The organism is Liquorilactobacillus sucicola DSM 21376 = JCM 15457, assembly GCF_000612445.1.
Classification (GTDB): domain Bacteria; phylum Bacillota; class Bacilli; order Lactobacillales; family Lactobacillaceae; genus Liquorilactobacillus; species Liquorilactobacillus sucicola.
Genome location: NZ_BALC01000003.1, coordinates 230,686 through 402,418, shown reverse-complemented (window position 1 = coordinate 402,418; position 171,733 = coordinate 230,686). Strand labels below are relative to the sequence as shown.

The window sequence follows — 171,733 nt, the reverse complement described above, 5'->3', positions numbered from 1 at the left end:
GAAGACCCTACACATTTGATTCGTCGAAACTTTGTTCAGTTTTCAAAGATCTACTTTTGTTTTCATGCTAACTAAATTCAAGTTAGCTTTTTAAGTTTACCATACATTCAAAACACTGTCAATGTTTTTTTGCATCGCCAACTCAATCAACAACATTTATTACTATACGCTCATCACTCATAAACGTCAAGCTCAAATTTAAATTATATTTTTTCGCTGCGCCACTTCAATATGTATATAAAAGCAAGCAATAACGTTGTTAACCAACTCTCCCCTTATATCTAATCATATAAGATATAAAGGAAGAGCTGGTTTAGTATATTTAAATAAGAAAATCAGCAAGCCGTTTATTTCGAACTTGCTGATTTCCTTATTTAAACATAGATTTTGTTTTCAAAACACTCTTACTTATTTAACGACTTTCGCTAAGAAATAACGTTTTTTGCCCCTGCGTGCAATTACGAACTTTCCATCAAAAGATTTCGTTGGATCGATTTCAAATTTTAAGTCGCGTATACGCTCTCCGTTAATGTAAATAGCGCCATTCGTCACGTCCTCTCTTGCTTGACGCTTTGATTTTTCAATTTGCGTATTTACTAACCATTCAATGATATTCTCAGATTTTGCTTCGATATCAACCGTTGGCATATTTTTAAAGCCTTGTTCGATTTCAGCAGCAGTAAGGTCCTTAACTTCGCCAGAGAAAAGTGCCTTTGAAATATGCTCTGCCTGTTCTACCGCTTCTTTTCCATGAACGAAAGAAGTTACTTCTTCCGCTAAACGCCGTTGTGCTTCTCTTTTTTCTGGTTCGCTCTTTAACTTCTCTGCTAGATTTTCAATTTCATTAAAATCCAAGAACGTGAAAAACTTCAGGTACTTCACAACATCCCTATCATCTTGATTCAACCAAAATTGGTAAAATTCATAAGGAGTCGTCTTTTCAGGATCAAGCCAAACTGCTCCACCTTCAGTTTTACCAAATTTTGTTCCATCAGCCTTAAGCATCAATGGAATCGTTAGCGCAAAAACCTTAGCATCAGCGCCCTCAATTTTGTGAATCATATCAATTCCTGCTGTGATATTGCCCCATTGATCACCACCACCGATTTGAAGTTGAATATCATTATGCTTGTAAAGATGATGAAAATCTATTGACTGCAGTATTTGATACGTAAATTCAGTAAAAGAGATTCCGACTTCTAGACGGCTAGCAACGACTTCTTTATTAAGCATTGTATTAACATTGAAAAGTTTACCATAATTTCTTAAAAATCCTAACAAGTCTATTTGTGACAACCAATCATGATTGTTCACAATCGTGATATTATCTGCTCCAAACAGACTCTTCATCTGTTTTGTAAGACTTTGTTCATTATGATGCACACGCTCCATTGATTGCAAGACCCTTTCCGCTTTTTTCCCAGATGGATCTCCGATTGAGCCAGTTCCACCGCCAATTAAAATATGGGCACGGTGTCCTGCCATCTGAAATCTTTTAAGCATTATAAAAGGAATCAAGTGTCCAATATGCAAACTATCACCTGTTGGATCAACCCCACAATAAACTCCAATTGAATTTTCTTCTGTTAACTTCTTTAGGCCCTCCTCATCAGAGGTCTGGTTGATTGCACCCCGCCATTTCAATTCGTCAATAATATTCATAAAAATACCTCCTAGTTTATTTACTAATAAAAAAGTCCCTAATACTTAAAAAGTATTAGGGACGAATAATCATTTCCGCGTTACCACCCAGATTGCCACAAAAGGCCAGCTCAAGTCATCGATATTGAGATGAACCATCTCAGCTCCACAGTGTAATTCGTTCATTAGCATACCTTGATTTCCAGCACCATCAAGTTTCTTAAGTAGCGGCTAAATCCCTACTGTTTGCTTCATCGCTGTCGTTGGTAGAAGTCTACCTTATTGATGTTTGAAAGTCAATAGCATTATTAATTATGCTTCTTCACTTAATTTCTTCTGACATTCTGGGCATAGCCCGTAAACCTCATACTGACTGTTAAAGACCTGAAAACCAGTTTCAAGTCGTGCATGCTCTTCATTCTTTTTATACTTGTCATCAAAAACGTCTACAATTTTATTGCAGTTCACACAAATCACATGATAGTGTGGAACCTCAAAGTAATCATAACGCATATGTCCACCGCTGTCCGCCGCAATTTCAATAATCAAGTTGTTGTCAATCAACAGCTGCAACGTATTATATACAGTTGCTAGGCTAACACTGAAACCGTTACCCCTTACATAGTTAAAAATCATCTCAATTGATGGATGATCATGCGATGTCATCAGATAAGACAATATTACTTGTCTCTGAGGTGTGTTTTTTATCTTATATTCTTTTAATTTATCAGCAGCAGCCAATAGTGTTTTCTGCTCTTGTACCATTACTTACAATCCTCCCATACATTTCACACCGCAATTGATAATCATTCTCGAATAGTATTATACTCTAAAAAATTCAAAGTTGTCCATAATAAAAACGCTTTTTCATTCAAATGTAATAAAATCAAAAAAATATCATATAGTAATTTTTAAAATTCATGTTGATAAGCAACGGTACTATGCCCATTGTTAGATAGAACCTGCATCTGATCAGGTATCTTATCACGTAATGCGCCAACATGACTAATAATGCCGAATAGTCTATTAGTTCCTTCAATTGTTTGTAAGGCTTCTAATGCCGTTTCTAAAGCATCTTCGTCTAAAGAACCAAATCCTTCATCAATAAAGAGTGCTTCAATACTTGAACCTCCATTTATACTTTGCAACACCTCACCTAAAGCCAAGGACAATGCTAACGCTGCTATAAAGCTTTCCCCACCTGATAAAGTGTGAACACTCCTTACTTTACCAGTATTGTCATCAAAAACATTGATTTCAAGACCTGTGTCCGTCGCATGCGTTCCATTATTTTTATCTAACTTAAACGCATATCTCCCTTGAGATAGCCTTGTTAAATGATCGTTTGCGATCAATAATACCTTAGTCAAGTAACTTCTCAAAACATAACGCTCAAGACTTAACTTCAGATTTCCCTTTCCGTTCATAACTTCCGCTAATTGATTCCAAGAGGCTAACTCTTCTAATTTTTTTTGCTGATCGCTCCACAAGGAAGCTACCTGCTCACAAATTTTTTCGTCACTTTGATAAATCTGCTTGTATCTAGCAACTTCATCAGCTACTTCTTCCCGTTTACTTCTTGCAACTGTTAACTCTTTTCTTATTTCTTCAAGCTGAGGTTCTTCTGCATTTTTTGTGTGCTCTGCCAACTGATCAATCTTTGTTTTTATAGTCAGTAATTTTTCTTCGTGCTTCTTTATTTCAGTTTGATACTCTGCTGTTTTAGGCAATTCTTTTAACTGCTCTTGTATGAAAAGTTCATTAACTTCAAAATTACAATTTTTCGCCGCTAGCTGTACTTTGGCAACTAATTGATATTTGTTTTTTTCCTCGTCTATAAGCTGTTCCTGACAGTTTTTTATTTCTATTTTGCATGCTGTTATTGCCAACACAGTTTGTTCAACTTCCTTTTGAAGCTTATCCACTTTGGCATCATAGACTGTTATTCTTTTTTGCTGTTTCTTCAAAAGTCCTTGCAGTTCTTCCAATGTGTCAAAGCCTATTGGTAATTGTTCGTTCAGTCGTTTTACTGTAGTTTCAGCCTGAGCAAGCTCAATTGCAACCTTTCGAATATTGTTTTCTTTAGCTTCTATCTTTTTTTGAAGCTGCTTTCTTTCATTCTGCAAAAGCCTTATTTTTTTTGCTGCTTCAGCCGCTTCAAACTCTTTGGCTTCAAGGTCCTTCTTTTTTTGCAGCAGCTCCTTCGCCTGCTGGTCAAGTTTAAGCTTCAAAGAAGTAAGATCATTGGTTACAATTGTGCCCATTATCCTTTCTGCAAATTTTTTATACTGTTCTTGGTAGCTACTTTTTTCTGTGTCATATTGGTCTTTCTTAGCTTGATACTCACCCTTATATGAGTGATAGACACTGGCAGTATTTTTCGAGTTGACCTCTGCTTCTTTTACTTTCTCTTCTGTAACTTCCCTAACTTTCTCAATCTTTACAGGTGCAGGGTGAGTACGTGAACCGCACACAGGGCAAGGTGTTCCAGACTTCAAGTGCTGACTCGTTGAATCTGTGTTAAAGCAAAATCATTATCCAATTGAATATAGAGCTCCTGTGCATGCTGCTTGCTTGCACAGGCCTTATTTAAGGCTTTTTCAAGTTTGTGGAGTTCGATCTGTTTATGTTTTAATTCTGCATCCATCTTCACTAAGTTTTCTAACTGATTTTGTCTTTCAGTAAGCTTCGATGCTTTTTTCTGAACTATCATTGCTTCTATATTTATAGCATCTTTTTTTTCAATTTTTGTTTCCTGTTTTGCAATAGTTTCTTCTATAGAAAGATATTTATTTCGTGAGTTTTTCAATTCGGCTTGTGCCATGTTCAATTTAACTGCCAGGTCCGACCATTTTGTGTGCCATAATGCTGCTCGTTTGAAAAGTTCAACTTGCTCTTTTCCTTTCATTAATGATACGCGCAACTTATTTATCGTTTCAGATTGTTCCTGCAATTCTAATTGCTCTTGTTTTTTTCCTACATTTTGCGTTCTATTCCGTTGTAGTTCTGCTTTTTTACTATCAATTATTTTGGCTAGCTTTTCGCTCTTATTTCTTGCGTCTTCCAAATTAAAAAATAATTCCTTGTTTCTTGCTACCCATTCTAATTTCAGTAATTCTTCTCTTAAAATACTGATATGTTTCTCTTGCCCTTCCAAAAAAGAATACTGTTTTTTTAATTCCTTCATTTTGATCAGATCATCGTGCAATTGACACTTTTCACGATAATCCGCAGCTATTTTTTCAATAATCGCGTCTTGCTTGCTTAGTTTTCTGTTGCCCTCTTGAACTTTTAGTTTCTCCGTAGTCAATTGATTCTCAAGCTCTTTAAGCCATTGGGCTATGTCACCGTTACTTTCAATTCCCTGAATTTGAGATTGCAGCACCTTAATAGTTTGACTCTGTTGCTCATTTGCCTGAATAACTAGCTTCGCACGTTTTCGAATATCTTCCGACCATTGATAATAGAAGATGGTCCCAAACAACTCGCGCAGCAAACTCTCTTTGTCGTTACTATTTGCCATGAGAAAACGCCTGAACTTTCCCTGAGGCAACAAAATGATTTGTGTAAACTGTTCCGCTGTTAAATGCAGCAAGTCCCTTAAATAGTTGTTGACAACTGGTACTTTAGTCAACACTTTTTCTTTTTTCTTATCATCTTCAAAAGTGAGTTCGACTTTAGCATTATTCTCACGCATACCTTTTCCACGTTTTTTTAGCCAAAAGCTGCTTAGGCTGCCGCATAATACGGTACACTTTCCCATGATGCTCAAAAGCAAAATTAACACTTGTTACTTCTGTTGCTTTAGCAAAGTCCGAGCGCATTTGTTCTGGCTGTCTCTCCATTCCTGAGGTTTTACCAAACAATGCGAAACACATTGCATCAAAGAGTGTCGTTTTCCCACTCCCAGTCTTTCCACTTATCAAAAATAGAGGTGTTTCTTCAAATGAGGTAAAATCAATTATCTGCGATTCATATGGTCCAAAGTTTTGCATCTCTAGTGTTAAGGGCTTCATAAACCTCTCTCCTTTTCAAGTTTGCTCAAACTCTCCGCGGCCCACTTCTTTTGTTCAGCAGAAAGTTCTTCATCGGTGATTTCATGAAAGAAGTTTGCTAACAGCTGCATTGGGTCCAAATCTAAATTGACATTCTCCCTATCGATTTCATTCTTCTCTCTACCATATGCACGTTCTAGGCTAATGATTCGCGGATAATAATTGCGTAAGTTGTTCATAACATCTGGAATAATCGCTTTGTCCGTCAATTTGACTGCAACATATGACTCGGGCGAAATCTGATTGAACATCTCTGGTGAAATAAGCTCTTGATATGATTTAGTCAAAACAATAAGATCATGCAGTGGAATCACTGGTACAAAAATACATTTAAAAGGATCGGTATCAACTATCCAGACCCCCTTTTGCAGATCGGCCTCCGAAGTAGAGAATTTAAGCAGTGACCCGCTATATTTTATTCGTTCTTGCCTTAAAGCATCTTTGTTATGCAAATGTCCTAACGCAACATAATCAAAATCTTGCAATAACTTGTCAGGAACAGCATTCAATCCACCTACTTCTATTTTAGTTTCAGAATCAGTTTTAGAGCTGCCGGCAACGAAGAAATGCGCTACTAAAACATGCTTTTTCTTTGGATCAAATTTAGTTTCCATTTCTTCAACAATTCGTTTCAAAGCAGTTTCAATGTCATTCAAACTGGCATCTTCAAATAAATTACGGGCTTGATAAGGTTGAAAATATGGCAGCAGAAAAAACTGTGTGTCTTCAAATTCGACTGGTTGAATAGCTTCAGCCAAATTTGTTGTCAAAAAATACTGTGTTGCTTTAAACCATTCATGTCCTGTATCCAGCCTTGCAGCTGAATCATGGTTCCCACTAATTGCTAAAATAGGTTTCCCTAATTTTAGGTTCAATTCAATAATCATTTGATTCAATTGTTCGACTGCAGCTTCACTCGGCAGTGCGCGATCATAAAGATCGCCAGCAATTACAACCGCATCAACTTTTTGTTCCAAAGCAATTTTTTTCACTTGCTCAAAAGCAGCATTCTGTTCTTCAACCAGATCAAAACCATGTAGTTTTTTCCCAATATGCCAGTCCGCCGTATGTAAAAATCTCATTTTCTACCCCCCACGTCTAATCAACAGTTCATTTGCACCTGATTATACCATGTCAATTTTACCTCCATAAAAAAGTAAGTACCAGTCTTGATGATTCACACTGATACTTACTTTTTTGAAATTCTAATCTTACTTAGTCCAGAATTTCTTTAATCTGTCTAACCATTGATAATTCTTCATTGGTTGGGACAAGCATTATTTTTGTTTTCGAGGCTGAACTTGAAATAACTCCTTCTTTGCCAGCTGTATTCAACTGCGGATCAATTTCCATGCCAAGTGCAGCTAGTTTAGCGATTACTTGGCTGCGCAACTTAACATTATTTTCCCCAATACCGCCAGCAAAGACTAACACGTCTATTCCCCCTAGTTCAGCGAAGTAACTGCCAACATACTTAACTATTCTATTAATAAATATATCAACAGTCAGTTGAACACGCGGATCGTCCTTTTGTTTAGCATAATCTCGCATGTCAGGTGAGATTCCAGAAACCCCAAGAAGTCCTGATTTGGTATTCAACATTTCAAGTGTTTCTTCAACCGTCAAATCAAGTTTCTTCATCAAGTAGGGGATAACGGACGGATCGACATCCCCAGCTCTAGTGCCCATTGTCAATCCTGTTAGGGGTGTGAAGCCCATTGATGTGTCAAATGCTTTTCCGTCTTTTTCAGCTGCTACTGAAGCTCCACTCCCCAGATGTAATGTAACCATCTTAAGTGAAGATAATGGTTTCTTCAACAATTTCGCAGCACGCTTGGAAATATAATCATGGCTTATCCCATGTTCACCATATCTTCTAATTCCAAACTTTTGTGTATATTCATAGGGAATACTGTAGATAGCATTCATTTCGGGAAGATCCGTAAAAAACTGACTATCAAAAACCGCATACTGCGGTATCATAGGTAGTGCTTTTTGCATAATTTCAATGTATTCGATCTCAGTTGGGTTATGCAGCGGCGCAAAATCGCTCAGTTTTTTTAATTGCTGCAACTTGTCCTCAGTTATCTTAACAGCATGCCTGAATAGCTGACCTCCTGCAACCACTCTATGTCCGATCCCATCTATCTCCGTTAATTGTGCAATAATTTTGAGATCCTTGAGTTTTTCAAAGATCATTGAAGCTGCACGTTCATAGGAAAGATTATCCACATTTTCAGCATATTTCTTTGCCCCATATGCAACTTCAAAGATCGAGCCCGGCATATTGATTCGTTCAACAAGACCTTTTGCAACAACCTCTTCAGTAGTAGATTCGAATAGTTTCCACTTTACAGAAGAACTTCCTGCATTCACCAACAGTATTCTACCCAATTGACGCACCTCCACTTTCTTTCATCTTAAATTATATAATATTTCATTCACTCTTTCAGCTGTCACTCGCAAAAACATCTATTCTATTTTTGGAAATATCATCAAACAGTAATTTCGATTGTTGGGGCTTTGGCTAAATACTTCAAAATTACTAGTTCTTTCTATATTGGAGATATTTTTATTCTTGTTTTTGTTAGAAATTATATTTGAGACGTCACTTTTTAACAATTTACGGTATTAATTATTTCAAAACGTCCTTTTTTTGTCACAATTCTCCAAATTTAACGTTAAAAACATACTGTCAAACATTTTTCTGAACTTTTTTTCTTTTTTTTCAAAAAAAAAGGATCTTTTTTAGTACTGAAAACACACTTTTTGTCACATTTAGTTTTTAAATGCAAAATTTGCTTTATGACTATTAAATCAAGGATTATCTTTGTTTACTTTTAAAAAAGCTCTGTAAAAATATTACGAAATATTACAAATATGAAAAAATATTACGAAAAACACGTAAATAGTAATTTGACTGCTACTTTGTTGTTATATTCACCAGTTATACTAATCACTGTTGAATCGATCAAGGGTGATCGAAGGAAAGCGTGGTTAATACCACATAGGCAAAAATCACAGGAGTGAATATATAAATATGGATATTAAGAAAATTTTATTGTCAGCTGCAACTATAACAGGAATTTTAACAGCTGGCACCATCGCTGCAAATGCTGATACTGTTACCGTCAAAGCTGGGGATACAGTTTCTCATATCGCATCAGCAAATAACACAACGGTTTCTGCAATTGAAAAAGCAAACAGCTTGTCAAACGTTAACTTGATTTTCGTTGGTCAACAACTTGAAGTTGGCGGAGATGCAAACAATGCAGCATCTACTCAACAAGCTACTACTGAAACACCACAAGCACCTGCTGCTAACGCACAGCCTGCTCAACAACAACAACCAAAAGCTCAAGCACCTGTTGCTAGCGCTCAACCTGCTCAACAACAGGCAAAAGCTCAGGCACCTGCTGCTAGTGCTCAACCTGCTCAACAGCAAACTCAAAACTCGACACCTGCTGCTAACACACAGCCTGCTCAGCAACAAGTTTCAACGTCATCTGCGTCTACATCAAATTCTTCTTCCTCAGAAGAGTCTGCTAAGGCTTGGATCGCTAACCGTGAGTCAGGTGGTAGCTATTCAGCAACAAATGGTCAATACTATGGTAAATACCAGTTATCAAAATCTTACCTGAACGGTGACTACTCAGCAGCTAACCAAGAACGTGTTGCTGAACAGTACGTTCAACAACGTTATGGCTCATGGGCAAATGCTCAAAAGCATTCACAAGAAACTGGTTGGTACTAAGATAAAAATTAATTTTAAACTTTAAAAAAGCTTCAAGTCGGATGAATATCTGACTTGGAGCTTTTTTGTTGTGTATTACTCTTTCTTGGTATCAATGTAAACAGCTTGTTTCCCCATCTGGTTATAGGCTTCTTCAAAGTCATTCCAATTAACAGCTTGATTTTTTTGTCCATACGGATTATTGATATAAACTAAATTGCTTTTTCTATCAAAACCTGTGATGACCACACTGTGCTCGGAAAAAGTTATTTTCATCTTCCCCTGAGGCGTGTCCCAATCTTGAAAATCATCGACCGGTGCAAATGTTGCTGTCGTTATTGTCCAAACCGGATGACCTTCCTCTAATTTTTCGATAACCTTATCAAATTTTTGTCCACTTAAATCTTTAGCATTATCAGTATATTTTTCCGCCAGATCCATAATTGGACCATGATAAACTCCTAAGCCTGGTTCCGCTCCAGTTACATCCCCTACAAACCCAACATGTGGATTACCATGCTGTCCATTTTCATAATTCATTGGAACCGTCTTTATCTTGTCGCCTAACTCATTCTTAGTAACATTTATATCGTAATAGTTCAGTAGCATAGCCAAAGAAGTAACTTCACATCCATTGTAGAGTGTCGGATCGTCTAATTGATTAAGTAACGGAACATTCATTTTAACATGATTAACTTTCTTTTCTTTTTGATCTTCGTTTGACAAACTTTCATTCATGATATGATCAACATCACTTACAAATGGAAGTTTCTGCAGATTGCCCGTAAGTGCTAATCCGCCAAGATATGTTCCTGCACCCAATAACACAATAATCACCAGTACAGGTCCAAGCATCCCTTTCTGGTGTCTTTTCAATTTCTGTCCCCTCCATTCACAATAGTATAACCATTTCCAGTGATAATAATTTTCAATGGTAACAAGTAACATATTAGCACAAAAAATGAGTTTAGCCACATTCTATAGTTAAAAATTTCTTCGATCAACGACTGTTGCTTTCTTCAATGAATGGATTCCTTAAAAAAGGAACTGTGTCAAAAAGTTTTGACACAGTCCCTCTTTTATTCCGTATAAACGTGTTCCATAAGTCACACTCTCTCGAAACTAACTGATAGTTTTTATATATTTTAATTCACTCACGACTAAGTGTTTTACAATTATTTTGATGCACGAATAGACGCTAAATATTTTTGACTTTTTTCTTCATCAAATTCCTTTTCTGATTTTCCAATGATAACAGCTGCTAAAGAATTCCCTGCAACATTGACAACTGTTCGGCCCATATCCACTAAACGATCAATACCAGCAATAAACGTTAACCCCTGCATCGGAACACCTATTGAAGATACAGTTGCCAAGAGAACAACGAACGAAGCCCCTGGGACTCCAGCCATTCCCTTTGAAGTGATCATCAAAACGACTGCTAAGGTCACTTGCTGACCAATTGACAAATGAATGCCATAAGCTTGTGCCAAAAAAAGTGCTGCTAATGATTGGTAAATGGCAGAACCGTCAAGATTAAAAGTATAACCTGTCGGAACAACAAATGAAACTATCCCTTGGTTAACACCAAATTTATCCATTTTATCAATAATCTTAGGTAAAACTGCCTCAGAACTTGCCGTTGAGAAAGCCAAAACCATTTCATCTTTAATAACATGCAATAAATGCCATATATTCAGCTTGAACATTTTGGCAACCAAACCCATGACAACTATTATGAAAATGGCCATAGTCATATATGCAAGCAAAATAAAATAACTTAATGGAGCTAATGCATTGATTCCCATTTGTGCGACTGTCGCGCCAATCAGTGCACAAACACCTATTGGTGCTGCTTTCATAACCCAGTTGGTTACCTTAAACATTACCTCTGAGACGGCACGAAAGAAATCTAGAATAATTATTCCCTTTTTCCCAAGCGCAGCTGTTCCCAAGCCAAAGAAAACAGAGAAAAAAATAATTGGAAGCATATCGCCCGCACTCAGCGATTTGAAAATGTTTGTTGGTATTATTCCCATAAAGATTGACCAAAGGCCACTATGTTTGGCAGATTTAGCTGTTTCAACATACTGACTGATATTCTGTCCATGCAGCTGATGAACGTTTATGTAATCGCCAGGATGAAATATATTCCCAACAATCAATCCTAATATGATTGCAACAGTTGTCATAACTTCGAAGTAAATTAGAGTTTTACCGCCAACACGACCTAACTTGCCAATATCCCCCATATTTGCTATTCCCACTATCAAACAAGAAACAACAATCGGAAGAACAATCATTTGAATCAGACTGATAAACATAGTTCCAATATTTTGCATGGCCATGGTTGCCGTTTGATTGCCATAAAAAATGACCCCTAGTATGATACCCAAAACTAAGCCGATCAAAATCTGCCAGCCAAGATTTATTCGCCAAATTCTATAATGCTTCATTCCTTTTCTCCCTCATCATAATCTAATTTAGATAACAAATATTAAAATTCATCATCTTTTGAAGCTGTAATAATTAAAATCTCCACATTAAAGATAATCTTAGCAAAAAAAAGGTATTTATAAAACACAAAAAATGATATTTATTTTTTTTATAAAATTTCATTTTTGTGAATACCAGTCTTCAAACCCAAAATAACAGCTTTATTCATTCAAAAAAAGCAGAATAGTTTGACTATCATTGTAAGACAAATTCGATAATACAGGATAAAAAAACAATAAGGCTGGGCTCATTTCTACTGTCCCCTGTTACCATTTAAAATAGGGTATTTACTCAAATACCATTTGATTCGTATAAAGTTCATAGTAGAAGCCCTTTTCCTTCAACAATTGTTGATGGCTTCCCTCTTCTATGATATTGCCATCCTTAAGCACAATAATATCATTTGCCTTAATAATTGTTTTTAAACGGTGTGCGATAACAAAACTCGTTCTCCCAGCAATAACATTATCCATTGCCTTTTGAATTTTTTCTTCAGTTACCATATCTACATTCGAGGTTGCCTCATCTAAAATCAAAAACGGCGGATTAGTCAATATTGTTCTTGCAATACTAATCAGTTGTTTTTGACCCGTTGAAAACAAAGCATCAGCATCGCTTATCTTAGTTGCGTAACCCGCAGGAAGTGATTTGATAAAATCATGAATATGAGCTTGTTTAGCAGCAGATATCATCTCAACGTCAGTTGCATGCGGCTTACCAAATTTGATATTTTCAGCTATGGTCCCAGTAAACAAAACAGAATCTTGCAACACTATTCCTACATTTTTACGCAATTCTTTGAGCTTTATCTTATTTATATCAGTTCCATCAAATAAAATCTGACCATCATTCACATCATAGAAACGATTCAATAGATTCATGACCGTGGTTTTCCCTGAGCCGGTTGGCCCAACCAATGCAATCATTTTTCCCTTTTCAACGTGAATATTTAATCCATGCAAAATTTCTTTGTCCTTATCATATCCAAAACGAATATCCCTCAACTCTACGCCCTGCTTGATTCCATCTAACTCTTTTCCGTTAATATTCACCTGTTCCTCTGCTTGCAAGTGCACATCTGCAAGTCTTTTGGCGCCTGTTAATGCTAGTTGCAACATTGAAAACATTGATGTTATTTGGGTGATGGGTTGAAAATATTGTTGTGAATACTGGACAAACATAACGATCAGCCCAAGACCAACAGCCTTCTCCATGTTATCATTCACTACCATCCACGACCCAAAGGCAATGACAATCGCAAGATTCAATAACGACAGACCTTGCATGAGCGGAAAAAGCAGTCCCGAATAGAGTTGTCCCTTAAAAGTAGCCCGTCGTACTCGCTCATTCTTTTCTTTAAATCCCGCTAACGATTGCTTTTGCAACCCATTAGTTATGATTATTTTTTCCCCATTGATCTGCTCGTTAATATAACCATTCAGCCTGCCAATTTCTTCTTGTTGCAAATCAATATTGTAACGGGCCTTTCTGACAATAAACAGAGCTACTATAATGACTAGTGGTGTTGAGGCAACAGTTGCTAAGGCCATTTTCACATTCAAAGAGAACATAATCCAAACCGTTCCGATGTAAAGCGCTGTTTGTGATATCAATTCAAAAATAGCTTGATTCATTGCATTGAAAATGTTATCCAAATCGGAAGTAAATAACGATAGAATTTTTCCATCTTGATGTCGATCGAAATAACGAATCGTCATCCTTTGTAATTTACCGAATAAGCCGATTCGCATCCGATTAGTAGACATAGCATTGATACGCGATGTCCACAAACTTGAAATCAGCATCGTTGCTACATTCATCCCATAAAAAAGCAGCAAAGCCCACAGCGCGTTGTAAAAGTACTGCAAAGAGGCCTGTCCACGGGTAGCTGGATTCGCATACTTAGCTAAGTATTTGCTTAAATCAGTAATTGCATTTCCCATATAAGTTGGTGCTTTCACCTGAAACCACGTTGAGATAACTGTTAGTACAACAACAAACAGCAGCCCTTTCCAATATTTTTTTAAGTTTACTGCAAAATAATTTAAAGCTCTTTTAGTATCTTTCATCATCTGTTCACCTCGCTTATTTTTTTGAAACCTGCGCAGCATATATCTCTCTATAGATTGGCGAGGTTTGCAACAATTCCTTATGGCTGCCAGCTGCTGCAAGTTTTCCTTTGTCCAAGACCAATATTTTATCTGCTTGAATGACAGAAGCAATCTTTTCAGCAATTATAAAGACCGTTGTCTTTTTCAAGTCTCTTTCCAAAGCTTCTTGCACCTTCTTCTCGGACTTAGCATCCAGCGCAGAAGTCGAATCATCTAATATTAAAATTTGCGGTTTCCCAATAAGACCACGTGCTATAGACAAGCGCTGCTTCTGCCCCCCGGACAGATTTGCAGATCTTTCTTCAATTCTATGTTCGAACCCATCATCGTAGCGCTCAACAAATTCCAGTGACTGAGAAACTTCCGCTGACCAGCGTAATTCTGCGTCCGTTGCATCTTGCTTTCCCTGCCGCAGATTCTCAGCAATAGTTCCTGAAAAAAGTACCGCACGTTGTAAAACATAACTAACTGTCTTGCGCAATGAAGGTTCGCTGACTTCTTTCAGATCCTTCCCCCTACATAAACAGTACCTTCAGTGGGATCATACAAGCGCGGAATTAATTGTGCCATCGTTGTTTTTCCGGAACCGGTTGCTCCAACTATTCCAACAGTTTGACCAGGTTTCACGTTAAAACTGATGTTACTTAAAGACGGCTCCGCGGAATTTGGATAGCTGAATGAAACATTTTCAAATTCAACGCTGCCGTTTAAATTCTCTTGTGCAGCATCTTTTTTATAAACAACATCGGAGTCAGTTTTTAATACTTCCTTAATTCTCCTCAGAGATATCAGTCCACGTGAAGACATCATCATCGTCATTGCACCAATAATAATGGCAAACATCAACTGCATTAAATACGAGATAAAAGAAGCAATTGCTGCTAGATCATCTGGATGATCTGCTATCCCCACTCCAACAAAGTAGATAGCCAGCAGTATCATCAAATTCGAAATAAGTGTAAAGGCTGGGATCATCAACGAAAAAAGATAACCAATACTAAGATGCAAGCCCTGAATTTGATCAGAAGAAGCAGTGAATTTCTTGATCTCATTTTCTTCTTGATTAAAGGATTTCACAACCCTAATGCCTTGCATTGATTCTTGTGCAATTGTATTCAACTTATCCATCCATTTTTGAAACTTAGCAAAGAAACGACCCATTTTTGAAAAAACAAGTCCGGAAAGGCCGAAAACACAAACCACCATTAAGATCTCGATCCACCAAAGCCGTGGAATCGTCAAAACACCGAGCACAAAAGCTCCTACGAATAAAATTGGAATGCGAAAAAGCTGCATAAAAGCAGTCATTATCAGATTCAGAACTTGATTCATGTCGTTAATCAATCTAACAACCAAACTTCCAGATGAAAACTTTTCAATATTTCCAAATGAAAAAGTTTGAATTTTTTTGTAAACTTCAGCGCGTAAATCAGTCGTTACGGATTGTGCTATTTTCGCAGAAAAATACGTACTGGCAATTCCCGCCATGATACCTACTAGTGCCAATCCAATCAGCTGAATCCCATAATTTCTAACTGCCATAGAATCATCCGAAATTATAGCCTTCATAATATTTTGCAATAATCTTGCTGCCATAACGAGCTCATTGCAAGTATGATGACAGCCAAAACAGCCCCAATTATAGAACTATAATTATTTTTTAGATACGGTTTTAATATTTCCATAGTTATGCTGCTTTCTAAAACGCTCTACCTGTGTGTAGTAATCAGATTTACACACGCGTTTTTGTTTTCCTATACCTAACCTTCGTCCTACTGCTAGTCATTTTTTAGCATAAAATAGTGTTGCAGAGCATAAATAACATAATAAAACAGCCATTGTCTTTTAGACAATCAGCTGCCTGTTTCATTGACACTATATTTAATACAACACTTGGTTCAAGAAGTGGAACAAACATTCGGTATACACCCTATCTTATAGAAATTGCTCTGTTTATTCAATTAATTTGCCACATTTATTTGTTTAACTCTCAAGTCAAAGTTTTAGTGCATCCGGATTGCAGTTTATGGGTAATTTAGATTACTATTTTTATGTGAATTAACCTAAAAATTAAAAAGTTAATTAGTTTACTTTATATAAATGACCCCCTCTTTAATATTTATGACAAGAAAACATTGTAATTTGAAATGCAATCCTCTAGAATGATATCCATGTGCTTTATAACTTTTTCACAATTAAAAAGGAGGAACATTTTCAATGGATTCATCTTTGGTTATTTCGTGGTGGGCAGCTTTAGCTGGTTTAGCAATTGCTATTATACTAATACTTAGAAGGCTTAATCCAGTCTATTCTCTTATCTTAGGAGCGATTATTGGTTCTTTGCTTGGAGGGGCAAATCTTGTTCAAACATTGGACATTTTGATAAAAGGCTCGCAAAGTGTGATGGGAACTGTTCTACGTGTCTTAGCAGCAGGTATGCTAGCAGGAGTTATGATGGAATCAGGTGCAGCTGACACACTGGCTAGAGCGATTGTTACTAAACTAGGTGATCGTTTTGCCATCTTATCACTAGCTCTCGCGACAATGGTGATTACCGCCGTCGGTGTTTTTATTCCCGTTGCAGTTCTAATTGTTGCTCCAATTGCTCTTGAAGTTGGAAAGAAAATGCACCTTTCAAAACTAGCTTTACTGGTCGCTCTATCTGGTGGTGGAAAAGCAGGGAACATTATTTCACCCAATCCCAACACAATTGCAGCTGCTAAAGGTTTCAATCTAGAGTTGAGCCAAGTTATGATTGCAGATTTTATTCCCGCGCTATTTGCTTTGCTTGCGACTGTTATTATTGCTAGTCTGCTCAAAAACAAGGGAACTGCTATACTTGACGCAGATTTAGAAAATTTGACTTCCGATCCGAAGACAAAAACATTTCCTTCTTTAAAATCTTCGTTGGTAACACCGGTGCTCGCAATCGTGTTACTTCTTTTGAATCCGATTGGTTCTATCTTTCATATTTCTTTTTTAACTAAATTGAATCTCGATGCGCTGTATGTCTTGCCTATTGCTGCTATTGCTGGTGCTTTAGCAATGAAGCAGGGAAATAAAATCAAAGATTTCGCTAAATCTGGAATTGACCGTATGACTGACGTTGTTTTAATTTTGATTGGTGCAGGCACAATTGGTGCCACAATCACGACTTCTGACCTGCCCGCTAAAATTATTTTGCTTATCAATATGGGGCATATTCCTGGTGTTCTACTAGCTCCTATCTCCGGTGTTTTAATGGCAGCTGCTTCCGCCTCAACTTCGACTGGGGTAATTCTCGCGACAGGCTCCTTCTCCAAGGCGATCCTTGGATTTGGTGTAACTCCTTTAGCAGCAGCGACCATGATTCACACTGGTGGAATAGTTATTGATCAACTACCCCATGGAAATTATTTTCATGTTACCGCAAATGCGATGCACATGAACATCAAAGAGCGTTCGCGCGCTATACTATATGAAGCATTGGTTGGTGCCACAGCTATGATTGCTGCAACTATTATGTATGGCTTTTTACATCTGTAATCAAAAAATAGGAGGTTGGATCATGAAATTCGTAATTGCACCTGATTCATTTAAAGGCAGTATGACTGCCAAAGAAGTTGCTGAAGCGATTGCTGAAGGTATCAGTAAAGTCTTTCCAGCTGCTGAATATGAACTAATCCCAATGGCTGACGGAGGTGAAGGAACTGTCCAGTCTTTGGTGGATGCAACAGCAGGGAAGTTGCTGACCAAGGAAGTCACCGGTCCGCTTGCAAAGAAAGTTACAGCGACATATGGTCTTCTAGGTAATGGGAAAACTGCTGTCATTGAGATGGCTGAAGCTAGTGGGATCGGTTATGTTGATGAACAAACTAAAGATCCTTTAAAAACAACCACTTACGGTACTGGGGAGCTTATCATTGATGCTTTAAATCATGGAGTATCTAGTATTATACTAGGCATTGGAGGAAGTGCTACTAACGATGGAGGCGCTGGAATGGCGCAGGCTATCGGAGTCAGTTTGCTGGATGCAGCTAATCACGAACTGAGTTTAGGCGGTGGCGAACTCAACAAACTGCACCATATTGATACCACACAGATCGACAAACGATTAGCTAACACAGAGATCTTAATCGCTTCTGATGTCGTTAATCCTTTGGTGGGGCCTAATGGCGCTTCAGCGGTTTTTGGTCCGCAAAAAGGAGCAACTCCTGAAATGGTCAAGACTTTAGACTCCAACTTAAAACATTATGCTTCCATAATTGAACAAGAACTTGGAAAGAGCCTCGCTGAGTTTCCAGGCGCTGGTGCAGCAGGAGGACTTGGTGCAGGTCTTTTAGCCTTTACACAGTCAAAAATGGCCAAGGGAATCGATATTGTTGTGGAGTACAGTCATTTGAAAGAAAGAGCGAAAGATGCTGACTTTGTTTTTACTGGCGAAGGTGGAATTGATTTTCAAACTAAATTTGGAAAAACACCTTACGGAGTTGCACTTGCAACTAAGAAAACTGCTCCAAATGCTCCCGTAATAGCGTTAGCTGGCAATGTTGGCAAGAAAATCGCTGATCTCTATCAAAAAGATGCGATTGATGCGATTTTTGCGACCGTTTCTGGTGCTAAGTCCCTAAAACAGGCTTTTGAAGATGGCAGCAAAGACATTGCACAAACAGCAGAAAATATTGCACGTTTAATTGCAGTAATACCTAAGCACTAACCATATGATTTTTCCGTAAAATTATCTAAACTAAAGGTTATTCTTAAAAAATGGATTCATCAATAACTAAGATTCTAATGAACATTGAACTATGGGTAATTGCCGGTCAAATTTAAAGACTGGGTTATTAAAATGCGTTACAATGACACAGAACTAGATAAACATAGAGAAAATCGTGCCATAAATCGGCAACTTTTTAGCAACAATTTCAAATTATAAGCATCGAAAATCCTTTACGTTTAGTAATTCAAAGCTAACAGAGAGGGTGCTAGACCGAAAATAAATTTTGGTCTAGCACCCTCTCTGTTTTTAAAATCAACGTGTTTCAATAGTCGGTGTTTTCCATTTAACCACACAATTACTCATAGTAAAAATCAGATTTTCCAACTACTCACAGTACACTTTTCTCAGCAACACATCAATAGTAGTCATTATTTCTGAACAATTACAGACCTCAATCATTATTTCGATACTTCTGTAATTTCTCATCAGTTGTCAGTAAATGCTTTTCAGGCGCATAACTGAGTTTAATATAGTTACTGAGCATCTCTGCGCCAGCGGCGACACAAGCTTGCTGAATAGCCGGTATCAGGGCCACCAACTCATCCAGATTTCCTTCAATCGTTGTTTCAAACGAGCCAACTTCATAATTTAACCCGCTTGCTTTAATCTCAGCAATCGCTGCATCAACAATTTTTATTAATTTTTCAGTGTCTGTTTCTTGTGGCAAAACCTGAATTGCCATTGCTGCATTATTCAAGTGTTATTCCTCCCTATAGTCCAATAAAGATTTGACCAGCTTGTTTTCAGCCGCTGCCTGTGCTTCATCATTTTGCACAGAATCAAATTACCTCTATTATACATCTATATGCCTGAAGGAACATTCAGCACTTCTTAGTGTTCACGTTTAACAATTTAAATTTGTTCCAACGCTTGTTTTAAATCCGCAATCAAATCATCAACATTTTCAATACCAACAGATATTCTAATCAAATCAGGTGTAATTCCAGTTTCCTTGAGCTCTTCTTCATTCAATTGTGCATGTGTCGTTGATGCAGGGTGAATGATTAATGATTTTGCATCGCCCACATTAGCAAGTAGTGAGAATAACTTTAAATGTTCAATCAAACTCTTACCGGCTGCTTCTCCCCCGACCAATCCTAAAGTAAAAATTGATCCAACTCCATTTGGAAAATCACGCTTAGCTAATTCATGATAAGGGTTATCCTCCAATTCTGGATATTTAACCCAAGCTACCTTCGGATGATCCTTTAAAAATGCAATAATTTTTCTTGCATTAGAAACATGACGTTCTACTCGCAGTGAGAGGCTCTCAAGCCCTTGGAGCAGTAAGAAAGAATTGAAGGGGCTGATTGTTGCGCCCGTGTCGCGAAGACTCTCAGCACGGACTTTAGTCGTGAAAGCTCCACCTTCAAGCTCGGCAAATACTAACCCACTGTATTGATCATTAGGTGTCGTAAACCCTGGATATCGACCACTTTTCTTATAATCAAATTTTCCATTTTCAACAATCACACCACCCATGGTCGTCCCGTGTCCCCCAATAAACTTAGTTGCAGATTCAATGACAACGTCTGCACCATGTTCCAGAGGGCGATAGAGGTACGGCGATGCAAATGTATTATCGACTAGCACTAGCAGGCCATTATCGTGCGCGATTTTTGAAATTGCCTCTACATCTACCAAGTTAATATCAGGATTACCAATCGTTTCCAAATAGATTGCCTTAGTATGTTCATTTATTGCTGCCTCAAAATTAGCTGGATCGTCAGGATGAACAAAGTGAGTTTTTATACCTAGTTTGGGTAAAGTAACATTGAACAGATTGAAGGTACCACCGTACAGAGTGCTGGCAGCTACTATCTCGTCTCCTTGTCCAGCTATGTTAGTAATAGCTGCAGTAACCGCTGCTGCACCTGTTGCAAGCGTTACACCACTTGTCCCATGTTCCAAGGCAGCAACACGTTCATCAACAACAGCCGTTGTCGGATTAGTCAAGCGATTGTAAATATTGCCAGGCTCTTTGAGTCCAAAACGATCCGCTGCCTGTTTGGCGTCCTTAAAAACATAAGATGTTGTTTGATAAATGGGTACGGCTCTGGCACCCGTTTCATCAACTTTTTGTCCCGCATGTACCTGTAATGTTTCAAAGTTTAGTTCTGTTTTACCCATTTTAAACTCCTCCTTGTTTAACCAATGATTTTAATAGCAACAATAAGATAAATGTCAATAAAAAAAGTCCCTGCAATATTTACTATTGCAGGGACGTCATAGACGCGGTACCACCCAACTTCACCAAGTCATCGCTGACTCAGACTCATCGGCACAAATAATGCCTAGGACTGTATCGTGCCCTAACGAACCATTGGCTTGCACCGCTGATTATGACTCCGAGTTCATCTTCAACTAATTCTATCCGCTCATTTTCACCCACCTGAGCTCTCTTCAAGGAAAGAAGTTCATCTACTCTTCTCATCAACATCTAATTTATTATTTATCACATTCTAACACTGACTTTTTGAGGTGTCAATCTATTTTATCCTTTTATTTTTTTAAAACTAAACCTCAAACAACTTATCTCCGGGCACAGAACATAGTGCTATTCATTGCTTTTGGATAACTAACTGTACATTACAAAAACGTTTTGACCTTGCCTGTAAAAAAATGGCAGGTATAGAAAACGTACTTACATTACATAGTATAAGGTTAAAAAAGTGGATATTCGTAACTTGCAGTTACTGCCCAAAGTCCAACAGCTTTCGGAGTACACACTCGAACCAGCCAAGTCTTAAATCGTTTATTTCTAGAATAAAGGGCTAACCTTTGCTAGAATAAGTATATACCAATTAAGCAACATAAGGAGCTGCTGATGAAAAAGAAATTAATTCATAAAACATATATTCGCACTATAATCCTCATTATCGCTTTAGAAATAATTGTCATTTCTGTTAACTTTTTTTATGCACCAATCAATATTGCTGCAGGTGGAGCTACAGGAATCGCTATCCTACTTGACGCAGCATTCGGGGTGAACCGTGCCTTATCTGTTCTGATTATTAACATCGTCATGATTATTTTTGCAGCACTTTTTCTTGATAAACAGATCGTTCGCAACATTACCCTTGGCAGTTTTTTATTGCCTATCTTGATGTACATTACACCAAGTTTCAAAATCGTATCTGATCCCTTGTTGGCAGTCATTCTTGGTGGGGCAACTTTTGCAGTTGGTATTGCAACACTGTACCGCATTGGCGCTTCAAGCGGAGGCACAACTGTTCCACCAATGATTTTAAAAAAGCATTTTCATATTAATGCACCCTTGTCGCTACTAGCTATCGATCTCCTCGTAACATTCTTTAATGTTTTTGTAGCTGGCCTCAATGCCTTTTTCCTCGCTGCATTTTCTTTAGTCATCACTTCACTTGTCATGCGTTATATTGAAGCTGGTCTTGATCACAAATATCAGCTTCACATCATGAGCCAGACAAAGCTAGCTGAAATTCAGGAAATGATCTTAAAAGAAGATCATAGCTTAACAATTTTTGATGTCCATGGCGGTTACAGTGCCAACGAAAAAGAAATCTTAATGGTAGTTGTTGATAATCAAAGTTATGGTCCGCTTGTTAGGAGAATTCATATTATTGATCCAGATGCCTTCATCATAACTTCAAATGTCGTCAATGTTCACGGCGGTCGCTTTGGAATTTGATAATCTAGTTAACCTTTCAGAACATACTTTATCAATGCTTTGGCTGCCCCATCATCATCGTTACCAGTCGTCACAAAGTTTGCAGCCTTCTTCACTTTTTCGGGAGCGTTACCCATTGCTACACCAATTCCTGCTGCCTGCAGCATAGGAACGTCATTAAACTGATCGCCTATGGTTAAAATTTCTCTAGGTTTCAGCTGATAATATTCTGCTAGTTCCCTGACAGCACTTTCCTTTGATACCGTTGCTGCAACTACCTCTAAGTAGTTCTCCTTTGACAAATAAAATGTTATTCCTTCAAGATTTATTTCTTTTAAATAATTGAATAATTTCTGAATTTCTCCTTTTTCACCAATCAGCAGAAGTTTGTGTATTTCTGCTGTTTTGTTCTCGTTCAACTTTTTAAAACTGGTCTTTTCTGGTACAAACTTAGTAATGCGACTTTCTTCGCGAATCCACTTGTCTTCTTTTTCTACAAACCACTTATCTCTTGCGTAAACACTTAAAGAAAAATCTGGCGAAACTGCCTTGACCGCTTCCAACACGCTGCAAACTGCTTCATATGCCATGGGATGGCTCTTTATTTGCCGTATTGGAACAGAAGGACTGCCTATTCTAAAAATAAAAGCTCCATTGTAACTAACTAAAGGATCATCGTGTATGCCCAACAACTCAGCAATTGGCACAATTCCTTGCGGTGCACGTGCAGAGGCTAGAACTAACGGTATATTTCTTGCACACATATTTTTTACTGTATCCCTCAATTTTGCGGTAACCCTGTGTTTGGTGGTTAGAATAGTTCCGTCAATGTCGCTGACTACCAGTTTTACTCTGTAAGTCATCAATGCTTCCCCCTGTCTAATAATCTAAAATAAAAAAACTGATAGTAATTTTTAGTTATTCCTAATTACTATCAGCTTCTAATAATTGATTCTAGTTTAACCTAAAAATCCAAGCCATTTCCCTAAAATACCTAATCCGAAAATTGCAAAGATTATCAGTAGTGGGTTAACACCTTTTTTCAGTAACCATGAAACGAAAAGTGTCAATATCAGTGCAAGCATTCCAGGCATAACTGAATCTAAAATATCTTGAACTGTTTGTGTTTTGCCATTAATCTTTGTTGCAACAATTGGAATATTGATCGTTGTCCATTTTGAAACTAATGCACCCATAACGAACAGCCCAACAATGGATGCCCCCTCCGTTAATTTCTTAATGCGGCCACCGGCCATATCTTGGATGATTTCGCTTCCCTTAGTATAGCCATAGCGTAGAAAGTACCATTTACACGTCAGACGGATCACATTAATCAATACAAAGAACAGCAGCGGTCCAATAATACTGCCTGTCATCGCGATTCCTGCACCCAATGCTGCTAGTACTGGACGAGATGTTCCCCAGAAGAGTGGATCGCCGACGCCCGCCAAGGGACCCATTAAACCAATCTTCATAGCCGCAATCGCTGTTTCATCCACTTTACCAGTGTTGGCCTTTTCTTCTTCCATTGCAGCAGTTACACCAAAAATAGGTGCTGTCAGCCATGGATGTGTGTTAAACCACTCCATATGTCGTGAAAGAGCCTCATTACGTTCTTTACCCGGTTTATACAATCTTTTGATTGCCGGAATCATAACAAAACAGAAACCCATGTTTTGCGCACGTTCAAAGTTAAAAGAACCTAGCAAAAACATTGAACGGAAAAACATACTGTTAAGATCTTTATTAGTCAACGCAACTTTATTTTGTCCAGTTTGTGTTGTTTGCATTTTAAAATCCCCCTAATCATCCAAATCATCATCTAGATCATCGTCAGCTGCACTGCTACTGTTTCCTTGCTGAGCTGAACCAGCACTAGCGGTGGCAGTCTGCGCACGATTATTTTTTCCACTGTATTCAAGTTGAAGATATAACAATGCGAGAATCAATCCTAAACCACCAAAACCTACTAAGTTAAATTTAGTGAATGCTGCAAACAAGAAACCAAGATAGAAAAATGGCTTCAATTCAGGAACATCCATCATATTGATAACCATTGCATACCCTACAACAACGATGATTCCACCACCAATTTGTAATCCTCCAGTAATGACTGTTGGAATCGATTTAAGCACACCTTCTACTGCAGAGGTGCTAAGTGCTAGGACAATCCCCGTTGGTATCATGACACGTAAAGCCTGCAAGCCAAGCGCAATAACGTGCATCCATTCAATTGCCCGATACCTGCCCTTTTGTGCAAAATCGTCACCCTTATGAACGAAGAAAACAACAATTGTTCTTACAAATATAGTCAAAGCTTGACCAGCAGCGGCCAACGGAACGGCGATCGCAATCCCTTCACCAATACTTGTGTGCGTATTGATTACTAACAATGTCGAAATAACGGAAGCTAATGCCGTGTCAGGTGCCATTGCTAACCCAACATTCATCCAGCCAAGAGCCATCATTTCAAGTGTCCCGCCTAAAATAATACCTGTTTTTACATCTCCTAAAATAAGACCAATTAACGTACAAGCAACTAAGGGACGATGAGTTTGCGCCTCATCAAGAACGGATCCCATACCTGCAATCCCCGCAACAAGCAATACTAAAATAATCTGTATGATATTCACAGTAACTCCTCCTTTAACGAGTTAGATTTTTTGTTTTAAAATCTTGATAAAATCTTGACTGGAATCCCCTGGAAGCTGACGTAATTCCAATTTAACTCCCATCTCATTTAATTTCTCAAATGCCTTTACATCTTCTGGAGCAACACTAACTGCTTCCGTGACCTGCTTCTTTCTAGGATCGAATCTCATTCCACCAACATTAACAGTTGTAATATCAACTCCGCTTTCAATCGCTTCAACTATTTCCGCTGGATTACCGAAAAGAAGCATTGCAGTTGTATCTGCATATTTGGGATTTTTGAAAACCCGCCCCATTTTTTCAGGTGTGACTGCATTTGCCTTCACATTCGATGGAGCAACTGACAAAACCAATGTTTTACGCATCGGATCTTCCGCAACTTCATCGCTGACCACAATAATTCTTTCAGCTGGGAGCAATTTAATCCATTTAGTTAAAACTTGTCCATGAATGTATCTATCGTCAATTCGAGCTACTGTAATTTTCATAATAAATCATCCTCCTCATTGTCTGCCTGATCTGCTAACTTCTTTGTCTGATCGGAAAAAACTTTAAAACTTTCAGTATTTGTTTCCTTCAGGTGCTGAACGATTTTCCTTAGAGAACTTGTTTGCGCCATTCCCAATGCTTCAAGGACCATTGGCAGGTTTACACCCGTAACAATGTCGATGCTCTCATTTCCAAAAGCCAATTGAATTGCAGCATTATAGGGACTTCCGCCGAAAAGATCTACTAAGAAAAGAAACTCATTTTCTGTGGGATAGTTCTTTAGTGTACTTTCGTAATGCTTTTTTATATCCTCCAATCCCTCCCCTTTTTTGAAGGGAACTGCAACTACATCATCATTTTCGCCAAAGATCATCCTCACTGCACTTAAGATCCCTGTTGAGATTTCTCCATGCCCTGAAATAATAAGTTTTACCATAATCAATCCTCCTTTAAACTTACTTACACTTTTTATATAGCAAGAAGCATGCCAACATTTAAGCTTCTTGCAGAAAAGCTGATTTAATAATGTTTATATTTAAAGAGCCATAACCTGTTCTAAAAAAAGTAGAAACAGGTTATGGCTCTTTTGATACAACTATTTGTTTTTTGATACAGGTTATTATTAATTTAAAACAGTTTCTGTAATAAAATACAATTCGTCCTCTGACACCTTGATTTTTAATGAACCAATACTTGTATGGAGAGTTTCCTCCACTAACGGCAATGTCTCCTTAACTTCCGGGCTAGGTTCTTCCGTATATTTCACCTCATTTTTCCTTAAAACACGTTCAAGAGCAAACGCAGTATGCACAATGCATTTTATTTGACGACTGTTGGAAAAATCTTTTTGCAGTTTGTTTTGCAATTTATTAATCCAATTGACTAACATCTGACAAACTAAAAATGGATTGAGATAAACTAGATGTGTTCGTAAAACATCCTCGCACATATTTGATACGACAATATTTTTATCAATTACAGCTTCTGGAAGTTTTATATTTGAGTCTAATAGTGCAATCAGCCTTTGTTCGCCGTTTCCAGCAATCAAGTCTTCCAACGAGATGTAAGGAATCGCTATGCTTGGCTGCTTCGTTCCAACAGCTGCAATTATTTCATAATCATTAGCGATTTGAGGGATTTCAACAGCCATCTTGAGCGCTGAGATAGTAAAAATCTTGATCTCTTCCTGTGTTGTTTTGGATACGATTTCATTAATTATCTGCTCTAATTTTTTAGCAGTGCCACTTCCTGTCATACAGATCGAAACAATTGCCTTCTTTTGTCCAGTGGTGTCTGCTGCCATGCGGCCTACCATTTGAGCAATGTCTCTTTTAAGAGACACATAGATCGTCCCTAGATCCATATCTAGATAATTTACCTTGCGGACAGCATCCAGTACAAGTGATGTTGTGACATTAGGAACTGTCCTCAACTGCACACCTGTTATCTTCTCTAGTTTGTGACTAAACATCGCTAACGAGCCCATGTCGACCAGCAACAAAACACCTTTACCTTGATCAAGTTTTTTAGTTAGCTTTGCAAGGCTGTCCAGTATCTCAGAAGGTGAAACTGTTAGCGGCATATCTAATGCTGCCACATTAGCATCGCCTAAAAGATCAGTGGCGACTTTTACCATTGATGAAGCAGTTGCATTCCCATGTGCTGCTACTAAAATACCAACTTTTTTGCCTTCAGACATTGATTTGATCGAGGTCAAGAGCATTGTGAGATACAAAACTTCCATATCAGGCATCATGATATCAAATGTTTCGCCGATTTTCTTTTGAAAAATCTGTGCTACATGATACTCCTGTTCATGTGTATTCTTAATTTTCTTGACTTCATTTTTCATGAGAAGATCTGTTTTATTACCACGCTTGAAAAAGGCATCGATATGCATACTGAGATAATAAACAAAACGCCGGTCAAACTGGCAGTGCAACTGTTCTTCTGCAATTTCTTTCAAGTGTTCAACAAATTGCGGAATTCGGCTATCCACAAATTTAGCTAAGTTGTCATCACTGACATTTTGCTTAAAAAAATTCTTAATGTGCAGATGCATATCAACCATAATATACTGTTGAATATCACTTTCTGGAACACCTTCTGCAGCTAGTGCTTTTACCTTATTCTCAATCAATTCATAAATGTTATCCTTCTCGTCCGCCTGCAGTGTCTTATCCACATAGAAAATCGTATTGGTATCTAAATACTCAGATATATCAGTCCTTCTGCGTTCGCTGGCTGAATTTGAAAGCCAGACCTGCCGCAAGCCTTCTGGAAGATCGCGTAATTGAACACTGACCTCGTCTTGAGAATTTATATTATTAAGAAAAGCCTGTGCACAAGTCAGCTGCACTTGCGATTTTAATTGACCGACATTTCCATAGTTGACCTCCGTCAATAAAGCTATAAAGACATCGATTTTGACATTTAAATTCTTTTTAATCCGTTCAGCTTCCCTTTGAAAAAGGAATTTAGCAAGCTCGACCCTCTCGCTCAGTGGTCTTTCTTCTAAGGCCGGAATTGAAATAGTCATCGGAATTCTTCGTAAAAAAGTTTTCAGCATTGAAGAATTAGGGTCCTCTGTCGTCGCACAAATTATTAGAACATTTGCCTTACGTCGTTTCTGATTCTCGCCTAACCTATTAAAAGTTCCATTATCGATGAAATAAAATAGCATTTCTTGGCCTTCTGGTGGAAGGCGATGAACTTCATCAAGCAGTAAGACACCATTATCAGCTTGTTCAACCAGACCTTCTTCATCTTCAGCTGCCCCAGTGTATGCTCCCTTCGCATGGCCAAACAGTGTTGACAGTAATAGTTGCGGATTGTTGTAGTAATCTGCACAATTGAAAGAAATAAGGGGCGCATCCTTCTTCAGAATTTTTTTGTATCTAGCATACTCATATATCTTATTTGCAAAATAAGTTTTCCCTGTTCCTGTTTGGCCCAACAGCATCATGTGCAAGCCATGAGGCGGATACATAATAGCTGCCTCCGCTTGTGAGGTCGCTTTGCGCAAGCTCCCCTTGTAGCCTATCATTTGCAGCAACGGATTTTTTTGCTGTTTTTCTTGAAACTGTGGACTACTTGCAGATTTATCGCTCTTTGAATCATCCGTACTCGTTGCCTTCTTATCCTGACTTCGAACTAACTGACTCAAATTTGGAGTTTCAAAATAGGCAAACTTTTGAATAGCCAGCCTTTCCTGTACGATTTCAACAGGGATATAATGTACCGGGAAAGTTTTGACCTTTAAAACTTTCCCCGCCCTTACCAATCGGTTCAATTCAAGAGAAACATTGGAACGAGTCAATCCTAAACCCTTTGCAAGTTCCGTCGCTGAGCTCCCCTGCTGTTCCAATATCTCTTTCTCGTCCGAATGCCGCCAAACATCAAAAAGATGATTGTATACTTTCTCAATCCTTTTCAATTTTTACACCTCTTTTTCACTTAACCATCTCCAATTTGTTTCGAATTCGTTTTAGATTTTCAATATGCCATGGGGTTCGATTTAATTTTGGCAGGTTCATTTTTAAAACTATTTTATTTCCGTCCTTCATTTTCTCATTTGTTTCGATGATCAACTGGGTTGACATCAATTTATCCTTTAAATACATTCGTTGAATTTGCTGTTTAGTTAGGAAAAAATCCTTAGAAAAAGTATCGAAACTACTCTGGTATTGCGCTGCAAAAAAGAAAGCGGAGCTCACATAGATACAATTCATCTTCGGCGCTGATTTGACGGTGTTTATTGAAAGCAAAACTTTTCTTTCATCATATGGAGCTCCTGGCACCTTACTTAACATATATTTTTTGAACTTATCTCTATCAATAAAAAGCGACATACGTACTCCCCCTCTAAAACTTTTTATCAGTTTAAGCTTCGGATTTTTTAAACTGATACGAATAAGAACTATAACTAATATGTACTTTATCACAATTAACCGCTTTATTAAAAAACCGGTTCATTTTTTTCACAGATACAGCAAAAAAGCAGACCAACTTGCCTTGTATCTTGAAATCAGTTAAACCCGATTTCAAAGACTCAGCAATAGTGTCTGCATCTCCAAAATAACTATATTTTAATTTGAACAACTTTTCATTCAGCAATTCATTTTTTGCTTTTCTTAGAGTCCTTAATAACCTTCAATGCAGTTTTACGCGTTTTGATGTTAGGGCTCTTCAAATAACGGTAGGCACTGCTGAGGTCCATTTCCTTGGCCATTTATGTTTTCCTCCATTACCAGCTGGCTTTACGTACACCAGGTATTTGACCCTTATGTGCTAATTCACGAAATCTTAAACGCGACATCCCAAATTTGCGCATATATGCATGCGGACGCCCATCAAACTTATCGCGATTATGCAACCGAGTCGGTGAAGCGTTTCGCGGTAGTAGCTCAAGGCCTGGTAGTCATGTGCCTTTTTCAAAGCCAATCTTTTCTCTTCATACTTCCTAACCGTTAGTTCTATTTTCTTTGCTTTTTCAATTTTTGATTTTTTTGCCATTATTTTACCTCTGTAAACCAAATTTTCTTCTTCAACTTAGGAGAATATTTAAGCAACTTTAATCTTTCTGGTGTATTACGTGTATTTTTAGATGTCAGATATAATCGTTCTCTTGTCTGTGCATTACCTAGCACAATGTTCTTACGCATAACTTTCTCTCCCTTAGTTTACTTTCTTACCTTTATAAAAACCTTTAGCTGAAACACGATGTCCTACAACATACTCGCCTAATTCTGGATTCCAATAAACAGCGGGTCCTTTTATTTTATGTTGGGCACGTCGTTTGTTTTTGCGGCTTTTAGATGTTTTTCTTGCTGGAACTGCCACAATATCCCCTCCTAAAAAGTAATGGTTACTATTTGTATAATAAAGCTTTTCAGCCTAAATGTAAAGAGTAATTATAACCATTTTCCAAAAAATGTGTTAATAGCCTTCTAGCACTTAGCTTGGCCAAGAGGTTTGACTGTTGAACCATCTTGATTCACACAATCCAAAAAGGAAGCTGGGTTAAAATTTAACTTTTAACCCAGCTTCTCTATTTATTCCATATGCACGTGTTTCATAAGTCAAAATTCTTCGTCTACCTCGAATTGCTCATAACAAAACATTCGTTATGTGCGTAATTTCGTGCTAGCACTCAAATTTACCGACTTTGTGCTGCTTTCGCAGTGCACCTTTAGCAAAAAATAATTTTCAAAACTTTCTGCTAGATACTATTCAATTAGTTAAAAATTGCTTTGGAAATTGCAGCAGCAACAATTGCTCCTAAAATTGGAGCAACAATTGGGACCCAGCTGTAACTAAACTGCGAACTTCCCTTGTGTTCAAATGGCAGAACTGCATGCAGCAGTCTCGGACCAATATCACGTGCTGGATTTAGTGCAGGTCCTGTTGGCCCACCGAAAGAAATAACCAGACACATTACTAAAAAACCTAAACCTATAAAATCTGCTCGTGCATCAACTTTATCTGCAGTTATGCTCAATGCTCCGAACACCAGAAGAAAAGTTCCGATAAATTCATTTACAAAACCATTAAACTTGCTGTTAACAGCATCAATTGTCGCAAATGTTCCTAAAATAGCTTCTGGGTTTGTCGTTTTTGCATAATATGGCTTATATGCAATAACAATCATCAATTGACCAAAAATAGCTCCTAAAAGTTGTGCAACAAGATATGGCACTACTTCGCTCCACGGGAAACTCCCCGTAACGGCTAGGGCAACTGTAAAGGCAGGATTTATCTGTGCTCCTGAAACCGTTGCGAACATTAAAGCTGGAATCATGACTCCTATTCCATAACCAAAACCAATTAGGACCCAGCCACCATGGAATCCTTTTGTTCCCTTTAATTCAACGTTTGCAACAGATCCATTACCAAGAGCAACCATAATCGCTGTACCAAAAAATTCTGCCAAACACCGCGTTAACAATGAATAATCCATTTGCCTTTATCCCACCAACACTTTCTTCTTAGTATTTTCAGAAAGTACTTCATTCATTCTTCCACTTTCGAAGCCGCTGAGATCGAGTGTTACAAATTCATAACCCAATTTCAACAGTTTATTATTAATTTTTTCTCTTAATGACATAAATCCAGCAAATGAATCTGTTGGTACTTCCACACGTGCAACAGTCCCATGAACTCTAACACGTACCGTTGAAAAACCTAAACCTCGCAAATACGCCTCAGCATCCATGACTCTAGCAATTTTTTTGCTATCCAATTTTGTATAATATGGGAAGCGCGAGGAAACTGAACAAGAGGCAACCTTATTCCAATTATTTAAGCCTAATTTTTTGGCAATTTTACGCACATCTGTTTTATAAATATCCGCTTTTTGCAAAACCGATACCGCTTTAGCTTCATCCCTAGCTCTTAATCCAGGACGAAAATCAGTATTATCGTCCATAATCATCCCATCTAAAACTGCATCTGCATTAAAATCAGCTGCAACTTTATTAAGTGCGCTATAAAACATTTTTTTCATATAGTACCAAGATTGAGGTGTGTTGTTGCTGATGTTCTCATCAGCTAAATAGTCTAGTTCAATCCCATTAACTTGAACGTCCAATTCTTGTGCCAAAGCAATAGCCTTGTTATATTCCTCGTCAGTAAAAAGTTCTGAATTTGCAACAATCGCCAATACATTTTTCTTACCTAAAATATCAGCTGCTTCTTTCAACACAAGGGTAGAGTCAATTCCACCAGAAAAACCCACAACCACTTTGTTATAACCAGCTAAAATATTTTGTAATTTATCTTCTTTTTCCATGAAAGTTTCCATCGTACTATTCCCCTTTATTTTCAATTTCCTGCAAGGCAGCTAACCTTATCTTCTCAGGCTCTTCTGCAGTCTTCTGTGAACATTTCATTAGATCATCATATTCTACAGAAAATTTTTTTACCCCATGATAAGTTAATTCTTTTACTCCTACTTCTCCATATGGCGTTTTGACCTTTTTCAACTTTCTTTCCATAATTTCACGCTGTAATGGATGTACCCGCAACCCAATCGCTGAGGTGTGTTGGAACAAAAAACTAGCGAACAATTCTTGCTGCGTAGTCGCTGTCAATAAACATAATTTATAGCTGGCCTGCCTTTTTTCATTATGATTGGCTCCGCCCAAGCATCTTTTGCCCCCAACTCAAGTGCACCCTTGATCGCTGCTGCCAGTTGTTGCCCAGTAGCGTCGTCTAAATTTGTTTCCAAACACAGTACATGGTCATCTGTCTTCGCTATTTCCTGCTGACTCAACTTTGAATTATACAAACTAGCCCTCAAAGCATTCAGGCTGCCCGTATCACGCTTTCCAAAACCATACCCAGTATTTTCAAGGACACCTGTTGCAGTAGAACTATTGAATTCATTCCCCAAGCACTTCACAAGTGCCATTCCTGTCGGTGTTATTAATTCGGTATGAACATCAAAACGCTTCTGAATAGGAATTGCTGTGTTTAATTGCATTTGTAATACGGCAGGCACAGGAACCGGGACGATTCCATGTGCGATTTTGATTGTTCCAACTCCATCAGCTAAATTGTTGATAACGCATCTGTCGATATGCAGCATTTCAACAGCAATAGCAGCCCCGACGATATCAACTATCGAGTCTAAAGCTCCCACCTCATGAAAGTGAATATCCGCCAATTCTTTGCCATGTACTTTAGCTTCTGCCCGTGCGATCTGCTCAAACATATCAATAGATCTTTTTTTGATAGTTTCTTTCAAATCACTCTTTGATATCAAATGTCTGATCATCATGAAGTTGCGTCCATGGTGATGGTGTTCATGCTCAGAGAAGCCTTGATCTTTAGGTGCATTCCCTTCTAAAACAACATCAAAATCAGTTCCCGTGATACTTGAACGTGCTGTTCTTTGAACTGTTATTCGATATCCCGCAACTTTCAATTTGCTCAACTGTTTTTCAAATTCATCTCGCTCTAGACCTAGGTCGAACATTGCACCTAAGAACATGTCGCCGCTGATCCCAGAAAAAGCATCTAAAACTAAAGTTTTCATATGTGCCCCTTATCTATCAGCCGATTGATCATACTTGCATTGTAGGCAGCCCCAAAGCCATTATCTATATTGACGACACTAATACCTGCAGCACAGCTATTCAACATCGTAAGCAGTGGTGTCATTCCACCAAGATTACTGCCATAACCAACGCTCGTTGGTACTGCTATTACTGGATGATCAACCAATCCGCCAACTACACTAGGTAGTGCGCCTTCCATTCCGGCTATCACAATTACCACATTAGCCTGTCTGATAACATCAATCTTGGCGAACAAGCGGTGTATTCCTGCAACGCCAACATCATATATTCGTGTAACATGATTTCCAAAAATTTCGGCAGTGACAGCTGCTTCTTCGGCTATTCTTATATCAGATGTTCCAGCAGTAACAATCGCAATATTTCCAACACTCGCTGTCTTCTCATCAACAGTCGTCAATGTCTGTGATACAGCATCATACTTTAAAGAGGGCAACTCCTGTAAAACTGCTGTTGCCTTGTCTTGCTCCACTCGCGTTGCTAGGATCGCCTTTTGGTGACCTTTCATAACTTTGATAATGCCACTAATTTGTTCTGCCGTTTTGCCTGCACCGTAGATAACTTCTGGATACCCCGTCCTTCGAACTCGCGCAGTATCGATTTTGGCATAATTCAACTCTTCAAAATTATCCTTACTCAAACTTTCAATTGCTGCTTCCGGAGTTAAAGTCTGCTGTGCAACATTCTGCAGGAGCTTCAATAATTGTTGTTGTTCCATTTTACTTGTCCATCACAACAACACCAAGTCCATCAGGAATCACTGTTACTTTAGCATCGCTGCCTTCACGCTCGAAAGCCATTTCCATAGCCTGATCAATCGTGGTTGCTAACTTCATATGCATATTCGTTACAAGCTTAGGATCAACCAGGTCAGAAACCATAATGACATAATGGTTTGTCAAAATTCTTGCAAGTATTTGCGAGGTCCATTGATCCGGAACTGTTTCAAGTCGCGGTGTATTTACTGCCGCATCTAAGAATTCTTTAGGATCCTTGACATCTGCCAGATTATGATAGAACCCTTCACCACCATGACCATCGCGACAGCCAGCAACCATGACGATCGTCCCATTCGGTTTATTTGTCGCCTCTGCAGCAGTCATTCCCTTGACCGCTTGATAAATATTTTGGTCAAGTGGGAACCCACCATTAGTTGAGATTGCGATATCACTCTTAATTGCCTTTACACCAGCGAGTTCCCCCACAAAATCGGTTCCTTTTTTGTGCGCTTTTTCTAAATCACCTGCAAAAGAACCAATAATGTGCTTATCTTCATCTAAAACAACATTCAAAATAAACTTTAATCCAGCTGTCTTAGCAGCATACACCATGTCTTCATGTATCAAGTTATGGTGTAGGTTTCCAGTTCTAGAATGCACATCATTAATGAATTCACCTGAATGATTTGCCATAATTGTCTTGTATGAAGAAATACCGGGTAAAACTGATTTGCGTCCACCAGAGAAACCTGCGAAGAAATGTGATTCGATAAAACCTTCTGAAATAAGCAGATCAGCTTCTTCAGCAACTTTATTGATTATCAGATCCCCCCTGACGGAAGTTTGCCAATTTTTACCATATCCTCATCTTTTTGAGACATATGCATTACAATCTCTTCATTTGCAACAATTTCTTCTCCATACTTATTCACTAACTCTTCATGTGTTGATGGACGATGAAACCCTGTCGCTACCAAAATACGGATTCGCGCTGTTGGAGCTGCGGCACGCAAGCGGCGCAGCAAAATTGGTGTTATGATATGCGAAGGTACGGGCCGTGTGTGGTCCGAACTGATAATCACAATGTTCTTTTTACCCTGCGCTAAGCTTTCAAGTGTGGGACTGCCAATTGGAGCATCTAATGACTTTTCAACCAATTCTTTTTCTGAAAAGTCAGCCTTATAGGTTGCTGCTTTTGATACAAGAGAGCCAGCAAAATTTTTGTCTTTAATTTTAGCTGTAACATACCCTCGATCATATGGAAGATTAATCTCTACCACAAGTATTCATCCTCTTTCATTTGATTTTGCTAACAGCAAGTATCATAAGCCTTCATTTTTGAACTTTCGTTGACAATCATTCCTATTAAAGTTCATAATCAATAACATGTATCGAAGGCCATTGACATTTGTTAATGCAAAAAGATGTTAAGAGAGGAATATATAACTAAGAAAAACGTATAACTATTTTGAAAAGTGAGAAAAGAGGTTATTTTTTGCCAAACAAAGATATAAATTACCTAGTAAATTTTCTGAAAAGCAAACAAATTTCAACGATCACTAAGGGCTATCATACCTATCTGACTTTTCATGGTCTGAAAGCCGCCAGTGTTTTCATTTTAAAAGAAGGTATCATCAAGACTTCGGTTATCCTGCAGGATGGTCGCGAGTTCAACATCTCTTACATTAATCAGCCGGATGTGATCTCACTACTACATGATGAATCTCTCCAATATGATGAACAGCCCTTCAATGTGAGAATCGAATCTGATGAAGCGACATTTTATCAAATAAATCGGGTCAAGTTTTGGCAATATGTTAATTCAAATCTGCGTTTGCAAAACTATGTCAAACAATACTATCGTCATCGTCTTTCTGAAAATTCATCACGTTTGCAGCGCTTGACAATGAATGGCAAGCTTGGAGCTTTAGCCAGTTTCCTGCGTGATATGGCTTTTAAGTTTGGAAAGCCTCTGGCGAACAGCTCAAAAATCATAATTGATTTCAATGTTACCAACGAAGATATTGCAGGTTTTTGCGGTATCGCTAATCATACAAGTGTTAGCCGAATGATGCGCAAGTTAAAAGATGAAGAAGTTATCGAATTTGGCAGCGGCCCAGCAAATAACCGTCGCATTATTATTAGCAATGTTCAGAAATTAGATGATTATATTGCGTACTAAAAAACTTAGGGTTTCAACTGACCAGCTGCAGCTGGAGTTGAAACCCTAAGCTTTTTTTCTTGTAAACTAAATTTTAATTAATACAGAAATTATTTTAACTTAGCAATCGTTTCTTTCAACAGTACGGCCTGATATTCGGCTGCAAATTTTTGACCCAATTCACCTTGCCGCTTTTTATCGGTCATCAAACTTGGATCTTTCATGATTGCTTCTTTCATTTTGCTTCCAACATAGGCTGTTGCTTGTTTTTTTGCTTGTGCTTGGAAGCTTTGACTAGACATCTGCTTTCTTAATTCCTTAGCTTGGGTTGTGGATAAAACAAACCATTCGTTTGGAATATAGAAATGATTCGTACTTTTTACCAGTTTGTTATTATTGTCCGCGATACCAAACCAAAATTTGTACGCATCGGACTTATATTGCCAACGAACCTCTGTTTTTCTTACATATGCTTTGTTGCTTTTTATGCGTGAAAGCTTGTTATTGGTGTATTCATTTGCTTTCGTGTGGCTCACTTTTTTTGCATTTGCCTTCTTAGTATAAATATAAACATTTTCTTTTCCAGCCGTTCCAATCGGCTGAAAGAGGATCATTTTCATCTTTCCAGTCGTATCTGCTGAATAAATCTGTTTTGAACTAGTTGTCGTAACTTTATGCATCCCAAAGTGCTCGTAGTAGTTGCCGACGATTCCAGCGATCGAGCCCAATAAGATAGCACCTGCAACAACCGTGCAAATTAATCTAGGAAGTAATCTTTCGATATAGATGAAACTTGCAAAAATAGCAATTGCACCGATAACCAATGTAACAACGACCATTAAGCTTTCCCCCCTTCATCATCCTCTAAACTTTTATTAATCATTTTGCTTTTATCACTCAAAAAGAATGCCAATCCGAAACCAACTACACTAAAACCGACTGCGATCCAAAAAGCTGCATGATAACCTGTCATTGTTGCTTGAATCGCCTTAAGTTTGTATTCTAACGGTTCTGAATGTAGTAAATGTTTGCCAGGCATCTGCCTTTAGTTGTGTTTGATAAAACTGAAACCAAAATCGCCGTTCCAATCGAACTAGCAACTTGCCGGACCGTATTATTAACGGCTGTCCCATGTGATATCAGTTGAAGTGGTAAAGCATTCATCCCAGCCGTTGTTGCCGGCATCATGACCATCGAAATACCAAACATCCTAAGTGCGTACAGTAAGACAATGTACAATACCGGTGTCTGCTTCGTGATCATAACAAAAGGTATCGTTCCGACAGTTAGAAGAAAGAGTCCTAAGATAGCCAATCTGCGCGCACCGATACGATCAAAAGTTTTTCCAGTTATTGGACTCATAACGGCCATCATAAGTGCCCCTGGCAGTAATAGTAAACCTGAATGAAAGGCACTCATGCCATGGATCATTTGCAGATACATTGGAATTATCATCTCAACCCCAACCATGGCAACCATTACTACTGAACTTAGAATCGTTGCGATGGTGAACTCTGCCGATGAAAAAACACGAAGTTCAAGAAATGGTTTGTCTATCTTTAATTGTCGCCAACCAAAGATCACAATAACAATCGCGCCCAATGCAAGAGTTGATAATACTATCGTCGAGGTCCAACCATTGTCCCCGACAGATGAAAAACCATACAGAAGAGACCCAAACCCAACTGTCGAAAGCGTCAATGAGACCCAGTCGAGTTTTGACTTAGTCGTTTTCAACACTGGTTTCATAAAGAAAAATGATAATACGATCACAATTGCAACAATCGGAACAATCATTCCGAACAAATCCCGCCAATGCCATGTATCAATCACAAAACCTGACAAGGTCGGTCCGATTGCAGGTGCAACTCCAATAACAACCCCTGCCATTCCCATTGCGACACCACGCTTGTTTGCAGGAAAGACAGAGAGCATAATATTTTGCAAAAGCGGCATCGAAATACCAACACCCACTGCTTGGATCAAGCGTCCTGCAAGTAGAAACGAAAAAGTCGGGGCTGTCCACGCAATTATTGTTCCAACTTCAAAGATACTCATGGCCACAATGTACAGCCATTTAGTATTAAAACGTGTTGACAACCAAGCTGAGACAGGGATCATTACCCCATTGACCATTAAAAAGCCAGTGGTCAGCCACTGGACAGTAGACGTTGAAACATCGAACGCCTTCATTAAAGTTGGTAAGGCTGTCGCCAGAATCGTTTGGTTCAAAACGGTACAAAAAGTTCCTATCAATAATATGGCTACTAACAAAAAAAGATTATAGCCCTTATTTTTGTTGTCATTTGCTTCAGACATTTTATTCCTTCTTTCACTACTGTATTCAATTATCAAAAGTGCACTTTGCATTATAACTTTTTATAACACTTATGTAAAGTAGGTTTACAATATTATTGTTTTTATTTATAATAGTCTTAAACATCTACCATAGGGAGGTTATTATGGATAAACCAACCAAGCCTACAGAGGTTATCGATTTTTATGACTTCGTACGAAAAATATTAGAAGACAGTAAACTTAATTTAGGTTTTTCTGAATTAGCATCTATTACTGAAGTTCCGCAAAACAAACTGCGTTACTGGAGTCAGAAGGGATATATCCAGCCGTGTTCTGCTGAGAAAAAAAATCAATTTAAATTTGATATAGTTTTCCAAATATATGCTATTAAATTTTTCCAAAATAAGGGTTTTACCCTAGCAGTTGCTGCAAAAAAAGCATCTTATTACTCCCAAACTTTCAAGGATATCAAAAAAGCCACACATGCACGCTTGCAAGAGATAAAGAAAACACCTGAGTATACACTCATTGATTTAGGGCTCTTCGATCCTGAGCCCAGCAAGAATCTTTGCCTTCGTATTGAAGGCAGCCAATCTCGTTTTGAGCTGAACTAAACAAGCATTGCGACAAGACCTTCGAATTCGCTATAAACATGTACTTTCCTAAATATAATCTTCAAGCCATTCTTCGAAGTAAAATCGGTGTTGAAAATACAGTAATATTTGTATTGCAAAACATTGCTAGAGATCTGCAGCAAAATTATCTGTTGTAGATCTCTAGCAATGTTTTGCAATTAATATATTTTGATTCGCCAAACCTATCTAAAAAATCAAATGCTATAAGAAAACTGTTCACTACCGCAACTTTTTTTCTGACCATAATGCGATTGGTGAACAAAACAGTACAAAAGCCGCTGCAAAAATATAAGTTTTGCTGAATGCTTCCGTTATTTTAGTGTTCTTTGTATGCTCAATATGACGCAGTGTTTCTTTTAATTCTTCAGTTTGAGCAACAAGTGCAATAGCCTGTGTTATTTTGGCTTGTCCAGCAGATATTTCGGATACCGCACTCGTTATATGGTGTTGCGCATTCACCATTGAACTTGTAGTTTTTACATCATTTGTCTGCCTTATTCTACTCAATTCATTTATTCTTTCGGCAACTTGTTCCGAAGACTGGCTAAGCTTATGACTACCATCATACATTTTTTTCAAGTATTCATTTTCTACCGGTCGCGGAAGCCGCTCAGTTTTCGTTGCCGCCTCCTTAACATTTCTTCTCAACTCTTGCATCTGTTTCTTGCCCGACTTACTGTTTGTCTGCTCTTTTTGTCGAAAAACTCTTCTAACTTGATTACTTGCAGTACGTTTGACATCTGGTGAAAGTGTCTTTCGACTTATAGTCTGAAGCGCATCTGTTTTTACATTTTGTTTAGCATTATCTAAATGCACATTCAGGATGGTTACAAGAATAGCTATTCCTAAACACATTCCTAACTGTCTGCCAGTATTAACTATTCCCGATCCTAAACCGCTCTTACTTTTAGGGAGTGTTTGATAGCCGATACTATCGACTGATTTGCAAAACCAAATCCCAAACCATGAACTATCAAAAAGATAATCATTATAATTTTCGGTGTGTTGGTTTTAATCAGTGCTAATAATAGCAAACTCAGGCCGACTATCAACATTCCACTGAAATTTACTGCTGCTGCACCGACTTTTGCCGCTAATTTAGTTCCTAACGGCATAGCAACTGCAACTGTCAACGAGACCGGTGCGATAACTAATGCAGCGCTTAAGGCAGAATAATTCAAGACATTTTGCAAAAAATAATTCATTATCAGAGACGGACAGATAAGGGCTATCGCAATTATAAAATAAACTAAACATGAAGCCGTGAACGGAAAAATTTTGAATAATTTTAAATCAATCATTGGAGTTGAAATTCTTTTTTCAATTAATATAAAAACAATGATCATGATTGCCCCACATAACAAGCTCCCGCTAATAACCAGCGAGCTCCAACCATAATCTCGCCCTTTCAATAGCCCAAATGTAATACCAAATAAAGCAAGGGATAAACTCAGAATTCCCAACCAATCGATCTTTTTACTGCTAGTTTCATCGCGCGTTTCTTTTACCAGCACTGAAATCAATAAAAAAGAACTTAGTGCCAAAGGAACATTGAGTCCGAAAATCCAATGCCAACTAAAATAGCGCAAGATAACTCCCCCCAATGGCGGACCACTAGCAGCCGCCAAAGCACTAATTGCCCCAACTGCACTGGTAATTAGTGGAAGTTTTTCTTTACCAAAAATTTCAATTCCCATCGGCAAAACCACAGGTGTAATAATCGCTCCTCCCACTCCTTGCACAAATCGGAAGACACTCAACCAGAATAATGATGGTGCAAACATACATGCTGCGGAAAAACCGCCAAATAAAGTCAATCCCAAAAGCATTAATTTCTTTCTGCCATACTGATCTGCCAGCTTTGCACTCGTAACTGTAAAAATCGCCAATGCTAACACATACGTCGTCACGATCCAACTTGTATCTGTTAAATTTGCACTAAAGTGGTTCATGATACTAGGTAGAGCAATGTTTACAATCGTGCTGTCCAGAATCCCCATAAACATTGCAATTGATAATCCAATAAAACTAATTTTTCTAATTATTTTCTCCATTTTCCCCCTCTTTCTTGTCACACATGTTGCTTTAGGTTACAATTGTGACATCTAAGACTAAGTATAATAAGGAGACAAAAAATATCAATAGTTTTAAGCAATGTGCTACAAAGCTACATGTTTTGTGACAGACAAGGGGGATTACAAAATGAACGGAAAACAAAAAATAGCAGAACAATCGCGCACCTGGTTATGGGAAGGATTTGTACGTTTATTACACCAGCAGAGCTACCAAGACATCACGATTTCGGCGATTGCTGCTGAGGCGCAGCTATCAAGACGAACCTTTTACCGCTCCTTTAAGTGCAAAAGTGATTTAGTCGACTATTACTGCCATGACGCAATCGACCGCTATCTTCGAAGATTAAAGGCTATCGAAATGTCAACATCTTCTTTTGAAAATGTATTAAGAGTTTTTTTTCGATTTTTGGTGGTCAGAAAAAAACACATTGCACTTATTGATTGAAAATGGCTTATTCAGCCGCTTATTGTTCGTTTGGACTCCTGAGTCCTCAAAAATTTACGATATGTTTCAAGTCCCTTGGCATGTTCAAGGGTCACCTTCTGAGATTAATTACATTATGAGCTTTTCAACTGGCGGTTTCTGGAACGTATTGCAGCATTGGCTGACAAAAAAAACACCTGAACCACCTGAAGAGGTCACACAAACTTTATTAAAAGCTTTGAAAAAGATTACCCAAGTCTAATTGCTGAAGCACATTAGTTTATATAAAAAAGGGCTGGATCAAAATAAGGGGTTCTGAGCTAGCCCCCTATGATCTAGTCCCTTGCTGTTTCGTCTAAAAGCATTACATAAATAATTTTTTAGCCATAAATTACGCATGGTCACTGTATCCGCTTCAATATCGTTCATCTGTCACTGCAAAATATCTGTTTTGCGCAGCATTTTAAACTTGTGTTTTTGCTCAAACAATTGCCCTACCTGCAACAGGGTACTTTCATCACCTTTTCGTCCAATAAACTGAATTCCCAGTGGCAATCCTTTTTTAGATATAAACGTCGGTAAACTGATTGCGGGTTGTCCAGTCATATTCGCCTGCTGTGTAAAGGGCGTCAATTTTAAGCTGGCATCGAAAAATTCATAAATCAGATCTAGCCGCTCTTCTTTTCCGAGTTCCGTTACATGACGCATTTTGTCAATACTTTCATCCGTAATTAGTTTCGCATCGATTTTAGGTGCTGTATACGCTGTAGTTGGCGTTAAGTATAAATCATAACTGTCATATAATTGGTCCATTACCGCACTAGCCTCATCCCAAAGGCTCAGTGTTTGACTGTAATCTTTTGCACTCAATAATAGTCCTGCCTGATAAATGACCCAGGTAGTCAGTTCCATGTCATCTACAGTTACCTGCCGACCTAATTGTTTTTCAATTTTTTCAAACATGCTGGCAGTTTCCCCAGAATTAACAATATAGTAACTTCTCATTAGTTCTGGACCATTTAATGGGTTCGTAACCTTCTCTGTTTGAATACCTTGAGCATTCAAAAAATCAACTGCTTCAGAAACAGCCAACTTAGCCTCTTCACTTACCTCTGAGCCGACAGGGGACTCGGTACTATAAGCAACTTTTAAGTTTTTCTTTAAAGGCTGTTCCAAGCGTGCCATAAAACCAGGCTTGATTATTGGCGTTTGAAAGGGTGCCGCCGGCTGGAGAACCTGCAAAGTATCCAATAGAGTAGCTGTATCTCGAATTGACTTAGTTAAACCAAAATTAATGGATGCCCCTTGCCAGCCACGCCAAGAGCCCGGTCCAACAGGAACACGCCCTCTCGTTGCTTTAGGCCAATCAAGCCTGCAAAAGAGGCAGGTATCCTGATAGAACCACCACCGTCATTTCCAGCCGCAAGAGGAACGATTCCGGCAGCAGCTGCACTTGCTGAGCCGCCTGATGAACCACCAGGTGAATATTGAAGATTCCATGGATTGCGTGCTGGCCCATATAAAACTGGGTCAGTAATATTTTTGAATCCGAACTCTGGAATATTGGTTTGACCTATAATGATGAATCCTGCCTGTTCAAGCCGCCTAACAAAATTATCAGTTGTCGCAGCATAATTATTCTGTAGCAGACGTGCCCCATTAGTATCTCGTTCTCCTGCAAGACTTTGTCCCAACCCCTTCAACAGCAAGGGAATACCTGCAAAAGGCTGCCCCTTATCAACAAACTGAGCAGCTTCTTGCAGTGCCCGTTTATCCCTTCGATAAATCACCGCATTCAACTTACAGTTTAGCTTATCTATCTTCTGATAGCTTTGCTTAACAAGTTTTACCCGGTCTAATTTTCCACTACGGATCGCTTCAGACATACCCACTGCATCTAATTCCATAATTATCAGTCCTTTCGCTCTGTTTGAAAGCGTTTGTTTGACAGCTGCTTTGATTTTAATCTTAGTTCATCACATTAAGCAAGGCTAGAGAAGCATCTTGTATAATGCTCTTGTCGAAAAAATCATTGTATCGCATTGCTAATCATAAAAAAGCCGCAAAACATTAGAGTCTTGCGGCGTGTACATTTCCTATTCCTTAAGTAAATTATTTATCTCGATTTTAGTATTTATTATTCCAAACAATACATAGCCAATGACTTGAGAGACAGCTTGACCAGCTATCAAGTAAAGATAAGTTATCCAGAATGGTACCTGCGAAATGTAGGCTAGCTCCAGTGCAACGAAGATCATTCCTAAAGATACGCAAAGCCCCACGACTAACGCACGTATATTAATGTTCTTTATTTTTTTATTGATCAAAATAGCCAGGGCCAATCCGAGACCAGTTACTCCCCAGCCAACCACAACATCTATCAAGCCAAGGGGGCTAAATAAGAGGTTAGCGATTGTTACTCCCAAGACCATGCCCCAGAAGTATTTTTTATCATATGCTATTAATTGATAAAGCGCCGTTGCAACTCTGACCTGAATAACGCCAAAAGAAAAACTGGCAAAAAGCATTGTTAGTAGGACATAAACTGCAGCCAATACAGCATTTATTGTTATTAATTTAATATTTTTCATATTTTAACCCTCATTTTGTATCCATTACTTATCCCAATCAGGTTCTTTCTCATATCTGATTGGATCTTTTAAACCATTATCTCTAAAAGCCTTGATTCTATCACGACAGGTTCCACATTTGCCGCACGCATACTTGCGGCCCTCATAACATGAACGTGTCAGTTCAAAAGGAACACCCAGTTTACGTCCAAGACGTACAACACCAGCTTTATTAAGCTCTATCAAAGGAGCGATCAATGTTACCTTACCTGCTGTTCCTGCAGCAACAGCTGCATTCATCGATTGGTAGAAACCAGGCGAACAATCAGGGTATACATCTCCTGCGGCATCATCCTTGTGCGCACCATAAGCCACCTCATCCAGTTGAATGCTGTATGCAAGTGCTGCTGCTTGCGAGAGCATTAATCCATTTCGGAAGGGAACATATGTGTCAACAATGCCCGTGCCCTTTTCTTGTATAATTTCAGCATAGCTTTTTTCTTCGATATCGCCATTTCCCTTAAGCAATGTCGAATTCGAGCCTGTAAATATCTTACGATCGATTGCAGCTTCCACCAACTTGACATCAAAGAAATGTGCCACTTGCCGTGCATTAACAATCTCTAAATCATGTTTTTGACCATACGTAAATGCTAAAGCGCAAACTTGCTCAGCACCATACTTTCTAACAGCAAGTGCTAAGCAGGTGGCTGAGTCCATTCCACCCGAAAGTAAAACTACTTGTCCCATATATCTATTCCCCCTTAGCGGATCGCACGTCCATAACTAGGTACGTTGCTTAGAAACTGAAGTTTTCTTTGAAAAGCCAAGTTACGTAATTCTTCAGTTTCAAAAGCAGGGTTAACCCTGTTTACAAAAGGATAGATCGAAATACCGCCGCGCGGTGTAAATAAGCCCAAGACTTCAATGTACTTGGGGTTCATCAATTTATATAAATCATCAAGGATAATGTTCATGCAGTCTTCGTGAAAATCACCATGATTTCTAAAACTGAAAAGATATAGTTTAAGGCTCTTGCTCTCAACCATTTTTTCGGTTGGAATGTATGAAATAAAGACATTAGCCAAGTCTGGCTGCCCTGTTTTTGGACATAAACTTGTAAATTCATAGCCGTCAAAAGTTACTAAATAGTCATTTTGAGGATGTTTGTTGATAAATGTTTCGAGGACTGACGGATCGTAGTCATTAGGATATTGTGTCTTATTGCAACCTAGTTCTGTTACGCCCGCAAGTTCATTTGGGGTTCGTGAATGATGTGTGTGTGCCATTTACAATTCTCCTTTTGTTTTTTTGTGGAGGTTTTTAAGGATATACCATACTCCATCTGATTGAGTAAACTCAACTTTACCAATAGTACACTAAAATACGTAATTTTGAAAACTAATTTTTCAATCAAAAAAGAAACTGCCGCGAGATAACTATCCCATTACAGTTTCTTCAATGTATCTGCCCATAATTTTACCAAGAATAGTGTGCCAACATAATGTTCGGTGATCTTGAAGTATCTAAGTTTGAATTTTCTCTAAAAAGATGCTCTCCCATCAGTGATTTATACTTGAACAGAAAAGCCGTCTTTTACATAGCTATTCTCTTATTAGAACTCTACTATTTTTTGTAAACCTGGGATTCAAGTGACTTCGAACGAACAAAATACTTTCTGAGCTCTTCAATTAAAACTAGTGGCACGGGGATAATTACCAAGAAAAGCCATTCTAGTGGTCCAATCGCCGTTGTATTAAACAATCCTTGTAAAATTGGAACATACATCAGCAATATTAATAAAATAATCTCCACTACAATTCCACGAATAACATGCCGGTTACTGAGTAAACCGATTGTTAAAACCGAAGTCTCCTTTGTTCGGCAGTTAATGGCAGCAGCTATTTGACAAAATACGATCGCTGCTAGTGTCATCGTTGTTGCTTGGACATAAACATTTCCATCCTCTGCCAGATTCATAAATGAATAACCGTGCACATAATTTACAAATAAATAAGCAAACGTTGAGATGAGTGCTGCACCTGCACCATACCAGGCAAAAGCCTTCCACAGGAGAGAGCGTTCGAGCAAGTGACTTTCTTGTGATCGTGGCGGTTGCTTCATCACACCAGGTTCACTTTTTTCAGCACCCAGCCCCAATGCCGGCAACATATCGGTTCCCAAATCAACGGTCAAAATCTGCATAACAGTCAATGGTAGTGGGATTAATCCGCGTGAGAAAAGAAACAAAACAGAAGGAATAGCTTCTGGAACATTCGAGTTTAGAATATACAACAAAAACTTTTGAATATTACTATAAACTGTCCGGCCTTCTTCAACAGCTGCAACGATTGAGGCAAAGTTATCATCTGTCAATATCATATCGGCTGCATCCTTTGCAACATCCGTCCCTGTAACCCCCATTGCTATGCCAATATCAGCTTGTTTCAATGCTGGCGCATCGTTCACTCCATCACCTGTTGAGGCAACAATTTCCCCATTAGCTTGACATGCCTTAACTATGCGATATTTATGTTCTGGTGCAACACGTGCAAAAATAACCTCTTGTTTGACCGCTGTACACAGTTCTTTGTCATTCATCTTTTCTAGTTCTGCACCTGTTATCACCTGTACGTTATTGCCAACCATTCCAATTTTAAGAGCCACACTTTTAGCAGTAAGTGCACTATCACCAGTTACCATAATGACTCGAATCTGTGCATCATGACATTCCTTTATTGCCGCGTAGATTTCTGGGCGCGGCGGATCTGCCATCACTGTCAGCCCGACAAACACTAAATCATCTTCAATAGTTTCTTGTTTATCTAATATATTGGATGGCTCCTCTAATTCATGAAATGCGAGGGCGAGGGAACGAAGCCCCATCGTTGCATAGTGTTTATTCGCTGCTTCAATTTTTTGGCGATCCTCAGCAGTGAGAGGGCGTACCTTCCCTTTAACCATAATTTGACTTGAACATTTGATAACACTGCTCAAAGCTCCCTTCACATAAGCAACTTTTCTTCCGTTGACTGTGTGAATAGTCGTCATTAACTTTCGATTTGAATCAAAGGGGAATTCTTTTAGCCGTGGCTGTTCTTGGGCAAGTTGCTCAATTTCAATTCCTGCTTTTTCAGCAACTATAGTATGAGCTGCCTCTGTTGGTGTACCGATAACTTTTGCTTTTTTGTCAGCCGTTTCTTCTATCTTCGAATCATTGTTCAGTGCCGCAATAACCAATAACTGTTTCAAGTCTGGGTACTTTTCAATGTCAATTCTCTGCTGATTTTTTTGAATCTGCCCATTGTTACTGTAACCTTCACCCGTAACTTCAAATTTATCGTCCAAAAGCCATATATGGTTGATCGTCATTTGGTTCTGTGTTAAAGTTCCAGTTTTATCTGATGCAATCACACTTGTCTCACCTAGAGTCTCAACACTGCTCAATTCTTTAACAAGTGCATGCTTTTTTGACATTCGCTGTACCCCTTGTGCCAATGATAGTGTAACTGTTGGCAGCAATCCTTCTGGGATAAAAGCAACAATCATTCCTAGTGCAAAAATAAATGACTTAGACCAAGGGTAATGAACAAAAAAGACTGCTGCGAAAAAAAAGATTACACCGATGACAATTGCAATCACTGATATTTGCTTAGTCAGGCGGTTCAACTCCAATTGCAAGGGCGATTTTGACTTCCGTTGTTTCTGCGTCAAGTTAGTTATCTTTCCGAACTCAGTATCCATCCCTGTATGAAAAGCTATTACCTTAGCGGTCCCTCTGGCAACTGTTGTCCCAGCATAAATAATATTATTTTGTCCGAATTTTCCCTCCGTTTTCAGATATTTCTCATCCTTATTTACTGTTTCTGATTCTCCCGTTAAGGCTGATTCATCTATCTCAAGCGCTTCAGCCGTTAAAATTCTTGCATCCGCCGGAATGCTGTTGCCTGCTTGAATAAGAAAGACATCCCCAGGGACCAAGTTTTTTGCATCAATCTGCTTATTGTTGCCATTTCTGATCACAATCGTATAAGTCGGCAGCATTTTTTTCAAAGAACTAGTCGCTTTTTGGGCAGCATATTCTTGCCAAAAACTAAAAACACCATTAATAATATTTACCAACCAAATAGCGACACCTAGTTCCGGCATCCCCGCAAAAAGAGCAATTGCTCCGCTGATCCACAACAAGAGTGCCATTAGACTAACAAAATTCTTCATAAAAGCTTGTAACTGTGACTGCTTTTTCGCCTGCTGAATATCATTAGCTCCAAATTCGTTCAACCGCTGCTTTGCTTCAGCTTCAGCTAATCCTTGTACAGAAGATTTCAGCAGTTCAAATAATTTTTTCTCACTGCTGGAAGCAATAACACCTGTCTCTGCTTTTTTTTGAATCATTCCATCATCACTCCCGCCTATCTAATGAAAACACTATCTTCACCGCCATAATACTCTTTTTGTTCCTATTCTTCTATTTTTTTAGTGTTTATATCAATAATATTTGCATCCAATTGAGCACATTTGTATTTTGAGCTGCCTTCTACTTTACACGAGTCGTCTTGCTATATGTGGTCAGGTTCTTTCGTCTTAAAACAAATCACTCAAATTCTGACTGCTATTATCCCTTTTAGATAATCAAAAGAGTATAAGTTTAAAAAAAATAAACATCTTTTGTTACACTTAGTTTAGGTAGATAGACAATCTGTCCTGAATTTTATCAGAACTAGAGAACCCTATCCAAAACAAACGAAGGAAGTGACAAGATGACACATAATGACCGAAAAAAAACCACCGACTTAAAAAATGGCCTCAGCTCTGCTGAGGTTGCTAGTAGCCGCGAACAATGTGGCAATAATATTCTGCAAGAAGCAAAAAGGGAAAGTATCTGGAAAAAAATCTTCATTCAGTTGACCGAAATAACTTCACTTATCTTGTTATTCGCAGTATTTTTATCAGCCTACATGGCTCTTTCATTTGATGGTGGCTGGACAAAGCCCATCGTCATTGGATCAATTGTAGTCCTAAATGTGATGATTGGTTTGTACCAAGAGCACAGCGCTGAAAAATCATTGGCGGCCCTCAGGGACCTAAGCGAACCTACCGCTCAGGTCATCCGTGATGGCACTAGCCAAAGAATAGCCATCTCAGATGTCGTTGTAGGAGATGTTGTTACGTTAAACGCTGGTGACCAAGTTCCAGCAGATGGTGCATTAAAGCAAGTAAAGGGGTTAACGATTGATGAAGCCATACTGACGGGTGAAAGCGAGCCGGTCGAAAAGACGACTAAAACTCCAGAAACTGCTCCCGTTTCTATTGGCGACCAAGTAGACAAAGCTTTTTCAGGAACATTAGTTACCCAAGGCTCTGGAATAATGATCGTTTCTGCAATTGGCATGAAGACTGAAATTGGAAAAATTGCTGATCTACTCAACACAACTAAAAAACATAAAACAGCTTTGCAGCAACGGCTCTCACGACTTTCGCTTATTATGACATTTATCGCGATTGCCAGTGGTGTTTTAATTTTCTTTCTCAGTACATTGCATGACTTAGGCAGCCCAATAGACAACCTAATGATCGGCGTTTCTTTAGCTGTTGCTGCCGTTCCAGAAACTCTGCCTGTCATTGTTACAATCAGTCTCTCAGTCGGTGTACAGAAGATGGCACAGCGCAATGCCATTATCCGGCGTTTAAATTCAGTTGAAACAATTGGTAGCGTTGACATAATAGCATCTGATAAAACTGGAACACTAACTCAAAATGAAATGGCAATCACTCGTTTATGGTCATTTTCCAACGAGAAACCCGAAAATATAGAAAGTGGGCAAGCGCTCAGCGATTCAGCAGTAGAATTAATGCGACTTTTTGCACTTGATACAAATGCTATCATCAATGGAAAGCATGCTGAAGGTGACGCGACAGAGCTTGCTATCATCCGCCTACTGCAACAGCATCAGCTTTCGCGCGCACACTTTGAAAAAGACGCCCCACGAATTAACGAACGTCCCTTTTCTTCAGAGAAAAAAACAATGGCTACCTTTCACAAACTCAATAATGGTCACTTTCTTTTGATCGTAAAGGGCGCTTTAGACAAACTTCCCATTAACCTTTCCAAAGCCGACAATAAAAAACTCAGCAGAATTCATGATGAATTTGCAAATGATGCGCTCCGCGTCTTAGGAGTCGCATATCGTGAATTTGATGATCAGCCTCAGGAACCACTCGAATCACTGGAAGTGGAACTGACCTTTGCTGGAATTATCGGGCTAATAGATCCGCCGCGCCCTGAGGCTAAAAAAGCTGTTACCCAAGCCAAAGAAGCTGGGATCAAAACAATTATGATTACTGGTGACCATAAAGTAACTGCGCGGGCAATTGCTTCTCAAATCGGTATTTATCAAGACGGAGACCTAGCTGTAAGCGGATCGGACCTTTCAAAATGGAATGATCAGATGCTCGCTGAGCGTATAGACAAAGCTAGTGTTTTTGCGCGAGTTTCACCTGAAGACAAAATCAGAATCGTCAAGGCTTGGCAACAAAAAGGCAAGGTAGTTGCAATGACTGGTGATGGTGTCAATGATGCTCCTGCGCTTAAAGCTGCTGATGTCGGTATAGCGATGGGTGTTACTGGGACTGAAGTTGCGAAAGGCGCTTCGGACTTAATTTTGACTGATGATAATTTTGCAACAATAATTGAAGCAGTTTCTTCTGGCCGTACGATCTACCAAAATGTTTTAAAAGCCATCGAATTTTTAGTCAGCGTCAATTTTGCACAGATATTTTTAATGGTTGGCAGCGTTCTGTTTGGTTGGGGTGTACCACTAATTGCTGAACAATTACTGTTAATAAATGTCTTAGCTGACGGAATTCCAGGGTTTTATCTCTCACGAGAGCCGGGAGAAAAGCGTGCCATGCAGCAACCTCCTATTCCAAGTGATCAGAGTATCTTCAGTAATGGTGTCGGAATGCGTATGTTCACCCGCTCAGCTATCTATACTGTTTTGACCTTGACTATCTATGCTTTGGGACGTTTTCTCTTAACCGATAACAATTCTCCCGTTGGAGCAACAATGCTGTTTTTAACCTTAGCTTTGGGATCCATGATTGATATTTACCCAATCAAAGTACGTGGTCCACTAACATGGTCTTCAATTAGATCAAACTCGACTTTGAACATCGCCTTGCTTGTTGCGGCATGCATTATCCTTGCAGTGGCTTTAATTCCACCACTGCAAAGTTCGTTTGGTTTAGTAAAATTAACTGGCCTTCAATGGGTCATTAGTCTCTTAGCAATGTTTATTCCCACTATTTTGCTAGAAATCAACAAAAAAATTCACCTTAGACTAAGCAAATAATTTCTTAATAATATGCTTGGTTTTAATTTTATATTTCATTGTAAAAGATAAAAGATGGTGTACACCATAAGTTGATAAAATTTGAGTACTAACACGCAAGTATGCACCCAGCGAGTACTTTGCTACAGGTAATCCAAGATAGAAAGAAAATTTTGACTTATGGGATACAGTTATACAGAATAAACAAGGGAGCTAGGTTAAATTTTAACTTTTGACCCAGACTCCTTATTTTTGTGTGTGAGTGTATTACATAAATCTCTTCGTCTAACGCTCACAGTCAAATCTAAAATATCTTATCTTAGTACATCTGCCCATTTTTCATAGTCTTTTTTAAAGTAGCTGTCTTTTGCATATACTATGTAAAGATCATGTGCTGTCTGTCCATTATCTCTCATCGGTAATTCAACCAGTTGTCTCTGTTGTAACTGCTTTTCTACAAGTGAGCGATACAAGAAACTAACTCCAACCCCTTCTAACAGCAACTGCCTAATCAAAAGCGGTTCAGAAATAACAATCATATGTTCAAAATCAGCTAAACTAACATTTTCTGCCCGCGCAAGGCTAGCCAAAATTTCCCGTGAGCCAGATCCCCTCTCTCTAACAAGCAATGGTGTCTTGACCAAGTCGCTCCACGTTAAAGATTTGAACTGTGCTAAGGGATGGTCTGGTGCAGCGACAGCTACAAAGGGCTCAGAACTAATTATTTTATATCCAAATTTGTTTTTATTAAAATTCCCTTCAACCAATGCAAATTGACTTTCTCCGTTTCTGACTTTGGCCAGTGCTTGCTCCGTATTCCCAACATGACAGCTTATTTTTCTGAATGCTTTCTGTGCCGCAACTTCTTTTATTAATTTAGGTGCCAAAAAAACACTTAGCGAACGAGTTGTACTAAAATTAATTTCTTGAAATTTATCCGGTGTCTGAATTCGTTCAAGAACTTGCTTTGCTTGCACACTAGTTCTCTGCAAAAAATCGGCTAATTCTTCCCCTGCCTGCGTAATTTTTAAGTTTGGTCGATGATAGTGAACGAGCTTTAAGTCGAGTTTTTCTTCCAAACGTTGGATCTGCTGCGTTACGGCAGGTTGCGAAATATACAATTGCTCAGCAGTTTTAGTATAGGACAATGTCTGCGTCAAAACTAAAAAAGTCAAATATAATTGATCTAACAAAATAAGTCTCCTTTATTCATAACATAAGCTTATAGAATAATAATAAACCATTATTTCTACTTATTCAAAAAATCAGCTATACTCTAATTATTACTTTAAGGAGGCAATATTTTGTCAATTATTCGCGAACTAAAGAAAACTGCATTCTGGATTTCATTTTTCATAACTTTTATCTGTGCCGTTATCGGTTCATTCTTAGCCCAACTGCCTTATCTTTCGCTTGTGGGTGCCTTGGTATTATCTATGCTACTAGGAATTGCCTTGCAGCTTCAGCCGACTTTAATAAAAAAAGCCAATATTGAATCAGGTTTCATCTCAAATAAATTCTTACGTTTAGGTATTATTCTCCTGGGTTTCAAATTAAATCTAGTCCAACTAGCCCACGCAGGCATTAAATCAATTTTGCTTGCGGTCTGCATAGTAACGGGAATGATTCTCTTAACTTACTGGTTGTCTCGCAAAATGGGAGTTGAACGAGAACTGGCTATTTTAACAGCGACTGGTTCAGGTATATGCGGTGCGGCAGCAGTCATGGGAGTTTCACCTCAGATCAAGGTCGCTAAAAATCAGGAAAAACAACAGCGTGAAAATGAAGTACTGGCTGTTGCAACAGTAGCAATACTTGGAACTATTTTTACACTGATTGAAATCGGCTTAAAACCGCTGCTCCACATGACACCAACCCAATTTGGAGTCTTCACTGGTGGATCTTTGCATGAAATAGCTCATGCTGTGGCGGCCGGCAGTTCTGCTGGGCCTGTTGGATTAGACGAAGCTATTATCACTAAACTATCTCGTGTTTTATTATTGGCTCCTGCTGCTTTGTTGATTGGAATCTGGTATCAAAGAACCTCCCCGCAGCAGGCTAACGGTACAGTCAAAGCTAAATTGCCTATTCCTTGGTTTATGGCAGGGTTTATTCTCACCAGTATGATAGGATCGTTCTTCCCTATTTCTAGTGGCGTCTTAGATTTATTAGTTAAATTAGCTTATATCGTTTTAGGTATGGCAATGGCTGCTTTAGGTATGAATGTTAACTTCGACACCATTATTCATCGCGGTCGAAAAGCGTTTAGTGCGGCATTTATCTGTTCTTGTATTTTGATGATTGCAGTGTTGGCTGCCAGTAAATTGTTCTTTTAGAATTACATAAGATGTTTGTCTTGTCTCATAATGCATGTTATCAATAATTTAAAAACGATGAATTAAAGTGCCTCCAATTGTTAGTTTTATCCGTCTAACAATTAGGAGGCACTTCAAATTTATAATATTTTGGCAAAACATTTAGCAAATTTCCGCTAATACCAGCATTTGTTAAAAACAATGCTACTTGCATCTTCTGTTTCAAGCAACATCCTTTTACAATGTAATCGTGTTCAGATAGAATTAATATTGTACAGAAAGGGACGTGAAACCAGTGAAAAAAATCATTAACGAACCACAACATGTTGTTTCAGAAATGGTAGATGGATTAGTTAGGTCGTACCCACAATATCTTGAAAAAATACCTGACACAGAGGCTATGGTTAGAAGCGACAAGGATTCTATGACGGGAAAAGTGGGAATCGTAAGTGGCGGTGGCAGCGGTCATGAACCTTCACATGCCGGTTTCGTGGGAAAAGGAATGCTGAGTGCCGCAGTTGCTGGGCAGGTTTTTACATCCCCAACACCAGATCAAATATATGCGGCCATTAAGGCAGCCGATCATGGGAAAGGTGTGTTCCTCGTTATTAAAAATTATTCTGGTGATGTCATGAACTTTGATATGGCTAAGGACTTGGCAGAACTAGATGATATCAAAGTCAAATCGATTATCGTTGATGATGATATTGCAGTCGAAAACAGTCTTTATACACAGGGACGACGCGGCGTTGCTGGCACTGTTTTAATGCACAAGCTTGTCGGTGCAGCAGCCGACCAAGGTGCAACCTTAGAAGAAATTGAGCAATTAGCTCAGAGTGCACTCGCCAATATCAAAACCATCGCAGTTGCGCTTTCAGCCGCTACTGTTCCTGAAGTTGGCAAGCCGGGATTTACATTGGCAGATGATGAAATTGAATATGGGGTCGGTATTCATAGTGAACCCGGCTATCGGCGCGAAAAAATCAAGACTTCAAAGAAATTAGTCACAGAATTGCTAGAAAAAATTGAAAAAAACCAGCCATTGAAATCAGATCATCAATATGCCGTATTAGTCAATGGGATGGGTGCTACCCCGCTGATGGAGCAATATATCTTCAGTCACGACCTATTAGATCAACTTGAGGACAGACAAATTAAACCTGTCTTTATGAAAGTCGGTAATTACATGACATCAATAGAAATGGCTGGAGTTTCATTAACGATTTTTGATCTCGTAGATAACAAATGGTTAGAATATCTCAATTATCCTGTTGAGACAATTGCGTGGTAAGGAGGAAATACACATGTTAACAGCCGAAAATACTAAAAAATGGATGGATAGCTTTTACCGCAAAATCGAAGAAAACAAAGACTACCTTAGTGAACTGGATACTCCTATTGGTGACGGAGATCATGGTAATAATATGATGCGTGGTATGGATGGTGTTAAAAATAGTCTGGCACAACTGCAAGATCCTGATTTAAAAACCGTATTAAAAGCAATAGCAATGGGTCTGATTAGTAAGGTTGGCGGTGCTTCTGGACCTCTATATGGGACAGCCTTCTTGGAAATGGCTAAAAAGTGCTCTGAAACACAAAAAGTCAATGAATTACTTAGCGTGGCACTGGCTGGTATTAAAAAACGCGGTGGTGCTACTGAGGGAGATAAGACTATGGTTGATGTCTGGTCACCCGTTGCACAAAGCAATGCGATAACTCCTAAGATAATTGATGATGCCATCGCTTCTACTAAAGATATGCAAGCACGCAAAGGTCGTGCCTCCTATTTAGGTGAACGTTCAATTGGTCACTTGGATCCTGGAGCTGTTTCAAGTGGCTACTTATTCACCGCTTTGCTGGAAACGGAGGGAACTCTATGAAAAAAGTAGGAATCATTCTTGTGTCCCATGTACCAGAGATAGCGAATGGAATCCCCAAACTACTGGTACAAGTAGCACCGGATGTCTCTCTCTCCAGTGCTGGCGGAACAGATGATAATGACATTGGCACCAGCATGGAAAAAATTTTATCCGCCATTGAAAAGAATGAAGCGGAGGAAGTGCTTGCATTCTATGATATCGGTAGTTCCAAGATGAACCTTGAACTTGCAATCGAAATGACAGATAAGCAGGTCCATCTGTACGACACAGCCTTCATAGAAGGCGCTTATACAGCTGCTACACTTATTCAAGCTGGTGTCCCTCTTGATGAGATCGAGAAACAGCTCGCACCGCTTAAAATAAAATAAATGCGCCAACTTCTATTGTACTAGAGTTAATTTATGAACTGTGCTATATGCTGCCGTCCAAGTTTTAATTCTTGCAATCAAGCATAAACGGAATCAAGTCGAAGCATTGACTTGATTCTGTTTTTTTATAATTTTAATTTTCTACTTCGATGTGTCGTAGTTATTCTTTAAACTCTACTAACAGATTTTTTAACTTTCAAGAAACCAAGTTTATTTTCAAATAACAACCGTAAATAGTATTATAATAAACAAAGGATTATCTAATTTAAAACAACGGAGGACATATGACTTTTTTCGGAATAAATTATATCGAAAATCAGCTTCAGCTGAATGATTTTATAAAGTATATTGTGACATTCATCTTACTACTAGTTTTGCTCATTGTTAGTACGCTGTATTGGCGGCACAGAATTCAAATAAAATATCGCGACTTAAGTATCATTGTCTTGCTACTGCTCCTATTCATGCTGGGGTTGCAATACTCAGACTATGTTCAAAGCGAAAGCCGCCATTCGCAATCTTCTCAAATGGTAGCCTTTATTGAAAATGTTGCTGCTGACAGGCACCTTAACTCTACTGATGTCCTGGTAAATTCAACCCAGTTAACAGACGGTGTAATAGTTAGAATCAAAAAAAACTATTATCGTGTTAATTTGAGTATGGATCAATCAAATTATACTTTGACTAGGACGCATCTTATGGACAAAAAAATATCAATTGAAGACAATTAGGAGGAAAAATGGAATTATATAGCCCGATAATCATTAAATTTGCTCTAGGTATATTATGCCTAGTCCTTCAAATCAACCTTCTTGGAAAGGGAAACCTTGCCCCTATCACCGCCATGGATCAGGTGCAAAATTACGTACTTGGTGGCATCATTGGTGGCGTCATATATAATAATGACATTACTATTTTACAATTCATTATGGTTCTTTTAATCTGGACACTGCTTGTCTTGAGTGTCAAATTTTTCAAAGAACACAACCGTTATGTGAAAAATATCATTGATGGCAAGCCTCGCGTCTTGATAAAGAATGGACAAGTTGATGTTAACGAATGTTTGAAAAGAGGGGTCTCTGCAAGTGAATTGATGTTCCGCCTGCGGGCACACGGAATCTATGAGGTAAGCAAGGTAAAAAGCGGGCTTCTTGAACAAAATGGTCAACTTGTGGTCATTGAATATGGAGATGAAAATATCCGCTACCCAATTATAGTAGATGGTCAGCCTAATATTGATGTCCTCGAACTAATTAATAAAGATGTTGAATGGCTAAACGCAGAAGTTAAAAAAAGAGGGTTCGAAGATATCAATGATGTTTATTTAGGTGAATATCTGGCTAGTCGTTTGCGGCTGACGCCTTACAAAAAGAATTAATGTTCTTTTCCTACAGTGATTTTACCCAGTTATTAAAAAGCTGTTGACTATATGTGGTCCATGTATTTATTATTTTGTTATCATGACTGGCATAGTAATTTGCCGGTTTTTTTATTTTTTTCCCCTTATTCACGTCTCGCTTATATTCCTCATCCAGTGTCTTGGTTTCATATTCGGGATGACCGGTCACAAAAGTAAATTTTTGATCCTTTGTTTCTATGATTACTGGCCCCACATCAGGCGAATCGGCAATCACATCAAAAGCTCCCCCACTTAAATCTTCAACATTATTCGTTGAATATCTTGAAAAAGGCATGCACATATTATCATCTAATCCTCGTAATAATTCATGCTTTTCTGACTGAATATTTAACTTATAAATACCGAATACTTTTTCTGTGCAAATTCTCTTAGGCACCCTAGCGATACAGTACATTCCCGCTTGTGCAGCCCAGCAGAGCAACAAAGACTTTTTACAGTGATTCTTAGACCACTCGATTATCTGACAAAATTCATCCCAATAATCAACATCGTTAAAGGGGATATGTTCAACAGGTGCGCCGGTAATGAGCAAACCGTCATACTGATTCCCTTTGATCTCTTCAAAACTGCGATAGCGCTCTTTAACCTCTTTCGGTTGGATAGATTTAAAATGATGCGTTCCCGGATAACAATATGTTTTTTCGAGAATTTCATTGTTATTCTTAAAAACGTAGTTCAACTGTTTTTCCGTCTCCAATTTATTTGGCATCAAGTTCAAGATCAACAATGATTTTTTTTCATTTTGTCTTTTCATCCTCAAAGCCCCCAATTAAAAATATAATTTATAATAAAAAAATCCCCCTGCACCAAACCGGCACAGAAGGGACGAATAAAATTCGTGTTACCACCCAAAATTTAAATTGCTCCACATAAGCAATAACTCTCCAGCACTCCCACCTACAGCAGAAAATGCCTAGCACTTTATCGGGCACAACCGGCCAACAAGCACCCAGCAGCACCAGTTGCAGCTCAGAGATCATCTTCAGCCAACTTTCGTGATCTGCCCTCTCACTATCGACAGTCGCTCTAACCCTACTTGTCGGCATACTCTTCTCTTCGACGCAAAAATATCTTTGTTAAGATAATATGACAATTCAGTTAAAAGGTCAATGTTTTTTTACTATGATGTTTCACTAATTAATTCAATCTCCTTCTAGAAATAGTATTATTTAACGTTCGAGATTCTATATTTTTCAAAGTGGGTAGTTGATTTAACTAGTTATCATCCACTTGTACATCCTTGCAGCAACTTTTGCTTAATAATTCGCTTACGATTAAATTTAAATTAGTAAAATTAAAAATCGATGTTGACACAATGTGCATTTTTTTGCTATATTGTCACTGTTAAATAGATACCAATGAGATGAGTACTTGGCAGTGCATCTTAAAAGAGAATCGGTGATTGCTGAAAATCCGGTGATAAAATGCCTTGGAAGATGGTCTCAAAGTAATTGATCATGTGAGCAATCTAAAGGTAAGCTTGATCCGGAAATGCCCGTTATAGCTATTACAGCATTTATTTAGAAATAAGATAAGTGCATTCACGCGTGAGTGGTACAGCGATTATTCGTCTCACGACACAAGTAAAACAACTTGAGTCGTGAGCTTTTTTTATACTAATTATTCTAGAAGTAGTGGGGTGAAGCTATATTTAACTAATATTTTTTGTAATAGGCTAGGAACTGACATATAAAAATTAAGGTGGTTTAACTATGAAGAAAACAAGGATTACCATTATCACAGCAATTATTGTACTCATCTTAGTCGTGATCGGCTTTTTCTCGTTTGGACGTAAATCAGCATCAACAAACGAATCAAAACAGACCATTAGGTTAGGAAGTTCTCCAGGTCCATACAGTGAATTATTCATAAAAGGCATCAAGCCCATTTTGGAAAAAGAAGGCTACAAAGTTACTAACAAATCGTTTAATAACTTATTAAATGCAGATATTGCACTGAGTGATGATCAGATTGATCTCAATGTTGATCAGCATACTGCCTATTTAAAAAACTTCAACAAAGAAAAAAATGCTGGTTTAGCTTCTATAACAAAGATACCGACAGTTCCAACTGGGCTCTATCCTGCCAATAAAAAAGTGCTGCGGGATGTAAGTTCTGGTGATAAGGTTGCCATCCCTAATGATCCTGCCAATACCGCGCGTGCTTACAATCTTTTGGTTAAAGCCGGGTGGATTACATTAAAGGACGGAACTGATCCGATTACTGCAACTAATAAAGATATTGCTTCAAATAAATATGACCTGCATATTACCGAGCTGGATTCTTCTACTATTCCACGTTCAATCAAAAATTTTGATTATGTTATCCTTCCCGGTTCAGTTGCCTATAGTGCCAAAATTTCAACACGTAAAATATTGTTGCCAGAAACAGTTCGCTCAGAATATCAGCTCGTTGCTGCAACTAACAAGAAAAATGTTAACAAAAAATGGGCAGTTGCCGTCAAAAAGGCATATCATTCAAAAGAATTCAAAAAATACCTCGAAGATCACAATAAAGACAATTATTGGGTAACAGCAAAATCTAAATAAGGCTCTCTCATGAAAAGAGAGTGTACCAACAGTCGTTAGGCTTGGAGCATTAATTGTGGTTGAGCAAAAAAGACTGATTATCGAAATACATTAATTCGGATATTAACTAAAAAAACAGATGGGGCAAGGTCAAAAATAACTTTTGATCCTGCCCCTTTTCCTTATAAAAATATTTCATTAGTCAAAATTACAACTTGTGAAGCCTTCTTCTTATTTCAAATCTTGCATTGTATGAATTAATTTTCCTGAGACAGCTCTTCACGTTGCAATGGCATTGACATACAGCGTGGGCCCCCGCGGCCACGCGACAATTCACTTGAAGGCATCTCGTGAACCTTTATGCCATGTTGTCGCAGCAGCTCATTAGACACATAATTGCGATCATACGTTACAACCTCCCCTGGAGCAATCGTCAGAGTATTGCTGCCATCATTCCATTGTTCACGTGGTGCTGCCACCGCATCCCCATTCCCAGTATATATAAGATCAATCTCGCTCAAACCCAAGACGTCTTTGAGCACTTCTTGCAAATCTGTGTATTTTCTATACTTTATACCTTTCGTCGATGAACGCAAAGTCCAAATATCCATTTTTCGGTACTCCCGCATAATATCTGGGTAAACTGTGAACTGATCATAGTTCACCATCGTAAAAACTGTATCTAAATGCATCATTGCATGACTCTTTGGAATTTTGAGTGCAATGATCGTATCATATCCAGATTTATTTTTAAACAAGACATCTGCCAAAGCCTCGATCGCTTCAACAGACGTTCTTTGCGAGATGCCGACTGCTAGTACGTGATTATTCAAAACCAATATATCTCCGCCTTCAAGCTGTGTCTTATCATCTCTTCTATGCCAATATGGAATAGCATGTTCGGAAAAAAGCGGATGTTTTGCCAAAATGTACTCAAGGAAAATTGTTTCTCGCTTCCGCACCTTGAAAGTCATGTTACTGACACTTGCCCCCTGCCCGATAACAGAAGCCAAGTCACGTGTAAAATACAAATTAGGCATAGGAGCCATTACAAATGGATCGGTATCAATTTCCGGAAATCCACGTAAATTTTTTAGCTTGCCGCCAACCTCTTCTTTGCGTAGCCCTGTCATAAGTTTTTCAACCAAATCATTTGGTCTTAGATTGCTGAAATACTCTTTTAAAAATATCGCCGTCGTTCCATCGGTGAACCCAGAATTTGTAATCATTTGTGATATAAAGTTGCTTTTAACGTTCCGGTTCTTAAGCACTTCTGTTATCAGATTGTCTAAGTATAAAACTTTCGTTCCATTTTGCCGCAATATCTCTGCAAATCTATCGTGTTCTTTCTGAGCTTCTGATAAGTATGGTATATCATCAAAAAGCAAATCATGCATTGTTGCAGGCGTAATGTTTTCAATTTCCTTGCCAGGACGTTTTAACAAAACCGCCCTTAACTTGCCGATTTCAGATTTTATTTTGATTTGGAAGCCCATCTCTATTAATTCCTTTCTCTTAGTTAAGCTAAATACTACTTAAATTCAATCCCGTCTTTTCATCGAAAAAATAAATATCTTGGGAATGAACATGTATCTGCAAACTCCGCGGGCTCTTTTCATCATTGATCTTTTTAGCTGTTTCCACTACAATGTTCGTTCCATCATCCATCTTTAAGTAAACCAATGTGTGTGATCCCATGTACTCTGACAAGTTTTTCCTCGCAGTGAAGACAAAATCTTTTTCATGTTTTACAGTTTCTTCAACCTGATTAGTAAAAGTAACCTGAGCAACTTTCTCAGGGCGGAACCCAAGAACCACTTTACGAGAACTAGTCGGCAAAAGCTCAGGCGCTATTATCCCCTTAAGATCAAACTTTGTCTTGCCAACAGAAAAATCTCCCTTTGGATTCAGCGTACCATGAAGAATATTCATACTTGGAGACCCAATAAAACGTGCAACAAAAAGGTTATGTGGCTGATCATAGAGCTGATCAGGACTGCCGTATTGCTGAACAATTCCATCTCGCATCAGTAAGATCTTATCAGACATTGCCATCGCTTCAGCTTGATCATGAGTAACATAAATAGTGACTGTCCCTAACTGACGATGCATTTCAATAATATCTTGCCGCGTAGAAACCCTTAATTTTGCATCTAAATTTGAAAGTGGTTCATCCATTAAAAAGATTTTAGGATCTCGGACCATCGCTCGCCCCAAAGCCACCCGCTGTCTTTGACCGCCTGAAAGTTGGGCTGGTTTACGCTTTAGAAACTCAGATAGTCCCAGTTTTGCTGCTGCTTTTTTGACTTTATTGTCTATTTCTTCTTTGGAAAATTTGCTCAGTTTTAAGTTGAATGCCATGTTATTATAAACCGTCATGTGTGGATATAGTGCATAATCTTGAAAAACCATTGCGATTCGCCTTTTTTGCGGCGGAATAGTATCGAACCTTTCTCCATCAATTAGAATCTTACCTCGTGTTATTTTCTCCAGACCAGCAAAGCACCGCAACAGAGTCGACTTACCACATCCCGATGGTCCAATAATTGAGACAAACTCTTTATCATTGATTTCAAGATTAACATCTTTTAATGTATCTTCATCTGCATTTTCATACCGCTTAAATAGATGTTCTATCTGCACTTTGCTCATTAGTACGGCCCCCTTGTGTGTATTCTTTGATTTTGCCTACCTCATGTTTCATAATAACACTATAAGATTATGATAAGAATTATAACGAATCGTTGACTTTATTAGCAAGCAAGAAGAATGAGGGGGGCGGTAGAATGACTTTCATGCGTCGCAAACTCAGTACGCTTTTCTTTGTATTGATAATACCAATATTTTTCATAGCAGGATGCAGCTCCAACTCACAACAAAGCAATAGTAATAAGATCAAGCTCAATTTTTTTAACCAGAAGCCAGAAATAAGCAGTCAATATCAAAAGTTAGCAAAAATGTATACTAAAGAGCATCCCAATGTCTCTATTCAGATAACAACTTCTGGTCAGGGTGGTGGTGCTGCCGCACTTCAAGCAAAGTTTGCTTCTGGTGAAGCACCGGATATCATCATGCTTGGCGGATTACCTGAGATCGATCGTTATAAAGACCATTTAGTTAGCTTACAGGGATTGCCGGCTACTAAGACTATTCTACCGAGTTTGCGTAGCGGTGGGATATCGGAGAAACGGCTTGTTGGCCTTCCTGTTGACTTAGAGGCTTATGGCTGGTCTTACAATAAAGCTGTTTTCGCTAAAGCAGGTGTTAATGCTGCTGCAATCCACAACTATGCCGATTTTGTACGTGCAGTCAAAAAGATAGATGCGCAAAAAGACAAGTTAGGTTTAAGCGGGGTATTCGGATTTAACGGAGCTGATACTAATTCTATCGCTTCGGTTTCAGCTCAATTCACCTCACAAGCGTATGATAATGACCAAGTCAAGGCTTTTAAGAGTACAGAATTTCCCTGGAAATATGGAACTCAAATGCATGCTTATTACACTTTGATAAGAAATTATAGTGTCCAACCTATCTTGTCAGTCAAATATGATCCTTCTGTTCAAGATCTTTTCTACAACGGAAAAGTTGCAATGATTCCACAAGGAAACTGGATTGTCCCAACACTTGACGGGATCGAAAAGGGATTTGTTCAAAAGAATCTGGGAATGTTACCATTCTTTACCAAAAATGATGGGTCTGATCGTCTACTCACCGGATCCTCGTGGTACTTAGGTGTCACTAATGACCATCCTAAGCGTGAAAAAGCAGCAAAAGATTTCGTAAATTGGATGTTTACCTCAAGAGATGCCGAAAATGTCATTATCAATGAGATGCGTTTCGTGCCCGCCACCAAGAATTTTGATGTTACGCGTTTGCCTGATGACCTATCAAAAGATATTTACCGTATCGGCTCTGCAAAAAACGCACGTGCTCCTATTCACAAACAGTATCCTAACGGCTTTTCGACGCAGGTTCTTGGCCCATATATTCAGCGTTATTTTGTCTACGACATCACTTGGAAACAATTAGAGAAGGTCGTAACGACTAAGTACCGTCAGTTGCGCGAGATTCAGAGTGGGGAGTGAAAGATATGCTTATAAAAAAACACCAGTACTGGGCGTTCGTATTACCTGCCTTGCTTTTTATTATTCTGATTATTGCTCTACCGTTTTTAATTGGTATTTATTATTCATTCACTGATTCAAATGGGCTGCGGGCCTCATTTATCGGCTTCAAAAACTATCAAATTCTTTTTCGGGATACGATTTTTCTGCAAAGTTTATGGTTGACCGTCAAATTCTCAGTCGTTTCTGTTCTTCTAATAAATCTAATCGGCTTGGCTTTTGCTTGATTGTTACGAGTTCAGATAATCGTTTTAATAAAGCTTTGCGAACTATTTTCTTCATGCCTAATTTGATTGGAGGTATCTTGCTTGGATTCATCTGGCAATTTATCTTCACTTCTGCCTTTAAAGCAATTGGCAGCGGCTTACATCTAAGCTTTTTCAATGGCTGGCTCAGTGATCCACGCACTGGTTTCTGGGGGATCGTCATTTTATTTGTTTGGCAAATGAGCGGCTATATCATGTTGATTTATGTTTCATTTTTAAATTCAATCCCGCAAAACACAATTCAAGCGGCTCGTCTTGATGGTGCCAATCGCAGGCAGATCCTCTTCTTTATCAAGTTACCTCAACTTGCTCCAGCGTTTACAATCAGCTTATTTTTAACTTTAGCAAATTCATTCAAACTCTATGAACAGAACTTGGCCTTAACTAATGGAGGGCCTTATCGTTCAACCGAAATGATTTCTATGTATATTTATAACACTGCCTTTGTTAATTTTCAGCAGGGGTATGCACAGGCTGCAGGAATTATTCTCTTCTTCTGCGTTACTCTAGTATCATTTCTGCAACTAGCACTTTCCAGACGGGGGGAGAACTAATATGCCGAAAAAAAGAAGCTTGAAGTATTTGAGTATAGCTATTTTCAGTGTCATTGGATTGTTTTGGGTGTACCCCTTTGCGATCGTACTGATCAACTCGATGAAAGGAAAACGAGGGGTATTCCAAAACCCGCTCTGGTTCACGAAAGACTTCTCTTTAGCTAATTTTAAGACTGCTTTTCAAGCCTTGGATTTTGCTCACAGCTTTCTTAATTCATTATTAATTACAATAGGCAGTGTTGGTTTGATCACTGTCGTTTCAGCTGCTGCCGCGTATGCTATTTCGCGAGTAAAAGGTCCTTTTAGTTCTATCATTTATTATGTTTGTGCGGGTACAATGCTGATTCCTTTCCAATCAATCATGATCCCCTTACTCTCAATTTTTGGAAAAGTCGATTTTTTAAATAGAACCAGTTTAATCATTATGAATACTGGCTTATCAGTCAGTCTATCTATCATTCTTTACTATGGTGCTTTTCAAGGTGTCCCCAAAAGTTTGGATGAGGCGGCAGCCTTGGATGGAGCTTATCCCTTAAAAACCTTTATCCACGTTATTTTTCCAGCTGTAAGTCCGATGACCGGTACCGTTATTATCTTAAATTCAATGAAAATATGGAATGATTACCTATTGCCCTCACTTGTCGTTAATAAAGATGGTATGTACACTATTCCACTCAAAATGTATTCTTTCTTCGGTGAAACCAATAGTGAATGGCAGCTCGCACTAGCTGGATTAGTTTTATCCATGATACCGATTATCGCCCTTTTCTTGCTCCTGCAAAAACAAGTTATGACAAGTGTTACTGAAGGTGCTATTAAGTAGCCTTGGTTAATGCTATATAATACTGCTATACTAGCGAGTCATCGAATACATCTATTCATAGGAGGAAATGACAATTTTAACTGTAGGTAAGCCTTGGAAAATAATTCTCAACTTTGGATGGCCGATTTTGTTGAGCGGTTTATTGCAGCAACTGTATAATTTTTCTGACATCATGATCGTTGGTCAGTTGATGGGGAAGAATGCGGTAGCTGCTATTGGAAGCACAACAAGTTTAGTCGGTTTTATCATTGGATTTGCACAAGGAACAACCGCGGGTATGGGACTTCTGGTAGCCAATTCTTTTGGTTCGCAGAATCCACAACAAGTCAGTCGACGCTTTGGAGTCAGCGCTATTTTAGCACTGCTCATAGCCTTTATTCTGATGATTTCCGGTATCATATTAGCGGATGATATTTTAAAATTATTGGGAACCCCGTCACTTATTCTTGTCCAGGCTCAAACATATATAAGCATTATCTTCGCCGGAATTCCGATCTCAATGACTTTCAATTTTTTATCTAATATGCTACGTTCAATCGGCAATAGTCGTACACCATTAATTTTCCTTGGAATCTCTAGCATCGCTAATATCCTATTCAATTTTGTCTTCATTTTAGTTTTTCATTGGGGCATTGCCGGCTCTGCGCTTGCAACTGTCTGTGCCCAGTTTATTTCGGCAATTCTTTGTATTTACCATATTTATCGTCACGTACCATTGCTTTATTGGCACAAACCGCAGCATCTAGCTTTTAAAGAGATCAAGATCCAGCTGGCTTCTGGAATACCGATGGGGTTGCAATTTTCCATCATTGCAATTGGTGCAATTCTGGTCCAACGCTCCCTAAACCAGCTTGGTACAGAGGCTATTGCAGCTTTTTCGGTTGCCTCAAAGATAGATCAGTTGTCAATGCTTCCAATGTCAGCTTTGGGTACTGCTTTAGGTACTTACGTTGCTCAAAATGCTGGTGGTCAAAAATATCAGCGTGTTTTACTAGGCATCAAACAAACATTTATTGTATCTGTGATGACAAGTATTATTATCACATTGCTTATCCTCTTGAGCAGCAGCCAACTGACCTATCTATTTATTTCAAATCCTGGAAAAGAACTTTTAAACTTGACGCAAACTTACTTTGCGCTTGTAACACCTTGGTATGTTCTGCTCTCCGGCCTATTTATCTTGCGTTTTACATTACAAGGATTGAATTACAATTTACTTCCGATGATTGCAGGCCTAATTGAACTACTAATGCGCGCTCTTGCAGCAATCATCTTAGTCAGTATCTGGGGATATGTCGGCATCTGCCTTTCGGCTCCATTGGCTTGGCTCGGGGGCATTCTGACATTAGCCTATCGCTTTTGGAGAGCAATTCGACAAGTTAGAAAAATGTCTCAACTCCAACAAAGAGGCGCGCAAATGCCCGACTAAACGAATGATTGTCAAAACTACAGTAAGCTTAAACATAAAAATTAAATTTTAACTTAGCTCCCTTTTTATTTTGTACAAATGTGTTCTAGATCGCACTTAATTTAATACACTTATATAGCATTAATAGAGGACTGGAGCAAGATTTAACCTTTCTGTGGCACTCCAAAATGAAGTACCCCATAATAATTAGATTTTTGTCTAACTACTATAGGGTACTTCGTTTTGATCCAGTGTTTATATTTTAAGTTCTATGCTATATGAATCAACTGTATTCAACAGTTAGCTTTTTTCTGTTTAAGCATGTGTTATCCCTGTTCACTGGCCATTGATTTTCTGAAATATTAAATATCAATATCGCAAGCACTATTTTTTTACATAGTTTATTTATTTTTTTGCAAATTCGAGTGTCTAATCCCATAAACAAAATAAATAATAATACCGGCTAGTATCCAAATAGAAACCCAGATTTTAGTTAAGGATGGCAGCATCCAAATGAAATAGATACTGCAACTGCCAGCTAAGATCGGCAAAAACGGATAAAAAGGCATTTTGAAGCCATTATTATGAATGTCCTTCCGCCTCCTCAATGGAATTACACCGAATGAAATAAAAGCAAAGGCTAACAGCGTTCCCGCATTGATCAATGCTGCCAATTCTGTCAAGGGTACAAAACCAGCGAAGGCAGCTTGGACAATGGTTGCGAGAACCACAGCTCTCATTGGTACCTTGTTTTTCTTGCTAACCTTGCCAAAATTGCCTGGCAACAGCCCATCTCGACCCAAAGCATATACAAGCCGTGATCCTCCAAAAAACATCGTTAACATCGCCGTAAAAATCCCTATCAGTGCTCCAATAGTAATTAACTTGTTCCAACTTGAAAGATTTATAACTTTCAATGCATATGCTGCAGGATCATCTACATTCAAATCCTTATAGTTCACTATTCCCGTTAAGACAAGCGTAAATGAGACATATAAAACAACTGCAATGACGACCGTCCCTAAGACACCGCGTACAACATTTTTATGTGGATCAACTGTCTCTGCCGAATTCGCTGCTAACGCATCAAAACCTATAAATGCAAAAAAGACGGTCGCCGCTGCCGTTGAAATCCCGCCTAAACCAAAGGGGCCCCATGAAATTGCTCAGGATAAAAAGGTGTATAATTTGTTGATTTAATGTAAAAAAGACCAACAATAATAAATAACACTATAATCGAAACCTTAACAACTACCGCGATGTTTTCAACTTTTTTAGAAAGCATCGTTCCCTGACCTATTATGAAGGCCACCAGCAAAACAATCAGAACAGCTGTCAAATTGACAACTCCATGTTCGAGAGGCCCTGTCTGCAAAAACTTAGGCAGTTCAAATCCAATTGCTGCCAAAATATTATTATTAAAATACGCTGCAAATCCGGTTGCTTCGGCAGAAACTGCTAAAAAATATTCCAGAATAAGCGCCCAGCCTAAGATCCAGCCTATGATCTCACCGTAGACAACTGAACCGAATGAATAGGCTGAACCTGCAACAGGCATTGCTGAGGAAAATTCAGCATATGCCATTCCAACCAGTCCTGAAACTAAAGCTGCAAGCAAAAAGGAAATTGCCACTGCTGGCCCGGCGTGCTGTGCTGCCTCATGCCCAGGGAGAATAAAGATCCCTGTTCCAATTACAGCACCAATTCCTAAAGCAATCAGGTCCTTGGTATGCAAGGTTCTCATCAACCTTGCATCTGCCTTAAGAAACGTGTCAATAGACTCTTTTTTGAAAATATCCCTTTTCAAAAAATCCCTCCAATATAAAATTATGCTTGGTTTGTTTTTAACCGAAAAAGGGAAAGGGAGTGTACATAAATCGGTAAAATTTGAGTACTACACGAAACCACTTACATAGCGCCGTACTTTAGCTATGAGTAGTTCGCAATAGACGGATAATTTTGACTTAAGGAACCCTTTTGTACAAAATAAATAGAGGAGCTAGGTTAAAATTTAACTTTTGACCCAGCTCCAACATTAAAATACACTGCTAAGTTTATCAGTTTATTTGAATGCTAGATTCATGTTCTTCGATTAAAAATAAACCCGCACTCGAATAAGTGTAACAAAATCATTTTTTTAATCAAGTTTTTTTGAATTCAAACAAAGCAGTCTAAATCTATTTAATTATTTTTTTATTCTCTAAATTCGCCTTCAATAATATCATCGTCATCATCCCGATGATTGGTATCACCCTTTTCGGGCATCACAACAGCTGCAATGATATATACTAAAAGGCCCAAAAAAACATTTCCTGGAAAAACGATCAGCAATGCTCCGACAATTCTCGTCCATGACTTGTCCCATCCAAAATATTCAGCCACTCCTCCAAAAACACCTGCAAAGACCTTATCATCAGATTTAGTTAATTTCTTTTTCATAGTCCAATCAATCCTTTCTATTTAACTTCATTATCGCCGTCAATCGTTGATAATTTTAAAATATCAGTCGTTTTGTTATTCCATGTCAGATCACTTTCTGAACTGCGCTCAAACAGTCTATTGTTCCCATCTGATGTTGTTAAGCGGTAACCGCCTACTTGAGAATTTTCGACACTATTATCACCGTCACTATTGCTGACGCTGTAAGAACCGCGCACCTTAACTTGCTTGGCTGTAAAATCACCATCTTGCATTTCAAGTCGGCCACCATTTAAAGTCGTCTCTGTATAACTAACATCCCCGTCTTGGTTCCGTGCTTCAACTTGTTTGAGCTCCCCATTTTTCATTACTAGGTCACCATCATTTTGTGAAATCGTTCCTGAGCCTAGATGTACTTCATTGAAAGCCACATCGCCGTCAGCCACATCTATTCTTGCCTTAGCAACAGTTGCCTGCGTAAAAGCGATATCTCCGTCACTGCTGGAAAGTTTTAGACTATTTATTTTTTGATCATCCACTTTCACATCTCCCCCTCCAGATTTTGCATCCAGCTCATTCAAGGAAGTGTTTTGTGGAACACTGATAACTATTCTTCCTACGTCATCACTATCGTCATTATAGCTGAAACCAAGATGGAATTCATTAAATCCACTCTCAGCTTGCTTCACGATCAGCTTTTCCTTTTCTACCTTTACGCTCGGCTTATTATTTGACCTGCCGACATATTCCACCGCATACTTGTTCCCCTGCACAATTTCAATATCAGCTTCAGTTGTCCTAACATCAATTTTGGTAAACCTACCAATTTTAGTATACTTCTTACTAACTGTAGTAGCATATTGTTCGACTTTTGGTTTCCAATTATCGAAGCTAACTTCTTTTGACCCATGCATGATCTTCCCTAAGACAAGCAAAAGAAGTCCAATTATCAGAATGAACCAACCCAGCTTAAATGTTCTTTTCATTACTATTCAGACCTCCCTTTGACGTCGCTTAGAAAATCTGCGATACAGATAGCGCGCAAAATTTGCAACAATCTGCATGATTACGCTGCAAAGCCAATATAGCAGTGGAACAGCAACTAACAGGACTCCCAAGGCTGTGAGACCACATCCAAGATAGAACATTCCTACAGTCCAATGTGTGAACAGCAATAAGGCACCAGTGTAGAGACACATTGCCATAACCACGATCAATGTTGCTAAACCAGCAACTGCAACAATGGCAGCAGTTAAGATTGCAACCATGATTAATAACAGGAGAACTCCACCAATTCCAAGCGTCATTGGTGCAGAAATGATCGCTAAAATTATTATCCAGATCATTTTTGAATTAGATCGCGGAGAAGTTTTTTTATTCTTTTGTCGGTTGTCTTCATCAACTTTGATCGAGTGATCTGCTAAAATTTTACGGCTTAATTGTCTAGCAGTTCCTAGTTTGCGCTCGATATCTTCTTTTGTCTGCAAACCAGCATCCTCTATATATTCACTATAAAAATTTATTGCGTCATCTTTTTCTTCAGATGTCAACGGGCTCAAATAGTGTTCGAGCTCGCTAAGATAACCGTGACTGGCTTTCATTGTCCATCCCCCTTTGACGATACTAAAAATACTTTATCCAGACTTTGTTTGTAGTTGGTCCACATTTCCAGCACACGTTTGAGATGCTGTTGCCCCTCGACCGTGATTTTGTAGTAGCGCCTATTTCTCCCCTGATACGCCTGATCGTATGTTGTTAGATATCCATTGCTTCTTAGCCTTCGTAAAACGGGATACATTGTTGACTCCGAAATACTAATTGCCTTCTGCATATCCTGCGTCAAAGCATAACCATAATAATCTTTTTTGTTTAACAAAGCTAAGACCAACCCGTCAAGCAGATCTGCTGTCACCTGAATTTTCATCGTATCCCTCCCATAAGACATTTTTATTCTCTATCACATTTATTATCAACAATATTATATGCTATATAGTATTATATTTGAGTTAAAAAGGCAAGTATTGTTTTACTGTTTGTTTACCTAAATTAATTATCTTGCAAAAGTATCTATGGCTTTTTTGCCCCCAATAAATTAATCGAATAAGCTCTTTCTGATTGGCTTGTGAATTCCAAGAATCACTCAGCTCCGTACCATTGATCTTTGTTAACTTTTGATAGGTAAAACGAACACTTACCAGAACATTACAAGGTTGCTTTATCCTCGCTCTCCTTTAATAGCGCATCTCTTAGTCATTCGCTTGATTTCTTCCAGTCTATCTTCAGTCAATTTAATACGGTTCAAAATAAACACTTATAACATAAAAAAATAGGAACTGTGCCAAAAGTTAAATTTTGGCACAGTTCCTATTTTTATTCCGTATAAACGTGTTCCATAAGTCAAATTCTATCTGTATTCGCAATCCATTTAACATCAAAATCCATCAACTACTGCCACATTCACTTATTTATAACTTGAATACATGCAATAACGTATTTCATTTTTTGTCATTAACACTCAGAGTTTTTAAACTCATCGCCTTTTTTAGAATTGAAAAAGGCTACGCTGATTTCACTTACACATCATAAAAACAATATACCCGCGTCTTCGAATAAAACCTTACTTAAGCGACATTCACTTAGAAAAAATGGTGTATAAGCCTGCGAAACGACTTATTAAAAATAGTTTTTTCCATAATTTCCTTGCGAAATGTGACACATTCAATAAGAGTACCCAAAGAAATAGAAATCAACACCATCAAAACTACTAGATATATTACCTGTTCGACTGAAATCAACATTGGTAGCCTCCCTGTTTTAAATCATCTCCTCTTTTAAGGTACACCTAACTTTTTTGTTTTGCAAATCTAAATACGCATTTTTTTAATATTTTTACTTACTTTACCTATACTGCACGCCAAAAAACACATTTTTATTTAAAAATTTTCGACAGCTTCAATAGTGTAGTTAGCACTGCCACTTAACAATTTAGATACTGGGCAACGTTTCTCAGCCAATTTAACAAATCTTTCTGCAGTCTCTAAATCAACACTTGGGATATGGACACGTGCTTTAACTAGAAACTCCAGCCCTGTCGTTTTTTTTACCATCGTGACCTTCACCCGAACCTCGGAAGTATGTCTTAAACCACGTTCACGTTCTATTGCCTGAATCGTCGCATTCATACAAGTACTAAGAGAAAGCCCCAGTAACTGCTCCGGATTTGTCCCGGGCGCTTTGCTACGCGGATTACTGATCTTGAGCTTTAAAGCATTTTCGACATAGGTATAGCCGTTAAGTCCATCTTTGTTTACTGCTTCAGTTTCATATAACATACCTTCTTCTGCCATAACTGCACCTCTTCCTTTGTTTGTAAAGCAACTTCACTTATAATCTTACTTTAGCTAAAAAAATCTAAGAGGTCAAAAATTTCAGCTTGTACAAAATATAATTACGGAGATAATCATCTGCGTTTAACATATACATTTACGCTTGTAGCCTCTGTACTAGACTTCTTTTAATTCAAAACTAACCATGCTAGAATTAGACTTGAAAGGTGGAGTGTTAAGTGGAAGAAAAAATATTTACCCTATTGAACGAACAAATCAACAAAGAGTTTCAATCGGCCTATATTTATTTGGATTTTTATAACTTCTTTGAAGAAAAGTCTTTAGACGGTTTTTCAAAATGGTATAAAGATCAGGCAAATGAAGAAATGGGCCATGCCTGGAGGTTCATTAATTATCTGCATGACAAAGACCAGCAAATTAATTTGGCTCCTATCGAACATAATTCTCAAAAGTACAGCTCTGTCAAAGAAATTCTTGAAAAAGGTCTGAAGCATGAGCAGTACATCAGCGACTGTATTCGTACTATCTATGCTCAAGCAAATGATGTTAAAGATTTTGAAACAATGAATTTCTTAAATTATTTTCTTTCTGAGCAAATTGAAGAAGAAGTTAACGCACGAAACTTGATTGCCAAGTATAACTTTGTTGGAGAAAGCGGTGTTTTAGGCATGAACGGGCTTCTTCAAACCAGTACAGATCATGAAGGCTAGCCTCTAACTAACAGCTGCAACATTCATGTCGCAAAAAGAACCAGAGCAGAATTTACTTTTGGGGACATATGAAGTGCCTCACAATCCTTAGACTCCTTGTCTAACTATTATGAAGCACTTCAACATACCTCATCTGCTCCGGTTCTTTTGTTTTAGTTTTGCATTATTCGTGTCACTGTATTCCAATTTTTCTGTTTGAAAGTAGTTTGTGCATAGTCACTCATTGACTATGTTTGTATTCACACTTAGACTTTTTTTGGTTCAAGTCTTCTTTGGAAAAAGCCCAAAACCAAGTCCGAAATGATTGCCATCATTGCAGTCGGTAGTGCCCCTGCAAGAATGATCGCACCGCCATTGGTTGCATTGGTACCACGGACAATAATGTCACCTAACCCACCTGCACCGACAAAGGCGCCTATCGCAGTAATTCCAATAGCAACAACCAATGCATTTCTGATACCTGCCATAATAACCGACATCGCCAAGGGAAGCTCTACCATGTAAAGAATTTGAAAACTGGTCATTCCCATACCCTTGCCAGAATCGAGAATCGTTTTATCTACACTAGCCATTCCAGTATATGTGTTTTTTATAATTGGTAAAAGAGAATACAAAAAGACCGTGAAAATAACTGTGTTAACTCCTAAACCCAGCCCTAGCATAACAATAGACAACATTGCAAGGGAGGGCACTGTTTGTATAACATTAGCAACACTAATAACAAACGCACTTAACTGCCGCTTACGAGCAATTATAATTCCAATCGGTATCCCAATGATCGCTGCCAGTAAAACACCATAAATCGATATCAGAAAGTGCCGTACAAACTGGCTCAAAACATATGACCCATTATTAACCAAGTAGTACCAAAACTGCTCCCAGGTATTTAAATTAGCCATTTCCTTCACTCCCCCCTAAAATACTGATGCTTAGCTAAAAATTGTTGTGCAACAACTGATGGCTCTAAGAGATCATTGTCGACCTTATAGTTTAATGACTGCATCGTCTCCAAATTTATCTTTCCATCTAAGCGATGCAAAACAGAGGCCAGTTTGGGGTACTTTTTCAATAAACTATCATTAACTACCAGTGAGCAATCATACGGGGGAAAGAAACGTTTATCGTCTTTTAGTATTTTCAAATTATAACTTTTGATGCGCCCATCTGTCGAATATCCGAGCACTGCCTGCATTTTGCCTGCCTCAACCGCGTCATACACTAATCCAATCTGCATTGGATAGACTCTTTTAAAATCAAAGGCATACTCGCGCGCAAAATCTTTATATCCATCACCGGGACGATTCATCCAAGACGTGTCAACACCGGCATTCATATTTGAAGCGTACTTGCCTAAATCTGATATTGTATTGATATTATACTTTTCAGCTGTTTTCTGTGTCACCATAAAAGCATAAGTATCTGCGAACCCATAGGATGGAAACCAAGTCTGATCATACCTTTTCTTAAATTCCCTTTTGACAAGCTGCGTAGCTTTTTGCGGATCTTTGGTCACTGGTAACTGTAAGGTACCTGTTATATCAGTCCCTGTGTAGCGAGTTGCCGAAATATCTGCATCACCGCGAATCATTGCCTGGTGGGCAACTGTGGTGGATCCAAGATTGCTGACCAAAGCTGTTTTATACCCTAATTCATGATTGATTAACTCTGCAACAATATTAGCCATAATCTGCGACTCAGTCGAACTTTGCGATGCAATGCGAATTGCATCTTCTCCCGAACCGCTGACTCCAGGAAACGAACAGCCTGTCAGAAGAAGTAAAGTACCGCTAAAAAGCAACACTAGTTCTAGAAAAATTTTTTTAGTTATTTTAAGCATACTCCGCCCTCCTACGATCGTTGACTAACAGGAGTCAGCCATTTTTCTAGTTTACCCAGTAAGTAGTCGGCAAGAAGCGCTAAAATCGTAACCGGCACTGTGCCCCCAATAATCAAATCAGGCTGAAATAAGTTTAAGCCATTGAATATTAAGTCTCCGAGGCCCCCTGCACCAATATATGAAGCTAAAGTCGCCCAAGCAATAACATAGACAGCCGATAATCTGATTCCAGCCATGATAACTGGTATTGCCATTGGAATTTCCACTTTTAAAATAGACTGGAACGCGGTCATCCCCATGCCCTTAGCACTATCCTTCAGAATAGGATCAACATCTTCCATCCCAATATAAGTATTTCTCAATATAGGCAAGAGCGAGTAAATAAATAAAGCAACAATCGCAGGTATTTTACCGATTCCAAATATTGGAATCATAAGCGCTAGGAGCGCTAATGATGGCACTGTTTGCAACATACTTGCAATCCCTATTATGATTTTAGCTGTTTTAGCAAACCGCGTTAGCAGTATTCCCAACGGAACTGCGACAATGATTCCTAGTGCAAGGGCCAGTCCAGAAATATAGAGCTGCTCCCACGTCTTAGTTATCAGTTCCCCGCCATGCTGGTTCAAAAAGTCGAACATAGTCTACACCTCCCTAGCATTTGAGGCAGCACCTGAACGACTCGTGTTTTCATTTTTTTCTGAACCAGACTCTCCTCCATCATCAGAATCGCCCCAAATCGTGTCATAAACCATATCAACAATTGCCGCACGTGTCACGATTCCACGTAACTTGCCATTTTTATCCACAACCGGTACATACTTCAAACCGCGTTTTAGAATACGATCGACCGTATCTCTTAATAAGGTATCATCAACAACATAGAAAATTTTGGTGTTCAAAATGTCAGAAACGCTTGTCGCATGCCGATAACTAGTATTCAAAGTTTCAATGTCAATATACCCCTTCAAATAGTCATCATCATCGGTCACCAAAAGTGTATCCACTCTACGTTGCCTCATTAACCGCACCGCTTCACTTAAAGAACGTCCAGGCGTAATGGAGACTGGATTTTTGAGCATGATCTGACTAACCGTTGTTACATCTGCACGTGCTTGCATGAGCCGATCTTCACCAATCAGATCCTCCACAAAATCATTTGCTGGATGTTGCAATATTTCACTAGGTGATGCATTCTGAATTATGTGTCCGGAATCCATAACAACTATCTGTGTTGCTAACTTAAGTGCCTCGTCCATATCATGTGTAACAAAAACAACCGTTTTCCCTAATTTTTCTTGTAAATGCTTAACAAGTTCTTGCAGGCTTTCACGCGTAATTGGGTCAAGCGCTCCAAATGGCTCATCCATCAAAATTAAATCCTGATCAGCAGCCAAAGCCCGAATAACCCCTACACGTTGCTGCTGTCCACCAGATAGCTCAGAAGGATAGCGATCCAAGAAATCTTCAGGCAATTCGACCAGTTTAATCAGTTCCTTAGCTTTCTTCCGTCTCTTCTCCTCTGGCCATTTTAGTAATTTGGGGACTAACGTAATATTTTCATAAATAGTCATATGAGGCATGAGCCCAATATTCTGAATAACATACCCAATTCGACGCCTTAGCTTTACAGCATCAGTCTTATGTATGTCCTCTCCGTTATACAATATTGTTCCACCACTAGGTTCAAGCATTCGGTTAATCATACGCATTGCAGTCGTTTTCCCTGACCCCGACCTGCCGATGAAGCACACAAAATCGCCTTTGTTGATAGTTAAATTTATGTGTTCCACCGCAATATTGCCGCCACGATAAACCTTTTTAACATCCTTAAAAACTACGATCGGATTTTCTTTTGGCATACGGAACCTCCATAAGCAAGTATTTAGTACCTCGATTTTATTCTAACATATTAAGCTAAACAGCGTATTTGTTAAGCTTTTACGCTATTTTTTTACTAGCTGTATATGGCATAAGCATTAGTCTTGGAAGATCAAGCGTTTAGTGTACTGTTTTCTAATTTTGAATGACATTAATTCGTATACAGCAAAGTGCAGAGTATAATCTTTAATCTACTATTGTTTGAACAAGTATTTCCTTCTGACTTTTACTACATTGTTTTTACCCAAGCCAGATCTCATCAAAATAAAAAACGACCTACCCCAAACGGGATAGGTCGCAGTGATAGCTTGCACTAATAAAACCATCAAGTATCTTTTAGCCATGGTGAAAGCTAACCATTTATATGATGACTCATAGCGCAGACTCATAATAAGGCTTTTACTTTACGTTTACGCTTTGATTCTAACAGACTGGCTCATGTTGCTATTTTTAATTTCAATCAGCAGGAGATACTGTTTGTTTTTTTTACACTCGTTTAGCCACGGGATCAGTCTTGGAGAGGCTCGGTAGTATCCGGCCCATCAATTTGGAGACATGATTTTCTTGGTCCCTCAAGTCATGCCGCAATGTTTCAGTCTCTCCCTAGCCAACCGATAAGCCGCATGTTCTTCACAATCTCCCCCTTGGAAAGAGAGCGATAGACAAAGGGATTTGACTTATAGGACACGTTTATCCGAAACAATAGCAAAAGCTGGGTTAAAATGAAGAATATCTCAAAAGTTAAGTTTTGACCCAGCTCCAAACTATTCCATTAGAATAATCCTAGAATGCTCCGCCACCGGATCCGCCGCCAAAACCGCCAGATGATCCACCACTAAAGCCACCAGAGTCTCCGCTTGCTGAAGTTGAATTACTTGTGATAGCGCTCGTAAAACTGTTGTTAAATGCTGTTTCAAAGTTGCCGGTCCCTAAAATAAAGATCGGATAATAACTGCCAAAATTCGTTTCTAATTCTGCAGTGGAAAAATTAGTCTGCAACTCTTTGATAACTTTTTTTGCCAGACCAAATGCTACAGCATATGGTAATATCTGTTCCCACAAGATAAGGTCGCCCACCTTTTTCATATCAAAACGGCCAACATCTTGCAGCATTTTCTTAAAACATAACAGTCGATATAGTAGTTGCCATCCAGACTTAGAATACTTAGGCCTTTTTTTGCGATAAAAATGGCAAACTACAATATTTACTATCAGCGCCAGCAAAAGTAGCCAGAATACCCAAGTATTCCAGAAAACAACCATTGTCACTACTAGCAAAGAGCTGCTGCCGAGTGTTGACCACAAAGCTATTGTTCGTAGCTTGGCATTGACTGCATCGTGATATCCAGATTTTCGTGCCTGTTTAAAGACCCTTTTCCGCCATTCGGAAAAAGAATTTTGCAGTTTTGTGCTGTTTCTCTGCCTTTTGCCGAATTTATTCAGCTGTTTGAGCGAAAACTTACTTCCATCACCGACCTCGTTGAACAAGACTTTCAATAATTTATTTTCTTTCAGTAGATTCTCTTCAAGAAGTACTACCTCATAATCATCTTTCTTAGTTCCTGTTTTCTTAATCGCTATTTTTTTAGCAGCCGCAAGTTCCAGCAGGTATGCACTAAATGTCTTCGAATTAGGCTGGTCATCCTCAATGATTGCCTGAGTAACTTCCGCCGAATACTCGGGGATTTCATACGAATGAACCACAGGTGGGAGCGGTTTTTGCGGATTGCCTGGATTACGCCAGCGCCACAGCCACCAGCCACCAACGCTCAACAAGCTCAGACCCAGCAGCAAATATTTTATAATAGTACTCCGACGTTCGCTGCGCTTACGTTTCTCATTAGCTTGGCGAGCCAATTCCGCTTCCTGCCGCTGCACGTTTTTCTTAATACTTTTATTGACCCTATTAGGATTATCAGGTGTGACATTGTTTGGGAACAATAGGTGACTCTCAACAAATTGATTTTCAGGGTTTTCATCCAACTTAATCAAAACCTGCCCTGCCGTTCTTTTGACAGTCGTTTGTCCATCTAATTTTCCATGTGTCCATCCCTGCAGCTCTTTAATATTCTTTTGCGGTAACTGAATTTTGATTAACACGTTTTTCAGTGGAACATCCCATTTTTCCCCAATTATTTTCCAATTCAATTCAGCCGTATCCTTATAATTAGTTACAACACCATGTAACAAGTAGTGATACGTAAAGGTTGCAGTTTCATCAGAAATAGCATGGAAAAGCTTAATCTTTAAATTGTCTTCAGTCTGTTCCAATGTATATGTATTATTATCTCCAGTACTTGACTGATTCATGTTTATCGTTGTTCCGTTCTGCACTGCAGAAACATTGATGTTTGAAACACCCTTGATTCCGCGAAGATCTTGATTGTAATAAACACCATGAAAATCGCCATCAAAATCATAAGTAATCTTTTGTGTTAGTTCAGCATCTCCATTTTTTAAAACATTGACATCCACGTGATACTGCGTAATTTCATAAGTATCATCGGCTTGTGCCGGCGTAATAAAAAATAATAAAAAACCACACAGTGCCATAAGAAAAGATAATACGCAAGCCTTGTTCTTCATCTCTTATCCTCCACCATAATTTTTCATGCCACCAGAAATCACAGTGCCATGGTCTTAATATCTATTCTTAATGTACCATAAGTCCACAGCATTAACTAATAGACTTCATTATAAGAGTTACTTTGTTACAACGATTCTAGACAATTTTTTGTGCAAAACAAAGAGACTAGGTTAAAATGAAAAATACCCAAAAGGTAATTTTTAACCTAGTTCCTCTGTTTATTCCTATAATCGTTTTATAAGTCAAAATTCTCCGTCTACTTCGAATTACTCGCTACGTTTATAATTTCGCGTCAACACTCAAAGCTTACCAACTCTGTACTGCTTGTTGTAAGCCTTTTATTATGCACATCACCATATTCACTAATTAGTTTATTGTGTAGCCTAAACAGTAGCAGTTCTATATATAGTGAATTACTAACCCACTTAACTTTAAATTTCCCTTTAAGAGGACAGTCGGTCCATCTTCAGCGCTAGGTCTGCCCTTTTCTTCAATCCCAGCTAAAAACGAATTCACCCGATCTTCTATTCTCCATTCTCTTGGAACATAAAATTCCACACCACTAAAGGAAGCAGTAATGTTAATTTCCGCGTTGTCTTCTTTAATTATTGTATTGTCAAAATAGACTTTCATGCCAGCAGCATATACATCAATATCTGCTCTTTTAAAATTCTGTGCTTGAACATATTGAATACTTGAGTTCATACTACCACTCAACTGGGTATAAGAATCGTCGTTTATTGTCGCTTCCTCAGTTTTGTCGGTTGCACGTCTGTGTCTATATCTATCAATTCTCCAACCCGTCCCAGCGTGAAAAAGCAGTGACAACCCGACACTTACTAAAAAAGCTGATCCTAATATCGTCCATGGAACTAAATGCTTAATACCCAACGGTTCCGCATAGACCATACATAAAAATGCAACTGAAAAAATCATCCCCGTTATGGTTTTATGAACTAAACTTTGAATAAAAGCTGCAATTAAAAACAGTGTTATAATAATGCTCCAAAAACTAATTCGTGCACTGACCCACCCCATTTGACTGGCGACCAGCAAGACTGCACTCAGTAGAAAAAAGATGCCCCAAAACCATCTTTGTTTTTTCATACATTTTTCCCCTTTTCTTCCATTCGTTTTCTTAACTCCCTGTAATACTTTCTAGAAACATAAATTTGTTTGTAAGAATTTTGGAATTGAATAAGTCTGTTAGACACGGAATGAGTCAATGAAAAAATTCTGTTTACATTTAAAATCGCTGATTTTGAAACTCTTATGAAATCAGAAGGAAGCATATCTTCTAATTCATACAAACGATATTTGACTACATAAACATCGTCCGTAGTATGTGCATGAACTTGGCGCCCATTTGTTTCAAAGAAGAGAATATCGCCAACATTTATGCGGTATTCCGTTCTCCCTTTATAGAATAAAAGAGAGCATGTTTCATTTTTAGCACGCAGCATTCGACTTAACTGTACTATTTCTTCAGAACGCTTTGGAGCACGGATTACAACTTCTGTTTCTTCCAAACTATCATCAATATCAATCGTTATCTTCATAGCCAATCCCTTTCACACTCTCAGTAGAACACATTTTGAATGCTGGGTAAATAAATTAAGTGCAAGTGGTATATCCTGTTGCGTAAGTGGCACAACTTGAATCCTTGTTAAAAAAAGGTACCTTTTAAGCAGCGTCTTTTTCTTTTAACTTTCCCTTAATAATATTCTTTCGCCAATGCAGACAAAGGCCGCACGCCATCCCAGCTGCGGTGGGAAGAATCCAGCCAAAACCCTGTCCTGAGAACGGTATGTACTGGTGGTAACCCTCCAAAACAACACTAAACAAATTCCTTATCAACAGAGGTGCAGCATTTATACCATCCAAAACTGCAGCGGTACCTGTAAAAAGCAGGGTTGAGCGGTAAACAAGGGTATCAAGTTTGAAAAAAGCACTAAGCAATGAGAGCAAAATAAGTGCCATCGCTAAAGGATAGAGAAACATAAGTAACGGTGTAGCCCACGCTATTATTTGCGTTAATCCCATATTAGAAGTACAAAATGATGCTGCTGTCGTAAGGATAAGAAAAAAATTATAACTTATTTTTGGAAAAATACTGTGCATATCTTGTGCAAAGGAAGTTACCAATCCCAGCGCGGTCGTAAAGACAGCCAACGTTCCCATTACTCCTAAAAAAGCAGTCCCGAAAGAACCTAAGTAGTGCTGTGTGATTTGTCCTAAAGCAATTCCACCATTCGCTGAAATTTTAAATTGGCCTAAACTTGCTGTCCCTAACATGATCAACCCGATATAAATTATTGCCTCAACCCCCATTGCAAGCGTTCCTGCTTTTATCAAAGAACCTGCAATCTGTTTTGGATGAGTAATTTTCAAAAAACTAAGTGCTTTTATAATTGTTATTCCAAAAGCAAGCGTTGCTAAAGCGTCCATCGTGTTATAACCTTCCAGAAAGCCATTAGCAAAGGCCGAAGTTTGATAGACCGTAGCGACATCCTGATGTAAATTTCCCATAGGTTTACTTAGCCCGATGAGGAAAATAGTGAATAGCAATACTAAAAATAGTGGATTGAGCCACTTTCCAATATAACGAGTAAGATGTATTTCATTTTGTGCAAAAAGATATACAAGTATGAAGAAAATTGCAGAGAAAAGCAGTAAACCAATTGTTTGATATTTCGCTGGCAAAACACTCGCAAATGACAGTTGAAAAGCAGTCGAAGCTGTCCGTGGAGTTGCAAACAGCGGTCCTAAAGATAAATGCGTCACTATCAGGAAAAAGGCTCCAAATTTTTTACCGGCTGGGGCACTGAAATCGTACAAACCGTGACTCTTGGACACGCCTAATGCTATCAGCGCAATCAATGGTATTAATGTTCCTGTTACCAAAAATCCTAAAGAAGCGGGAATCCACTTGCCTCCTGCTAGTTGACCTAGATGGACAGGAAAAATCAGATTGCCCGCTCCAAACAGCATTCCAAATATTAACGATGCTATTAAAATAGTCCCTCTAAAATTCAACTTGTTTTCTTTCATAGTAAAAATCTCCCTCTCGTAATTAAAAGTTTTACAGTTATTTTAAGTCTTAAAATTTATTTTTTATCATCTTCCCCTGTTATTGTGGCAACAAAAAAACGCCCTCGAAATAATTTCAAGGAGCTCTTAACGCGGTACCACCTTTATTACCAGGTTACATCTCTAAAATAGACTGTAAAACCTGATCTCTCATGCGCGGCTCTTAGACTTCAAAGAGCGATGCATTGGCACTTTAATGGGTGCGCACATCGGCAACTAAAGCTTTTGCTTTTCGTTACCGCTACTCAAAGACTACAAACAGCACTCAACTAGATATTCTTTCACCTTTATGAATATTCTCTATACAAGCCGACGATACTGTTCCTTCTTCTCAACGTATCTTACTCGATTATTAAGTTAAAACTTATTATTCTGTAAAACGCATCAAAAGTCAAGTGATATTTTTACAAAAACGGGCGTGTAATATTCGTCAAATTCTGTGCTCGCACAGTAAGAAGCTGGGCACTGAAATATATTAATTCGCATACTGTAAACTTACAACAAGAAATTGGGAAATAATGTAACCTTCGTACCCATTTTACTCAAAAATCAAAAATACTAGCCAGCTTATTTTTTTTAAAAATGTGTTTCACTCGGCTTTTCCTTTTAAATCAAGAATCTCAATCTGTGTATTCACGTTAAGTTCTGGATAGTCTCCTTTTTCGACATATAATGTCCCCGGTAACTCGGCCACAGTTGTTCCGGTAAAACTAATCGCGATATGTCCCAAGTTTGTGAGATTATTTTGGACTTCATTGCCAACTGCGGTGATCTTATATTTTTTCCCATCTATTGCCAAGAGCATTCCTGTAGTGATATTCTCGTCGACTCTATTCACATCAATAATGTAGCATGAAGAACGCAATGCATCCGGGGCCTCATTTCCAAATAAGATTAACATCTGGATATCTCTAAATCCTTTTGCTTCACTGCCGACTTCATTTACCTTTGTTTTGTACACAATCTTTTCACTTGTTTTCATTCTCCTCATCTCCATCTAAAACTACTATTTACCTGCATAAAGTCCAAAACTAGCAAGCCATGCAACAAAAACACGCGGAACACCATTCAAAAATCTTGAATACAGGACTGACGGAACACCAACCTCAACTGTTTTCGATTCGGCTTCCTCTAAACCAAGACCTACGGGAATAAAATCACAGGCATTCTGTGTGTTGATAGCGAACAAAGCCGGTAATGCAAATTGCGGAGCAATATTACCCTTCCCTATTTCAACTCCGATTAGCGTTCCAATAACTTGACCGATTACTGCGCCAGGCCCTAATAACGGTGACAAAAATGGCAACGAACATATGAACCCCATAATCATCAATCCCCAAACATTACCCGCTAATGGTGTCATTAACTTCGCAAATATTTTTCCGATTCCAGACCCTTGTATAATACCGATCAATAGTGCCACAAAAGCCATAAATGGGATAATTGTATTAATTACCGTTTGGACTGAATCTTTAGCCGCTTGATTAAAAGTGGCAACGACTTTGCCGGCTCCAATGCCGATCTTAGCGATAAATCCTTTGTGTTCCATCTGTTGTGTAATCGTCTTTTGACTATCATATTTAGACTCGGAACTTGCAGTTTCCGTATCTGTTTCCGTTTCATGCACAGCGCCTTGCTCATCAGTTGCAAGTTTGATCTGGTTAAGACCAACATTAGAGACATAAAGCTCAGGCGTAATAAATTTTGCCAATGGACCACTTTTTCCTGTTGGTAGAACATTGACTGTGAGGATTCCCTTTTTAGGATAGATTCCACAACGTAAAGTTCCACCACAATCAATAACCGCCAGCGCTATTTCATCATCTGGAATAGATGTTTTAAAACCATCAATAGCTTCCATACCGGTCAAATCAGCTATTTTATCCACAATATTTGGCTTATTACCACCTGTCACATAAATAAATTTATGCTTTTGTTTTGTCGGAGTAATGATCAGTGGTCCACCCCAACCGCCTGTACCGCGCTCTATTTTTATGCTTTTCCATGCCATAGTTGCTTCCCCCTTAGTCTTTTTCAATTATTTGGATAGGTTGACTTCCTTGGAGAGTTTAACACCGCTTGTCCGACAAACATATGCAGTAGTATAATCCGTGACCCAGCCCCCGATAAAATTCATAATCAACCCGACGAGCAAATACCGGATCGCCAAGTCCATACTATTCAAACCAAGTTTTTGAACTCCTTGGGCAATCCCTAACCAGATAAATAGTTCGCCGGGATTTATATGTGGAAACACACCATTACTAGTATGATTAAATTGAGCCAACGCTGCGTAGTAACTCGGTTTATAAAACTCTGGCATAAAACGTCCTAATGTAAAAGACATTGGATTTCCTAACATGAAAGCTGCTAGAAAAGGTAGTAGCATATACCGCGTAAAAACATTCTTTGAAGAAGATTTGGCCAGTTTTTCCATTCTTTCTTCTCCCAAAAAAGCAATTATAGTGTTCATCAAAACGAGGAGCAGCAGCACCACTGGCACGATTGAAGACATCCAACCGATAAAAGTTTTGGCACCCGTTTGGAACAAGCCCATAAACCCCGAGGCAAAATCAGTAATATATTTCATCTTTTGTCACTCCTTCTATTTTTCTCGAATGAAATTTCGTTTGACAAATCTTGCAATTTGCATACTTTGTATCTTAATCTTCTCCAAAATTGGCATCGAGAAGATGTTGACACTGGTGTCAAGGTCTTCTGTCGTAAGTTTTCCAGTTTTAAAATTAATATAATTTCGATAAGCATTTAAAATACATTGCTGTGTCAGCTTATCAAAACTACTTATAATTTGATGATTAGCTGCTACCTCGACTACATTCATATTCTGAAGTTTTTTTAATTGCTTGAACTTAGCAAAGACCGTAACCCCTTTCATTATTCGGGCTTCTTTTATGCTTCCTTCTTTGTCAATGGCCATCAAGATCAAGCTTCCAGAACGTATTCTTTTAGGATTCTTTCCAATCAAAACCTTCCCCTTTTTTCTTAAATCACCAAAATTCACTGAAAAGTTTTTAATCTGCAGAAACCCCAAAAATCCCTGGAGCAAAAATGCCATTACCAGAAAAAAGCCTATCCAAAACATAATTGACATTTAGATCCCCTCCGTTATCTGTGTTAATGCCCGCTGCTGGTCATAATCTAAAATATTATTATAAATATTTCGATTATTAGCCACTGCAAAAACCAGATCGTAAACTTGGGTTAAAACCTTGTTTAGCTGATGATTAAGTTTTTGCGGTATTCCAATAAGAAATACAATTCTAACTTTTCTATCTTGATATTTAACATCTGTATCAAAAACACCAATGTTTAATAATATGCGCTCATTGTCGGAGTTATCCACAACATGCGGGATTGCGATTCCATTTTCAAAAACATTAGATCCTTGTCGTTCTCTTTTTTCCCAAGACTTAAGGAAATCTGCACTTAAGCTTCCACTTTTAATCTTGGCTTGAATCACTTTTTTTTGTTGCTCGCAAGTAACCATCTTTACTATCCATTTTTTTATACGTGAATTCGCACTGTTTATTCACAATAGCTTTTTCGATAAATGAAACCTGCAGTTTATTTCTCAATTCGTTGGCTCTGAAGGCTGCACTAATTCTGACAACAGGAGTTGCTTGATCATGATACTTGATTGGCTTGTCTGAAAAAATAAGCAGATAGTGTGTATTCTGTTTGTTCAACTGCTCCGTATTCTTAAAAAAAGTTACTGCTATTTCATCTTCAAAAATATCCTGCAAGCGATGTCGAATAAAGCGAATGACACTTTCGCCAATTTGCCCAACAATCGCAACCTCTAATATCTGCGAAGGGCCAGACTTATTTTCTTCCAACTCCATTTCAAAGTAGATAGCTAAATAACTAATTTCAACTCTATCAATACTTACGTTAAAGTGCCTCTCCAGTACACGAACCGTCAGCAACGCTAAATCATTCGCTAGTGGGTATTGCTCTACAAGATTATCTGGCAGAATCGTTGGCACTTTAAAATGAAAAAGAGATCTATTTATTAAAAAAAGAAAATGATATTTTATCTGTTCATAGATATGCTTAAAATCAAGTGCTGCATCAAAAGTACTGCTTTCTTCTACAAGTTCAAAGATGTGATAGTTTTGTGCTAGCTGCTTTTCGACCCGCTCCTTAGAAAGAAGATTGTTTGCTTTAAAGGTTAACGGTGCTAAAAGGTAATCGCATTCAAACCTTGTTAATTTCGTGCCAATTATCAGCTCAAAAGTGCTGCTTAAAGCACTTATTGCCTTGCCATCGCGCCACAACCTCTGAAAAAAAGGGATTTTGTGTTTTATTCTATATCCGGCTTGAATTGCCAAGTAAAGAGATGTAATCTTTTTTTCAAATTGCAACTGTATCTGTGTCTCAATATGAAATTCTTTATACAGTGTTTTCAAGTTTGTGCGTCTTTCAATATTTGCTAACAATTGTGTCGGATAATAATCATAAACAAAGTTTTCAATGAGAAGTGGTACTCTATACTCTTCGGAAACTTTTAACTTTATTCCGTTGCTGGTCATTGAAAATATTTCTGCTTGATATTCACGCAACTTATTCCGTAAATCCTTAATATCTCTATTCAAAGTTGTCCGGCTAACCATCAATGCTTCAGCTAAATCATCAAGTGTAATATACTCATCTGCCTGCATCAGACGATCGATAATATACGCGTATCTCTTATTAGCGTCGTTGAAATCTAAATTTCTTTTTAACTGTCCCGTTTGCACTTTAGCCAATTGTTGATAGTCGTTGACCTGGATGTAATACCTTTGTCTTTTCTTATGGATCTGTGCAATCCCATTCAAATCATCATTCAGTTCCTGAATGTACTTCATCATAGTTCTTCTTGATACGTGCTCATTTGCAACCAGCTCATCAATCGTTATTGAATCGTTAACAATAAAGTACCTTAATAATCTAAATCCCTGACTATCCAATTGCACCATTCCTTTTACCCTCTTGATTTGCCTCCCGCTACGTTTGTTGTAACTCCAGTGATGTAACTTGCGCGTTCAGATAAGAAATAACTTACAAGGTCTGCGACTTCATATAGATGTCCGCTTCTACCCAACGGTGTCGTTGTCGTACTCTTATACCCCGCCCTGATGTCTTCCACCGTTTTATGTCGTGAATAAGCTAAAGCCTCTTCATAAACTCGAGTTCTCAACCCAGTTGCTTCCATGATTCCCGGAGCTACACCCACTACACGTATATTGTATTCACCAAGTTCTTTTGCCCATGAACGTGTCAGCGCATTTATTGCCCCTTTAGTTCCTGCATATATACTTTGCCCTTGCGAACCCTCTAAACCGGCTTCTGAAGACATGTTTACGATAACCCCGCTTTTTTGTTTAGCCATATACCGCCCGACAAATTGCGACATGAGATAAACGCTCTTTACGTTCACGGCGAACATTTTTTCAAAATCACCTTCACTTAATTCATAATTTCCCCCTGTTTTTTTCAGATCAACAAGAAGGCGCGGAAGATTGATACCTGCATTATTGACTAAACCATCTATTCGTTCAAATTTTTCAATTGTTTTTTCAACAACTTCTTTAACATCTACCTTCGAAGTCACATCAGTTTTTTTAAATATCAACTTAGGATTTTCGTAGTTCCCCGCCTTTAAATCTGCATTAACAACGTTTGCACCGTGCCCTATCAATTCTCTAACGATCGCATCTCCAATACCAGATGATCCACCTGTAACAATAATCACCTTATCAGCTAATTTTAACCAGTCTTCTGCCATATTCAATCACTCCTGACTTAATTTTTCTTACACTCAAAGCATAATGTAATCGCTTACTATTGTTAATATCATAAAATTCGTCATGCCTTGCAATTTGGTTTACTAATAAGACAATCTCTATATTAACTTTAGAAATTAGTTAAGTTAGCTAAGTTGTCAGAAATGCTTAAATCCGCGAATATTAACTGATTTTAATAAGTATCAGCTAAAAAGTAAAAACTTTCTGTTGCTTTTTATTTTAAAATAGCTATACTGTAATTATTCGTTAAAAAAGCTGTTATGCAGCTAAAAAATAGAGGGGGGTTAGATGATCATGCCGTACTTACATAATTTTGTATTTTCTTGTTTAACAGCCATAATTATTAGCCAAGTCATTATTAGCACGCGCGATGTGTCATCTAATGTCTCGGCTTTTTAACAAACCAGAAATTAGACCCATCGCGCGGAAGAAATTCTTGAGGCGGTGGGTCGTCAAAATAGTATTGTATAACACCCACCTGCATGAATCTGCACGGTGGGTCTTTTTTTCGATTTCATAAAAGGTCGTATGCCCTTGAGGAGGAATTTTTGTGAATTGGAAAAAAGTTTTATCTACGTCAGTTGTTTTTACAGCCTGCGGTTTAGCTCTTGGTGCCTGTGGTTCTAAGAAAACTAGTCAGGCCGCAACTAACCAAACACTACGCTGGTCAGAACCTTCAGAACTGCAAACGTTGGATGTTTCCAAAGTTGTCGATACTGTAAGTTCAGACATGATAGCTAATAGTACTGAAGGTCTGTATCGACTTGGAAAAGACAGCAAAGTCGAACCTGGTCTAGCCACCAAAACTCAAGTATCGGATAATGGCCTAAAATATACTTTTGACCTGCGAAAAAACAGTAAATGGTCAAATGGCGATCCCGTAACTGCAGCTGACTTTGTCTATTCTTGGCGCAGAACTGTCGCTCCTAAAACAGCTTCTGAGTATGCATATATCTTCGAAGGAATTAAAAATGCTGCTGATGTTACAGCTGGGAAAAAGCCTGTATCTGCATTAGGTGTGAAGGCTGTCGGTAAATACAAATTAGTCGTTGCTTTGGATAAAGAACTGCCATACTTCAAGCTTTTAATGGGCTTTACTCCATTCTTCCCGCAAAATCAAAAAGCTGTCGAAAAATTTGGCTCAAAATATGGTACCTCAGCTAAATATATGGTTTATAACGGTCCGTATAAAATGACTGAGTGGACTGGTTCTAACTTAAAATGGAAGTTAGTTAAGAACAAGAATTACTGGGATAAGAAAAACGTTAATTTAGCTGATATTTCTTTCCAAGTTGCTAAGAGTCCGACTACTTCATATAATCTCTATCAAGATGACAAACTGGACGAAACATATCTGAATGCTGAACAAGCCAAGCAGCTAAGTAATAATAAGGAATTTGTTTCATTAAAACAATCGCGTTCAAACTACTTAGAGTTCAATCAAACGAAGAAAGAATTCCAAAACAAAAAAATTCGTGAAGCGATCTCTTACGCCATTGATCGGCAGCAACTTGTCAACAAAGTCTTAGGAAACGGATCTCTCGTATCTAAAAGCGTAGTTTCAAAGGGACTGTCCAGCCACAAAGGTCAAGACTTTACTGCAGCTGCCGCAACAACAACTGGAGCCAATTATAATAAAGCAAAAGCACAAAAGTTATGGAAGGAAGGCTTAGAAGAACTAGGTGTCAAAAAGTTGAGTTTCTCACTCTTGGGCGATGATGACGATGCTAATAAAGACGTTGCCACTTACCTTCAAAGTCAATTAGAAACAAATTTGCCTGGTGCCGATGTTTCAGTTCTGAATCTTCCTAAAAAAACAAGAATCACTCGTTCAACCGATGGACAATTTGATGTAGTTGTTTCAGGTTGGGGCGCAGATTTTTCAGATCCAATCAGCTTCTTGGATTTATTTACTAAGAACAATCCTTACAATAACGGTAAATGGGAAAATCCAGAATACGACAAGTTACTCACAGCTTCTAAAACAACTGATGTCAACAAGTCAGATAAGCGCTGGAATGACTTAGTTACAGCATCAAAGCTATTGAACAAGGAACAAGGCGTGGCCCCACTTTATCAATTAGCACAAGCACAGATGTTAAAAAGCAAAGTTAAAGGTGTGATTTATAATACTGCTGGTGTAGCATTTAATTTTAAAGAAGCTTACATCGAAAAATAGAATGCGTACATTTATTTGGTAAGTACAGTCAACTTCTAAAATAGATTAACGCAAAAAAGAGAGTGTGCCATAAGTCGGGAAATTTGAGTAATAACTCGAAATTATGAACATAGCGAGTACTTTGCTATGAGTAATTCGAAGTTAGACGGAGAATTTTGACTTATGGAACACGTTCATACGGAATAAAATAGGAGCTGTGCCAAAATTCAACTTTTGGCACAGCTCCTTTTTATTTTAATCTTTATATCTCAACAAACAAAATAGTCAGCTTTTTTCTTATAACCACAAACCAATATAGACAAAGCCACCCTACAGTCATAACCTATCGGCTATTACGTTAACCTTAGAACTGATCGATCAACAATTGCCGGATTTCCTCAAGGTGTGGTTGTCTTGGATTAGCCGGTGTACACTGATCGTTGTAAATCAAATCAACTAGCTTATCAAGTGCACTGTCAAATTGCTGTTTAGTTACACCATTAGCCGACAATGTTGGTACGACTTCAACTGCCTTCATCAAAGTGGCAATCTTATCGCACAAAGCCTCGACTAATTCTGCATCGTTATTCCCTGACAAGCCTAAGTAGCGCGCAATATCAGCGTAATCCTTTTGTGCTCGGTAGACTTCATAGCGAGGGAATGGAGTGCGCTTTACTTTACCTGCAACACCATTAAAACGAATCACATGCTGCATTGCGATGGAAATAACCAAACCATGTGGCAATCCAAACTCTCCACCAGTTTTATGAGCAATTGAGTGATTAATTCCCAAGAATGCATTAGCAAAAGACATTCCGCCTAAAGTTGCAGCATAATGCATATTTTCACGTGCTGTTTCCCCAGCTAAATCTGGATGTTTAGGATCAAACTTATATGAATTTTCCAAATTTTCAAAAACCAGTTTGATTGCCTGTAAAGACCAAGGACGTGTGAAGTCAGACGCCATAACAGAAACATAAGATTCCAAAGCATGTGACAAAGTATCCAAACCAGACAAAGCTACCGTTCTTTTCGGAACCGTCATGACAAACTCAGGATCAACGATTGCTACCTGTGGTGTCAACTCGTAATCTGTCAGTGGGTATTTAACATGTGTCTTATCATCTGTAATAACTGCATACGGTGTTACTTCTGAACCAGTACCTGACGTAGTTGGAATTGCCACTAATTTTGTGTGTCTCTGATGATGGAACTTAACAATTCTCTTACGAATATCAATGAATTTTTGCTGCAAACGTGTGAATAGTTCGCTTACTGCCTCATAGCTGTCCAAGAACCCAGGTTCTTGATCAAGCGAATACTCATAGATAAAACGTGCAATCTTAGAAGCGTCTAAAGCAGACCCACCACCAATTGCTATAACTGTGTCTGGTTGGAAGTCGCGCATTTGTTTTGCAATTTCAATTGTCTGTCCCAATGTTGGATCAGGGCGAACAGTTCCATATATTGAAGTTTTAACTTCATTGTCGCGAACTTCAAGCTGCTCATAAACCTTATCAACAAATCCAAACTTAACCATTCCTGGATCAGCAACAACAAATGCTCGTGTAATGTTTTCAATATCTTGCAAATAAGAAATTGCATTCTTCTCATAATAGATATTTTCTGGCAAACGAACCCATTGTGGGCGATTACGACGTTTAGCTACTGTTTTAACATTCAAGAGATCTTTAGTTGATAAGTTATGTGACAATGAATTCTTCCCCCATGATCCTGTACCTAAAGTCAAACTTGCGCGCAATGCATCAGTGTAAATATCTCCGATTCCACCAACAGCATCAGGCTGATTAACCAAAATTCGTGCAGCTTTGGTCTTATCCCCGAATTCTGTTAGGAAAGGATCTGATTGCGAGCCGATTTGAATGGCAGCATTGTGACCAGCCCCTTGGTAGTCCAACAGATCCGCAACAATCTTGATCCCATCTTCACGATTCTTTGCCTTATAAACTGACAGCAACGGTGATAGTTTTTCGGAAGAAAGCTTTTCGCCAATATTCTTAGGGTCAAGTTCGAATAACATTACATCTTTATCCTCGGGTAGTTTAACTCCTGCTTGCGCAGCAATCCATCTAGCCGGTCTACCAGCAACTGGGCCATTAACCCCATGTCTGTCATTAAACACATAATCTGCTATTTTTTGATAATCTTTTTTAGGAACAACATACGCACCCTTTTCTTCCATCTTGGCTAACCATTGATCATATACTGGAGCCTCAACCACAACAGAGTTTTCAGTTGCACAAATCATCCCGTTGTCAAAACGTTTAGACAGAAGCAAATCCTCAACTGCACGATCAACATGTGCAGTATGGTCAACAAAGACTGCCCCATTACCAGCACCAACACCCATTGATGGATTACCTGACTTCAAAGCTGCATTGACCATTCCAGGACCACCAGTTGCCAAAATAGAAGCAATTTTAGGGTTTTGGATCAATGCCGTTGTATTATAAAGTGACGGTTTTTCAACCCATTGAATAATATCCTTTGGTGCGCCTGCTGCAACTGCAGCATCATACAGGATTTTAGCAGCATGAACTGAACATTTTTGTGCTTGCGGGTGAAACGCGAAAACAATTGCATTACGTGTTTTTAATGCTAGCAAAGATTTGAACATTGCTGTCGAGGTCGGATTAGTTGTCGGAACTATCCCGGCTAAAACTCCAAGTGGAGCGGCAATTTGTACTTCACCAGCAACTTTATCTTCATGAATCACACCAACTGTTTTATCATTCTTAATAGTGTTAAAAACATTTTCAGTTGCAAAACGATTCTTGGTATCCTTATCTTCAACAACTCCACGACCCGTTTCCTCGACCGCTTCATGTGCAAGTGTCAAAGCCGCCTCAGATCCTGCTAATGCGGCAGCAGCAACGATTTTATCAACTTGCTCCTGTGTAAATGTAGCATACGACTTTTCAGCTTTTAAGGCTTTGTTGACCAGACCATCCGTGTACTTTCGAGCCTCATTCATCAGAGCCTCTTTTTCCTCAGCGGATAATACCTTTTTTGCTTTTGGTTTCATTACTTTTACCATTTAATAATCCCCTCCTACACCTTATTAACTACAAATCATTTCAAGCAATTCACTATTGTGAACAACTTCACTTATTATATTAAAGCTTTTTGATAGCGATTTCAACTGTTTTGATTAATTTTTTCAAAATACTTTTTTAATTTTTATTCTACCTGTCACGGACATAATGCTCTGCAATAACCGCCCACATTTAAACTTCCGTTTTACTCATATCTTATCAGCATTTACTGTGTATGTGCTCAACCGATCAGCTACAGGATAGAAATGTGGTTTCTCCCAGCGAAGCATCTTTTTCGTCAATTTCAAGGTAGTGATCCCAAGCCGATTATACGGTTCGAAGTAATAGGTTAGCGATTCTAAACAAGCTGCTGCACGATATACAGAATAATTACGCTGATAGGCTTTACTTTTAGGAACACTTACACTATTAAGCAAATGCCAGGTACTGACAATTGCATTAGTTTCATCTTGCGGAGTATCAGTTCTTTCCTTATAGTATGCCGCTCTGATAAAGCGAGCACTAGGGGTGTAGGAACTTGATGGAACCTTTTTGCCTGCAAAATGGCCGGTACTAACTTTCGTCGTTCCAAGTGGAGAATATTGTTCTGAGAATTCTGACTTGAAATCCAAATAAGCCTCTAATCGTTCAAGCTGCTTTTTAAAATCAAAAACATTTGTTGCTACTCCCACTGGATTTTCTTCTAGTTTCAACGGTTGCTCGGTAGGCTCTAGCAGTATAGTTCGTCCTGTTGGGTCCATCGCAGCATAGTGCAGCTCTGGATCTCCATATGACTTTACTGCATTTTTGCCGCTCATCAGTTGAATCTCGGCAAGATGTCCTTCTATATCCGCAATAGATTTAAAACACCCCAATAGATACAATGGTAATTCAAACGGAGCTAACGAAGTCTTGGTGTTTGTTGGATTAACAATTAATTTGCTACCATTCTTGAAAGTTAATTTTTGAATACTGAGCCCATACTCATTAACACCGTCCAAAACATCAATTTGACTGCTGTTGTCATGGCCAACACCAATCATTGCATATTGACTAGTATGTTTTTTATTGTCGAAGGCAGAATGCCATTTATAATTGCGCGGAATAAATAACAGGCTGCTCTGTAGTTGTGACCAGTCCATTGTGCGCGCAAATACGTGAGTGCCATTAGAAGCGGTCTGAGAAATACTGGTACACATAGCAAAATCTCCTTTATATTTGCTGAAACATATAGCTTTTTACTCATCATAATTGAAAACGAGCAAAATTACTTCTCAATTGCACTATTTTTTCATAGCCTTCAGCTAATATAAAAAAATGCAAATCCTTTCGTAATGTGTTTAAATTAAATATAATATTAGGGTTAACTTAACGATTATTCAGACAGATACTATTATGGAAGAGAGTACGATATTATGATCACACTTGGACTAACCACATGGAGCGAACACCACGCATTGATCAATAATCAGGACAGACCTGTTAGATTAGATGAATATGCAGCTCATTTTCCAACTGTTGAACTTGATACTTTTTTCTATGGTATTCCACAATTAACGACCATTCAAAAATGGCAGCAGCAGGTCCCATCCGCTTTTCAATTCATTGTTAAGTCCAATCGAGCATTAACTGGTCATCCAGGTGAACAGCTGGATACAACACAGCTGAGAGAAAAGTTTCAGCAATTTTCAATAGCGGTTAAGCCATTGGTTGCAACAAAGCAGCTAAAAACAATCCTTTGCCAGTTTCCGCCCTTTTTTAACGCAACTCAAAAAAATGTCAATTATTTAAAATACTTTCGTGCACAGCTTTCTACTTTGCCATTGACCCTAGAATTTCGCAACAAAAGCTGGTACTCTCCCCAAGTGGTCGATTCATTAATTGCCTTTTGCCGTCAAGAACATTTTACACTTGCAGCAATTGATGAACCATCACAAACAGTGGCCTCTGTGCCTTTCTATCCGGTTGTGACTACACCTGAACTACTTTTATTGCGGCTTCATGGCCGCAATCAGCAAGGATGGCTCAACAGCGACAAAGACTGGCGTAAAAAACGTACTCTTTACAATTACAACACTGAGGAGTTAACTTTTTTTAAACAAAAAATCGAAGACTTGCAAAAAAGCGTTAAAGAAGTTTGCGTCATTTTTAATAATAATTCTGGTGGCGATGCCGCACCAAATGCATTGGAACTCAAAAAATTACTTGGTATTAATTTCAAAGGGCTCGGACCATTACCACCTGAACAGCTAGATTTGTTTTAGAGCCGCGCAATCTTTTGTAATAAAAGCTCACTAACTATACTCACCCTAAAAGTGTGGGTGTGTAACGATCGCTAAATTTTGAATATTACACAGGCGTAATAAAGCGGAGCTAAGCCAAAAAATGCCGCCAGAGTTAAAGTTTTCACTTTAGCTTTGGCGGCATTCCTTATTCTAACCTAGCTCCTCTATTTATTCGGGATAAACGTGTTCCATAAGTCAAAATTCTCCGTCTAATTTGAATAGCCCATAGTAAACCACTTACCATGCTCGCAATTTCGCGTTAGTACTCAAATTTACCTAATTATGTCGCACTCCCTGACCTAAACGGCTACTCTACAACTAGTAGCAGCCTTCATGTCATTCAATAAATTTTCAATCAATATTCAGTTAATTGCGTTTCTTTTTACAAAGATCTCATACTTTCTTTCACTTGCAGATTACTAAGATTCACTATTCTTTTTTAACTCTTCCTTCTCAAAATACTGTTGAAGACGCCTTAATTCACTGACCTGAGATTCGATTGACCCTAACATCTCAGTCTGAATCTTTTGAATTTGTAACAGATTAGGCTGATCTTGCTGAATCATATGATCGATTTTAGAGTGCAACACTCGAATCTCCTCTTCAGATTTTAAGTTTACATGATAATCGTTCCGCGACTCTAAGCGGTCATACTCTGACGAACGATTCTGACTCATCATTATCAGCGGAGCCTGAATCGCAGCTACCATGCTTAAAAAAAGGTTCAACAAAATAAAAGGATACGGATCAAAGTTGAACCCTAGCCAATGAAAAGTATTGATTAGAATCCAAAAGAACATTACTGCAATAAAAGAAATAATAAATGGCCAGCTACCCCCGAAGTGCGCAACAGCATCCGCAATTCTTTGACCAAATGTCAGTGAGTCTTCCAACTGCTCACGAACATCCACCATTTGATAAGCATCTTTCTCCATTACTCGTGTGAGTTTACGGTTAAGCTTATTATTTTGGCGATAGTCCTTTGCAATCATCTGATCCATTTTCAACAGCCGATAATGAACCAGATGCCCACTACAAATAAAGTCCTCATTTGTCGCCTTAGGAAAGTCCCGACGAATCAACGCCTTCAAAGGACCATCCAAGTCTCCTAAGAATACACCATCTACCAGATCATATTGTTTATGGTCTGCTACACAATTAAATGTACGATCAAATTTTTTCTTCATTAGAGATATAAGCACCTCGTTTGAATACTAAACTTCCCGTGCAATCAGTGTCCAATGGGCAGATGGGCTAAATGTCCATCTGTGCCTGACTAGACGCGGGACCATCATCACCGGCTGAAGAAGATATATGATTATCAGACATAGAACCCACCACCTTTCTTAGAGCGCCAAAAAGTTCCACTACATCCGCACTATATACTCTTAAAATTACAATGTCAATTATAGTAATTCGAAAAAGTGCTTTCATAGCTTTTGAATTAAACTAACTTTATTCTATCAAACATTTCTCTCCATTCAAAAGAGTAACAGGCTATAAAATTGTTAATAATAAGATCATATCTTATACTGAAAGTAGTTAGTTGGCCGTACGTAATAGAAGAATCGAGGAGGTTACTATGAAAAACAAGCTAGGATTCTGGGCTAAGTTATCTTTATTGATCACAATACTTCAATTTACTTTCGTTTTTTTGGAAAAACTGCATCATTATCATAAAAGACGTCTCTCAAAGAAGAATAGTTGACATTATCCCTGCAGTAACTGGTAAACTGGTTTTTCGCACCACTATTTTCTAACGTTAAACGAGCCAATACAAAGTCGGTAAGATTTTAATACTAACGCGAAATTAATAGCGAGTACTTTACTATAAATTAGTTCGAGTTAGATGGAGAATTTTAACTTTTGTAACACGTTTATATGGAATAAATAGAGGGCCTGGGTCAAATTTAACTTTTGACCCAGGCCCTCATTTTGTATATTAAAATATATTTTCACATTAATCTTTATTCAACACTAACCACGAGATTTAAGATCAGTAAGTGCCTGGTTTCCTCTTTTTTTCGACTTTTTTACTCAGTGTCATCTTATCGTTGTAGCCCCATACCCAAGTTAAGACAAAGGACACTATTAAAGCAACCGCACTTGAAAGAAGAAAAGCATAAAAGCTATTCAGATCCGCAGGATTTTTCGCATTGAAAAATGATGAAAAGCCAATCAACGACCCTGTAAAACCGAACATTGAGCCATGCATCAACCCCGTTACAAACCCTCCTGCTGCTGATCCAATCAAACCTGAAATAAAGACTTTCTTATATCGCAAATTGACACCATAAATTGCCGGCTCTGTAACACCACAAAACGCTGAGATTGCTGCAGCTATTCCAAGTTCTTTTATATTAGTTTTCTTTGATTTAATTGCTACTGCTAAAACAGCCGCTCCCTGAGAGACCATCGTTACAGATATAATTGCGTTCAAAGCACTTTCACCACTACCAGCAATTTGTTGTGCAACCAATGGAACAACACCCCAGTGTAGACCGAAAATAACAAGCACTTGATAAAAACCACCGATAATCAAACCGCCTGTCCAGCCAGAAACATGAACGAGCCAATTAATAAAATCAGCGATTCCGTTTGCTGCTCCTTGAATAATTGGCCCTGTGATTACTAATGTAATCGCAGAAACAATCAACACGGTAATCAATGGATTAAAAATCATCTGTAAGTAACTTGGAAGATGATCCTTGAGCCATGTTCCTAGTTTCTTAGCCATCCAAGCTGCCAAAATCATTGGAAAAATCGAATAAGTATAATTTAAAAATTGAAATTGAAAGCCACCAATTTCAAACATTTGCTTGAACGATTGGCCCCAAGTTACGATTTGAGGATAAGCTAACACGCCACCAATAGTTGCGGCAACAATTGGATCACTGCCTAAACGTTTGGCTGCAGCAAACCCTACTAGAATAGGTAAAAAGTAAAATGCTGAATCAGCCATCGCACTCACCGTCAGATAAACCGTACTTTTGGCGTTCAGTAGAGAACCTAGTTGCGGCAAGGTCAATAGTGCCAAAATTCCTTTAATAATACCAGAAGCAGCAATAACGCCAATCACTGGGCTCATCGCTCCAGTGATAAAACCAATAAGATTGCCGAAAGCACGGCTGAGAGGGTTTCTTCCATCATCTTCTGGAGGTGTCTGACTAGCAGCATCAAGATTATCCCCTAATTGCTTCATTACTGCGTCATAAACTTGCGTAACTTCATTACCGATAACAACTTGATACTGCCCTCCAGCATGCATTACATCAATTACTCCATCAGTTTCCTTTAAATTATCGTCATTAGCGATCTTTTCATCTTTAAGTGTAAATCGCAAACGTGTAATACAATGAATCAGACTATTAACATTCTCCTTACCACCAACATTAGCTACAATAGTAGTTGCCAGTTCGTCGAAATCTTTCTTCTTTGAGCGCTTTTTATTCTGCTTTGCATATGCAGTTGCAACCGTTGCCCCAGCCTGAGCCTGGCCTTCCACAAGATCCAATCCTTCTAATTTTTCTTTGGAATTGGTAACAACTACCATAACCGTTTTGGCTAAACCTTTGTCTGCTACGGTCTTCAGGTCCATTGTTGCTAAAGAATCTCCACTTTTTATCTTCTGACCGCTTTTCACAGACATGGTGAATCCTCTACCATTTAGACCGACTGTATCTATTCCCATGTGTACAAGAACTTCTAAGCCAGCAGCAGTGGTAATGCCAACTGCATGTTTAGTATCGGCTACCATTGAAATTGTTCCGCTGACAGGCGAAACGATTTTACCATTATCCGGTTCTAATCCGAAGCCCTCACCCATTGTACCTTCAGAAAAAACCGGATCGGATGTTTTATTAAGTGCCAACACTTTACCATCAGCCGGTGCCACAAGTTGCATTTTTTTACTTTGAGCCATCTGCTTTTCCTCCCCCTTTATTAACCGCTTTCTCAGCATCTACAAAAATCATACAACTTGTATAGTCAAGATGTCAACAATTTGAGAGAAAGCGTTTAACACTCTTTATTTAAAAAACAAATAATTACTTATATTGTTATCTTGCTTGTCTATACAAAATGTGATTAAATAAAAATTGTTAAAACTTAGAAAAGCGAGCTGACAGACTTTATGTCCATAGATAAGCGAAAAAATATTAAGAGTAAACAGGACAATATTGCACAAGATATTGCCCTCAAAATACAGCATGAACTGTACCAACCAGGAAACTTTCTACCAAGTGAATATCAGCTATGTGATCTTTATGGGAGTTCACGCGAAACGGTCCGTAAAGCGTTAAAACAGCTGACAGAGTTGGGCTTAATCCAGAAAATACGGGGCAAGGGGTCACTTGTATTAGACATTCAACGTTTCTCATTTCCAATTTCTGGCATCACAAGTTTCCAAGAACTAAATAAAACACTAAACATGAATGCTACAACTGATGTCTTGCGAAAAAAAAGAGATGTAATTCCCTCTGATCTTGCTAAGGGCCATGTAGATAGTGACCGAACTGCACTGCATATTGAGAGGCTGCGTAAGATAGAGAATCTGCCAGTTGTACTGGATGAAGATTATCTATTGGATCCTCCAATTGCCGAGGTTCCAGATGAGGCTGCCGCTGGCTCACTTTATGCATATTTCGAAAATGACCTGGGACTAAAGATCTCCTATGCAACAAAGGAGATCACTGTTGAACCTGTCTCCAAGCGTATTGCTTCTCTACTAGCCTTGGGGGACAGTAATTTAGCAGTAGTTGTCCGTAGTATGACCTATCTAGCTGATACGATGCCCTTTCAGCTGACCGCATCATATCACAGACCTGATCGTTTTAAGTTCGTCGATTTCGCCCGCCGCAGAAAAATATCATTTAAATAAATTTTTTTATATAGTGGTACAAATCGAGTTTCCAAGCTGAGAAAAGAAAATTTTGAGTATTGTTATGAATCTATAACTTAAATTAGAGGAGGCGGTCTTATGCCAAACTTAGGCAATAAAGTTATTTATCAAATCTATCCCAAATCATTCTATGATAGCAATAATGATGGTATAGGTGATCTACGCGGCATAATCGAAAAAATTGATTACATTTCAAAATTAAATGTTGATATGATCTGGTTTAATCCCTTTTTTGTGTCACCGCAAAATGACAACGGTTATGATATTGCCGATTATTATAATATTGATCCTAAATTTGGAACAATGTCCGATTTTGAAGAGTTGGTTGCTGCTTTAAAAAAAATAAACGTTGGTGTAATGCTTGATATGGTTCTCAATCACTGTTCTACTGAACATCAATGGTTTCAAAAAGCATTGGCAGGGGATAAAAAATATCAAAAATACTTTTATCTACGCCCAGCTAAAAAGAATGGTGCGCTGCCAACTAATTGGCAATCTAAATTCGGTGGTTCCGCCTGGGAAAAATTCGGAGAAACTGATCTTTACTACCTTCATCTGTACGACAAATCACAAGCTGATCTTGATTGGCATAACCCCAATGTTCGCAAAGAGGCAGCCGCTATCGTTAACTTTTGGCGTAGTAAAGGTGTCCAAGGCTTCCGCTTTGATGTAATCAATGTCACGGGAAAAAGTGAACAATTGATTGATTCTACTGATCCAATTCAAGAAAAGTCTCTCTATACTGACACTCCAGTCGTTCATAAATATTTAAAAGAACTCAATCATTCCAGTTTTGGGAAAGATCCTGAGGCAATCACCGTTGGAGAAATGTCTTCAACCAGCATCAAGAACTGCATCGAGTATTCTAACCCTGAGGAAAATGAATTATCCATGGTTTTCACCTTCCATCACCTTAAAGTTGATTATGACAATGGTCAAAAATGGTCCAAAGTACCCTTTGATTTCAAAAAACTGAAACAACTTTTCTTTGAGTGGCAGACCCAGATGGACCGTGGTGGCGGCTGGAACGCACTATTTTGGAACAACCACGATCAACCATGGGCACTCAATCGTTTTGGCGACCCTATACATTACCGCGTAAAATCTGCTGAGCTTCTGGCAACCGTGATTCACTTAATGCGTGGTACCCCTTACATCTATATGGGGGAAGAAATAGGAATGGTGAATCCTAAGTACCACTCAATTGACGATTATGTCGACGTTGAAAGTTTGAACGCCTACCATGAACTCTTGGCAAAAGGACACGATAGTGAAACAGCCTTGAACTTGATCAAAGCTAAATCACGTGATAATTCTCGAGTGCCAATGCATTGGAATAGTAGTTCTAATGCTGGCTTTTCACAACACAGACCGTGGTTGCGTCCTACGGGCCAAGATACGATTAATGTTGATGCTGAACTGGATCATGGTGAGATATTCAATTATTATCAAAAATTGATCCAGCTACGCAGAAATGAGAAATTAATTTCCATTGGTCATTTTAGAAGCTTATTGGAAGATGATTCTCAAGTACTTGCATATGAACGCTACCTTCATGAAAATAAACAGGACCAGCAAATGATCGTTTTAAATAATTTCTACGGTAATTCAACAAATATCGTCTTGCCAAAACGATTCCAGCACAAAAATGTAACAACATTACTTTCAAACTACAACATAATAATTACACGCCTCAGTGAAAGAATAACTCTGCGCCCATATGAAGCATTGGTTTTGAAGTTTTAATCATGCAAAATACTCACTTTTGATCTCTCCTCAATATGTAATTAAATTAAATAAAAACTGGGACTTTTCGGCTTTTTGCCGGTCAGTCCCAGTTTTTATTTTTTTCAGGCTTTATAGCTGTTATAAATTTTTCAAGCAATCTGCGCATACATTTTCAATCATTTTACTGTTCCATAATATTTTTCACAAATAAAAACATGCTTTTACTTGTTCTGGGGAAGTATTTTTTTATGCAAAAAGATTCTCTGAGCATTGAATTCCATTATGAAAATAGCCAACACTATCAACAAACCACCAATTATAAGATTACTTTCAAGCTTATCAAAGCCTAAGATCACAGAAAAAATACTTCCAAATAAAGATTCAGTCATCAAAATTAGCCCAGCTGAAGTTGAGTCAGTAAATTTCTGCCCAACAACTTGCAATGTTTGTGCTCCAAAAGACGCAAAAACACCTAGAATCAGCACTGGTGGTATTGCCGCGTTCCAATTTATTGTCGCATAATGCGATTGTTCAAAAAACAAAGACCACACCAGACTAGCCACTGCTTGAACACTTCCCAACATGAATGAAACAATAAACGGATCAGAATTGGCAACCGCATTACTGAAATGCACGATTTGCCAAGCAAAAAAGAATGCACTCGCTAAAGTCAAAGAATCTCCGAGTTCAAGGCTGAAGCCATTATTCACAACATTAGTTAAAAAAACAGTCCCTAAAAAACAAATAGCGATGGAAAAATAACTTTTGAGCAACGGTTTTCTTTTGTAAAATATCCACACGATAAAGGGAATCATTACAACATAGGTTGCCGTAAGAAAAGCACTATTACTGGGAGTTGTATATCTTAAACCAGTTGTCTGCAACTGATAGCCAGCAAAGTTGATCACACCAGCAATAGTTCCTACCTTAAGATCCGTTCGCGTCATCTTATTGATTTTTTTATGGAAGAAAAGGTATATTAGCATTGCAAAAATAAAACCTCTGATCGCATTTATCATCCCGGCTGGCATGCCACTTCTAATTGCTTGCTTGATAAAGATGTAACTTGCTCCCCAAATCATAGCCGTAAGCAAAAGTACAACATTTGCCTGCCACTTTTGTAATTTCATTCCAACACTCCTCGATTGTTTGATTCAAAGCTATTATGCCAGTTTATACTTAAACATATATGCAGTCAACACAGTTTAAAATGCTTAATTATTTATTTTTCAGTCAAGTACAGATGTTTCAAAATGACACAGTTTCAAGGCAAAAAAGCGTGTACCATAAAACGATAAAGTCTAAGTATTAACTTTAAATTACGCCCTTGGCAAGCCCTTTGGCATAAATAACTTAAAACATATGATTTTGAATTAGAACCACGTTTATCCAGCATAAAAAAAGAAGGATGAATCAAAAATTTTCTTTTGATCCAGCCTCTTCCTTTTTAAAACTTGTGTTATACAATTAGCGTGTTTCACGTTGCACTTTGCAGTTATACTCCATAAGAAATGTTATCTTGTTGCATTCACTATCATTATCAGCGTTCCTTTAAGCTATCGATTGCAGTTAAAACTACCATCGTCGATTGATAGTAATTGGCAGTATCCAGTTTTTGCATAAAAATAAATTTCTCTTGCTGCACTAGCTTGTAATAACTTGGATTGCGCAAAGATGCAAACAATAATGGGGCGGCAAAACTTGCAGATTGATAATCATTTAATTTTTGACCATCAAGTCTATAGCCACCTGTGATATACTTTTCTGTCATAAAAAAGTTCAGCATTTTATTCAATACTCGCTGGCTAATACTATCTTTGCTTTGTGCTAAATTATATGGAACACGACAAGCATTATAGTAATAGTAACCATCATATCTAGACGCAACATCCTTCGGACCAGCTGGGAGTACTTTTGTTCCCTCGATCCATGCAAAATCAGGCACTAGCCCAGTTTTATGCTGGGTGCTAAGATTTTGCAGTTTTTGCAGCATTGAGTCTTTTAGCAACAACCATGTTTCGTTTTGGGTGAAGTGATAAAACTCATCGAACTGTGCCGGTAAAACATCTGAAGTACGCAACAAATTACTGTACTCAGAGCTATTTGTTGCCCAATTTCCAACTGTCAAGCTCTTTGTTTTACTGTTGTAACTATACTTCAACAAATCATTCAATATCATTCTGGCTTGCCTATTATACCTTATTGCTTGTTGGGGCCATTTTTTCCCCGCTTCAATTAATGCATATGCAATGTACAGATCTCCGTCGGTTGCATTATTTTTGTATTTTTTTATTGTTCCCTGCTTTGAAATCGTCTGTTTCCACGACATTAATTCAGTTCCTGTATCTCTATTTTTAAGATAGTAATTGTACAGTTTATCAAAATCCTTTTGGGATGCATATCCTTGTTTAGCCGCCTTGACTGTCAATAAGAGTCCATAGCCCTGCCCTTCAGATAGGACAGTTGCTTTTTGAGCACTTTTTTGCGTTCGAATATAGGCTGCATTTTTGTCTGAAACAAAAAATGCAGTGCGCCACTGCTGATAGAGATTTTTTTCGACATTTTCTGTTTCATTGAGACGCACAAAGATCAAGACACTGATAAAGATTAGCAACAGAAAACTGAATGAAATATAATTTAAAATATTTTTTTTCACATTACTTCCTCTCAGTCATTAAATCGTTTTGTTTTTACCCAAACGTTGCCATCGCGGCGCAGGATCCTATCCATCATTACTGAACAGACAGCAGAAATCGAAACAACGATGAAAAGCTGCGAGTAGGTAAAGTATGACGCTAACCCTAGCCAGATCTGTTCCGAAGTTGCTTGGCCAAACTGCGTGACTAAAGCCATGCTGATTTGAAGCAGGTACAAAAGAATCATCAATGCCCAATTGAAGAACAAGATCTGCGCGATATAAATGTTGCTTGCTGAAAACATAAAAGGCAACTGCAAGTTAGGAACGAACAGTCCTAATGCTAAAACTATGACGTTCGAAAAGAAAATAATATCCGATAAAATAATCGCACAATTAAACCACAAAAATGTAGAGACATAATAAAAGGTCTCGAACTTCACCCTCCAATTGCTTCTATCAAAAAGATGCTTAAAATTAGCGATAACAACCTCATAGTTTCCCTTGGCCCATCTTTTGCGCTGCATATAATATGCTTTCAAATTTTCAGGTTCCTGCTGAAACGCCTCGGAATTGTACGCTAGAGCAATTAATTTCCCACTCTGCATTATTTTGAAAGAAATATCTGTATCTTCAGTTAATGCTCCGTTGCGCCATCCTCCAATGCTTTTTACAAACTCAGCGTTAATTATAAAATTGGTTCCTGGTATTCTTCCAATCTTAAACAAATGCCACAAACCTATGTGCTGAATCCGCTGAGTAACAACTATTTCCTGGTTGATACAGCGTGTCAAAAAGTTTTGCGTTGCATTGCGCGTTTTATTTCTTCCAAAAGCAGCGACGTGACGCTCAGGATCCTTTAAGGCTTCCGCGACTAAAAAATAAAGTGCATTTTTTTCTGGCATCGCATCAGCATCATAGACACCAATATATTGGCCATGCGCCATTTTTAAGGCATCATTCAAAACGCCGGCTTTGCCTCCTGAGCCCGTTCGTTTAATTATTTTAATGTTTCGCTTTTGATACTCAGGCAACTGCTTAATATACTTCATTACCCTATAAGTACCGTCACTGCAGTTATCTGCAAACAACAGCAACTCAACTCTTGCTTGTGGATAATTCATATCTAAGATAGCTTTAACAGTTTGTGCTATTACAACTTCCTCATTATGTGCCGGTACAACAACTGTAATTAAAGGATAATACGGCAGTGGTTTTACAACTGACTTAGCACGGCTGTTCTTTAACCAAAAATGGGTAGCTCCCGTCAAAATAATCAAAGACATTGCTAAAGAAAACCAAATCGAAATCAAAGTTACAATCATCAAAATTTGACTAATCATCTTTTTCTACCGCCTTAAAGTTTTTGTTTATTCTGTGATAAATAACCAAATGTAAGATAAAGAAACCTACCGTGCAGAAAGCGAAAAATGCACTGATAATCAATGCTAATACAAAGAAAACATCTGTTAAACTCACTTTAGCCACCTCGTTTCTACTGGTACTCAACGACAATTCTTGTCTCCAACTGTCGCTTCAAGTTATTAGTCAAATCCCTAAATGTGCCGAATTCATTCACATTCTTATGATTGATAGCTTGGTATGCGTATTTATATTGCAAATCATGCTTTATTCCTTGATCCTGATACTTTATTTCAGATAATTTTTCTTTTACTCGACGATCAACACTTTTTTTCAATTCATTTTCAAGTTTAGAAGAAAAAATCAAGAAGTTACCTGAATCTATATAACAGATCACTTCGTCAGGCAACCGCTGAATTTTTAAAATGTCAGCTATTTCCTTTAAGACCCGCTTGTACTCAGTATAGTTTTGTTGACGATATTGATTGCTATGTGCCCAATTTATACAAGTTGCTGCTACCGTAAGCTCTTTACTGTCCATATTTTTAATGAATGAGACATAGCGTTCGTAAAAACGCGCAGCATTCTCTTTGTTTTTTAGTTTAGTAACAGAATTAACGTGATTAGTATAGCTAATAATATTACTTTTATTTGAAAGAGCAGATTCTCTCACACCGCCCAAACTTTTGATAAGCGCACCTAGTCCACTAAAAAGAGGCAACGTAAAAATCAAAATACCTCTTTCAAAATGAGGCAAATAAACTATTCCTGCCATCATAGTAAATGTTCCAGCCATCACCACCAAAATAACAAACCATGTCAGCAATACATCTGACAGTACAAAAGCACTTATAAGCCCCAGAAGACTCAAGATCGAAACGGCCCAAAATACGTCAGCAAACATTTCTTGGGTCAAATATAACAATAAAATCAACATAACAGCCAGTAATACTACCGCATATTCATACTTAAAAAAGTTAAATAACTTACGCATTTCAATCTCCCTATGGTTGACCTGTTAAAACAAGACATTTTTATAGATTCTATATTGTTCTATTTTAATTGTAAACAGATTTGCCTAAAGAATATTATTTTAATCAAAAAATACATAAGTTTTTAAAAAAATATCTCTTTTGTCACCTAGGTTGGGGGTAGTTTAAAAGATACCAAGGTAAAAAAGTGCTGAATCAAAAGTTAAAGTTTTTCGATTATTGCTTGTTGTAGCAAATTAATAAAATCCGCTTGCTGGTTTATCAATTCCTTATCTTCATAATTGCTCAACGTGTATGCTATAGATGCTAAAGCCAGTTCTGCATACATTTTTGCTAAAAATTCCCTTGAAAATCTTTTGTTGATCGGATGACTTGTAAAATAAGCAAAGGATTCTCGAAAAAGTATCTTTCTGAAATTGCTCTCTAGGCTACTGTCAGTCCCAGTAACTCTCAAAATAGTAGATAAATTTTTATTTTGTAAAGCCATCCCCTGTGTGATACCACTGATTACTTCGAAAGTATTATGTTCATCTACTGATTTGAATCGTTCGTGGATCTCCTTTTGAAATTCGTTGGAATATTCTTGAATAATGGTATCTACCAAAGCGTACTTATCAACATAATGATCATAAAAAGTCGATTTGCTTATTAATGCTTTTTCACAAATTTCTTTTATCGTTATTCTTGAAAGCTCTTTTTCAGAGAGTATGTTGATAAATGTCATTTCTATCAACCTTTTAGTTTTTATTTTTCTTTTATCCAATACCATACCAATCACCTTACCTTCATTTGTAGGATATCACACTAATTTAAAATAATGGTTTGATATCCTATAATTTGGCAGAAGCTGTTTATTGTTTCTTCCTAAAATTTCATAGATACTAAATTTACAGAAATTAAAGGGAGGTATGTCAAAATGTTCAAACAATATGTTCAAAATGAACAATTTAATTTACAGATAAATCGCTTTATAAATGATGAATTTGAGGATAACCCCATCGTACAGCAAGATTTAAAAAAAATTATCCCACAATTGAAAGATACTGAATCATGGTATACAGCCTGGCTCCAAAAAGCACAGGAACGGGAACGTGCTGAACACTGGTCAATTGCTTCAGCCTATTATCAGGCAGCAGAATTTTATTTAAATTCAGACGATCCAAGAGATCAATTTGTGTATGACAAATACCGTGAAAATTTTTATAAAGGATACGATGATTTCAAATATGAATCATATAAGGTTCCATATGAAAACAGTTATCTGCCTGTAGTCAAGTTGGTGACTCCCGGAGCAACAAGAAGCCTCTTATACTTTGCTGGTTTCGATTCATATATGGAAGAAATGGTCAAAATGGCACATTTTATGAAGGGCCTCAATTACAATATCTATATTTTCGACGGACCTGGTCAAGGAACGGCACTTAAAAACGGTATAAAACTCACTCACAGTTGGGAAAAACCAATCAGTGCTATTCTAGATTATTTTGACATCAAACGTGCAAGTGCAATTGGAATGTCACTTGGTGGATATTTAGTCATGCGTGCAGCTGCGTTCGAAAAACGTCTGGATAAAGTCGTTGCTTTTGATATTTTCTACAGTTTCATGGATGGCTTGCGTGTCCGCTTGCCTTATGACAAAATGACCAAAATCGAGCAGTTGCTGGATACGGAACAAGAAGAAGTTATCAACGCTCAGTTTGCTGCAATGATGAATCAAAATCTTGATCTAAACTGGAAAATTAACAAAGGTTTGGAAAATACAGGAACTAAAACACCTTATGCGTTACTTAAAGAGTTTCAAAAGTATAATATGGGACCAATTCTTCCATTAATCAATCAAGATGTATTACTACTTGCGGGAGAAAATGATCAGTATGTGCCAAGCAGCCGTCTTCCAGAAATTGCCAATGGCCTAGTTAATGCTAGCTCGGTCAGATCAGTGATGTTTGATAAAGCTTCTGGTGGAGATCAGCATTGCCAGGCTGGCAGGCGTGAACTCGGTTTTGCTGAAATCAAAAAATTTCTGCAGTAGTTTGGCACTAGAGCCACATATAAAAATGAATTGCGTTCGATAAATAAAAAAACATCATTGCCAATGATGTCTATTGAATCAACCTACAATAAATCTAGCTTCTGGAGATCGATTCACATGACTGGTAATGATGTTTTTTTAGTTTCATTTATACTTGTTTTCCAAGCTTATCACTCTTGTAATCGGTTCATTCATCACATATTGTTATATATTAAGGCTTCTGCTTGATCAAAGAGTTGCTCTGGATCACTTTCATTCATAATTTTCCTTAAGCGCGTCCTCGTTTTTTCTTTAGGCCAAGCTCTAGCATTCTCCTGTTCACTTAGCTCACTAGAGTATGCTCCGTAAACCCCTAAGCCTTCTTCTTCAGTAACTTTAAATATCTTTTTTAACTCTTGTGGATGATCCTTATCCCCCCATAAAGCAAGAAAACCAGTTGCTTCTCTAAAATCCCACGCTGTTGCCCCAGTTTTTACTTCATTAAGTTTGCCACCGATAGCTCGAAGTTCAATTCCCATTGTAAAATCATATTTCAGCATATTTTCAATTTCATTTATTATTGTGCCAGTAAAGTTTTTAACTAATACATTTTTAACAAAAACTGGTTGTTGTCCCGTATGCGGTTCATGCGGTGCTTTTACCAGCTCCGCATATTTCATAGTAGACTGTTGTTGATCTTCTATATGGCCTAACATTAACATTTTTTTAAAGGACGCGGTCATTTTCGCACCTTCAGGTCCTGCCCAAACATTCGTAGCATCTACTACAAAATCACTATTTTTATCCGCTGTTATCATAAGCAAACTAGTTAGCCATCTAGAAGATGCGTTTGTATACTTCTGCCACTCTAGAACAAAGCTGCTTAGGTCTGTTACTGAATATTTAATTTTTTGGACCGTAACGGACGTACCGCCTTCTCCATTCGGTGCCGCCAGTCGATCCGCCTTAAAGAGGAACTCTGTCACAACTCCTACCTGTGAACTGCCCCCTCGAATAGCCCAAAACAGATTTGGCTTGTGCTTGTCATCAATCCAGTGGCACTCACCATTTGAAGTTACTAATTCGGCTCCAATTACATGGTCTATTGTAAGTCCTGTTTCTCTAACCAACAGTCCAATGCCTCCTGCAGTTGCTAGTCCACCGACTCCAGTGTCTCCAAAATCGCCACTGGAAATAACCATCTGATACTTATCTAACGCTTTTGCAACGTCTCCCCAGACGGCCCCAGCTTGTATTCTAACTAGCCTTTTCTCTTTATCAACTATAGTTATTTTGTTCATCCGAGAAACATCTAAAACTACTCCCCCATTATTGACAGATGCAGTGGTAATACCATGGCCTCCACTACGCACAGAAAAGGGGATTTGACTGCCGCGTACTTTGCGCGCCTCCGCAACAAATCTGATAGTTTCTGCTACCTGTGCTTTTGTTTCTGCCATAATTACCAAAGCAGGAGTACCGATCCGAAAGTAATTAGCTCGCACCGTGTCATACCCAGAATCATCTGGTGCAACTGCCACCTTTTTTAAGGTTGTAGGTAAGGCTGGCCACTGACGTTCATTTGACCCTTTTTTCATAAAAAGCCCCTTTCTAAGCTGCATTTTCTGAATCTATCAATAATGAATCTGCATCGTGTACGCAACATCGCGCTACATGTACACTTTCTGTATTCATATAAGACAAACCTACTGCATTTTCAAGCACATTGGCACTCCAATCGAACACAAATGATCCGTTTAGCCAGAATAATTAACTTTGAACCTACACTTGTCCTGCTATCCTCAACTTATCAACGTTAGTTTTCATAGCTGTATCAAATAGCAGACGTAATTTTTGATGTTTTGGCAGCCTTTTCATATAATTAAGTACTCAATAGTTTAACATCTGCTTTTCCTCTTGGATATCCGGCTGAAACTTTATTTTTCAACAATTAAGAAAAGAGGTTTTATTATGAACCCGATACTAGTTATTTTGCAACGACAATACAGTACGATTCAAACGGAATTAACCCGTTACCGCAACAACCCCTATGATCCAGAACGTGTTCATGATCTGCGTGTTTCAATTCGAACACTCCGTGGATTATTTAAATTTTTAAAACGTGCCCTGTCACCGACCTCTTTTGCTACTATCGATGGCTTTCTCAGCCAAGCAGCAAAAATTTTCAGTTCTTTGCGTGATATTGATGTTTTGATTATAAAATCAAGTGAATTTGCGTATGCACACCCGCAAGAAAGTAACAATTATCGCCAACTTTTTCATGACTTACATGTCGAACGTGCCCAAAAAATGCGCAGCAGTATAACAAAAACGACAATTAAAAAATTAACAGATTATCTTACACGGGTTAAAAAACAACTAGATGTCCTCAACTTTAATAAAGACATTGATTGGTCAATCTATATTTCAGATGAGCTAAAACGGAGAAAAAACAAATTATTCAAACTTTATACCGATTTAGACTTCCAAGACTATTCGCGTGTTCACCAAATTCGCAAAAAAGCTAAAACCTTGCGCTATGCAGCAGACTACTTTGCAGAAGTTACTTCTAAAAATACTCAAAAGATTCATAAAAAAGCCAAACAAATCCAAAAAAAATGTGGCATAATCACCGATGCGCATGTTAATTATGAGTTACTGCAATATCTTGCAACTCAGACTAAGAGTAACGATGTTAAAAAAATACTATTGCGAATAGCTCAAACACAGCACGATATTTTTGCCTCAACAAAAAAAGATGTATAACAAAAAAGGTGCCTTACAAAACTTAAACATGCAAAACAAGTTTTGTAAGGTACCTTAACGTCCTTGTGCTAAGGCTCTCTAAAAATTAGTTATTTTGCAATACTGGTCGAAGTATTGCAAAAATCAAGGCTACTGCAAGAAAAGCTTTATACCGCGCTAACTTTTTTTCTTCTCGTTGCCACAAGAAACATTAGGTAAGCAAACAATGAAAAACAACTAAATAACAGGAATGGAAGTTTGGGATCTAATTGGTATATCCAAGAACCAACTAATGGTGAAACAATTCCTGCGATTCCTTGAATCATTGCAACAGTTCCAGCAACTGCTCCTTGCTGATTTTCAGAGACGGCTAATGAGCAACCAGCCGACAAAGAACTCATTCCCAAGCCTGCTCCTGCCCCAATTAAAATATAACTGACAAAAATTAAATAATACCAGCTATTTATAGTTGCTAGCAGCATTCCGCCGATTATTAGTGGAATACCAACGATCATCATTTTCTTAGCCGTCCACTGTAATACTTTCATTTGCAACACTTGCACTGCCATCAATGCAATTCCTAAAACAAAAAACAGCAATGATGCGGTTTGAGCACTTTGATTGACTGTTTGCTTAAAACCATCATGTAAGTATAAAGAGGTTACCAGTTGAAGCACTACCACGATGAACATCACAGAGCAGCCGGCTATCAGCCAGCCAAACAGCTCAAACGAGAAAAAACCGTTCATCTTAGTCTTGGATGCTGCTGCAAAATCTTCTTTCTTTTTTGACAGACCAGTTTCAGCCTTGCGTGGCAAGGCAAATCCCATTACAACTGAAAAAACAAGCAACCCAACAATCGTCAAGTAAAATGGTGTATACAAGTTTCCGACCGCTGAAACGGCTCCGCCAATCATTGGCCCCAGCACCATCGCTAAGCCGGTTGCAAAACCCAGCGAGGCCATATCTTTCGCTCGATCTTGCGGTGCCGAGATATCAGCCATGTAAGCACTCGCTGCCGTTGGAGTTGTTGTCATAAATATTCCTAGTAAAAAACGTGTGGCAATTAGTGCATAAACCATATAGTTTAGTGTTTTACTCATTGAAATTGATAAATGAAACAGGAAAACATAAAGAATAAAAAATAGACCCATTCCTAACATTCCAATGATTATTACAATTCGTCGTCCAAAACGATCACTTATCTTCCCCCATAATGGTGCGAATAGCAACATTGCGAATGCACCGCAAGAAATCATAATACCAATCTGACTCGGTATCAAATGAGCTTTTGTCGAAATAGCCGACAAAACAGGCATCGTAATGTATATTCCAAGATATGATACTAGTGTTGAAATAAAAAGTTTGTTCTTCATCGTCAGTTCCTCTCATGCTGAAATTTTTAACATAATCTCAGTCTACATTACCGCTAAAAGCTTCTTCTACCCCGAAACGTCATTGTCATTCCAAAAAGGTATATCAACGGTACTTTATCTTTTCTAGAGGCTTCCCAGTTATACAAATCGTTGGGCTTGAGAGTTAACTGCCGCTTATGAGTACAATCTGATCTTAACTATGAATAATATCTTATTTCTTCACTTAATCTAATTTATACCTAAAGGAAAAATACTATTGTCTATGATGTCGATAATACTTTCTAAAATCTGTTGGTGTCAATTTCTTTTCCCGCTTAAACATAACACTAAATTTGCTGGGGTTGGCGTAGCCAACCTCGTTAGCAATCTGTGAAACATATAAATTTGTGTCTTTCAACATCTGACAAGCAGTTTCAATCCTTTTATGCTTTATATAAGCATGGATGGGTATCCCGTAAAAATCGCGATACCCATTTTTCATTGCAGTTGCAGAAATTTCGAACCTTCTCGTCAATGCCTCTAATGTAATATTCTTAGTAAAGTTTTGATCTATATATCGTTTTATTTGGCGTATCCTACTTATCATACCGCCAGAAAATGTTTCTTGCGGCAGCATTTTTTGAGCAATTCTTTCCGAAGAAAGGTACAGCAAAAGTTCAGCCACCTTCAGGCGCAGATATGACAACGTGTGTCTCAGTTCCTCTGAACGCAAATCCTCAAAAAAATGTTCAAGAAAGGTAGTCCGTAAGAAGACATACTCTTCCTCGTCACAGTAATTTTTACTAATAGAAGCAACATCAAGGTCTTCACCCAGCACACTTTTTAAATCTTTTCCCTCGATTTCCGTGTTAACTATGATCGTGATTCCGCTATATTGTTGCGATGGGAATGAGTAACTCTTATTCTGCAAAGACCGTCGATCAATTTTCAGAAAACCTGGTTCAAAAAAAACTCTTTTTTTATGGGGTACATCGTAATCTACTTGCCCACTATAACAATAATCTAAACGTAAACTATCTTTAGTGACTCTCAAAGGCGAAGCAAATTTTGAAAAATCATACTGGTGAAAGAAAATTGAAATGCCATCAAATACTTTAATATAGGGCGTATGAACTGCATCATTGTTATTGATGATCTCCAAAGTTTTTATCTTCTCGTGCTCATGTGTTTTCCAGCCAATTTCAGCTTTCATCTGATTCCCCTTTTCCTTTGACAAGTCTACTCCAACTGCCATTTTTTTGCGTTTTGGCTAATATTTACAAAATTATGGTAAATTCCGTCCTCTGCCATTAATTCTTGGTGATTCCCCCGCTGGACAATCTTTCCTGCGTCCATTACAAGAATTTGGTCAGCATTTTGAATTGTTGCTAACCGATGGGCGATTGTAATAATAGTTTTGTTGGCGACAAGTGACTCTATCGCTAACTGTAATATTCGTTCATTTTCTGGATCGATACTTGCCATCGCCTCGTCTAAGATAATAATAGGAGCGTCTTTTAAAATCGCTCTAGCAATCGACAAACGCTGTTTTTGTCCACCTGATAATGAGTTTCCTCCTTCATCCACAACAGTGTCGTACTTCTGCGGCAGCTGCATGATAAATTCATGGCAACAGGCTTTTTTGCTAGCAGCTATAATTTCATCTTCGCTGGCATCGGCTCTGCCAAAAAGGATGTTATTCTTGATGGTATCATGAAACAAATATGGCTGCTGAAAAACAATACTGATGTTTTCGGTAAGGCTTTTATAGGAAACGTCTTTTACATCATGTCCCCCAACTAAAACTTGCCCCTCATCACAATCGTAAAAGCGTGCTATCAACTTACAAAGAGTGCTCTTCCCACTTCCAGAAGGACCAATAATTGCCGTCGTTTTATTTTCAGGAATCAATGTTGTGATATCATGCAGAACCTTCTCTTCGTCTTTCTCATATCCAAAAGTGACATTTTTAAATTCTATTTCATGATGAGTGAGCTTAAGATCCATCCCCTCTGTATCAATCAATGGCATTTTTTCTAGTTGTTTCAAATGATGTAAATTATCATCTATTGCTCCTAAAATATGTGTCGCATCAGTCATTTCTTTAATGTTATTAAATAAAACATACGCGAAAAACACAAGTGTTACAAAAAAGTTCAAGCTTAACTGACCATGACGCTGGTTAGCAATACATATAATAATAATAAATACAGTAGCTGTGTCTAAAAGCATCAGCAGCATACAGTTTAGCGAAACAAATTTTGCTTGAATTTTTAACCGAATTTGCTTACTCTGTGCAAAAACTGTTTTTAACCCATTTAAAACCGTGCTCTCTTGCCCATATGTCTTAGCTATATTAATCCCCTTAACGAATTCAACAACATTATTTGCCATCTTTGTCTGAACTTGATTAGCCGTTTTTGAGTTTTCCCTGCTTTTTTTGTTTATCAGTTCTATAATCAACGAACCCAACAAACTGGCAAATAGAACAACTAGACCTACCCGCCAATCGACGACAAATGTAAAAAGGCATAGTACCAAGAAATTAATATAGCCGTTGACGATCACATCAATCATTTTTGTACTTTGCAATTCCAACATTGATAGTTCAGTCGTCACAGCATTTAAAAGACTGCCAACGTTGTTTTTACTGAAGTAACCCATCGATGTTTTCTTTAGTTTTTCAGCAATTTCTAAACGTGTATCTGCTGCTATCTGGAAGCCAATACTTTCTTGCGACTTAGCTTTTAAATACAAAAACAAAAATCTTCCAGCACAGCAAATACTCAATTCAATGAACAAAAAAAGTACTGTTTGAAAATGTGAAAAATCGTTATTGTTTATATTCTTATAAGCTAATATGACTGCCCTGGAAGCGAGCCAAAAGGGTATCGCTGCTAGCATCGATGCAATAAATGAATAAAGAAAACCCACATATATTTGCTTTTTGTACCCTGAACTCCATCGCATAATGCTCTTGATAGTGTTAAACATGCTTTCCTCCTCCTAGTGATTAGAAATGTGCCATTCTTCAGTCTGAGTATATGACTCCCACAATCTTTGATAAGCTGCACATTCTTCCAATAGCTCTGCATGCTGTCCTGCACCAACTATTTTACCGTTATCCAAAACAATAATTTGATCTGCATTCTTAATCGTACTTAGGCGGTGTGCCACCATAATAACCGTTTTATCTCGTGCCAACCGCAACAATGATTCTTGAATCTGTCGTTCATTTTCCGGATCAATGCTGGCAGTTGGTTCATCAAGAATGATGATAGGTGCATCTTTTAAAATAGCACGTGCAATAGAGATTCGCTGCTGTTGTCCACCTGATAAGTGATTGTTACCAAATGAGACCTCGGTTTTCATTCCTTGGGGCAGAGCTTCGATAAAATCCCAACACATAGCTGCATGTGCTGCTGCTTCAATTTCCTGTGGAGTCGCATCCGGTTTCCCCATCTTGATATTGTCCTCTATTGTTCCCTTGAATAAAAAGCTGTCTTGCGTAACATAGCTAATTGTTCGGTTCAACTGCTGCTGAGTTAGTTCTGTAAGTTCGACCTTGCCCACCCTAATTTTTCCGCTCTGAACATCCCAGAATCTATTCAGCAGCTGTAATAGCGTTGATTTGCCGCTTCCAGAAGGACCGACAATTGCAAAAAAGCTCTTGCTAGGAATTTCCAAATTGATATTAGATAACACAAGTTCATTCTTTTTGTAGCCAAAATTAACATTGATAACATCTACACTACCATCAAGTGGTCGACCAATTTCCTTTTTTCTAAAGTCAAGAAGCGGCAGTTCTAAAAACTTTTGTGTATTAAGGACACTTTGCTTCATTGCACTAAAATCATTGGTAAAAAGCGACAATTTATTCAGTGGTCCGCCTAAACCAATTGCTAGTAGAAGTCCTAGCAGGAGTTGATTCAGTGTCAGTACATGATCCAAATACAGCCAAATTCCAACTGGTAAGACACCTAGTAGTGTAAAAGGAAGTAGCGCAAATATTAAATTTTGTGTCTTCCATGCCGTTTGTAACCAGTTTAGTGTATATTCCTTGAAACTCGTAACCGCGTCTGAAAATTTTCTAAATGATGTTCCCGTCTGATTGAAGGTCTTAATTACTTCAATACCTTCTATATATTCAACCATCACACTATTGACTTGATTATTAGCTCGCATATAGTTTTGGTACTTTTGCTCAAAGTTCTTCATCAAGAAAAAAAGTGGAATACTTGCTAGTGGAATAGTCAGCAAAGCAGATAACGCCAGCCGAATATCCATTGTAGCTAAATAAACAACTGTTACAATAATCACAAAAATATTAGCTGAAAGCTCAGGGATCATATGTGCCAACGGAATCTCAACACCTTCCGTTCGATCCAAAATAGTGTTTTTAATCGTTCCAGATGAAAAACGTTTTACAACACCAAGGGATGTTTGCATCAATCTATTGGTTATTGCATTTCTCAAATCATTTAAGATATTGTACGCTGCATGGTGAGAAAGAGTTGTTGATATACCATGAAAAATAGTTTTAAACAAGAAAGTAATCAGCATCCATACTAAAAGCCAAGTAATTTCATGACGCTCATACTGCTTGTCAATAATATCCGTCATTATTCTTGCCCCAATTACATATGGAACAATTCCAGCAAATACACTTAAAGTTGAAAAAAAGATTGACCAAATAAATAATGCCTTGTGTCCGTTAGCAAACCGATATAGTGTTCTTAACCAATTCTCTTCCATCAATTCCTCTCCTAACTGAAAATATCACTTTCAGCTTAAACTCTTCTAGCGCCTTATTTGAATCCATAAAGACATGACTGATCCTTTTAGGTGGTTCAGACAGTAAATATAGCTTTTGTACATAGAATCGCTCCCAACTAAACTTGGTCGAACCACATCATAGCAACGGGTATTATTGAGTACGGGTAATACTTGAACAAGTAGTTTGTTTTGTCCATTTAAACACGTTAATCCATATAAGATTTTCTTAAAAGCCATCAGTTTTTAACTTTATTCAAAAAATATTATTTTAATAATTTCACTGCAAAAATACCTCTTCCAAGTACCATTGCAGCTACCTTCATTCAATTAACTTAACCCCCATTTTTATAGTAGTTAAAAACGATGTTTGGAGCTGTGCCAAAAGTTAGCTTTTGGCACAGCCTCTCTTTTATTCCGTATAAACGTGTCCCATAAGTCAAAATTCTCCGTCTAACTTCGAATTACTCATAGCAAAGTACGCGCTATGTTCATAATTTCGAGTTATTACTCAAATTTCCCCGACTTATGTCACACTTTCCACTAATGTCATATTAGTTCCCAATTTGAATCATTTGACTATGCTCTTGTTTCTCTGACATAATTATAAAGATTGCTATTTTTATAAATAGCTTTTTTGTTTATTTATCTCTAGGAGGAATTAAATGACTGTAAAAGTAGAAGTTCGGAATTTAACCAAAATTTTTGGAAAACGAATTTCAAAAGCTACGGATCTTTTGGCGCAAGGAGTTTCCAAAGAAGAGATCTTGGAAAAAACTGGGGCGACCATTGGGGTCAATAAAGCCAGTTTTTCAATCAATGCTGGAGAAATTTTTGTAATAATGGGACTATCAGGCAGTGGTAAATCTACCTTGATCAGGTTGATCAATCGCTTGATCGAGCCGACGGAAGGCGAAGTTTTAATTGATGATCTAAATTTAACAGCTTTAGATAAAAAGAGCTTACGCAATGTTCGCCGCAAAAAGTTAGGAATGGTCTTCCAAAATTTTGCACTCTTTCCACATAAAACAATCTTGCAAAATGCCGCATTCGGGCTAGAAATTCAAGGGGATAGCCAGGACACTCGTTCTAAAAAAGCCCATAACGCACTTGAATTGGTCGGACTACATGGTTACGACGATCAATACCCAGACCAGCTTTCAGGCGGAATGCAGCAGCGCGTCGGACTTGCCCGCGCCCTTGCGAGTGATGCAGAAGTTTTACTGATGGATGAAGCATTTTCTGCCTTGGATCCCTTGAACCGCAAGGCGATGCAGGATCAATTGCTAGAGCTTCAAAATAAAATGCACAAAACAATCATCTTCATTAGCCATGATTTAAACGAATCCCTCAGAATTGGTGATCGTATTTTAATCATGCGCAACGGTTCCATCGTTCAAATCGGGGAACCAGAAGAAATACTAACAGCTCCTGCCAATGAATACGTTGAACGTTTCATTGAAGATGTAGACAGAACTAAAGTTTTGACAGTAAATAGTGTGATGACCGAGGCAACCACGATCAACATCAATAAATCCGGTCCGCGTGTTGCTCTGCGACGGATGCAAGAGAATAGCATCTCTTCGATCTATGTTGTTGATGATGATGATCGTTTCGTTGGATTCGCCGACGCCGATGATGTAGCAACGCTTATTCGTCAAGGCAGCAAAGACTTAAAATCTATTTTAAAAACTGAAGTTCCGTTAACCACTCCAGATACACCTGTGCAGGATCTGATAGACAAAATTTCAAACACACCGATTCCGTTTGCAGTCTTGGATAATGAGCAACACTTACTCGGGATTATTCTGCGTGGATCCGTCTTGTCAGCAATTGCTGGAAATGAGGTGACTGCTTAATGCAAATCGAAAAAATACCACTTGCTGATTGGATCAATTCTTTAGTTGATCGCCTGAGTCACTTTGCTGGATTCTTTAACAGTATTACTAATTTTTTTCAAACAATAATTAATGCCTTCCAGGCGGTTTTCGATGTACTTCCTGAATGGTTATTTATTATTCTGATTCTGGGACTGACGTATTGGGCGAAGAGAGATTCAAAGAAATGGGGCCTTTTAATCTTTGAATTATTTGGTTTACTGTTAATTTGGAATCTGGATTATTGGCGCGATATGACACAAACGCTGACACTGGTTTTAACTTCGGGGCTGATAACAGTGGTGTTAGGTGTCCCACTTGGTATTTTAATGGCCAAAAGCCGCATTACAGATCAGATTGTAAAACCCATTCTCGATCTTATGCAGACTATGCCGGCTTTCGTTTACTTAATCCCTGCTGTCGCCTTTTTCGGCATTGGCATGGTCCCCGGAGTACTTGCCTCTGTTATTTTTGCAATGCCGCCTACTGTTCGAATGACAAACCTGGGAATCAGACAAGTTCCAGCTGACTTAATAGAAGCTGCTGATGCATACGGTGCTACAAGTTGGCAGAAATTGCTAAAAGTGCAGCTGCCTTTAGCGAAATCAACTTTGATGGCAGGCATCAACCAAAGTTTGATGTTGTCACTTTCTATGGTTGTTATAGCTTCTATGATTGGAGCTCTCGGACTTGGTACCCAAGTTTACTTTGCTGTCGGGCGAAATGATGCTGGAGCTGGTTTTACTGCAGGGATCGCTGTTGTTATTCTAGCAATCATTTTAGACCGTATTACCCAAGCCTTTAATAGCAAACGTCATTAAGGATAAAGGAGATGAAGCTTTGAAACGTAAACTGATTCGCTGCTTATTCGCCCTACCAGCTTTTCTGGGATTGACTTTGCTCTTAACTGCTTGTGGCAGCAAGCTCCCAGCCTATAATTCAGACGAAAAAGTTGGTCCCCAGATCAATTACACTATTACAGGTATTGATGCCTCTGCTGGTGAAATGGACAAGGCTAGAAAAGCACTAGATATCTACAATTTGAAGAAACATAATTGGCAGTTGATGCCCAGTTCGACTGCTGCAATGACCAGCATGCTGGATAAAGCAATCAAAAATCATCAACCAATCGTAATAACAGCCTATCAACCACATTGGATGTTTGCCAAGTACCCCATTAAATTCTTGAAGGATCCCAAGAATGTGTTTGGAAAAAACGAGACAATGCGGACTATCGCACGCCTAGGATTAAAGAAAGATAACCCTGGAGCGTACAAGTTACTTAAGCAGTTTAGTTGGACTATTGGGGAAGCTTCACCAGTTATGTTGAAAATAAATAATGGAACCGAACCAACCAAGGCAGCTAAGGATTTCATTAAGTCACACCCGCAAAGAGTTGCACAATATCTGAAGAATGTTCCCGCAGGACATGGGAAAAAAATAAAGCTAGTTTACACACCCTATGACTATGAAACTGCGACGACCAATGTTGTTAAACAATTGTTGGACAAAAAAGGTTACGATGTTACTATCCAACAACTAGATGTTCAGGTAATGTGGACAGCAATAGCCACTGACAAAGCAGATGCAAGTATGGTTGCAGAACTTCCTGCCACCCACGCTGTCTACGCCAAAAACTACAGTGGAAAATATGATGAAATTCGCGTCAATTTGAAAGGTGCACGCATCGGCTTAGCGGTTCCTAAATACATGAAAAAAATTAACTCCATTGAAGACCTGTACAATAAATAAGCTTTTACAGGTTTAAAAAACAATGGTCTGGCACCATTATCATATTATTAAAAAAACAAGGTTTCCGAAGATTCTCGGAACCTTGTTTTATTTTTTGTATTTCTTACTTTTTCGTACGTTAAATAATTTATTCATGTATACTTAGCTTAAACTTAATTTATATAGTAAGTCTCACATGTAGAACCTCAATACAACCTTTCAAAAAGGAGTGACTTAAACATCTATGTTAATAACATTTATTTTTCTAGTTATTGCTGGAATCGCGGCTGGGCTGCTAGCTTCTATTGCTGGTTTAGCTTCTTTAGTTTCTTATCCTGCGCTTTTGCTTGTTGGACTTCCACCAGTAATTGCCAATGTCACAAATACGACTGCACTTATTTTTTCAGGAATCGGATCAACTTTTTCTTCTCTAAAGGAGCTTCGGGGGCACTGGAAAGAACTGCTGGTTTACACATTATTGTCTCTGATTGGAAGTATTGGTGGAAGTATGCTGCTACTCATTGCTCCTGCTTCTTCGTTTGAAAAAGTTGTTCCATTTTTCATTTTCTTTGCTGGAATACTTTTATTTACATCTGGACGCAAAAATGCCGTTGCTACTTCCAAACTAAAGAATGCTGCTGTGAAAAAACATAATAAGTGGTGGATTTCTCTACTCAGCTTAATTGGCATATGTGTTGTTGGCGCCTACACAGGTTATTTTGGTGCTGCTGGAGGCGTGATCTTTCTTGCAATTCTTTCCGTTATTACAGACCATGATTTTGCCACTGTAAATGCAATGAAGAATACGATAGCCTTTGCGGGGAATCTAGTTGCTACGCTTATTTTCATTTTTAATTCTCATATTGACTGGCTTTTCGTTGCTCCGCTGGGATTCGGGTTACTCATAGGCGGTTATTTAGGCCCAATTATCGTCCGACATGTCAACATCCATCTGCTAAGATCACTCATTTCTTTAGCAGCTTTTGGATTAGCAATTTACTTATTCGTAACAGCTTATTTTTTCAGTTGAAGCAAGATGTAACGTAACATGCTCTATTTAAACTCTGCTTACTACGTTGCTAATCTGCCACTACTGGAACGCTAAATTTCTCTGAATAAAAAAAGTGAACGCCTGATTGCAGCCTCCACTTTAGCGTACCCTATTATGTTTCTTAGCGGGAAAGACACTATAATATAAATCTTCAACGTCGTAAAACAGTAAACCTCTTCTAAATCTAAATATTCAAGCTTTTAGCGATCCATAAAAATCCTTTTTAATGTTTTAATATCTTGGTTATTAATGTGCTGATAGACTGGGTCAATAACACTATTAATAAAATTACTAAGGTCGCTAGGAAGGTTACATCGTTCTGGAATCTATTATATCCGTAGTTGATAGCCAGATTTCCTAGGCCACCGCCACCAACTACTCCTGCCATCGCACTTAGCGACACAATACTTATTGTAGTTAAAGCCGTAATCCTTATAATTCCTTTTCGTGCTTCTCTTAAATAAACGCTCCATACAATTTTGAAAACTCCCCATCCCATTGCTTGTGCTGTTTCAACTAAGTTTATATCAACATCCAGCAATACATTTTCAACTTGCCGCGCATAGAATGGGATAATCGCAATAACAATTGGAACAATTGCGGCGTTGGTTCCAATTGTTGTATGAACGATAAATCTTGTGAGTGAAACTAACAATGCCATTAAAATAATAAAGGGGATTGACCTAATTAAATTAACTATTTTGTCCAAGATGTTATAAACGACCTTATTGTATAAAAGTTTTTCATTTTTAGTCACTAACAATGCAATTCCCAAAAAAAGGCCAATAGTAAAAGCAAATATAGCAGTTACGAACACCATGTAGACTGTTTCGAGCGTACTCTGGATAAATTCGTCACTGATTGCTGCAACATTTGGAAATAATGTGTTAAATATACTCATTCTTGCACCTCATCTTCACCATGTTGCTTTATCTTTACTTTCAATTTTAATAAATAATCTAATGTCTTTTTCACGCCTGTTCTGTCACCTTGAAAAATAACAAACATATTATTTACAATTGAACTCCCATAAACGTCTATGCCGCCAGCTAATACGATTGTTTTGATGCTAAATAGTTCCTGTATATTTGATATCAGCGGTTGAACGACATTTTCATCTTCTATAATCAACTGATAAATTTGTTTTCCATGAACTCCAAATTTATTTTTCACATAAGGCAACGTTCGTGCATGGACTTCATTAAAAGAAATAAACTTTTGAATGCTGCTTGTAGTATTATTAATAAACACTTCGCTAGGCGATCCTAGCGCTAGTAATTCACCATTATCAATAAATGATACCCGGTCGCATATCGCCTTAGTTACATCTATTTCGTGCGTTATAATTACTATGGTTAATTTTAATTCTCTGTTGATTTTCTTTAAGAGTTTCAATAATGTATTGGTGTTTAAAGGATCTAGTGCACTGGTGGGCTCATCACATAAGAGTACTTTAGGTTTGTTTATCAAAGCTCTAGCGATCGCAACTCTTTGCTTTTGCCCGCCTGAAAGTTCTTGTGGATATTTATTTGCCAGTTTTTCTAAACCGACAGTTTCAAGCAGTTGTCGTATCCTCTGTTTTACAACTTTTTCTTTTTCACCCTTTTTCTTATCCACAGCGATTCTCACATTGTTGTACACAGTCCTTGTTTCCATTAAATTAAAATGTTGGAAAATCATTCCAAATTGTTTTCTAAATTTTTTTAAATTGCTACCTTTTAAATTTGTCACATTTTCATGGTTATAAAATACCTTGCCGCTAGTTGGTTTTAATAACAAATTCAAACTTCTCAACAAAGTACTCTTTCCCGCACCGCTGTACCCAACGATCCCGAAAACCTCTCCATCCTCAATTTTCAGTGAAATGTTCTTGACCACCGGATTCTTATCAAACTCTATGCTGATATTTTCTAAACCTAACAACTTTTTCACCTGCCCTTTGTCTAAACCAGCAGCTTCTCTATTGCCGCTAAAACATCTTTACTGCTTGTTGTCACGCTTTCTTCAAGTTGCGGACTAAAAGGAAGAGGTGAGAATTTTGCACCTACCCTAATTATTGGTTTTTTAATATAATCGAAAGCCTTCTCAGCTACGATTGCTGCTACTTCACTGCCAACACCGCCAATCTTTATAGCCTCATGTGCAATTATAAGTTTACCGGTTTTTTTGACAGATTTAATAATCGTTTCTTCATCTATCGGATTAATCGACCTTAAATCAATCACTTCTATCCTAGAAGAATGCTTTTTTTCAGCTATTTCAACAGCTTTTAAAACTTCGCCTAAAAAGTATCCATAAGAAACGATCGTCAGTGCTTCCCCTTTATGCACAATCTCCGCTTTGTCCAAGGGCGTTATTACTTCACTGTCTCTTACTAGTCCCTTAACACTAAACAACTTTTTGTTTTCAAAAAATATAACTGGGTTATTGCTTCTGATTGCTGCCTTTAATAACCCTTTACCATTTTCCGGAGTCGAGGGGATGACCACTTTGATACCTGGAATACTTACAAACCATGTCTCCAAGGATTGCGAGTGTTGTGCTGCCGCATGCGGAAACACTCCATCTGGCGCGCGTAAGACCAACGGAACTTTTCCTTGACCACCGAACATATAATGAGCTTTTGCCATCTGATTAAGTATCTCGTCCATTGTGATACCAATAAAATCAGCATAATGCAGATCTACAACTGGACGTCCTCCTGCCAAAGCCGCACCGACCCCTGCTCCAACTAATGCTGTCTCTGATATCGGGGTATCACGGACTCTATCTCCAAATTTATTGTGAAGCCCTTTAAACTGTCCCCAAATTCCACCTTGCTTTATTATGTCTTCTCCATATACAAAAACGCTCGGATCTCTTTGCATTTCTTCTTCCATGGCTTCCAAAGTGGCATCTGAGAATATTTTCAATACCTTCGTCATCTAGCAGCCTCCTTTGCATAAACATCCTCTAATGCATCTTCTGGAGTTGGAACAATACTCCTTTCAGCAAATTGAACTGCATCTTCGAGCTCATCTTCAATTCTTCGCTTGACGTTCTCTATCTCTGGCTCAGAAACTTCTCCAGTTGCTCTAATTGCTTTAAGGAATCTCTCTATCGGATCATTGTTTAGTTTCCACTCTTCCACTTCACTCGCAGTTCGATATTTCTGCGGATCACCTAAAAAATGGCCTTCAATTCTGTACGTCTTGGCCTCTAATATAGCTGGTCCATCTCCATTTCGAGCCGCCTTAATTAATTTTTGAGCAGCATTATATACTGCAAAAACATCATTTCCATCTACCGTAATACCCTTAATCCCATATCCTCTTGCACGATCTGCTATATTAACCACCGCAGTTGAATCAAGCGAATTCGTAGTTGATGCCCATCCATTGTTCTCACACACGTAGATAACCGGCAAGTTCCAAAGAGCTGCCAGATTTACAGCTTCATGGAAAGTCCCCCTGTTACTTGCACCGTCACCAAAAAAACAAACTACTACATTTTTTTTGTTTAGTATTTGTTGTGTAAGTGCTGCTCCAGTGGCAATATTGAAACCTCCGCCAACTACACCATTGGCCCCAAGCATTCCAACATCAAAAGCAGCCAAATGCATTGAGCCCCCTCGGCCTTTGCAATATCCAGTTTCTTTTCCATAAAGTTCGGCAAATGCTTTTCTTAAATTTGCACCTTTAGCAAGAGTATGTCCATGTCCCCGATGTGTACTTGTTACTAAATCTTCACGTAATAAGTTTGAACACACACCAGTGGCAACTGCCTCCTCACCTATATATAAATGCGCTGGGCCTATTATCTGTTTACCATGTTTTTTCTTTACAGTTTCTTCAAAACGTCTAATTCGAAGCATATTATAATAGATGTCGATGAGTTTATCTTTGTTTAATGTCATGCTTTTCTCCTTATTTCCACAATGGAATTACCGCACCCTTATATAGTTTCTTTATAATTTTTTTAGACGTATCACTTTGGTATTCAGCAACTATTTGTTTATACAACTTATTATTTTTATCCTTACTACGAGAAACTATAATATTATAGTATGGTTTTGACTTTGCATTGACTGGTTCATTATAAAGAGATTGTTTTGTAGGGTTAAAGCCTGCATCTAACGCCATAAACACATTAATAACACTCGCACCTACATCTGGCAGCACTCTAGCTGTCTGCGATGCTTCAACTTCTTTTATCTTAAAATTTTTTGGATTATTGGTGATGTCGCTAGGACTGGGTGTTTTGCCGTCTTTTAACTTTATCAGCTTTGCCGATTGTAAGAGTAATAATGCTCTCGCTGCATTTACAGTGTCATTGGGAATTGCTATCTCTGAATTAGCTGGTATGTCCTTCACAGAATTTGCTTTTTTAGAATAAAGTCCTATTGGATTCAAGGTAGTTTCTCCAATCGCTGACAGAACCTTGCCATACTCTTATTGAAATCGTCCATCAACACATAACCCTGATAGGCATTTAAATCAATATCCCCATCTGCCAATGCAGTATTAGGTTTGATATAATCAGAGAATTTAACAAGTTTGATCGTCACGCCTTTTTTCTTAAAATTCTTAATTATAGGTTTCCAAACTTGATTATTTTCTCCTACTACTCCAACCTTTACAGTTTTTTTCTCGGCATCTTTTCCTTTTGCTTTTCCACATCCTCCAAGAGAAACTGCCAAAAACACGATACTCACTAAACTAAAGAACACCAAAAATTTCTTTCTCATTATCAATTCTCCTCCTACACAAAAAAATCATCCCTGCAGTTTTAATAAACGTACAGGATGATTTTCTCATGGTACCACCCTAATTTATCAAATCATTGCTGACCTGACCTCTGTAACACACTTTAATCGTATGTTTGGGATTATATCGTATCCTCCCGAATCTTCAGCAATAATATCCACCGAAGATTGGACTCCAAGTTCATCTTCAATACACTTTCAGTCCCATTCTTTCACTATCAATGGTCGCTTTCAAAACCTAATCATCTATCTACTCTTCTTTTCTACGTCCTAAGTACTATTCGAATTGTCATGATAACAGTTTAAATTCAATTTAATTATTTGTCAATGTGAATTTTTACATTATTTTTAATTTAAAATTAATTTTTATAATCGTTAACTAATGTGACTCTTTACTGAGCATCAAAGTAAGCGGTATAAATCAGTTGCCCGAACACTTCGGACACTTTCCGTGATAATCAAGGCCTTGGGGTCCGTATCTTTTATCACTGGAATAATATGTGCCATTTCTTTAGGTGTGCAAACAAAATAAATGATTGGTCGCTCTGCTTTACTGTAAAAACCAGATGCCTGTACCATTGTTACCCCTTGCTTCAAATTATCAGATATTGATTGTGCAATATCATTATATTGGTTGGAAATGACTTGTAAAACTCGTTTAGCTCCAAACCTAGCCAATGATAAGTTAGTTATCTTTGCAGATATATATAGTTCGAGCACAGTTAAAAGCATATTTTCAAATCCAATAATAAATATTGAAGGAATAGCAACAGCTAGATCAAAAAAAAGGGTTGCTGATCCTACTGGCATACCGAAGTATTTATTAAAAATTCTGCCCAAAACGGTACTACCGGCAATTGAGCCGCCCGCATTAAGTATCAAACTCATAGCAATTCCCGTCAGTACCCCACCAAAAATAGTTGGGATAATAGTCTGATTTGTATGATAAATATAAAATACTGGGATTTTTAAAAAAATCGATAGCCACACCACTGCCCACAAGGATAGCAGAATCGTCTTGCGATCCAAAAATTTGAGTCCCACTAACAGTAGCAGTCCGTTTAGAACAAAATTTGTCAAATAAGTCGGAATTCTAAACGTGTAATAAGCAATAGTAGTGAGCCCTGTAACTCCGCCTTCACCCAGCATAGTGGGAATTAAAAAATAATTAATAGCAATAGCATATACCAAAGAACCTAGTGCAATATAAAATAAATCTCTGTATCGTGTTATAACTAATTCCCTCCTTCAAAACAGATGTCAGTACACCTGTCTTTAGTAACTTCGTACCTCCTAATATATCACAAGCATGCTCGACATGTTTAGATAATTATGTATATATATGATTACTGCCAAAAACAATTGAATACTATTAATTCAAATACATAAATTTCATTATTCGATTTGTTTCATCAGTCTTTCAGCTTTCTCTTTCCAAAAGAGAACACACAGTTTATCATAAATAATAGCATTATCTTACTTTTTCGGAGGTCAAAGAAAAAATGAAAACAATTCTAGCAATCCACACAGGTGGAACTATCTCAATGTCTCAAAATGAAAAAGGTGAGGTTGTCCCTAATAATGAAAATCCTATTGCTAAAGAACAGGTAATTCTAAAGGGACAAATCAATCTAATTACTGATAATCTCTTCAATCTTCCTTCACCCCACATCACACCGCAGATAATGTTCAAGCTCAAACAGCGGATTATGAAGGCGATTGCCGACGGGGTTGATGGTGTTGTTATTACTCATGGAACAGATACCCTTGAGGAAACAGCTTACTTTCTTGATCTTACTCTCCCCAACACGATTCCCGTCGTCTTAACAGGAGCTATGCGCTCGTCAAACGAGGTGGGTTCAGATGGACTGTATAACTTTCAAAATGCTATTTCCATTGCAGCTACGCCTGAGTCCTATGGAAAAGGTGTTTTGGTGGCAATGAATGATGAAATTCATACAGCTCGTTTCGTTACAAAAACCCACACTACTAATGTTGACACATTCCGAACACCAACATTTGGTCCAATTGGGATTGTTACGCAGCACAAAGCCAAGTACTTTCAAGAACTAATTCGAACCGAAGTCTGCGATATCGATCATGTAGTTGAGGGTGTATATCTTCTGAAGGCTTACGCTGGAATGAATGGTGATCTTTTTTCTGCTCTGGATAATGAAAAGACTCGCGGACTTGTTATCGAAGGACTTGGTGCGGGCAATGTTCCGCCACAAACATTGCCGGCTATCCAGCAGCTGCTTGAACATCACATTCCGATCGTCTTAGTATCACGCTGCTATAATGGTGTTGCTCAACAAATTTATGACTATGTTGGCGGCGGCATCCAACTTGAAAAAATGGGACTGATACTGTGTCAAGGATTGAACGGTCAAAAAGCACGTATCAAACTTTTAGTAGCCCTCAGTAACAATAAAGTGGGGACTGAGCTGCGCCGTTTTGTAAGCAACGCTGTCTCTTAATTTTAATCACTTGTCGCGTTTATTATGCTCTGAAGACGGATGCAATAATTATTAAGAAATTTAATTTTTAAAAAGATTATGTTCTAACGGTATAAGCTCTCATTCAATTTTCAAAACAAAAAACAGAGGCCTGTGGCAAAATAAAATTTTTGCTGCAAACCTCTATTTTTTGTCTTTCCCTCCGCTTCTATTAGAAACTACTCTTAGTTAAACATCAGGTTCACGCAACCATGGTTTATCACTCAATTCATTTTCCGTTAAAATGCGGTGCATTGTATCTTGGGCTTGTGGAACAAACATTTTTGGCTCTGGACTGACAGGAACAAATTGCAAATCCAAGGTTTCGGTACCATCTTTTTGCATGCATCCACCAATTTTTTTAACTTCAAAACCAATACCCACAGTTTCCTGAGCGTCACCCCAAGAATTCTTTTCAGTAACATTAGCAGATATTCCCAAAACGCGAATTACTTCTACATCAAGATTTGTTTCCTCCTTAAATTCGCGGACGACCGCCTGCATAGGCGAATCACCATATTCCAAATATCCCCCAGGGAACCCCCAGCCTACATCTGAATCCCAGCGCTTTTCTAATAAAATTGCATCATGCGTATCATTCCACAATACTCCGTAAGCCGAGACAAATATCATGCCTTCATGTCCTACTTTCTCTCTCATTCTCGCTATATAGTTTTTATCCATCTTTTCTCTTTCCCTATTAATTATTTTTTAGAGCACGCTGCACCATGTTTAACATTCTATCAAAATCACAGTCTATTACCACCTTACTTTAAAAATTCATAAAAAATAAAAAGCGATCTGATAATGCACCGCTCTCTCCTTGATATCAAATAGCGACCTTAATTTAAAATATTTTCAGTTCATTTTTTATTATCGCTATTTTCCAAAGGACCTTAAAAAATCTTATCAATTTTTAAAGAACACATGCGAAAAATTACAGGATGGTCTAATTTGTGTTACCCTTAAATATGTGTTGCTTAAATTTTAAGGAGTGTGTAATTTATTAAGAAAGAGCGAGAAAAAATAAGTTTGTTTAATCTTGTAATGCTTGGTTTAGGTTCATTGATTGGGTCTGGCTGGTTATTTGGGTCTTGGGAAGCAGCCAGAGTCGCCGGCCCGGCAGCGATACTTTCATGGATAGTTGGTGCTGCAGTCATAGGTGTAATTGCTTATAATTACATCGAGTTGGGCACAATGCTGCCAGAATCTGGTGGGATGAGTAAATATGCGCAATACACTCATGGCTCTTTGCTTGGGTTCATCGCCTCATGGGCTAATTGGATATCGCTGGTCACTATTATTCCAATTGAGGCTGTTGCTGCGGTCCAATACATGGGCAGTTGGCCTTGGAAATGGGCACATTTTACCTCAAGTTTTGTGGAACACGGAACCATCACTACGACCGGATTACTAATGGTTTTTGTTTTTATCCTCGTTTTCACCTTGTTCAATTATTGGTCAGTCTCTCTACTGACAAAATTTACTAGTTTTATTTCCATCTTTAAAGTTGGAATTCCACTATTAACAATCGTCATGCTAGGTTTATCCAGTTTTTATCCAAGAAATTTTGGTAATAGCCTTTCGTCATTTATGCCTTACGGTTCAGCTGCTATTTTCAAAGCGACGACCGTTTCGGGAATCATTTTCTCATTTAATGCCTTTCAAACGGTCATTAATTTAGGCAGTGAGATTCAAAAGCCGCGTAAAAACATTAAAAGAGGCATTATCTTGTCTCTTTTAATAAGTAGTGTTATCTATATACTTCTTCAAGCGACTTTTATCACTTCTATTAGTCCGCAAATGCTTGCTGAACACGGCTGGAATGGCATCAACTTCGAATCACCTTTTGCTGATTTAGCTATCTTGCTGGGAATCCGCTGGCTTTCCGTTTTACTATATATGGACGCTTTCGTTTCTCCCTTTGGGACTGGTGTATCATTTGTAGCATCAACAGGTCGTGCACTTGCGGCCATGGTTGATAACAAGCATCTTCCTAAGATCTTGGGAAAGGTCAATCAAAAATTCGGTATCCCACGTATTGCTATCGTGACTAACTCTATTATCAGTATGCTGATGGTTTCAGTGTTCCGATCATGGGGAACACTCGCAAGTGTCGTCTCAACAGCAACCTTAATCGCATACTTAACTGGTCCTGTCACTGTTATTTCATTTCGAAAGATGGCGCCTAATTTCACACGACCTGTTAAAAATTATAGTCTTAGATTCATGGCACCACTTGCTTTCACTTTATCTTCTTTAGCTATTTATTGGGCTATGTGGCCGACAACATTTGAGGTCATCCTTATCATCTTGCTTGGTTTGCCAATGTATCTTTATTACGAATTAAAAAATGACTGGGCTAAAACAAAAAAACAGCTTTTCAGCAGTCTCTGGATGATTTTTTATCTTTTATTTCTAACTGGTGTTTCATACATTGGAAGTAAAGAATTCAATGGACTTGATTTATTGAAATATCCTTACGACTTCATTCTAATAGTAGTCGTCTCCCTTGGTTTCTACTACTGGGGTACAGAAAGTAGATTGTTTACGAAATACTTCAAGCAAGCCAAGAGAGTCAATGATAAAGTAATTAAACCCTCTAAAATAAAATAATTGCAAATTTACTTATTAAAATAAAAAGTTGCGGCAACGCTGAACTTTTTCAATATGTTACTTCTGGGTCTGGGTCAAAAGTTAAATTTTGGCACAGTCCCTCTTTTTATTCCGTATAAACGTGTTGTATAAGCCAATTGTCTCTAACTTTGCGGCATTAAAAAAACATATGTGTCATCGACTCATTACAACTATTTCAAAAAATCACTTAGTAGTGCCTCGTTCTACTAAAATGGTCCCTAATTCTACTCTTTGAGGTGTTTTCCGCCCAGTCTGCAAACGATCGACAATCAAATCAACGGCTGTCTTTCCCATCAATTCAGTCTCGACGTTCACTGAACTCAACTCAGGATAAACAAAAGTAGCTAACGATGTATTATTAAAACTGAATAATTTGACCTGCTCCGGTACCTTGATAGCTGCCTCTTGAAGTGCTTTTAATGCTCCAGCTGCCATTGGATCATTGGAAATAAAGAACGCTTGTGGCAGCTTTTCCCCCAAAGTTTCGATCGCCATTTTCATCATTAGATAGCCGGATTGACTGGTATAGTCACCCTGAAAAACTAATTTTGGATCATACGCATGCCGCTTCTCCATCGCTGTCCTAAAACTTAAATAACGTTGGTCAATAACTTCGACCGCCTTATCAGTTGAAGTTTCTATTCCATGAATCATACCAATATCATGAATTCCTAGCTTCCAGAAATAAGCAACAACTTTTTCAGTAGCCAGTTTAAAATCTGTCAAGACGCTGTCAAAACCAGCCGCAAACTGATCATCATCTACAAACACCAGTTTATCCGTCAAAGCTGACATTTTTTGTACCTGTGCTGGACTAAACTTACCAATAGCAATCACTGCATCAACATCAGCATCTAGTTGCCCAGTATCATTTTGAAAAATACGCGTAACTTCAAATTTTCGTGTCTGCCCTTGCCGCTCTATTCCCATCCGAACTGACATATAGTACAGATCATCTTGTTCCTTCGATTCAGAATACCACTGCACGATTGCTAACTTTTTGTTTGCAGTAGTGGCTGTCGTCCGCCGCTTACTCTTAGAATATTGTAAACTATCAGCGACAGCAAAAATCTTTTTTCTGGTCTCATCGCTGACTGACAGAGACTGATCATAGTTCAACACACGTGAGACCGTTGCTAATGAAACACCAACTTTTTTTGCAATATCTTTTAATGTTGCCGCCATTCTGTGGCCTCCTATCATATAGACTGCAAAACCCGGCAATATACTTTATGTCGCCAGTAATTGCCGGATTCCGTAAGTTTTTGGTGTAAAAAATTATTTAATCTCCCTTAACAACTGTTAAGAATTGATCAAAGGCCGCAGCTCCAGCTTCATCCCACTTGAAAACTCCCGCATCTGCGAGTACCCGCGCAAAGACTTTGCCAACTTCATGGTCAATGATCTCAGTAACATTTTCGTCATTAAAGTCATACTTGACCTTCAAATCATCAGCCCACTTTCTATGACTTGCTACAATTTGATTATGATAGCCTAAGAGATATTTTGCAACCTCTTGCAGTTCATTTTTTAAACGTGCTGGCAAAATAGCTCGACCCATAACCTCAATCAGACCTATGTTTTCCTTCTTGATATGTTGTACATCTTGATGCGGATGAAAGATTCCGTCTGGAAATTCGGTTGAAGTTTGATTATCTCGCAAAACTATATCCAAAACATACTTATCTCCCAACCTATACGCAATTGGTGTTGTTGTATGATGCGTTCGCCTGCAGTATAAGCACGTACATCAACGTTTTCATCTGAATAGTTTTTCCAGACTTCATGAATTCTCACCGCTGCATCAATCAACGCATTTGTATCACTGCCAGTCAAACGGATAGTCGACATCGGCCACTTAACTATTCCGGCTTCAACCCCAGAAATACCCAGATCAACCTGCCTTACAATTGGTGCTTTCATCATTGGAAATTCATGGCGCCCACCTTGATAATGATCGTGCGACAGCATAGATCCTCCAACGATTGGTAGATCCGCATTACTGCCCACGAAGTAATGTGGAAACTGCTTAATGATTTCCAGTAAATTAGCGAAAGTTTGCCGGTTGATTACCATTGGACGATGAATTTTATCTAAGAAAATCGAATGTTCATTAAAGTATGCATAAGGGGAATACTGAAAGCCCCAAGTCTCACCGCCTAAAGTCAGTCGAACAATGCGGTGATTACTGCGTGATGGATAGCCTAGCGCCCGCGATAACCCTCGTTTTCCATACATAATTGACACAATGGATATCCATTTTGGGGCTGATTGCGTGCTGCCGCAATAGCTTTGGGATCCTTCTCTGGTTTCGACAAGTTAATCGTTATTTCTAATTCACCGAAAGCTGTCATTGCTGGAAAAACAACATTTTTAGCAAGTGCACGCGTCTTGATATAGTCATTGGATTTACTCAAATCGAAAAAATAATCAGTCGCCGCCTGAGGGCTTGTTTGGTACTTATCCCAGAAAACTTGATTCAAAACCGATGGCAGTGGCGTCACAAGATCCATTAACTGATCGCTTAAGATCTCACGTTCTGACTGTGTATCCCCAATCTTTTCATTTTTGATCGCAGTTTGAACCAAAGCATCTGCTAAACTGACTAAACGCTCATCTGTTGCGGCTAAGGGCTCAGCATCACCAACCAGTGCAAGGATTCGATTATGGATATAGATTCGATCCATCCCAGAATATTGAGACGGTGAGGCAATGACTGCTTCTGCAAATTGGTCAACAGTTGTTTCCATTATTCATTGCCCCCTCGATCATCATAACCTGCCGGCGCATTTTTCTTCCAATTCCAAGCCGTTTTAATAATTTCTTTAACATCATCATATTGCGGCTTCCAGCCCAAGATGCTGCGTGCCTTATCACTTGCGGCAATTAGTGTACTTGGATCACCTGCTCGCCGAGGGGCATTAACAGCTGGAATCGGTCGCTCGGTTACAGAACGCGCAGCATCAAGTATTTGTTTGTTAGAAAAACCTGTCGAAGAACCAAGATTGAAAGCATTACTTTCATGTCCCTGTTTCAAATATTCGAGAGCCAATATATGAGCATCGGCTAAGTCAATGACATGTACGTAATCTCGCACATTGGTTCCGTCTGGTGTTGGATAATCATTACCAAAAATCTGCAGCTGTTCTCGTTCCCCGGCAGCAACTTGTAAAATAATAGGTACTAGATGAGTTTCCGGATGATGATCTTCACCAATACTGCCATCCGGCTTTGCCCCAGCCACATTAAAATAACGCAAAGCTACAAACTTGATTCCATAGGCGATATCTGACCAGTGCATGATCTTCTCCATAGCCAGTTTACTTTCACCATAGGGATTGGTTGGAACCTGCGGAGCAGTCTCTCGGATAGGTACCTCTTTAGGCTCACCATAAGTTGCTGCAGTCGATGAAAATACGATCTTTTTAACATTGTATCTTGCCATTGCCTCCAATAGCTTAACCATCCCTGCTGTATTATTATCGAAGTACTTCAAAGGATCTTTCATTGACTCTGGCACAATTGAAAATGCCGCGAAATGAATTACACCTTCAACCTTTTCCTGTTCAAAAACTGAATTTAAAAATGCTGCATCTCGAATATCACCTTCGTAAAAACGGGCTTTATTGTTTACAGCCGCCCGATGACCAGTTACCAAATTATCAACTACCGCAACATCGTATCCTTTTTGAATCAAACGATCAACCGCATGGGAACCGATATAACCAGCCCCGCCTAAAACCAAAACTGCCATGCTAATTCCTCCAATCAATTCTCATTCCAAGTACTACTTTTTACTTTTAATATTCTAAGCCTTTAATTCACGCGGCCCATCAGCAATTTCAGCAATGTAGAAATCAGCATCGTAACCGACAGTTTCACGATATGCTTTGCCGACATTTTTCTTGAAAGCATCTACATGCTGTTTATTAACAATTGCGATCGCGCAACCACCAAAACCAGCGCCTGTCATACGTGCTCCTAAAACACCTTCTTGTTGCCATGCCGTCTCGGCTAAAGTATCGAGTTCTTTGCCGGTTACCTCATAATCGAAATGAAGCGATACGTGGGAGGCCGTAACTAAGCTGCCAAATGAATTCAGATCATTGTCAGCTAAGGCCTTAGTAGCACGAATAGTCCGTTGATTCTCAAACACAGCATGTCGAGCACGCTTGATCAAAGTTTCATCGTTGATCAAATATGCAGCCTCATCAAAACTGCTTTCAGTTAAATCACCAAGCGATTTAATGTCGAGTTTAGTCTGCAAACGTCTCAATGCCTCTTCACATTCAGAGCGTCGCTCATTGTATTTTGAATCTTGCAGTTCACGCCGTTTATTTGTATTCATAATAACGATCACATTATTGCCCAATTTAACCGGTGCATAAGAATACTCCATCGTGTTCGTATCTAACAGGATAGCTTGATCCTTTCTGCCCATTCCGATAGCAAACTGGTCCATGATTCCAGAATTAACGCCAATATAGTTATTCTCAACCTTTTGACCTAGTTTAACCAAATCTAATTGACTGATATTCAGTTCAAAACCGACCTTAGCTACAATTCCCATCAACAGCTCAATAGATGCTGACGACGATAGCCCTGCACCATCCGGCAGATTACCATTAACATATAGATCAAAGCCATGATCAAACTCAACACCTGTTTTAGTTAATTCATTGAGCATTCCCTTGGGATAATTTGTCCAGCCTGCAGCCTTATCGTAAGTTAAGTTGTTAATATCAAATTCAACGATACCCTGGTCCGGAATATTAGCAGAATACATCCGAACCGTGCTATCCGTTCGAGCAGCGTAGACTCCATACGTTCCAATGCTTATTGCACAAGGGAAAACATGTCCTCCGTTGTAATCTGTATGTTCGCCGATTAGGTTGATCCGTCCAGGTGAAAAGAAGACATGCTCCGGTTGCGTAGCAAAAGTTGTTAAGAATTCTTGTTTTAAGTCCGTTATTTTCATAGTTAAAACCCCCAAATGTTTTTAGTAAAACTTTATCAACTTGAATATAATTCAAAACTCAGCTCTTGTCAACACTTAATAATCCTTTTAAATTAATAATGATAGCGTTTAACACTAAGAAGATGATATATGCAAAAGCATTTAAATAATTGCATATTTTAAGGCGTTTTTTCCCAAATTTGTCATTTTTAATTTATGTTTAACTAAAAAGATATATATACAATATATCTTTTTGGCCTTTGCACGCATTGAATTTAAGCCTTTGCTATCCGCGATATGACATGCAGGATACCTTGGAGAAGTTCCGTAGTGCAGTTTGAACATCCCCCAGTTTCCCCTTGACTAAACGCAGAAAAGAGCTAGGTCAAAAGTCAAATTTTAACCTAGCTCTTTATTTAGTCCGTATAAACGTATTTCAATAGTCCGGCTCTTATACTTAATCATAAATTACCTATACTCAAACTTCGATTACATTCACAATTAATATCCAACATCTAATGACTATTGGAAAATTATCTTCCTCTTTCAGAAACTTACCGCAATTCTTATGTGCTATACCCAACTACTGCGCCGTAAAGTAATTGATCTGAGCCGTAAAGTCATTCGTTTGCACAGGAGTTGTGTACAGTCCGACATTCATCAGCTCATCGCCGCCGTATACTAGCTGACTATCAACATCCACATAATTGCACTGTGGATCTAATCCCGCTAATGTTGTAATGTGCGGTTCAGGCTGAACAACTCCCTGAACAATGAAGCGGTAGAGCAATGCCTCGCTTTTATCTGGGCTGACAAATAACCATGCAACCGTGTTGGAAGTAAAAGGACTTTCCAATCGATAAAATGTTCCGTACTGAATCAGCCGGCGGTGTTGTTTGTAAAACTGAATCTGAGTCTTAACAGCCTTGCGATCAGCAAGGCTCAACTTAGAGGCATCAAGTTCGTACCCTAAAACTCCGCTCATTGCAACCGCACTGCGCATATCCATACTGGTAGAACGCCCCAGAAGTTCATCTGGACTTGTACCGACATGAGCAGCAACCGCTGAAATCGGGTAGACTAATGATGTTCCATACTGAATCTTCAAACGTTCAATAGGATCATTATTATCAGAGGTCCAACTCTGCGGCATATAATACAATAGTCCGGCATCAAAGCGGCCACCACCGCCTGAACAGCCTTCAAATAATATTTGGGGATAGCGTGTTCGCAAGCGTTCCATCAATTCATAAACACCTAAAATATAACGGTGACTGATTTCTCCTTGATGCTCTGGTTTAGTTAAGGGTGAGTAGACCTCTGTCAGATTCCGATTCATGTCCCACTTGATGTAATCCACTGGAACCTTATCAAGAATAGCTGTCATCTGTTGAAACAGGTTTTCAACTACATCTGGTTGGCTGAAATCAAGAACATATTGATTTCGCGACAAGGTCCTTCCACGTTGCGGTACGCCTAAAACCCATTCGGGATGTGCTTTAAACAACTCAGAATCTTCAGAGATATTTTCTGGTTCAAACCATAATCCGAATTTCATTTCTTTGGCACGCGTTTGCTGTGCAATTTTAGTTAACCCTTCTGGCAATTTATTCTTGTTAACAAACCAGTCACCTAATGAACTATTATCATCATTACGATGTCCAAACCAACCATCATCAAGAACAAACATCTCTACACCTAGAGGGGCTGCTGCATCTAAAATCTCCTGCAGTTTATCTTCATCAAAATCAAAATAGGTTGCTTCCCAATTATTAATCAAAATCGGTCGTTCAGCATTCCGGTGCTTTCCCCGAGCAACTCGGTCACGCAACAAGCTATGATAACTCTGTGACATCCCGTTAAGTCCTGTTGTCGAATAAACCATAGCAGTTTCAGGCGTTTGAAAAACTTGCTGAGGTTCAAGCTGCCAATCAAAGTTGTATTCGTTGATTCCAGCGGTGACACGAGTTTGACCAATTGAATCACGTTCAACGCTCAACTGATGATTTCCCGAATAAATCAGCAAGATACCCAACGCTTCACCGTTGAATTCAGTTGTCTGCGGTTCAACTAGTGCTATGAAGGGATTCATATGATGTGAACTCCCACCACGCCGACTTTCGAACTGCGTAACACCGCGGCGAACTTCATGACGGCTAATCTGTCGTTCACGTGCATAACTACCTGGCAACGAAATAACTTCTAACGGTCGCGTCGGTAAGTCTAATTGCATCGAAGCGATCTTCTCGATATTGACAGTTTCTTCAGATAGATTGATTAGCTTGGCACTGCGTGTGACCACCGACCGCTCACGATATATTGTATATGCCAGTTCTAATTGCAAATTCAAAGTTTCATCAACCATAATTATCGTCAACGTATCCGCTTCGTCGTCACTTTCAACATATGTTTGCGGCAAACCTTTCAACTCAGGCTTAGCAGTGTGTACCCGGTAATCTTTATACCGAAAGTCGGTCGTCCGCGCTCCATTTGCTGCTCTGATTATCGCCGCCGGTAACCGATAGTCGCCTGTATTATTACCAGAATACTCTTGTGGAACATCATCCTTGGAATAAGTTCTATCAAGTGATCCTGGCAGATTGCCAGAAAATCCGCGATCGATCCGGGGATAGTGACGTTCACCATGATAGCGCTGAATGCGCGGCCCAAAATAAAGATGTGCTAGCACCCCTCCAGTCTCCACGCCTAAAACATATGATATTTGGCTGTTTTGCAAATGAAAGATCAGTTGTTCTTCGTCAATGTGAATCAATTTTTGTGTTGTAATTGTCTGTTCAAGTACCATCAACAAGCACTCCCTTAGTAAATTCGTCAACTATGACGCATTAATACGTTATAAATATTTCGCAGTTTACTCATTTTCTACTTAAGACGTAGCATTCGAGAGCTGCAAGATACTATCACCGTGTGTAATATAGCCATTTTCCTTTAAATACTTGAAATTTTTAATATCTTTATAATTTGTAATAACAACCATAACTGTATTATCAAAGCCAGCTTTAGCAATCGCTGGTGCCCAGAACTCAATTAGTTCTTGCCCACGAGTGACACGATCTCCCTTTTCAACATACTGGACAAAACCTGTCCCCCGCATATTAACGGTGCCGATTCCCACATGTATCAGGGTCAAAATTCCTGTATCAGAACGAAGCCCGATTGCGTGTCGCGATGGGAAAGTTGCCTCTACCACTCCATCAAATGGCGCATACACACCACCATCTGCAGGTTTGATCGCAAAGCCCTTACCCATAGCTCCAGAAGCAAAGTTAGTATCCGCAACATCGGCTAAACTAACCATCGTTCCGGTAACTGGTACCTGATAAAGCAGCGTTTTTTCGGTTACAGTTGACTCAACGTTAGGCGTCGTCGCAGCACCATCTAAATGTTTATGCCATGTTTTTTCAAGCTCACTAACTATTGCTGCATGCATATTTTCATCCAATTTGACCTTCTTAAAGAAAATGAAAGTCCCTGTTAAAACCATTAAAGCCGGCACCCCAAACATCATCATTTTGAAGACCATTTGTCCATGCGCGGTAATATCACCAGCAGTAGCTCCCGTCGTCATCCCTGCTAAAACAGCTGTTAAACCAACGATACCGTTAGAGATAGCTCCGCCAAGTTTATCAAGGAGAGGACGGACAGATAATGTCAATGACTCATCACGATGCCCGAACTTCAGTTGTCCATATTCAACTGAATCACTCAAAACCATCAACACAACTAGAAAAACAAGCGGCTGCGGTATGTAGAATAAAACGGCCGAAATCAAAACCAGCAGCAAGGAGTTGCCAGAGAAAGTAAACAAGATCAATGAGAATATCATTATCGCAATCGCTAAAAAGAAAACCTTGCGTCGGCTGAAACGTTTAGCTAATGGTGGAAAAGCCAGCACCGAAATAATTCCAATGGCCGCGTTAAGTGTAGCCAATAATGAAAATTGTGAAGCATTACCAAGAATATAAGTAAAGTAATAAAGTTCAAGTGAGTTGGTAATCGCTATTCCGGCTGTGTAGATACCATAAGTCAAGGCGAGCCACATTAACTGATCGTTGCGACATAAAACTTTGAAAACATCTTTAAATGTGGTTTTTTCAGTATTTTTTCGTAATTCAGAGTCGTTTTCTTTTGTTCCAACACCAACAACAATTGCCGAAAGTCCCGTAATGAGTGCAATGATCAATCCGAAAGCCACCCAGCCGTGAATATCCCCCTGGCCGCTATTAGACTTCGTTGAGAAAAGAAGTACGATCGGCATAACAACGATACCAACTAAGTTAGCCCCTATATTAGAACCAACCCGTGCAAAAGTTGCAATTTTTTCCCGTTCTGCCGAATCAAAGGAAAGAGCAGGAATCATCGACCAAAAGCCAACATCCTTAAATGAGTAGAAAATATCCATTGTGATGTACAGCAAAGCAAAAATAATCAAATACAAAACCGGGTTTGAAGTATTCAAACCACCCATATTGGTAAATAAAATAGCAATAATAACAGAACTTATTGTTCCGCCAGCAACGATCCATGGTTTAAAATGCCCCCAGCGAGAGTTAGTGTTATCAATCGCATTCCCGATTAATGGATCAATTGCAAGTTCTACAAAACGCAGCACTGCAATAATCAGTGTGATATAAGCAATCATTCTAGCGCCTTGCCCGCCACTGTCTTTGTCGAATAAGTGCGCCGTTACAAACATAATGAAGTAAGTAGACAGAGTTGCATAAAACAGATCATGACCGAACGCGCCAAAAGAATAGGATAAGCGTGAAATTATCTGCCGACTATCATGCTTATGTCCCTTGACAGTTACCTTTGTATCAATCATAGTATCGCCTCGCATCTTTCTTTTTAGTATTTTACAATGAATAATGTAACCGATTTCAGCATTTAAGTCAATGGTTTTTACTAAAAAATAGCAAAAAGTTTTAGTTAACTTTACAAAAAGCACTGAAAAGGCGCTGTCATAACTATCTTTCCATCCCCAACATCGGCAAATAATTTTGCCAAGCGGGCTATTCGTATGTTAGTTATTTCTTTTACTAGCTGATTTTAGTAAATCACGTTCTGATATGTTGCATTTACTCAAGCAACTTCTCGTTTAAAGACAAAAAAAGTGTGGTGTACGGCAAAATTTGGATAACTACTGTGAAATTACAAACATAACATGTTTCCTTGCTATGATTAATCCACACTTAATTACTCAAAATGTGCTCTTTTCCCACACTCTCTAATAGTGCTTCACTACTGCACTGAATACTGATAACTTATAGTATGTGTGACAGGTTGCTTTGGGCGTAAGATGATATCTCCAAACCCTTCGTGATTAACTGCATCAGGCAGTGTTTGAGCCTCTGTTGCTAATGCGTTATACTGGTGCAATGCTTGTTTTTGCGGATCAAAAGGATTGGCAGTATAAATAATAAGCCCATTACGATCCGAGTATATCTCTACTTGCCGCTGTCTTGCAGTATCACCAAGAATTGCAATCGGCTCTCCCATACTAGGCGTCACTTCGTATGCATCGTCGAATTCAAGCCCACCGTCTTCGGCTTTAAGCCGCTCTAAAGCATTTTTCATTGACTGTGCTTTGTAAAAATCATACGCGGTCCCTTGAAGCGCAAGCTTTTTCCCCGTTGGAACCTTCTCAACATCGAATTCCAAACGATTTATGCTGTGAATCTGCAGCCACTGCTGCGCTAAACTAGTCCGATCATCAGTGAGATTCCAATAAACATGATTAGTGGGATTAAATAAAGTCGAGGAATCTGTATCACCTGTAAATTCAATCGAAACACGATTGTTATTATTTAAGGTAAACTTGATTTGAACATCTAAGTTTCCGGGATAATTGTCATCAGTCGCTTCGATATGCTTGCTTAAAGTAATGTTTGCACTATCAGCCTCCTGACTTAATTCGCCAGCAAATATTAAAGTGTTGAACCCATTTTTTCCCCCATGTAATGAATGAGATTGTTCATTCATATCAACATGATAGGTCTGACCATCTATTTTGAATTGAGCATCACCAATTCTCCCCGCAACTCGTCCGATAGACTGTCCTAAACAGAAACCTACACGTTGGTACTCCTCAATACTGTCAAGCCCCCAAATGAGATTCCGTTCAACTCCGTTTTCATTCACAACAAACTCCTGCCAAGTCCCACCCCAATTCAGAACTGAAATTCTGGTCTGACTATCATTTATCAGGGTATATTTAACAATGTCTTGTCCTCTAAATTTACCAAAAATACTCTTTTTTGTTTCCAAAGAACTGCACCTCCATAATTAATCAAACGCTTCCACAGCCATTATACATCACTCAAATTATAATTTGTATTTATATTTAGTAAATTTTTTACTAGTGAAAATTAAAAAATGCGCCAATTCTTTCGTGGTGCTAACACCAAATTATCTGCAACTAATGTAATTCTTTTTTATTGCAGCTAACCATTAACCAAAAACCATCTAGAAATTATTTTGCGAATGCTACCTGAACATTACATACTACAGCAATACATATAAATTGGATTGAAAAACAAATGTTCAACACTCATTAGCTTATTATTCTTAGAAATTGGTCTATTCCACTTTACACAGCTTTTTTAGATGTTAGAATTTATAACATCAGCTAAAGGAGTATTAGCTTCAACAAAATATTCTTATAGTCACTAAGAACTAAAACTTGCTCGTCACATCAGTATGTTTGAACAGATACATAAGGGGGAATTGGATAATGAGTACACCTAATATAGTATTAACGAGAATTGACAATCGCTTGGTTCACGGACAAGTCGGGGTCGTTTGGACCTCTTCAATTGGAGCCAATCTTTTATTAGTTGCAAACAACGATGCAGCAAAAAGTGAACTACAACAAGAGCTGATGGCTGCAACAGCTGAAACATCTGGGGTTGGTATCAGGTTTTGGACACTTGAAAAAACAATTTCCACTATAAGCAAAGCCAGTCCGCGCCAAAAGATATTTTTAATAATCAAAACACCGCTGGACGCGCTGGTCCTAGTCAAAGGTGGGGTGCCCATTAAAGAATTGAATGTTGGAAATATGCACCATAGTGAGAACAAAGTTCAGCTTACCAAGAAAGTTTACGCTGATCAGACCGATCAAGATGCATTTAAAGAACTGACTGCATTAGGAGTGGACGTTTACATTCAAGATGTTCCAGAAGATAAGAAAATTCCCATTAAGGATGTGATCTAATGACTGTTACTTTAGTCCAAGGCATATTAATTGCACTTTTTGCTCTGATAGCAGGAATTGATTTTTGGTTAGAAGGTTTCTACATATTCCGACCAATGATTGTTTGTACAGTTACAGGATTTCTATTAGGAGATTTACGACTGGGTATTGTTGCTGGTGGATTGACTGAGCTTGCTTTTGCGGGTTTAACTCCAGTTGGAGGAACACAGCCGCCTAATCCCATTATGGCTGGTATTATGACAGTCGTTATTGCTCACACAACTGGTCATAGCCCAGCAACCGCTATAGGCTTATCCTTACCCTTTAGCATTTTAATGCAGTATATTATTCTGTTCTTTTACTCTATTTTTTCAGTATTCACGAAAAAGGCCGACGAATTTGTCGCTAAAGGCGAGCTCAGAAAATTTGGAATGCTAGTCCTTTTGCCGACTGTAATAGTTGCATTTTCATATGCCATTTTCTCATTTCTAAGTGTGTATGGTGCGCAGGCCCTTATGAAATCACTCGTCAATTCGATGCCTTCATGGTTAAGCCATGGATTTACAATCGCCGGAGGAATTTTGCCAGCCGTGGGGTTTGGACTACTTCTGAAAAGCATGTTGAAGGCAAAATACGTCCCTTACCTTTTACTGGGTTTCACAGCTGCTTGCTTTATCAAATTCGGAAACTTAATGCCTGTCGCAATTCTTGGTGCGTCTCTTGCATGGATTGAATATGGCAGAAAGAGAAGAGAAAATGACATAGATAAAAAATTCAAAGATGTTGAAAATCATCTTGAAAATGTTGGAGGCGAAGAAGATGGTATCTAAAAAAGGAAAACGTAATACATTAAGCACAAGAGATATCACTAAACTAGGCTTATTATCTCTTTTCAACCAAGCAGGCATGAACTATCAAAGAATGCAGGCAGATGGTTGGGCTTTAGCAATGACACCAGCACTGAAGAAGATTTATGCTGAAGACAAAACTGGCTTAACTAACGCAATAAAAGCCAACTTGCAATTTATAAATACAAATAATTATATCGCCCCTTTACTAATGGGCCTTGAGGTTTCATTGGAAGAAAATGGAGAGGATCGCTCAACTATTGATAGCTTACGTGTTGCTCTTTTTGGACCAATAGCTGGTATCGGCGATGCTATTACTTGGTTTACAATTTTACCGATCGTAGCAGGCATAACAGCTTCTTTCGCCAAACAAGGAAGTATTATTGGACCATTAGCGTTTTTCGTCGTATATTTTGCAATGTTTTTAGCACGTGTGCCCATAGCTCATTTAGGGTATTCAGCAGGAACCCATGCCATTTCAAAAATACATGAAAATTCGGCTATTGTCGCACATGCAGCAAGTGTCCTAGGTTGTACTGTTATTGGTGGGTTAATCGCGACCTATGTACAAATTAATGTTGTTACAAAAATTCAAGTTACAGCTTCCCATTCAATTTCAATTCAAAAACAATTTTTCGACAATATATTTCCGAATATTTTGCCTCTGGGCTATACTTTTTTCCTATACTGGCTTTTAAAAAAGAAAAATGCTAACCCTGTAACTTTAATTATTTTGACATTCTTGCTTTCAATTTTGCTTTCTTGGATGGGGGTTTTATAAAATGCAGATCATTGTAACTGGTCATGGACAGTTTGGAACAGGCATAGAGTCAACAGTCAAACTTCTAGCAGGCTCAATTAAGAACGTAAAATATATTGACTTTACTTCAGAAATGAATGAAGATGACTTAGCAGAACGTTTCGCATCCATCTTAAAAAAAGATTTTCATGCAGTCTTCTTCTGTGATTTAGTTGGCGGTACACCTTACAAACAAGCCGTTTTAAAAAAAGATAAATATGACATAGCAGTTGTTGGTGGATGTAATGTCGGTTCGCTACTAGAAATAGGTTTGCAAACTGATTTAACAATTGCAACCGACGTGCATGAAATCGCACATAAACTAATTGCGGCAACTAAGGTTGGTGCACGAGAGTTTGGAACTTATCAAACACAGAATACAGCAAGTGGTGAAGACGGTATTTAATTACTGATGCCTTCCAATTAGTACAAACTATATTTTAACTATGTGTAAGTGAAAAAATGAGTATTTAATCATATTAATTCGCATATTTCAACTTAAAATAGAGGAGACAGGTCGAAAATTATTTTCGCCCTGCTCCCCTCTATTTGTTTCGTATAAACATATTTCAGAAGTTAAAATTTTCGTCTACATCGAATCCCCCATAGCAAAGCATTCGCTATGTTCGTAGGTTCACGTAGGTTCACGTTAGTCCTCGACTTTACCGAATTATGTCACACGCCCGTTCTCTTTATTGCTTTTACTGTGTAAAAACAATTACATCCCAATTATATTTAGAATATAGTGCTGCCGTTAATGATCTTAATCGGAAGCAGGTATTGTGCTTGTAATTTTTCATCCCTAGTGTTTATTTTGCGTATAAGCAGCTCAATCATTAATTGGGCTATATCACTAATTGGCTGAACGACCGTAGCTAATTCTGGATGATAACTCTGAATAAGCTGAGTACCATCATAACCTAGCAACTTTAAGTCCTCTGGAACCCTTATCTTTAATTTACGCGCATGCTGCAAAACAAGCAGAGCTGTCAAATCATCACTGCAAAAAATTGCATCTGGACAATCACCCATCAAAAGATTTTTAATCTGCATCGACTTCGAGGATGCTGACATATAAAAGGGAAATTCTAGCACTTTTTCTTTAAGTCCAGCTTCTCTTAAAGCTTGAACATATCCTTCGGCACGTGCAGTTGTTGGACTCTTAGGTTGGTTAGACCCCGTAATCATCGTAATCGATCTAGCACCGGAATTCAGCAACAGCCGTGTTCCTTGGTAGCCTCCAGTATAGTTATCAGAACTCACAATCGGCACTTCATCGCTAAGGTAACGATCAAATGAAATAATCGGTAAATCAACTCTATTATACTCTTCGATCTCAAGATTGTGCGTCCCTGTAATTATGCCATCAACTTGATTAGCTGAGAGCATTTTTAAGTACTCACGTTCCTTTTTAGCATTATTGGCCGAGTTGCAAAGGATCACACGATAGCCTCGTTTAAAGAGCTGATTTTCCAAGGATTGTACCAGCTCGCCGAACAGAGGATGACTTACTCCAGGAAAAATGATTCCAATCAACTTAGTCTTCTTCCCTTGAAGCGAACGTGCAAGAGCGTTAGGCTGATAATTCAAAGTTTTCATTGCGGAAAATACCTTTTTTCTAGTCTTCTCCGAAATTGGTCCATAGTTATTGATCACTCTAGACACAGTTGTAACAGACACCTGTGCAAGTTCAGCAACATCAGATATTTTAACCATAATTAGTCCTCTTTATCTAATAAACCAAAGCATTCTGCTCAAGCTATATTTTAAATATTCATCATTATTAGAAATTGAGCCAATTATCCCTTTTTAATCCCACTTCAACAATTGAGCTCTCAAAATTGTCCGTTCTAAAATCCATCTCAGTCAATGAGGTTTCGGGAGGGCAATTCATGTTCTATTCAATCAACAGTTTTTATTACTGAGCTCAATTTACCACAAATAGCATCTATTTGCTAATTACATTAACGTCGTTGCTACATCATTGTTCCCAGTTGGAACAGACAACGCCAACAAGTCTTTTGAATGACTTACCGTGTCTTTTGCAATCCTCTCTACAGCGTCATATTCTTTAGAGTTTGTTACTACTACCATGACTGTCGGATCATATCCAGCATCTTTGATCTTTTGATAATCAAAAGTCCCTAAAAGCTGTCCTGCATCGACTCTCTGACCTTGCTCTAGCTCACTATTAAAATATTTGCCGTCTAATTCAACTGTGTCAATCCCAAGGTGGATCAAAATCTCTGCACCATTTTCCGATTTAATCCCATATGCATGATGTGTTGGATAGCTGACGGTCAAGGTCCCAGCAACTGGCGAATGTACCTCATTATTATTTGGTATGATTGCAATGCCTTTCCCCATTATCTCAGTTGAAAAAACTTTGTCATTAACCTGGGCTATGTCTTCTACCTTACCGCTGACAGGTGCTTCGATAATTTCTTCCTGAATGTTTGCCGTTCGAACCGTATCGGTTGCAGTAATGTCAGATTCCTGAGTTGCAGCTGGTTTAGGTGCTTCTTTTTTTAATGCTTTTAAAGCGTACAGATAGGTTGCAACAAAAGCAATCACAAACGAGATTACCCCACAAAGTATAAAATACCCGATAGATTTAGTCGCAATAGATACGAAACCAATAACCGAGGCAGGTCCCATCGCTACTGACAGTACATGAAATAGCCCTAAAAAGGCACTCGAGATTCCTGCAGCTATTGCAGCTATGATAAATGGAAAACGTAATTTTAAGTTTACCCCAAAAATAGCCGGTTCAGTAATTCCCAACAGCGCGGAAACACTTGAAGAAGATGCTAAAGCCTTTTGCTTCGGATCCTTTGTCGCAAAGAAAATTGCTGCGGTTGCACCGCCTTGTGCAATATTAGCCATTGAAGCAACAGGGAAAATAAATGAACCGCCTGTTTTAGAAAGATTTGCCAGCAGCTGTGTTTCAATCGCAGGAAAAGTCTGATGCAGACCGGTAATTACTATTGTAGAATACAACAATCCGAAGATACCGAGTCCTACCCAACCGGTAGTAGTGTACAGCCAAACCAAACCATTTGTGAGCCCATCACTGACTCCGCGTAAGACTGGTCCTACAACTGTAAACGTTAAAAAACCTGTAATCACGATTGCCAACATCGGTGTAAATGTAAAATCAAAAGCGCCTTTAAGATGCCTGTGGAAGAATTTTTCCAGTACAGCTAAAATGTATGCTACTCCTAAAACTGGCAAGACCTGGCCCTGATAACCAGCTTGTGCAATGTGCAGACCGAATACATCCCAGTATGGCATCTTGCCAGCTTCGACTACTGCAGCAACATTGTTTCCATTAACTAATGATGGTAAAACCATTACCATCCCCATAGCAGCACCTAGATAAGGATTCCCTCCAAAGCGCTTCGTCGCTGAAATGGCTATTAGAATTGGTAAGAATGTGAATGGCGCAGCCGCCATTGCATTGACCATCTCAGAAAACCCTTTCAATCCAGGCCAAGCTTGTACGATTGACTTAGTCATAAATAGATTTTCGGCAGTCAAAACGTTATTCAGTGCCATCAATAGACCACCTGCAACTAAAGCAGGAATAATCGGAATGAAGATGTCTGAGAGCATCTTTAAGAAATCCATAACAGGATTTTTCTTTTTATTTTCTTGCGAAACTCTTTTGATATCATCGGTAGTTGCTTCCTTTAATCCTGTCAGATTGATCAACTCCGCATAAACTTTGTTTACATCGCCAGGTCCGATAATAATCTGATATTGTCCGTTAGTCTCAAAAGTTCCCTTTACATCTTGATCCTGATCTAATCCATCTTGATCGATTTTCTTGTCATCCTTTAAAACTAATCGTAAACGGGTCGCACAGTGGGCGGCTGCTTGGATATTATCTTTTCCTAAGTAACCTAATACTCTTTTGGCAACTTCTCTGTGTTCCATTTTTCATCCCTCCAAATTATAAAAGCGCTTTATTTAATTTCACTATAAATTCACTTGTGCTAATTGTCAAGCGTTTATCAAAAAATAATAATATTTGATTTGAATGCTTGTTCTAATTAGATCGGCAATACGATAAACGCTTGACATAATTTTTAAAAGCGTTATCATTTAAAAAATAAAGAACTATTTGTTAGCTAGGAGGCATATGATAATGATTACTTACGATAACTGTTCAAAAACATTCCATCTTTCGAACTCAAAAATTAGTTATGTTTTGAAATTATTAAATGATAAATATTTGGTCAAATGCTATCTCGGGCCCAAACTCGCTGCCTATCGTGGAAGTAATAAGATTTCTACTTCAAAACATGCTTTCTCCATTCAAGGAGATGCTGATCCGTACTCATTAACATCACTGCCACTTGAGTACTCTACCCTGGAATCCGGGGATTATCGTATTCCCGCCTACGAAGTAAAGAATTCTGCTAATCAGTACCTTCCCATCATGAAATACAAAAACCATAAAATTATTGATGGAATACCTGATAATATGACTGACCTACCTCAGCTTAAAGCTGTAAAAGAAGATGCGCAAACTTTACTGATCAGGCTAGCAGATGAACAAAACAACCTAATATGTGAACTCCAGTATGTTCTTTTTGATAAATTGCCTGTAATTGCTAAAAGCGTGAAATATATTAATCAAGGTGAACAACCATTAACAATTGAGAATGCTGCTAGTCTGCAGTTAGATCTGACAGATGATGAATACGAAATGATCACATTGCAGGGAACTCACGCGCATGAAGCAAATGTCTTCAAGCAAAAGCTCATTCAAGGCAAAAATGTTATTGCCAGCAATCACGGTACTAGTGGTCCTCAAGCAGTCCCTTTCCTAGCACTGACTCGACCTGGAACAACACAGCATCAAGGATCAATCATTAGTACTACGCTTTTATGGAGTGGAAATTTTGCGTCTGGTGTAGAGGTTGACCACTATCATCGCCTGCGCACAGTTATTGGTATTAATCCTGAACATTTTTCTTGGGAACTAGCTCCGGGAGAGCAATACCTGACTCCTCAGGCCATTTTAGCTTACACTGATGGCGGGCTAAATGGGATGTCAAACGTTTATCATAGGTTATTTAATACACACCTTATTCCCTATCAGCGGCAGCATCTTATCAGCTACAATACTTGGGAAACTACTTATTTTGCTATCAATGAACAAAAAGCAGTCCGACAACTAGATGCCGCACAAAAATTAGGCGTCGAATTATTCGTTATTGATGACGGTTGGTTTATCAATAGAAACGGTGAAGATGGTCAGTTGGGCGACTGGCGGCCAGATCCTAGCAAATTCCCACACGGTCTCACGAACCTATCAGACAAAGCCCACCATTGTGGGATGAAGTTTGGTCTCTGGATCGAACCAGAGATGGTAACCGCAAACAGCAAAGTTTACCAGAATCATCCAGATTGGATCTTACAATACCATGATCAGACTCCCTTAGAAAGTAGGAACCAATTAATCCTAGATCTGTCTCAATCACGTGTTCAAGAACATATTATCAAACTTGTCTCGAATCTAATACTTGATAACAAATTAGATTATTTGAAATGGGATTACAACAGACATTTCTCACAGCCAGGCAGTGCAGTATTACCAGCTGCACAGCAAAAAGAAGTTCCAACAAGATATGTTCTTGGACTATACCGTATTTTAAAAGAATTGCGCATACGTTTCCCCAAACTCATTATTGAAAATTGTTCTGCTGGTGGGGGTCGACTGGATCCGGGAATGTTATTCTACACTGACCAAACGTGGATAAGCGACCTGACTGACCCGATTTATCGGGCTGAAATCATGCAGGGACTGAGTCTCTTGTATCCCGCAAGTATTTTTGTCTCGCATGTTACCAAATCACCTAATGAACAAGATGGCAGAGTCACATCGCTCAAGACACGTTTACTTGCCAGCTTTCTTGGTGTTACTGGTATTGAATGTGATGTTCAAAGCTCCACTGCGGATGAACAAAAAATGATAAGACAGTATTTTGCCCTTTACAAGAAGAATCGTGCTATCTTTCAAAATGGTGTTTTGTACCGTTTAGGAAAATTAAACGACTCAACGCACTCTGTAGCCTGGCTGCTAACAGATGAGCAAAAAAATAATGGTTTTATCCTGCTTATTTCTGGGCTGGTTTCAGCAGTCAAGACAAATCGTTATCTTCCTTTAAAATATTTAAATAATACTATGCTTTACGCAGTCAACGAAACTGAAGAGTACTTAGGCGATGAACTTAATTACGCTGGAGTTACATTGCCGATTTCTCAAAGTGATTTTACTTCTGAGTTAATCACGATCAACAAGGTAAATTAACGTTAAAGTATACTCTTCTTAATACGAATAAGGTTTGCTTTCTAAATGAACAGCCCTAAAATCATTAGCTTTGGCTAACAATTTTAGGGCTGTTCACTTAAAAACTGTGTACTCCATGAAAAGCTGCCTTTTTCAAGGCTAAGAAGTCTAGCCCGGCAGCAATAGAACTATCTTTTTTATTTTCTTCAACCCAAGTACTCTTTAGCCGTAATAACTTGCGCAAATACTTGTAAAGCTGCCAAAAACGCTTTTTGCACATTTTCAGCAGAAACATTGTCACCTCTATACGCAAGATTCCTTGTTGCTGTCGCATCTGAAATCACGATAGGATCGTACCCTAGTTCGCTACTTGCGCGTGTGTGGAATCGACACACATATGTGTCATCATCCCGGTAATAACCACCTGTTCTATTTCTAACGACTCCAGCAATTCTTTTAAATCTGTTTTAAAAAACGAGTTTGGATAATGCTTTTCAATCACTATTGCTGCTTTATCAACTTTTAAGTTAGAATGCAGTAAAGCTCCCTTTGTCCCACGTCCAAAAAAATTGGCTTTCGGATCATTTTTTATGTGCTGTATATAAATAATTGGCAAATCTCTAGTTTTGAAAGAAACCTCCAGTTTATTTATTTGAGTTAATGCCTGCTGTGGTGATACAAGTTCCATCCTTCCATTCTCGAAATAATCATTCTGGACATCTATAATTAATAATGCTTGTTTCATAAAATCACCTTTTCAATTTATTATTTGTTATAGTTAAGTATAAAAAAATAAATTTTAAGAATACATAACTTGATGAAAAGGAAATTCCCCTAACACTTTAATTATGAAAAAGGAGACATTCATGGACACGACCGACAAACAGATTTTAAAAATTCTCAGGCAAAACAGCAGACTCACCAACAAACAAATCGGGGAAATAGTTCATATGACTGGGCAAGCTGTAGGAAATAGAATAGTTAATTTGCTGGAAAAAGGTATCATACAAAGATTCAGCATCAAACTCAATTATTCCCATACACAATTTATCCGAGTTTTCATGGATTCAAATAAATATCAGAAATTCGAACATTTTGTAAATTCGTATGAAGAAGTAGCATCTATTTATAAGGTTTCCGGACAAGCCTGTTATATGATTTTGGCACATTTCACAGAGTCAGATCTTTCTGCTTTTATTGAAAAAATATCAAGGTGGGCAAGATACAGCGTAGAAACAGTAATTGCTAACAAAACCGAAACAGACGCAAATGAATAAAATTTCTATTCTAGAAACTTGGCCTAAAATCTACTCCCAAGCTAAACACCTATGGCCGCTACTCTTTTATTTATACCCCTAATTCCTAAGAGTTACCTTCTTTTGACAGTAATATGGATACTCCAAACAAAAATAAGGACCAGTTTCATTTAAATAGACTGATCCTTATTTTTTAACTTGCCTCAGTTTAGCGTCTTCTTTTCAATAATGTGCAACCTGGACCTCTCTAACCTAGCTAATAACGGCATGATAAAACCAGCTCCAAACAACACAAAAACAGAAAAAAGATTCATTACTAATTGCTGATCATAAACAGCCGTCCCAAATTTAACATCTTGCGGGATAAAACTCATCGCTGCACAGACAAATGAAAATAGAAAACACCAGCTGCCAACCGCGATCGCACCAGTTTTATTCTTAATGAAGACAAATGAAGAGTTAAACTTATCAGTTTGCAACCTTATGGCAATAAAAGCTAAAAAGACCCAACAGTTTTTAAAAGGAAAAACGATCCCATTTAAATTCAGCAGCCAATTAAAAATCGAATTGATATCCGGCAGAGTTCCACTCATTAATAACAAGAAAAGGCACAGCCACTAGTTAAAACATAACTATGCAGTGGACGACCATTTTTATTGCGTTTGCTCATCCAACGAGGCATAAACCGGCCTGCTGTGTCACCAGCAATTACCCAACTAGCAGCATCTAGCAAAACTGCCAGCTGAGCCATCATGTAAATAGCTTGCACAACAGAAAAAATATACAGTAAAAGATTGCCTAAACCCAAACGCCGTCCCAACAATTGAAAAGCATAATACGATCCATTCATCTTAAGATCATGCGGCAAATCATTAGCATTGAAAAAAATTGCTAGTGAAATGGTGCCAAAAACCGTTAAAAATGCAGTCATCAAAGCAACGAGCCACATAGCCTTAGGAAAATCTTTTTTAGGATTACGCATTCTGATCAAATATGGCGCAACAAGTTCTGCGCCGCAGACCGCAAACATTAGCAGCCCTGTGGTAGAAAAATATTGCAAACTAAAGTGTGGAATAAAAGAGCTGAAACTAAAAGGCTGCGTTGCTATCCTTCCCCCATGAAGCAACGTATACGCAGTCATAATAACAAAAAGAACGGTCATTAAAAACATCGCTCCACCACCAATCGTCGCCATTACTTCCATTGAGCGTTTAAAAAAGTTTTGCAGCAGAATAAAAATCAAGATAATAATAAAGGTCAGTAATCCAAAAGTAAAATTCGACATTTGTTTTCCCAGTGAATTATCACCCGTGACCATCCAACCAATAGAAATTATGACTGAATTCGCCACATCAACAATGTAAGGTAAACTAGCTGCCCAGTACATCCAAGCAGTCCAATACCCCAAAGTATCATTAGTACTACGCCGAACCCAAGAGGAAAGCCCACCTTCCTCTTGACCAGCAAAAGTCGCCCCTAGTTGACTAACCGACATCTCATAGGGAATAACAAAAGCAAAGACCATGAATATCCAAGTAAAAACCACCGATAGTCCCTGATTTTGCAACGGATAAAGAATATCGTCAAAACCAATAATCGTTACAAAATCCAAAAAAGCTATTACCGGCCAGCTAATATAATGTTTTTTCGTAAGTAAAGAATCCATGTTGTTCTGATTATCTCCTTTTAAAAAATTAATAATTATTGCCTAGTTACTTTTAAATTTGGAGGTTTACAATATAATATCAGTAAAAACAACTTCAAATTCCTACTCCCCTTCAGAAACAGTAGCACTGCTTAACATATGTATGTCAAAATCATTTACTTGCACATTTCATGCTGCATGTATTTTAAGTAATTCATCATGATTATAAAAAATAATTTTATCACGGCCAACAAGCTAATATTAACATTTTAAAGCAAAAAATTTATTTTGTATATTTAAAATAAATATTTTCTACCTCAAAAGGAGCTGTGCCAAAAGTGAAATTTTGGCACAGCCCCTCTTTTATTTCGTATAAACGTGTTCCATAAGCCAAAATTCTCCGTCTAACTTCGAATTACTCATAGCCAAGTACTCGCTACGTTCGTAATTTAGAGTTATTACTCAAATTTTCCCGACTTATGTCACACTCTTTGGTATGATTTGTTTGTTGGTTTTGATGCTTCATTTTTTAGCAGTGCTCAAATTGAGCATGCAAATCCTAAATGTTGACCCTGTCAGCAATCATGTTATCTTTAGCTACACCTTTGAAATATTTTGTGAGGATATGAAAGCGGGTTGTTCTGCAATGCAATGCTAACACCCTTAATGCCTAGTTAATAGCAGTTTAGTTATTTAACAAGCGAACTAAATAATCTAATATGATACCCAATTGTACTAGGGAAACATCATAATTGTTTATTCTAGGGGCTTCATAAAATAGCGAGTATTTGGCCTGTTCTTTAACAAAATTAGTGCCTAACGCTGTAATTGAAATGATGGTCGTCTTCTTCAAGGCTATCAATCTTAAGGGATCCTTATCATGCTCTGTTTCCCCTTCATAATCTACTACCAAAAGAACATCTGCAGCAGTAATCATTGAAACGGCATTATCCAAACTGGATTGCCCATACAAAATAAACACTGGTTGCTTATTCAAAAGCATATACTGGTAAAATATTTGTGCATAAGCCTGTTGGGTACTGCCTGTAGGATAAATGTAAATTCGATTCGCACTTCTCATGGCATTTACGATTGGATCGAAATCAACGTCTTGGAGATATGCAGAAAAAAGTTCCATATCACTTTGCCATTTTTTTAATGTGTTTTGCAGCGGAATACTTGCTGTTTTCTTCATCAATAAACTTTTTTTCATTTCAACAAATCCTGAAAAGCCCAACTTCTTGCTCAGTCTTAAAATAGTACTTTTGGAACTGAGAGTTTTTTTTGCCAAAGCAACGATGCCAAAATTTTCAATTACAACTGCATTCTGATACAAGTAATTGGCGATATCTCTTTCCATGTCAGTCAATTCATCAAAATGCAGCTTTAGAGCTAAATCAAAATTCATTAGCTTCCCCCCCACATGACAATAGTTACTTTAATAAATAGGCGTACTCGAGCATGATAGCTTGTATATTTTTATTATCTAGCGTCTGTGCAAATTCGGCAAATTTAAGCGGCGCCTCCTGTGCTTTATCTGCTTTTTTAAGAATTTCACGCTTTAATTCGTAGGAAACCTGTGCAAATTGAAGATGCTCGATTAATTGATTGTACGCCAATTGATTTTGCTTTTCTGTATCAAAACTGTGCGGGACGAAGTTTATAATACGGTTTTGCGGAATAATATGAGCAGGATCCTTCGTTACACTTGTTAATTTTCCATCTGAAACAATAAATTTTGTTGTGGCTATCTTATGCCCAACATGTTCGAAAAGAGTATACTCATTATCTTTTTTACCATACACATGAACGTCAAGCTGTCTTGGTAATAACTCAGGATTCTCCATAAAATTAGATGCCATTGGTACGATACCACCTAATTTTGCAAATACCGGCATTTTGTCGATTGCTCTCCCTAAACGAATATGAGTCTGACCATTGCAAAACTGTCCATCCATAATAGTGCTAGGTTGCAGTTTTTGAGTGGCAGCTTCATCCCCTTGATAAATGAGTCCAGTAAAGATATCCACCCACTCACCTTTTGGCAGCCAAGCATCTGTGAATCCAATTTGTGTTTCAGTATCCTGTGGCGTGGTAATTGGGGCAACCATTAATTCACTTCCAAAATAATACTGGTTTTTATAAATATATGCTTCCTCATTGTTAGGGTGTCGATAATACATAGGCTCAACTAAGGCTTTTCCGGCAGTATGTGTCAGAATGTTAGCCGAGTCTAAATATGGAATTAATTTCGCTCTTAATTGAAGAAAACTTGTCATGTAGGTTTGTATGTTTAAAGGATATTTCCATGGTTCTTTACCCGAAAACGGATTATCTGAACTATGCAATCTATTAATTGGACTGAACACACCCAACTGCAGCCAGCGCAGTGACAGAACAGGGTCATATGTTCCCTTCATGTGACCTCCAATATCGTGACTCCACCAGCTGTATCCAATATTGCTTGCTGTAGCTGTGAATTCAGGTTGAAACTTTAAAGAATCCCATGTGATATACGTATCGCCGGAAAAGCCAACTGGATAACGATGAGATCCAGGCCCTGCAAACCTTGAGAGTATCAGCCCATCCCCGTCGTTTCGTGCTTGATTGTCTAGATAGTGATAATGATTTAAACTCCATAGCGGATCAATCTTGTCCTTAGCTCGGCTAGTTCCTTGTTGCCAATCAATCCACCAAAAATTAACGCCTTCATCTTCTAATGGATGATGCACATCTTTAAAATAACTTTCTCTAAACTTTTTGTTATCAAAGTCAAAAATAGCGGGTTCTTCCTTTTCAACATCCAGATTAAGCCTTTTGGCTACAGCAGGATAGGCATCCTCAAAAGCACGGATTCCTCCATTAGGATGTAAGTTCAGCGTAATTTTTTTATTTCGTTTTCTTAACTCTTTTAAGAACTGACGATGATCTGGAAAAAGTTTCTTATTCCAAGAGTAACCTGTCCATCCAGATCCGAATCTCTCTGGTAGATCATCCGTACGGTGCCAATCCATATCTATAACCGCAACTGATATTGGAATCTCCTTAGCTTCAAACTTATCCATCAAGTCAATATATTCTTTTTGAGTATACTTATAGTATCTGCTCCACCAATTTCCGAGGGCATAGCGTGGTAACAGAGGAGTTGCACCACTTAGGCGGTAAAAATCCTGTAACGCCAACAAATAGTTACGCCCATAAGCGAAAAAATAGCCGTCTGCTTCTTGCTTGTGACGAGGAACGAATTCGTTGTTATCATCAATTACAAATGATTGTGTATCATCCAAAAAGGCAAAACCATCTTGACTCATAATACCGTCTTCAAGCGGCACACGTCCATTTGACAAATCCAGAGTATGTGTTGTACCGCCCAAATTGCGAATTTTTTCACCGAAGTACCACCGCCCATCATGCAATGTATAATTATACTTAACATCAATGCGCAGGTTAGAAGCATCAAACTTACCACCATCGTAATAAAGGTGGAAGAAATCTGTTTCGATTTCTAAAAGATGTCCATTACTTTTTTCCTTTACAAAGTATTTTGGGTTGTCCAGCGTTCTGTTCTGGGCAAATTGGGTCTTGCGATCCTCGAATTCACCATCTGATGAATATTCCATTCGCAACAATTTATTTGTTAATATTGTAAACCGATATTTTTTTCCTTGGATAATATTTGACATAATATAGACTCTCCCTCATTACTTAGTTTTATTTTGTGTGACAGTATAAACTTTTTTTTGTATAAAAAACATTTGTTAAGAATAGAAACACAACACCAATTATGGCTAACAATATCGAAAAAAACATAAACGGTGATGCCGCATTGTTAGACAGTACATTTTGTGCAAGCTGAATACCTATAGGTGTAGAGAAGGAACCAATGTTTGCACCAAACAGTAAGACAGTATTGGCAGCCGCTTGTTCTGCAGGCATAGTTACATTAGTCATTAGGTTAAATATGGCAACACACATCAACGTTCCGAAAATACCAACGATAATTGTGCCGCTGGCAACAGTAACTATATTACGGGCAAAGTACAGTAGAACTAGACCTATTGCATCTCCAAACAAAAACATTGAAAAAGCAATTTTTCCAAGTTTGTTATAAATGAACCCAAAGACGAGACCGCCTAACATTCCTGCAAAAGTATTTAGTGCAACTATAGTGCTCGCAATTGAAGCACTTGAGATGTGACGTTCGATCATGAAACGGGGAATTTGTAATATTATCATGATCTGTGTCATTACCAGTATCAGAAAAGTAAATGCCAGCACAAGCACCTTACCATTTACTTTAGTAATAGAACTATTGCTTTTTCTTTCCTGAGGAACTCTAATATCTGGAACATTCTTATAGAAGAAAAACGCAATTGGAAGTGCGAGTGCATAAATGAGAAAAGCACTATGCCAACCTAGAGTCAGTAATATCCCAACAAGTAAACTTGCAATGGATGCACCAATTGATTCCATCGAACCACGGAATCCTAAAAGTTTCGATTGTTCTTTTCCGTCAAAGCTCAAGTTGATTATTGTGATAGCTAATGCATTATATAAACCTATCCCCGCGCCAAAAATGAACCGCGATAAAAGAATAATCCAGTAGTTGTCGGTAATTACCGGAACTAACCCCGAAACTGCCATAGTAATTAAACCAATTAATATTGTATTTTTTATCCCACATCTTCTTACAACTAGTCCCGAAAGTAATAAAAACAGCAACACGCCAGCTTGAGGTATTGTCGCAATTAAGTTGACACTGGCCGCACTTGCATTATCTAGTGACTTTGACATTTCTGGTAATGCCGCTGAAATTGAGCTTCCTGTAACTAAGACAAGAGAAATACTCAAAATTGCACTTTTGAATTTAAAAGAAGTATTGTCCATTTTACACAACCCTGACTTATTTTTATTTGAATAGTTAACTATACAAACAAAGCATACTTCCTTGGGCAACCGCTTACAATAGAAGCGGGGGTTTTAGGGAAAAGCGTCATCATTTAGAGAAAGACAATTGTTAAGTATTTGCTAGAACTAAATGTCAATTATTTAATATTCAAGAACAACATAGAGAAGATAAAAAATAAACCGATAATCCAAAATAATTAAGCCCTAATTTCGCTGAAAAAACTTCTTCAAAACGCTATTCTAAAAATATCCATAAAATGGTTTTTGAACTACACTACTCCAGACATAATTAATTAACGTGACAAAATCAAACACCAATAAACTTGTAGCAGCTTAAAGCGCATATGAATAAGGCGGCAAATCACTACATTCTATAGGTACACAAATATTGAGACATTTATGCCATACTTAAATAACTAGAACAGGAGTTTTTATATGAAACGAACATTATTAAAATGCACACGATAAAAAAGTGATTCATTCGTTCTTTTTCAGAAGAATATGCAGTGTCTCCTGCATCAATTCATAATTAGATTAAAGACACAAAATCTGTCGAACTAATTTTTGCTAAAATTGTACTAGTTCCCCTTATCCTTTAGTAGCCAACAAGCCACAAAAAATTAATTTGCATTTATTCAGGAAAGTAGGTTATACTGTCCGTAAATAGAAGGGACGTGTGTGGGGTTGAAAATTGCTAATCGTTAATTGAAGAATATTAATCTCTGTTTAACTACAGGGGTTGTTCTGTGACGATTTGCATGTCAATTCTGCCAAAAGGAAAGGACGCAAGTGGTGCGTCCTTTTTGCATACCATGGAATAACTCCCTGTTTATCAATCCAAAATGAGGTGGATGAATGGAAACAATAAACATCAGCAACCTATACTTTAGATACAACAAAATGCCCAAGCCAATTTTTGATCACTTTAACTTAGATATCGATGATAGTTGGCGCTTAGGATTGATTGGACGGAACGGGCGCGGCAAAACTACTTTCCTGAGAATTTTGTTAGGACAACTGGAAGCCACAGGAAAAGTTCAAACTAATTTAACGTTTAAATACTTTCCACAGGCGGTGCTGCATCCAAGTCAAACTACGCGGGAAACATTAGCGACAATTTCGGGATTAGGGCTGAGCGATTTTTGGCAAATTGAAGTCGAGCTAGACAAACTCCAAGTTGATTCAAGCGTATTGGAGCGCCCATTTAACTCGTTGAGCCCAGGTGAGCAAACTAAAGCTTTACTGGCAGCGCTGTTTAGTGATAATGATACCTTCCAGTTAATTGACGAGCCGACCAATCACTTGGATATGGAAGGACGCCAAGTAGTGGCAGATTATTTGAAAGCTAAGCATGGCTTCATTGTGGTTAGCCATGACCGCTACTTTTTGGACCAAGTGATTAACCATGTGTTGTCAATCGACCGGGCGAAAATCCAGTTGTTTACAGGCAATTATAAAACTTGGCAGCGAGAATTGGAACACCGCAACAAGTTTGAAGTTCAGCGAAAACATGAACTTCAAAGCGAAATCAAACGGCTAGAGAAAACTGCGGAAAAAACTAGACGTTGGTCTGAAAATACTGAGGGTCAAAAGTCTCAGGCGGCTTATAAGGGACAAGGCCATGTAAATCTGGATAAGGGATTTTTAGGCCATAAGGCTGCCAAAATGATGAAACGCTCCAAAGGTATTGCCGAACGCACGAAAAGAGAAATTAACGAAAAACAGTCCCTATTAAAAAATATTGATGAAAAAGCTAAGCTGACGCTGAACTACATTGAACTTAAAAAGCGGCCACTGCTGCAGGTCGATTCTTTCCAAGTTTCCCGAAACGGGGAAGCACTTAACTCCCCAATTTCATTTTCAATCACAGATTACCAACGGCTTGCTCTAACCGCCCCAAATGGGTTCGGTAAATCAACAATCATCAAGGCTATTTTGGGAGATAAAAAATTGATTAGTTCAGGTGAGGTCACGTTAGCATCAGGGCTAAAAATTTCGTACGTGAGCCAAGACTTTGAGGCTATCTCTGGGAGCATTGAGCGGTACGCGGAACAATCAGGGATTTCTTTAGAAGTATTTTTAAATGGACTCAGGAAACTTGGGTTTGAACGTGAAGCCTTTAACCACGATATTTCGGAAATGAGTCTGGGACAAAAGCGAAAGATAGCATTGTCTAGATCACTAGCTAAACCCGCGAACCTTTATATTTGGGACGAGCCGTTGAATTACCTTGATGTAATTACCAGACAACAAATTGAAGAGCTGATCTTAGAGGTCAACCCACCAATGTTGTTGATTGATCATGATGCTGACTTTGTTGAGCACATCACTAATCAAGCTTCCATTAAATTAGCCCGCCCTGAAAATGATTAATTTAAATTAGCTCCAGAATACAATTAAATCAAAAAAGAGATGAACGCACTACCCTTAAGACACTCATGATGGAATGACTCACCTTGTATCACAGACTTACGTACCTGATAAAATCGTTGCTAAAATAATTAGTTCAATAATTAACTGTCCTGTTTCAACTCCCGCGCAGTGTCTAGCAACATGTTTGAAGTCAACTTGGGCAGCCATCGAAAAAACGGGGAATTAATACTTCATTCAAGTTCATGTTCAGGTTGCCTTTATTGACAGGCAAGTTAAGTACCGCTTCCTAGTAAATGCTAATAACATTAATATCAATGTGGTTAGGTACAGCGAACTGTTAATAAACCATATTGTGAATAGGAGAGAATGAAATATTACATGCCTATGCACCACTTTCTTTATTAATATTGACTTAAGGTATGTAAGTGCCAGAACGATAATAATTTAGGTCAATACCGACGTAATAACGTAATAACTTAATACTTTATTATTTCGCGTAATCAATAGAATTTTGTTTCTAATTAGGGGACATTGGGTAATTTTATACCGTCGTTTTCTCAATTTTTATTACCACCCTCCACAGCTCAGTCCAATTTGAATAACTTTTGGCAAAAAGGATCACTCCATCTTGATATTTGCCACAGACTGACATTTTTAAGTTAGCATATGACATAAAAAGCAACAAAAAGATAACATACAAAAATAAGGCCCAGCTCCCTCTAAAGGGGCTGGGCCTTATTTATTCTCACTTTATTTAAGCTTAAAGTTTTTCTTTTTTAACAACGTTCAACTTGTCATCCAAATCATAAACAACTGGTTGACCTGTTGCCATTTCAACACCCATGATATCTTCATCTGAGATACCTTCGATGTATTTTGTGAGGGCACGAAGTGAGTTACCATGTGCTGCAATGATAACGTTCTTGCCATCTAATAATGTAGGAGCGATCTTGTCTTCCCAGAATGGATACTGGACAGTTTCAGAAAGCCTATCATATCAATGCATTTGTCAATAAACAATAATACATCTTAGACAATAATTAGTCAAAATAGTGTTAAGAAATGTTATGATAAGTTACGTTAGAAAATAAAACTAGTTGTCATCTAAATATCCGCTTACCGTAATTCTTTTTTAAAAACTGTCCCTACCTACCCTAGCCACCCTAACATTAAACTACCTTTCTTCTCAATTTTTTTCTTGCATTAACCTCCAGATAATATTTAGAAACATTAACTGCTGTGTTTAAAATCAGTTCAGCTTCAGAACTATTTATCCTAACCCTGTTGGAGCTACCATGTGCATCGCTGTTATTATTTCTCATATTAGAAATAGAATCTATAATTTTATTCAATCCAGTAATCATATTTAAAACATCTTTATTCCAGTTACTATCAGGTTTTATATTCAGAGTCTTATTAACCGAAGTCCTATATTGGCCTATATTGCCATTCTCTTTAAACGGAACATTATTTTCATGTAATATTTGAATAAATACTGATTCCATCAAAGTTCTAGACTTAGTCACTACACTATCAAAATCCTCTTCAATTAAGCTCTTCATTGATTTTTCAAGCAAATCGTTTATATATTCATTATTAATGATTTCGGTTGTGCTTGCGATTATTTCAGGTTCTGAGTCATAGTCCACAATTTTTATCTCATTATTCACAGCAATCAATTTTTTATCAGAAATTGATAATTCTAGATTTACTTTTTCAAGTAGCTTCTGTCTTAAAAATTTAGCAACAGCTCTGTTATTTTCCTGTGACTCTTCAGTTATTTCTGCAATTTCATCATATTTAGGATGATTAAATGTATTATCTCTGATAACTTCTTTTGCTACACCGTTAATGTTCATATCAAAGAAAAAATATTTTAAAAATTTTTCTGTCATTCCTTTAACATGCAACTGACTAAAAATCGTTTCCAACATGCACCAACGCTACCGCCAACATCAGTTACTCCAAACTTTTTTCCTAAGCTTTGGATGTCACTTCCAGACAAATACTGGAAAACTTCCCCTTCAATTAACAAGTCAATTATTGGACGCTGGTTTACTAAGACATAATCTTTATTTTCCAATTTTCTACCACTCTTCATTCAAATATGTGCTAATAATATAAATTATAGAATTCTTTACTCTATTATCTCCAGTTTTGGTAACTCATTCACGAGTTTAATTGTTTGAAGCGATACCGTTATTATTCTTAATAGCAAGTTATAAATATATTTGGGGTCATCACTAAAGTCATTAGGATCATCAGTAATTCCAGACTTTTTATCAGTTTTAACCTGATACTGATCCATGATCCACTCAATTGCAGACCGCCCATTGACGATATAATCATATGCCTCTTCAGGTATATCGTGAATAGTGATATCTGAGTTAAAGATAATTGTACTTCTATCATTTTCAAGCTTACCATTTTCATTACGCTTTTTAGCAAATTTCATCTTTTTAACCATATAGCTAGGATTATTTTTACAATCCACAAAAATGTCGCTATAAATTGGAGCTTCCTCATATTTTAGATGCAGATCGATTAGTTTCTGTCCAATCTCAACGTACTTTTCTTCATTAGCAACAATTGGGATGCGAGCCAAATCCTTTTTCAAATCATTACTATACTTCTGTTGATATTCGGGAGAGTTTAACAAACCATATACGTAGGCAAACGAATCGTTTAAATTCAAGCCTACCTTTTGAGCAAATAGTTGATTCACATTATCTCTTGAGCTAACTAATCCCATATCATTTTTTTCATTATCAAATTGAACAAAAGCTTGCCCCTTTTCCATAACATCAAGACAAGGCACATTCTTAGTTACTAAAACGGAAAAGTCTCTACTTGCTCCCCTTCCAGTCGTAACAATAGCTTGATTATCAACGCCCCATTTTCTGTAAAACTGGCCCGGACTTTCAATTACATCATTACTATAATATAGCCACTTTTTTGTAAAAGGTCGATACATTTCAAGCTGTAATTGTTGCCTATCCACATCAATTCTTTCGCCTTTTTTAAACTTATTTTTCAAGCTTCTAGTCCATTTCACCTTAGACTCGTCTATTGAAACTGGTTCCTTATTTTTACCTCCTTCCTTAACTAAGATGTCATTATAATTGTGAACCATATATTCTGTGTTCTTTTGTACTTTATTTTTCAAAAATCCACTGACCCAAATGTCTCGGTTGGTGCTAACGCCAACCGCATTACTTAAGAAAGGTGATTTCTCTTCACCCGATATTTTAACATACTCTTGATAATTAGGATCTCGTTGATTGATCCAATCATGATTATCATCTGGTAAAAGTGTTTTCCACTCTATATTCTCAATTGAATCAAAAGAACTAATAATTTCAAATTTTTGCTTTCTATTCAAATAGTCACCAATATCATGATAATGAAGTTCATGCTGCTTAGAACCATTTTTAACTAGAATACTAATTGCGATTGGAGCTCTACTACCTGAACCAAATATTTTTCCTCCTTCCTTTCGAGACTGCTCTCCTTGAGTACGTTGATTTCCTCGCAGATTGAATATATACAATTGGTTAAACTCTTGATATAGCGACGCCCTTAAACCATCTGTACTATTACTATCAATATAACTACCATTAGTAACAAAGCCAATTATTCCTTTATCGCCTATTCGATCTGTTGCCCATCTGAAAGCTTTAATGTAACTATCATAAGTACCTTTACTTAGTCCTGCTTTACTATTATTGACATAAGTTTTCTGAATACTAGTTTCCAATTTAGGGTAATGGATATTTTGGTTATCATCATTAGCATTCCCCTGTCCTACAGAATAAGGCGGGTTAGAAATTATCGCTGTAATCGGCTGTTCTTGTTGTTTCTTTAAACGCGTATTGTTTTCACCAAATAATTCATCATCAAAAGAATTCTCACGTTCTGTGCTCTCAAATGTATCTGCTAGAACTATTCCCTCAAATGGTTGATAGCCAAGTTCAGGACCATTCACTTCATCAAAAACTGCTTCAATATTGATTGTAGCGATATAGTAACTCAACAATACATATTCATTCGCGTGTAACTCATGCAGGTATTTTCTAAGAATATCATCAAATGTTATTTGACCTTCATCCATTTTCTCTTTCAAATACTGCAAGGTTCTCGTAATAAATGTACCAGTTCCAGTAAACGGATCTAAGACATGCACATTCTCACTAGCTAACGACTTGCCAAAATACTTGTTCAAAGCATAGTCAACTGATTTAATGATAAAATCAACTACTTCAACCGGCGTAAATACAATTCCCAGTTGGTCAGTTGTTGACTTGAACCCTGTTCTAAAGAATTTATCGTATAATGTTACGATGATTTTTTGTTTAGCAGCCGCATTATCGATTCCAGAAGCACGAAGCTTAACTGAATCATAGAAGGGCTTAAGCTCTTTTTGTTCTTTATCAAAACCAAAAACAGAAAAGGAAACTACGATCTCGTTCATGGCGTGGGAAATTGGATTATCCTTCACAAAACTATACCCTTCAAACAAAGCTTCAAAAATTGGTTGCGTGATTAAATGCTGGGCCAGCATTTCAACTGCCTGTTCTTGCGTAATTGAATTATTAATGTTGTAATGCAAGCTTTGCAAGAACTTGTTAAAAGCCCGCTTAGCTCCAGCTTGTATTTTAATTAAGTCATTGATCTTGCTAATATGTCTTTTAGCTATTTCAGCAACATCTTTAGACCAATCTTCCAAATAACGGCGGTCGCCGACCTTCTTAACGATTCGACCATAAAAAGCCTGCTCTAAATTATTCATTTCATCTAAATTTAAAGAAGTCTGAACTGGTTGCTTTCCTTCACCCTCTGCAATCTCCTTACCTTTTTCTTCAGTAACAATTTCGTCGGGTGCCGTATTAGTCCCTATAATATCAATTCGTCCCGATTTTTTCTTATTTAATTCGAGTTTGTTGATTTCAGCTTCAAACCGCTCATCCGTTGAACGCAAGGCATTCAAAACTTGCCATACTTCTTTATACTTATCATTATTATCTAAAGCAGCAGCTGGGTCTTCATTAGTATCAATAACCACTGGCAAAATAATATACCCATATTCCTTACCTTCAAAACGTCGCATGATCCGTCCCACAGCCTGGACAATATCAACCTGCGACTTCTTAGGGCTAAAGAAGATGACACCATCAAGATTAGGGATATCAATTCCCTCAGTCAAGAAGCGTACGTTAGATAAAACACGTGCTTGATTATCAGGTATCTCATTTGCCAACCAATCCAACTGATTTTTCTTCTGTAAAGCATTTAAACTACCATCTACATGATGAACATCCACACTGAAACTTTCATCCGCTTGAGCGCCTAAATAGTCATTAACGACATTATTAAATTCATCTGCAATTTCTTGGGAATGCTTGATCGTATCTGTAAATGCAATTGCCCGCTTCATTGGAGCACCAGTAATTTCACCATTGATGCCATTTCGTTTGACCATCGCATTCCAGACGCCGATGATCTTACCAATATCCGAAGTATTTAGTTCATGTTCGCTGGACATCATTGCTTGCATATTCTTATTGATATAGTGTTCGCTGACAGCCAAAACAGAAACCTTGTAATCCGTTAAATAACCACGACTCACCGCATCTCCAAAACCTAAACGGAAGACTTCTTTCCCAAACTTTTCCTCATCATCCATTGATGAGACTTCAATACTATTTGATTCGGCCTTTTTCTTAGCTTCTGTTCCATAAATTTTTGGTGTAGCAGTTTGATACAGCCTCAACTTAGCTTTGACATTCTCATTACTATGAACCTTAGTAAACATGCTCGATTCACCTAACTGACTAGCACCAGTTGTTCGATGAGCTTCGTCAGCAATGATTAAATCAAATTCCGGGTACCTTGAGCCTGTGCTTTGTGGATCACGTCAATTGATTGGTAAGTTGAAAATACAACGTTCATTTTCTTTTGTGTGTGTTTCGTTATGGCACTATAATTTTCCATTAATTCTGCAACATTCGTTGTTGCTGGGAATCCGATGTCTTTTGCGCTAAGATCTTCGTCACCAGTCTTTTTCTTTGTTGCTTTCTTGTCAGAAACAACTGAAAAGGAAGTCATTTCGATATTAGCAGCAATATCATTATTCCAGTTAAAGAGCGTTTGTGAGAGTAGCTGGATACTTGGAACTAAGTACAAAACATTGAAAGTTTCAACTTCACTATCTTCCATTAAAGATTCAGCAATTTTTAAACTAGTGAAAGTTTTACCAGTCCCAGGAGCCATGATTAGCTTGCCACGATCATGATCTTTAAAGTATGCAAGCGACTTTTCAATGGCCTCAATTTGGTAATCCCGTAACTTTTTGGCTTCTTTCCTCAAATCTTTACTCTCATGATCAAAATCAAATAATTCCCAATTAACATCAGCATTCTGTAACTGGGATAAACCAATTCTGGTGATTGACTTAGACAGACCTTCTAAAGCCTGTTCTGCATTTTTATTCCATTTGTCCGTTGTTGAAACAATAATTCCATCAGTATAATAGTCCTTGCTAGCCTCCGCAATAAAAGAATTAATGGTATCTTTGCCAACCTTGTCCTTATAATACTTCGCTTGGATAGCCGTTAATTTTCCTGTTGCTTTATCGCGAGCCACAATATCAACACCCGTATCTTTTCTAGAAACGTGGTATTCTTCCGGAACCTCATTTAACATCCAGACATCACTATATTTATTTTTATATGTAGGTTCGTTCTTAAAATAACTAACGACAATTTTTTCAAAAGCTGTGCCACGATTACGTTGAACGTTAACATTGTCATCAATCTGTTGTAATAATTCTTTAAATGTAGCCATCTGTCACACCTCATCCACTTGTTTGTTCAATAAATCTCTACCAACACTAATTATACTAGCTTTTAAACAATAAAAAACATAATCAAAAGGACACAAACTTTCAAAAAAAATAAAACTGCCTTTTCAGCAGTTTTATTTTTATAACGCTCCAACTATCTTGACCACCTCTTGATCTTCTTTTTCAACTTGTTCTGGTAACAAGCCAATATAGTATTTCTGTGTAATTGCTACATTCGCATGACCTAGAAAATAAGAAATATACTGAATCGAAACTTCCCCACTAGCTAACAAAATACTTGCCAATGTATGTCGCATCGTATGTGTACTAAATTTTGCTTCGATACCTAAGCGAAGTTGCAGTTGATGGTAACAACTATTGATTGCCGACGCACGTGGTAAATTTTTTTGCCGATTCAAAAATAGTAAGTTCCCTGGATTAGGAATTCCCCTACGAAATAACTCCCGCCGATGAAAATTTTGCCACGTGATGATTTTTTTCATGGCTTGGCGACTTACTGGTATCGTCCGATAACCGCTTTCCGTTTTGGGCTTACCAAACATCAAATGCTTGGCATCCCAGGACTCATCAACTCTGATTGTACAATTCAACTGATCAAGATCATCATATCTAAGCGCTAAAGCTTCCCCAACTCGCAAAGCGGTCTGCGATATAACCAATAATACTGCTCGATTAACATCGCTTAAGCGGTAATTGTAGTTCAACAAAAAGTCTTGAACTTTTCTAAAATTTGTTTCGGCCATGAACTTTCTGTCTTTACTCTTGCTTTTTGCTGGGTCAGCAATCACATGTAAGGT

131 protein-coding genes and 14 pseudogenes (1 of these 145 cut by a window edge) are annotated in these 171,733 nt (G+C 38.2%); 41 read left to right on the top strand and 104 right to left on the bottom strand.

Going from position 1 to position 171,733, the window contains the following annotated elements:
* Positions 1–408: 408 nt before the first annotated feature.
* From tyrS to JCM15457_RS07185, 7 genes are all read right to left on the bottom strand, one after another.
* Positions 409–1,662 (bottom strand): tyrosine--tRNA ligase, encoded by a 1,254-nt coding sequence (gene tyrS / locus JCM15457_RS07210; RefSeq protein WP_034988750.1) that lies wholly within the window; start codon positions 1,660–1,662, stop codon positions 409–411.
* Positions 1,663–1,953: 291 nt separating this feature from the next.
* On the bottom strand, positions 1,954–2,406 hold the full coding sequence (locus tag JCM15457_RS07205) for a Fur family transcriptional regulator (RefSeq protein WP_034988748.1): 453 nt from the start codon (positions 2,404–2,406) through the stop codon (positions 1,954–1,956).
* Between the two features lie 146 nt (positions 2,407–2,552).
* The gene (locus tag JCM15457_RS07200; protein ID WP_034988745.1) at positions 2,553–4,139 is read right to left on the bottom strand and encodes an SbcC/MukB-like Walker B domain-containing protein; all 1,587 of its coding nucleotides are present in this window, start codon (positions 4,137–4,139) and stop codon (positions 2,553–2,555) included.
* Entirely contained in the window at positions 4,136–5,338 is a 1,203-nt protein-coding gene (locus JCM15457_RS11940) for a hypothetical protein (RefSeq protein ID WP_081778218.1), read from the bottom strand. Before JCM15457_RS11940 ends, JCM15457_RS07200 begins: the two co-directional genes overlap by 4 nt.
* Positions 5,331–5,657: an AAA family ATPase gene (locus JCM15457_RS07195; RefSeq protein ID WP_081778217.1), complete on the bottom strand. Its 327-nt coding sequence runs from the start codon at positions 5,655–5,657 to the stop codon at positions 5,331–5,333. The genes JCM15457_RS11940 and JCM15457_RS07195 overlap by 8 nt, the downstream gene beginning before the upstream one ends.
* Positions 5,654–6,778 carry an exonuclease SbcCD subunit D gene (locus JCM15457_RS07190; protein WP_034988744.1) on the bottom strand — a complete coding sequence of 375 codons (1,125 nt, stop codon included), beginning with the start codon at positions 6,776–6,778 and terminating at the stop codon, positions 5,654–5,656. The genes JCM15457_RS07195 and JCM15457_RS07190 overlap by 4 nt, the downstream gene beginning before the upstream one ends.
* Positions 6,779–6,911: 133 nt before the next feature.
* Positions 6,912–8,090 (bottom strand): acetate/propionate family kinase, encoded by a 1,179-nt coding sequence (locus tag JCM15457_RS07185; RefSeq protein ID WP_034988742.1) that lies wholly within the window; start codon positions 8,088–8,090, stop codon positions 6,912–6,914.
* Positions 8,091–8,736: 646 nt separating this feature from the next.
* Here JCM15457_RS07185 and apf point away from each other — a divergent pair.
* Complete coding sequence (gene apf / locus JCM15457_RS07180; protein WP_034988740.1) at positions 8,737–9,450, top strand: aggregation-promoting factor; 714 nt, start codon at positions 8,737–8,739, stop codon at positions 9,448–9,450.
* A 75-nt stretch (positions 9,451–9,525) separates the two neighbouring features.
* Here the strand turns inward: apf and JCM15457_RS07175 are convergent, their stop codons facing one another.
* The 4 genes and pseudogenes from JCM15457_RS07175 to JCM15457_RS07160 all read right to left on the bottom strand — a co-directional run bounded on the left by JCM15457_RS07175 (position 9,526) and on the right by JCM15457_RS07160 (position 15,721).
* Complete coding sequence (locus JCM15457_RS07175) at positions 9,526–10,167, bottom strand: C39 family peptidase (protein WP_051993333.1); 642 nt, start codon at positions 10,165–10,167, stop codon at positions 9,526–9,528.
* A gap of 437 nt (positions 10,168–10,604) precedes the next feature.
* On the bottom strand, positions 10,605–11,885 hold the full coding sequence (locus tag JCM15457_RS07170; RefSeq protein WP_034988738.1) for a dicarboxylate/amino acid:cation symporter: 1,281 nt from the start codon (positions 11,883–11,885) through the stop codon (positions 10,605–10,607).
* Positions 11,886–12,212: 327 nt separating this feature from the next.
* A complete protein-coding gene (locus tag JCM15457_RS07165) occupies positions 12,213–13,994 on the bottom strand; it encodes an ABC transporter ATP-binding protein (RefSeq protein WP_034988829.1) in 1,782 nt (593 codons plus the stop codon).
* A 16-nt stretch (positions 13,995–14,010) separates the two neighbouring features.
* Positions 14,011–15,721, bottom strand: a pseudogene (locus JCM15457_RS07160) (ABC transporter ATP-binding protein).
* A 532-nt stretch (positions 15,722–16,253) separates the two neighbouring features.
* Between JCM15457_RS07160 and JCM15457_RS07155 the strand changes: the two are divergent.
* Complete coding sequence (locus tag JCM15457_RS07155; RefSeq protein ID WP_034988736.1) at positions 16,254–17,561, top strand: GntP family permease; 1,308 nt, start codon at positions 16,254–16,256, stop codon at positions 17,559–17,561.
* 22 nt (positions 17,562–17,583) lie between these two features.
* On the top strand, positions 17,584–18,732 hold the full coding sequence (locus JCM15457_RS07150; RefSeq protein WP_034988735.1) for a glycerate kinase family protein: 1,149 nt from the start codon (positions 17,584–17,586) through the stop codon (positions 18,730–18,732).
* 454 nt (positions 18,733–19,186) lie between these two features.
* Here the strand turns inward: JCM15457_RS07150 and JCM15457_RS07145 are convergent, their stop codons facing one another.
* Both JCM15457_RS07145 and JCM15457_RS07140 read right to left on the bottom strand, forming a co-directional pair.
* A complete protein-coding gene (locus JCM15457_RS07145) occupies positions 19,187–19,492 on the bottom strand; it encodes a thiamine-binding protein (protein WP_201769995.1) in 306 nt (101 codons plus the stop codon).
* A 155-nt stretch (positions 19,493–19,647) separates the two neighbouring features.
* On the bottom strand, positions 19,648–20,925 hold the full coding sequence (locus tag JCM15457_RS07140) for an O-acetylhomoserine aminocarboxypropyltransferase/cysteine synthase family protein (protein WP_034988734.1): 1,278 nt from the start codon (positions 20,923–20,925) through the stop codon (positions 19,648–19,650).
* Positions 20,926–21,622: 697 nt separating this feature from the next.
* On the opposite strand from JCM15457_RS07140, the gene JCM15457_RS07135 reads away from it, so the two are divergent.
* The gene (locus JCM15457_RS07135; protein WP_034988733.1) at positions 21,623–22,462 is read left to right on the top strand and encodes a YitT family protein; all 840 of its coding nucleotides are present in this window, start codon (positions 21,623–21,625) and stop codon (positions 22,460–22,462) included.
* An 8-nt stretch (positions 22,463–22,470) separates the two neighbouring features.
* Here JCM15457_RS07135 and JCM15457_RS07130 read toward each other — a convergent pair whose 3' ends face one another.
* The 16 genes and pseudogenes from JCM15457_RS07130 to larA all read right to left on the bottom strand — a co-directional run bounded on the left by JCM15457_RS07130 (position 22,471) and on the right by larA (position 35,659).
* Positions 22,471–23,304, bottom strand: coding sequence for an HAD family hydrolase (locus JCM15457_RS07130; protein ID WP_034988731.1), 834 nt, complete (start codon positions 23,302–23,304; stop codon positions 22,471–22,473).
* A gap of 96 nt (positions 23,305–23,400) precedes the next feature.
* On the bottom strand, positions 23,401–24,231 hold the full coding sequence (locus tag JCM15457_RS07125; protein ID WP_034988729.1) for a PTS system mannose/fructose/sorbose family transporter subunit IID: 831 nt from the start codon (positions 24,229–24,231) through the stop codon (positions 23,401–23,403).
* 12 nt (positions 24,232–24,243) lie between these two features.
* A complete protein-coding gene (locus JCM15457_RS07120; protein ID WP_034988728.1) occupies positions 24,244–25,074 on the bottom strand; it encodes a PTS mannose/fructose/sorbose transporter subunit IIC in 831 nt (276 codons plus the stop codon).
* A 21-nt stretch (positions 25,075–25,095) separates the two neighbouring features.
* Positions 25,096–25,581 (bottom strand): PTS sugar transporter subunit IIB, encoded by a 486-nt coding sequence (locus JCM15457_RS07115; RefSeq protein ID WP_034988726.1) that lies wholly within the window; start codon positions 25,579–25,581, stop codon positions 25,096–25,098.
* Positions 25,578–26,018, bottom strand: coding sequence for a PTS sugar transporter subunit IIA (locus tag JCM15457_RS07110; protein ID WP_034988725.1), 441 nt, complete (start codon positions 26,016–26,018; stop codon positions 25,578–25,580). The genes JCM15457_RS07115 and JCM15457_RS07110 overlap by 4 nt, the downstream gene beginning before the upstream one ends.
* Positions 26,019–26,204: 186 nt before the next feature.
* Positions 26,205–29,018 (bottom strand): sigma-54-dependent transcriptional regulator, encoded by a 2,814-nt coding sequence (locus JCM15457_RS07105; protein WP_034988723.1) that lies wholly within the window; start codon positions 29,016–29,018, stop codon positions 26,205–26,207.
* Between the two features lie 16 nt (positions 29,019–29,034).
* The gene (locus JCM15457_RS07100; protein ID WP_034988721.1) at positions 29,035–29,433 is read right to left on the bottom strand and encodes a hypothetical protein; all 399 of its coding nucleotides are present in this window, start codon (positions 29,431–29,433) and stop codon (positions 29,035–29,037) included.
* A 266-nt stretch (positions 29,434–29,699) separates the two neighbouring features.
* Entirely contained in the window at positions 29,700–29,813 is a 114-nt protein-coding gene (locus JCM15457_RS12155) for a putative metal homeostasis protein (protein ID WP_161633667.1), read from the bottom strand.
* Between the two features lie 15 nt (positions 29,814–29,828).
* Positions 29,829–30,097 (bottom strand): annotated as a pseudogene (gene rpsN, locus JCM15457_RS07090) (30S ribosomal protein S14).
* The gene (rpmG, locus tag JCM15457_RS07085) at positions 30,097–30,246 is read right to left on the bottom strand and encodes a 50S ribosomal protein L33 (protein ID WP_034988717.1); all 150 of its coding nucleotides are present in this window, start codon (positions 30,244–30,246) and stop codon (positions 30,097–30,099) included. Before rpmG ends, rpsN begins: the two are co-directional and overlap by 1 nt.
* A gap of 13 nt (positions 30,247–30,259) precedes the next feature.
* On the bottom strand, positions 30,260–30,424 hold the full coding sequence (gene rpmF / locus JCM15457_RS07080) for a 50S ribosomal protein L32 (RefSeq protein ID WP_034988715.1): 165 nt from the start codon (positions 30,422–30,424) through the stop codon (positions 30,260–30,262).
* Between the two features lie 394 nt (positions 30,425–30,818).
* The gene (locus tag JCM15457_RS07075; protein WP_034988713.1) at positions 30,819–31,541 is read right to left on the bottom strand and encodes an MIP/aquaporin family protein; all 723 of its coding nucleotides are present in this window, start codon (positions 31,539–31,541) and stop codon (positions 30,819–30,821) included.
* A gap of 6 nt (positions 31,542–31,547) precedes the next feature.
* Positions 31,548–32,384 (bottom strand): ATP-dependent sacrificial sulfur transferase LarE, encoded by an 837-nt coding sequence (larE, locus tag JCM15457_RS07070; RefSeq protein ID WP_034988711.1) that lies wholly within the window; start codon positions 32,382–32,384, stop codon positions 31,548–31,550.
* 4 nt (positions 32,385–32,388) lie between these two features.
* A pseudogene (gene larC / locus JCM15457_RS07065) lies at positions 32,389–33,560 on the bottom strand (nickel pincer cofactor biosynthesis protein LarC).
* Between the two features lie 56 nt (positions 33,561–33,616).
* Complete coding sequence (gene larB, locus JCM15457_RS07060; RefSeq protein WP_034988710.1) at positions 33,617–34,378, bottom strand: nickel pincer cofactor biosynthesis protein LarB; 762 nt, start codon at positions 34,376–34,378, stop codon at positions 33,617–33,619.
* Between the two features lies 1 nt (position 34,379).
* Positions 34,380–35,659 (bottom strand): annotated as a pseudogene (gene larA / locus JCM15457_RS07055) (nickel-dependent lactate racemase).
* 215 nt (positions 35,660–35,874) lie between these two features.
* Between larA and JCM15457_RS07050 the strand changes: the two are divergent.
* Positions 35,875–36,561, top strand: a complete 687-nt coding sequence (locus JCM15457_RS07050) for a Crp/Fnr family transcriptional regulator (protein ID WP_034988708.1) — start codon at positions 35,875–35,877, stop codon at positions 36,559–36,561.
* 89 nt (positions 36,562–36,650) lie between these two features.
* Here the strand turns inward: JCM15457_RS07050 and JCM15457_RS07045 are convergent, their stop codons facing one another.
* A complete protein-coding gene (locus JCM15457_RS07045; RefSeq protein WP_034988707.1) occupies positions 36,651–37,379 on the bottom strand; it encodes a DUF4811 domain-containing protein in 729 nt (242 codons plus the stop codon).
* Positions 37,379–38,859 (bottom strand): annotated as a pseudogene (locus tag JCM15457_RS07040) (MDR family MFS transporter). Before JCM15457_RS07040 ends, JCM15457_RS07045 begins: the two are co-directional and overlap by 1 nt.
* Positions 38,860–39,002: 143 nt before the next feature.
* Here JCM15457_RS07040 and JCM15457_RS07035 point away from each other — a divergent pair.
* On the top strand, positions 39,003–39,452 hold the full coding sequence (locus JCM15457_RS07035) for a MerR family transcriptional regulator (RefSeq protein ID WP_034988706.1): 450 nt from the start codon (positions 39,003–39,005) through the stop codon (positions 39,450–39,452).
* 240 nt (positions 39,453–39,692) lie between these two features.
* Here JCM15457_RS07035 and JCM15457_RS07030 read toward each other — a convergent pair.
* Positions 39,693–41,527, bottom strand: a pseudogene (locus JCM15457_RS07030) (MFS transporter).
* Between the two features lie 148 nt (positions 41,528–41,675).
* Here JCM15457_RS07030 and JCM15457_RS11690 point away from each other — a divergent pair.
* Positions 41,676–41,993, top strand: a complete 318-nt coding sequence (locus JCM15457_RS11690; RefSeq protein ID WP_051993329.1) for a TetR/AcrR family transcriptional regulator — start codon at positions 41,676–41,678, stop codon at positions 41,991–41,993.
* Positions 41,977–42,234 carry a TetR-like C-terminal domain-containing protein gene (locus tag JCM15457_RS11685; protein ID WP_152537288.1) on the top strand — a complete coding sequence of 86 codons (258 nt, stop codon included), beginning with the start codon at positions 41,977–41,979 and terminating at the stop codon, positions 42,232–42,234. The genes JCM15457_RS11690 and JCM15457_RS11685 overlap by 17 nt, the downstream gene beginning before the upstream one ends.
* A 170-nt stretch (positions 42,235–42,404) precedes the next feature.
* On the opposite strand, the pseudogene JCM15457_RS07020 reads toward JCM15457_RS11685, so the two are convergent.
* The 5 genes and pseudogenes from JCM15457_RS07020 to JCM15457_RS07000 form a co-directional block, all read right to left on the bottom strand.
* Positions 42,405–43,879 (bottom strand): annotated as a pseudogene (locus tag JCM15457_RS07020) (amidase).
* Between the two features lie 189 nt (positions 43,880–44,068).
* A complete protein-coding gene (locus JCM15457_RS07015) occupies positions 44,069–44,563 on the bottom strand; it encodes a QueT transporter family protein (RefSeq protein WP_034988704.1) in 495 nt (164 codons plus the stop codon).
* 24 nt (positions 44,564–44,587) lie between these two features.
* Positions 44,588–45,292 carry a 7-cyano-7-deazaguanine synthase QueC gene (queC, locus tag JCM15457_RS07010; RefSeq protein WP_034988702.1) on the bottom strand — a complete coding sequence of 235 codons (705 nt, stop codon included), beginning with the start codon at positions 45,290–45,292 and terminating at the stop codon, positions 44,588–44,590.
* Between the two features lie 14 nt (positions 45,293–45,306).
* The gene (queF, locus tag JCM15457_RS07005; protein ID WP_034988701.1) at positions 45,307–45,831 is read right to left on the bottom strand and encodes a preQ(1) synthase; all 525 of its coding nucleotides are present in this window, start codon (positions 45,829–45,831) and stop codon (positions 45,307–45,309) included.
* Between the two features lie 337 nt (positions 45,832–46,168).
* Entirely contained in the window at positions 46,169–48,937 is a 2,769-nt protein-coding gene (locus tag JCM15457_RS07000; protein ID WP_034988699.1) for a cation-translocating P-type ATPase, read from the bottom strand.
* 365 nt (positions 48,938–49,302) lie between these two features.
* Between JCM15457_RS07000 and JCM15457_RS06995 the strand changes: the two genes are divergently transcribed.
* Positions 49,303–51,894, top strand: a complete 2,592-nt coding sequence (locus JCM15457_RS06995) for a cation-translocating P-type ATPase (RefSeq protein ID WP_034988697.1) — start codon at positions 49,303–49,305, stop codon at positions 51,892–51,894.
* A gap of 293 nt (positions 51,895–52,187) precedes the next feature.
* On the opposite strand, the gene JCM15457_RS06990 is transcribed toward JCM15457_RS06995, so the two are convergent.
* Positions 52,188–53,066: a LysR family transcriptional regulator gene (locus JCM15457_RS06990; protein ID WP_034988695.1), complete on the bottom strand. Its 879-nt coding sequence runs from the start codon at positions 53,064–53,066 to the stop codon at positions 52,188–52,190.
* 111 nt (positions 53,067–53,177) lie between these two features.
* Between JCM15457_RS06990 and JCM15457_RS06985 the strand changes: the two genes are divergently transcribed.
* The 6 genes from JCM15457_RS06985 (at position 53,178) to JCM15457_RS06960 (ending at position 57,814) form a co-directional block, all read left to right on the top strand.
* The gene (locus JCM15457_RS06985) at positions 53,178–54,209 is read left to right on the top strand and encodes a YeiH family protein (RefSeq protein ID WP_500778394.1); all 1,032 of its coding nucleotides are present in this window, start codon (positions 53,178–53,180) and stop codon (positions 54,207–54,209) included.
* A 274-nt stretch (positions 54,210–54,483) separates the two neighbouring features.
* Positions 54,484–55,479, top strand: a complete 996-nt coding sequence (dhaK, locus tag JCM15457_RS06980; RefSeq protein ID WP_034988693.1) for a dihydroxyacetone kinase subunit DhaK — start codon at positions 54,484–54,486, stop codon at positions 55,477–55,479.
* Positions 55,480–55,492: 13 nt separating this feature from the next.
* Positions 55,493–56,068, top strand: coding sequence for a dihydroxyacetone kinase subunit DhaL (gene dhaL / locus JCM15457_RS06975; protein WP_034988692.1), 576 nt, complete (start codon positions 55,493–55,495; stop codon positions 56,066–56,068).
* Positions 56,065–56,436 carry a dihydroxyacetone kinase phosphoryl donor subunit DhaM gene (gene dhaM, locus JCM15457_RS06970; protein ID WP_034988690.1) on the top strand — a complete coding sequence of 124 codons (372 nt, stop codon included), beginning with the start codon at positions 56,065–56,067 and terminating at the stop codon, positions 56,434–56,436. Before dhaL ends, dhaM begins: the two co-directional genes overlap by 4 nt.
* A 284-nt stretch (positions 56,437–56,720) precedes the next feature.
* Positions 56,721–57,167 (top strand): DUF3290 domain-containing protein, encoded by a 447-nt coding sequence (locus tag JCM15457_RS06965; RefSeq protein WP_034988689.1) that lies wholly within the window; start codon positions 56,721–56,723, stop codon positions 57,165–57,167.
* A gap of 8 nt (positions 57,168–57,175) precedes the next feature.
* A complete protein-coding gene (locus JCM15457_RS06960) occupies positions 57,176–57,814 on the top strand; it encodes a DUF421 domain-containing protein (protein WP_034988688.1) in 639 nt (212 codons plus the stop codon).
* Positions 57,815–57,824: 10 nt separating this feature from the next.
* Here the strand turns inward: JCM15457_RS06960 and JCM15457_RS06955 are convergent, their stop codons facing one another.
* On the bottom strand, positions 57,825–58,610 hold the full coding sequence (locus JCM15457_RS06955; protein ID WP_051993327.1) for a homoserine O-acetyltransferase/O-succinyltransferase family protein: 786 nt from the start codon (positions 58,608–58,610) through the stop codon (positions 57,825–57,827).
* A gap of 958 nt (positions 58,611–59,568) precedes the next feature.
* On the opposite strand from JCM15457_RS06955, the gene JCM15457_RS06945 reads away from it, so the two are divergent.
* On the top strand, positions 59,569–60,405 hold the full coding sequence (locus JCM15457_RS06945) for a MetQ/NlpA family ABC transporter substrate-binding protein (RefSeq protein WP_034988685.1): 837 nt from the start codon (positions 59,569–59,571) through the stop codon (positions 60,403–60,405).
* 236 nt (positions 60,406–60,641) lie between these two features.
* Here JCM15457_RS06945 and arcA read toward each other — a convergent pair whose 3' ends face one another.
* Together arcA and JCM15457_RS06935 are read right to left on the bottom strand one after the other, a co-directional pair.
* A complete protein-coding gene (arcA, locus tag JCM15457_RS06940) occupies positions 60,642–61,880 on the bottom strand; it encodes an arginine deiminase (RefSeq protein WP_034988683.1) in 1,239 nt (412 codons plus the stop codon).
* Between the two features lie 28 nt (positions 61,881–61,908).
* Positions 61,909–63,036 carry an ABC transporter ATP-binding protein gene (locus JCM15457_RS06935; RefSeq protein WP_034988682.1) on the bottom strand — a complete coding sequence of 376 codons (1,128 nt, stop codon included), beginning with the start codon at positions 63,034–63,036 and terminating at the stop codon, positions 61,909–61,911.
* 134 nt (positions 63,037–63,170) lie between these two features.
* Here JCM15457_RS06935 and JCM15457_RS06930 point away from each other — a divergent pair, with 134 nt between their 5' ends.
* From JCM15457_RS06930 to JCM15457_RS06915, 4 genes and pseudogenes are all read left to right on the top strand, one after another.
* On the top strand, positions 63,171–64,469 hold the full coding sequence (locus JCM15457_RS06930; protein ID WP_235725612.1) for an ABC transporter substrate-binding protein: 1,299 nt from the start codon (positions 63,171–63,173) through the stop codon (positions 64,467–64,469).
* 5 nt (positions 64,470–64,474) lie between these two features.
* Positions 64,475–65,328, top strand: a pseudogene (locus JCM15457_RS06925) (carbohydrate ABC transporter permease).
* Between the two features lies 1 nt (position 65,329).
* Positions 65,330–66,151 carry a carbohydrate ABC transporter permease gene (locus tag JCM15457_RS06920; protein ID WP_034988680.1) on the top strand — a complete coding sequence of 274 codons (822 nt, stop codon included), beginning with the start codon at positions 65,330–65,332 and terminating at the stop codon, positions 66,149–66,151.
* A 67-nt stretch (positions 66,152–66,218) separates the two neighbouring features.
* On the top strand, positions 66,219–67,580 hold the full coding sequence (locus JCM15457_RS06915; RefSeq protein ID WP_034988679.1) for an MATE family efflux transporter: 1,362 nt from the start codon (positions 66,219–66,221) through the stop codon (positions 67,578–67,580).
* A 380-nt stretch (positions 67,581–67,960) separates the two neighbouring features.
* Here the strand turns inward: JCM15457_RS06915 and JCM15457_RS06910 are convergent.
* From JCM15457_RS06910 to JCM15457_RS06885, 6 genes and pseudogenes are all read right to left on the bottom strand, one after another.
* Positions 67,961–69,303: pseudogene (locus tag JCM15457_RS06910) on the bottom strand (APC family permease).
* A gap of 449 nt (positions 69,304–69,752) precedes the next feature.
* Entirely contained in the window at positions 69,753–69,998 is a 246-nt protein-coding gene (locus JCM15457_RS06905; protein WP_034988678.1) for a PspC domain-containing protein, read from the bottom strand.
* Between the two features lie 17 nt (positions 69,999–70,015).
* Positions 70,016–70,963 (bottom strand): DUF4097 family beta strand repeat-containing protein, encoded by a 948-nt coding sequence (locus JCM15457_RS06900; protein WP_034988677.1) that lies wholly within the window; start codon positions 70,961–70,963, stop codon positions 70,016–70,018.
* A gap of 6 nt (positions 70,964–70,969) precedes the next feature.
* Complete coding sequence (locus JCM15457_RS06895; RefSeq protein ID WP_034988676.1) at positions 70,970–71,578, bottom strand: DUF1700 domain-containing protein; 609 nt, start codon at positions 71,576–71,578, stop codon at positions 70,970–70,972.
* The gene (locus JCM15457_RS06890; RefSeq protein ID WP_034988674.1) at positions 71,575–71,901 is read right to left on the bottom strand and encodes a PadR family transcriptional regulator; all 327 of its coding nucleotides are present in this window, start codon (positions 71,899–71,901) and stop codon (positions 71,575–71,577) included. Before JCM15457_RS06890 ends, JCM15457_RS06895 begins: the two co-directional genes overlap by 4 nt.
* Positions 71,902–72,910: 1,009 nt before the next feature.
* Positions 72,911–73,324 (bottom strand): OsmC family protein, encoded by a 414-nt coding sequence (locus JCM15457_RS06885; RefSeq protein ID WP_034988672.1) that lies wholly within the window; start codon positions 73,322–73,324, stop codon positions 72,911–72,913.
* Positions 73,325–73,542: 218 nt separating this feature from the next.
* On the opposite strand from JCM15457_RS06885, the gene JCM15457_RS06880 reads away from it, so the two are divergent.
* Positions 73,543–74,034 (top strand): ferritin, encoded by a 492-nt coding sequence (locus JCM15457_RS06880; RefSeq protein WP_051993326.1) that lies wholly within the window; start codon positions 73,543–73,545, stop codon positions 74,032–74,034.
* 245 nt (positions 74,035–74,279) lie between these two features.
* Here the strand turns inward: JCM15457_RS06880 and JCM15457_RS06875 are convergent, their stop codons facing one another.
* The 15 genes from JCM15457_RS06875 to JCM15457_RS06805 all read right to left on the bottom strand — a co-directional run bounded on the left by JCM15457_RS06875 (position 74,280) and on the right by JCM15457_RS06805 (position 89,217).
* Entirely contained in the window at positions 74,280–74,933 is a 654-nt protein-coding gene (locus JCM15457_RS06875) for an ABC transporter permease (protein WP_034988671.1), read from the bottom strand.
* A gap of 5 nt (positions 74,934–74,938) precedes the next feature.
* A complete protein-coding gene (locus JCM15457_RS06870; RefSeq protein WP_034988670.1) occupies positions 74,939–75,871 on the bottom strand; it encodes an osmoprotectant ABC transporter substrate-binding protein in 933 nt (310 codons plus the stop codon).
* An 11-nt stretch (positions 75,872–75,882) separates the two neighbouring features.
* Positions 75,883–76,512, bottom strand: coding sequence for an ABC transporter permease (locus JCM15457_RS06865; protein WP_034988669.1), 630 nt, complete (start codon positions 76,510–76,512; stop codon positions 75,883–75,885).
* A gap of 3 nt (positions 76,513–76,515) precedes the next feature.
* Complete coding sequence (locus JCM15457_RS06860) at positions 76,516–77,733, bottom strand: betaine/proline/choline family ABC transporter ATP-binding protein (protein ID WP_034988668.1); 1,218 nt, start codon at positions 77,731–77,733, stop codon at positions 76,516–76,518.
* A gap of 802 nt (positions 77,734–78,535) precedes the next feature.
* Positions 78,536–80,338 carry a DUF2207 domain-containing protein gene (locus JCM15457_RS06855; RefSeq protein WP_034988667.1) on the bottom strand — a complete coding sequence of 601 codons (1,803 nt, stop codon included), beginning with the start codon at positions 80,336–80,338 and terminating at the stop codon, positions 78,536–78,538.
* Between the two features lie 400 nt (positions 80,339–80,738).
* The gene (locus JCM15457_RS06850; RefSeq protein WP_034988665.1) at positions 80,739–81,446 is read right to left on the bottom strand and encodes a LiaF transmembrane domain-containing protein; all 708 of its coding nucleotides are present in this window, start codon (positions 81,444–81,446) and stop codon (positions 80,739–80,741) included.
* Complete coding sequence (locus JCM15457_RS06845) at positions 81,443–81,898, bottom strand: LytTR family DNA-binding domain-containing protein (protein ID WP_034988664.1); 456 nt, start codon at positions 81,896–81,898, stop codon at positions 81,443–81,445. The genes JCM15457_RS06850 and JCM15457_RS06845 overlap by 4 nt, the downstream gene beginning before the upstream one ends.
* 124 nt (positions 81,899–82,022) lie before the next feature.
* Positions 82,023–83,390 carry a branched-chain amino acid transport system II carrier protein gene (gene brnQ / locus JCM15457_RS06840; RefSeq protein WP_034988662.1) on the bottom strand — a complete coding sequence of 456 codons (1,368 nt, stop codon included), beginning with the start codon at positions 83,388–83,390 and terminating at the stop codon, positions 82,023–82,025.
* A 628-nt stretch (positions 83,391–84,018) separates the two neighbouring features.
* Positions 84,019–84,411, bottom strand: a complete 393-nt coding sequence (locus tag JCM15457_RS06835; protein ID WP_187325792.1) for a PTS glucitol/sorbitol transporter subunit IIA — start codon at positions 84,409–84,411, stop codon at positions 84,019–84,021.
* Between the two features lie 24 nt (positions 84,412–84,435).
* Positions 84,436–85,440, bottom strand: coding sequence for a PTS glucitol/sorbitol transporter subunit IIB (gene srlE, locus JCM15457_RS06830; protein WP_034988660.1), 1,005 nt, complete (start codon positions 85,438–85,440; stop codon positions 84,436–84,438).
* 27 nt (positions 85,441–85,467) lie between these two features.
* Positions 85,468–86,019 carry a PTS glucitol/sorbitol transporter subunit IIC gene (srlA, locus tag JCM15457_RS06825; protein ID WP_034988657.1) on the bottom strand — a complete coding sequence of 184 codons (552 nt, stop codon included), beginning with the start codon at positions 86,017–86,019 and terminating at the stop codon, positions 85,468–85,470.
* 15 nt (positions 86,020–86,034) lie between these two features.
* Positions 86,035–86,541 carry a transcriptional regulator GutM gene (locus JCM15457_RS06820; protein ID WP_034988656.1) on the bottom strand — a complete coding sequence of 169 codons (507 nt, stop codon included), beginning with the start codon at positions 86,539–86,541 and terminating at the stop codon, positions 86,035–86,037.
* Positions 86,542–86,910, bottom strand: a complete 369-nt coding sequence (locus JCM15457_RS06815; protein ID WP_161633666.1) for a PTS sugar transporter subunit IIA — start codon at positions 86,908–86,910, stop codon at positions 86,542–86,544.
* Positions 86,891–88,408 carry a BglG family transcription antiterminator gene (locus tag JCM15457_RS06810; RefSeq protein ID WP_034988650.1) on the bottom strand — a complete coding sequence of 506 codons (1,518 nt, stop codon included), beginning with the start codon at positions 88,406–88,408 and terminating at the stop codon, positions 86,891–86,893. The genes JCM15457_RS06815 and JCM15457_RS06810 overlap by 20 nt, the downstream gene beginning before the upstream one ends.
* A 5-nt stretch (positions 88,409–88,413) precedes the next feature.
* The gene (locus JCM15457_RS06805; protein ID WP_034988648.1) at positions 88,414–89,217 is read right to left on the bottom strand and encodes an SDR family oxidoreductase; all 804 of its coding nucleotides are present in this window, start codon (positions 89,215–89,217) and stop codon (positions 88,414–88,416) included.
* Between the two features lie 569 nt (positions 89,218–89,786).
* Here JCM15457_RS06805 and JCM15457_RS06800 point away from each other — a divergent pair.
* Positions 89,787–91,415 (top strand): peptide ABC transporter substrate-binding protein, encoded by a 1,629-nt coding sequence (locus tag JCM15457_RS06800; protein ID WP_034988645.1) that lies wholly within the window; start codon positions 89,787–89,789, stop codon positions 91,413–91,415.
* A 343-nt stretch (positions 91,416–91,758) separates the two neighbouring features.
* On the opposite strand, the gene adhE is transcribed toward JCM15457_RS06800, so the two are convergent.
* Positions 91,759–94,440: a bifunctional acetaldehyde-CoA/alcohol dehydrogenase gene (gene adhE / locus JCM15457_RS06795; RefSeq protein WP_152537293.1), complete on the bottom strand. Its 2,682-nt coding sequence runs from the start codon at positions 94,438–94,440 to the stop codon at positions 91,759–91,761.
* Positions 94,441–94,659: 219 nt separating this feature from the next.
* A complete protein-coding gene (locus tag JCM15457_RS06790) occupies positions 94,660–95,649 on the bottom strand; it encodes a linear amide C-N hydrolase (RefSeq protein ID WP_034988639.1) in 990 nt (329 codons plus the stop codon).
* 216 nt (positions 95,650–95,865) lie between these two features.
* On the opposite strand from JCM15457_RS06790, the gene JCM15457_RS06785 reads away from it, so the two are divergent.
* Positions 95,866–96,714: a DUF72 domain-containing protein gene (locus JCM15457_RS06785; RefSeq protein WP_034988637.1), complete on the top strand. Its 849-nt coding sequence runs from the start codon at positions 95,866–95,868 to the stop codon at positions 96,712–96,714.
* A 440-nt stretch (positions 96,715–97,154) separates the two neighbouring features.
* Here the strand turns inward: JCM15457_RS06785 and JCM15457_RS06780 are convergent, their stop codons facing one another.
* Positions 97,155–97,922 carry a DUF1003 domain-containing protein gene (locus JCM15457_RS06780; RefSeq protein ID WP_034988634.1) on the bottom strand — a complete coding sequence of 256 codons (768 nt, stop codon included), beginning with the start codon at positions 97,920–97,922 and terminating at the stop codon, positions 97,155–97,157.
* Between the two features lie 395 nt (positions 97,923–98,317).
* Between JCM15457_RS06780 and JCM15457_RS12530 the strand changes: the two genes are divergently transcribed.
* Entirely contained in the window at positions 98,318–98,443 is a 126-nt protein-coding gene (locus JCM15457_RS12530) for a hypothetical protein (protein WP_268870125.1), read from the top strand.
* Positions 98,444–98,731: 288 nt separating this feature from the next.
* Here JCM15457_RS12530 and JCM15457_RS06775 read toward each other — a convergent pair whose 3' ends face one another.
* The gene (locus JCM15457_RS06775) at positions 98,732–100,657 is read right to left on the bottom strand and encodes a PTS sugar transporter subunit IIABC (RefSeq protein WP_034988633.1); all 1,926 of its coding nucleotides are present in this window, start codon (positions 100,655–100,657) and stop codon (positions 98,732–98,734) included.
* 210 nt (positions 100,658–100,867) lie between these two features.
* On the opposite strand from JCM15457_RS06775, the gene treR reads away from it, so the two are divergent.
* Positions 100,868–101,614: a trehalose operon repressor gene (treR, locus tag JCM15457_RS06770; RefSeq protein ID WP_034988632.1), complete on the top strand. Its 747-nt coding sequence runs from the start codon at positions 100,868–100,870 to the stop codon at positions 101,612–101,614.
* A gap of 99 nt (positions 101,615–101,713) precedes the next feature.
* The gene (gene treC, locus JCM15457_RS06765; protein ID WP_034988630.1) at positions 101,714–103,381 is read left to right on the top strand and encodes an alpha,alpha-phosphotrehalase; all 1,668 of its coding nucleotides are present in this window, start codon (positions 101,714–101,716) and stop codon (positions 103,379–103,381) included.
* A gap of 203 nt (positions 103,382–103,584) precedes the next feature.
* Here the strand turns inward: treC and JCM15457_RS06760 are convergent, their stop codons facing one another.
* The 6 genes from JCM15457_RS06760 to JCM15457_RS06740 all read right to left on the bottom strand — a co-directional run bounded on the left by JCM15457_RS06760 (position 103,585) and on the right by JCM15457_RS06740 (position 109,115).
* Positions 103,585–104,493, bottom strand: a complete 909-nt coding sequence (locus tag JCM15457_RS06760; protein WP_034988627.1) for a DMT family transporter — start codon at positions 104,491–104,493, stop codon at positions 103,585–103,587.
* A 410-nt stretch (positions 104,494–104,903) separates the two neighbouring features.
* Complete coding sequence (locus JCM15457_RS06755; RefSeq protein ID WP_034988624.1) at positions 104,904–106,019, bottom strand: family 8 glycosyl hydrolase; 1,116 nt, start codon at positions 106,017–106,019, stop codon at positions 104,904–104,906.
* Between the two features lie 11 nt (positions 106,020–106,030).
* A complete protein-coding gene (locus JCM15457_RS06750; protein ID WP_034988622.1) occupies positions 106,031–107,341 on the bottom strand; it encodes a glycosyltransferase family 2 protein in 1,311 nt (436 codons plus the stop codon).
* Entirely contained in the window at positions 107,334–107,477 is a 144-nt protein-coding gene (locus JCM15457_RS12220; protein WP_169790605.1) for a hypothetical protein, read from the bottom strand. The genes JCM15457_RS06750 and JCM15457_RS12220 overlap by 8 nt, the downstream gene beginning before the upstream one ends.
* 16 nt (positions 107,478–107,493) lie before the next feature.
* A complete protein-coding gene (locus tag JCM15457_RS06745; RefSeq protein WP_034988619.1) occupies positions 107,494–108,354 on the bottom strand; it encodes a hypothetical protein in 861 nt (286 codons plus the stop codon).
* A gap of 200 nt (positions 108,355–108,554) precedes the next feature.
* On the bottom strand, positions 108,555–109,115 hold the full coding sequence (locus tag JCM15457_RS06740) for a TetR/AcrR family transcriptional regulator (RefSeq protein WP_161633665.1): 561 nt from the start codon (positions 109,113–109,115) through the stop codon (positions 108,555–108,557).
* 153 nt (positions 109,116–109,268) lie between these two features.
* On the opposite strand from JCM15457_RS06740, the gene JCM15457_RS06735 reads away from it, so the two are divergent.
* Positions 109,269–110,384: an alpha/beta fold hydrolase gene (locus JCM15457_RS06735; protein ID WP_034988616.1), complete on the top strand. Its 1,116-nt coding sequence runs from the start codon at positions 109,269–109,271 to the stop codon at positions 110,382–110,384.
* A gap of 194 nt (positions 110,385–110,578) precedes the next feature.
* Here the strand turns inward: JCM15457_RS06735 and JCM15457_RS06730 are convergent, their stop codons facing one another.
* Entirely contained in the window at positions 110,579–111,961 is a 1,383-nt protein-coding gene (locus JCM15457_RS06730; protein ID WP_034988613.1) for an FAD-binding oxidoreductase, read from the bottom strand.
* A gap of 373 nt (positions 111,962–112,334) precedes the next feature.
* Here JCM15457_RS06730 and JCM15457_RS06725 point away from each other — a divergent pair, with 373 nt between their 5' ends.
* Entirely contained in the window at positions 112,335–113,129 is a 795-nt protein-coding gene (locus tag JCM15457_RS06725; RefSeq protein ID WP_034988611.1) for a CHAD domain-containing protein, read from the top strand.
* 146 nt (positions 113,130–113,275) lie between these two features.
* On the opposite strand, the gene JCM15457_RS06720 is transcribed toward JCM15457_RS06725, so the two are convergent.
* The 4 genes from JCM15457_RS06720 to JCM15457_RS06705 form a co-directional block, all read right to left on the bottom strand.
* Positions 113,276–114,484, bottom strand: a complete 1,209-nt coding sequence (locus JCM15457_RS06720) for an MFS transporter (RefSeq protein ID WP_034988610.1) — start codon at positions 114,482–114,484, stop codon at positions 113,276–113,278.
* A 253-nt stretch (positions 114,485–114,737) separates the two neighbouring features.
* Entirely contained in the window at positions 114,738–115,676 is a 939-nt protein-coding gene (locus tag JCM15457_RS06715; RefSeq protein WP_034988813.1) for a helix-turn-helix domain-containing protein, read from the bottom strand.
* A 26-nt stretch (positions 115,677–115,702) separates the two neighbouring features.
* On the bottom strand, positions 115,703–117,457 hold the full coding sequence (locus tag JCM15457_RS06710; protein ID WP_034988608.1) for an ABC transporter ATP-binding protein: 1,755 nt from the start codon (positions 117,455–117,457) through the stop codon (positions 115,703–115,705).
* Positions 117,458–117,469: 12 nt separating this feature from the next.
* Positions 117,470–119,218 (bottom strand): ABC transporter ATP-binding protein, encoded by a 1,749-nt coding sequence (locus tag JCM15457_RS06705; protein WP_034988607.1) that lies wholly within the window; start codon positions 119,216–119,218, stop codon positions 117,470–117,472.
* A gap of 683 nt (positions 119,219–119,901) precedes the next feature.
* Between JCM15457_RS06705 and JCM15457_RS06700 the strand changes: the two genes are divergently transcribed.
* From JCM15457_RS06700 to JCM15457_RS06685, 4 genes are all read left to right on the top strand, one after another.
* Positions 119,902–121,095, top strand: coding sequence for a quaternary amine ABC transporter ATP-binding protein (locus JCM15457_RS06700; RefSeq protein WP_034988606.1), 1,194 nt, complete (start codon positions 119,902–119,904; stop codon positions 121,093–121,095).
* Complete coding sequence (locus tag JCM15457_RS06695; RefSeq protein WP_034988605.1) at positions 121,095–121,934, top strand: ABC transporter permease; 840 nt, start codon at positions 121,095–121,097, stop codon at positions 121,932–121,934. Before JCM15457_RS06700 ends, JCM15457_RS06695 begins: the two co-directional genes overlap by 1 nt.
* 19 nt (positions 121,935–121,953) lie before the next feature.
* Positions 121,954–122,865: a glycine betaine ABC transporter substrate-binding protein gene (locus JCM15457_RS06690; RefSeq protein WP_034988603.1), complete on the top strand. Its 912-nt coding sequence runs from the start codon at positions 121,954–121,956 to the stop codon at positions 122,863–122,865.
* A gap of 223 nt (positions 122,866–123,088) precedes the next feature.
* A complete protein-coding gene (locus JCM15457_RS06685) occupies positions 123,089–123,874 on the top strand; it encodes a sulfite exporter TauE/SafE family protein (RefSeq protein ID WP_034988601.1) in 786 nt (261 codons plus the stop codon).
* A gap of 244 nt (positions 123,875–124,118) precedes the next feature.
* Here JCM15457_RS06685 and JCM15457_RS06680 read toward each other — a convergent pair whose 3' ends face one another.
* The 6 genes and pseudogenes from JCM15457_RS06680 to JCM15457_RS06655 all read right to left on the bottom strand — a co-directional run bounded on the left by JCM15457_RS06680 (position 124,119) and on the right by JCM15457_RS06655 (position 129,872).
* On the bottom strand, positions 124,119–124,796 hold the full coding sequence (locus JCM15457_RS06680) for a methionine ABC transporter permease (protein ID WP_034988599.1): 678 nt from the start codon (positions 124,794–124,796) through the stop codon (positions 124,119–124,121).
* On the bottom strand, positions 124,793–125,818 hold the full coding sequence (locus tag JCM15457_RS06675) for a methionine ABC transporter ATP-binding protein (protein ID WP_034988597.1): 1,026 nt from the start codon (positions 125,816–125,818) through the stop codon (positions 124,793–124,795). The genes JCM15457_RS06680 and JCM15457_RS06675 overlap by 4 nt, the downstream gene beginning before the upstream one ends.
* Before the next feature lie 20 nt (positions 125,819–125,838).
* Complete coding sequence (locus JCM15457_RS06670; protein ID WP_034988595.1) at positions 125,839–126,819, bottom strand: alpha-ketoacid dehydrogenase subunit beta; 981 nt, start codon at positions 126,817–126,819, stop codon at positions 125,839–125,841.
* Positions 126,816–127,790: a thiamine pyrophosphate-dependent dehydrogenase E1 component subunit alpha gene (locus tag JCM15457_RS06665; RefSeq protein WP_034988594.1), complete on the bottom strand. Its 975-nt coding sequence runs from the start codon at positions 127,788–127,790 to the stop codon at positions 126,816–126,818. Before JCM15457_RS06665 ends, JCM15457_RS06670 begins: the two co-directional genes overlap by 4 nt.
* Before the next feature lie 10 nt (positions 127,791–127,800).
* A pseudogene (locus JCM15457_RS12550) lies at positions 127,801–128,621 on the bottom strand (MetQ/NlpA family ABC transporter substrate-binding protein).
* 420 nt (positions 128,622–129,041) lie between these two features.
* Positions 129,042–129,872 carry a YitT family protein gene (locus JCM15457_RS06655; RefSeq protein WP_034988593.1) on the bottom strand — a complete coding sequence of 277 codons (831 nt, stop codon included), beginning with the start codon at positions 129,870–129,872 and terminating at the stop codon, positions 129,042–129,044.
* A 269-nt stretch (positions 129,873–130,141) separates the two neighbouring features.
* Between JCM15457_RS06655 and JCM15457_RS06650 the strand changes: the two genes are divergently transcribed.
* Positions 130,142–131,116, top strand: a complete 975-nt coding sequence (locus tag JCM15457_RS06650; protein ID WP_034988590.1) for an asparaginase — start codon at positions 130,142–130,144, stop codon at positions 131,114–131,116.
* 207 nt (positions 131,117–131,323) lie between these two features.
* On the opposite strand, the gene JCM15457_RS06645 is transcribed toward JCM15457_RS06650, so the two are convergent.
* Entirely contained in the window at positions 131,324–131,818 is a 495-nt protein-coding gene (locus JCM15457_RS06645; RefSeq protein ID WP_034988589.1) for an NUDIX domain-containing protein, read from the bottom strand.
* A 321-nt stretch (positions 131,819–132,139) separates the two neighbouring features.
* On the opposite strand from JCM15457_RS06645, the gene JCM15457_RS06640 reads away from it, so the two are divergent.
* A complete protein-coding gene (locus JCM15457_RS06640; RefSeq protein WP_081778212.1) occupies positions 132,140–133,750 on the top strand; it encodes an APC family permease in 1,611 nt (536 codons plus the stop codon).
* A 204-nt stretch (positions 133,751–133,954) separates the two neighbouring features.
* Here JCM15457_RS06640 and JCM15457_RS06635 read toward each other — a convergent pair whose 3' ends face one another.
* The 7 genes and pseudogenes from JCM15457_RS06635 to JCM15457_RS06600 all read right to left on the bottom strand — a co-directional run bounded on the left by JCM15457_RS06635 (position 133,955) and on the right by JCM15457_RS06600 (position 145,016).
* Entirely contained in the window at positions 133,955–134,956 is a 1,002-nt protein-coding gene (locus tag JCM15457_RS06635) for a LacI family DNA-binding transcriptional regulator (RefSeq protein ID WP_034988587.1), read from the bottom strand.
* A 97-nt stretch (positions 134,957–135,053) separates the two neighbouring features.
* Positions 135,054–136,521, bottom strand: a pseudogene (locus JCM15457_RS06630) (UDP-glucose--hexose-1-phosphate uridylyltransferase).
* Entirely contained in the window at positions 136,521–137,525 is a 1,005-nt protein-coding gene (gene galE / locus JCM15457_RS06625; RefSeq protein ID WP_034988586.1) for a UDP-glucose 4-epimerase GalE, read from the bottom strand. The pseudogene JCM15457_RS06630 and the gene galE overlap by 1 nt, the downstream one beginning before the upstream one ends.
* A 54-nt stretch (positions 137,526–137,579) precedes the next feature.
* The gene (locus JCM15457_RS06620; protein WP_034988585.1) at positions 137,580–138,749 is read right to left on the bottom strand and encodes a galactokinase; all 1,170 of its coding nucleotides are present in this window, start codon (positions 138,747–138,749) and stop codon (positions 137,580–137,582) included.
* A gap of 562 nt (positions 138,750–139,311) precedes the next feature.
* Positions 139,312–141,534, bottom strand: coding sequence for an alpha-galactosidase (locus tag JCM15457_RS06610; protein WP_081778211.1), 2,223 nt, complete (start codon positions 141,532–141,534; stop codon positions 139,312–139,314).
* Between the two features lie 81 nt (positions 141,535–141,615).
* Positions 141,616–143,574, bottom strand: a complete 1,959-nt coding sequence (locus tag JCM15457_RS06605; protein WP_051993323.1) for a sugar MFS transporter — start codon at positions 143,572–143,574, stop codon at positions 141,616–141,618.
* Positions 143,575–143,990: 416 nt separating this feature from the next.
* Positions 143,991–145,016, bottom strand: a complete 1,026-nt coding sequence (locus JCM15457_RS06600) for an aldose epimerase family protein (RefSeq protein WP_034988581.1) — start codon at positions 145,014–145,016, stop codon at positions 143,991–143,993.
* Between the two features lie 466 nt (positions 145,017–145,482).
* Here JCM15457_RS06600 and agaB point away from each other — a divergent pair, with 466 nt between their 5' ends.
* The 4 genes from agaB to JCM15457_RS06580 are packed head-to-tail and all read left to right on the top strand — an operon-like array spanning position 145,483 to position 147,997.
* A complete protein-coding gene (agaB, locus tag JCM15457_RS06595; protein WP_034988578.1) occupies positions 145,483–145,965 on the top strand; it encodes a PTS galactosamine transporter subunit IIB in 483 nt (160 codons plus the stop codon).
* Positions 145,965–146,774: a PTS galactosamine transporter subunit IIC gene (gene agaC / locus JCM15457_RS06590; RefSeq protein WP_034988576.1), complete on the top strand. Its 810-nt coding sequence runs from the start codon at positions 145,965–145,967 to the stop codon at positions 146,772–146,774. The genes agaB and agaC overlap by 1 nt, the downstream gene beginning before the upstream one ends.
* Positions 146,764–147,573, top strand: coding sequence for a PTS galactosamine transporter subunit IID (agaD, locus tag JCM15457_RS06585; protein ID WP_034988575.1), 810 nt, complete (start codon positions 146,764–146,766; stop codon positions 147,571–147,573). Before agaC ends, agaD begins: the two co-directional genes overlap by 11 nt.
* 1 nt (position 147,574) lies before the next feature.
* Complete coding sequence (locus tag JCM15457_RS06580; RefSeq protein ID WP_034988572.1) at positions 147,575–147,997, top strand: PTS sugar transporter subunit IIA; 423 nt, start codon at positions 147,575–147,577, stop codon at positions 147,995–147,997.
* Positions 147,998–148,326: 329 nt separating this feature from the next.
* Here the strand turns inward: JCM15457_RS06580 and JCM15457_RS06575 are convergent, their stop codons facing one another.
* Positions 148,327–149,310 carry a LacI family DNA-binding transcriptional regulator gene (locus tag JCM15457_RS06575; protein WP_201769996.1) on the bottom strand — a complete coding sequence of 328 codons (984 nt, stop codon included), beginning with the start codon at positions 149,308–149,310 and terminating at the stop codon, positions 148,327–148,329.
* Positions 149,311–149,550: 240 nt separating this feature from the next.
* Positions 149,551–151,530, bottom strand: coding sequence for a sucrose-specific PTS transporter subunit IIBC (locus JCM15457_RS06570; RefSeq protein ID WP_034988570.1), 1,980 nt, complete (start codon positions 151,528–151,530; stop codon positions 149,551–149,553).
* 205 nt (positions 151,531–151,735) lie between these two features.
* Here JCM15457_RS06570 and JCM15457_RS06565 point away from each other — a divergent pair, with 205 nt between their 5' ends.
* Positions 151,736–153,913 carry an alpha-galactosidase gene (locus tag JCM15457_RS06565; RefSeq protein ID WP_051993322.1) on the top strand — a complete coding sequence of 726 codons (2,178 nt, stop codon included), beginning with the start codon at positions 151,736–151,738 and terminating at the stop codon, positions 153,911–153,913.
* Positions 153,914–154,010: 97 nt separating this feature from the next.
* On the opposite strand, the gene JCM15457_RS12650 is transcribed toward JCM15457_RS06565, so the two are convergent.
* Both JCM15457_RS12650 and JCM15457_RS06560 read right to left on the bottom strand, forming a co-directional pair.
* Positions 154,011–154,226, bottom strand: coding sequence for a hypothetical protein (locus JCM15457_RS12650; RefSeq protein WP_369384621.1), 216 nt, complete (start codon positions 154,224–154,226; stop codon positions 154,011–154,013).
* Between the two features lie 24 nt (positions 154,227–154,250).
* Positions 154,251–154,637 carry an isochorismatase family protein gene (locus tag JCM15457_RS06560; RefSeq protein WP_369384620.1) on the bottom strand — a complete coding sequence of 129 codons (387 nt, stop codon included), beginning with the start codon at positions 154,635–154,637 and terminating at the stop codon, positions 154,251–154,253.
* A 121-nt stretch (positions 154,638–154,758) separates the two neighbouring features.
* Here JCM15457_RS06560 and JCM15457_RS06555 point away from each other — a divergent pair, with 121 nt between their 5' ends.
* Entirely contained in the window at positions 154,759–155,169 is a 411-nt protein-coding gene (locus JCM15457_RS06555) for an Lrp/AsnC family transcriptional regulator (RefSeq protein WP_034988569.1), read from the top strand.
* Between the two features lie 182 nt (positions 155,170–155,351).
* On the opposite strand, the pseudogene JCM15457_RS06550 reads toward JCM15457_RS06555, so the two are convergent.
* From JCM15457_RS06550 to JCM15457_RS06535, 4 genes and pseudogenes are all read right to left on the bottom strand, one after another.
* Positions 155,352–156,814: pseudogene (locus JCM15457_RS06550) on the bottom strand (APC family permease).
* 664 nt (positions 156,815–157,478) lie between these two features.
* The gene (locus tag JCM15457_RS06545) at positions 157,479–158,201 is read right to left on the bottom strand and encodes a MurR/RpiR family transcriptional regulator (RefSeq protein WP_034988567.1); all 723 of its coding nucleotides are present in this window, start codon (positions 158,199–158,201) and stop codon (positions 157,479–157,481) included.
* 25 nt (positions 158,202–158,226) lie between these two features.
* Complete coding sequence (locus tag JCM15457_RS06540; RefSeq protein ID WP_034988566.1) at positions 158,227–160,476, bottom strand: glycoside hydrolase family 31 protein; 2,250 nt, start codon at positions 160,474–160,476, stop codon at positions 158,227–158,229.
* A 28-nt stretch (positions 160,477–160,504) separates the two neighbouring features.
* Positions 160,505–161,680 carry an MFS transporter gene (locus tag JCM15457_RS06535; RefSeq protein ID WP_034988564.1) on the bottom strand — a complete coding sequence of 392 codons (1,176 nt, stop codon included), beginning with the start codon at positions 161,678–161,680 and terminating at the stop codon, positions 160,505–160,507.
* Positions 161,681–162,556: 876 nt separating this feature from the next.
* On the opposite strand from JCM15457_RS06535, the gene abc-f reads away from it, so the two are divergent.
* Entirely contained in the window at positions 162,557–164,074 is a 1,518-nt protein-coding gene (gene abc-f, locus JCM15457_RS06530; protein WP_034988557.1) for a ribosomal protection-like ABC-F family protein, read from the top strand.
* A 760-nt stretch (positions 164,075–164,834) separates the two neighbouring features.
* Here abc-f and JCM15457_RS11930 read toward each other — a convergent pair.
* The 5 genes and pseudogenes from JCM15457_RS11930 to JCM15457_RS06510 all read right to left on the bottom strand — a co-directional run.
* Positions 164,835–165,041, bottom strand: a pseudogene (locus JCM15457_RS11930) (2,3-bisphosphoglycerate-dependent phosphoglycerate mutase); the annotation flags it as partial.
* Between the two features lie 202 nt (positions 165,042–165,243).
* Positions 165,244–165,969, bottom strand: a complete 726-nt coding sequence (locus JCM15457_RS06525) for an abortive infection family protein (protein ID WP_051993321.1) — start codon at positions 165,967–165,969, stop codon at positions 165,244–165,246.
* Positions 165,966–166,157 carry a hypothetical protein gene (locus JCM15457_RS06520; RefSeq protein ID WP_034988555.1) on the bottom strand — a complete coding sequence of 64 codons (192 nt, stop codon included), beginning with the start codon at positions 166,155–166,157 and terminating at the stop codon, positions 165,966–165,968. Before JCM15457_RS06520 ends, JCM15457_RS06525 begins: the two co-directional genes overlap by 4 nt.
* A 54-nt stretch (positions 166,158–166,211) precedes the next feature.
* Positions 166,212–170,917: pseudogene (locus JCM15457_RS06515) on the bottom strand (type ISP restriction/modification enzyme).
* Positions 170,918–171,055: 138 nt separating this feature from the next.
* Positions 171,056–171,733: the 3' portion of a tyrosine-type recombinase/integrase gene (locus JCM15457_RS06510; protein ID WP_034988554.1), read on the bottom strand. 459 nt of this gene lie beyond the right edge of the window; 678 of the gene's 1,137 nt are visible here — the last part of the coding sequence; its start codon lies off the right edge, out of view; the stop codon is at positions 171,056–171,058.

Coding starts and splice junctions, on each gene's coding strand:
- JCM15457_RS06780 (WP_034988634.1), bottom strand. CDS start 97,922: ATGAAGAAAAAATTTGATCGTACATTTAATTGTGTAGCAGACCATAAA.
- JCM15457_RS06935 (WP_034988682.1), bottom strand. CDS start 63,036: ATGAGCAAAGTGCAGATAGAACATCTATTTAAGCGGTATGAAAATGCA.
- brnQ (WP_034988662.1), bottom strand. CDS start 83,390: ATGAAAGAAAACAAGTTGAATTTTAGAGGGACTATTTTAATAGCATCG.
- JCM15457_RS06845 (WP_034988664.1), bottom strand. CDS start 81,898: ATGAAGATAACGATTGATATTGATGATAGTTTGGAAGAAACAGAAGTT.
- JCM15457_RS07130 (WP_034988731.1), bottom strand. CDS start 23,304: ATGACTTACAGAGTAAAACTGGTAGTCAGCGACATTGACGGAACTATT.
- JCM15457_RS07175 (WP_051993333.1), bottom strand. CDS start 10,167: ATGAATGAAAGTTTGTCAAACGAAGATCAAAAAGAAAAGAAAGTTAAT.
- JCM15457_RS11690 (WP_051993329.1), top strand. CDS start 41,676: ATGAACGGAAAACAAAAAATAGCAGAACAATCGCGCACCTGGTTATGG.
- apf (WP_034988740.1), top strand. CDS start 8,737: ATGGATATTAAGAAAATTTTATTGTCAGCTGCAACTATAACAGGAATT.
- JCM15457_RS06870 (WP_034988670.1), bottom strand. CDS start 75,871: ATGCTTAAAATAACTAAAAAAATTTTTCTAGAACTAGTGTTGCTTTTT.
- arcA (WP_034988683.1), bottom strand. CDS start 61,880: ATGGGCTTCCAAATCAAAATAAAATCTGAAATCGGCAAGTTAAGGGCG.
- JCM15457_RS06810 (WP_034988650.1), bottom strand. CDS start 88,408: ATGGTGCAATTGGATAGTCAGGGATTTAGATTATTAAGGTACTTTATT.
- JCM15457_RS07115 (WP_034988726.1), bottom strand. CDS start 25,581: ATGAAAATTACAGTAGCTCGAATTGACGATAGATACATTCATGGACAA.
- JCM15457_RS06900 (WP_034988677.1), bottom strand. CDS start 70,963: ATGAAAAGAACATTTAAGCTGGGTTGGTTCATTCTGATAATTGGACTT.
- adhE (WP_152537293.1), bottom strand. CDS start 94,440: ATGAAACCAAAAGCAAAAAAGGTATTATCCGCTGAGGAAAAAGAGGCT.
- JCM15457_RS12650 (WP_369384621.1), bottom strand. CDS start 154,226: ATGCGACAGCAACAAGGAATCTTGCGTATAGAGGTGACAATGTTTCTG.
- JCM15457_RS06805 (WP_034988648.1), bottom strand. CDS start 89,217: ATGGCAGAAGACTGGTTAAAATTAGCTGATAAGGTGATTATTGTTACA.
- JCM15457_RS06565 (WP_051993322.1), top strand. CDS start 151,736: ATGATAATGATTACTTACGATAACTGTTCAAAAACATTCCATCTTTCG.
- JCM15457_RS06685 (WP_034988601.1), top strand. CDS start 123,089: ATGTTAATAACATTTATTTTTCTAGTTATTGCTGGAATCGCGGCTGGG.
- JCM15457_RS06785 (WP_034988637.1), top strand. CDS start 95,866: ATGATCACACTTGGACTAACCACATGGAGCGAACACCACGCATTGATC.
- JCM15457_RS06955 (WP_051993327.1), bottom strand. CDS start 58,610: ATGAAAAGACAAAATGAAAAAAAATCATTGTTGATCTTGAACTTGATG.
- JCM15457_RS07140 (WP_034988734.1), bottom strand. CDS start 20,925: ATGGGTAAAACAGAACTAAACTTTGAAACATTACAGGTACATGCGGGA.
- JCM15457_RS06725 (WP_034988611.1), top strand. CDS start 112,335: ATGAACCCGATACTAGTTATTTTGCAACGACAATACAGTACGATTCAA.
- larE (WP_034988711.1), bottom strand. CDS start 32,384: ATGGAAACTTTCATGGAAAAAGAAGATAAATTACAAAATATTTTAGCT.
- JCM15457_RS06700 (WP_034988606.1), top strand. CDS start 119,902: ATGACTGTAAAAGTAGAAGTTCGGAATTTAACCAAAATTTTTGGAAAA.
- JCM15457_RS06890 (WP_034988674.1), bottom strand. CDS start 71,901: ATGAAAATTCAGGTGACAGCAGATCTGCTTGACGGGTTGGTCTTAGCT.
- JCM15457_RS06665 (WP_034988594.1), bottom strand. CDS start 127,790: ATGACATTAAACAAAGATAAACTCATCGACATCTATTATAATATGCTT.
- JCM15457_RS06540 (WP_034988566.1), bottom strand. CDS start 160,476: ATGTCAAATATTATCCAAGGAAAAAAATATCGGTTTACAATATTAACA.
- JCM15457_RS06920 (WP_034988680.1), top strand. CDS start 65,330: ATGCCGAAAAAAAGAAGCTTGAAGTATTTGAGTATAGCTATTTTCAGT.
- JCM15457_RS07135 (WP_034988733.1), top strand. CDS start 21,623: ATGAAAAAGAAATTAATTCATAAAACATATATTCGCACTATAATCCTC.
- JCM15457_RS06545 (WP_034988567.1), bottom strand. CDS start 158,201: ATGAATTTTGATTTAGCTCTAAAGCTGCATTTTGATGAATTGACTGAC.
- JCM15457_RS06855 (WP_034988667.1), bottom strand. CDS start 80,338: ATGAAGAACAAGGCTTGCGTATTATCTTTTCTTATGGCACTGTGTGGT.
- JCM15457_RS07195 (WP_081778217.1), bottom strand. CDS start 5,657: ATGAAGCCCTTAACACTAGAGATGCAAAACTTTGGACCATATGAATCG.
- JCM15457_RS06905 (WP_034988678.1), bottom strand. CDS start 69,998: ATGAAAAAGAAATTAACTAAATCTGATGATAAGGTCTTTGCAGGTGTT.
- srlA (WP_034988657.1), bottom strand. CDS start 86,019: ATGAAATATATTACTGATTTTGCCTCGGGGTTTATGGGCTTGTTCCAA.
- JCM15457_RS06945 (WP_034988685.1), top strand. CDS start 59,569: ATGAAGAAAACAAGGATTACCATTATCACAGCAATTATTGTACTCATC.
- JCM15457_RS06535 (WP_034988564.1), bottom strand. CDS start 161,680: ATGGACAATACTTCTTTTAAATTCAAAAGTGCAATTTTGAGTATTTCT.
- JCM15457_RS06650 (WP_034988590.1), top strand. CDS start 130,142: ATGAAAACAATTCTAGCAATCCACACAGGTGGAACTATCTCAATGTCT.
- JCM15457_RS06790 (WP_034988639.1), bottom strand. CDS start 95,649: ATGTGTACCAGTATTTCTCAGACCGCTTCTAATGGCACTCACGTATTT.
- JCM15457_RS07190 (WP_034988744.1), bottom strand. CDS start 6,778: ATGAGATTTTTACATACGGCGGACTGGCATATTGGGAAAAAACTACAT.
- queF (WP_034988701.1), bottom strand. CDS start 45,831: ATGGCACACACACATCATTCACGAACCCCAAATGAACTTGCGGGCGTA.
- JCM15457_RS06960 (WP_034988688.1), top strand. CDS start 57,176: ATGGAATTATATAGCCCGATAATCATTAAATTTGCTCTAGGTATATTA.
- JCM15457_RS06850 (WP_034988665.1), bottom strand. CDS start 81,446: ATGAAAAAACAAAGATGGTTTTGGGGCATCTTTTTTCTACTGAGTGCA.
- JCM15457_RS07170 (WP_034988738.1), bottom strand. CDS start 11,885: ATGAAGCATTATAGAATTTGGCGAATAAATCTTGGCTGGCAGATTTTG.
- srlE (WP_034988660.1), bottom strand. CDS start 85,440: ATGGCATGGAAAAGCATAAAAATAGAGCGCGGTACAGGCGGTTGGGGT.
- JCM15457_RS07205 (WP_034988748.1), bottom strand. CDS start 2,406: ATGGTACAAGAGCAGAAAACACTATTGGCTGCTGCTGATAAATTAAAA.
- JCM15457_RS06895 (WP_034988676.1), bottom strand. CDS start 71,578: ATGAAAGCCAGTCACGGTTATCTTAGCGAGCTCGAACACTATTTGAGC.
- JCM15457_RS06635 (WP_034988587.1), bottom strand. CDS start 134,956: ATGGCGGCAACATTAAAAGATATTGCAAAAAAAGTTGGTGTTTCATTA.
- JCM15457_RS06570 (WP_034988570.1), bottom strand. CDS start 151,530: ATGGAACACAGAGAAGTTGCCAAAAGAGTATTAGGTTACTTAGGAAAA.
- JCM15457_RS11940 (WP_081778218.1), bottom strand. CDS start 5,338: ATGCGTGAGAATAATGCTAAAGTCGAACTCACTTTTGAAGATGATAAG.
- galE (WP_034988586.1), bottom strand. CDS start 137,525: ATGGCAGTTTTGGTTTTAGGCGGGGCTGGTTATATCGGTTCCCATGCG.
- JCM15457_RS07155 (WP_034988736.1), top strand. CDS start 16,254: ATGGATTCATCTTTGGTTATTTCGTGGTGGGCAGCTTTAGCTGGTTTA.
- JCM15457_RS06560 (WP_369384620.1), bottom strand. CDS start 154,637: ATGAAACAAGCATTATTAATTATAGATGTCCAGAATGATTATTTCGAG.
- JCM15457_RS06775 (WP_034988633.1), bottom strand. CDS start 100,657: ATGGCTCAAAGTAAAAAAATGCAACTTGTGGCACCGGCTGATGGTAAA.
- JCM15457_RS06730 (WP_034988613.1), bottom strand. CDS start 111,961: ATGAAAAAAGGGTCAAATGAACGTCAGTGGCCAGCCTTACCTACAACC.
- JCM15457_RS06715 (WP_034988813.1), bottom strand. CDS start 115,676: ATGAAAGCTGAAATTGGCTGGAAAACACATGAGCACGAGAAGATAAAA.
- agaD (WP_034988575.1), top strand. CDS start 146,764: ATGGTATCTAAAAAAGGAAAACGTAATACATTAAGCACAAGAGATATC.
- JCM15457_RS06580 (WP_034988572.1), top strand. CDS start 147,575: ATGCAGATCATTGTAACTGGTCATGGACAGTTTGGAACAGGCATAGAG.
- JCM15457_RS07035 (WP_034988706.1), top strand. CDS start 39,003: ATGGATAAACCAACCAAGCCTACAGAGGTTATCGATTTTTATGACTTC.
- JCM15457_RS06620 (WP_034988585.1), bottom strand. CDS start 138,749: ATGAAAATAACGGACTTAAAACAAGAATTCTTAACAACTTTTGCTACG.
- abc-f (WP_034988557.1), top strand. CDS start 162,557: ATGGAAACAATAAACATCAGCAACCTATACTTTAGATACAACAAAATG.
- queC (WP_034988702.1), bottom strand. CDS start 45,292: ATGGGACAAGTAGTTTTACTTTCGGGTGGAATGGACTCAGCCACCTGC.
- dhaL (WP_034988692.1), top strand. CDS start 55,493: ATGTTAACAGCCGAAAATACTAAAAAATGGATGGATAGCTTTTACCGC.
- JCM15457_RS07100 (WP_034988721.1), bottom strand. CDS start 29,433: ATGTCGCTTTTTATTGATAGAGATAAGTTCAAAAAATATATGTTAAGT.
- rpmG (WP_034988717.1), bottom strand. CDS start 30,246: ATGCGTAAGAACATTGTGCTAGGTAATGCACAGACAAGAGAACGATTA.
- JCM15457_RS06610 (WP_081778211.1), bottom strand. CDS start 141,534: ATGGTACTTGAACAGACAATTACAACACAAAAATTGATTCACATTGAC.
- JCM15457_RS06885 (WP_034988672.1), bottom strand. CDS start 73,324: ATGGCAGAAGAAGGTATGTTATATGAAACTGAAGCAGTAAACAAAGAT.
- JCM15457_RS06995 (WP_034988697.1), top strand. CDS start 49,303: ATGACACATAATGACCGAAAAAAAACCACCGACTTAAAAAATGGCCTC.
- JCM15457_RS07125 (WP_034988729.1), bottom strand. CDS start 24,231: ATGCAAACAACACAAACTGGACAAAATAAAGTTGCGTTGACTAATAAA.
- JCM15457_RS06835 (WP_187325792.1), bottom strand. CDS start 84,411: ATGAAAACAAGTGAAAAGATTGTGTACAAAACAAAGGTAAATGAAGTC.
- JCM15457_RS12530 (WP_268870125.1), top strand. CDS start 98,318: ATGAAAAACAAGCTAGGATTCTGGGCTAAGTTATCTTTATTGATCACA.
- JCM15457_RS07150 (WP_034988735.1), top strand. CDS start 17,584: ATGAAATTCGTAATTGCACCTGATTCATTTAAAGGCAGTATGACTGCC.
- JCM15457_RS06860 (WP_034988668.1), bottom strand. CDS start 77,733: ATGCCAAAAGAAAATCCGATCGTAGTTTTTAAGGATGTTAAAAAGGTT.
- JCM15457_RS06720 (WP_034988610.1), bottom strand. CDS start 114,484: ATGAAGAACAAACTTTTTATTTCAACACTAGTATCATATCTTGGAATA.
- JCM15457_RS06865 (WP_034988669.1), bottom strand. CDS start 76,512: ATGTTCGACTTTTTGAACCAGCATGGCGGGGAACTGATAACTAAGACG.
- treR (WP_034988632.1), top strand. CDS start 100,868: ATGTCCATAGATAAGCGAAAAAATATTAAGAGTAAACAGGACAATATT.
- JCM15457_RS06705 (WP_034988607.1), bottom strand. CDS start 119,218: ATGGAAGAGAATTGGTTAAGAACACTATATCGGTTTGCTAACGGACAC.
- JCM15457_RS06605 (WP_051993323.1), bottom strand. CDS start 143,574: ATGATTGATACAAAGGTAACTGTCAAGGGACATAAGCATGATAGTCGG.
- JCM15457_RS06680 (WP_034988599.1), bottom strand. CDS start 124,796: ATGAGTATATTTAACACATTATTTCCAAATGTTGCAGCAATCAGTGAC.
- JCM15457_RS07000 (WP_034988699.1), bottom strand. CDS start 48,937: ATGATTCAAAAAAAAGCAGAGACAGGTGTTATTGCTTCCAGCAGTGAG.
- JCM15457_RS12155 (WP_161633667.1), bottom strand. CDS start 29,813: ATGGCCAAGGAAATGGACCTCAGCAGTGCCTACCGTTATTTGAAGAGC.
- tyrS (WP_034988750.1), bottom strand. CDS start 1,662: ATGAATATTATTGACGAATTGAAATGGCGGGGTGCAATCAACCAGACC.
- JCM15457_RS06965 (WP_034988689.1), top strand. CDS start 56,721: ATGACTTTTTTCGGAATAAATTATATCGAAAATCAGCTTCAGCTGAAT.
- JCM15457_RS07045 (WP_034988707.1), bottom strand. CDS start 37,379: ATGGTCGTTGTTACATTGGTTATCGGTGCAATTGCTATTTTTGCAAGT.
- JCM15457_RS06915 (WP_034988679.1), top strand. CDS start 66,219: ATGACAATTTTAACTGTAGGTAAGCCTTGGAAAATAATTCTCAACTTT.
- JCM15457_RS06710 (WP_034988608.1), bottom strand. CDS start 117,457: ATGTTTAACACTATCAAGAGCATTATGCGATGGAGTTCAGGGTACAAA.
- JCM15457_RS06760 (WP_034988627.1), bottom strand. CDS start 104,493: ATGAAATTACAAAAGTGGCAGGCAAATGTTGTACTTTTGCTTACGGCT.
- JCM15457_RS06820 (WP_034988656.1), bottom strand. CDS start 86,541: ATGTCAATTATGTTTTGGATAGGCTTTTTTCTGGTAATGGCATTTTTG.
- agaB (WP_034988578.1), top strand. CDS start 145,483: ATGAGTACACCTAATATAGTATTAACGAGAATTGACAATCGCTTGGTT.
- JCM15457_RS06645 (WP_034988589.1), bottom strand. CDS start 131,818: ATGGATAAAAACTATATAGCGAGAATGAGAGAGAAAGTAGGACATGAA.
- JCM15457_RS07015 (WP_034988704.1), bottom strand. CDS start 44,563: ATGAAAAATATTAAATTAATAACAATAAATGCTGTATTGGCTGCAGTT.
- JCM15457_RS07110 (WP_034988725.1), bottom strand. CDS start 26,018: ATGGTAAAACTTATTATTTCAGGGCATGGAGAAATCTCAACAGGGATC.
- JCM15457_RS06670 (WP_034988595.1), bottom strand. CDS start 126,819: ATGACGAAGGTATTGAAAATATTCTCAGATGCCACTTTGGAAGCCATG.
- JCM15457_RS06930 (WP_235725612.1), top strand. CDS start 63,171: ATGACTTTCATGCGTCGCAAACTCAGTACGCTTTTCTTTGTATTGATA.
- JCM15457_RS06750 (WP_034988622.1), bottom strand. CDS start 107,341: ATGATTAGTCAAATTTTGATGATTGTAACTTTGATTTCGATTTGGTTT.
- larB (WP_034988710.1), bottom strand. CDS start 34,378: ATGGAACAACAACAATTATTGAAGCTCCTGCAGAATGTTGCACAGCAG.
- JCM15457_RS06555 (WP_034988569.1), top strand. CDS start 154,759: ATGGACACGACCGACAAACAGATTTTAAAAATTCTCAGGCAAAACAGC.
- agaC (WP_034988576.1), top strand. CDS start 145,965: ATGACTGTTACTTTAGTCCAAGGCATATTAATTGCACTTTTTGCTCTG.
- JCM15457_RS06695 (WP_034988605.1), top strand. CDS start 121,095: ATGCAAATCGAAAAAATACCACTTGCTGATTGGATCAATTCTTTAGTT.
- JCM15457_RS06735 (WP_034988616.1), top strand. CDS start 109,269: ATGTTCAAACAATATGTTCAAAATGAACAATTTAATTTACAGATAAAT.
- JCM15457_RS06745 (WP_034988619.1), bottom strand. CDS start 108,354: ATGCGTAAGTTATTTAACTTTTTTAAGTATGAATATGCGGTAGTATTA.
- treC (WP_034988630.1), top strand. CDS start 101,714: ATGCCAAACTTAGGCAATAAAGTTATTTATCAAATCTATCCCAAATCA.
- JCM15457_RS06875 (WP_034988671.1), bottom strand. CDS start 74,933: ATGGCTAATTTAAATACCTGGGAGCAGTTTTGGTACTACTTGGTTAAT.
- JCM15457_RS06525 (WP_051993321.1), bottom strand. CDS start 165,969: ATGACAGAAAAATTTTTAAAATATTTTTTCTTTGATATGAACATTAAC.
- JCM15457_RS07075 (WP_034988713.1), bottom strand. CDS start 31,541: ATGGATTATTCATTGTTAACGCGGTGTTTGGCAGAATTTTTTGGTACA.
- JCM15457_RS07165 (WP_034988829.1), bottom strand. CDS start 13,994: ATGAAAGATACTAAAAGAGCTTTAAATTATTTTGCAGTAAACTTAAAA.
- dhaM (WP_034988690.1), top strand. CDS start 56,065: ATGAAAAAAGTAGGAATCATTCTTGTGTCCCATGTACCAGAGATAGCG.